Genomic DNA, 205,289 nt, shown 5'->3' on the forward strand with positions numbered 1-205,289 from the left:
AATTCTTCAGAAATGGCTTCTGCTTTTGCCAAATCTAAAACCGTGGAAAATTTACTAATAAATTCTAACTCTTTTTCTGGTAAATGAATTAACCCAGGAGTTTCTGCGATAAATAGCATACATTCTCTCATTAAATTAATTCCGTATCGCAAAAAATTCTTTTGGTTTTCTCTGCCCATTTTTGCAAGTTCACCCTCAGTATATTCAACTATTTTTAGCCCATTGTTTTGCCAACAAGACCTTAGCCATTGCAAAAAAACCTCATGATAATCGTTGTCTTGTGTGGTTAATAATTGTAATGCGGTTTGTAAATTTCCATTACTTAAATAGGCTAATTGTTTTGCTTGGTCTGGTTTTAATCCTTTTTGTGATGATAAATATTCTTCTATTTCTTCGTTTCTTAATTTTGGAATCTTAACCAATTGTGTACGAGAAATAATGGTATTCAAAATTTGATCTTGATTTTGCGCAACCAACAAAAACAAGGTTTTTTGAGACGGCTCTTCAACAACTTTTAAAAGTGCGTTGCCTTCCTTTTCTAAATATTCTGGCAACCATAAAATCAAAACTTTATATTCCGATTCAAATGGTTTTAAACTAAGTTTACTAATGATGCTATGCGCTTCGGCGATGTTGATGTTGGCTTGTTTATTATCGGCGTTTAGTTGGTCTCTCCATTCGTCTAATCCTAAATATGGATTGTTTAAAAATGCTTTTCGCCACTCCTCGATAAAGGTTAACGCGGTATCATCTTTATGTTTGGCAAAAAAGGGATAGGAAAAATGTAAATCAGGATGAACTAATTTATTGTATTTTCTACAAGAAGAACATTCGCCACAAGAATCCTCTTCGGTTTTATTTTCACAACAAATGTATTGAGCATAAGCAATTGCTAAAGCCAAACCTCCGCTTCCTTCTGGTCCGAGAAATAATTGAGCATGGCTAATCCTTTCATCTTTAACGGTTTGTATAAGATGTTTTTTAACCGCTACTTGGCCTACAATATCTTTAAATTGCATTTATTATTAATTGTTTACTCTTATGGTTTTTGCCCGCTTAAACGATAGATATCACAAGTATTTCTGCCTAATCCTTTATAATCCATTCCGTATCCAACAACAAAATCATTGGCAATTTCAAACCCTACAAATTCTATTTCTTTAAATTGATGTTGTAATGCATCTGGTTTTAATAAAAGGGTTGCTACTTTAATTGACGCCGGCTCTTTTTCTTTTATTTTATCGATTAAAAATTTTAATGTGCTTCCTGTATCGATTATATCTTCTACAATAATCACATCGCGACCTTTTATATCAATGTTTAAAGCTAATTCTTCAATGATATTTCCAGTGCTTTTTGTACCTCCGTGGTAGGAAGCAACCTTAACAAATGCTACTTCACAACCAATTTTCACTTCTTTAAGTAAATCGGCCATAAACATTAGTGCTCCATTTAAAACCCCAATAAATACTGGTACTTTATCTTCATATTCTAAATTTAACTGAATGCCAATTAATCGAATACGTTTTTCGATCATATTATGTTCGATAAATGGTTCAAAAGTTTTATCGTCAATTGTCATTTTATTATGCATGGCTCGCTAATCTAAGGGTTCAAAAATTAAGGTACTTAATTTATTCGGGTTAAAAATATCATTAGAAATTTCTAATAAATCATCCGCTGTTACTTTATTTATTTTTTCAAAGACTTCTTTTAAAGAATCTATTTTACCGTAATCCAATAAACTTTTAGCCATCGAAATTAAAACTCCCATTCTGTTTTCTTCGCCTAAAGCAATTTGACCAATAAATCTTTGCTTTGCTTGTGCCAATTGAATGCTGCCTAATTTATTTTCTCTAAGTTTCCTTAATTCTTTATGTACTAACTTGGTTGCTTTGGCTACTTTTTCTGTATCTGTTCCAAAATAAATAGAAAATAACCCTGTGTCACTTAAAGGTGAATAATTAGATTCTATGGTGTAAGCAATTCCGTGTTTTTCTCTTATTTCCAAATTTAATCTAGAGCTCATCCCCGTTCCTCCTAAAAGGTTATTAAGTAATAATAATCCTGTTTTATTTTGATGATGAAATCCGTACGATTCATTGCCTATCATACAATGGCTTTGATTAATCGGTTTCTTTTGTGTCTCGTTTAGTTGATCATTTCTTGTTGGCTTTTTCCGATGTTTAATGCTTTTGTTTTCTGGGATAATGCCAAAATATTTTTCTGCTAAACGGGCAACTTTACTTAAAGGATAAAATCCAGAAACAGCAAATATGATTTCATGTGTGTTATAGTTCTTGGCTATAAAGTCTGTTAATTCCTTTTTTACAAATGATTTTACCGTATCAGGGGTTCCTAAAATGTTTTCACCTAAAGTATGATTAGCAAATATTAATGCTTCAAAATCATCATTAATAGCTTCTTCGGGCTGGTCTTCATAACTTGCAATCTCATCCAAAATAACTTCTTTTTCTTTGATCATTTCCTCTTCTGGAAAGGTTGAAAAGAAGGCAATATCTTGAAGCAAGTCCATCGCTCTTTCTAAATGTGGCTCTAAAAACGAGGCTTGTAAACACGTATATTCTTTTGTGGTATAGGCGTTTAAATCTCCGCCTACAATTTCTAATCTATTTAAAATTTGATTGGTGTTTCGCTTTTGCGTTTGTTTAAATAACAGATGCTCAATAAAATGCGCCAAACCAGGTCTTCCTTTTTCTTCATCCCTGGAACCGGCATTAATAATTAAACAACAATGAGAAACTGCAGATTTTACAGGGTTTAATAAAATTCTGATGCCGTTTTTAAGAGTATATAACTGATGGTCCATTTTTAGTATTGGCAAAGATAAAGAAATTTACTCCTTGCTTAATATACAGATTGTCTGTAAAAAATAAAGGTTGCGCTTTTAAGAAAGCGCAACCTTTATCTCTGCTAAACAAAAACTTAGTTCATTGGTATTTCAATTACTAAAAGTTTGGTATCGGCCTTAGCCAAAAAATTTACTTTCTCTATTTCGTAAATTCCTAAAGCATCTCTTTCTTTCAAATTATGGTCTGCAACTTCTATTTCTCCCTCTAAAACAAATACATATACTCCATGATTTTTATTTTTTAAATGATAATCAATATTAGTATCAGCATCTAAATTTGCCATAGAAAAATAAGCGTCCTGATTTATCCAAACGCTAATAGCTTCTTCTTCTGGAGAAACAACAGTTAAAAATTTGTTTTTCTTTTCTGCTTCAGAAAAAGTTTTTTGCTCATATCTAGGCTCTATGTCCTTTTCTTTGGGCATAATCCATATTTGTAAGAATTTAACCGGCTCTGTTTTAGAGTTATTAACTTCGGAATGTTGTATACCACTTCCGGCTGACATGATTTGAACATCCCCTTGATTGATAACTTTCTCTCTTCCTGTACTATCATTGTGTTTTAATGCTCCAGAAAGCGGAATGCTCACTATTTCCATATTATCATGTCCGTGTGCTCCAAATCCCATTCCTTGCTCTACAAAATCATCATTTAAAACCCTTAGTAAACCAAAGTTCATTTTGTTTTCATCATAAAATTGACTAAAACTAAATGAATGATAACTTTTTAACCAACCTCTGCTTGCGAAGCCTCGCTCGCCCGCAGGATGAAATATTGTTTTCATAATTTCCTTATTTATATTACATGTTTAAACATACAAATTTTATTCCAATACTTTTATTTGTATTTTTGTTGTTTATTATATCTAATTATGGCATTAAAAGCGATTGTATTAGGGGCAAGCGGACTTATTGGCAGTAATTTGCTAAGCATAATTTTGTCTGACGATAATTATGAGGAGGTTATAGTTTTTGTGCGGAAAAAATTAACGCTTAAGAGTTCTAAATTGATACAAATCATAACTGATTTTAACAATCTTGATGAGTTAAAAAACGCCACTAAAGCTGATGTCGTTTTTTGTTGTTTGGGTTCAACAAAAAAGAAAACTCCCAATTTAGAAAAATACAAAAAAGTTGATCATGATATACCTCTCTTCATCGCTAACGAGGCATTGAAAAATGGGGCTAGTCAATATCATATCGTATCAGCTTTGGGCGCAAACCTTAATTCTTCAAACTTTTATAGCAGGATGAAAGGAGAGATTGAAAACGATTTAAAAGACTTAAACTATCCTAGCTTGTTTATTTATCAGCCTTCATTTTTAGAAGGGGATAGAAATGAATATCGCCCATTAGAAAAAATAATGTCTCCAATTATGAAAGGATTGAATTTTTTATTGATTGGTCCATTAAGAAAATATCAAAGTATTGCCGCGGAAGATGTCGCTAAAGCAATGGTAAAAGAATCTATTAAAAATAAAAGAGGCATCTTTGTAATTGAATCAGATCAAATTAAAGAATTAGCGTGAGTATTGTATCAGCAGAACAATTAGGCCATAATTTTAACGATTATTGGCTTTTTAAAAATTTAACATTTGGCATACATCAAGGGCAAAGAGTGGCGCTTGTGGGAATAAATGGCGCAGGAAAATCTACTCTTTTAAAATTATTAGCAGAAAAAATTAAGCCTTCAGAAGGTAAGGTTGTTAAAGCAAAAGATATACGTTTTGGCTATTTGGAGCAAGATCCACAATTTGAAAGCGGACAAAGTATTAGTGATTTTATTTTTAGTTTGGATAATCGTCAACAACAGATTATTAGAGAATATGAAGAGCTGTTAGAAAATGAAAATCCAGATGTTGATGAAATCAGCAGATTAACCGAGGAGTTAAGCAATTTAGAAGCTTGGGAATATGAACACAAAATCAAAACCATTTTAGGTCGTTTAGATATACATCATTTAGAACAAAAAATTGATACTTTATCTGGCGGACAAAAGAAAAGGTTGAGTTTAGCTAAGCTTTTAATTGATGAGCCTGATGTTTACGTAATTGATGAGCCAACCAACCATTTAGATATTGACACTATTGAATGGCTGGAAAGTTTCTTGACTACAGGAGGAAAAACCATTTTAATGGTTACCCACGATCGTTACTTTTTAGACAATGTCTGCAATGAAATTATTGAACTAGAAAATGGACAAGTTTTTTCTTATAAAGGAAAGTATGCTTACTATTTAGAGAAAAAAGCAGAGCAAGACGCTATTAATAGTACTGTTTTAGCCAAGAATAAAAACTTGTTAAAAAAAGAATTAGAGTGGATGAGAAGAATGCCTCAGGCTAGAGGAACTAAATCTAAGGCTAGAATTGATTCTTTTTATGATTTAGAAAAAAAGACTCAAGGTCAATTCAATAAAGAGTCTGTGAAATTAGATGTTAAGGTAAGTCGCCAAGGCAATCAAATACTAGAAATAGAAAATATCTCTAAAACATTTCAAGGAAGGAAAATTATTGATGGATTCTCGTATACATTTAAAAAAGGAGATAAGATTGGGTTAACGGGAAAAAACGGAACAGGAAAATCAACATTCTTAAATATAATTACTCAAAGTCTTAAGCCTGATGTAGGAACTGTAAAAGTTGGAGAAACAACAGTTTATGGTTATTATCATCAATCCGGATTAAGTTTTGATGGTAGTGAGAAAGTTATTGATGTAGTGAAAAACATAGCTGAATTTATAACTATGTCTGATGGAAAGACAATTTCAGCCTCACAACTATTAACTCACTTTCTTTTCCCTCCTAAAAAACAACATGGTTTTGTAAGCCTGTTAAGCGGTGGTGAGAAAAAACGTCTTCATTTAATGAAGGTTTTAATAAAAAATCCTAATTTTTTAATTTTAGATGAGCCTACAAATGATTTAGATATTGATACTTTAAATGTACTAGAAGAGTTTTTAGAAAATTATCCGGGTGTTTTAATTTTAGTTTCTCACGATAGATATTTAGTTGACAAACTAACCGAACAATTATTTGTTTTAGAAGGAGATGGTGATGTTAATATTTATAACGGCAATTATTCTTCTTACAGATATGAACAAGAAATATTAAAAACACAAGGCAAAGAAGAAAAATCAATTCCGGTAAAACCTGAGAAAAAAGAGGTTTCAACGAAAAAATTAACATATAAAGAGAAGATTGAATTAGATAGTTTGGAAGAAGAAATTTCTAGTATAGAAAATGAAATAAAAAATTTGGAAGAGAGTCTCAACAATAATAAATCTCCAGAAGACTTAATTGAATTATATTCTAAAATAGAAACCAAGAACAAACAGTTAGAAGAGAAATCTTTTAGATGGATGGAATTAAGCGAGTAATATGAGCATAGAAAATTGGATTGCTTCTTTTGGTGTTGGAATTTTACTAATTGGTTTCTTCTTAAATGTCTTTGGATACTTAGATAGCAAAAGCAAACCTTACTCTATATTAAATGCGTTAGGAGGAATTATAAGTTGTTATGCGTCTTGGTTGGCCGAATTTTATCCGTTTGTTGTTTTAAACTCAATTTGGTCAACAACAGCAATTATTTCATTATTAAAGTCAAATGTTTCACGTGAAACAACATTTGAAAAAGACTGAAACTCCAATATAAAAGACGAAATGTTTCACGTGAAACAAATAAAATATGTTTGAAAAATATGATGTAATAGTTGTTGGCGGTGGTCATGCTGGTTGTGAAGCGGCTGCCGCTGCTGCCAATATGGGCTCTAAAGTAATGCTTATTACAATGAATATGGGGGTAATAGCCCAGATGAGTTGTAATCCTGCAATGGGTGGAGTAGCAAAAGGTCAGATAGTAAGAGAAATTGATGCGATGGGCGGATATTCTGGAATTGTTGCAGATAAAACAACTCTTCAGTTTAGGATGCTTAACCGTTCTAAAGGTCCAGCAATGTGGTCACCAAGGACACAGAACGACAGAATGCGTTTTGCTGAAGAATGGCGAATAGCGCTAGAGAAAACACCAAACATCGATTTTTGGCAGGACATGGTTTCATCCCTTCTTATTAAAGACGGAAAAGTTTCTGGAGTAAAAACTTCTCTGGGAGTAGAAATTGAATCTAATGCTGTTGTACTAACTAACGGCACTTTCTTAAATGGAGTTATACACATAGGTGAAAAAAGAATGGGCGGTGGGAGAACAGCAGAAAAATCTTCAACTGGAATTACAGAACAATTAGTTGAATTGGGTTTTGAATCTGGACGAATGAAAACTGGTACGCCCCCTAGGGTTGATGGTCGATCCTTAGATTATTCAAAAATGGAAGAACAGTGGGGAGATGACGATGGTGGAAAATTTTCTTATACTGATACTGTAGTTCCTTCTGAAAAAAGATGTTGTTGGATTACATACACAAATCCTGCTGTACATGAAATGTTAAAGGAAGGATTTGAAAAATCCCCAATGTTTACTGGAAGAATCAAAGGATTAGGTCCAAGATATTGCCCTTCTATAGAGGATAAAATAAATCGTTTTGCAGAAAGAGATAGACATCAGATTTTTGTTGAGCCAGAAGGATTTGAAACTGTTGAGATTTATGTAAACGGTTTCTCTACTTCATTACCGGAAGACATCCAATTAAAGGCCTTAAGATTAATACCTGGTTTTGAAAATGTAAAAATGTTTAGGCCTGGGTATGCAATTGAATATGATTATTTCCCTCCTACCCAATTATATTTAAGCTTAGAAACTAAATTAATAGAAAACCTATTTTTTGCTGGGCAAATTAATGGAACTACCGGATATGAGGAAGCAGCTGCCCAAGGTTTTATTACAGGTATAAATGCTCATCAAAAAATCAATAAAAAAGAAGCTGTGATATTGAAAAGGAGTGAATCTTATATAGGGGTTTTGATTGACGACTTAGTGACTAAAGGAACGGAAGAGCCTTACAGAATGTTTACATCGAGGGCAGAGCACCGTCTATTATTAAGACAAGATAATGCTGATGAAAGGTTATCTCCTATTGCTTTTAAATTAGGGTTAATTAATGAGGAGAGAATTGAAAAGGTAAAATTAAAAATTAAAAATGCTTTGTCTATTGTAAAATACACCAAAGAACATTCAGTTAATAAAGATATTGCAAATCCAATTTTAGAAAAATTAGAGACCGCTACTTTAAATCAAAATGTAAAATTATTTGCTTTATTAGGAAGACCACAAGTTAAAACTTCTGATTTGCGAAATATGAATTTAGAGTTTGATGAGTTCCTTAAAAGTTTTGATAAAGAAACTGTAGAACAAGCTGAAATAAAAATTAAATACGACAGTTACTTTGAAAAGGAATTAGAGATTGTAGCAAAAATGAAAAAGATGGAGGACAAAGAAATTAATGTTGATTTTAACTATCATCAATTAAATTCTTTATCAAAAGAGGCTAGAGAAAAGTTAATGAAAATAAAACCAAAGACTTTGGGACAAGCTTCCAGGATTTCTGGCGTTACACCATCTGATGTCTCTGTTTTAATGGTTCATATATCTAGATAATTATTAATTTGCTGATTGTCAAACACTTAAAACAAATATAGCCATATAAAGATCTTTGTTTTATAGCAATTATCTTTTATTCTGAGACTTAATCTTCATAAAAAATAAAAAATTGATTAAATCATTTAAAAACCACCTTAAATTAAATTACCTAAAAAACGCTTTTCTAATTATCGCCGTTTTTATGATTTTATTTAATTATGGTTGTGCAAGTTTACAAACACCAGACGGCGGACCAAGAGATACTATTCCTCCAAAAGTTGAAGAAGAAATGCCAAAAAATCTTTCCAGAAATTTTAGAGGGAAACAAATCGAAATCACTTTTGATGAATTTTTTAAACTTAGCAATGAGTATCAAGAAATAACTCTTTCTCCGGAAACTGAAATTGCGCCAACCTATAAAGTAAAAAAGAAAACCTTAGAAATAACATTTAAAGATTCGTTAGAAGTAAATACAACCTACTCAATCAAATTTGGAAAAGCGATTCAAGATGTAAACGAATCCAATACTTTAAAAAACTATAGTTTTGTTTTTGCGACTGGTCCAAAATTGGATTCTCTGCAGATTTCAGGAAAAGTAATTAGTTCACAAGATAACCAGCCGGTTCTAGACGCAACTGTTTTTTTGTTTCCTATAAATAAGGACACATTATTTGGAAAGAAAAAACCTACAATCTATACTTCATCTGATAGCTCTGGAAATTTTACATTAAAAAACCTAAGAGAAGATACTTATCGCATTTATGCATTAAAAGAAGCGGGTGCCGATAGAATTTATAATTCCCCTAATGAGGATATTGCCTATTTGAAAGATTCAATTGTATTAAGTAAAGACATTTCTAATATATCATTAAAGCTTTTTAGACAGGTGGCTGATAAATTTAGAGTTTTAGACAGGAAATTAGAAAAAGATGGCAAAATTGATTTCTTTTTTAATACACCATTAAGCAATCCATCATTAAAATTTATCAGTGATAACAATATTAAAAATCCAATTATCGATTTTTCTTCTAAAGGAGATACCGCTCATTTATGGTTAAGAGAAATTGCTTTTGACTCTTTAAAAGTTTCTATCAACAATGACGATAAACCTTTAGATACAGTTACTTTAAGACGCTCTTTAAAAGACACTTACAACAGAGTAATTCTTTTTAATAATAATCTTTCTGGCGGGAAAATAGTTCCGGGAAGACCTTTGACTTTAACTTTTAATCTCCCAATTGAAAATATAGACGTTAGTAAAATTGTGTTAACGGAAGATTCTATTCAACGAAGTGGTTTGACTATTAAAAAATTAATTCCTTCAGAATTGAAATATCAAATTGATTATCCTTGGAAGATAAAAAAGCGCTATACCTTAAGCTTTAACGAAGGTGCAATTAAAGATATTTATGGTACCGAAAATAAAGCATTGAAGTTAGATTTTGAATTGGATGAAATAGAAAACTATGGAAACCTAAGCTTAAATGTAATGAAGGAAGATAGCTTAAAAAATTACATCGTTCAATTAATGGTTGGTAAAGAAAATACCATATATAAAGAATTTATTATCACGCAGAACTCTACGGTTAACATTAATAATATTCCTACAAATACTTATAAAGTAAGGGTTATTGAAGATTTAAATAGCAATGGAAAATTTGATACTGGTAGCATTAAGCAAAAAACTCAACCAGAAAAAGTCTGGTTTTGGGATAAAGATATAGTAACTAGAGCAAATTGGGATCGAGAAGAAAAGATAATTATACCCAAAATTTTTCCAGATTAGTTCTTTTTTTATAAATAAACTTACTTAAACCATCCTGCATACATCACATAGTTGTGTGGTAGTTTCTTCAACATTTCACGTTGATCATCGGTAATTGGCTTTATCTTTTTAGCAGGAATTCCAGCGTATAAATAACCAGATTCACAAATCGTTTTTTCTAAAACGATAGCTCCTGCGGCAATAATAACAAATTCTTCAACTACCGCATGATCCATTACTATTGCACCCATTCCAACTAAGACATTATCTTTTAAAGTACAACCATGAACTAAAGCATTATGTCCAATAGATACATAACTTCCAATAGTTGTTGCGGCTTTTAAATAAGTAGCATGTATAACCGTACCGTCTTGGATGTTTGTATAATCACCAATGGTAATGCTATTTACATCTCCACGGATAACAGTATTAAACCAAACCGAACAATTATTTCCCATGTTAACATCACCTACAATCGTACAGTTATCGGCAATGAAACAATCATTTCCCCATTTAGGGCTTTTATCTTTTACTGGAAGTATGAGCGGCATATTATAAAATAGTATCGTTTAATTGATCTAAATGATTTGGATAATCTGTTGTAAAGTGTAAACCTCTACTTTCTTTACGTTCCATAGCGGACTTAATTACAATGTAAGCCACTTGAATCAAGTTTCTTAACTCACATAATTTAACCGATAGCTTTGTCTTCTTATAAAAATCTTCTGTTTCTTCGTATAATAATCCTAACCTCCGCATTGCTCTTTCTAATCTGAAATCAGAACGTACAATACCAACATAATCACTCATCATTTTTTGCATTTCCCTGATATTATGCGTTACCAAAATATCTTCGTTAGAAAGTTGAGTGTTTTTATCATTCCAATCAGGAATTTCTTCAGGAATATTAAATTCTGATAATCTATCTTTTGAATGCAGATAAATACGATGTGCAAAAACCAATGCTTCTAATAAAGAATTAGAAGCTAACCTATTAGCGCCGTGTAAACCTGTTGAAGTTACCTCGCCACAGGCGTATAATCCTTTTAATGAAGATTGTCCATTTTCATTAACCATAACTCCTCCACACATATAATGACAAGCAGGAGTTACAGGAATCATATCTTTTGTCATATCCAAACCAATAGAAAGACACCTTGCATATATATTAGGAAAATGTTCTAGAATATCAGCTTTCTTACGATGTGTAATATCCAAATAAACAAAGTCATCACCAGATTTTTTCATTTCATTATCTATTGCCCTGGCTACAATATCCCTTGGTGCTAAAGAACCTCGCTCATCGTACTCATACATAAATTCCACTCCATCTTTCCTTTTCAATACGCCTCCGAAACCACGAACAGCTTCAGAAATTAAAAATGCTGGATATTCGCCTGGATTATATAAAGCAGTTGGATGGAATTGTATAAACTCCATATTTCTAATTTTGGCTTTAGCCCGATAAGCCATGGCCACTCCATCACCAGTAGCAATAGTAGGATTAGTTGTTGAGCTATAAATATGCCCTGCACCACCAGCTGCCAAAATTGTAATTTTAGATAAAAACTTTTCTATTAATCCAGATTTTGTGTCTAAAGCGTAGGCTCCATAACATTCAATATCTTCTGAATGGCGATTTACAAATTTTCCTAAATGGTGTTGGGTAATTAAATCGACAACAAAATAGTGAGTTAGTATTTCAATATTAGGATTTTCATGTATCTCTTGTAACAAAGCTCTTTCAATCTCGAAGCCTGTAATATCTTTATAATGTAACACCCTATGTTCTGAATGTCCACCTTCTTTTGCTAAATCATAAACACCTAATTTTGTTTTATCAAAGTTAGTTCCGTATTCAATAATCTCACTAATTCTATCTGGACCTTCTTTTACAACAATTTCCACAACCTTTTTATCACACAAACCATCACCTGCAATCAAGGTATCTTGTATGTGCTTTTCAAAGGAATCTTCTTGTTTATCCACAACTACTGCAACTCCACCTTGGGCATACTTAGTGTTAGATTCGTCTTCATTAGATTTTGTAACTATCAGAACTTTACCATGTTTGGCCGCCTTTAGTGCAAAACTTAATCCAGCAATACCCGAACCTATGACTAAGAAATCAACATTTTTCATATATTTTATTTATCTTAAAACCACGTAATTTAAAAGATGTTTAAAACATCCTAAAATGTGTTGGTTTGATGTATGTAATTTATTAAAAGTTTTTAGTTATGTTAATAACCTTCATAAAAATGAAAATGTAATTTATTTATGAGCTCATTACCATCATAAAAAATAGAGTTAACTAACTTTTTAAATTTGATAAGCACTAACAGTATAAAAAAGTAAAATTAATTTAGGTTTTTAGAAGTATATTGAAAATCAGATAGATAATATGAAGTTAATGTTAACAACATGTTAATTCTATTTTAATAATCAGTTATACAAAATAAATACCACAAACTTTTGCACCAAACTAACACCCTAATAAATAATAATATCTTTCTATATAAAATAATTGTTTGTTATTGGAATGGTGGAAAAGCTTAATTTTGAAATTCTACATTTGAAGAAGAAAATCATGAACGTAGCAGAAGAAATAAATTTAAAAGGTTTTATTGATGAAGCAATTGATCCAACTTTAGATCTGTTTGAAGAAATCAATAAATTAAAAAAAGAAAAGAATGCAGTTATCTTGGCTCATTATTATCAAGAATCTGATATACAAGATATTGCAGATTATATTGGTGATAGTTTAGGGCTTTCGCAAGAAGCTGCAAAAACAGATGCTGAAGTTATAGTTTTTGCCGGAGTTCATTTTATGGCCGAAACGGCAAAGATTTTATCTCCAAATAAAAAGGTTTTATTGCCCGATGCTAAAGCAGGATGTTCTTTGTCTGATAGTTGTCCTCCTCACCTATTTAAAAAGTTTAAAGAAAAATATCCAGATCACTTAGTAATCACTTATGTAAATTGTACTGCAGAACTTAAAGCGTTAAGCGATATTGTTTGTACTTCTAGCAATGCAGTTCAGATTGTAAATAGTTTGCCTAAAGACCAAAAGATAATTTTTGGACCAGATAAAAATTTAGGTGCCTATGTGATTAAAAAGACTGGGCGTGATATGGTTTTATGGAATGGAGCCTGCATGGTACATGAGATTTTTGCCCGTGAAAAAATTACCAAATTAAAAGAGCGTCATCCAGATGCTAAATTTATTGCGCATCCAGAATGCGAAGAGTTAGTTTTAGAAATGGCAGATTATGTGGGCTCTACTACAGGTTTGTTAAATTACACTGTTAATAATCCTGCAACACAATTTATTGTAGCTACCGAATCTGGAATTATCCATCAAATGGAAAAATCTAGTCCAGATAAAAGTTTTATACCAGCACCGCCAAATAATGCTTGTGCTTGTAATGATTGCCCACACATGAAACGTAATACGTTGGAAAAGCTATATTTATGTTTAAAAAATGAGTTACCAGAAATTGATGTTCCACGTGAAATAATTGAAAGAGCAAGAAAACCAATAGAAAGAATGTTGCAGATTTCTGCAGAGTTAGGTTTGTAAAAAATGAAAAACAAAATAATCCATCTTTTACTTGTTACAAGTTTAATATTATCCTGCAAATCCCAACAAAAATTCAATACAAAAATAACATCAAAACATGCTCCTCAAGAATTAAAGAAAGATTTAGAAATAGTTCAAAACTCTTTAGAAGATAATCATCCTGGTGTTTACTGGTATATCAATAAAAAAGAATTAGATTTTAAATTTGATAGTTTAAAAAGCACTTTAAAAGATTATTTAACTCCTTTACAATTTTACAGAGAATTAGCTCCTGTAGTTGCTGCAGTAAAATGTGGACATACAAGAATTGTATATCCCGGAATTTCGCTTAACAAATTTCAAAAAGATAGTATCAAAAAGGCGGGATCAAAGCCATTATCTCAATTATATTATTTTGTTGATAGCAATAGAATATTTGTAGAATCTGTAAATAAGATAGAATTAAAAATTCTGCTTAAGGGCGCTGAAATCATTGCTATTGATAGTAATCCAGCATCAGAAATCATAAAAAAAGCACAAAGCTTATATTCTTCAGATGGTTATAATAAAACTTTTTACAATCGGGTTTTAGATAAATCATTTGATGCTTATTATTATTTAAGCTATGGAAAAAGTGATTCTTCAAAACTTACCCTAAAAAGAGGAGATAGCACCTATTATTATGTTTTAAAAACCATTAAACCAGCTAAAGAAGATAAAAAGCTATTGACACCACAAGAAATTGGAAAGAAAAAGATTGATGATAAACAAGCTCAAAAATTAAAAAGAGCAAACCGTTATAAAGGGATTGATGATTTTGGAATGCCACTACTAGATTTAAAATATGATTCAGTTTTAAATAGTACAGCTATCATGACCGTTAAAAGCTTTTCATTTGATAATTCTAATTTTAAGAAGTTTTTTAGAGAGAGTTTTAATGAATTAAAAGATAATGATACACAGCACCTCATTTTAGATATAAGAAATAATGGAGGTGGAAATTTAATGGCTTGTAATAGGTTATTCAGGTATTTATATGATCAACCCCATAAATTTAACGGTAGAGCTTATATGAATAACTCCTATTTTCAATCTATAAAATATGAAGATAAAAAAACTGCTTTTAAAGTTGCTAAAATAATTACACTACCAATTAGCTTAATAACCGGCATATTTTTAAACCATAAAGATAGTATAGGGAAATATGGTTTTTTACCTACAACAGCTTTAAAAAAACCACTAGAGAATGTATTCAAAAAAGATTTAATTGTATTGATAAATGGTTATTCATTTTCAGCCACTTCTTTGCTTTCTGCAAACCTACAATCAGTGAATAGAGGAACTTTTGTAGGTGAAGAATCTGGCGGTGGCTATAATCAGTGTACTGCTGGAAGTATTCCTTTTTTAAATCTTCCAAATACAGGATTAAAATTACGTTTACCGTTAAAAGTGATACAGATTACCGACAAAAGAAATCTTTATGGAAGAGGGGTTTTTCCTAAATATGAAGTAAAGGAAAATTTTGATGATGTATTAGCTAAGAGAGATGTGATAATGGAGAAAGGAAAAGAGTTGATTATATATAATAGATAAATTTTTTTTTCAATGCCCTGAATAGAAAAACTTTTTGCTTCAAAATTTCGTAAAAATTAATAACGAAAAACAATTGTCATAATCACAAAATAATCAATTAGCTTATAAGGATAAAATATTTACTTACAAAAGCCACCCTGAAACCTATATCATATAAATATTATTGCGCAATAACTGTAATTATTTTACTTGTGGGTTTATGTGCTAAAACTTCTTCAGCTCAAAATTTCTCAATAACCAAACTTAAACTTTTTTCTCAGCGTGAAAATATTACGGTAAAAGGAATTACTAAAGATTCTAATGGGTTTATATGGTATTTATCAAATGGAATTATATACCGGTTTGATGGATATAAATCGTTAAATGTATCTAAATCTTTAGAACTCAATAATCAGATTTTTAAAGATATTCCCCTTTGTATTACAATTGGTTCTGATGATAAGTTATGGATAGGTGGTGTTTCTAGCATTGCTTATTTAGACCTTAAAACTTGGAAACTAAATACCTTACCAGAAAATTTATTACCAAAGTCTACTATAAAGGATGTAATATCAATTACAGAATTAAAACCCGGAAAAGTATTTATTTCATTACTAAGCGGACACATTTTAATATGGAACAAGGGAAAAATTATACTAATTAACGATTTTCACAATAAAGCGCTCAATTCACAAAACGCTTTAATATCCGCAAAACCTCAATTATGGAATAACAAAGTTTGGTTTGGAAATTCTATTGGTGAATTGTTAAGTATCGACATAAATGATTTTAAAACAAAAAGGTATAATAGTTTAAGTATTAAAGGCTCCATCAGATTTATAACAAGTAAAAAAGATGGTTTATTATTAGATGTATTTGAAAAAGGCATGTTTAATTTTGATGGTATTAAAGCAGAAAAAATAAACAACTCAGGAGCTAAAAATATATCAACCGGAGAAGGACATTCACTATTTGATGGACCATTTTTTAACGCTTATACCAGAAGGGGCGAAATCTCTATTTTAGATAAAAACAATTTAAATATCATCAACCATTTTAAATTTTCAGCTGAAAATATATTGGATATTTTCGATGTATATATCGAAAAAAAGGATATTTACTTAGCGACATCAAACGGGGTTTTTGTAGTTTATCAGAACGAATCTGGAATTTCATCTCTCATTCCACGAAACAAAAATTTTAATAAGAGCACTAGAGGTATTTATAAATTTAAAGAAGGAAGTATTTTTTACAGTTCATATGGCGGAGCAGGTTATATTGATAAAAAAGGTAAAACAGATTTTTTAGACACTTTACACAGCGTTCACACGGTTTATCCCATAAATGATAATGAATTATTAATTGGTACAGAAGGAGGTTTTTTAAAAATTTACGATAGAAAAAATCACACATTAAAGCAGTTCGAGTTTAATTTACCACAAGAACAGATATACATTTCTAATCTAAGTTTAACCAACTATGTATTAAGTATTTCGGAGGATGAAACTAATTATTTAATTGGCACAATGAACGGCTTGTGGTCGGTTAATAAAAAAACTTTTAAACTAAAACCGTTTGCCGAAACAAGCAATTTACAGGTCAGAAATATTAGTATACTAGGCAATAAAATCCTCTTAAGCACTCATCTAGGTTTAATGATATACAAGGATAAAAAGCTTCAAAAAATTTATCCTAAAAACAGAACGACAGGAGTTTATAAACAGATCATTAAAAAAGATAGTATTTGGCTGGCTACTGATGGCCAAGGTTTGGTTGCGATTGATTGGAATGGAAAAATTTTAAAGTCTTATACTAAATCTAATGGTTTAAGTGATGATTTGGTTTACAGTTTAGAGATTGCAGGTAAAGTAAAAATAGCGGGAACAAGCAACGGACTTAATTTAATTGAAGGAAATTCAATTAAAAAACTGGATGAAAAAGACGGTCTAACCCAAAATGAATTTAATTATGGAGCTTCATTCTATGATAAAGAAACTAACCAGGCATATTTTGGAGGTTTAAATGGATATACCGTTTTAAACATGAATAAAGATTGGTTTAAAACAACTAAATTATCAAAAAGTATCATATCTGAATTAAGTTTTGTTGATGAGAAGGATGATAAAATCATTTTCGACTACACTTATCCTTACAAAAAAACTAAAGAGCCAATAATTCTAAAACCTAATCAAAACTTTATCAATATTGGAATAGGTTTTCCAGAAAACTTTAGAAACTCAGAGCAATTTGTATATAAACTTAACAACGAGACGTGGCAATCCCTATCAATTGGTCAGCCGGTTTCTCTAGCCGGACTTAAACATGGAGATTATCAAATGTTAGTAAAAGCTGGTGCGGAAGATCAATTAGAGGCAATGCAAAGAATAGATATTCAAAAACTTCCTTATTATTATGAAACATGGTGGTTTAAAGTATTTCTGCTGATTATCGGTTGTTCAATAGCCTACTGGTTTTACCTCAATAAAATTAATAAGATTAAAAAAGAGCAAATCTTAAGAAGTAATATATCATCAGATTTGCATGATGAAGTTGGAGGGTTATTAACCACTATTTCTATGCAGGCCGAACTAATTGAAGACAGCGATGAAGTTGCAAAATACGCAAAGAAAATTAGTAGAAATAGTAAAGAAGCAGTACAAGCCATGCGAGATATTGTATGGTCAATAGATGCCCGTAACGATAATTGGAAAAGCTTATTAGCAAAAATTAAACATTACGGTAACGAATTGTTTGAAACATCTTCTTCTCGGTTTGAAATTGTAACAGAGGGAGAAAAACCTAAAAAGATTTCTCAGAAAAAAAGACAAGCTATTTATTTAATTATTAAAGAAACACTAAACAATAGCCGTAAACATGCTCAAGCTTCTCATGTTTTATTGCACATCAAGTTTTTTCAAAATCAGATAGAAATAGAAATTAAAGACAATGGAAAAGGAATTACTAGTGTAAATGAAAACACAGGACAAGGGTTAAGAAATATTAAAAACAGGGCATTAGCCATTAAAAGTGAAATTAAAATCGATTCTAATCTTAACGGAACAGCGGTTTTATTAATTTTAAAAAAGAGAAATACTATTTAGAAATATATTATTTACGAAAGATGTTGAAACTGGCAATTGTAGAAGATACGGAAGATATAAGAGAAGCCTTAGAGAGTTATTTTTCTAAACAAAAAGAGATTCAATTATTAATTGCTTCACCAAATGCAGAAGAATTTCTATGTAATATTGCTGTTGGCACTATTGATATTTTATTGTGCGATATAGGCTTACCGGGAATATCTGGAGTAGAGTTGGTATGGCGGTTAAAACAAATACATCCTAAAATTCACATAGTGATGTTTACCGTTTTTGATGAAGAAGATTACATTTTTCAATCTTTAAAAGCAGGGGCTTCAGGTTATTTACTAAAAAACACATCTTTAAAAGAAATTAAAGAAGGATTAATTGATGTTAATAATGGTGGGGCATCCATGAGCCCACAAATTGCTAAAAAGGTCATCAATTATTTTAATGAAAGAGGCGCTATAAAAAAGGATATTTCAAATATTTTTTCCGATAAAGAACTGCTAATTATAAAACAAGCTCAAAAAGGGTATAACAATAGGCAAATAGCTGAAGAAATGTTTGTTTCCATAGATACCATAAAATATCACATCAAAAACATATACCGCCAATTAGAAGTTAACAATAGACAAGAATTGAACAAATTTTATAGTCACTTAGGTTAATCTTAGAAGTCTATAACAGCCATAAATCAAAATTCTCTAAACTTTTAAAGCACCTTTAAAGCTGTTTAAACGCGATTTTCTAAAAAACTACCCGGGTGGGTAGTGGTATGGGAAATCTATTTGGTTTAGCTTTACCTAGCAAAATGATTCCCAATCTATCGAAATATGAAAAAATTAATACTTTTATTTTTACTTGCACTAACAATTACCCACGTAAACGCAACAGTTTATTATGTAAAAACCACAGGTAGCGATGCCGCAAATGGCATCACCTGGGCAACCGCCTATAAAACTGTACAAAAAGCTTTGGAGGTTGCTATAACAAACGATGAGATTTGGGTTGCATCTGGAAACTATGTCCCTACAAAAAATATTGCTGGCGCTACAGTAGCAAATGCTCGCGACAATACGTTCTACCTCACTAAAAACATAAAATTATATGGAGGTTTTGCGGGTACAGAAAATAATATAAACCAAAGAATTAAAGATAAAAACATTACCATTCTTAATGGAGATTTTACTGCAAATGGTATTGATAACGATAATGCCTATAATGTAATTTATATGGACGCTACCATTACGGGCAATCTTTCCAATAATTGTATTATAGATGGTTTTTCTATTATAAATGGTTTTCCATCAGGTAAGCCAACCACAGGCTTTAATCTTGAATCAGGCGGTGGAGCCATCTATCTAAAAATAAACGAAGCGATTTGTAGTGCAAAAATAGAAAATTGTACTTTCAGAAATAACGTATTTAATAATAGAGGAGCAGCAATAGCTGCAAATACAACAACAGGTAGTAATAATTTGAGTTTAAATAGTTGTTTATTTCCTGAAAATCAAGATAACTCAATACTATTCAATTTTGATACTTACTCTACAGATCAAAGGGATTTTATATCATCGAATAGCACCATTAATGTAATAAACTGTTTATTTCAAAAAAACGCTAATCCTATAAATATATTTAACGCTGGCGCACAATATGGCCCATTAAACGTAACCTTCAATTTAACCAATACAACATTTAGAGGAAATACAATTGATGGTACAGGAGGACCAATCATTATTCAAGGTTTTGGTTCAACCGCCATAATAAACACGAATTTTACCAATTGTCTTTTTGATTCAAATAGTTCTACAGATGGACCTGGAGTAGTGTTGTTTAACGCATCAGGAGGCGCCACTGTCAATTCTAAATTTATAAATAACACGTTTTATAAAAACAAGGGAGTAGCTGCGGCAGGAGTTATAAACAATAGAAATTTGGATAACAGCACAATGAGTACAGCGGTAAGTAATTCCATATTTTATCAAAATAATTTGGATAACAATGGGGTATCAATGGGCAGTGAAATAAATGCAACAGAAGGTACAGCAACTATAGGAGTAAGTTACAGCATGACCCAGCAGAACAGTGCATTTTCTACAGGCACAGGCATTATTAATAATCAAAACCCAAAATTTGTAGATGCTGCAAATGGCGATTTCAGATTGCTTGTAGGTTCGCCAGCAATTAACTCTGGAACAGCTACCGGAGCACCAAGTACAGATATTACAGGCAAACCAAGACCACAGGGAAGCGGTATAGATATGGGTGCTTATGAAGGTGCGGTAACAAGATATTATGTGAAATCCACGGGCAGTGATGTTGCAATTGGCACTACTTGGGCAACCGCCTATAAAACAGTACAAAAAGCTTTAGATGTGGCAATAGCTAGTGATGAGATTTGGGTTGCATCTGGAACTTATGTGCCTACTAAAAATATAGCAGGTACTGCAGTAACCAATGCTGCGGATAATACTTTTTATATTACCAAAAATATAAAGCTTTACGGAGGTTTTGCAGGTACAGAAACTAATATAAGCCAAAGAATTGCGGGAAGCAACATCACTACGCTAAGCGGGGATATGAACGCTGACGATGACTACAGTAACAATGCTTACCACGTGATGGTGATTAGTAGTACCACGAGCAACGGAGCTATACTCAATACTTGTGTGATAGACGGTTTAACTATTACCAAAGGCAACGCTTTTGGTGGGGCACTATTTAATTTAGGCGGCGGTTTACTTGTCATAGCTGACGGAAACAACGAAACAAGTCCTCAAATTTCAAACTGTATATTTCAATCAAATAGGGCGCAAATTGCAGGTGCCGTTGAAGTTAGAAATTATAGTTCCTTATGCAATTTGGCGTTTAATGCTTGTTCGTTTATAAATAACTCTTCAAATACTTCTGCAGGTGCAGTTGAGTTTTACTATAGTTCTGGAGCTACAGGAAGTCAAGTTATTAATGAATGTTTATTTAAATCTAACAGTTGCCTCACCTTTGGAGGAGCCATTAGACTGGAATGTTATAGTACGAGCAATAAATCATTAACAATCACAAATTCAATCTTTGATAAAAATACTTCTACAAACGGTTTTGGCGGAGCGCTGTCAATAGAAAATTATCAAGCGTCATTAGATTTGAAACTCAAAAACTGTACTTTAAATGAAAATTCTTGCAATGCTTTTGGAGGCGCAATATATCTTGATAATAGAGAAGACATCATGACGAGCGCAAAAGGTACATTTAATTCGTCTATAGTAAACTGTATTTTCTGGGGAAGTAAACAACGAGGAAATACAGATGAAACAGGATCTGATATAGATAATGGTTCTCGTGTTGATCCTAGTGCAAATCTTTCCGTTACCTATTCCATCACCCAACAAAACAGTACTTACGCTACAGGTACGGGAATCATCAATAACCAAGACCCAAAATTTGTAAATGCAGCTAATGGCGATTTGAGATTGCTTTCTGGTTCTCCTGCAATTGATGCTGGAACAGCTACCGGAGCACCAAGTACAGATATAAATGGCATAAGTCGACCACAAGGTAGTGGAATAGATATGGGCGCTTATGAGGGAATTACTACCCTGCCAGTAAAACTAATCAGCTTAGAAGCAGCCATCAAAAACCAAAACCAAGTCAGTTTAAATTGGCAAACTGCTTCAGAAACCAAGAACGATTATTTCACCATTTCTAAAAGCGAGGATGGTAAAACATTTCAGCAATTGAATACCGTAAAATCTAAAGGAGATAATGGAGCAAATTATGAAACCATAGATTTCAATCCTTTTTTAGGAACTAATTATTATAAACTAAGCCAAACAGATTTGGACGGTAAGACCGAAGAATTGGGGATTAGAACAGTTAAAATAGCCAACTTAAAAGAAGAGCTATTATCCGTGTATCCAAACCCTGTTAAAGATGGAATAATCAATATCAAAAACTCAAACCTGAAGGGGTTTCAAAATCTGAGCATTTATGATTTATCTGGAAGGAAAGTCATCAGCGAGAAACTAAACTTTAATGGTGAAACAGTTACCTATCGAATAAACGAGAAACTGGCCAATGGAACTTATTTACTGCAAATCGGCGAAAGCCAAAAAACGGTGAAGATTATTATTGAATAATAAAAAAAGAAATAAATGAGCCTTATATTTTAATCGGATATAAGGCTTTTTATTTATATTCCATTTCGCAAATAAATCATTAATTAGAGCACTATAAAACAAGTTATTTATGGATATTAATTTCAAACTCATTACAGATGTATTAAGCCCGGTATCTATAGTGGTATCGCTGTTATACTTGGCCCAACAAGTTAGATTTGGAGCTAATGGTGTAAAAACCGGTATGCAAGATTCTAGTTACAATAACTTGATGCAATGGAATTATAGGATTTTGGCGGGGTCTGATTTATCCTGGATATTTCAATCTGGTTGTAAAGAAATTGATTCTTTAGACGAGAAGGAAAAAGCAAAATACATACATATCATGTTTAGTTTTTTTAAACTGTTTGAAAACATGTACTTACATTATTGCGATCATTCGATAAAAAAACATGTTTGGGAAGATAACAACAAAATTTTGGAAAGTTTTATTAATACACCGGGAGCAAAGCAATATTTTGAAGTTAGAAAAAGCTTTTTTAATGCAAAGTTTATCAAATATGTAGAAGGCATACAAAATTCGAATACTTTGGTAGGGATAGATTTAATAGAAAAAAAATAAATGATAGAGAGTCTTTAGAATTGTTATAAACGAATCAATTTTAATGATATGTTTATAATATACCGAATCTTAAAATCTTTCTACCTATTGATTAACTCAACATTTCTAAATCTCAATGCACTCCAATCATCATCAACAGAAACCATTCTTACGGAATCTAACCCTGCAGCTCTTATTTTTTCAAAGCCAGTATCACGGTTAAAATCACACTGATATTTCTTAGAAGTTTTTTTGGGATAGCAAATCCAAAATATGGAATCGTTATTTAACAAAGGATTTAGCTTAATAAAACTTTCATCCAATTCTGATTGATTTTTTGCAAAGCAAAGTATAAAATCAATAGGTTTTAGACTATTTGTATTTCTCAAAACCGCAGTTATATTTTCCATTTCTAAAAGCTCAGAATCAAAGGAAGAAGGAGCATTTAAAATCAGTATTTCAGATGAATTTTTATAATTCAATTTTTTAAAAAGAGATGTCATAAAAATTATTTTTTGTTTATAAATCTGTATCTTTTAAATAAATATACACCAATAACAATTAAAATAAGGAAAGGCCAAACGCTAATAAGCAACAATAAAAAGCCAACTACAGCTTCCCAACCATTTGCAACCGATTTTTTAAAACGCTCCAAAAAGCTATCTTCTCCATTAGGTTTATAAACATATTCTTTTTCTTGAAATAAATTTACAGATAACGAGCTAAAAGAAACTTGGTCTTTTAAATATTTAAGTCGCCCTTGTGCGCTTTCAATTTCTTCTTGAATTACCCTTATTTTCTCTTCAATTTCTAAAATATCTTTTATGGTAGAGGCTTTTGACAATAAAGCTTTATAACGGATTAAATAAGCTTGCTTACTTTCTAAACGAGAGGTTAAATCAACAAATTCTTCAGTTACATCTCTGGCCTGGATATTTTTGTTTAGTACCTCATCATTTCCTTTTTCAATAGCAGAAATTAATTTCTCAAAGTTTACAGAAGGGATTCTTATTTTAAGATCATAACTAGCTTGGTTATTATCATTTTGTAGGTTTTCCGTTTCATAATATGCATTCATGGTTTTTAAAACCGCATCAATATTCTTTTTGCTTTCGCCGATGTTTTTAGATTTGATGGATAAGCTGCCGTCTTTAATGATTTTTTTATTTTTTGTTTCTACTTGATTTACTTTTATTGGAGGAGAATTATCTTCTTTGTCTTTCGAATTAAATTCATCAGAAGATTGAGGTTTGGCATCCATTACAACCTCTGCAAGAGGCTCCATAGAAGTGTCTTTCGATGATTTATTACAAGATAAAACGGACAAAGAAAGCAGCAATAGAAAGGACAAATTTTTCATGACATTAAATCTATTTAGGTAGAGAACTATAAAAAAACAATTTTCGTTATTGGTATAAAGTAATGCTCTCTAAATCATATAATTAAGAGCAGCAAAAAAAGCATAACTTATTTTACATTAATCAACAATAATGAAAAAGGTAACCTTCGCATTTTCTATAATAGCTATTGCGCTATTTGGCTGTTTAAGTTTTACAAAAGATAAAGAGGAAAAAACCACTTCAAATAAAGATGAAGGCGGTTTTGCAGTTGTAGAACTTTATACGTCTGAAGGATGTTCAAGCTGTCCGTCTGCTGATAAATTATTGGGGCAGATTAAGGAAAATTATAAGGATAAAAAAGTTTACGTTTTGGCTTACCATGTTGATTATTGGAATAGATTAGGTTGGAAAGACATGTTTAGCGACCATCGTTTTTCTGAAAGGCAATCAGCATATGCCAATAATTTTAAGAATAGTTCAGTTTACACGCCACAAGCAATTGTGAACGGAAAAGACCAAATGGTAGGTTCTGCTGCCGGAGAATTAAATGGGTCAATTAAAAAATATTTAGGAAAATCAGAAAGTTTAGAATTATCAGGATCCGTAAAATCAAGTTCTGATAAACTAGTTGAATTGAATTATATTATTGATGCTAAAGCAAAAAACAAGGATTTGGTTGTTAATCTGGTTCAAAAAAGTGTTTCTACTCATGTTAAATCCGGAGAGAACGGAGGAAGAACTTTGGCACATGTAAATGTAGTGAGGTATTATATGGTTGTTAATATAAATGATGTTAACCAAAATGTTAAGATTGATTTACCAAACGGAATGAAAAAGCAAGATTTTGACGTCATATCGTTTGTTCAAGAAAAAAATAAAGGAGCTATTTTAGGAGTTAATGAGGTTGAATTGTAAAAAATTTAACCACAGAGAGCGCAAAGCGGAATAGATAACTTTTATGTGTGATTTTTCCTATCGTCGAAATGACGAGTTTTTTTTGCGTTAGGGATTGAAACGGCATCCTTTTTTTGCCTCTAGCCATTAAGCAAATAGCAAAAAAAGATATAGTGAAAAGCCCGCCCGAACGCCCTCATAAATATAAGTTAACAAAAAACTTATTGGATGAGATGTCTCATTCTTCGACATGACGGAAAAAGCTTAAAGCATAAAAAAAGCGGTCAACGTGGGATGTTGAAGCCGCTTTTTATCGCATTGTAATTAGAAAATAGGCTAATTTTAGAATGGAAGATCGTCATCTTCTCCTGCTGTAGCACTGATATCTACAGGGCTGGCAATTGCAGGGCTTGATGGAGCTGAACCGGCAGATGTTGCGCCAAGTACATTCACTTTCCATAATTGTAAGGTGTTGAAATATTGTTTCTCGCCTTGTTTGTTTGTCCATTCTCTTCCTTTTAAATTGAAGAAAACTTCCACATCGTCACCAACTTTAACACCATCCATTAAAGCAGTACGATCTTGAATTGCCTCAAACTTCACAAACTCTGGGTATTGTGGGTTTTCCGCAAATTCTATTACTAACTCTCTTTTTCTGAACGCTTCTGTAACGTTAATTACGTCAGATATATAATGAGCTTTTCCTTTAATTTCCATAATAAAATCGTTTGAATCTGTTCCAAAAGTCTAAAAATTATTTGAGTAAATTGCGCACCTATATGGATCAAGTTTTCAACACTGCCGCAAAGGTGATCATCACCTGTAATAAAAGACTGTCAATTTACCTGGAGCAAGAGGTAATTGCTTTAGGCTTTACGCCGATTAGGGTTTTCCCAACCGGAGTAGAGTTAAACGTAAGTTTAAACGATTGTATCAGGCTGAACCTCAACCTAAGATGTGCCAGCCAAGTATTATATAAACTGCATGATTTTACTGCAGAAAACCACGATGAATTACATGAAAAACTGAGCAAATTAGAGTGGGAAAAATTGATAGATTTTGGTGGATATTTTTCTGTGACTTCTAATGTGGATAACCCAACAATCACCACTCCTTTGTTTGCAAATTTGCGGGTAAAAGATGCAATTGTTGATCGAATTAAACAAATTCATAAGATTCGCCCTGATTCTGGATCTGATTATTCTAAAGCAGTAATCCATTTGTATTGGAAAGAAAACGCAGCAGAAATTTTTATTGATACTTCTGGCGAGACATTGGCAAAACATAGCTATCGTAAAATTCCGGGTAAGGCGCCAATGTTGGAAGCCTTGGCTTCAGGAACTATTTATGCGACCGCTTGGGACAAGAAATCTAATTTTGTGAACCCAATGTGTGGCTCGGGAACTTTGGCAATTGAAGCGGCTATGATTGCGACGAACAGAGCGCCAGGATTATTTAGGATGAACTACGGTTTCATGCATATTTTAGGTTATGATGAGGAAGTGTTTCTAACAGAGCGGCAGAAGATTAAAGATCAGGTCATCAAAAACATAGATTTTAAAATCATTGCTTCTGATATTTCTGAAAGTGCAATAGATATTTCTATCCGTAACGCACAAACGGCAGGAGTAGACACTTTGATTGATTTTAGGGTTTGTGATTTTGCAGAAACGCCAATTCCAGAAGGTAAAGGTGTTGTAATGTTTAATCCAGAATACGGAGAACGTTTGGGCCAATTTACAGAACTGGAAATTACTTATAAGCGAATTGGCGATTTTATGAAGCAAGAATGTAAAGGATATAAAGGCTATATTTTTACAGGAAACCCAGAGTTGGCTAAGAAGATAGGTTTAAAAGCCGCCAAGAGAATTGAGTTTTACAGCGCAAAATTAGATTGCCGGTTATTGGAATATGAACTCTACGATGGAACAAGAAGAGTTGTTTCTACTGAAGAATAATTGAAATTTAGAAAAAGGGCTTGCAAGTGTTGTACTTACAAGCCCTTTTTTATGAAAAAAAAGAGGATTTTTTCTTATTCACCTTTTGATTCAATAATGGATTTTAGATTTTTTAATATTGGGTTTTCTTCTCCTTGTTCCTCTTCTTGTTTCGATCCAGAACGATTGTCTTCTTGTGTTATTATTAATTCTGTAATGTCCCCTTTTGGAATAATTTCATATTCCATCACAAAATAATTTTCCGGTTTGTCTTCTAGGCCTGGTCTTGGAGCAAATAAGCTATACTTTAGTTTTTCATTTGGTTCAAATTCCAACACGGTTCCCCATTGTTCAAAAACCTGTCCTTCCCATTCAGATTTAAAACGGATTTTTTGACCAACTTTCCAATCAGTTTCAAGTTCGCTACCATATTGCCAAAGTTTAATAATTTTTGGATTTGTTAGCGCTTCCCATACTTTATCTTTGGAGGCACTAATTGTTAATCTTGAGATATTTGTTGCCATAATTTATCAAATTCATGCCTTTCTGATAGCTATTTCCCTCCCGGAGGGCAATTCTCTTTCAAAAATTTGGTATAAGTAGAAGCTAAATGTTTGCTGGTACCTACACCTTCAGAAATTGAATGTGTTCTATTTGGATAACTCATCAACTGAAAAGTTTTATTGTATTTTATCAATTGATTGATCATTTGCTCGGCATTGTTGTAATGCACATTATCATCACCAGTACCGTGTACCAACAATAAATTTCCTTGCAAATATTTTGCATGTGCTAAAGGCGAATTGTCTACAAAATAATGCTTGTCTTCTGGCAATAATCCCATATAGCGTTCCTGATAAATGTTATCGTAATTCAACTGATTATCCACTGCGGCAACAGAAATCCCGGTTTTATAAATATCAGGATATTGCATCATTAAATTTAAAGTTGAAGAACCTCCACCGCTCCAGCCCCAAACGGCCACTCGGTCTTTATCGATATAATCCCATTTCAAAATCTCTTTTGCGGCCATAGCCTGATCTTTAATATTGATATCGCCAATGCGATGATAAATAGATTTCCGCCATTCCCTACCTTTTGGTGCTGGTGCGCCACGACCTTCTACCGACATGTATATGTAGCCGTCATTAGCCATATTGCCATTATACAATCTGTTTGAGCCAGTACCAAAACGATCAACTACAGTTTGTGATGCGGGTTCTCCATAAACATAAAACACAACAGGATATTTTTTAGAGGGATCAAAATTTGTTGGCTTTATCATCCATCCATCCATTTCTATTCCTTCAGAAGTTTTTACTTTAAAAAATTCTACTTTCGGTATTGGATAACCTTTGGCTCTAGGATTTTCTTCTCCGCCGCTCAAAACTTTATGGTTTGGCAAAGCAACAACATCGCTTTTTGGAAATGTGGTTGCGCTAGAATAATTATGGAACGCTAATTTTCCATTCGGAGAAATGTCATAACTGTGAGTTCCACTTTCGTTAACAGGCGTTAAACGGATTGCTTTTCCTCCTTTAATCGGCGCCCAGTATAAATATTTTTGTGTCGCATTTTCTGGCGAAGCCATAAAATAAACGTTTCCAGATTTTTCATCCACACTACTCAATTCAATAGCATCATAATCACCTGGGGTAATTAAAGTTTCTTTACCGTCCAAGCCAATTGCGTAAATATGTTTCCAACCGTCTTTTTGACTCAGCCAAATAAATTTCTTTCCACCATCAATCCACGTCCAACCGGTTGATTCTGCTTTTGCATCAATCCATGCCTTATCCGTTTCGCTATAAATTGTTTTAGCAGAATTAGGAACCACGTTTACCAACATGATTTTGCTTTCGTTTTGTCTTCTATTCAATTGTTGTAAAATCAATTGAGAAGAATTGTTTGCCCATTCCATTCTTGGGATATAATGTTGAATTGGATCGCCTGGAACATTCATCCATTTGGTTTGTGCAGTTGTAACATCCACAACACCAATTTTACAAGAACTAGGGTCTTCGCCAACCACGGGATATTCTACAGGAACGGTAAAAGGATACAGAGAATCTGTAGTGTTCAACATTAAATAATTTTTGATTTTGCGAGCATCAATTTGCCAATATGCAATGGATTTACTATCTGGTGACCATCTGAAACCATCCCTACAATCAAATTCTTCCTCATAAACCCAATCAAAAGTTCCGTTAATCAATCGCAAAGTTCCGTCGTTTGTTAAAGCTTTAGTTTCTCCAGTTGCTAAATCTTCCACATAAATATTATGTCCGCTTACATAAGCCACTTTTTTGGCATCAGGAGAAAATTTGGCAAACATTAAAGACGATTCTGGCTTGTCCTTCCCAATTTGTTTTAAGGTTTTGGTTTGGATATCGTAAACCCAAGAATCTCCTCGGGTATCATAACGCCAAACTTTTTTGGTATTTGTGCCAATTAACACCTTTTGGTTATCGTTAGAAAAAGCAAAACGCACAACATTTAATGCTGATTGCCCTTTAGGCGTCAGCATTGATTTGGTAATTATTGTAGTAGATTTAGATTCGTCCATGGCATTTTTAGAGACGATTTCGCCATTTTCTACTTCCATAATATTATTGCCATCTAAAGACCAATAGGTTCCCTCTCCATATTGTGCAAAAGCCGAAGAGCTTAAGCAGATGAACAATAAAACGAGTAATTTTTGTTTGAATTTGTTTTTCATGTTGTTTGTTATAGTCCGTTTACTTTTCTAAATATTCCTTCAGTTATTTGATCAACATTAAAGTTAACCAAAATTCCTAGTTTCATTTCTGTGAGCTTGAGATAGGTGAGAATTTGTTTATGATGCACTTTTGATAGTGTTTCTACTGATTTTACCTCGATGATTACTTTATTTTCTACTAAAATATCAAGACGATAACCAGCGTCAAGTATTTCATCTTCATAATATATTGGAAATTCAACTTCAGTTTTAACTAAAAGATTTTCTCTTAACAATTCATAGCGAAGAGCCAAAACATAAACAGATTCTAAGAGCCCAGGACCTAGATTATTATAGACTTTAAAAATGGCTCCTCTTATCTTGTAGGATATTTCGTCTTCTGTCATAATTATTGTTTTAAATATCTTGCCCGCAGATTTAAAGAGATTTACGCAAATTTTTAGAGGTATACCAAAAAGAAAAAATATTACTACCTATTATCCATTTCGTTTCTGCGCTAATCAGCGAAATCTGCGGGAGACTTTTATCGTACAGATTTTTTAATTAAATTAGTCTTGTCGTAATGTAAGCGCAAAGCCTCAAAATCCGCGAGAAATAAACTATTTAACCCCACTCACCCTACTTGGCGTGTCTTTTCCTTCCACAATAGAAGTAGAGCTAATTGCAATTGCTTTTATAATTTCTGTAATATTTTCAATGTTCATGCTTTCAAATTCATCATCTACAGAATGATATAACTTATCTGTATCAATTTGATCAGAAGAAATGGTATGTGCAGGAACTCCTAATCTCGCTAATGTTGCGTTATCAGATCTGTAAAAAAGATTTTGAGCAGGGTAAGGGTCTGGGTAAAATTTAAAGTCAGTTCCATCCAAATTTTTCTGTAAGATTTTACCAAAATCAGAGCGTTCATATCCCGTGATAAAAGCGTTATTTTTCCCAAATTTAGATTCCTTCCCAATCATTTCAATATTAAACATGGCAACTACTTCATCAGGATTTAATTGCTTGGAAAAATATTGTGAGCCAAAACCTCCAATTTCTTCGGCAGTAAAAGCCACAAAAATGATGGTACGTTCATTGTCTTTTTCCTTAGAGAAATATTTAGCCAATTCAATTACCGCAGTTGTTCCGCTGGCATCATCATCAGCTCCGTTTGCAATAGAATCTTGGTTAACCGTTTTTATAACCCCTAAGTGATCATAATGGGCGCTAAAAACTACATATTCGTTTGGTTTAGATTTTCCAGGTAAAACGCCAACAACGTTAAACATGGGCGTTTGGGAAACTTCGTTTTTAAAGGTTAAATCAACGCTTGTAATCTCATCACCAAAAACAACAAAAATAATATTCGGAGATTTTTCAGTCTTAACTGACATATTTCCTCTTTCTAAAAAGCCTTTGTATCTGGCAAACATGGCTTTAAAACTAGGATCAATTTGGATTAAGGCATTTTCTTGACCTCCCATAACCTCTCTAAATTTATTTGCAAAATTATCGCCAGCAGAAATTTTAATCACCTTTGGTAAAGAAGTAATATTTACGGTTTCTTCTGAAGAAGTAAGGGTAAAATCACCAGCATCAATATTTTGACCATTAATTTTTAAAGTTCCGCCTATTGGTTTAATGTTTCCAACAGCAAAACTTTGACGGTAAGAATCGGCTTTGCCAAAAAACTTCAGTCCGGCTTTTTTAAATTCAGAGGCAATAAAATCCGCAGACTTTCCTATTTCTTTTGGTTTCATAGCGCTTCTTCCCATCATTTCATCACCAGAAAGCGTTTTAATAATTCTGCTTACTTCTCCTTGTGAAATTTCTGGAGCGTTGGTTTTATTTTGGGCAGCACATGATTGGATGATTAAACAGGCAGCTAAAATTCCTAATGATTTTATTTGATTCATGTTTTTGATTTACAATTATTTGATCCTATTATTTTTTCGCATTTAGCAGATTGTAATTATAAAGTTGTTCCCAACTTTTAATCCTGATAAATAACCGATATGTTTTAAAGAGTTGAATTTAGGACAAAATGGCAAAAAAAAAGAATCTAATCTATTTTAAATATTTTTAGATATAGAAAGCGGAAAGCTTTTTAGGAAGGAAATGTTGACAAAAAAAAGAGCCTGTTACCAAGCCAGGAATAATGAAAAGCAATTAAATATCAAAAGCAAGGATATAAATTATCCTTGCTAAAGAAACAACAATTAAAGAATATAAAAGGCCAGACTTTTATTGGATATCGGCAGATTACTGTTTTGAATTTCGCTGTTCTCCATACACTCCTTAAGAAGTTCTTTCAAGTTTTTTTCGATGGTTTTACTTATTGCGGTAGTAGGGGTATCACTTGGTTTATTCTCAAACGGATCTTGAAGATGGATAGCCATTTTTTCTATCAAAAAGAAAGAGGAAGAAATAGCCACTACCAGAGGAATCTGGAAAACTCCAAAAAATTCAATTAATCCAAAAGGCAATATCAACACAAAAAGAATAACTAAAAAATGAATGTACACACTATATGTCATTGGGAAAACAGTGTTCTTAATTCTTTCACAGCCACCCATAGAATCAGAAAATTTAGATAATGTCTCGTCCATTTTAACTTGTTGATATTCATTAATCCATCCCAATCGCAAAAGTAAACGCAAATCATTTGCATGTTGATCCATTAAATTTAGTGGTACGTGGTCTACATTATTTAAACCATTTGCCTCTTCTATACTTACATAATCTTTATAAGCCTTATGTGCGTTAAGCCCCCTTAAGTGCTGACTTAAACTGTGGCACCAAGCAATCTGCCTATTAATCATTCTCTTTTTCATGTCACTCTTATCGCTTTCATCATAAGAATTATCTATAAAAGAGATTACCTGTCTGGCAAACGAGCGGGAATCATTAACTATCCTGCCCCATAATATCCTTGCTTCCCACCAACGATCATAAGCCTGGTTAGATCTAAAAGCGAGCAATAAAGAAATGATGGTACCTAAAATACTTGGTATTGCTATTGGAATGGACACGTCTTCAAAATTTAAAAAAGTGTGCATAAGATAAACAGAAGTTGAGTAGATGGTTAACCAAAAAATCTGGGTTTTTATCTGTCCAAACAGATAGCTTATGGGTATATTTTCTTTTAATAACATAATTACGATTTAAATAAAAGTTTGTTCTAAAGCCATGTTGTTTTCAGAAAAAGCATCGGCAGGCTCTACTTCTTTTTTTAATAATTCTTCTTTAGAGATGCCGATCAATTTCCTGCCACATTTTTTTAATAGTTGCGAAGGCTGATAAGAGTTTTTATCCTTTAATTCGTAGCAATAGTCTTCTAAATGAACTATTTCATCTACATTATGATGATCTAAAAAGTTTTCAAAAACAGCAACGGTTGTCCCATAAAAAAATTCAATTTTAATACTGTTGATCTGATTAGCATATGTTTGTTGTATTTCTTTATAGTGATTGATGAATTCTTTAGAGATTCTCTCATGTCCTACCGCTCTTCTGGATAATATTAATAAATCAGCAAAAGAATCTGATATTTTTGAAGCATGCGTTAGTAATATGTTTAATTTCTCTGGTGCATTTTTTTTAACCAATGTTGGTATACACGCTAATGATTTTATTTCAAAATCAGTTGGGATTAATATCGTTTTCATATCAAATAATATTGTTTGATACAAATAAAGGCAACAGGTATTAAGAAGAAATAAGAGAGTTATTAGAATTTGATTAGAATTAATTTAGTTGTTGGATAGGCAGCATTACATTTATCTGAGTTCCTTCATTTTCTTGGGATAGGATTCCGATAGAGCCTCTATGTAATCGAATAATATTTAGAGTTAAAGGCAATCCAACGCCATGGCCGCTAAAATCTTCTGTATTAGACGCTCTGTAAAAAGGCTCAAAAATTCTTTGAACCTCATTGTTTGGTATTCCTATTCCTTTATCAATTACAGAAATAGTAATATTTTGATCTGTAAAACCTAGTTTCACTACAACCAATTTATTTTGGGAATATTTACAGGCATTACTAATAATATTACTTATTGCCAAACGAAGAAGATTATGATTTCCCAAAACGATTAGTCGTTTTTCATCCTCTGGGAGCATTAAAAAATCTATATTGATATTTGCTTTATCGTTTACTTTTTTTACAGATTCTATCGCAACTAAAATAAGTTCGTCTATTCTAATCTCTAACCAATTTTGCTTTTTACCATTAAAACCAGATTGGGCCAGCAAGAGTAAACTATTAATAATTTGAATAAGCTTTTCCGTTTCCGAATGGATCAGGTTTAACGATTTAAGGTTGGTTTCATTTACATCGCTCTTTAAAAGCACATGTTCAATTTCGCTATTGATAATTGTTAGTGGAGTTCTTAACTCATGAGAGGCATTACTAACAAAATTATTTTGCGTCTCAAATGCCGCTTCTAATCTGTTTAGCATATTATTAAAAGTAAGGCTAAGCTCGGCAATCTCATCTTTGCCTTCAGGTTCTTCTAAACGCAGATGTAAATTGTTTGATGTAATTGAGTTTACTTTTTGAGTGATATCCCTGAAGGGGGCAAATGTGTATTGAGAAAACTTTTTACCGACAAAAAAACTTATTAAAATTGAACCAATAAATCCAAACAACAGAATTTTCTGAAGCTCATCGATTTCTTTTAATCCATATGGGTTTAAAGCAGAATATGCAATTAAAAACCTCTTGCCTTTTTCAGTAAAAATTTTGCCATAAAAAAACTCATTATCTTTTCTAAACCGGCTGTAGCCAATGCTCTCTATCTCTTCAATAAATTTTGGGCGCAGGTTAGGATTTATAAATTTACCCGCAGCATTTTCAGCAACGATAAACTCCCGCTCTTCTTCCAGCTTTTCAAGGTATTCTTTCCTTATTTCTGCATAAACCGTGTTTTTTGGATCATCATTCAATTTAATTTGAGCAGAAAGGTTTACCCGGGTTTCTAACCTATCATAAAAATCTCTAAAGTTAAATTGATACTCAAAGTATAAAATAAATATATTGAACAAGATTAAAATCCCAGCAGAAAGGCAAATAAAAAGTAAAGATATTTTTGTTTGTATTTTCATCTATTCTTCCTTCATCATATATCCCATCCCAAATACGGTATGAATCACTTTTTTGCCGCTACTTTTCTCTATCTTTTTTCTAAGATAATTAACGTAAACATCTACAACATTAGTCCCCAGGTTAAAATCTATGTCCCAAACCTGGTCTAAAATTTGAATTCGAGAAAGTACTTTTCTTTTATTCTTAACAAAATATTCCATCAATCTATATTCTGTTGGGGTTAAATTTATAGCGATGCCTTCACAGCTTACAACCTTTGCTTCCAGGTCTATTGATATATTTTCGATGGTGTAAATATTTTGATTCAATTCTGGTTTTATAAGCCCAGATCGTCTTATTAAAGTTCTTAATCTTGCTGCAAGTTCTGGCATTTTAAAAGGCTTTACTAAATAATCGTCTGCTCCGTTATCTAAAGCATTAACTATATTTTCAGTAGAATCTAAAGCCGTTAGCATTAATATCGGCGTAAGTTTATTAGCTTCTCTAATTTGTTTGCAAATTTGAATACCATCCAAACCCGGAAGCATAACGTCTAATATAATGAGTTCAAAAACCTGATTTAGGGCCATTTGAAGACCTGTTTGCCCGTTGGTTGCTGCGGTTACTTCATAGCCATATTCTGTAAGCCCTCTTTTAAGAGCGTTAACCAAACTAATTTCATCTTCAACAATTAAAATGGACATTTCAACAATTTTTCTTTATTGAACAAAGATGTAAATAAATGGTTCTGTAAAAGAGCAACTTATTAGCTTATCGCTGTTTTTTATTTAAATCGTATTAAGTTTGTACAAAACAGATTTTAATATTTTTGTATTATTTAAATGAAAAAATATATTTCAAAGCTTCATTTTTTAACCCAGGATTTACCCAATAGAACCCATTTAGAACAAGCGCAATTAGCTTGTGAAGCTGGGGCAAACTGGATTCAATATAGGTGTATGTCTAAATCTGATGAAGAAATGTTAGCAGAATTACACCCTATCGCAAGTGTTTGTGATGATTGGGGAGCAACCTTAATCATTACAAATCACGTTCACTTAGTTGCGCTAGCAGATATTCAAGGCGTCCATATTGAAGGTATGGATGAGGACTTGACTTTAATCCGAAATCAAATAGGTGAAGACAAAACCCTTGGGGCGTCTGCTAACGATTTTAACCAAATTAAAAGGCATATCGATAATGGTGCGGATTATGTAGGCTGCGGTCCATTTGGACATACTGATACCAAACCAAATGATTACGCACATTTAGGCCTTTCTGGATATGAAAAAATTGTTGGCGAGTTGGTAAAAAGCGGTTTAAACATTCCACTTATTGCGGTTGGAGGAATTGAATCAAAAAATGTTACTTCTTTGTTAGCAACAGGAATTTATGGGATAGCGGTTTCTGGAGCAATTAATAATAGCGAAGACCCAAAACAAATGTATAAGCAATTTCATCAGCTCATTTTCTAAACTGATAAAATGTCAAGCCATCATATTGTAAGAGAAAAACAAGAACCAGCCTTACTCATCATTAATTTAGGCGAGTTTGAGGAAGAACATTTGGGACAATTATTAGAATGGTCGCCTATGATTTTTGTAGTAGATGAAATGACGGAAAAAGTAGCTTCTTTAGGTATTAAAATAGATATTGTTTTATCGGCGAAAGCCAAAAATGATTTTACTTTTCAGGAACATATTAAAGTTTTAAATGTAGAAAAAAATACTTTGAAAACAGGAATGGATTATTTGATTTCAGAAGGATTTCCATCTGTAAATATCATCACCAACAAATTTATACCAGATCATTATTTAACTTTTATTAGCGATATTGATTTAGTTGTTTTTGAAAACGACAAAAAAATATATCCTGTAAAATCTGGCTTTAATAAATGGAAAGCAGCCGGAGAAAAAGTCACGATTTTAAAGGACAACAATATTGAGAATTTAGAAACATTTGGATTAGATAGAATAGAAAAAGATTGTTATAAAACCATAAACGATGGGTTTTTTGGTTTAAAATTTGAAGGCTTAAACCTTTTTATTACAGAAGAAATATAATGGAAATCATCGAAGCTAATTTATCCCATACAAAAATCATCAGTGATTTGGCTAATGAAATTTGGTGGCCAACCTATCAATCGGTTATTTCAGATCAACAAATTGAGTTTATGCTGAAGCAAATGTACAGTGAGAATGCTTTAGAAGATCAAATGAAAGAAGGTTGTAAATTTTTGTTGTTAAGATTTGAAGATGCGTATCAGGGTTTTGCAGCCTACGCTAAACAAGAAAACGGAAAGGATTATAAATTGGAAAAGCTATACCTAAAACCAACACTACAAGGCAAGGGTTTGGGAAAAATTTTTATAACCGAAGTTGAGAAGAGGGCTAAAATTTTAGGTGCGGATTATCTGTTTTTAAATGTAAACAGGGGGAACAAAGCACAGCAATTTTATAATAAAATGGGATATACAATCTTTGAAGAAATTGATATACCGTATTATGATTTTGTTTTAAACGATTATATTATGCGAAAAGAGCTTTAAACCAATAGTTTAAAGCTCTTTTTTTCTTCAAAAGAATCTATAATTAAATCCCTGAAAAAGTATCTCCCTGGCTTAAATCGCCGGTTTCATAACCTTTCATAAACCATTTCATTCTTTGTGCTGATGTACCGTGGGTAAAAGCATCTGGAACAATTTTTCCTTGTGTTTTTTGTTGAATAGCATCGTCGCCAACGGCATTAGCGGCGCTCATTGCTTCCTCAATATCACCAGCTTCTAAATATTGTTTGTTATAATGTGCAAAAACACCAGCGTAAAAATCGGCTTGTAACTCTAAAGCAACAGATAACTTATTAGCTTCTGCCTCACTTCTGCCTTGTTGTTCGCTTTGCATTTGTTCTGATGTTCCCATTAAATTCTGAATATGATGTCCAACTTCATGAGCTAAAACATAAACAGTAGCAAAGTCGCCACCTTTAGCACCGAAACGAGTTTTCAGTTCTTTCATAAAATTTAGGTCGATGTAAACATTTTCGTCTGCCGGGCAGTAGAAAGGGCCAACTGCAGATGAAGCACCACCACATTCGGTTTGTACACCATCGTAAAATAATACTAATGTTGGTTTTTTATAGGTTTCTCCTTGCTTATTAAAAATATCACTCCAAACATCTTCCGTATCTGCAAAAGCAGTTTCTATAAAAGCCCCTTCTTGTTTTTCCTCTTCAGTAAGTTCTCTTTCTGGGCCGCTTGATTGGGTTTGCCCTTGAATTTGATTTTGTAATTGACTTAAAATCTGTCCGCTATCGCCGCCAACAAACATTTGAATAATTACAAAGATTACCCCGATAATTCCACCACCGGTTACAACTTTTCCGCCTGTAGACATTCCTCTACGGTCATCAACATTATCACTTTGGCGTCTGCCCATCCATTTCATAAGCTTTTGTTTTTTATCGATCGTAACAAAATATATACCATCAATATTTATAAAATATTTTAATGGATGATTAAGGTTAAAAGGAGGTTTAAACGGGATTTAAAAAGTATAAGTTTTTTGTGGTGTTAAGCAATGCGTTAGTTTAACATCAAAAGGATTAATGTCTGAAATGCTTTCTAATGCAGGGAAAAGGGAAAGGCCAATTTTAATAACATCTGGTTTACACCGAGCTAAAAACAGATCATAAAACCCAGCCCCGTAGCCAACTCTGTTTCCGTTTATATCAAAAGAAAGTAAAGGACAAAAAACAGCATCAATTTCTTGTAGATCACATTCTTTGCCATAAAGAGGCTCAGGAATTTGATGTTTATTTTTCACCAAAACAGTGTTTTCATAATCAAAGAAAATAGGCGTTAAGGCTTTGCTTTTTAAATCAGAACGATTGACGGTTATTTTTAAATGTGGTTGTTCTTCTTTAAAGTAAGACAGAATTTGATAGGTATCAACCTCTTTTTTTTCTGTAATGGGTAAAAAAATATTGATACAACTGAAAGATTTCCAATTAAACATTTTAAGCTCCGCAAGTAAATCATCGTTTAATTCCCAATACGCTGCTCTATTTAAGGCGGCTCTTTGTTCAGTTGCTAAGCGTCTAATCTCTTTTTTCTTCAAAACGAAAATTTAATAGCAGATATTTATTGCAAAGATAAAAATCTTGTAAAAAACAAACGGCCTTAATTTCGATTAAGAAATTAAGACCGTTCTATCAACCTAAACCTAAACTTATGAAAAAACTTATTTACCTTAAAAAATAAACAACAAAAAAGGTGTTTGTTAAGGGGCTGCAAAGATGTGATTATTTTTCAATAAAACAAATAGCAAACCGAATTATTTTTTTGTTAAAATTAAAGATAGCGATTAAATGTTTTAAACCCTCTTGATTACCTATATTAAACGATTTGTAACCAAATTGTTATGCTTGTGCTGTTTAAAATAATAATGTTAAAATAGTTTATAATAACATGCTGGAATTAAATTCTGCTTAAAAAGATTTATTTATAAATAAAAAAAGAGAATTTTATTTCTCTTTTACTTCTTCATAATCTACAAAATCTCCGGCATTATCCAATTTCGGTTTCTTTTTTGGAGGTGGCGGCACAAAATCCACAGAAATTGTTCCTTCTGGTCTGCCAGATTGTTGGTTTGTGTTTTGACCATAATTATTCTGCTGGTCGTTCATTTTTTGGTTCATATTATTGACCACTTTTTTAAATAAGAACGGCAAGAATATTCGGGCTAAAGCCCTCACTAAATAAAGAACACAGATTGCTATAATTAAAAAACGTAATAATCCCATTTAAATACAAATATAAACTTTAACGTTATTAGATGCTAATTCTTGTTTAATGTTACTATTTAGGCTTTTAAATCCTAAAAGTTTTTTATTGCGTTAACGATAGAAGTGGATACCGGCTTTGTGGCTAATGCCTTGTGCAGTATGAGTGGATAGCGTGTTTAAACGCCCAAATCTAATCCTTTCTAAAAATTATTATCATTAAAAAACGCTACCCAAACTTCTCCAACATCATTTTCTCCAACGCAAACATTTCATCACGAAGCTTAGCTGCCAATAAGAAATTCATATCCTTTGCTGCCGCTAACATCTCTTTTTTAGAGTTTTCTAATGATTTTTGAAGTTGAGGTTTGCTCATATACTGAACAATTGGATCAGCGGCCAAAGTTGCTTCTGCGGTATCGTCTTGATAAATTTGTTGCACCCCACCTTTAAAATCCATTACAGAAGTTTGCTCAATAATTTCATCCCTGGTTTTGCCAACTGTTCGGGGAGTGATTCCGTGTTCCTCATTATATTTCATTTGCTTTTCCCTCCTTCTATCGGTTTCTTCCATCGTAACCCGCATAGATTCAGTGATTTTATCCGCATACATAATTACCCTGCCCCTATCATTTCTGGCCGCCCTGCCAATAGTTTGTATCAACGATCTTTCGGAACGTAAAAAGCCTTCTTTATCGGCATCTAAAATAGCCACTAAAGAAACCTCAGGCAAATCCAACCCTTCCCTCAATAAGTTAATTCCAATTAAAACATCAAAAACACCCAAACGCAAATCCCGTAAAATTTCCACACGCTCTAAGGTTTTCACTTCCGAGTGAATGTAGCGGGCTTTAATATTTAGACGATCCATGTATTTTGCCAATTCTTCTGCCATTCTTTTGGTTAGGGTAGTCACCAAAATACGGTCGCCCATTTTTATGGTTTTATCAATTTCGTCCAACAAATCATCCACTTGGTTTCCCACAGGGCGAATATCGATTACCGGATCTAACAAACCGGTTGGACGAATGACTTGCTCCACAAAAATCCCCTCGGTTTTTTCCATCTCATAGTCACCAGGAGTAGCGCTTACATAAATCGTTTGGGGAGCCAAACTTTCAAACTCGTTAAAATTTAACGGACGGTTATCTAAAGCGGCCGGCAAACGGAAACCATATTCTACCAAAGAAAGTTTTCTTGATCTATCGCCGCCATACATTGCCCTAATTTGTGGCACAGTTACATGACTTTCGTCGATAACCATTAAATAATCATCAGGGAAATAATCCAATAAACAGAAAGGTCTTGCGCCAGGTTTTCTGCCATCAAAATAACGGGAATAATTTTCTATACCAGAGCAATAGCCCAGTTCCCGCATCATTTCCATATCGAAATTGGTGCGCTCTTCTAATCTTTTTGCCTCTAAAAAACGACCTTCAGTTTCAAATTGCCCTTTTCTATCCACCATATCTTCGCCAATTTGGTGCATCACACTCGTAAAACGATCACGAGGAGTCACGAATAAATTTGCAGGGAACACAGCCACCTGATCCATTTTTTCGATGGTTTTTCCTGTGCCGGGATCAATAACTGACATTTCTTCAATATCATCTCCAAAGAAAGAAATGCGATAAGCCAGATCTAAGTAAGCCGGATAAATATCCACCGTATCGCCTTTAACCCTAAAAGTTCCACGTTTAAAATCGGCGGTTGTTCTTGAATATAAAATTTCTACCAAACGGTGTAAAAAAGCATTTCTGCTGATTCTGGTACCCACGCCAAAACGAAAGACCGAGTTAGAAAAATCCTCGGGATTACCCATACCATAAATACAGGAAATGGACGAAACCACAATTACATCCCGCCTTCCAGACATCAAATTAGAAGTTGTTCTTAACCTTAATTTTTCAATCTCTTCATTAATTTGAAGATCTTTTTCTATATAAGTATTGGTGGTTGGCAAAAAAGCCTCGGGTTGGTAATAATCGTAATAAGAAACAAAATAATTGACTGCATTTTCTGGGAAAAACTGTTTGAATTCGCCATAAAGTTGAGCAGCCAAAGTTTTATTATGACTTAAAATTAAAGTCGGTTTTTGGGTTTGTTCAATTACGTTTGCAATGGTATAAGTTTTACCAGAGCCAGTAACGCCCAATAAAGTTTGATAATTTTCTCCCGATTGTACGCCTTCCACCAATTGTTTAATGGCGGTTGGCTGATCGCCAGCAGGTTGATAATCGGAAGAGATTTTGAAATCCATAGTCAAATATAATAAAGATTTAAAAGGCGGGTTTGTTTGTTTTTATTTCGTCACCAAAGCACTAATTTTTTGCCAATTTATCTGAATCTTGATTTCTCGATTTCAGGATAAAAAGGATTTTGATTAACAAATTTTTAAAGCATCAAGGATTAAGACAAATTTATTGCCACTAATACACTAATTAATCTGAATCTTGATTTTCTGGATTTCAGGATAAAAAAGATTTAAATAGGCTTAATCGAGAAAATCCTCAAATCTTGAAAATCGAGATTCAGACAATTTTCCACAATAACAAAAACAAAAACAAAAAAAGGGAATCTGTCTCTTCAGACAAATTCCCCTCGTCAAACCTTATACATGAACATTTAATGCTCGAATATATAAACTAATAAATTTGCCATTTGGTTTACTACTTTCGGTTTATAATTGCATTTTTACTTTCGCATGGCTTTGTTAATTTATATATCGAGTTTAAATAACCGCATTGAATATGTTTTCCAACACATATTTGAGAATATTTTAGGAATTAGTATTGCCTTTACTAAAAACGAAACGCATTTTAATCAATTTACAGGGCCTAAAATTTCTTACACCTCACATGAAATTGGTGGTTTTTTAAAGTTTAAACAGCATCCTTTTATCTTAGAGCAAAACATAAAAAAACAAAATTTGGCTTTCGCCGAGGATAAATCGCTTAAAATACCTTTCAAGATTGATGGCTCTGTTTTTCCTTTTGATGTTTTTGCAGCCTCTTTTTACTTGTTAAGCAGGTACGAAGAATATACGATTGAGGAGCGAGATGAACACGGACGATTTGAAGGGAAATCTTCTTTAGCGTATCAAAACGGCTTTTTAAAACAGCCAATAATTGATGAGTGGGCTTACGCAATTGTAGAAAAGATAAAAAAGTATTACCCAGATTTTAGGGCTACAGAAAGGGATTTTCTTTTACAACCCACTTTAGATATTGACCGTCCGTATTATTATTTAACCGATTCTTTCTTTAAACAGAAACTCAAAAAGATAAAGGATAACCTTAAAACAGACCCTTTTGATATTTACGATCAGGTTGCAAATTGGGACCAAAAATATGGACTGAAAACCATTTACTTTTTTTTGATGGGCAACCAGCATGAAAATGATATTGCACCGCCCTTGGATAATCAGCTTTTTAAAGATTTAATAAAAGACATTGCCGAAAAACATTTAGTGGGCGTTCACCCCTCTTATTATTCGCATTTAAAAGCGGAAGAAGTGAAACGAGAGAGGAATTCACTAATCAAAATATCTCAAAGAAAAATAACCATTAGCAGGCAGCATTATTTATTATTGAGCTTGCCTAAAACTTATAGGGATTTAATTGCTGCTGGTATTAAAGAAGATTATACCATGGCTTTCGCCGATGTTGCCGGTTTTAGAGCAAGCACTTGTACCCCGTTTTTTTGGTACGATTTAGAAAAAGAGGAGGCTTTTGATTTACTGTTGCACCCAACTTGTGTAATGGACCAAACTTTGAGAAAATATATGAATCTTTCTCCTTCAGAAGCCTTAGCAGAAATTACGGAGCTTGTGGAAAATGTGAAAAATGTTGACGGAACATTTATCAGTTTATGGCATAATGAATCTATTGGAGATTTTGGGGTTTGGAAAGGCTGGAAAGAGGTTTATGAGGAAATGTTGGGGATGGGGCAGAATTAAAGCAATTAAAACCACATTAATATATAAGTTAGGGGAAAGTTTAACAAAACCGAATTAGCAAGAAAATAAAGTATATAAGTATCCGTGATTCAAATTTAGTAAAGCATTACTAATACTTTTTTGAACTATTAATATTTGCAATTATAAAACAATTTCCAAAACCATAAAAGTATGAAAAGTATTCTTTTAATAATAGCTTGTGTATTGACCTCATGCAATTTACGCGAAGAAAAATCAAATAATTTAAAAGAATCTGTTAATGAAAAAGTTCATGATTTTAAATTAGATAGCGATGCAACCAAGACATATATACTTCCTGATGGAAATAGAACGATCGAGATAAAAAGTCCTGAGAGATATTATAGATTTTTGCCTGAAAGTCAGATTGAAGTTACAATTGAAAAGACATATTTAAATTCATACGTTACTAAAGAAAATCCTTCGGGAGCATTTTCAGAATATTTAGATACGCAGTTTAGAGTATTTATTAAGCAGGAATCACAAACGGTTTTAGACACTATTTTAGTTAAACAAGACTTCTCTAAATATATTGACAAGGATAAGATTAATAATTTAGTTTTAAACGAATATTCTTATTCCTATGGGGAATTTCCTGATAAAATAGAATTTCAATTATCATTTGAACCAGATGATGGCCCATCTCAAAATAGATTTATACATGTATTTGATTTAAAAGATAGAACTATGAAATTGTATATGAAAAACGGTAGCATATTAGTTAATATTCCTGAAAACAGAATGAAATAAAATGGCACATAATTCAATCCGTAAATATATAAATACCATATTGGTTTCATTATCAATATTTTATTCTTGTAGTAATACTAGAGATAATAACGCTAAAGCTATTGAGTTTATTAACAGCCTTAAAAATAAAATAGAATTGGATAAAATAACTAGTCCGACATGTATAGAAGAGAACAAAAATTCCATAATTCTTTCTACAAAAACAAATGGTCCTGAAAAATGTATTACTGAGTTACTTGATAAAAATATTGAGATTATAATTCTCAAATCCTATTTAGATAATTATCTTGAGAATATGGACAATTTATCAAGAAATTTTAGATATAAAGACGTACAGATTAATTTAATAATAAAGCAAAATTCCAAAGTAATTTTAGATACTACATTCAGAAGAGAACAATTTGTTAAACAGATTTTAAAACAAAGAGATGGAAATTTTATTAGTAAATCTTTTTTGCAGGTTTACAGATTTTCTGAATATCATAATGACAGCAATACAATTATATTTTACGGAGATATTGGTTATGATGAATACATGTATAGTGAATCAAGTTTTCAATTTAAACACTTTTTTGATTTAAAAAACAGGAAATTAAGCTTTTCATTATACCAAAGCGAAGAAGATTAAGGTTGGGAAGAAGACGAAGATTCAAGTAGTAAAGTGGACTCAATAAGTAGAACAAATTCTTTAAATAAGAAAGACAGTATTTAATTCTATAATGCTTTTAATATTTATAGCTTAATTTTTGAATTATTTTTGAACTTCCCAGTTCGTTTAAGTGTTCCAACAGGATCACTTAAATGTTTTTTGAAAACCTAGGACTCTGTCCGGGATTATTTAAATGATATTTAAATTTGTATCATATAGCTGGAGAATGAGATTTAAAAACCGTCGATATATTTATTAATTATTCCGGACACAGTCCTGAAACCCAAGAAGATTTAAGTGACCGCTGAAAGAGCGAACACTTAAACCATAATTTTAAATTTTACCCGACCAAACAGATAGAAACAATTTATGAAAATTAAAAAACTATTACTATTTACATTAACAGTACTGACACTTTCCAACTGTAAAAAGAATTCTGATAATTCATTAGAAACTTTGACCACAAAAACTTGGAAAAGAGCTTTGAATGACAAAAACCCGTTAACTAATCCTCCAGGAGCAAACCAAAATTCTTATGGTGCTATCCAAGACTGTGACTTGGATGATACATTCAAGTTCCAATCAAATGGAAATTTAATCATAAATAGAGGGTCTAATAAATGTAGTCAGAGCGAAATTTATTCGGAAAATCAAACATATACAATCGACAGAACGAAAAAAGAAATTTATATTAATGGAGAAAAATATTTCTTAGCTGAAGAATCAAAAGTGCAAATAAAATATTATAGAGCAATACCAGCAACTACAGGATTTAATTATATAATTTTACTATTGCAGTGAAAAACGTTACCCACCTAAACGAAACAATCCTTTTAACCAACCACCGGCAGCCCCATTTTATCTAATTTCCTTTCCAACAAACTCAACTCTTCTAAAAACTCACTTTTTAAAGTAGCAGCTTTCTCAAAAACCATATCAGCTATGGTTTTATAATATTGAATTCCATTGTTTAATTGCTGATGAAAATTTTTGATTGACTTTTCTTTTTTAGCGGTTAATTCTAAAATATTGGAGTTGATGTCGTTTTTTAAATAATCGATATAAAGCTTCAATTCATTGATGAAAATATGAGGGCGTTCAGTTTTTATTAGATCTAATTTCCCATAAATATGTCCAACCATTTGTTCAAGAGTATAAATACCATTAAAAAAAGCCAGGTTAGGTCCTGGGCAAATGGCCACAGCTTTGCTCTCTTTTGATTTAAAAATATCGTATTTCAAATAGGCAGAACTTACCAAGCCTTCGCAAAGGCAAATTTTAGAAGTAACTTCATCATATTTCTGTTGATACAAGTTTTCTTCCAATTGTTGGTTTTGCAAATCCTTAATTTTTAAACCTTGATATTTTTTAGAAGCTGTACAAATAGGTTGTGCAGTAAACTCAGTGTTTGATACCAAATATTTTTTAGTACAAGGACTGCCGGGTTTGCCATCGGCAATTCTTTGTAAACGTTGCTTTTCTGAACCGCTTTTTCTAAAATTATTAAATGGTATGCCTAATGGCGATGAAGCGCTTACATAAAAATCTTTGGCGGTAGCAGTAGACAAATCTTTTAAAGTTTCTTCGTCAACGGCCGTAACTTCGGGAACCAACAAAAATGGACTTCCCCAACCCGTTGCGTCTAAATGATAAAAGGATCGTAAGAAATTATCTTCCTCAAAAGTTCCAATTCCTCCCTGTAAAGTTATTTTTTGCTTCGGCGCAAGCCTAATGAATATGTTTTTTTCTGACAAAGCTTTTTTATACATCGCAAAAAGCTCGATAATCATTTCTTGTCTCTTTTGCTTAAACTCTTCTAAAATTGGCCCTAATAAATATCCTTCTGTTGCAAAAGCATGTCCGCCGCAATTTAAACCAGACTCTATCCTAAACTCTGAAACCCAAATTCCTTTTTTCGCCAAAAATTTAGCCTGTATCAACGCGGATCTATAATCGCTAACTTTTAAAATCAGTTTTTTCTTAAAAACAAGGTTTTCATCAGGAAGGAAATCTTTAAATCTTTCTAAATAACTGTATAATCGAGGATTCATTCCGGCAGATAAAATCAAAGAAGAGGTTAAATTACTGTTCGCAAAACCACGTAGTGCCGCCAATGCATCGCTAAAAATTTCTTCTTTTAAATCGCCATTGGCATCCACATTCATCTTATCCACTTTAGACATGATGTTTACATCAATGTTTCCCTTAACCATTTGCTTTTTAAGCTCATCAATAAAAATAGATTTGATAGCTATATTTTTTTCGGCAAGCATCAACAAATATTTGCGTTTTAAAGGGCTGGTTTTGGGCAATAAATCAAAATACCTAGTGAGTTCGATTCCGTTTTCAAAAGATTGTTTTTTGAAAGACTCAAATTTTTCATCTACTAAATCTTTCAATAAATTTAGATAAGCCGTTATTCTTTTAGCCCTATAATCATCTTCTTTATTAGAAATTTCTTCATAAAAACGGTTGTTTTTCTCGCTATGATGCTTTCTAACTCGTTCTATAGCAATATCATCTACAACAGAAATTACAGAAGAAATGCCGTAGGGCGCAACATTTAAAGGGGTGTCTATAGAATATCCTAATCCTAAAACAGGAATGTGAAATGTGTGACTCATCTTTTAATATATAATTACAAAAATCGGAGAATTACTATTTAAAAAACATGATCAATATCAGTTTAGAAATTGGTTTACATCAAATCAGTTATATTTTCATAGTTTTATAGAAATGGAAAGACACGCCTTGTTAAAAGCAATTGTAGATAATGCCATAGACGGAATTATTACCATAGACGATAAGGGAATAATAGAATCTATAAACCCATCCGCATGTAAGCTATTTGGCTATCAACTGGAAGAAGTGATCGGAAAAAACATTTCCTCTTTGATGCCCGAAGATTATAAATCTCAACATGACGGATACTTGCATCGTTATAAAAAAACAAAAAAGGCACATATTATTGGGATAGGAAGGGAAGTAACGGGACAAAAAAAAGGAGGTGATGTTTTTCCTTTTAGATTAGCCGTAAGTGAGGTGCAATATGAAGGAAGATTAATATATGCCGGTTTTATCCATGATCTTACGCAGCAAAAAACAGCAGAAGAACAATTGGTGGTTTATACCAATAAACTTGAGGTTTTAGTTGAGGACCGTACTTTAGAGTTGCAATCTTTAATAAAGCAGATGCAACAAGCAAAGGAAGAGGTTAGCCAATCTTTAGAGAAAGAAAGAGAGCTTAATCAATTAAAAAGCAGATTTGTTTCTATGGCTTCGCATGAATTTAGAACGCCATTGAGTTCTATACAGCTTTCGGCATCTTTAATTGATAAGTATTCTCAGGATTATAACAATCCAAATATTAACAAACATGTAAATAGAATAAAAACAGGAATTGGTAATTTAACAACCATTTTAAATGATTTCTTATCTTTAGAAAGGCTAGAGACCGGGGTTGTTGCGGCTAATTTTGAAGAGATAGATTTGGTTAAATTTGCTGAGGAAATTGCCGAAGAAATGCAATTGGTAGCCAAGCAAAACCAAAACATTATTTATCAGCATACAGGGACAAAAAGTTTGGTTTATGCCGATGCTAATTTGTTAAAAAACTGCATTATCAATTTGATTGCAAATGCTATAAAATACTCTGGAGAGGATACTTTTATTGAATTTAATACAGAAATTACAGAAGATAAATTTGAGTTAATTGTAAAAGATAACGGGATAGGCATTCCATTAACGGAGCAAAAACATTTATTTGAGGCATTTTTTAGAGCGCATAATACAGGAAGCATACCTGGTACCGGCTTAGGGTTAAATATTGTTGATAGATATATAAAACTGATGAAAGGAAGTATCGCTTTTAAGAGTCAAGAAAATAAAGGAACTACTTTTACACTAATATTTGATAAACAGTCATGAAACAAACCATCTTAATTATTGAAGATAATAAAGATATTAGAGAAAGCACATCTGAAATTCTTGAACTTGCAAATTACCAAACATTTGTTGCAGAAAACGGCAAAATAGGCGTAGAATTAGCCCAAAAACACCTTCCAGATTTAATTGTTTGTGATATAATGATGCCCGAATTGGATGGTTATGGGGTTTTATATCTACTAAGCAAGAATACTGAAACCGCTATTATCCCTTTTATTTTTTTAACTGCTAAAACAGAAAGATTAGATATAAGAAAAGGAATGGAAATGGGTGCTGATGATTATCTGACGAAACCTTTTGATGATATTGAATTATTAAACGCCATTGAGAGCAGGTTAAAAAAACAAAATAAACAACAAACATTTTATGGAAAAGGCATAAAAGCGATTGAAAAACTAAATGAAAGCGTTAATGATTTTGAGAGTTTAAATAAGCTGTTATTGCATAAAAAAGTCAGGCATTTAAAAAAGGGACAACTTTTATATTATGATGGAGACGCGTCACAAGGGTTATATCTAGTAATTACTGGTAAAATTAAAATCAGTAAAATGACTGAGGATGGGCGTGAGTTTGTTACCGCAATTAAACATACAGACGATTATTTTGGAATTTTTGACGCCTTAGTCAATAAAATACACACAGAAAATGCAGAGGCTTTAGAAGACGCTGATGTTTGCCTTTTACATAAAGATCAATTAGATCTATTACTAATGGAAAGCTCCATTTTGGCCATGAAATTTATTCACCTGCTTTCTACTAATCTGTATCAGAAGGAAGAACAATTGGTGCAAATGGCGTATTTTTCAGTCCGTAAAAGATTAGCAGAAACGTTAATTAGGGTTGGAGAAATACATAACTCCAATTGCTTTAAAATATCTCGGAATGATTTGGCCGCAATGGCGGGCATGGCAACAGAAACAGTTAGCCGTACATTAAGTGATTTTAAAGATGAAAAGCTTTTAGAGAAAAAGGGTAGCGAAATCCAAATTCTTGCCATAGAAAAGCTACATAATATGAAAAACTGATTTCTATCATTTTTAATATTGATCCCTCTCAATAGCCTTAAAGGCTTTTTGCTTTAGTTTTGTTAGCTATAACGGAATGGCATTTCCCCTCCGCTAAAACAACAAGATTAATATGAAGGCAGTTGTTTACAGCACTCAACCTTTTGAAAAAGAATTTTTAGCAAAAGCTAATCAAAAAATGCATGAAATTACGCTTATATCCAACGCTTTAGGCATGGATACCGTAAATTTTGCAGAAGGAAAAGACGCTGTGATCGTATTTACTAAAGATGATTTATCTGCCCCGGTTATTCAAAAGCTAAAAGAGTTTGGTATAAAATATATTACTACCAGATCTGCCGACACCACTAATATCGATAAAAAAGCCGCCTCTGCCGCTGGAATGAAAGTGGCCAATGTGCCGGAAGATTTCTCTAATTTAACCAAAGCAGGAGCCTACCAAAAAATAGCAGAACAAAGCATTAAAAATCTTAATAATTGGCAAGCTAATAAATGCGTTGGTAAAGCTTGCGCTTGTGGTATTTCCTGTCAGAAAGATTTTAATTCTAGTAAGGATTCCTTATCCGATGACACCCAAATACTTTAACAAGAGTTATGGAAAATCCCGATTTAATTCAAAAATATGCCATAGCTACCCCAAGATATACCAGCTATCCAACCGTTCCTTACTGGGATCAAGAAACTTTTTCTAAAGATAAATGGATTAAATCAGTTAAGAACGCATTTAATGAAAGCAATTGGAGAAGTGGAATCAGTTTGTATATTCATTTACCTTATTGCGAAAGTTTGTGTACTTATTGTGGTTGTAATACACGCATTACCATAAATCACGAAGTAGAAGTGCCATATATAAAAGCCGTTGCCAAAGAGTGGCGATTGTATAAAAACTTTTTGGTAGATAAGCCCATTATCAAAGAACTCCATCTCGGTGGCGGCACACCAACTTTTTTTAGTCCTCAACATTTAAAAAATTTAATAAATGATATTTTAACAGATTGTTTAATACATCCTAATGCCGAGTTTTCATTTGAGGCACATCCAGCAAATACAACACCTGAGCATTTAAAAGTTTTATATGATTTGGGTTTTAAGCGTTTAAGTTTAGGCATACAAGATTTTGATGAAAAAGTTCAACAGGTTATAAACAGGCACCAAACAGTAGAACAAGTAAAAGAGATAACAGATTTAGCCAGGAAAATTGGCTATAAATCCATCAATTATGATTTAATTTATGGGCTTCCGCTACAATCCGAAATCGGCTTAAAATCTACAATTATGCAAGTCATCGGCTTAAAGCCGGATAGAATTGCTTATTATGGTTACGCACATGTGCCTTGGGTTAAGCCCGGACAAAGAATGTTTACGGAGAAAGATTTGCCAAACACTCAAGAAAGGCAAGTTTTATATGAATTGGGAAGACAGATGTTAATTGCTGCAGGTTATATTGAAATTGGAATGGATCATTTTTCCTTAAATAGCGATAGTCTTTTTACAGCACAACTTACCGGCAATTTGCACCGTAATTTTATGGGTTATACACATCAATATACTCAATTGATGATAGGTTTAGGCGTTTCGTCTATTAGCGACACCTGGAACGGTTTTGCACAAAACGTTAAGAAGGTAGAGGATTATTTAAAATTAGTTAACACTTATGAAATTCCTGTTTTTAAAGGCCATATTTTAAACGAAGAAGACTTATTAATGCGCAAACACATTTTAAATTTAATGTGTAAAAATGAAACCAATTGGGATGAAACCGATTTATTAAATCAGAATTTTAAACTTAGTTTATCTTTTTTAAAAGATTTTGAAAATGAGGGCCTGATTGAAAAAACAGCGAATAGCATAAAAGTCACAAAATTGGGAGAGCGTTTTTTAAGGAATATTTGTGCAGTATTTGACCTCAAATTACAAAAAAAGCAAGCTGAGAAAAATGTTTTCAGCACTGCTGATTAACACCAATTATTCAAAATCTTAAACAACCTAATTATCAAAACTTTAAACTTTCATTTTATTTGGATAAATAATTGCAGAAACAATATAGCTGTAAAAAGGCTTGTTTAATTATATATCAAATAAAAATCATGCAAAATTTAAAAGATAAAGTCGCTTTAATTACAGGCGCAAGTAAAGGAATTGGATATGGGATTGCCGAGGCATTATTAAAATTGGGAGTCAAAGTTGCCATTACCAGTCGTTCACAAGAAAGCGCAGATGAAGCAGCGAAAAAATTAGGAAGTGATGTTTTGGCCTTAGCCTCTGATGTTAAAAGCGCTAAATCTCAGCAAGAAGCTGTTGATAAAACCATAGAAAAATTTGGCTCATTAGATTTTTTGATTGCAAATGCAGGCGTTGGTCATTTTGCACCAATTGATGAAATGGAAGGAGAAGATTGGCATAATGTGATAGATACTAATTTAACGGGCGTTTTCTTAAGTGTTAAATCGGCTTTGCCAGCTTTAAAAAAATCTAAGGGATACATCATTACTATTTCTAGTTTGGCCGGAACCAATTTTTTTGCCGGCGGAAGCGCATATAATGCGAGCAAGTTTGGCTTAACTGGTTTTTCACAATCAATCATGTTAGATTTAAGAGAACATGGCATTAAAGTAACTACCATTATGCCGGGTTCTGTTGCCACTCATTTTAATGATCATGAACCGGATAAAAATAAAGATGCCTGGAAAATACAACCTGAGGATATTGGGCAAATGGTTTGTGATTTATTAAACATGAATCCACGGACTTTGCCAAGTAAAATTGAGGTTAGGCCAACTAAAACTTCTAATTAAGATTATTTTACTTCCCGTCATGTTAATCCGCTAACTAGCGGATCAGCATGACGATTTTGGTAGCTGGTTTATTCAACGATCTTTTAAAACCTCATCAGCAACCAAATTAGAAAACATCCTTGCTCCTTCTACATTTAAATGTGGATTATCGTGATACAAATTGGGATTGATCAGCGGGATATAATTGGAATAATCTAAAAAAGAAATGTTCTCTTTTTTTGCTATTTGCTTGCCAATCTCTATGGAAGAATCCTTAAATCGATTTTTACTTAAATAAGGAGAGCAAACAATTAGTAATTTGATTTTCTGTTTCTTACAGGCATTAATAAATGTTTTGTATGCATTTATTTTTTTGCTGTCAAGTGCATAATTTTGTGGAAAGCTGTAATTTTTTATAGGGAATTTCCAGTTATCGCGTAAAGCAATAAATCCTTTAACATCATCATGTCGCCTTTTATTAATTTCTGTATTTCCTATGGCGATAGTGAGCAACTCAGAGTTAAAAGGGTAAATATTTGACAGCAATTTTAATCTTTCATACTTTCCTCTCATTAAAATGATGGAACGCATTTCTGGATGGGTTTTATAATAAGGAAGTAGCGACGAAAGCACATCGTAACTATCATCTATTTTTTCAAATTCTTGTAAGTTTAAATCCAAGATGATAATTTTTGGGGTGTATCGTTTTAAAACCCCTTTTAAAACAGCTAAATGATATAAAACTGGACTTCCATATCGCCCAACATTATAAGATGATAATCCTAATTTCTCTTCAAAAATAGTCGGCATATAATGATTACAAGCTCTTGAAGAACCAAAAATCAATAAATCTTCCTTCGTTTTTTCTATAGCGTAAGTCGCTTGATATTGCAGACCACTTTCTTGCTTAAAATAAAAATAGCGAAGGGTGTTACCAATTGAAAAATCCAATATAAAAACCAGAAGAAAAAACAAGCAGAGTTTGGTTATAAAAAACCAAAAATTACTTTTCCGAAGTGTAAAAATCAGTTTATCTAAAATCATGTTTTAAAATTGAAAATAGATAAATTGCCCACCATCAAAAACTCCGAAAAGTAAAATAATAATTACCAAAGAAGCGTAGGAAATGTTTCTAATTATCCAATTTTTGCTATTAAAAAATGAAACGTTTCCTTTATAATATTCTCTTTTATATTCAATAATAAACAATAGCCCAATACTCACTAAACAATAAATCATTTTAGAAGGGTTTTCAATAAATAGAGGTCCATTTAATGTTGATATTTTTTTGATAATGATAAAAGCATCATCAACATTATTTGCTCTAAAAAATATCCAGGCAAAGCAAATCAACATAAATGTGACGATGATTTGTACGCATCGTGATAAAACAGGAATATTGTTTAATCCAATAAAAGCATTAAACTTCTCTCTCGCCGGGGATGAAATATTGGCAAAAATGAGATAAAAACCATTTAATGCACCCCAAATAATATAAGTCCAATTTGCACCATGCCACAAGCCGCTAATAAAAAAAACAAGAAACAAATTAAAATACCATTTTGGGATAGAAACTTTATTTCCGCCTAAAGAAATATACAAGTAATCCTTAAACCAAGTTGATAAAGAAATATGCCAGCGTTTCCAAAATTCGGCAACGTTTCTGGCAAAATAAGGGCGATTAAAATTGGTCATTAAATGAAAGCCCATCACTTTTGCTACGCCAATTGCTATATCAGAATAGGCAGAAAAATCACAATAGATTTGAAAAGCAAAGAAAACAGTAGCGACAAAAAAGCTAAAACCAGAATGATGCTCGGCATTGTTATAAACAGCATTTACGTACAAAGCCAATCTATCGGCAACCACCAATTTTTTAAAAAACCCCCACAGAATTAATTTTAACCCTTCAACAATTCTAAAATATTCAAAGTTGTGTTTTTCTCTAAATTGATGTAATAAATTTTGCGGCCTTTCTATTGGGCCCGCCACTAATTGTGGGTAAAACATTACGTATAAAGAATAAACCCCGAAGTGTTTTTCTGCTTTTTGGTTTCCTCTATATACTTCAATTGTATAACTCATGGCTTGGAAAGTATGAAAGGAAAGCCCAATTGGAAGTAAGATACTTAAGTATGGAATAGGATTACTTAACCCGAAACCATGCATCAAAAAAGAAAAATTATCGTTTAAAAAATTGAAGTATTTGAAAATACAAAGGACAGAAATATTAGCAATTAAGCTAACGATCAAAAACACTTTTCTTTGTTTGCCTTTCGCATTTTCGATACATATCCCAGCGAAATAATCTATCACAATGGTAATTCCCAGTATCAAAATATAGATGGGAACAAAAGCCATATAGAAATAGCAACTGCTTGCTAAAAGCAAAATCCAACGCCATTTATGCGAAATAGTAAAATATAGAGAGGTAACTATTAAGAAAAAAAATAAAAAATGGAAGGAGTTGAAGAGCATTTGCCATTAATATTTTTTAAATATATGAATTTGACAAAGATGCAGAAGAGATAAAATAAAAAACGCTCCACGTTCCGGAGCGTTTATCTACATTAACACATTAATTTAACTAAATCTCAATTGTAGACTATTGAAAAGTACTTTAATATTTTTTAAATAAATATATATCCTAATAGACGCCTTATCTTATAAAACGTTACATAAAAAGAAATTTTTTTTTTTGCTTATGCCGATTTAAACTTTAAACGCTAATCTTTTCTTTCAAAATGATAACTTTGCAATCCATTAAATAGTAAAATGGAGGGTTTGTGTTTTAAGGCAGTAGAGCGTTAACGATTGAAGCGGCATCCTTTTTTTCTTTTTTAAGAAAAAAAGATATAGCGGAAAGCGTGTTAAAACGCCCAAAACATTTCTTAAAATAAAAGACACCTCCATATTTAGGGGTAAACCAAAATGATTTATCTAGAAAAGAAATAATAGCATGTTTGATAATTTGCAGGAAAAGCTCGAGGGAGCATTTAAGGTTTTAAAAGGACAAGGAAGTATATCGGAAATTAACGTGGCAGAAACCATGAAAGAGATTAGAAAAGCTCTTTTAGATGCCGATGTTAATTATAAAACCGCAAAGAGTTTTACAGAAGATGTAAAGCAGAAAGCTTTGGGAGAAAACGTTTTAACGGCCATTTCTCCAGGGCAATTGCTTACTAAAATAATGAACGATGAGCTGACCAAATTAATGGGCGGCAGTGTTGAAGAGTTAAATATCAAACAAAATCCTACCGTGATTTTAATTGCGGGTTTAAATGGAGCGGGTAAAACTACTTTTACCGGTAAATTAGCTTTATACCTAAAATCTCAAAAAGGAAAAAAACCTTTATTGGTTGCCGGTGACGTTTATCGCCCTGCGGCAATTGACCAATTAGAAGTTTTAGCCGGACAAGTTGGTGCAGAAGTTTATACCAATCGTGAATCTACCGATCCAGTTGCTATTGCTTTAGAGGGAATCGCTCATGGTAAAAAGAACAGAAATAACGTAATCATCATAGACACAGCAGGTCGTTTAACGTTAGATGATGCCTTGATGGATGAGATTGCCGAAGTTAAAAGAGCAACCCAACCTCAGGAGATTTTATTTGTGGTAGATTCCATGACGGGTCAGGATGCCGTAAATACCGCAAAAGTATTTAACGACCGTTTAGATTTTACAGGCGTTGTTTTAACAAAATTGGATGGTGATACACGTGGTGGAGCAGCTTTATCGATAAAATCGGTTGTAAATAAACCGATTAAATTTATTGGTACCGGAGAAAAAATGGACGCCCTGGATGTTTTCTATCCAGATAGAATGGCATCCAGGATTTTGGGAATGGGTGATGTGATTTCCTTAGTAGAAAGGGCACAACAGCAATTTGACGAGAAAGAAGCGGCCGCTTTACAAAAGAAGATACGTAAGAATAAATTTGATTTCAATGATTTCTTGAGCCAGATACAGCAGATCAAAAAAATGGGTAACATTAAGGATTTGATGGGAATGATTCCTGGTGTGGGCAAAATGATGAAAAATGTAGATATTGATGATAATGCTTTCAAAGGAATAGAATCAATTATTAAATCTATGACTCCGCATGAACGTGAAAACCCCGACAGCATTAACCAAAGTAGAAGAACCCGAATTGCAAAAGGTAGCGGTAACGAAATGGCTGAAGTAAACAAATTGATCAAACAATTTGAAGATATGCGAAAAATGATGAAGCAGTTCTCAGATCCATCTGCAATGGCAAAAATGCAAAAGATGATGAAGGGAATGCCAAACGGGGGAATGAAATAGTTTTTCCCTTAAATAATTTAAACCTCCGCTTTGATAAAAGAGGAGGTTTTTTGTTTTAAAGATTTATTGTTTGAATTTTGATTTACATGATTAGAGGATTTTCTCGATTAAATAAATCAAAATCAGATTAGTGAAATAATTTATTTAATGAATTTAAATTGGTGAAAATCCGTGTATTTGTGGCAAAATTATCTGAATCTCGATTTTAGGATTTTAGGATTTTCTTGATTAAACCATCAAATCCATATTATCGAAATCATTTGTTGTATACATTCTGATTAGTGAAAATTAGTGTATTAGTGGCAAAAAAATCTCCCGCAGACTTCGCTGATTTTCGCAGAGCGATGTGCAAATTAAATCACGCAAATAATTCTTTTTGTCCTTAAATCCTGTAATCAAGATTCAGACAAAAGATTTAGACAAATTTTGGTTTGATATTTGAAAACATAATTCCACATCAAATGTCTATAAGTCAATGTCCAAAAAACCCCTTTTAGAGTTTAACCAAAATGGAATTTACTGTGCTGCGGGAGATTTTTATATAGATCCTTGGCGACCTGTAAACGATGCGGTTATTTCTCATGGACATAGCGATCATGCAAAATGGGGACATAAAAAATATTTAGCACACACACTTTCTCGTGAGATTCTTTACTACCGTTTAGGGGAAATCAATTTAGAAACGATGGACTACGGCGAGAGTAGGGTTAAAAATGGTGTGAAAATCACTTTTTATCCAGCGGGTCACATTCCTGGTTCAGCCCAAATTAGAGTTGAATATAAAGGAGAAATTTGGGTTTTTTCTGGTGATTACAAAACTGAAGACGATGGACTTTGTGCGCCTTTTGAGCCAGTAAAATGCCATTCTTTTATTTCTGAATGTACTTTTGGAATGCCTGTTTATAAATGGGCACCACAAAAAGAAATTTTTGATGGCATAAATAGTTGGTGGAGCCAAAACCAAGAAGAAGGAAAAACTTCTGTTTTAGCCGGTTATTCTTTAGGAAAAGCGCAACGTATTCTGCAAAATTTAGACATGAATTTAGGTAAAGTTTATACACATGGCGTAATCCAAAACTCTAATGAAGCATTGATTAGAAATGGGATTAATTTGTATGAAACCACCAGAATCACTCCCGAAACCACAAAAGAAGAGTTAAAAGGGAATATGGTCATTTGCCCACCTTCTGCGGTTGGCACACCGTGGATGCGTAAAATGTTGCCTTATTCTTTTGGATATTGCTCGGGTTGGATGGCTATTCGTGGAGCAAAAAAACGTAGAGCCGCAGACCGAGGTTTTGTGCTATCAGATCATGCCGATTGGGATGGATTAATTTCTTCCATAAAAGCTACCGAATGTGATACCGTTTATTTAACCCATGGCTCAACAGCAAGTTTTAGCAGGTATTTACAAGGAATTGGTTATGATGCAAGGGAATCAAAAACCCTTTATGGTAATGAGGAAGAAGCGGATTTAGAAAAAGAAGGTTCTAATTTATGAGACAATTATTAATCATAAAATCATTAGAAAGGGAAGTCCTCTCTCTTAGAGAGGATTTAGGTGAGGCATCATGAAAAAATTTGCTCAACTCTTCCTTTCATTAGATGAAACAAACAAAACCAACGAAAAAATAAAGGTTATCAAAGAATATCTTTTATCAGTTTCTGATGCTGATAAAATAAACATGTTGGCGCTTTTTACAGGCAGAAAACCAAAACGCCCAATTAATGCTACGCAATTAAAACAATGGGCTTTAGAACTGAGCGAAATACCCGAATGGTTATTTAAAGAAAGTTATGATGTAGTGGGCGATTTGGCAGAAACACTTTCGCTTTTATTGCCTGAACCGCAACATCAACAAGATAGGAGTTTAAGTTCTTGGGTAGAGGAAATTAAATCTTTGAGAAAACTTTCTGATGAAGGGAAAAAAGAATGGCTTTTAGATTCTTTGGATCAAATGGAACGTCAGGAAAAATTCGTTTTCCTGAAATTATTGACCAGCAGTTTTAGGGTTGGGGTTTCTCAAAGTTTAGTGGTAAAAGCCATCTCTCAAATTTCTGGATTGGAAACACCCACTTTAACCCATCGTATTATGGGAAACTGGGAGCCAGAAACTTTTTCTTATCAGGATTTAACAGCAGAAGAAGATGGAACTACAGATATTTCTCGTCCTTATCCTTTCTTTTTAGCCTATCCAATTCAAGAAACTTCTGAGATCAAAAAATCTGCAGAAGAATTACAAATAGCCTTAGGCAACGCAACCGAATGGCAGGCAGAATTTAAATGGGATGGCATTAGAGCGCAATTGATTAAAAGAGCAGATGAAATTTTTATTTGGAGTAGAGGAGAAGAATTGGCAACAGATAAATTCCCAGAACTACATCCTTTTATGCTCAATTTACCAAACGGAACGGTTTTAGACGGCGAGATTTTAGCCTTTAAAGAAAACCAGCCTTTGCCTTTCAATATTTTGCAAACAAGAATTGGCCGTAAAACCATATCCAAAAAAATGTTGGTGGATAATCCTGTTGCTTTTATTGCTTACGATGTGATGGAATTTGAGAATTTAGATTTAAGAAGCAAGAGTCAAGAAGATAGGCGCAAAGTTTTAGAACAAATTCAATCATCATCAACACACCAAGAAATTTTTAGAATTTCAGAAATTATTACTGCAAACGATTGGGAAAAATTGGCAATCGCTAGAGAGCAGGCGAGAGAAATGATGGCGGAAGGATTGATGCTGAAAAGAAAAACGGCTACTTATCAAGTTGGGCGTAAACGAGGCGATTGGTGGAAATGGAAAATTGATCCACTTTCTGTGGATGCAGTAATGATTTATGCTCAAAAAGGACACGGACGTAGAGCGGATTTATATACAGATTATACTTTTGCCGTTTGGGATGGCGATAAATTAGTTCCGTTTGCAAAAGCTTATTCTGGTTTAACCGATAAAGAAATTGCAAAAGTGGATAATTTTATAAAACGGAATACATTAGAGCGTTTTGGGCCAGTTAGAACAGTAAAACCAGAATTGGTTTTTGAGATTGGTTTTGAAGGGATTAATCGTTCTTCTCGTCATAAATCTGGTATTGCATTACGGTTCCCTCGTATTTTACGCTGGCGTATTGATAAGAAAAAAGAAGAAGCCGATACTTTAGAAAGTTTAATCCTCTTACTTCAAGAATAACATTTATTCGCCACAATCAAAAAGCATTATTGTGAAACTTTTAATTATTAATAAAATAACGGTTAAATTTTTAGCATAAATTTAACTGAAAGCGCACATTTTGATAAGTCTAATTTTTAACTTTGTTTAATAAATTAATTGCATGGTTTTTGTGATAAATGCTTTTTACATTCTGTTTAAATGAAAGATCAAGTAAGAGTACGTTTTGCCCCTAGCCCAACCGGCGGTTTACACATTGGTGGTGTAAGAACTATATTATTCAATTACCTTTTTGCGAAGCAAAATAACGGGAAATTTATTTTAAGGATTGAAGATACCGACCAAAGCCGTTTTGTAGAAGGAGCAGAAGATTATATTTTTTCTTGTTTGGAATGGTGTGGAATAAAAGCAGATGAAAGTCCAAGAGATGGAGGTGAATACGGACCTTATCGCCAAAGTGAAAGAAAATCTATCTATCGTGAATATGCAGAAAAACTGGTGGAAGCTGGTTATGCTTATTATGCTTTTGATACTTCAGAAGATTTAGAGAGTAAAAGACAGGTAACAGAAAATTTTAGGTACGATTATAACTCACGCCAAACGTTAAGAAATTCTTTAACCATTCCTCATGAGGCGGCAGAAAGTTTGGTTAAAGGCGGCGCACCACATGTTATCCGTATTAAAATGCCAAAAGACGAAAACATTTCTTTTACAGATATGATTCGTGGTGATATTACTTTTCATAGTAGTGAAGTGGATGATAAAGTGTTGCTTAAAGCGGATGGAATGCCAACTTATCATTTAGCGGTTGTAGTGGATGATTATTTGATGAAAATAACTCATGCATTTAGAGGCGAAGAATGGCTTCCATCTGCACCTGTACATTTATTACTTTGGAAATATTTTGGTTGGGAAAAAGAAATGCCACAGTGGGCTCACATGCCCTTAATTTTAAGGCCTGATGGTCATGGCAAATTGAGCAAAAGAGATGGCGAAAAATTTGGTTTCCCGGTTTATCCAATAAATTGGTACGATAAAAACAGCAATTTTAAGTCTGATGGATTTAAAGAAACAGGTTTCATCCCAGAAGGGTTTATAAATATGTTAGCCATGCTTGGCTGGAATGATGGGACCGATCAAGAGCTTTTTAGCATGGAGCAGTTAATTGAGCATTTCTCTTTAGACCGAATACACAAAGGCGGTGCTAAGTTTGATTATGAGAAAGCAAAATGGTATAACGGAGAATGGATTAAACAGTTAGACTTATCCGCACTTTTGCAGCCAGTTAAGGCGATAATGAATTACCACGGCATTCATAATTTTGAAGATGAATATTTAGCCAAGGTTATTGACATGGTTAAAGAACGCTGCCAGTTATTAAGCGAATTTCACCATCAAGGGGCTTTCTTTTTTAACGCACCAGAAAAATACGACACCAATTCTGTTGTACCGAAATGGTCAGAAGAAAAAAAAGCGTTTTTTATGGCTTTCGCCGATAAATTACAAAGCGCAAATCTTACAGAAAGTGCTGCTATTGAGGCTAAATTTAAAGAGCTTGTAACAGAACATAAACTAAAGATTGGCGATGTGATGTTGCCTTTTAGGATTATGCTGGTTGGCGATAAATTTGGTCCAGCTGTATTTGATATTGCAGCAACAATTGGCACAGAAGAAACAAAAAACAGAATTTATAAAGCATTAGAGGTTTTTCACCTCCATCATACAAATAGCTAGAAATTATTTTACAAGCCTCAAATTTAAATTTGGGGCTTTCTTTTTTCTTCTTCCTCTCCTAATAATTCATCATCAAATAAAATCCTTACAGATGGGGTGTATAAATCTTTGTTTTGCCCTGTATTATGCGCCCAAAAGAAAGCGCCTAAAAAAATTAAAGCTAATATTACGCTACAAGCTATTAAAAAGAAGATAATGGTCATAATTTCAATTTGTGTTTTTTAGCGCTAAAATGCGTGGCAAAACTGGTAAAAGCAATGATAGTTACGGTGCTTACAGGCATTAATATTGCAGCAATTAAAGGAGATAATTTTCCTTGTAATGCAAAGCTAATTCCTACTATATTATAACAAACGGCAATGCAAAAAGATAAGTGAATAATCTTAACGGTTGATTTTGCAAAGCTTAAAAAATTAGGTAATAGCGTTAAAGATTGTCCATCTAAAATGGCATCACTGCCAGGGGTAAAATTATTGATATTATCTGTTACGGCAATGCCAACATTACTTTTCTTTAAAGCCCCGGCATCATTTAAACCATCTCCTAACATTAATACTTTTTTATCCTGTTGTTGTTGATAATCAATAAAATCAAGTTTATTTTGAGGACTTTGGTTAAAATATAAATCACTGTTATTTTTAAAACAATTATTTAAATCAGTAGAGTTTTGGGGTTTATCTCCCGATATTAAAAAGGTACGGTAGGTATTATTTAATTGGTTTAATGTGTTTTTCAAACCAGGTCTTAACTGTTGCCTTATTTCAAAATATCCTATATAATTATCATCAATAGAAACATGAACTTGCGGAGCATTTGTAATTAATAAACCACCATCCATAACCAGATTAGCATTACCAATTAAAATCTTTTTATCATCGCAAAAAGCACTTATACCAGTTCCTAAATGCTCTTGATAACCTTGAACTTTTAGTGTTTTTATAGGACTCAAAAAATCACAAATTTTACGACTTAACGGGTGAATAGAATTTTTGCAGACGCTATAAATAATTTCTTTTTCTTTTAGATTTAATAGGCCTTTAAATGCGATATTATTACCTTCAGAATGAGTTACCGTCCCGGTTTTATCAAAAACTATGGTATCAACGGCTGCCATTTCTTCTACAACATCTGTGTTTTTGAGGTAAAATTTATTTTTATCGAAAATGCTTAAAGCGGCACCCATGGTAAAAGGCGTACTTAATGCTAAAGCACATGGGCAAGCGATGATCAATATCGCCGTAAAGGCATTTAAACCTGTTTGCCAATTTTGCGGTAGCCAAAATAACAAGGTTGAAGTAGCTAATACCAATAATACTAAGCTGAAATAGTGACTCACCTGAGTTACAAAAGTTTTAGTTTTATTGGTATTTATTTTTTGGAAGGCTTCATTATTCCATAATCCCGTAAGATAACTTTGTGAAACGAGCCTAACCACTTCTAATTCTAAAGAGCCTGCGGTTTGTCTGCCTCCTGCATAAATAATTTCTCCTAAAACTTTTTCAATTGCCTGTGATTCTCCAGTTACAAAACTAAAATCTATTAAAGCATCTCCCTTTAACAGGATCGCATCAGCAGGGATAATTTCCAGGCTTTTCACCAAAATTCTATCTCCTTCTTTTAGTTTTTCTAAAGCAACAGGTTTTGTGCTTCCATCTTCCTCAAAAACATCTACCGCTACAGGAAAAAAAGAACGGTAATCCCTTTCAAAAGATAAATGATGATAAGTTTTTTGTTGTACAAATTTTCCTATCAAAAGAAAAAACACCAATCCTGTTAAGCTATCTGCAAAGCCATCGCCGGTATTAAAAGTAAAATCTGATAGGGTTCTAATTAATAAAACGGCAATTCCTAGGGCTAATGGAAAATCAATATTCAGATTTTTTTGCTTAAGGGATTGATAAGCTCTTTTGAAATAATCCCAACCAGAATAAAAAACAGAGGGCAAACAAAAAAGCAGACTTAATAAGCTAAAAACTTTCCCAAATTGCGCATCTGATGCAGAAAGCCCGAAATAAGCCGGAAAACTTAACAGCATGGCATTGCCGAAACAAAAGCCAGCAACGGCAATTTTTGGTATCAGGTTATCTTTTTTAGCAACATCTTTATTTACAACATCTTGTAAGCTAATTAATGGTTCGTAACCAATATTAGTTAATAATTCGGCAATGTTTTTAAGCGAGGTTTGTTGTGGATTAAACTGAATGTAGACTTGTTTTTTAAGAAAATCAACACGATTTTCTTGAATTGCAGAATCTATGGTATTTAAATGTTCTAACAACCAAATACAAGAACTGCAATGTATGGATGGAATATAAAAAGTAACGGTTATTTTTTGGGCATCGGCGTAATGAATTAGCTTAGCCGCAATTTCTTGATTATCTAAATATCCAAATTTGCCAATCACTTTGTCTTGACTATCGCCCGGATGCAGGTTTAGTTTGTAATAATTGTTTAAACCTCCATTAGATAAAATACTATAAACATTAAGACAGCCGCTACAACAAAAATTTTTTTCATCTTGTTTAAGATTTTCTGTTAAGCATAAATCGCCGCAATGGTAGCACAGCGTTTGGGTTTGGATATCCATCAAAACAAATATCCTTTAATAGGGCGCTATTTTGAATGATGTTGGGAGAGTGAAAAGGTGATAGTAATCATGTTTTGGTTTTTAAGATTACGTAGATTAAAAGGATTTTTATAGCGATTAATTCACTAATAATTTATAGCCTCTTCCATGTACATTTATGATTTCTACTTTTGGGTCTTCCTTTAGATATTTCCTTAGTTTGCTTAAAAAAACATCCATGCTGCGTCCGTTAAAGTAATTATCATCATGCCAAATTTGGATTAATGCTTCTTCTCTTGTTAAAACATCGTTCATTTTTAAGCAAAGCAATCTTAACAATTCAGCTTCTTTAGTGCTTACTTTTTGAGTTTGCTCATTTAGCGAAATAATTTGAGTTTGGTAATTAAAATGATAGTTTCCAATTTCAAATTTTGTTGGTTTCGTCTCTGATGTTTGATCCTGATTTGAAACTCTTTTTAATAAAGCGTTTATTCTTAAAAGCAATTCTTCAATACGAAAAGGTTTGGTAATATAATCGTCTCCGCCTAAATTATAGGCCTCTGCTTTATCCTCCATCATTCCTTTTGCGGTAGCAAAGATAATCGGCGTATTTTGGTTTAATTTTCTGATATCTTTTGCTAAAGTAAATCCGTCTTTTTTAGGCATCATCACATCTAAAATGCAAATATCATATTCGTTTGCAGTAAAAGCTTTTAAACCTTCGTCACCATCCACACAAAGCGTTACCTCAAACTTTCCTTTTAAACTCAAATAATCTTCTAAAAGCATACCCAAATTTGGGTCATCTTCTACTAACAATATTTTTTTATTCATTGCTTTTAGTGTTTATGTGATTTTCTTTAACGGGTAATAAAAATTAAATCTTTTATATAAAAAATTTATTGACTTATAATATGCGCTATTACTTTTTGGTGAATTTCTTCTATAGGCGTATTAAAAGTATCAACTAACATTTTGTCTAATGTTTTATCTGTTGAATAATAAATTTCTAATATTCCTTTTTTTCCTTTTAATTTAAAAATCATTTCACACAAAACAGCACCCGTAACATAAAATATATTACTGTCAAATTTATTTCTGATTTTAAAACTTGTAATATCTTCAAAAGTAACATTTGGATATGTTTTTAAAGTTTTTGAAACCTGAAGTAGAGCGTCGTTATATGTTATACCTCTTGTAGGTCCACCTAGCCAAGTTGCTAACCCTTCGCTAATTATTTGGTGTCTTTTCTGCTGATTTTCTAAGAGGAAACATCATGTGTACTAATTCATGCGGAAAATTTTCATTTCCATAAGAGGTAAAAATTTCTCTTAGCGGTAAATTAGTTTGTGCACCAAAATAATAAGTCCAGTAATCAAAGTTTAATAATTTCCCAAACTCATCTGTATTTGGAAGAATATAATATTTGAAAGGCAATATTTTTAAATCAAATTTTCTTGATAAATCATTACAAAAATCAACAGCTTTTTGCGCTTCAATTTTATCAAATTTACATTGAGGATTTACTATATAAGTAATGAAATTTTCTTGATAAGTTTTCCAATCTTTAGTTCTTTCTGTAATTGTATTTTCTAATTTAAAAACGCCATCCTTATTTTTACGGGCATATAAATTTGTGATATATGCCACATCTTCTTCTACACTATCTTTGATGTTTGCATTAGATTTAAACAAAGTTTTTATTTGATATAAATTATTATCAATACTATCAATTTGTAAAATAGTTGGCTTATAATATTTGATAAACCGCTTAAAATTTTGATTAAAAATTGCATTTGCAGATCGGTCAATCGGAAGAAAATTCTGTTTCAAATAATATGGATACTCAGCCTCATTCCAATAAGGATTGGAATAACAACTATCTGGTTTAGAATTAAGATAATTAACGTACAAATGGTAAAGTTTATTCACAGCATTGTTTGTAGTATCAACCCTTGCAGAAATATTTGGCTTAATTGTTTGAGCTTTGATATAGAAACTTAAGAATGAAATGATGATGATAAGAAACGTAAGCTTTTGTTTCATATTTAGCTCCTTTTGTTTTAATGATTTTAAGCCAATGTAAATTTAATCTCAAACTCAGAGCCTTTATCTTTTTCGCTTTTTACACTGATAGAACCATTCATCCTTTTTACCATATTGCTTACATAGCTAAGGCCTAAACCAAAACCTTTTACATCGTGTAAATTGCCGGTAGGGATTCTATAAAACTGTTCAAAAATTTTCTTTTGCTGGTCTCGGGTCATACCTATGCCTTTATCTGCAATTCTTATTATAATCTTATCACCAATATTTTCTGTAGAAAGGTTTATTTCTGGTTCATTTAAGCTGTATTTATTGGCATTATCTATTAAATTAAATATCACGTTAGAAAGATGCAGTTCATCTGCAATAACGGTCGAATTTGATGCATTTAGTTCTAAAGAAACTCTTGCGTTTTTCTTTTCTAATTGTAAACTCATGCTATCTACTACGTTTGCAATAATATCGTTTACATCTTGTTGTTGTTGTTCTAGTTTTAAATCGTCTTTTTCTATTTTGGCGATGTTTAAAACGCGTTCTATATGGTTTCCCAAGCGGATGTTTTCATCATAAATAATACTAGCCAATTTGTTTACCCTCGCCTTATTATCATTTATTTCTGGATCTTTAAGGGCTTCACTTGCAATCATGATGGTTGCAACAGGAGTTTTAAACTCGTGGGTCATGTTATTGATGAAATCAGTTTTCATCTCCGATACTTTTTTCTGACGCAGGATAGAGCTAATTGTATAAATAAAGCTTGCTGCTAAAATCAATAATAAACCACCTGATGAAAGCAATACAGTACCCATATTATTTAAAATCAGGGTGTTTTTTTTAGGAAAAGTAACGGATAAATAACCCGCATCCCTTACTAAATCTTTAGAAAATAAAAGTGTTTTATAAGTATTTACAGGGATAAAGTTTACCTGTTTAACAGAAGCTTTAGTAAAAATCACAGAATCGTCTTGTACTGAGCTTATTTTATAACTATAATTTAAATTTATGCCATTATTTGCAAGTTCTAAAGCCAATAAAGAATCTATTGTTTGCGGCTGAATCCGTTTTTCTAACGGAACATTTACTTGTTGCATTTCCGAAGCAATATCTTCAAAAACAGCACTTTTATTTCCGTTTAGCTCTACAGAATCTAAATAATTATTTACTCTTTTTGCCTGGTTTTTTTCATGATTTTGTGATGCTAAACGAAGCTCTCTTTCAGAAATGCCAGTTAAGAAATTTGGTTTAGGAATAGTTTTTAAAACGGTACCCAAAACAGGGTCCTGCACCATATATTTTCTAACTGAATCTACAACGGCAACACCTCTTTTCACTATTCTTTTTCCATTTAAAACGGGAGGAGTTTCTAAAATCGATTGCCTTTGAATGGTATGTACAAAGCCATAATCATCAACAATTTGGTCAACATCAACTTTTAGGTTTACACTAAACGGAACATTATCTGCTATTACAGGCCCGTTATAAACCATTTTATAAGGATATTTTGTTCTTACTAAACTATCCCTCATTCTAAAAATACTGTCAGATTTTGCCTGATTTGCTTTCATCCTTTTAACAAAAGCAATGGTTTGATTTTCGTGTTTTAACCTATTATCTTTAGAGTAATCGGGATTTTGATTTTTTTCAGATTTACGTTTAAAGGAGGGCTTTTTTTCATTATTCTTAAGTTCACGGTCAACTTTTTGAGCTAAAAAAACCATGGCTTCTTTCTTTTCTAGCTTTGTTGATACATTTTTAAGCGCATCATTTACTGCCTGATCAAACAATTGTGATTTTAAACTATAAGATTCTTTTATAAAATAATATTGCATTGCCATAACGCCTATTAAAGCGAAGCTCATTAAAGCCATAATTAGAACAATACTTTTCTTTTTCATCTACGAATATCAAATATAACGGGTATAAATGCCCAAACTGTTTGTTTAACAATTTTTAACATTACAATTTTACGTTAAAATAGATTTTTGAGTTAGGGATAGGAAATATTTTGAGAAAGCAAAAGCCCGCAGGGCCGTAGCGATAGTCGAGTATTGGATAGCCCGTTTATAAAAAAAGGGAAGTTATTAAACTTCCCTTTTTATTAAAACCTTATAATTGATTTTATTAAATCAATTGGTAATTGTAAAAGGGCTTTGCAAATTTGCTATACTTACCTTAAAATCTCCAGACTCTACCACGGATTTATTGTCGGCATTTATAAAAGCAAAAGCTTTTTTATCTAATTTAAAGGTTACGGTTTTGCTTTCTCCTGGCTTTAAATCAATTTTTTGGAAACCCTTTAGTCTTTTTACATCAGGTGTTATGCTAGCCACTAAATCTGATAAATATAAATCGACCACTTCTTTTCCTTCTCTATTACCTGTATTTTTAACTTCAACAGATATGGTTAGCATATCATTTGTGTTGATGTTTTTAGCGCTAAGTTTTAAATTACTGTATTCAAATTTGGTATAGCTTAATCCAAAACCAAATTCATATTGTGGGTTATAATCAGCATCGTAATTATAAACGCCTTCTACTACACTTCTACTTTCTGATGGTTTATGGTTATAATTAACCAAAGAGTTTGGGAATTTTGGATAATTAAAAGGCAATTTTCCCGAAGGATTTTCATCACCAAACAAAATACTAGCTAAAGCATCTCCACCAAAATTTCCGGGTAAATAGGTCATAATAACACCTTGCATCAGAGGTTCAAATTTACTGATAATGCGAGGACGACCTTCATTCAAGACTAAAATAATGGGTTTGCCTGTTGCAGATAGTTTTTTAGCATATTCTGTTTGTAAATCTGATAAATATAAATCGCTAAGGTTGCCAGGTGTTTCTGTATAAGTATTTTCTCCTAAGCAAAGGATAATTGCATCTACATTTTTGGCAGCTTCAATGGCTTCATCCATTTGATCAGCATATTCCTCAAAATATTTTCCGTCCATTTTGTAGCTCACACCGGGAATAAAACTCACATTTTTAGTTTCAATTTTATTTTGAACAGCCTTAACCATGGTATTATATTTTGAAGCAAAATCTTCTACTTTTTCACCCTGCCACGAGTAAGTCCACCCACCGTTTAAAGTGCGCATAGAATTAGCATTTGGACCAGTAATTAATACTTTCGTGGTCTTTTTTAATGGTAAAATGTTATTGTTGTTTTTTAACAAAGTGATTGATTCTACTGCGGTCTGATAGGCAGCATCCTCAAATTCTTTGCTTCCAAATTTAGGGTAGTCTTTGTAGTTTGTAACCGGAGTTTCAAATAAACCTAATTGGAATTTTAAAGTTAAAATACGAGTAACCGCTTCGTTAATTCTACTGGTTTTTACTTTTCCTTCTTTTACTAAAGCTACTAAATCATTACAAAAAGGCTCATATTGGTAAGCAATCATAGACATATCAATACCGGCATTAATAGCCATCATAACCGCTTCTTTATTTGATGCTGCAACATGATCACGGTTATTTAAGTTTTCTATATCGCCCCAATCGGTTACAACCAAACCTTTAAAGCCCAATTCGTTACGTAATAATTGAGTAAGTATTTTAAAACTTGAGTGCACCGGAACGCCATTAATAAGACCAGAATTTATCATAATGGTGTGTGCGCCAGCTTCTATAGCAGCTTTAAATGATGGAAGATGATATTCTCTTAATGCTTGATCTGAAATAAAAGCGGGTGTTCTATCTTTTCCAGAAGCGGCCACTTGGTAACCTAAAAAATGTTTTAAGCAAGAAGCAACATGAAAGGGAGAAGAAATATCATTGTTATCACCTTCGTATCCTTTAACCATTACTTTTCCAATTTCAGAAGTTAAGTAAGGGTCTTCTCCATAAGTTTCCCAAATTCTAGGAAATCTTGGATCCGGACCTAAATCTAAAACAGGAGAAAAGTTCCAAGGAATTCCGCTTGCCCTGGTTTCGTAAGCTGTAATTTGGGCTCCCTTTTTAATTAACTCTAAATTTCTACTTGCAGCCTGACCAATTTGTTGGGGAAAAAATGTTGCACCAGCGGTGTAAGTTGTTCCGTGGATAGCATCAATCCCATAAATAACAGGAATATTTAATCGCCCTTTTCCAACTCTTTGTATTTCAGAAATGATTTTATACCATTGCTCGGTAGTTCTTGCCCTATTATTCGCTGTGTTTAATATAGATCCAATTTTGTATTTATTAAATACATCATCCATTATTTTTGGATCAAGTTCTACGGGTTCAAAACTGCTAAAACGGTCTTTACCTTTTGTAATTACGTCTACAGTTACTTGCGCCATTTGCCCAACTTTTTCTTCTAATGTCATTTTAGAAACAAGTTGCGCTACTTTCACATCAATTGGAGATTGAACGGGTTTTGTTTGCGCCCATCCATTAAAAGAGGTTATTGGCAATAAAAAAAGCAATATTTTGGAAACGCTTAAACTTAGATTTCTTTTCATGGGATAATTAAATTATAAAGCTTCTTAATATTAGAATTGATTAATAAAATTCTAATTAATTAAGAAGCTTTGATGATGATTATTTATAAACCCTGATGTAATCTACCTCAAAGGTTGCATTATTTACAGATGGATATACAGGGCCGCTGAAATTGCCGCCCATTGCCAAATTAATGATGAAAAAGAAATCTTTATTGAACGGAAGATTACTTGAGTTAGACACCGTATGAACGATATCTCCATCAACAGATATTTTGACTAATGAAGAGGTCCATTCTAAAGTGTAAGTATGAAAAGCAGTGGCAGCACTACTTATTCTTTTTGTACCGCCATCTGCAGATCCTCCAAACCGACCAGGATAATGCAGAGTTCCGTAAATATTATTAAGGTCTCTACCAAGATGCTCCATGATATCAATTTCGCCACAAGCAGGCCAAGGATTAGTATCAATGTTACTTCCTAACATCCATAGAGCGGGCCAAGTGCCCACTCCAGTAGGAACTTTTGCTTTTATTTCTACTTTTCCAAAAGTAAAGGCAAATTTCCCTTTAGATAACAATCGAGTAGACGTAAATGCATTGCCCATGTAATTTTCTCTAAGCGCATTAATTTTTAATGTACCATCTTTTACAATTACATTCTCTGGTCGCTTGGTATAATATTGAAGTTCCTGATTACCATAACCACCGCCGCCTATATCATATCCCCACTTGCTATCGTCAGGTGCGCCATCGGTATTAAACTCATCCGACCAAACTAAAGTGGTAAAATCCTCATCTAATGGCGCTGGTTTTATAGGAATAAAGGAGTCCTTTTTTTCTGTACAAGAAACAGAAAGGAGGCCCATTATAATAATTACTAGCTTTTTCATAGTTGTCAATTTTTAAATTTTAATTAGCTTTTACAAAGTAAAGGTCAAAAACCACCCCACTAGTTCCGTTACCAGCTCTTAGAACCATTTTTGTATCACTGATCTCTAAAATTCTATAAACGTTTTCGCTTGGTCTATCCGTTACAGCGATAAAATATTGATTATTAATTGGAAGATTAATTTGTCCTATACCAGCGCCAGAAGGTACATTAGTAAAGGTGTAATTTGTAGTATAATTTCTTGGTGCGGAGCAGCCTACACCGCCAGCCACTAATGTTTCTGCACCAGCGTTATAAATTATGCTATTATCTTGTCCAAATGTATAAATATCATCTGCTTGGCATGCTGGGATGGTACCTCCAGGGAAATAGCTTGTTGGATCGCCATCATTTGGGCCAACTGTAATAGGGCCGGGTACCTTACTTAAATCTAATTTCCAAGACCTTGTAGCACCACCTGTCAATAATAACTTTACATTGTCTAAATCTGAAGGGAGTTTAAATTTAAACTCTATCAAGCTACCATCACTTAAGGTCCCTCTTAAAGTCATGGTTTCATCAGTAATAGCCATTATTTGGTATTTATTACCTACTACTACATCTGTAGTGCCAATAAATGGTTTTGCTGTTCCCGCTAAATTAGGAAGTATAATCGTGGGAATTTGACCTGTTTTTGCAAAAAGTTTAAAAGTTTTAGCGTTTGCTATAGCAGGTTGACATGAATATCCTGCCTGAACGCTAAATGTTTCGCCGTTTGCATCATAATTAAAAGTGCCATCAGCAGAAAAAACAAACTTATCATCAACCTGGCATGCGGCAGCTGGTCCTGCAAAATACACTTGTGTAGCATCAGGAGAAAGAACTTTTATTGCATCACCAGCACTGCTCCAAGTCCATTTTTGAGTACCACAACTGGTTAGTTTACTAAAAGTTGTATTGTCACAAGAATTACTAACGGATATAGATTTACTGATTTGATTGCTTCCTGCAGAACCTACGGAAGTTAAATTAACAGAATAAGTTCCTCCTTTTGCATAAATGTGTACTGGATTTTTATCAGCAACCTGATCAGTTCCATCTCCAAAATTCCATTTATAAATAAATGCATCTGCAGAGGAATTGGTAAATGTTACCTTTTGCAAAAAAGGTAAAGTATCTGGAATAGATGTAACAGCAGCTGTAAAACCAGCAGTTGAAGCAGACCCTGAAATTGCAGGATCTGTTTTTTTGCAACCAAACCATGCGGCTGTAAACAGCGACAAAGTGGTTAATATGATTATATTTCTTTTCATCTTATCTATATTTAATAGTTAATAACCTGGGTTTTGAGTCAAATTTGGATTTATATCTCTCTCTCCTTGTGGAATTGGCATATATCTATGTTTCTCTCCTACATTAGATTTCCCTGCCGCCTTCATAACGTTAATAAAATAATTAGGATCCGGATTTCTTAATAAATCAAACCAACGATGCATTTCAAAAGCGAATTCCAATCTTCTTTCTTTATAAATTGCAGTTAAATAATCTGCGGCGTTTAAACCAGAAGCTAATGCAGGTAATCCAGCTCTTGCTCTAACTCTATCGATATAGGGTTTTCCTAAAGAGGGACCGGCAGCTTCTGCATAAATTAATAGAATTTCACTATAACGCATTACTTGAATGTTAAGGGCAGATGTCCAACCTCCATTATCACCAGTTATATTGGTTATAGGTACAAACCATTTTTTGGTATTAAAGCCATTTGGAGAACCAATTAATGAAGAAGCCTGTGTATAATTAAGAGGTAATGAAATAAATTTATCTCCCGGAATCCACATACTTGGTCTTCTTCTTTTATCGATAATTGTACTGCTATCTGCAGGATTTGTGCGTTCATACTTATTAAACAAATCTAATGTTGGAATGCTAAAGCCATATCCAGAAGATTGAACGACATTTTGAGCTCTTGGGCCCATGAAAGTGTTTAATACATTTCCTGCGCCGTAAAACGAAAACTGCGCACCTCCACTTCTATATTGAACTTCAAAAACAGATTCTTTACCGTTTTCGTTTTCCAGTTTAAAATTATCACCGTAGTTTGTCCATAAGTCGTAACCGTATTGTGTTGCGTTACTAATGACTTCTAAAGATTTTGATGCTGCATCAACTTTGTTTCCTAATGTTAAATAAACTCCCGCCAAAACACCTTTTGCTGCACCGGCAGTTGCTCTTCCCTTATCCGATCCTGTATAAGTGTTTGGTAGTAGAGTTTCTGCTTGTTTTAAATCTTTAATAACTTGTGCATAAACATCTGCCTTAGGGCTTCTAGCGATGGTTCTTGCATCATCTAGTGTAATAGAATTTGTATATAAAGGCACATCTCCAAATAATCTTACTAAACTGTAGTAATAAAAGCCTCTTAAAAAATAAGCTTCGCCTAAACTTCTATTTCTAACGGCATCGCTAATTGTTGGGATAGTTGGTATTTTTTCTATTGCGATATTGGCCCTTTGGATACCTTGGTAACATTGACCCCAATAGTTGCCTATATTTGCATTAAACGAATTAACTGTGAAATTATCCAGTTCTAGTTCTGAGGCTCCATCACCACCACCACCACCACCTGTATCAGTGTCATCGCTCATGATATCTCCAACTTGCCACATATAGTTATACAATGACGTAAGTGGAGCATAAATTGCGTTTACCGCGGCAATAGCATCTGCCTCGGTTTGATAAAAATTATCAGTTGTAATTCTATCATTTGGTTGCTGAGTTAAGAAATCTTTTTTACAGCTGACCAGCGCAACAACTGCGGCACCGATCACTATATATTTGTTAATATTTAAAATTTTCATCTTTTTATCTATTTAATGATCAAAAGTTTGCATTAATACCAAGAGTGTACGTTCTCGCCTGAGGATAGTAGCCAATATCAACACCTCCTCCAACTTCAGGATCAAAGCCAGTATAATTAGTTATGGTAGCTAAGTTTTGTCCGCTTGCATAAATTTGGATTTTCTGAATTTTAGCAGATTTCATCCATTTTGCCGGCAATGAATAAGATAACCTTACATTTTTTAATCGGATGTAAGAAGCATCTTCTACAAACCTATCAGAAACTCGGTTATTTTGGTTTGGATCGTTTTGAATAGCCCTTGGGATAGAATTTGAAGTTCCTTCTCCTGTCCATCTTCCAATAAAATATTTAGAGTAATTTCCATTAGAAACCCCGCTTTCTGTATACCAACGATTAAAGTTTAAAACTTTATTACCTTCTGATCCTTGTAAGAAAACACTTAAATCAAAGTTTTTAAAAGTAAAATTATTGGTTAAGCCATAAGTAAATGTTGGTATAGAATTACCTAAATTGGTTCTATCTTCATCATTAATAATCCCATCTCCATTAATATCAACAAATTTGATATCGCCGGGAGCTGTACTTGTTGCCGTATTGGTTCCTGCCGTTTGAACAGCATGAGCAGCAATTTCCGCTTGATTTTGGAATATACCTTCGGTTTTAAAGCCATAGAAATAATTTACAGGATAGCCTTGTTCAATTCTTCTGGCTCCACCTGTAATTCTAGCAAAACCATTATTAATTGGAGAAGCTAGACCTAAGGATGTTAACTCATTTTTATAAGCCGAAAGAATTAGATTAGAATTCCATTTAAAGTTTGTTTTTTCAATATTAATGGTGTTTAAACTAAAATCAATTCCTTTATTTACCATATCTCCAGTATTAAAAGGAATTGGTTCATAAGTTCCAGAAGTTGCAGGAACTGGTACTCTAAATAATAAATCAAGAGATTTTCTGGTATATAAATCTATTGCAGTAGTAATTCTGTTTTTTAGAAAACCTAAATCTAGACCAACATTGAGTTGCTGATTTTTTTCCCAACCTAAATTTGGATTTGAAAGAGCAGTTGGAGCTGCACCAGTTACTAAACCACCATTCCCAGAATTGTCTCCAAATGCATATCCAATTCCGCTGTTAATTCCTGCTAAATAAGAAAATGCTGGAATATCTTGATTTCCTACAGAACCATAACTTAGTCTAAGTTTCAAATCACTTAACCAAGTATAAGATTTCATGAAATCTTCGTCAATTGCTCTCCAAGCAAATGAGAAGGCAGAAAAATCGGCGTATTTGTTTGAAGGTCCAAAGTTTGAAGATCCATCTCGTCTTACGCTAGCCTGAAATATATATTTGTTTTTATAATCATAACTTGCCCTGGCTACATAAGAAAGTAGTGTTGAGGTGCCATATCCATTAAAATTATAAGTTTCAGAGATGTTTTTAGCTGCATAAATATTATCATTAAGTACAGGGAAACCTAAAACAGTATAACCGCTTCTTCCAGCGCCCAAAGTATTAAAATTGTTTTCTTGAGCAGTAAATCCCGCTAATAGGCTAAAGTTATGATCGTTTATTTTTTTACTGTAATTAGCAGTGAATTCTCCTAAATAATTAGGACTAAAATTAGTTTGATCTGTCACCCCAGTTCTGATATTAGGCCTTGCGCCAGAAGAAGGGATTGCAGGATTATATCCTCTTAAACTTTGGGTTATAAAATCTAAACCTAAATTGGCTTTAAGGTTTAATCCTGTAAACAATTCATATTCGCCAAAAACGGTACCTGTCAATCTGAATTTTGTATTCAAAAACTGAGGGACTTCAAGATTATAAACCGGATTTGGCTCGTCAAAGCCATCAACACTTCCGTTACCGCCGGCATAAGTGCCATCAGGATTTCTTGCCTGAACAGTTGGCGGAGCGGTTAGGGCAAGAATAATTACACTATTAAAAGGATCATAAGTATTTTGAGGAACCTCTTTAGTACGAGACATTGTTAAACTGTTTCCTATTTTAAGTTTTTTGCTGGCTTGTAGGTCACCATTAAAACGAAGGTTAAATCTTTCGAAATTTGTGTTTTCTATAATTCCATCTTGATTAAAATATCCTGTAGACAAAGCATATTTAGCTTTTTCGCTACCACCACTAATATTAACAGCAGCGTTTGTCATGGCAGCACCTCTAAAAACTTGGTCTAACCAATCAGTTCCAGCGCCATAAGTTTGTTCAACTGCATTTGGATCTGCCAATTTTGGAATAGGATTTAATAAACTAGCTATTCTTGCTTCGTTATTGATGATCGCATAATCCTTAGCATTAAGTACTGAAGGTAATTTCCATGCTTGTTGATAACCTCTATAAATATCTGCATTAACAACAGCATCGCCAGCCTTGCCTCTTTTGGTAGTTATCAAAACAACACCATTAGAACCTCTTACTCCATATATAGAAGCAGCAGCAGCATCTTTAAGGATATCAATAGATTCTATTTCATTAGGGCTAAAAGAATTAAGTATATTATCAGAACCTTGATCTGGTAAAGGAAATCCGTCTAAGACTATTAATGGATTATTGGTTCCTGTAACAGAAGAAATTCCACGGATTCTTATTGCAGTACCGCCAGTACCACCCGGAGCTCCTGAGTTTTGAACAATTGTAACACCGGCGACTTTTCCTTGCAAAGCCTGAGCGGCATCTGCCACAGGGCGAGAAGAAATGTCTTTCGCTGAAATTGAGGAAATTGAACTAGAAACGGTTGTTTTTTGCTGAGTTCCGTAGCCTATTACCACAACTTCTTGTAAGCTTTTATTATCTAAAATTAAAGAGACATTAATAACTGACTTACCATTTGCATTGATTTCTTGAGTTACGTAGCCTAAGTAAGAAAAAACAAGGGTTGATTGTGGATTTGGTGCATTAATAGCATAATTACCATTAACATCGGTTTGCGTTCCGCCAACAACGCCTTTAATTCCAATGCTAACACCCGGCAGAGTAATTCCGTCGGCATCGGTAACTTTTCCTGTAATTTTTTTTTCTTGCGCTTGTAATCTTACAGCACAAAAAATTGAAAACAGGAGAAAAACTAGAGTAATTTTCCTTTTCATATTAATTTATTGGTTAATAATTGGTTAAGCCGATATGCCAATCTGTAGGAAGATTATTCTATCGACAATCAAAAGTAAAAACTCTAAATCAAAAGCAAGCTACGGGAAACTACTATAATAGCTGTACAAGACGCAAAGCCAGTCTAAAACTCCAATTTCATTACTACATTACTACTACATGTTGTGATTTTAGCTTATTACCCTATTAATGATTCTTAAAACAAATTATTATTTTAATTCTTTTAATAGCTTAAGTATAGATTTAATAACGCAAAAAATTTATATTACTATTGTACATTAAACCAAATTATAGCATCTAATTTTTATTAATGAAGCAAACGATTAGTATTTTCTTTATTATATTTTTTATTGGTTATGCCCATGCTCAGATTGGAATACCAGAGATAAAAAACTTTAGCTCTGAAGATTACAAAGGGGGCACTCAAAATTGGGAAATAGGGCAGGATAAAAGTCAGATAATGTATTTTGCCAATAATGAAGGATTAATAACCTATAATGGAAAATACTGGCATAATTACCCACTTCCAAATAAAACGGTTGTTAGGTCTTTTAAAATTGATGAAGACGGCAAAATATATGTTGGTGGTCAGGATGAGATTGGGTACTTCTTTCCTGATGCTAATGGCGTTTTAAAATATCATTCTCTAAAAAGTTTAATTCCAAAAAATGAAAGACAACTAGAGGATATATGGGACATAGTAATATTAAAAAAAGAAATTTATTTTAGGACAAATTCTAAAATTTTGCTGTTAAAAAACGGCGTTTTCAGCATCTATAAAAGCGACGCATCTTGGGAATATTTGGGATTGGTCAATAATCAAATATATGCCCAGGATATTGCCAGAGGGTTGTTAGCTTTTAAAAATAATACTTGGGAAACCATTGCGGTTCCTAATAATTTTGAAGAAGCATCCATTACCTCAATTTTACCTTTTAGCGGAGACAGCTTATTAATGACATCCAATAAGAACGGTATTTTTATCATTAGTAGAAACGGTATTTCTAAAATTAAAAGCCAAGACCAATATGTTTTTAGCAATAGTAGAATTTACGATGCTGTAAAAGTTAATAGTAATCTATATGCTTTTGCTACTGTTTCTTCGGGATGTTTGATTGTAAATAAAAGAGGACAAATAGTTCAAAAATTTACTTCCTCTGAAGGGCTGCAGAAAAATAACCTGCGATGTATTTTTCAAGATAAGAATCAAAACCTATGGTTAGGTTTAGATGATGGAATTGACTTTGTGGCATTTAACAATGCAATCAAATATATTTATCCCGATAAAACTAAGCAAACCAGTTCTTACGCTACAAAAATAATAGATAATAAATTATATGTAGGTACATCAAACGGCTTATTTAATGCTAATTTAAATATCCAAAATAAAGATATTTCCTATTCTAACGAACCTTTTTCCGAAACGGCAAGCATTCAAGGACAGATTTGGAATCTAAATATTCTTAACAAAAAGTTGTTGATTTCTAGCGAGGAAGGAGCTTATGAAATTTCTGACTCAAAGATAAAATCATTATATCGCTTACCTGGAACATGGATGTTTGAGCCGCTCTCTGCTTACTCGCCAAGTAAAGAAATTGTAGCAGGAACATATAATGGATTGGTTTTTTTAAACTATTTAGAAAATGGGCAGTTTTCGAATAAACGAGAGATAACTGGAATCAATGAATCACTACGTTTTCTTGTATATGACTCAAGTACAGATGCAATTTGGGCTTCGCATCCTTACAGAGGGATTTATAAGTTTAAATTAAATGGTTCTAAAACAGACATTTTAGAAAAACAACTTTTTACCGTTAAAGACGGCTTGCCTTCTTCATTAGGCAATTATGTGGCGAAAATAAAAAACAGAATTGTAGTTGCAACCATTAAAGGTATTTATGAATTTGAGGAACAAGAAAAAAAATTCACGCCTTCAAAAACATTTAAGCCTGTTTTTGGCAATATGAATGTACAATATTTTAAAGAAGACCAATATGGTAACATTTGGTTTGTTAGTAACAAACATGTTGGTGTTGTAGATTTTAACAGGAAAGAAAACGGCAAGGGCTTTAGTATCATCTATTTTCCAGAATTGACCTCAAAAGTACTAGCGGGATTTGAGAACATATATCCTTATAATCAACAAAATGTATTTATAGGTGCAAATAAAGGGTTAATTCATATCAACTATCTAAATTATGTTAAAAACATAAAACAATTAAATGTAAACCTAACACTAGTAAAAATATCAGGAGAAAAGGATAGTATTTTATTTGGGGGATATTTTTTATCAAAAAATCATGTTAGTGAAAAACAAGACGATAATCAAAATATATCGCTTAAACACCAATATAATTCTCTTCATTTTGAATATTCATCTACACTTTATGAACAACAAAACAATATTGAATTTAGCTACAAACTCTCTGGTTTTGATAATAAATGGTCAGAATGGAATGCAAAGAGTGAAAAAGATTATACAAACCTGCCGCCTGGAGGATATGAATTTTGCGTTAAGGCAAGAAATAATTTAGGTAGTGAGTCTGCTGCGGTTACTTACAAATTTACTATTGCACCAGCGTGGTATCAAACTTGGATATTTTATCTTGTTTGTTTTTTAATGGTTTGTCTTATTATTTATTTACTAATACAAAGGCAAAAGCGCAAACATTTAAAAGAACAAGAATATTTAAGAAAAACTCATTTGCTAGAAATAGAGCATAATGAAAAGGAGATTGTTAAACTGCGTAATGATAAGCTTGAAGCAGATGTTAATTTTAAAAATAAAGAACTTGCTACCGCAACCATGCATTTAATGCAACGGGGAAAATTAATTTTAAAAATAAAAGAGGAGTTATTACCTATTGTTAAAACGGAAAATATCGAAGAAAGCCCTGAAGAGTTTAAAAAAATACTTAGTCTAATTAAAGATGCGGAGAGAGCAGATAGTGATTGGGAACATTTCTCTGTCCATTTTGATCATGTTCACGCAAATTTTTTATCGAAACTGAAAGAACAAATCCCTTCATTGAGCGCAAACGATTTAAAACTTTGCGCATATTTAAAAATGAATCTTACCTCTAAAGAGATTGCTCAATTGATGAGCGTTACTGTAAGGGCTGTTGAGGTAAGCAGATATCGTTTGAGAAAAAAATTAGATGTAAGTACTGATACTAATTTGTTCAATTATTTAATGGAGATTACTGGAAATTAAATGGCAACTTATTAATGTTAAGATTAGGGATTTTCACTGTGTGAAGTGTGTTCTTTAGCAACAGCAGTAAAGTCTATATCTATAATTAAGATTAAAAAGGATGATTATAAAAAAGGAGGTTAAAAAACCTCCCTTTATTATAAAACATTAATCAAAAAGCTTTATTCAGAAAACTACGTAACGTTAAAAATTCCACAGAAATTACTTCTTCAAAACCTCTTCTATAGGTAAACCAATATTACCGCTAGGTTCTTGAATATGCAAAAGAGCGGCTAAAGTTGGGGCAATATCAGCCATACTTGTTGGCCTATTTAACGAGCCTTGCTTTATTCCCCAACCCATAAATACTAATGGAATGTGCGTATCATAAGGATTCCAAGTGCCATGAGTTGTACCTGTTTCTGCAATACCTTGAAAATAACCTGGTTTTAGTAAAATTTGGATTTCACCACTTCTCTCTCTATTATAACCATTGATAATCCTGGTTTTTAAAGCATCAGGGATAGGAGAAACAGCTGCATTCTCCATGTCTATGGCATAAGCTACCCCATCTTGATCTTGCAAATAATCAACACAGGCTTTTTTTATAGCATCAATATCTAAGTTCTTTTCTTTGATTAATTTATTGTTAAAGTTTACTTGATAATTATTAAAACTCAATATTAATTTTGGTTGATTAAACTGCTTTTGTAATAAAGCGTTAAGGTCTTTTAATATAGTTCCCCCGCCCCATAAACCAGCAGGAATATTATGATCCATCAAAAATTGTCGGTTATGTGCAGCGCCATGATCTGCAGAAAGAAAAACGGTGTATTCGCCTTTGCCAACTGTTAAATCCAAATAACTTAAGAAATCTGCTAAGTCTTTATCTAAACGCAAATAAGTGTCTTCAGTTTCAACAGCGTTAACACCATATTGGTGCCCTACATAATCTGTAGAAGATAAACTTAATGCTAAAAAATCCGTTTGATCGTGTTTGCCCATTTGCTCGTTAGCGATGGTTTCTTTTGCAAAATCTAAACTGATAGAGTTGCCATAAGGCGTGTTTCTTATAGCGCCATATGAGCCATTCAAAAATTTAGAAGTAAAATGAGGAAAAACAGGAGCCGTTTCTCCTTTCATCTTTCCTTCATAAGGCGTGTTATCTGCTGTGCTTTGTAAATAAGTATCTAAGGGATAAAGCGTATTCCAATCTTGTTTCAAATACTTTTCCGCAAATTTTTGGCTATTAAATGTGTTTACCCAAATTGGTAATTCCTTCATGTAAAATGTACTGGTTATCCAATTTCCTGTCTTATCATCAAACCAGTATGCTGCATCTGCGGCATGGCCGGCAGGTAAAATTCCACCACGATCTTTTAATGCAATTCCTATTACTTTAGATTTAAAGTTTGTAGCTAATTTTAATTCATCAGTTATTGTGCTTGCTAATAAATTCCTTGGAGACATTTCGCCAGCGGTAGATGTGCTTCCTACGGTTTGTACAGTAGAATCTTCTGTACAATACATAGATTTCCCTGTTTTTTGAATGATAAAATCGTTACCCGCAATACCATGAATTGCCGGCACTGAACCAGTATAAATTCCGCTATGACCTGCCGCTGTTACAGTTGGCACATAAGGGATTTGAGTGTTCTCACAAGTGAAACCTTCTCTTAACAGCCTATTAAATCCGCCAGTTCCGTATCTATTAGCATATCTATATAAATAATCCCATCTCATTTGATCTACCACAATTCCAACTACTAATTTTGGACGGGCAGGAGTTGAGATATTCTGTGAAGTTGCAGGTTTCTTTTTTTGTGCCGAACTTATAATAGGAATAAAAAGAATTGCAATGAATAGGATTTTAAATTGCTTCATGTCTTGATTTTTAAGATTGTCAAATCTAAGGTTTCTTTATTTTAATATAAGAGGTTAACTGAAATGTTATGTTTAAGAAACATTAATTTAATTTGGTATTGTTCTTTTGCCACTAATGCACTAATTTTCACTAATCTAATGGAGAAGTATTTTTTATGATTTCACTAATTTAAATGCAATAATAAATCTTAATAATTCTAAAATCAGTCAAATAATAAACTGAATCCACTATTAAAAATAGGCCCTAAATTGTAGGCCGCCGGTATGGATGGTCCTAACGTCATTAGATTTACGCCCTTCATAAGTAAAGTTGAGTTGGATACCGTTTGCTATGGTTGTTTGAAACCCCGCAGACCAAGTAAGATTTTTTCCTGGTTGTAAACCATCCAATAATTCGTAAGCTACAGAGGTGTTGTTTTTGCCTTCAAAACTATTATTAATAAAATTAAACTGACTGGTTATTGTTCCTTTTTTAAGAATGTTATATCTTAATTCGGATCCAATTTTTGCGTTTAAGGTTTTTTCTCCGCCAAAAACCACATCATTTTTTTGATTTTTTAAATTGATTAAAAAAGTGGTTTTAAAATCGGTGCTAAATTGGTAACCAAACTCGGGTTGTAATTCATAATAGTTAATATGATAGTTTCTTTCGGTAAATAATTGAGATGAAAAATCCTTAACGCCATTATTAAAAGAGATATTGAAATTACTTTTTCTAATAAAATTCCATCTTATGCGTAAACTTTTCTCCTGATTATTTCTACTGTCAAATCCGTTAGTTAGCAACAATTTACTTCCTAATTTTTGCAAGCTCACATCAAAACCAAAAACAGGATTAGAGCGATTAAAAAACAAAGTGTTCCTAATAAAAGAATTTAGCGCAATCAAATTACTTTCGTTAATGCTGGTTTGGTAAGGGTTAAATAAAACACTTTCGCCAGCTAAAACTTTTTTATCAATACGTAATGATGTAATGTTAGAAAATTTAGAGATAAAAACAGGAACCTTCTCTTTTCTATTTTTTAATATGATAGCTGGGTTTAGGGTTAAAGTTTGGTTAATATTTGTAAAATTAGACCTTACAAATTGGTTATTTGGTCTAAAAATTTTGATGTATCGGGCTTGGTCAGGAAATCTGGAAATCTCAAATTCATTTAATTCTTTTATGCCATTACTATTGTAATCATTCCAGGAATAAATTCCCTGTGCGGCTGCAACTTCTAAATAAACAAATTCTCTTTTTGGCTCCTGTCCGGTTCCTAATTCGTAAAAAGATTGAAGATTAATAAAGCCTTTCAAACTTGTAAAATTATAATCAACCCTACCTAAAAGAGTTTCTTCGTTTTGCTTTAAAGTATCATTATTTAAATATTTTAAAGTGCGATAAGAAGCATTTATGGATAAATTAGAATTGGATGTTTTACTAATTAATAATTTACCAGAAACCGTAATTGCTTTAGAAAAAGCAATTAATGTTTGTCCTAAAGGCAAATCATCAAAACGTTGGTTATAAAGCAATAAAAAGGAAGTTTTTGCGGTATCGGCAGATTTAAAATAAGCTTCGTATTCTCTAAAAGCAAAAGATTGTAAACTCAATTGATTGGTGCTTAAATTATTGGGTTGATTGTTCTCGGCTCGGTAAGCCAGACCAGCCTCATTAACTTTAAAAACCTTTGAAACCGCTAAATTATTTTTGTAAAAAGCACCATCTTCTACAGTTGTTTTAGAATTTAATAAACTGCCCGCATAAAATAATCGGTATTTTTTGTAATGATAAACAGAAGCTAAAGCTTGCTGAATTCCGTTATAGCTGCTACCTCTGTTAAAGTTAGAAAACGTATAATTTATTTGCTTTAAATCGTTTTTGAACAGCTTAAAGTTTAGGGTTGTCCAATGCTCATCCGCTGGAACCAAAACAGTTCCTCTAAAGTTAAAATCACGATCAAATTCTACCGGCCGATAACGCTCTAAAGGTTTAAATTGCTGGTTTAAATATTCATAACTCAAATTACTTTTCAGTTTTAAACCAGTAGTGTCATTTCCTTTAAAATTTCTTTGATCTTGAAAAATGAGTTTGTAAGCAACACCTTTATTTTGAGCGTTTCCTATGTTAGAGTAAAGGTTTACATCATTATCGCTGTAGCCAACCTCGGTGAAAATATTTGTTTTTTTACCGATTTTATAATCAGCATTAAGCGTTATTAATTGTTGTTTTTTAGGCGTTACCAGTAAAGTTACGGGCTCATAATCTCCTTGTAAAACTCCATTAATGGACGCATTAAAAACATAAACCCTTCCGTTTGCTTCTGATGAGGTGTTGATGCGATAATTTCCAAGATTTGCTCCAACAAAAGTAAAGCCTACCCTAAACTTTGCCAGCAAAGGATTGGTGTTGTAAACATAAACGCCTTGAGCGCCTAACGTGTCAATTTTTTTGTACAAAATCTCATTTTGGCTAAAAGCAACACTATCAGCATTGGGGAAAACAGCTTGATTAATATTATTTCCAATACCTGATAAAAATTGTTTCTGTGGATCGCTTAAGCTTTGTATTAAAGGTCTGTTTGCGTTATCTTGTTCGCTGTAGTAATTAAAGCCAATTTTTAACTTTTCAGATTTAAAGCCTTGATTTAAATTGTACAAACTTCGGGCAAAAACCTTATCAGAATATTCAAACTCCACAACTATTCTAGAATTTCTGGTGATTAATCTTTTAGATGTGAAAGTCAACTCTGAAGTATTATAATCCATCACATAATCATTATCCTGCCCACGTAAAAGCAAAACACCATCAATATAAACCCTTTCCGTACCAGAAAGAACAATAATAAATTGCTCTCCATTATTGCCTTGTAAACGATACGGACCTTGATTTCCTTCTATACCATCAAATTGGTTTCTTGCAGAACGACCTTTGGCTACCGCCGCCGCAAAAGTTGTAGAAAATTCATGTCCGTTTTTATCTTTAAAATTATTGCTAAATAAAGCGCCTTGGGTGCGTTTGTAATAATTGGTAAAATAGCTGTCGGGTTTTCTAAGCTCATAATCTCCAGCTATAAGTGTAGTGCCCTTTCTTTTTAACTGGATAAAAACTTTATCAAAATCATTTATTTGCTGTGTATTTCCTTCAGGCTGTATAGGGATATTGTCATCAGAAATAGCTGCTAAAATTTCGATTTCATTGTTGAGTTTTCCTGATAATTGTAATACCAAATTAGAATTTACAGCCAAATCTTGATTGTTTCCAAAACCTATACCTCTGGAAATACTACCACTTTTATTAAAACCCTCAAAGTTGAAAATGGAATTATCCTCTTTATTTGCTGTATAAATAAAAGGGTTTTTTCCAATTACCACCTCCTCAATAATTTTGGGATCTTTATTAAATTGTTTTTTAGAAAAAAGTAAGGGAAAGGTTTGATATTGCACCATTACAGAATCTGTATTTGGTTTACTTTTCCAAATTAGCAAAGTGCTGGAAAAATTGATTTGATAACTATCCTGACTAATAGGAATTACGCCGTTAATAAGTTTAAAGGTGTTTGGTATAATGCTGAGTGTATCTAGTAGAGTAGAATCTTTAACAGCAATTTTTTTGATAATTGCCAACTGATTGTTTTGTGCATAAACGGAAGCGCTGCAAATTAAGAGTACAATCCCGATGATGCTTTTTTTTATCATTTAACTTACCAGTGGAAGCGTAATGTAGAAAGTTGTTCCTACATTAATTTCTGTAGTAAAATAAATATTTCCCTTCACATTCTCCACAGCTTGCTTTACAAAGGCTAAACCAAGCCCGGTACCAGAGCTTTTTGTGGTAAAATTAGGAACAAAAATACTTGCTCTAGAGTTTAGGGGAATTCCATTACCGTTATCAGAAACGGCAATTTTAATATTATGTTGTTCTTTTATTCCGTTGATGGTTATTAAGCCCGCTTTCCCCTCTGGCATAGCCTCTATGGCGTTTTTTAATAGATTGTTAAAGCATCTTAAAAGTTGATCTCTATCTACTAAAACCATACAATCTTTCAATGAAGACTCATCACAAGTTATTTTGATATGTGCCATTTGGGAATAAACTTCAACGGCTTTATTAAGCACACTTAAAACCGCTAATTTTTCCAGTTTTAGCTCTGGCATTTTCGCAAAGTTTGAAAACTCTGATGCTATACGACTTAAACTATCAATTTGCTCTAAAAAAGACTTACTGAACTTGTTGAATTTATCATCAAACTTTACGTCTTTATCTTTCCAAGAACGATCTAACATTTGAATTCCTAAACGCAGCGGAGTTAATGGGTTCTTAATTTCATGGGCAACCTGTTTGGCCATTTCTCGCCATGCGGTTTCCCTTTCAGATTGTGCAAGTTTGTTGGCATTTTCCTCTAATGTGGCTATCATGGCGTTATATTCCGTAATCAAACTTCCAATCTCATCATTACGTTTCCATTTTATTGGGTTGTTTTTTCTCCCGATAACGGTTTTAGAAATGCTCTCTTGTATTAAACTTAAAGGACTGGTAATTTGATTGGCTACCACAAAAGCAAAAAATGCCACAGCTACAAACACTAATACATAAATATTAATTAACAAGTTTAAAAAGGTGCCTATTTTTTGGTTATAATCATCTTGATTTGCAAAATATGGAAGTTGCAAATAGGCAATAATATTATTATCCGCATTTTTTATAGGCATGTATGCCGAGGTATATTTTAGCGATCTGATATTTTCTTGTTGAATGAATTCAGATTTCTTTTTGATATGAAGATTAATGTAAGCATTAGGGTCCATGCGTTCGGCAATTAAACCTACCGAATAGAGTTTGTTTTGTGTAGAATAAATAAGCTTACCGTTAAGATCAAATAGGTTAAGATCGGCACTATACATCTTAGAAAAATCATCAAATGAAATGGAATTTTTTTTATTTGATGCATTAACCTCTTGTAGTGAATTATCTTGAAAGGCACTAGTAATTATCCTTATTTTACTTTCCAAAAAGTCTTGCTGCTGTTCTGTATATTGTATAGAAATGTATGAAAAAGTAATGATTCCGATTATTAATAAAGAGCTTACAACAGCTAAAACTAAAGCAATTTGAATTCGGGTTTTATATAGAATCCGATTATTACTGGCTAATATCTTTATCCTTAAATTTTTAAAACTTATATGATAGGCAAAAAGAGATTGTAGTATCCATTTATATGAAATTAAAAAGATACTAAAGACAACAAATATGATAAAGAAGAAGGATAAGGATGCTAATTCTCTCCAAAAGGTTGTACTATTATGAGTAATAACAATTGTTTTATTTGATGCAGGTTTATAAATTAAATGATCTACAATTCCTTTTTTAAGAACTACAAATTGTTTAATAGGGGCAGTAAACTCTGTGTTAAAATCATCATAAATGTAAGAACCATACTGAGTTAACAGTTTTTTGTTCTCGAAAAAAGCATATGAATAATCTAAAAATTCTGACTGGGGGTTAATGATCCCATTTTGTAAAATATGTGGAAATGCGCCAAAACGTTCTAATGTTTTAGATTTTAAATCTAAAACCAAGGTTCCTATAACGTTGCTATCCGTTTTTAATGGGATAATTGCAAAATAATTTTGATTGCCAAAGGTGTTATTTTTACGGTAGAAATAATCTGTCACTTTATTAGATTTATTTTCTACCAAATCCTTAAAATCCTTAATGCTTTGATTGTTACTTTGATTGATTAAGGAATCATTTTGATTAAAAAGGAAAACTTTAAAGTTGAATTTGTTTAAATATCCAGATAGGTATTTATTGCCAATTAAGGTAATCAACTCTTTTGTATTTGCCTTTCCAGATTTTAAATTAGCTATTATCGCACTTTCTTCCTGTATACCATCCTCAATCTCATCAAACGCAATTAATGCATAAGAATCTGTCGGATTTTCTAATTTCTGTAATAGCGTTTTTCTTACTTCTAATTCCTTAAAGCTTTCAAAGGTGTTAAGTTTTACAGAAACTATCGTAGCAAAGATGAACGATATCATTACAACTGCGGGGAAAACAACTTTCCCATTATTGGTGTAAATACCTCTCCCTATTATAAATACCAGCGCAAAGATTAATGTAAAAAAGACAGAATAGTTTTTTGTGATAAGCTCGAAGATCCCGTAAGCTAAAAAACACATAATAAACAGGGCAATTTTGTTTCGCAGAGAGATGTTTATAAAACTTGAATAATAAATCATAAGATCTATTATTAAGTAATAAATTAATAACCCTCCAATAATAATTAAAATACCAAAAAAGCTTAGAATATTAAGATTTACCAGGTTAGAAACATTTAAATTAATGGTAGAATTAAATACCAAACCAAAAAAAACATCAGAGAATTTATGAGATAAAAACAAAACGAAAATAAACCCATAAATTAAAATGGGATATCCTAACCAAACATTTTTTATAGGTTTAAAAATTTTTATTGCGGTAGCTATAAAAGAAGATGATTATCCATAATAGACAAACTACATTTATTAAAAGATCTGCAAAGGAAGGGAAGTAAAAACTAGAGGCATAAATTTTAGGATCAAAATAATCTAAACTATAGATGGCTTTAGGAAAATGATATTTTAAACCCAGATATCTGATTAAGAAAAAAGATAAACATAAGATTACTGTAGCAACTGCTGCATTTTGTTCATCAGCATAAAGCTTGCAAATGCTGTTTAGCAAAAATAGTAAGGTTAATAAGCCGCAACACCACATAATAACTTCAATCTTATTATAAGGAATCTCAGAAATAGTATCGCTTTTTGTAATGGAGAAAAGATAATTACCTTCAATATTTTTAATATCAACAACATCCTTCTCTTCTAAAGATGCAATTTCTATATTTAGATTTCTGATCAAAAACTGATCATCATCATTATTAAGGTACTGATTATTATAAGGTAGATGAGATTTTATGGGAATGAAGAAAACCACAAAAAAATCATTTTTAGTTCTTTTTATAGCTTCATACCAACCATTTTTATAAGCCACAAAGCTGCTTCCTTCTTTGTAATTATTTACATTGCTAGCGCTAATATCAACGTCAGACCAAAAAACAAGTTTACCCTTTTGATAGGTTTGAAAAAAGATGTTTTTATTTGTAAATTGATCTAAGATATTAGTTGCTAAAGTTGGGCTAAAAGGAAGATTTTCTAAATCTTTTAAGTTCTGTTGCTCAGACAAGAATTCGTTTACTGTTGATTCTTTTTCATGTAAATCGCTACTGATATTATCAGCAAGACCATTAAGATTTACCAGTTTAGTTGATGCCCACCTGGCAGTTAACGATGTAGCAAACAAACCAATCGTAACTAAAAGTAATAACCAACGAATTTTAGTAGCAGTTCTCAATTATTAAAAGGTATCTAAAAAGTAATTTAAACAACCGCATCCCAAAACCAAGCCAAACAAACAGGCTTATGCTATCGCCATATATTTTAATTAAATGTTGCGCTAGATGTTTCTATTTTTCTGTCAATTTTTTTAACTAAACCTTGTAAAACACTTCCTGGTCCAACCTCTATAAATTCAGTTGCGCCATCATGTAATATTTTTTGCATGGTTTGTGTCCATTTTACCGGTCCTGTTAATTGGGCTATCAAATTATGCTTAATGCTTTGAGAATCGATATAAGGTTTAGCATCAATATTTTGATAGATTGGGCAAATAGGCTCTTTAATTTCTGTAGCAACAATAGCTGCTTCTAACTCAACCTTTGCGGCTTCCATTAAAGGAGAGTGAAATGCGCCACCCACATTTAACTTTATGGCTCTTTTTGCTCCAGCAGCCAACAATAATTCGCAAGCTTTATCTATTCCAGCAATACTTCCAGAAATTACCAACTGGCCTGGGCAATTATAATTGGCTGGCACCACAACATCACTTACTCTTTGGCAAATATCTTCAACTGTAAAATCATCTAAACCTAATACTGCTGCCATTGTACTTGGTTGTAATTCGCAAGCTTTTTGCATTGCATTTGCTCTTTTAGCTACTAACCTTAATCCGTCTTCAAAAGTTAAGGCACCCGCAGCTGTTAGTGCAGAAAACTCTCCTAAAGAATGCCCAGCAACCATATTAGGTTTAAAATCCGTTCCCAAAACTTTGGCTAATATTACCGAATGTAAAAAAATTGCAGGTTGGGTAACTTTTGTTTTCTTTAATTCCTCATCAGTACCACTAAACATAATATCGGTAATCCGAAACCCTAAAATTTCATTGGCTCTTTCAAACATTTCTTTAGCCTCGGCAGAACTTTCGTAAAGGTCTTTACCCATACCAATAAATTGTGCGCCTTGTCCTGGAAATACGTATGCTTTCATTTTTGTTAAATTATAATTTTCTAATTGTGTTCAGCAGATACCTTGACTAGTTATTATCAAGACAAATTAGCCGTTATTAATCTCAAAAATTCCGACCTGGTTTTATCATGATCAAATTCGCCTGTAAATGCTGATGTTGTAGTCACAGAATTTTGTTTTTGAATTCCCCTCATGCTCATACACATGTGTTTACATTCTATCACTACAGCAACGCCTGCGGGTTTTAAAGTATCTTGAATGCAATCCCTAATCTCATTTGTTAATCTTTCCTGAACCTGTAATCTTCTGGCAAAAACATCTACCACACGGGGCAATTTGCTTAAACCAACAATATGCCCGTTTGGGATATAAGCAATGTGCGCCTTACCAAAAAATGGCAACATGTGGTGCTCACACATAGAGTAAACCTCAATGTCTTTAACAATAACCATTTGGCTATAGTCTTCTTTAAACATTGCCGATTTTAAAATCTCAGAAGCGTCTAAATCATAACCATGCGTTAAAAACTGTAGCGCTTTAGCAACTCGCTCTGGTGTTTTTAGTAAGCCCTCCCGATTTGGATCTTCACCAATTGATGCTAAAATATTTTTATAGTTACCGGCTATTTCGCCGATTACTTTTTCATCATATCGATCTATTTTTTGATAACCGTTATTGCTTTTATCGCTCATTTATTTAATCTCCAAAATACTCTACAAAGTTACTTGCGGTTTCATACAATTTAATACAATGCAATTTTGCGCCTTTTTCTTCTATATGTGGTGCTAATTGTTTCCAAATCTCAATCGCCAAAATCTCTGTAGATGCCATTTTACCTTTCATAAAATCGACATCCAGATTTAAGTTTTTATGGTCCAATTTATCTGTAATGTATTTGATTATTAAAGATTTTAAATCTTTTAAATCGATAACAAAGCCAGTTTCATGATTAATTTCTCCTTTTACGGTTACAAAAAGATCATAATTGTGTCCATGCCAGTTTGCGTTTGCACATCTGCCAAAAACCTCATCGTTTTTCTCCTGGCTCCATTCTTCCCTATATAATTTGTGAGCAGCATTAAAATGCTCTTTTCTTGTAACGTAAATCATTCTTTTTATGATAAAGGGCAAATATAAACAAAGCTTTTACAACCGATAAGAACTATTAAAGCAATGTTCTTAAATTTGATGTAATTTTGAAATAATAAAGACATTAAACAAAATAATTTGGGCGTTTTAACACGCTATACACTGTAGTTTTTTACCGCAAAAAAGCGGTTAAAAAAGCTGTCGTTCCTATCGTTAACGCAAAAATCAAATTAAGAAATGATGACATGAAGATATTATTAGTAGCTGCAACCTATCAAGAAATTGAGCCCTTTATTAAAAAATATGCTCCAAAATTTAATGCAGATGAGTTGTTAAAAGTTGGGAAACATGATATTAAGATAATGATTACAGGTGTTGGAATGGTAGCAACAGCTTATGCATTAGGCAAAACATTAGCTCAAGAAAACTTCGATTTGGCCTTAAATGTAGGTATTGCGGGTAGTTTTTATCGCAATATAAAATTAGGGCAATTGGTAGAGGTAAGAGAAGATATTTTATCAGAACTTGGTGCAGAAGATGATGAAGAATTTATTTCTTTAGAACAATTAGAGATGGGCGAAGTTGAATTTAGGGCTTCAGAAAAAATCTTTTTAAAAGATAACTTAAGAAAAGTAACCGCAATAACTGTAAATACTGTTCACGGCAACGAAGACAGCATAGAAGAAATACGAGATAGGATAAACCCAACTATAGAAACAATGGAAGGTGCTGCGTTTTTTTATGCTTGTGAAGAAGCGCAAGTAGAGGCTTTGCAAATACGTTGTATCTCTAATTATGTAGAAAAGAGAAATCGTGAAAACTGGAATCTGGTTTTAGCTGTTAACAATTTAAATGAATGGCTAATTAATAATCTTAAAAACATTTAGGCTTAAAGCATTATGCACAAAGCTTAAAGCAGCCTACATAATTTATATACTAAATTCATATTAAGCTAATCATATTAGTTTTGCTTTGAGCTTTAAGCATTTTGCTTTCAGCGTTTTAAAAATTTTATTCATGAAGCTTACCCTTGGTTTTTCGCCTTGCCCTAATGACACTTTTATTTTTGATGCTTTAATCCATCATAAAATTGATACACAAGGCTTAGATTTTGAGGTGGTTTTTGATGATGTAGAAACGCTTAATCAAAAAGCTTTTAATTCGATTTTAGATATTACAAAACTCAGTTATCATGCCTACGCATACGCAACAGAAGATTACGTATTGTTAGATGCTGGCAGTGCATTAGGTTTTGGCGTTGGGCCGATGTTGATTTGTAAAAAAGAACAAGATTTGAACAATCCAAATCTTAAAGTCGGGATTCCCGGCAAATTTACTACAGCAAATTTTTTACTGGGCTTGGCATATCCTCATCTTCAAAATAAAGAAGAAATGGTATTTTCTGAAATTGAACAAAAACTGATAGACGGAGAAATAGATTTAGGCCTAATAATCCATGAAAATAGATTTACCTATCAAAATAAAGGCTTAAAAAAAGTTAAGGATTTAGGCGAATATTGGGAAGAAAAAAATAATTGCGCTATCCCTTTGGGTGGCATCGTGATTAAAAGAGAATTACCTTTAGCGGTAAAGCAAACCGTAAATCAATTGATCAGGCAGTCTGTAGAATATGCTTTTGCTAATCCAAAATCGGCTTTACCTTTTATAAAATCTCATGCCCAAGAAATGGAAGAAAGCGTAATGTATAAGCACATAGATTTATATGTAAACAAATATTCTATTGATTTAGGCGTAGAAGGGAAAAAAGCAATTGAAATGTTATTTAAACAAGCCTACGAAAACAAAATAATCCCTAAAATGAATAAAAATTTATTCCTTAATTAATTACATGGCATTATTTGTGATGAAAATTAAACGTTAAAAACATTCTATAAATAATATTAAAATCACTATATAAATTTTACTAAAACATTAAAAATCATGAAATTAAAATTTTCTTATCCATTATTTTTTTCTGGATTAATTGCATTATCAACGTTAGGCGCTTGTAATCAAAATGCAAAAACTGCAGATAACGATGCTGATAGTACCAAGATGGACAAAAAGATGAGCATTGAGCCATTAACAGAAACGGACGATTTTGCAAATGCAAAATTGATGATTAAAGACGTGAAGACAGAAATGGTCGGAACAGATTCAGTTAAAATGATGGTAAACTATGACGTTACCAATTACGAACTGACTAAACAAACTATGGATATGAATTCTGGCGAATGTGCAAATTCTGATAAAGGGCAACACATCCATTTTATTATGGATAACAAACCGTACCAGGCTTTATACAAACCAGAGAACACGGTTAATTTACCTTTAAATTCAGAACATTATTTGTTGTCTTTCCTTTCTCGTTCTTACCACTTATCTGTTAAAGCGCCAGACGCCGCAGTTGTAGTTCATTTTAAAATTGATGAAAAAGGGAATTATGTAAAATTAGAAGATGCTAAAACCCCGATGCTATTTTACAGCAGACCTAAAGGAGAATATGCGGGCAAAGACACTCAAAATTTATTGTTAGATTTTTATGTGAAGAATGCTACGTTAGCTGCTGATGGTTATAAAGTAAAAGTTGCGATTAACGATACTACTTTTACAGTAGATAAATGGCAGCCTTATTTTATCAAAAATGCGCCAATGGGCGATTTAAAAGTGAAAATACAATTGCAAGACGCTAGTGGAAAAGACGTTTCTGGCGATAATACAATGGTTGAAAGAACGGTTACCCTTAAACAATAAAATTTAGGATTTAATATAAAAGCCTCTCGTAAATTAAATTATGAGAGCTTTTATATTTATAAGCTTTGTGTTTATAAAATCACCATTCCTTTCGCATCAAAAGAGATTATCCTTTTAGGCGATTTAATACTATCAATGGCATTTTTAGATAAACCAATTTGTTGTGCAATTTCCTTCTGTTGTGCAATATTTAAAACATCGGCTTTTGCCATACCTTTTAACACTACGGTTTTACCTTTAATATCTTTAGGAACAGAAAAATTATTGTCTTCAAAATTTACCTTCATTAAATCATTATTGGGCAATTTAATGGTCAGCCAATTCGCTCCATCTTTAGCAACATTATCAACCCTTCCTTTAATGGTTACCTTTTCTCTATCACCACCTTGCACTAAATCTAGCATAGCGCTTAAGTCTCTTACATTATTATTCACTACAGAATCGCCTAAAACCACTCCTTTAAAGTTATTAAAACCATGCAAACGGATTTTTTTTCTATCAGTGCAAGAAAGAATTGTTAAGGAAAGGAAAAAAATGTAAAGCAAATTTCTTTTCATATTTATAAATAATAGCTCAAATATCTGTTTATTTATTAAAAATATTCTTCTATCCTTGCTATATAGATAATAAATTTACCTATGTCTTACATTCTAAAACTATGAAATAGAAAATCGTAAGGGCTTATTGCCTAATATTTATTTGATTTTGCGTAATAAAACATCAAACTTTTCTCTCCACTCTAAAGTCAACTCTTCTAAATCCACCAACTTTTGTAGTTCAATTTTATTTTTAGAATCATGGTAACGGATTTGATTAATATGTGCAACAGACATTTTATCTGGATGAGATGAAAGATGAACCAATCCATCAGTTTTATTGACCAATCCTTCTTTTATGGTACGCAAATAAAAACCTGTAAAACCAGTATTCTGACAAAGTTTGGCAAATGGCTTATAATTATATCTAATTCCGATAATGAAACAAGGTCCTCGCGGTTCAGAAACCTCAACTATTGCATCACCTAGCTGATACCTATCGCCAACAAAAACATTTTCTTCTAAACTATTTTCACCTTCTAAGGTGAGGTTTTCTCCAAATGCGGCAAAGCCTAAATCTAAATTTAATTCTTTTTTCCAATGAGGAAATCTATCTGAACTATAACAGCAAATGGCTTTATCATTTCCTCCATGGTCTTTTGTATGTGCAACTACGTCTCCCTCAAAACCGGTCATCGTTAAAAATAAAGTTTCATCACCGATACTTTTTTTATTGAAAGCTGTTTTAACGGATTGATGGTCAGCAACTAATTGTTCTATATTACCTCTGATATTGATAGATTGTATGTTGATGTTTTTATGCATGATGTTTATTAATTAAGCAAAATTAAACAATAACAGCAAAACGTATTGTAAAACTAAAGTCCCGTCTAAATAAAAGAAATAATAGTATTCGTTCTTTTTCCACTTAGATTTAAAAATGAGCCAAGCGGTTAAGAATACAGTAAATGTTAAGCTGTAAAAATCTAAATTATAGCCGTTTGTTGGAAATAAAACAGACAATAATAAATAGGTAATCAGTAAAATCTGACAGAATAAATAAGACTTTTTTTCTCCATAAACTGTAGCTATGGTTTTTAATTTATACTTGCTATCCTGTAACATATCCCTAATATCAAAAGGAATAGTAATCGCAGTTACAAAAAGTAATCTTTTAAAGATTAAATGAATCAATTCCCAAACATTGATATTTATTTGATGGGTATCACTAAGTTCAACGTAAGGAAGCCAAACAGAACTTAATGCCCAAACCAATGCAATTAAAAACAACTTTAAGCCAGGGATATTTCTTAATCCATGTTTAACTTTACCAATAGAAAATATTGGAGTGGAGTAACCGATAGAAATAATCCCTAAAATTATGAGTAAAATTTGTGCGTTAAAATGAAGATTGAGAAAGCAAGGAATTAGTGCTAAAGCAGCTAATACCGTAATAACAATATTCATTTTATAATGATAGAAAATCCAACGAACCCGACGATATTCTGATAATTGTGGGTTTTTTGGTTTTTGAATTAGAATGCTAAAATTATAAGAAACGATGGTGGAAAAGAACAAACAACCAATTATAAACCAATTAATTGGATAGCCTATTAAGTGATAGGTTAATAACCCTTGGGAGGCTGCACCCAAAGAAATAAATATATTGCTAAACAGCAGAAAATCTAAAGTTTGGCGTAAGTATTTAATCATATTTTAGCAAAAAGCTGATGGCTTAAAGCTAATAAACAGATTTTGAAATCTATTATCGCAAACCTATTAGCCTTTTTTTAATTCAAAAATCGTGATTTCCGGCAAAATACCAACTCTACCTGGGTAACCTATAAAACCAAAACCAACATTAACATATAATTGCTGATTGCCATTTTTATATAAACCATCCCATTCATCGTAAACATATTGAACGGGGCTCCATTTTACATATTCGCTTTCAATGCCAAATTGTGCACCATGAGTATGACCAGCGAAACTCATATCAATTGTTGGATATTTTTGCAAAACTTCTGCTCGCCAGTGCGAAGGGTCATGAGATAATAGCAGTTTTACGGGTAAATCATCCGTGTTTTTAATCGCTTCTTCCATCTTGCCATGTTTAGGAAAACGGCCGGTTCCCCAATTTTCTATCCCTAAAATTCCAATTTCTGCGCCATTTACCTTAAGCCTTCTATTTTCGTTCATCAATAAATCCCATCCCATTAATTGATGTGTTTTTTTAATAGCCTCAATGTTTTTTACACGGGCGGCTTCAGTAGGCCATTTTTCATACATGCCGTAGTCATGATTTCCCAAAGTAGAAAAAACACCTAACGGAGCTTTTACTTTGGAAAATAAATCCTGGTAATCCCTCATTTCTGATGCAACACCATTTACTAAATCGCCGGTAAAAAAAATTAAATCCGGCTTTTGTCCCATTAGCATTTCAATACCGCCTAAAACAGCTTTCTTATTATAAAAACTTCCAGAATGGATGTCAGAGATTTGACCGAGTTTTATTCCATCAAATTCTGAGGGTAAATTTTTGAAATAAATTTTTTGCTTCCTAATTCTATAATCATAAGAACAGGTGATCCCATAACTTAAAGATGCTAAAGGAATCGCCGCAACAACCAATCCTGCTTTAACCAAAAACTCTGATCTTGGAATACTATTCTCAGCGTTTACAATTTCTTTATTTCCTGAAATTTTATTCTTTATGATGATAAACAACCTTCTGATATCATCAATAAATAAAAAAGGCATAAAGAATAATTTACTCACGAAAGTGATAAAAAACGCCACCAGAAAAATGGTTCTTATCCCTAAATCTAAATTAAAAATCATAGTGGTGTAAACCCCTATTAAAAGAACTGCGGTGTAACCCCACCAAATAGCCCGAAAAGATTTCTTAACTGCGTTTGACCAGTTTTGATAAGTATGTAAAATTGCTTTATAACTGTAAAAGTCTATAAGTAAAAGCAATACGCTAATGATTAATAGTGGAATTATTCTTCCCATTTAAAAATTTATTATGGCGTTTTATCCGCCAGCTGGCGGATTACGCTGTATCTTTTTATTGCCATTTTGCACTTCATAAAGAAGGGCAATAAAAAGGATGTCGCTTCAATCCCTAACGCAAACCTAAAAATATGTTTAGGTTAATGTTTTAAAAAGAAGCCCTCGGTAAACCGAAGGCCTCATAAATATTTATTTTATTAGGTTAATACCTATCATTAAAATCATCCTCTCCTTCATCATCGGCAAACTCTGAACTGAATAAGCTATTGAACATATCCTTAAATTCATAGCCTTTTTCTAAATAGCCTTTGCTTACCAAAGAGAATTCTGCTAGACCATGCAACACAAACTCCATATAAAGCAATTGTTGGTTTTCGCTAATATCTTTATGGAAAAATTTAACAACTGATTTTAATCCAGGAACCTCATTTAATGCTTTTTTATATTCTTCATCTGTAATGTCGTCTAATAAATTTAGGCTATTTCCACTGCCAAACCAGTTAATGATATCTGCATAAGGATTGTCCTTTTTTGCTTTTTTCATTTTTTCTGGATCAGGGAAGTAGGTTTGAAGCATCGTTTTAATTGCTTTTCCAATTAAAATGTTTGCCACCTTTGCCGGACCTTCTAATTCACCTTCATAAACCAATTCAATCTTTCCGGTAATTGCTGGGATAACCCCTAAGAAATCACTAATCCTTACAACCGTACTTTTCTCACCATTAATCAGCATCCTACGTTCTGCATGTGAAATCAAATTCTCATAAGCGGAGATTGTTAAACGAGCAGAAACTCCAGATTTTTTATCGATATATTCAGAATTTCTGGCCTCAAAAGCAATTTGCTCTACCAAATCTTTTACTAAACCATCAGCTTCAATCAGCTTTTGAGCAGGCGTTATTAATGCTTCTTGTTGGGTAATTTTTCTTGATATCGCAACAGATTTTGGATAATGAGTCAAAATTTGACTTTCAATTCTATCTTTTAAAGGCGTTACAATAGACCCACGATTGGTATAATCTTCTGGGTTGGCAGTAAATACAAACTGTATATCTAAAGGTAAACGTAATTTAAAACCTCTAATTTGTATATCATGCTCTTGCAAAATATTAAATAATGCAACCTGAATTCTAGCTTGTAAATCTGGTAATTCGTTAATTACAAATATGCTACGATGTGCTCTCGGAATCAACCCGAAGTGAATTACTCTTTCATCAGAGTAATTAAGTTTCTGAGTTGCCGCTTTTATAGGATCAACATCACCAATTAAATCTGCAACGGTAACGTCTGGAGTTGCTAATTTCTCGGTATATCTTTCATTACGATGCAACCAAGCAATAGGAGTTTCATCACCATGAATTTCAATCATGTTTTTACCAGCCCAACTTATTGGGTTCAATGGATCGTCATACAATTCCGAACCTTCAATGTATGGAATATATTCATCTAATAAATTAACCATTAACCTTGCTATTCGGGTTTTTGCTTGTCCACGTAAACCCAATAACAAAATATTATGACGACTTAAAATTGCGGTTTGCAAATCGGGCATTACGGTATCTTCAAAACCGATAATCCCTTCAAAACCCAAATTTTTATCTTTTAACCTAGCAATTAGGTTTTCCCTTAATTCTTCTTTAATCGAACGACTTTTATATCCCGATTTTTTTAATTCTCCTAGTGTCTTTATCATTAGCCTCATCCTAAATCCTTCTCCAAAGGAGAAGACTTGCCTATATTATGTTAATTTTATTTGATAAAATGCTGTCTTTATTAGATTTGTTGTCTTAATTCTTGTGTCTAATATTTTGATTCTTAACGAACCGTTTTCCTTCTATTCTTAATGTAATCTTCAAAAATGTACTCTCCTAATCCTTTTAAAGAGCTGTAAAATGCCCTCCCTCCATTTACTTCTGTAAATTTTCTTACAAATTGTTGTAAATAGGGGTCTTTAGCAATCATAAAAGTCGTGATAGGAATATTTAATCTTTTACATTGTGCCGCCATTGTCAATGTTTTACTAATTACCTTTTTATCTAAGCCTACACTATTTTTATAATACTTTAAACCTTCCTTTAAACAAGTTGGTTTACCGTCGGTAATCATAAAAATCTGTTTGTTATGGGTTTTTCTTCTTCGCAAAATATCTGTTGCTAATTCTAAACCAGCATAAGTATTCGTATGGTAAGGCCCAACTTGTAAATAAGGTAAATCTTTAACTGTTATTGGCCAGGCGTCATTACCAAAAACCACAATATCTAAAGTGTCTTTTGGATATTTTGTGCTGATTAATTCGGCTAAAGCCATCGCCACTTTCTTAGCCGGCGTAATCCTATCCTCACCATAAAGAATCATAGAGTGAGAAATATCAATCATTAAAACGGTAGAAGTAAGCGTTTTAAAATCACGTTCTTCTACTTCTAAATCACGTTCGGTCATCATAAAATCGCCAATGCCATTATTGATTTGGGCATTTTGGATGGAAGCCGTCATGTCTATTTGATCAGAACTATCGCCAAATTGATATTCTCTTCTATCAGCGTTTTTTTCCTCTCCTGTGCCGCTTTTTGGTGTAGAATGATTTCCTTTTCCTGATTTTTTCAGTTTACCAAAAATTTCTTCTAAAGCAGATTTTCGTATCGTTTGCTCTGTTTTTGCAGTTATATTAAATCCTCCCTTTGGGTCATCATCACTTAAATAACCTTTGTCTTTTAAATCTTGAATAAAATCGCCCATACCATAATCATCTTTTGTGATGTTATGTTGTTTATCCAACTCGTTCATCCATGATAAAGCTTCATTGGCATCTCCGGCGGTATAATTTAAGAGCTCTAAAAACAATTTTAGTAGCTCATCAAACCCGCCATTAGGTAGTTGTTTGGGAATAAATTTTGAAAAACCGTAACCTCGCATCTGCTATATTTCTCCTTTACTAACGTTTATATAAAGTTAAAAGTTTGCATGTTTAAAGGGATATTTTTAGGTTATATGCTTGTCATTTTTAAAAGATAAATTATTTAAACAATAAAAACTCAAAAGTGTAAAATAAAAAAGCCCTGCTTTTAGAGCAAGGCTTCATTTATAAATAAGGTTAAAAGACTATTCTTTAATAAAAACCGGACAACCTGCGCCATCAACTTTTTTACTAGCAGGAGTGTTTGGACATTTGTCTAAATGATCCGCAACTCCATCACCATCACTATCTTTTTTCATGTCTTGGATATCGCCTTCTACCTTTGTGGTTCTAACTTTCAGTTTTTGAACGTCCTCTCTTAAAGTACTATCTTTCAATTCATCATACAATGTAGAGATTGGATTTGCCCAAGTTAAATCTGGTTTAGATTTTGGCCCTAAAGCAAACTCTAATCCAACGGATGAATAAGAAAACACATCTTTAGAATTTGGTTTAGCATATTTAGCATCAAAATTATCACTATCAATATAATTCATTAAATAGTTGAAATTTATATTCATACAATCAGAAAGCTTAAATTTTGCACCAACACCAACTGGGATGTAAGCTTCTCTAATATAATCGTTGCCACCGTTAGCTTTTCCTTTCCAATCAATAATTGCATTTGAAGCATTTACATAACTTGGAGCATAAGCAATTAAACCGAAACCCGCAGTAGCGGTAAAGTTGATTACATTTTCTCTTTTAAGAAAATTGATTGAAGCTAAATTGAAAATACCAGATAAGTTGGTAGCATAAGCGATTTTTGTTTTAAAAGATTTATAACCGTTTAAAACCTGACCTGGAGCATCATTATTGTTTCCTTCTACATCGCCCATCAATAAATTTCCTTGTAATCCAAAAACATGACCCAGTTGTTTTCTTAAAGAAATACCGTAGCCAATGTTTGCATCCCAGTTGGTATAATCATTAGATCCACCTGTCAAAACAACTGGAGTTAATGCCCCAGCGTTAATGCCAACAGAAAAAGTTTTGTATTGGTCGCGGCCGCCAAAAGTTTTAGCTTTATTTGGCATCTCTTGTGAGAAGGCAACTGTTGAGGTTAATATACCAACAGTTATTAATTGTAATATTTTATTCATGATAACAGATTTTAATACAAAGTTATTTTTATTTCTCAAAAAAAAATATTACATCAAATTTTGTTATTCCCAAGATATAGAAGGATTACTTATTGGTAAGATTATTTTAAATGTAGAACCATTGTTATTTGTAGAATCTAACAATAATTTCCCCCTATGATTTAGAATGTTTTTTTGAGCATTTGTCAGTCCCAAGCCTACATTTTTTTGCTTTGTTGTGAAAAAAGGTTCAAATATTTTTTCTTGATTTTGAGGATCAATACCTTCTCCATTATCCTTAATTAAAATAATAGCGTTGCCATTGTCTAAAACAACATCGATAATTATTTCAGAAGATTTTGCGGCAATTGCGTTTTCTATGATGTGATAGAAGGTATTTACCATTTTATCATAATCAACATCAACAAATAAATCTGTAGGATAATTATTTTTATTTAAGGCGATGTTATTGTAGCTTAATTCTTTTTCTAGTTGCTCTAAACTTTCATCCAAAAGGATAGTTAAAGACCTTGGTTGAATATTTAATTCTATTGATTGAGTAGAATTTATAAAATCTGATATCAAGAGATTAATACGTTCAAAATTGTTTTGTATAATATCTACATAAACTTTTGCGCCATCCTCATCTGGTTTAATCTCAAGCTTTAATTGCTCAATAGATAAATTTATATTAGATAATGGATTGGTAATCTCATTCGCTAAGCTTTTTGCAACACGTTCTATGAGTGCCGCTTTTTCTGCATTTATATATTCCTTTTCTATTTTCTTTAAATCGGTAATATCATGTATGATACAGTAATATAATTCTTCCGTGGCGTGTTGGTCTATTTGCAAAAACGCAGAAATAGAAACTTTCCTGAATGAGTTATTATCGCTTTTTAATTCGGTCTCAAAATCATTAACAGCACCTTTGCCGTCCATAATTTCAGCAAATTTAATTCCGTCTTGGGTGTTTCTAAATAGATTGTTAGAATTAATGGTTAACATTTCTTCTTTTGTATAGCCAAAAAATGTTAAGCCCGCACTGTTAATGTCTCTTATTGTTCCTAAAGAATCGATAATCAAAAAAGGCTCTTTAGATCTTTCAAAAATTATCCTGAATTTTTTTTCGCTATCTCTTAATGCTTTTAAGGATGATTTATGTTTTACTGCATACCTAATTGATCGCTCAATTGTAAACGGATCAATTTTATCTTTAATTAGATAATCTGCAGCACCAATTTCTAAAGCGTCTTCATCTACTTTAGAATCTCCTTTACCGGTTAAAATAATTATAGGTTCATCTACATTAGATTTTATGGCTTCGTTTAATAAATCTATACCAGTATATTTTCCTAATCTATAGTCTACTAAATATATATCATAGTGGCTTTTTAACATGGCGTTAATTGCCTCCTCGTAATTATTTATCCAGCTCAGTTTATAATTTTCCCTTTGAGGGATTGCATTAAAAATATCTTTTGTTAAGATATAATCATCCTCATCATCATCAACTAATAATACTTTATAAGTTTTCATATTAGCCATATTTTTCTATTAATTCTTTTGTAATCTGTATCATATGATTAAAGCTGAATGGTTTTGTAATAAAATCATCTGCACCCAGGTTTAATACTTTCTCTCTATCTACATTGCTTTTTGAAGTTGATAAAATCACAATTGGGATATGTTTGGTTTTATCATCTTTTTTAATTCGTCCTAATAATTCTATTCCGTTAACTTTTGGCATATTTAAGTCTAAAATCAATAAAGAAGGATAATGTCGGCTGTCTAACCTTTCGTTAAATTTTTCCAAAACCCTTTCTCCATCCTCAAAAAATGTTAATGATTGATCAAAATCATTCTCCTCAAAAGCTTCTTTAATAATCATTCTATCATCTGCGTCATCATCTGCAATCCAAAAAAATTTCTCCATTTATTTTAATGTTTAATGGGTAATATGATGGCAAACAAGGTTCCTTCATTTTGTTTACTGCTCACTATAATTTCTCCGTTATGTTTATCAACTATCTTTTTACAAACCGCTAAACCAATACCGGTTCCTTGATATTCATTTCGAGTGTGTAATCTTTGAAAAAGCTCAAAAATTTTATCAGCGTATTGTTGATCAAACCCAATCCCATTATCTTTAACCGTGATACGACAATAGTCTTTATTTTGTTCTAATCTTTCATTATCTAAAGCCTCGCCTTTTAATATCTCTGATTTAATTTCTACCAAAGGAGGCACACCTTCCTTAGTGAACTTGATGGCATTGCTTAAAAGATTTTGAAAAAGTTGCCTAATTTGACTTGGTATCGCATCTATATGATGATTAACCATTAAATCTATTGTGGCATTTTTCTTTTCTATGGTATATTCTAAATCTTCGATTATTTTTTGAAACTCATCATGTAAATCAACATCAACATAAACTTCATCAGTTCTGGTAACTCTAGAAAAAGTAAGTAAATCATCGATTAGCGTTTGCATTCGCTCTGATGCATTTTGCATTCTTTTAATATAATCTAATCCTTCTGGCGTAATGTTATCGGTAAATTTGTTTTGTAACCGCTCGCCAAACGCTCTAATTTTTCTTAATGGCTCTTGTAAATCATGAGAGGCTACATAAGCAAACTGTTCTAAATCCTGATTGGAGCTGTTTAGTTCCTCCACTTTAGATTCTAAATTTTTCTGAACATTCTTAATTTCGGTAATATCATGCATTACTACCATTACATTAAATACTCCTCCAGAAACATTTTTTACTGGTTTAAAATCTATCATGAAAGTTTTATCATCAGGAAAATCTTTTTCTAGCTGAATTTCTTCCCCTGCAAATGCCCTATCTAAAATATTTTTATTGTCTATATACTCTCCTTCATCAAATATTTCTTTCAGATGTATGCCTTGAGATAATTTAGTTTTAAATTTAACCTCTGTAATTATCGGACCATCAAAAAGGATTAATTTATGATCGGTATCAAACATTAATACTACAGAATCCGGAACATTGCTGGCAATGGTTTTATAAATACTTTCGGTTTTTTCTAATAAGATTGCGGCGTTTTTTAATTCGGTAATGTCTTGAAGGTTACCTATAATTTTAATTATCTCATTTTCATGATTAACGATAACTTTTGCAGTTAAGTAAACATACCTAATGGATTTATCGGGCCTGTAAATTCTGTATTCTGTTGCAAAATCTTTCTTTTCATCCAGTATGGATAAAATAGTCTGCTTACATTTTTCTACATCATCTTTATGAATTAATTTTTCATAAAAATTGAGTGTAATTTCTACAGAGTTAGGTTGATAGCCATGTATCCTAAACATTTCTTCAGACCAAAAGAAATGATCAATCCCGTTAAACCATTCAAAACTTCCATTATGTGCTATGGATTCGGCTTCTTTTAATAAAGCTTCATTTTGAGATAATTTTTGAGAAGTTTCTTTTAACTCGGTAATATCTAGACAAGTCCCAATAATTTTTTTATCTGCCTGGATATACCTGCCTTGGGCTAAAATATAGCGCCTTTGCCCGTTAACCCACAGTACCTGATATTCTGTATTAAAATTTGTTTGCTTGGATATGGCTGTCTCTAACATGGTTTTATAGCCTGCCCTATATTCAGGAATAATCATGTTATACATTAAGTCTAAATCTGGGGAGATAGAATTAGGCATATAACCAAATATTTTATAAAGTGCGTCAGAAAAGTTTATTTCTTTGGTTTTAACATCTAATTCCCAACTTCCCATGTTAGCCAATTTTTCTGCTGTTTGTAAAAGATTCTGTCTTCTTTCAAGATCTTGCTGAATCTTCTCTTTAGATTTTACCTCTTGATCTAAAATGAGGTTCATTTGATGCTGAGTGGTGATGTTTCTTGAATAATTTAAGCTGATACCGATTAATGGGACGAGATTGGCAAAAAGGCGTAAAAACTGTGCGAAATTATATTCTACATCAAAATTTTTATAAAACACTGCCATATGCACATCTGCAAATATTGCAGGAATCATACTTAATATCAACATTTTAAAAAAGATGCCATCGAAGCTTTTTAAAACTTTAGGCATCAAATAGCCACCCCAAAATAAATATCCTACAATACTAATTATTTCTAAAGGATGGGTAAAAAAATTGTCCCTATGTATAAAAACAGAGGGAATTGATTTAAGATTGATAATGAATATAATTGATATTATTGAAATCATGAAAAATGAAATACCTAAGAATTTTACCAGGGTTTTCTTTTCTCTATCTGTGTTTACATGTTTTTCTTTAAGATTTATTATGATATATGTGCCTAAAATTAATAGGAGGATATTCAAAATTCTACTTACAAACCAGGTAATATAAATTGCAGAATCTAAGTCTAGATTTGTATGTACAACGCCCAAAATCACCAATAAATGAAACATATCAAAAACGGAGATGCAAAGCATTACCAAGCCTACAATAGGAGCGGCAATATCTTTTTTAACGCTAAAATCTATTAATGTTAAGATGCAGGTAAAAACGCCTACTGCTATACTAAATATTACCCAAACGGTAGAAAATGTCCGACCAAGAATAAGCCCAGTTGAAACATTTTCTGTTATTTTAGAGAAGGAAAGAACGCGATAATCATTATAGCTGATTTCTATCCCCAACATAGACATCACTGTTGGTGAAATACAGATTAAGAATATAGCCCAAAAATATCCCATGGGGATATTTAAACTGTTTTCTTCTTTATTTATTGAGATACTATTTATCGCCACTTATTTATCTATTTATTCTAAGTTTATAGCTTTCATTTTATTATAAAGTGTTTTTCTATCGATATTGAGAATTTGAGCCGCTTTGGTTTTGTTAAACTTCACATCTTTTAAAACTTTTAAAATAGTTTCATATTCGGCTTCTAAAGCTGCATTTTTTAAATCAACTCGCTTTTCCTTACCCGCTGATGAGCTCACAGTTTCTATCGCATTTTCAAATGCAGAAACTTTAGAATAAGTAGAAATTTCTAGCGGTAAGGCTTTTGTTTGTACAATATCTCCTTCGGTTAATAAAACCGCTCGTCTTAAAACATTTTTTAATTCTCTTACGTTTCCAGGCCAAGGATAAGTTAGAAAGCTTTCTTCTACATCTGGTGAGAAGGTTTTAACGTCTTTATTTAATTCTTTATTTGCAGACAGCAAGAAATATTCGGCAAAAATCATAATGTCTTTACCTCGCTCACGTAATGGTGGCATATAAATACCAAATTCATTAAACCTGTGGTAAAGATCTTCCCTAAACTTTCCTTTAGAAATGGCATCAATTAAGTTTTCATTTGTTGCCACAATTATCCTAACATCTAAATCAATTTCTTTTGTAGATCCGATACGTTTAACCTTTCTTTCTTGTACTGTTCTTAATAATGCAGCCTGTATTTCATAAGAAAGATTCCCAACCTCATCTAAAAATAAGGTGCCTCCATTTGCCATTTCAAAATGACCAATTTTAGTATATAGCGCACCCGTAAAAGATCCTTTCTCATGTCCAAAAAATTCTGATCCCGCGAGCTCCTTTGTTAAAGAACCACAGTCCATTGCAATGAATGGCTTGTCCTTTCTTGGGCTTTTCATATGGATACTTTTCGCAACTGATTCTTTTCCTGTACCACTTTCTCCAATCAAAATTACGCTGTAACCTGTAGGGGCAACTAAATCTATCTGTCTAATTAATTCTTTGGCTGCAGAACTTTGTCCAATTACGTAGTCTTCATTTTTAAATGCCTCGCTAACTAATTCTTTGTTTTTTAAAGCTTCTGCTGGCGATTTTGGCTTGTCTAATTCTTCGTTTAAAGCTTGTTGGGTATCAATAGCTTTTTTTATCGTATTTAAAATTTCATCAGGATATAAAGGCTTGGTGATATAATCATAAGCCCCCATTTTGATTAATTCTACGGCAAGTTTAATATCGGAGTAACCCGTAATAATTATTACGCCTGTGCGGGGATAAGATATTTTTATTTTTTTTAAAACTTCTCTACCGTCGGTATCCTCTAGTCTAAAATCACAAAGTACAAGATTAAAAGATTCTGCAGCTAGTATCTCAAATGCGGAGGAGCCAGATGTTGCAGTTTTTACTTCGAACCCATTTCTGGATAAGAATTTAGAAAGCAACAAGCCAATGTTTACTTCATCATCTATGATAAGTATTTTTTTCATTTATGCGATTTAGTATCCAAATAAAATCAGGAGATTATAACTAAAGCGAATATAAATTAAAATATTTTAATTGGGCAAATATTTCTACACAATTAACTTTTAAGCTATTTATTTAACTTTTAATAATTAAAATTAGCTTTTCTTTTTTCCAGGAATGCATTTACGCCTTCCTTAAAGTCTTCAGTACCAAAGCAATTAGAAAATTCTTCAATTTCCTGATTAAAACCATCTGAAGTATTAGAAGCATTTATTGCAGTAATAGCTGCCTTTATTGCATTTGGAGATTTTTGAACAATACTTTGCATTAATTCATTAGCAGACTCAATAAGTTTTGATTTATCTTCTAAAACTTTATTAATTAAACCATTAGCTAAAGCTTCTTCTGCACTAATCATCTTTGCACTTAAAATCATTTCCATAGACCTTCCCTTCCCTATTAATTTAGGAAGCCTTTGAGTACCGCCATAACCCGGAATCAATCCTAAAGTAACTTCGGGTAAACCCATTTTTGCATTCGCTGAAGCCATCCTAATGTGACAAGCCATCGCTAATTCTAATCCTCCGCCTAAAGCGAAACCATTTATAGCGGCAATTATTGGCTTTTGACAATTTTCTATTAAGTTAAACACATTTTCATGACCTTCTTTTGCTAATTCTTTTCCTTCTGCTGAATTAAAAGATGAAAACTCGGAAATATCGGCACCGGCCACAAATGCTTTTTCTCCTGCACCAGTAATGATGATTCCTCTTATATTTTTATCATTAATTACATCTTTAATAGCTAAGTTTAATTCTCTTAAAGTTTCTCTGTTTAAAGCGTTAAGTTTTGCCTCACGGCTGATGGTAATTATTTGTATAAAATCTGAATTTTCTACAATTAGATTATTAAAAGTCATGATGGTTATTTTAAAAGTTTCTGTTTTCGAAAGCCCAATTATTAATATAAGCTACTATTTCTGAAGTGGTTGTACCAGGATTAAAGAGTTTGCCAACGCCTAGTTTTGTTAATTCTTGTTGATCGGTTTCTGGAATAATACCACCGCCAGTTACTAAAACATCTGTTAAATCTTTTTCCTTTAAAAGCGCCATAATTTTTGGGAAAACCGTCATGTGTGCCCCAGATAAAATAGAAACACCAATAGCATCAACATCTTCTTGCAAAGCGGCATTTACAACCATTTCTGGAGTTTGCCTAAGGCCGGTATAAATTACTTCCATTCCTGCATCCCTTAAAGAGGTTGCAATTACTTTTGCGCCTCTATCATGCCCATCTAAACCCACTTTTGCAACTAAAACCCTGACAGGTCTATTTAGCTTATTATCCATTATTGATCAATTTGTTGATAGGTATTATGCTATAAATGTAATAAGAAAAATGATTAGGTTGGTTTAAGAACATTTAATATGGATTGTATTTGCTCTTGTTTACCTACATTGTAGTAATAATTTATTTATGAAAAAATCAGCACTTTATTTTTTTTGCATTAGTACGCTTTTATTTTCTATTAAAACGATAGCAAAAAATAAAATTATATATGATGAAGAACCTTCAAAATCTATAAATAAAAACCATTTTTTGTTGGCAGATGATTCTGATTTTATAATTAGGCATAAACTTAAAACGCATTTTAACCCATTAGATTTAAATATTTATTTAAGCGGATTACCTACTCAAAAGTTTTTTAAGCTATCATTTTTTGATAATATTTCAATGGCTAATTATTTAGAAGCTTTAGCAATTTATAATACTAGGGCAAATAATTTTGATGATGCTATTCTTAATTTCAAACAAGCGTATGACTTAAGCTTAAGCTTAAAAAATGAGTTTCAATCGTTTGCATTAGCCTATAATTTAGCCAGTTTATATTTTATAAAAAATGATTTAGCTAACGCCGATTTATACAGCAATTATGCAAATAAATATATTAAAGGATTAAGCAAGCCAAAATTAACATTCGATCAGCTTTTGTTTGAATCTAAGATTGCAGCTTCTCAAAATCAGATTAAAAAAGCCGAAAATTTAATTTTAAAAAATGCATTGCCAATGAGTGGAAGATTAGGAAAAAAAGCGGCTTATGCTTGTTATTTACAATTAGGAAAAATCTATTTAAAGGCCAAAAGGTTTACCGAAAGCAAATGGTTTTTTATCCAGGCATTAACTACTTCTTCAAATATCAATTTTAAGCAAGGTGAGATTGAATCATTAATTTTATTATCTAAAGCCAAGGCAGAGATTAAGGATTATGACTTGGCTTTGCAAGATTTACAAAAAGCAAAAGTGTTAATTGAAGAGGGTTATCCAATCTATCAAGAAGATTTAGATTTGAATTTAGCATTGGTAAATAAAAAACTAAACCCATAATAATTTCAAGTGTATATAGTTGTCAATCAATTTAATAACTTATATTTTTAATAATTCTGATTTTATTATATGGAATTGGTACAAATATTTCATCCTAATATCAAATAAAGAAAAAAGTTATGAAAAGAATATTTTTAAGTGCTTTAATTGCACTAACAACAATTACCGGTTTTGCACAAGGATTTGATAACCGCAAAAAAATCTCGGTTACAGGAACTGCCGAAATGGAAGTTACTCCCGATATTATTTATGTAGGAATTTCTTTAAAAGAGTATTTAAAGGATAATAAAAAGAAAGTGAGTATTCAAGAATTAGAAGCACAACTACAAAAAGCTGTAATTGCTGCGGGTATTCCTACTCAAGATTTTATGATCAATAACATAAGCGCTTACACGGATTATTGGCAAAAGAAAAAAGACCCATTGTTTTTGGCATCTAAACAATACAGTATTAAGGTTAACGATTTAAACAAGCTAAATCAAATTATTGCCGCTATTGATCCAAAAGGAGTTGCATACACCAATGTAGATAGATATGAATATTCTAAAGCTGATGATTTAAAAAGAGAGCTAAAAATTAAAGCGTTAAAACAAGCACAAGACAAAGCAAAATATTTAGCAGAAGCCGTTGGTGAAAAAATTGGAGGGGCTTTAGAAATCCAAGAATCTGGATCAGAGAATTATCCTCAACCAGTTTATAGAACACAAATGATGATGAGTAAATCTGCTGATGCGGTTGAATCTATGCCAGACATTGATTTTAAGAAGATAAAGTTAACAGCACAAGTTAACGCGGTGTTTGAGATAAAATAATTTATTAATTAGTAAAAATTAAGGCTTTAAGACCAATGGTATTAAAGCCTTTTTCTTTTAAAAGAAGTAACCTGGATGTTACCAATAAATTTTTTCTTTAATCGTAACATTGCATCGTTTTTTGCATCTCATTAAAAAAAACATAAAAATGATGAAACGATTATCCTTCATAATATTATTAACTATTGCCACAAAATTTACATTTGCCCAGTTTCCTGGTGGCGGTGGTGCTGCTGTTATCACAGGAAAAATTACTGGAACGGTAATAGATTCTTTAACTAAAAAGCCAGTAGATTATGCCACAGTTTCTTTATCAAGAAGCACACAAACAAAATCTACCAGCGGAGCTTTAGCAGATGAAAAGGGAAGTTTTAGGATTGATAATATCAAACCTGGAAAATATAGAATTACGATTTCTTTTATCGGCTACAGCCCAAAAATTATTGATCCTGTAGAAACCACTCCATCAAAACTAGATTTTAATTTAGGCAACATTATTCTATCGCCAAACAGTAAAGCTTTGGCAGAAGTTACAGTAATTGGAGAAACGCCTGTGATTGAAAATAAAATTGATAGGATTGTTTATAATGCAGAGAAAGACGTAACATCTGCCGGCGGAAATGCGACTGACATTTTAAGAAAAGTGCCTTTGCTTTCTGTGGATTATGAAGGAAATGTTTCTTTACGTGGGAGTTCTAATGTTAGGGTTTTAATAAATGGAAAACCATCAGGAGTGATGGCAGGAAATATGGCCGATGCGCTAAAAGCAATCCCTGCAGACCAAATAAAAAACGTAGAAGTAATTACTTCACCATCTGCAAAATATGATGCCGAAGGTACATCTGGGATTATTAATATCATCACTAAAAAAAATAATTTAGAAGGCATTAGTGGATCGGTTAACTCTTCTATTGGCACAAGACAAAATAACGCGAACCTTAATTTAAATATTAAAAAAGGACGTTTTGGTTTTAGTTCTAATTTTGGCGGTAACTATTCTTGGCCAGCAGCATCAATTTTAGATTTTAATTCTAGTGGTTCAGGTTTTGTAAATGCCCAAAGCGGCAAAAACACTACCGAACGTTTAGCTGGTAATGGTTCTTTTGGACTTGATTATGATTTTAATACTTACAATTCAATTAGTTCTACATTAAAATTTAGTCGTTTTTCATTTGGTACAGACGGTACAAATAATGCTACGTCACAAATAGGGTCTAACCTTAGTAGTTATATAAGAACAACGGATAATGAATTTGGCGCAAATAACTATGACTGGAATAACGATTTTACGCATAAATTTAAAAAAGAAGGTCAGCAATATTCGTTAGCTGCCCAATATACCCGTGGAAGTACAAATAATGATTATACAACTAATTTCTCTACCGATCCATTAAATGAAGTTGCAAATAATGATGGAGTAAATGAAGAAATTACTTTCCAGGCCGATTATACGCATCCATTTAAAAAAGTAATATGGGAGGTTGGCGCAAAATCAATTTTAAGAGATATAAATAGTGATTCTAGGGCTGTTAAAGTAAATCCATCAAATAACAATACGACTCCAATTGTTGGACGAAATAATATTTATAATTATAGCCAGGATGTTGCTGCAGCATATTCAACATTCGCCTTTACATTAGCAAAAAAATATGGGTTTAAAATTGGTGGAAGGTATGAATATACAGATATTAAAGGAAGCTCTACGCCAGCATTAGCTCAAGCCCCAAACTTTGCAAATAATTATGGAGTATTTGTACCAAGTGCAGTAGTTTCTAAAAGTTTTAAAAATTTCCAAACTGTAAAATTAAGCTACAATAAAAGGATACAAAGACCAAGTTTATTTTATTTAAATCCGTTTAGAAATGTTGCCGACTCTTTACAACAATCACAAGGAAACCCAACTTTAAAACCTGAGATTTCTCATAATTTTGAATTAGGCTATTCTACATTTGTTAAAACAACAATAATTAATGCTTCTGTTTTTTACAGAAGAACAAATGGAATTATTGAAAGCATTGTAACTCCAGTAACCGAAAATAATAGAACGATTTCACTTCAATCATATAATAATATTGGAGCAAATAATTCTTTTGGCTTTAACTTTTTTGGTTCTGTAAATCCGGTTAAAATACTAACGCTAAGAACTAATTTAAATATTAACTCTTATAAAATTAATGTTGATAATAACACTATAAATGCAAACCCTACACAGACAGATAAAATTTATTTGCTTTACAATGCATTCGTAAGTGCATCGGTTAATTTACCTAAAGGCTTTGTAATAGAGAGTTTTGTAATATTAAACTCACCTCGCAGAACTTTTCAAGGAGAAAACGCTGGATTTAATATGTGGATTACAGGTTTCAAAAAAGAGATTTTTGATAAAAAAGGAAGTTTAGGCTTAACATTGATTGATCCATTTAATGAACGTAAAAACTTTAGCTCTTCTTTAACCGGAGCAAACTTTACACAGACCACCAATTTTTCTATTCCTTTCCGTTCTGTAGGAGTTAATTTTAGTTGGAGATTTGGAAAATTAAAAGCAGGTGCGCCAAGTAAAAAACGCGGTGTAACCAACGATGATTTAAAACAAGGTGACCAAGGAGGAGGAACTACTACAGGAGGAGGAATCGGAGGAAACTAGTTCAAAAAACCTATAAAATATTAGCCCATGATTTCTCAAATTTCATGGGCTATTTTTTTTGATGTTAATTTGTAATACCACATCAATTATTTAATTATAAATATTACCTTTCTTTAGATATGGAAAACAAGATTAAAGTTGGATTATTAGCCTACGGAATGTCAGGGAAAATATTTCATGCGCCTTTTATAGAAGCCCATGAAGGATTTGAGTTAACGGCTATTAATGAGAGAAGTAAAGATGATGCAAAAAAAGATTATCCAAATGTAATTATCTATAAAGAAATAGAAGCGATTTTAAACGACGATAGGTTAGAACTGATTATTATTAATACGCCAAACTTCACTCATTATGAATATGCAAAAGCAACACTAATTGCAGGTAAAAATGTATTGATTGAAAAGCCGTTTTCTGTAACCAAAGCAGAAGCAGAAGAGCTTTATTCTTTAGCCTTTAGAAAAGGATTAAAGGTTTTAGCTTTTCAAAACAGAAGATTTGATAGCGATTTTTTAGCCGTACAAAAAGTAATTAAGTCGGGGAAATTGGGTAAAATTAGTGAAGCACATATCCGCTTTGATAGGTATAGAAATGAAATAAGTCCAAAACAATTTAAAGAAAAGCCATATCCTGGAGCGGGAGTATTTTACGATTTAGGCGCACATATTATTGATCAGGCAATTGCATTATTTGGCATCCCGTCAGAGTTTAAAAAAACCTACGGAAAGTTGCGTAAAGAAACAGAAGTTGATGATTATGCATTTGCACATCTTACCTATCCTAATGGATTAAATGTTTTTGCTACTTGCAATATGTTGGTTGTTCACCCTCAACCGGCGTATGTTTTTAATGGAGAAAACGGAACGCTTATAAAAAACAGAACTGATATTCAAGAAAACCAGCTTAACGAGGGCATAAAACCTACAGATTCACAATACGGTATAGAAGAAAAAAATCAAGAAGGAGTTCTTTATACAATTGATGAAAAAGGAAAAGTAGTTAAAGAGATTGTAGCAGCAGAAAAAGGAAATTACATGCTTCTATTTGATGATGTTTACAAAGCTTTAAAAAGTGACAAGGATTATTTTATAAATCAGAACGATATACTTGCTCAGTTATCTATTTTAGAGAAGTAGCTTTTTTGTTTTGAAATTGTCTTCTAACTAAATTTTAAAATATGGGAATAGGAACTTTTTCGCAAATTTATGTACAAATTATTTTTGCGGTTAAAGGGAGAAATAGTTTGATAAAAGCTGAATGGGAAAATGAACTCTATAAATACATCACAGGAATTATTCGAAATAAAGATCAAAAACTTTTGGCAATAAACGGAATGCCTGATCATATCCATATTTTAATAGGCATGCGACCTAATTGTTGTTTATCTGATTTGGTGAGAGAAATTAAAAAATCTTCTAATGAATTTATAAAGGAGAAAAAATTTATAAAAGATGTTTTTGCCTGGCAAACAGGTTATGGGGCTTTTTCCTACAGTCATTCCTCATTAAACAACGTGATTAATTACATCAATAATCAAAAGGATCATCATAAGAAGAAATTGTTTAAGGAAGAATATAGGGAGTTTTTAAATAAGTTTGCAATAGAATATAAAGATGAATATTTATTTGAATGGATAGAATATGTATGAATCCGAAGGATTTAAATGTCTATAGAACAATATAAATTATTTGGATTTGACCCCGTAGGGGTCACACCTGCGTCACTACAACAATGCTATAGACATTTAATCCTTTCAGGATTCATATTAAGCATCTCAATTTTAATCCTTACAGGATTTATTTTAAAATATGAAACAGTATCTAATCAATTAATTAGGCTTTAAATATGATGTCATTTAAATAACCAAAAACACTTATTTATACAAACCCTTACTCTCAATAAAATTGATCACCTCATCAGGCAAAAAGAATTTAACATCTTTATTTTCTGCTATTGATTTTCTTATAAATGTAGAAGAAAGCTCCATTAAAGGTGTTTCTGTAATTGTTATTGATGGATGATTTTCTAAATCAGAGTTAGCAAAACCAGGCCTCGGATAAACATAAATATGATAATCCCTTAAAATTAGTTCGTAGTTTTTCCATTTTTTAAACGATTTTAAATTATCAGAACCCATAATCAAAACAAACTGATGTTCTGGATAAATCTCTTTTAAAAGAGTCAAAGTATCAATTGTATAAGAAGGCTGGGCTAATTTTAACTCTACATCGCTTACGCTGATATTTTGAGTATCATCAATGGCTAATTTTGCCATTTCTAATCGATCATAAACCTGTATTAAATCTTTTTTTTCTTTTAATGGATTATGAGGTGAAACCACTAACCAAACTTTATCTAAATTGGTGTGGTTTGCCATGTAATTGGCAATAATTAAATGCCCTGTATGTATTGGATTATAAGAACCAAAAAATAAACCGATTTTCATTTTAATATTATTGAAAAATTAATCTTCTTTTTTAGGTCTGATTTGGTCTGCATCTTTAATGTAAACATTCACATCCCTTTGTGGGAAAGGAATAGTAACCTCGTTTTTATAAAATTCTTCAAAAATACAGCTCATTAAAACACTTTTTATTCTTAGCCAATTATCAATATCGGCAACCCAACATAACACTCTAAAATTAATAGAGCTATCTCCAAAACTATCCAGTAAAATTAGAGGAGCCGGTGTTTTCATTACATCTTCGTTTTTTTCTACTATCGTTTTAAAAATGCTTTTGATTTTATCAATATCAGAACCATAACTTACGCCAACGTCTAAACAAATTCTTTTATGGGTGTTGCTTAATGTCCAGTTAATCAAATTTTGAGAGAGCATATCGCCGTTAGGAATAATAACTTCAGAGCCTTCTAATGTTAAAATCTTACTTGCCCTAATTCCTATGGAACGCACTGTTCCGGTTTTATCGCCTACCTCAATTAAATCTCCTACTTGGATTGGTTTTTCAAAAACCATAACCAGACCAGAAACCACATTATTTACAAGATTTTGTAACCCAAAACCGATACCAACTCCTAATGCTCCAATAATGATTGTTATCCTATCAATTGGGACTCCAGAGGCTGCGATAGCAATCAAAAAGCCAATTATCCAAATAGAGAGCCTTACTAAAAGTATAGAAGAACTATATTTTGCTCTACGTGATGTCTTTATTGCATGTTCATCAGCAAACTCAAAAAAGTAACTGATAATTTTTGCAATAACGGTTGATAGATAGATGATTAAAATAAACAGGATAAAACCAGCAAAAGTGAAGGTTGTATTTCCAATTTTTCTGCTTAGGGTTAAAAACGTTTTTGTATCATCATAAATAACATCAAAAACATTAAGGTTTTGTGTGAAGAAAACAATTAATAAAACGATGGCTAAAAACTTTAAAAATTTGCCAATACGGTCTTTTAAGTTTTTAAAATCAAGGTATGAGGAAACGGTATTGATATGTATTTTACCAACTTCCATTTGTAAATAAATGCCTTCTGTAATGATCTTGACAAATAAAATCAGACTTATACCTTCTACTAAAGTAAATAAAGCAGTAGTGGCAGCAATCTTAGAAATACTATATCTCCCAAATAAATTACCAATTATGGAAACAATAATGAGGGCGAAAAAAATATAAATTACGTTATGCAAAGAGTTCTGATATTTCTCAGGAATATTTGTCTTTCGTTTCTTGAAAAAATGAATTGTCCAACTAAAAATCAAGATGGTAAGGATAAAAAACATGATTCTTTCAGAAACAAACACCTGAAAATATAAGTTTCCGAAACTGTAAAATACCACAAATACTAAAGCGATAAACCAGTTCTTAACCAGCCATTTTTCATATATACCCCACATTAAAATCCCCACACTAAACATGAGTATTACTAGATAAATTTGATTGATAATGATTGGTGGTCGATAATAAAAAAATGGGCCAATGGTACAAGTGACGGCTAAAGCTGCAAAAAACGGCTTCTTGGTAGTGAGCAATGTGTTTTCAAAAATATTTGCAGCCGATTCACTGTCTTTTTTAATAGTATCCCTATTTCTTTTCAACCAAAAATAAAGCAAAAGAAAAAGAGCAATATTTATTAAATGTACCTTGTAACTATAATTGAAGTAGTATTTAAATATTCGATAATTTATTTTGTAGGTATTATAAATCCCATCTTTAAAATCTAACCAAAAACCATTTGTTTTGATATCCCACAAATAATCGTACTCTTTTGTAAAAGCATCTTCTTTTAATTTTCTTAAATCAATATTGATTTGATCATTAAAGTCTGTAATTCTTACCTGTACTGCCGAAACTCTATTTTGTAAAATTCCTATATTTAAAATGGCTTTGTTACTAATAGAATCTAACCGGTGCCATTTAGCCCCAAGTTCATTTAAGCGATTGAAAAAACGATTACGAAGGGCAGAATCTGCAGGGATTTTCTGAAAAACAGAGTCTGTAGTTAAATGACACAAAATTTCTTGCATCCCCACTAAAGAATTATTGTAAAGTGTTAGCTTATTGCTCCACTTATCCAGTTGTTTTTGTGAGGTGGCAAAATAATCTTGAAGAGTAGATAAAGATCTAAATGTGGCTAGTTTGTAAGCACTGGCATCTTCAATTTTTTTTTCTATCGAGGGTAAGGTTTCGCTGATGTCTATGGTATCAAATCCAGCGCTTAATCCAGTTCCAATTATATTAAACTGTTCTGCATAGTAATCAACACGTTTAATTAACCCATTGAAAGTAGTATCTGCTGCAATAATTTGGCTCGAGTCTTTGTCGCCAGGCTTATCAGAAATTTTTTTGTTTACTAGGTTTTCTAGCTTAGAAGAAACGTTTTGGGCGTTAATAGGTTGGATTAGCCCAAAAGCTAAAAAAGAAAATAACCAAATTATTTTTTTACCCATCTTGTTAAATATAAAGGGTAAAATAATGAAATTTTGGTCGTATTAGCTAGCGCATAAAGTTTAATAACAAATCTTCTGCCTCTTTGCATGCTAAATCAAGTTCATTATTTTTCAAAATCACATCAAATTTTGAAGCATAGGTTAGCTCTTTTTCTGCTTTATTAATTCTCTCTGTAACTTTCTGTTCAGTTTCTGTACCTCTATTTTTTAATCTATCAACTAAAACGGCCAAAGAAGGTGGCTGTACAAAAATAGCCAAAGCATTTTTCCCATATTTCTTTTTTAACCTTAATCCACCTTCAACATCCAAATCAAAAATCACGGTTTTTCCTTGATCCCAAATTCTTTGGATTTCACTATTTAAAGTTCCGTAAAATGTACCCGAGTAAACCTCTTCAAATTCTACAAATTCATGTTTAGCTACTTTGTGCAAAAACTCTTCTTTTGTAATAAAGTAATAATCTATTTTATGGCGCTCATCACCTCTAGAAGGGCGAGTAGTGGCAGAAATTGAAAACGCAATTTTATCAGGAAACGTTTTAAGAAGATGATGGACTATGGTGGTTTTTCCAGCACCGGAGGGAGCAGAAAATATTATAAGTTTACCTTTCATATTTTTAAGCTTAAAGCTTTAAGCTCAAAGCAGAAAGCGTTTAGCCTTATGCCTTTTGCCTTAAGCGTATTTTTAAAGTACGTTTAATAGTTGTTCTTTAATTTTCTCCAATTCCTCTTTCATCCCAACTACATAACGCTGAATATTGGCATCATTTGCTTTAGAGCCCATCGTATTAATTTCTCTACCAATTTCTTGGGATATAAAACCTAATTTTTTGCCGTTAGCATCTTTGTTTTTTAAGGTTTCGATAAAATAATCGCAATGGCTTTTTAAACGTACTTTTTCTTCGGTGATATCTAACTTATCTATGTAATAAATCAGCTCTTGCTCTAATCTATTTTGGTCAACCTTATCTTTTCCAACAACATCACTTAGCATAGTTGTCAACTTTTCTTTAATGGCCGGAATTCTGTTGGTTTCATTTTTTGCCACTAACTCCATTAAATCGAGAATGGTTTGCACCCTTTCTGTTAGGTCCTTTTCTAAAACAGCACCTTCATCTGCCCTAAATTTTTGAAAATTATCAACTGAAGCATAAAAAGCTTCTAATACCAATTTCCATTCCTCTTCAGAAACGGAAGATTCATCATATTTAATTACCTCTGGTAAATTAATAGCTGCGACAAACAATTTATCATCGCTTTGTCCTAAGTCTTGAGCGGCAGACTGTAATTCTTTGAAATAATATTTTAGTAGATCTTTATTGATGGTTGCCGCTTTAGAAGTATTATCAATGGTTTCTGCATTAATGCTTAGCATCACTTTCCCTCTTTCTAACAATTTGCTACACTCGTTTCTTAAAAAGAATTCTTTATCAGAAAAAGCTTTTGGCAGCTTTATATTTAGTTCTAGAAACTTGCTGTTTAGGGATTTTATTTCGACGGTATATTTGCCGTTAGGTAAGTTTTTGATACCGGTACCGTAACCAGTCATTGATTTAATCATTTGCAAAGATAAAATTAATAGGGGAATTAAATTATCCATTAATTGAAAATGGGCAATTGGAATTTTATGAAGGATTTAGTGAAAAATGAAAATGCTAAAAGCGTTAACTCAAAAACAGATAAACAAGAGAATGTTAAAAAACATTAAAAGTCCGGTCATTAAATAAAAATTGGGGATATTAGAATCGTTTATGATAAGGCTAACTTTTTTGATTTCAATTTTTCTGATTTTAGGTGTTACAACCTTTGCTCAAGACAAGATATTGTTAAAGGGTTTGGTTTTTGAAATCGGTAATAAAAGAATCAACAACGCTTCCATCTTTAATAAAAAATCTAAAGAAACTTCCTTTAGTGATGATTTTGGCAATTTTAGCATCAATGTTTCTATAGGAGATACTTTAGTGTTTACTAAAGACAATTATCAGGAACAAGAGAAAGTTATCCTACAAAAGCAAAACTTAATAATCTACTTAAAAAAAGCAATCACATTAAATGAAGTAGTTATAAAACAACAAACCAGAAAAGCCGAACAGAAAGAGATTTTAAATGGCTATAGAAGCAAAGGCGTTTATTATGGAGGTAAACCCCCGATTTTTGCATACATTTTTACACCGCTTACGGCATTACATGAATTATTAGGAAAAGATGCCGCTGATGCGAGAAGATTTGGAAGTTATATTTACAGAGAAAATGCGCAATCAGGAGTCGATACTCATTTTAATGTTTCTATTATAAAGGAAAGTATCCAAATTAAAGACGAAGAAATGGTGGAGTTTATGTATCTGTATAGGCCAAAACCAGAAGATGTGACCTATCGCAATCGTTATGATGATATGAATTATATTAAAAAATCTTATCAAGTTTATTTAAAGACCAAAAAAGATAGACTTTAATTATTTAAAGCCATCTTACCTCACAATTCTCTAAGAATCTTTTAATTTAGATTCCTTTAAGTTACGTTCAATAATCAATTTTCAAAAAAATAAAATAAATTTGTTTTGTAAGGCAAGTGGCTAAGCAATTGCTTGTAAAGTGCTATGAAAGAAATATTTGAACCCGCCCGTTTGTTTATGAACAACTTGCCTCCTAGCTTTATTTGGGAAGTATTATTTAGGTGCGTAGTTGTTTATTTATCATTAATAATTGTTCTTAAACTATCTGGAAGAAGAGGAATTAAGCAACTCTCAATTTTCGAAGTGGTTATCATTTTAACATTGGGTTCTGCAGCCGGCGATCCTTTATTTTATGAAGATGTTGGTTTATTACCTGCAATTTGCGTTTTCATATTCATTCTGGTACTATATCGTATTACTACCTACTCAATTTCAAAATCAAAAAGAATTGAGAAATTGTTGGAAGGAGAACCGGTTTATTTAATTGAAAACGGAGAATTTGCCATTGATAAGTTTAAAAAAGAATCCATGGCTTTTGATGAATTTTTTGCAGAATTAAGATTAAGGAATATTAGCCATTTGGGTCAGGTTGATTTAGCTATATTAGAAACCACAGGAGAAATAAGTGTTTTCTATCTGGATAATGATAAAATAAAATACGGACTTCCTATTTTGCCTCATCATTTTAACAATAAAGTTAATAAGCTAAATAAAAATGATATTTATGCCTGCAGATTTTGCGGTAACATTCAAAAACCCAAAGAAACTGTCGAAAATTGTACTTGTGATAAATGTGGTAGAGAAGATTGGGTAAAAGCGATCAATGACAAAAGAGTGAGCTAAATAGTTAAAATTATGTTTCTTCTAAATAAAACAAAAAGTATTGCGAATAATTTTTTGGCAGAATTGAGAGATATCGAAATTCAAAAAGACAGCATGCGTTTCAGAAGAAATATGGAACGTTTGGGAGAGATTTTCGCTTATGAAATCAGTAAAACTTTAAACTTTGAAAATGTGGAAACCCAAACTCCTTTGGGTTTTTCAAATGGTGATTATATAATAAACATGCCTATTTTAGCAACTATTTTAAGGGCAGGTTTACCATTACACCAAGGCTTGTTAAATGTTTTTGATAAGGCAGATTCTTGTTTTATAGCGGCTTATCGTAAAAGTAAAAAAGATGATGATTTTGATATACAAATGGATTATGTTTCTACACCAAATTTAGACGGAAAAATAGTTATTGTTTCTGATCCTATGTTGGCAACTGGCCAAAGTTTGGTGATGTGTTGTAAAGACTTACTATTCAAATATGATATTGAGACTTTGCACATTGTCTCTGTAATTGCTAGCCAAGAAGGTGTTGCCTTTATAAAAAGCAATTTGCCTAAAGCAAAATTATGGATTGGAGCTATCGATGAAGAAATGACTTCAAAATCTTATATAGTTCCAGGTTTAGGAGATGCCGGCGATTTAGCTTTTGGAAAGAAGGTTTAGTTAATGAATAAACCTAAAAACACCAGCAAAAGCACTTCTGGGTTATTAATTGGATTGATGTTTGGCTTTTTAGTTGGATTAGCCATGTTTAAGCAAACACCAAAATCTGAAAGAAGCGCTGCTTTTCCATATTTAATTGGTATAGGAATAATTTTATGTTCAATTGTAGGCTATAAAATTGGAGCATTAAATGATGATGAAACTTATCGTGATGAATGGCTGGGAATAAAAGACATTAAAACCATTCAATTTAATGATGCTAATGATTGGGTAATTCAAAGTATTTGGATGCAATATAATGGTTTAGAAAACAAATTAATAACTACAAATAAGGATGGGGAAATGATTAGTGTTTTTAATGAAATAATCGTCCGTAATCATGGCAACGCTACAAATATCCGAAGCGGAGCTAAAGCTCATCAAGAAACTAAAAATGATTTGATTGATGGTTTAAAAGCAAATTTCAAAAAACTTGTTTAATTAATTTTATTAAAAGGAGTTAAATAAATAAGCCGTGAAAGTCCAGGTTGCCCAAATAAAAGCAGCAATCATTAATAAAAAAATAATCAAACTAAAAATGATGATTCCTTTTGCGCTGCCGTTATGTTTCCCCTCTGCGTAATGCTCTTTTAAAAGTCTAACATTTTTATCATTTGCCTTAAAATAGAAATCGAAAACCCAACCAAGAAAAGGAATTGCTCCCAATATAAAATCTATGGCAACATTGCCCAACATTTTAACTATCAATTTATTGCTTGCGCCATGTTTGCGCATAGTATAAACCAAAAGAATAGAAACTAATGCGGTAGATGTATCGCCGGCAAACGGGATAAGATTTAAAATAGGATCTAAGCCAAACCTAAAATTTCCAATCTTGAATTGACTATCTAATAGTCTTGAAACTGTTTCAATTGTTCTTAATTTATTATCGGGCTTTATATTTGGCATAAATCCGATAATACAAAGATTGTTCCTTATTTAGAAACTAGAAAAAAGAGGAAAATAAAATTTAAGGTTTTTCTGTCAGTTTACTCACCGCAGCCTCATCAACAAACCATTGTAATTCCCCATTTTCGGGGTCAATTAATTGAGCTGGATATAAATCTACATTTTTCTCTCCTTCAAAAACTGCTTTAATAGCATCTGCCTTGCTTGCACCAAAAGTTAAGAAAACTACATTTTTAGAAGCATTGATTAAAGGAGCGGTAAAACTAATTCGATAAACCTGCTTATCTTCTAAATAAACTTCTTTTACATTTTCTTCATCTATCCAAACCAAAGAAGTATGGGGGAAAATTGAAGCGGTATGCGCATCATCGCCCAATCCTAAAAGCACAAAATCGAAACTGGGTTTATCATCAAAATATTGACAAATACAACGCCCATAATCTTGAGCTGCAGTTGCAGGATCTAAAGAGGTATCTACTTTATATATTTGTGAATCTTCAATATCTAAATGGTCAAACAAAGAAGTTTTTGCCATTAAATAATTGCTTTCGGGATCATCTTGAGGTACATAACGTTCATCGCCAAAAAAGAAGTCAACTTTTTTCCAATCTATTTTGCTTTTAAAATCGGCAGAAGCCAATAACTCATAGAATTTTTTTGGAGAGTTGCCGCCGGATAAGGCAACAGAAAATTTACCTTGTTTATTTATAAATTCGTTAGCGCAATTCACAAAATAATTGGCTAAAGAAGGAATAATTTCTTCTGGAGTTTTAAAAACGTTTGTTTTCATAAAATAGATTAAATAGAAATGATTATAAAACTAATTTATTTCTTATCCGCTTTTTTAATGGGCATTGTAAACCAATGAAAGCCATCTTTCGCAATTAAAGCTTCCGCAGTTTCTGGTCCCCAACTATCAGCAGAATAATTAGGGAAACTGATGCTTTTTTTAGATTCCCAACTTTCTAATACTGGCATAATTAAATCCCAAGCGGTTTCTACTTGATCGCCACGCATAAATAAAGTTTGATCTCCTTTCATAGCGTCTAATAGCAAAGTTTCGTAAGCTTCAGGTGTTTCATTCTCATAAGTTCCGTCATAATTGAAAACCATATCAACAGGATTTAAAGTCATATCCAATCCTGGTCTCTTTGCCTGAACTTGTAATCTGATACTCATTTCTGGCTGAATGCTGATGATAAGCCTATTTTGTTGCCAACTTTCGGAAGATTGATTAGGGAAAATTAAATGTGGAACATCTTTAAATTGGATGCTAATGATAGAAGCTTTTTGGTGCATTCTTTTACCTGTACGTACATAGAAAGGCACATTTTGCCATCTCCAGTTATCGATAAAGAATTTTAGGGCGGCAAAAGTTTCTGTATTAGATTCAGGATCAACTCCTTCTTCATCACGGTAACCTTCTACTTTTTCTCCTTTAACCCATCCTTCGCTGTATTGTCCACGTACCGTATTAAACCTGATTTCATCCGGACCAAATTGGCGCATAGCCCTTAAAACATCAACTTTTCTGTTTCTTATTTCTTCTGCATCAAAATTAACCGGAGGCTCCATCGCTACCAGGCATAAAACTTGTAAAATATGGTTTTGAACCATATCGCGTAAAGCACCAGAACCGTCATAATAGCCACCACGATCTTCAACGCCAATATCTTCAGTAACAGAAATTTGAACGTGTTCAATATAATTACGGTTCCAAATTGGTTCAAAAAGTGCATTGGCAAACCTAAAAGCCAACATATTTTGAACCGTTTCTTTTCCTAGATAATGATCTATACGATAAATTTGATTTTCTGCAAAAATACCTTTTAATAAAACATTCAATTCTTTTGCCGATTGTAAATCATGACCGAAAGGTTTTTCTATAACAATTCTGGTTCTGTCACAATCATCAGCTAATTTAACTTTAGCCAAATTGCTCGCAATAATTGGGAAAAAGTTGGGCGCCACTGCCAGATAATGAATAATGATTGGAGTCTCACTCCATTCTTTCTCGAAACCATCAATAAGGGAGCTCATTTTTTTGTAATCAGCCTCATTGTTTACATCACTTTTTAAATAAGTAATGTGTTTAGAAAAGTCTTCCCATTTATCTTTCTCGGCTTTGCCACTTCTAGAGAATTTATTTATGCCACCAAGCAATAATTTTTTAAAAGAATCATCATTATAATCCGTTCTTCCTAATCCAATAATCGCAAATTCTTTAGGCATATAACTATCTAAAAACAGATGGTATAATGCTGGTATTAGTTTTCTTTCTGCAAGATCACCAGTACCACCAAAAATCATGAAAATGGTGGGTTTTGATTTAATGTTAGCTTTCATTTAAATATTATTGAGTTTTTATGGTTGGGCGTTTATTTGCCATTGTGTATGGAAAACTCCTTCTTTATCAATACGCTCATAAGTATGTGCGCCAAAATAATCTCTTTGTGCTTGAATTAAATTAGAAGGCATTCTGCCAGTTTTTAAATTATCAAAATAGCTTAAAGCTGATGAAAACACCGTTGTCCCAATACCAGCTTTTACGCTTGCAATAATAATACTTCTTGCAGCATTTACTGTACTTTTAATTTGTTTTGACACTTTTTTGTCTAAAAGCAAATTATCTAAATCAGGTTTATTTTGGTAAGCCTCATAAATATCTTCTAAAAAAGCGGCCCTAATTATGCATCCGCCTCTCCAAATTTTAGCACAATCCGCCAAGTTTAAATCATAGTTCATTTCTTGTGATGCTTTTTGCATCAAATCCATTCCCTGCGCATATATTACTTTCATGGTAAAAGCAGCAGCATCTTCTAAATCTTTTAAAACTTCATTTTTATCAATATCAATATTGGTTGCATCGCTATAGATTTTATCAACAGCTAATCTCAACTCTTTTTCTTTAGATAAATCTCGCATGGCAACAGAGGCGTCAATACAAGTAGTAACTGCCTGTAAATCCATAGAAGCTTGAGAAGTCCATTTTCCAGTTCCTTTCGCTTTAGCCTCATCTTTTATATAATTCAGCAAAATATCCTTGTCGCCATCTTCCTTTAAAAAAAATATTTCTTGGGTAATCTCTAAAAGATAAGATTGTAATTTCCCGTTATTCCATTTTTTAAACTGATTTCCAATTTCTTCATCAGGCATATTTAAGCCAACTTTCATCAACTCATAAGCTTCAGCAATCATTTGCATTAAAGCATATTCTATCCCATTGTGGACCATTTTCACAAAATGACCAGAAGCGCCAGGGCCAATATAAGTGACGCAAGGTTCTTCGTTAACTTTTGCCGAAACCGCTTCAAGAATGGGTTTCATCACTTCATAAGCTTTTTTATCGCCACCAGGCATCATACTCGGACCAAATCTAGCGCCTTTTTCTCCTCCAGAAATACCCATTCCAAAAAAATGGATATTCTTTTTTTGAAGTTCTATAAATCTTTTATCGGTATCGTTATAATGTGAGTTTCCCCCATCAATAATCAAATCGCCTTCATTTAATAAAGGCAACAATTCTTCAATAACAGCATCAACAATTTTACCTGCTGGCACCAACATCATAATTGCCCTTGGCACTTTTAAGCTTTGCACAAATTCTTTAATATCGACAGTTCCTGTGGTATTTGTTCTAATTCCTTCTTTTTTTAAAAGCTCTATTTGTTGCGGGTTTTTATCATAACCTGTAACATTAAAGCCATTATCTGCCATATTTAACAATAAATTTCTTCCCATGGTGCCCAAACCAATCATCCCAAAGGCATAATTTTTCTTCATTTTTTTTGATTTTTATATCGGATTTACCGTTCTCACACAATAGCCATCTTCCTCCTTCCAAAGAAAAATTCCTCCTTTAATCCCGTCTCTATTTCCTACTAATTTTATATTATCATTTAAAGTGAAATTTATTTTTTTTGCGTTTCCGCCTCCCAAAAACAAACTATCGTAATTAATTACGGTGCTAAAAGTTTCTAAAACGGATTTAACTTTCTCATTCCAAACGTCAATTCCATCTTGATCTAATGCTTTATCCCCAATAAAATCATCATAATCACCTTTTTTTATGGGCAAATGTGCTAACTCAAGATGAGGCAATAATTTTCCATCCATAAATAAAGCGGTACCAAAACCAGTTCCTAAAGTGATTACCATTTCTAAGCCTACCCTGCTAATTACACCTAAGCCCTGCATATCAGCATCATTTACCAAGCGGACAGGTTTTTTAAATTTTGAAGCAATAGCTTGACTTAAATTGAAGTTTTTAAATGCTTCGTTATTAAGGTTTGGAGCCGTCTTAACTACTCCGTTTTTTATAAAACCGGGAAAGCCAACAGAAATTTTATCATAATGAGGAAATTCTTTAATTAAAGTCTCAATGGAATTAACCACATCTTCAGGAGTTGCATTTTTAGGTGTCGCAATTTTTTGATAATCAATCTCCATTTTACCTTCAATATTTAAAATGGTTGATTTGATGTGCGAACCGCCTATATCAATTGCTAAATACTTCTCTTCAATTTGTTTCATTTGGTTTTTTTAATTGGTTTAATTAAATGTTGATTATAAATCATATTGTATTTTTGTCGCTAGATGTTTAATGAGCGAAATATTTACCCCACTAAACTACAAAATATAGATAAACTTACCGCTTTATGGGCTTTGAGCGAATCTGGTTTGGGTGGTATTTTACACGCCTATAAATTACCATTTTCAGGATTTTTCTTAGCTGCTTTTGCAATCATCATTATCAGTTATATTGCTTATTTATCTGATAAACCTTTAAAAAGCATTATTAATGCCACAATTTTAGTTTTAATCGTAAAAGCTATTGCTAGCCCTCAAAGCCCGATAAACGCTTATATTGCAGTGGCATTTCAAGGATTTTTTGGCTCAGTTATTTTTAGCTTAATAAAAAATCGAAAAATTGCCGGATACTTAACGGCAATTATCTGCTTAATGGAAACCGCCATTCAAAAACTTTTAGTAGTATATATTTTATTTGGATCATCCCTATTTAATGGATTTAATAAATTTACAGAAAGCGTTTTAAAGGATTTTCATTTGGCATTTGTTTCTTCTACTAACGTTTTAATTATCATCTATTTATCCATATATTTTTTATGGGCTATCTATATTGGATACATTTCTAATCAAATCCCTAAAAATGTTTATGAAAGATATTTGCTGATTAGGAATGCAAACTTAGAAGGATTAGATTCTTCGCATTCAGTAAAAGAGAAAAATATATTTAAGATGAAGTATTTAGGCTTATTAATGTTTTTGGTTTTGATACTTTTTTTGGCGATTATGTTGAAATCAGATATGTTGTTAGCCTCTTTTTACAGAACATTATTGATTTTGGCTGCCTGGATTTTACTGAGTCCGATATTAAAATGGATACTTTTTAAATGGTTAGGCAAAACAAAAAATAGATATCAAATAGATATTTCCAATATCTTAGAACTTATTCCAAACCTTAAAAGTAATATTAAGCCGGCGCTTAGTTTGGCAAAAAACAATGTAAAAGGAATTGCTGTTTACAAAGAATTCATCTATAATTTAATCGCGATGAGCATTTATGAAAAATAAAGTCTTTTTATTTTCGGGGAGTGTTCAGTCTGGAAAAACATCAACATTATTAAACTGGATAAAAGGGGAAAATAATGTTTTTGGGATTTTAACTCCAGATGTAGATGAAATAAGAATGCTTTATAATATAGAACCAAATAAATATTATCCTTTTGAAACCAATATTAGAGAGAATAAAGAAATTGAAGTAATCGGTCGTTTTATTTTTTTAAAAAGTTCTTTTGAGAAAGCCATCGAGATTTTAAAGGCAGCAATCCCAAAAAAACCCGAATGGCTTATTATTGATGAGATTGGTAAACTCGAATTGAAAAATAAAGGCTTGGAGCCGTATTTGATTTCAATATTAAATGATTACCGTATTTATTCTCCAGACACAAAAATCATCATCGTTATAAGGGATTATTTATTAAAAGAAGCAATAGAAAAATATAGCTTTAGTGATGCAGAAATTGTGACGGCGAGTTATTTTAGATAAGTAACTTATTTATTAATTTTTTCAAAAAAAATCAGCATCATTAATATTGATGCTGATTATAAAATAGTATAAATCTTAATTAAAGCCCAAAAGCGTCTTTAACTTTATCTACAAAATCTAATTTTTCCCAAGTAAATAATTCTACTTCAACGGTTTTTTCTTCTCCGTTAGCCGCATAAAATTTCTTACTAACTACTTCATTTTTACGCCCCATGTGGCCATAAGCAGCAGTCTCAGAATAAATTGGGTTTCTTAATTTTAAACGTTGCTCTATAAAGTACGGGCGCATATCAAATACACTTTCTACTTTTTTAGCAATCTCGCCATCGGTTAAATTAACCTTTGCTGTTCCTTTAGTATCAACAAAAATACCGCAAGGTTCAGCAACACCAATAGCATAGGAAACCTGTACCAAAACTTCATCAGCAACACCTGCTGCTACTAAATTCTTAGCAATATGACGAGTTGCATAAGCTGCAGAACGGTCAACTTTAGAAGGATCTTTTCCAGAAAAAGCTCCACCACCGTGTGCGCCTTTGCCTCCATAAGTATCAACGATAATTTTTCTGCCAGTTAAGCCAGTATCACCATGCGGACCACCAATTACAAATTTACCAGTTGGATTAATGTGATAAGTAATTTGATCATTAAATAGTTTTTGAAGTTCTGGTTTTACTGAAGCTTTTACCCTTGGAATCAAAATACTAATGATGTCTTTTTTGATTTTAGCCAACATCGTAGCTTCTTCGTCAAAATCATCATGTTGGGTAGAAATCACAATGCTATCAATCCTTACAGGTTGATGATTATCATTATACTCAATAGTTACCTGAGATTTTGCGTCAGGTCTTAAATAGGTAATTTCTTTGTTTTCTCTCCTTAAAGCGGCAAGCTCAATTAATAATTTATGGGCCAAATCTAATGCTAATGGCATATAATTATCAGTTTCGTTAGATGCGTAACCAAACATCATTCCTTGGTCACCAGCGCCTTGCTCTTCTGGGTTGCTACGGTCTACACCTTGATTAATATCTTGAGATTGATCATGAATCGCAGATAAAATGCCACAAGAATTTGCTTCAAACATGTATTCAGCTTTGGTATAACCAATTTTTCTGATTACATCCCTAGCAATTTTTTGCACATCTAAATAGGTTTTAGATTTAACCTCACCGGCTAAAAACACTTGACCCGTAGTAACCAAAGTTTCACAGGCAACTTTAGCATCTTTATCAAAAGCTAAAAAATTATCAATTAAAGCATCAGAAATTTGATCTGCAACTTTGTCTGGGTGTCCTTCAGAAACCGATTCAGACGTAAATAAATAAGACATATTTAATTTTTTTAAATTGTTATTGATTTAGGAAAGTATAAAGATTGCAAACAAGGGGGCTTAACGCATAATGGTTTAGCATTTTTTTTACGTGGTTGCAATCATTTCAAATCATTCCACTTAATAATGATGTAAAGGTATAACAATTTTTATTTTATGAGAAAAATAGGATTACTTTGTGACTAATAAATTATTTACTTTTTGAAACAGAAAATCCTCTTCATCGTAAATCCTATTTCAGGGGGATTAAATAAAACCTTTTTCCCAAATTTAATTGATCATTATTTAAACTTAAAGATATTTGATGCTAAAATTGTCTATACAAATTATATTAATCATGCTAAAGAGTTAGCGAAAAGAGCAATTGATAATCAGTATGATATAGTAGTAGCTGTTGGTGGCGATGGAACTATAAATGAAGTTGCTGGAATTTTAGAATCTTCTGGCAAAACGATGGGAATTATTCCATGTGGATCGGGCAACGGGCTTGCAAGAACTTTAAAAATTCCTTTAAATCATGAGAAAGCAATCAAAAAAATCAACTTATTAAACACCATCGATATTGATGTTGGTTTAATTGATAATGAAAAATTTATCAATATGGCAGGTATGGGGTTTGATGCCCATATTAGTGCTCATTTCGCTAACAGCACAAATAGAGGATTTAAAAATTACATAAAATCTACCCTTTCAGAGATAAGCAGTTATAAGCCTCAAACTTATAATATTACAATTGAAGATAAGACAATTCAAAGACAGGCTTTTATGTTAAGTATAGCAAATTCATCTCAATATGGAAATAATGCACACATAGCACCAGCGGCTTCCTTGAATGATAATTTGTTAGATTTATGTATCATTAAACCATTCCCATTATTTATTTTTCCTGCATTGGCTTTTAGGATGTTTTTTAAAACCACGCATCAATCAAAATATATAGAGATTATAAAAGTTAATAATGCAGTTATCTCAAGGGAAACCGATGGCCCAATTCATTTAGATGGCGAACCATTGTTAAAAGGCAGGGATTTAAAAGTTAGTATAAAGCACCTTGCATTAAAGCTAATTGTTTAAAGTATAATAAATATGCACAGTAAAAAGAACGAAAAAAAGCTAAACAGTTTTGATGGGTTAGTTTATTCAACAAATCCAGACGCACAATTAAATTTGGATGAAGAAAATATGCAGGAAACATTAGTTCCAAAACTTCAAGATTTAAGGGTCCAATTGGATAAAAAACAAAGAGGTGGAAAAGCTGTAACCTTAATTACAGGATTTATAGGTGCCGATGATGATTTAAAGGATTTAGGAAAAATGCTTAAGACTAAATGTGGAGTTGGCGGAACTGTTAAAGATGGAGAAATATTAATACAAGGAGATTTCAGGCAAAAAATTATGGATCTTTTAATTATTGAAGGATTTAAAGTAAAAAGAATTGGAGGTTAATTAAAATAATATTGGTTTAACCAAATTTAAAAACACCTCTTAAAACAAAAAATCTTTTAAAAATTGATAAAGAAAGAGACAAAAAATTAAGAAGTATTTACTCAAACCATATTATTGTGACAAAAATAATTTTTTTTTAATTTGCTTTTTAAGTCGAAAATGGTTTTCATTGTAAAAGATTGCTTGTGCGAAGCAATCTTTTTTTATTTTAACGTTATTGTTAACTATAATTTAATATCTACTTATAATATTTGTCATTTATAAGAATTTTATAAATTTTGATATTAGAGGATAAATCATAAATTTGTTATTCGCATAAAAAAACTAATTAAACACATTAATCAAATTAAGAACTAAAAACTAAAAAACAATGGCAAACGCACCAAAACCTACCACGGCTAAGAAAGAGAACTCTAAAGGTTCTGGGATTTTCGCAGGATTAGCTATCATAATCTGCATTATTGTTGGGTGGGCTCTATTTTTACTTGTAATGGGTAATGGCTCTAATTTTGAAGGAGGCGACAACACAGGTCACCCACTTCCAGGAAATTATTTCGGAATGATATACAAAGGAGGCTATATCGTACCATTTTTAATGTCAATGCTTTTAATGGTAATTGTATTTTCTATTGAACGTTTCTTTGTTATTAGTAAAGCAGCCGGATCAGGTAATGTAGATTCATTTGTGAGAAAAGTACAAGGATTATTAACTTCTAGAAATGTTGACGGCGCTATTAGTGAGTGCGACAAACAAAAAGGTTCAGTTGCAGCAGTTATCAAATCTGGCTTGTTAAAATACAAGGAAGTAGAAACTGATAGTGTAATGGATACAGAACAAAAATGCTTAGCTATTCAAAAAGATATTGAAGAAGCAACAGCGCTAGAAATGCCAATGTTAGAACAAAATTTAACAATCATAGCTACTTTAGTGTCAGTTGGTACTTTAGGCGGATTATTAGGTACAGTAACAGGTATGATTAAAGCCTTCGCTGGTTTAGCTACTGCAGGTGCTCCAGATCAAGCACAATTAGCAAATGGTATTTCTGAAGCATTAATTAATACAGCTACGGGTATTTCTACCTCTTTATTGGCTGTAATTTCTTACAACTTTTTTACTTCTAAAATTGATAGTTTAACTTATTCAATTGATGAAGCTGGTTTCTCTATCGTTCAAACTTACGCTGCAACTCATTAATTTTATAGAGTTTAGCAAATAACCTTATATGTAATATATAAGGTTTTTAAAGTTCAATCGTTAAATAATAAAAAGATGCCAAAAGTAAAAATAAAAAGAAAAAGTACCTCAACGGATATGACGGCTATGTGTGACGTAGCTTTCTTACTGCTTACTTTCTTTATCTTAACGGCAACTGCTCGTCAGCCTGAGGCTTTAGCTGTAGAAATTCCTTCATCTACAGTAACCTTTAAGCTGCCAGATACAGATATATCTACACTTACAGTAGGTGAGGATAAAGTGTTTTTTGGAGTAGTGGGTCAAGACGTAAGAATAAATACTTTAGATCGTATAGGTAAACAATATAATATCACTTTTACAGATCAGGAAAAAAAACGCTTTGCTTTAATAGATAATTTCGGAGTTCCAATTGCCAGTTTAAAGCAGTTTATTGCAATGGATAATTCAGAAAGGATGAAATTAACTCAACCTGGTATTCCTTGTGATTCTGGAGAAAATAATCAATTAAAGCAATGGATTTTGCAAGCTAGGTATGCTAATAAAGAATTGCATAACGTTGAGTTAAGATTTTCTATTAAAGGTGATTCTAAAGAAGAATATCCAACTATTAGAAGGGTAATAGATATCCTTCAAGATCAAGAAATTAATAAATTTAGTTTGATAACTTCTTTAGAAGGAGTAAATTAATTTGAATAAAAATGGCAGAATTAGACACCTCCGGCGGGGACAAGAAAGGCGGGAAAGTAAGAAGTAAAAAGCAATCCACAAAGGTAGATTTAACTGCCATGGTAGATTTAGCCTTTTTATTGATTACCTTCTTTATGCTAACTACAACCTTAGCCAAACCTCAGGCAATGGACATGTTCATGCCTGATAAGAATGATAAGAACGAAGAGTTAGATGTTAAGGCTTCAAGAACAATGACCGTTCTTTTAGGATCAGACAATAAAATTGTTTGGTACATGGGCGTAATTGGTGATAATCCTCCAACAGTTGATAATTTCGGGAAGAACGGTATTCGTAAATCACTTGTTGAAAACAATAAACAGGTAATTGCAAATACAGGGAATCCAGAAAAAGGATTAATGGTTATCATTAAACCTACTGATAAATCTGTTTATAAAAACTTTGTTGATATTTTGGACGAAATTAAGATTGCAAATGTTCCATCATACGGTATAAACAATAAAGTAGAAAATGCAGAAATAGGTTTGATGAAAGATCAAGGAGCTTTTAAAGAATAATAACTCAATTAATATTACACCCTAATATAAAATATTATGTCAAAACTAGATATCCTAGACAAAAAGTGGATAGATATAATTTTTGCGGGTAGAAACCAAGAATACGGAGCTTATCAACTTCGTAAGGAAAATAATAAGAACACAAATAAAGCCATTATAATTGGTTGTGTATTATTTTCATTAGCAATTGCCTCACCATTAATTGCTAGATTTTTAAGTGGTTTTGTACCTGAAGATCCTTCTAAGAAGGAGAAATTAACAGAAGTGGTTTTGGCCTCTCCTCCTCCTATTGATGAGAAAGCACCACCACCACCTCCGCCAGTAGAGCCACCACCACCAAAAGTGGATCAGGTTAAATTTCCTCCACCGGTAGTTAAGCCAGATGAAGAGGTAATTGAAGAAGAACCTCCTACGATCAAGGAATTGGAAAAGGCAGATCCTGGTGCTAAAACTATTAAAGGTGATCCAAATGCAGAAATTGTAATTAATACACCCGTTGGTGAAGGGCCAATAAATCAGGAAAAAACGGAAGATACCAATGAAATCTTTCAAAATGTGGAAGTACTTCCATCTTTTCCTGGAGGCTTAGAGGCTTTTGGTAAGTATTTAGGGAAGAATTTAAGATATCCTCCTGTAGCAAGAGATGCTGGAATTCAGGGTCGGGTTTATTGTCAATTTGTGGTTGAGAAAAATGGTTCTTTAACCGATATTAAAGTAGTAAGGGGAATAGGAGGGGGAGCTGATGAAGAAGCGATAAGAGTTTTAAAAACTTCTCCAAAATGGACTCCAGGTATTCAAAATGGAAGGCCAGTACGTGTTTCTTACACTGTTCCAATTTTCTTCCAACTGCAAAATTAATTTGCTTTAATGGCATATCAAAAATTCAGAGATAGACAGAAATCGCCCACAAAGCGATTTCTGCTCATTTTAGGACTTATCATGTTTGCTGTTTACTTCTCAATTGGAATTTGTATTATCTTCTGGGATAAGTTTCCTTTACTGTATGGAGTGGACAAAATATGGAAGATATCCTTTGGCTTATTACTAATTGTATATTCATTTTTCAGATTTGTACGTTTAATAAAAAATCAACAACATGATTAAAAAAGGCTATTTAGCTTTTATAATGATATCTTTTCTTTTCAGTATCTTATCATGTAGGCAACAAACTATATCTGATAGTACTAATGAAATTACATATGGTAAAGCGATAATGGTAGCAGACGAATCTCTTTACCCTATCATTGATGATGAATATCAAATCTTTGCTGAGAACTATCAAAGAGCTAAAATCGACATAGTATATAAACCTTTAAACGATGCTTTAGAACTTTTTATTAACGATAGTATTAATGTGGCTATACTTCCTAGAAAACTTAGTGAAAAAGAGGCTAAGTATTATGAAGATAAAAAAATTATAATTAGATATACCAAATTTGCAATTGATGGCATCGCTTTGATTACTGGTAAATCAAACCAAGATTCTTTGATTACAATTGAGGAATTAAAAAGAGCTCTTTTAGGTACCTATAAACAAAATACATCAATTGTATTTGATAATCCAAAATCAAGTACTGTTGAATACTTAATGAAGCTTACTAACGTTAAAAGTTTTCCAAAGAATGTTTATGCTTTAAAATCTAATAAGGAAGTAATTAAGTATATAGTTAATAACCCTAATGCGATAGGAATTGTAAGTGTTGCTTGGATGAAAAGACCTACACCCGATGTTGCAGAGGAGGTAGAAAAATTAAAGTTTATTGCAGTTAAAGGCGATGGTAAAAATTACGAAAAGCCTACCCAAAGTAATTTAAAAGTTAATAATTACCCATTGATAAGAGATTTATACATTGTAAATTGTCAGGGCAAAGCAGGTTTAGGCACAGGTTTTGCATCTTTCGTTGCTAGTGAGTTAGGTCAAAGAATCATATTAAAGTCAGGATTGGCACCAGATTCTTTACCAAGTAGACAAATTAAAATTAGAAATTAAATTTTTTTTATATAATTGAACTATGAATATTATTAAGAAGATAACTATAGGAACCTTAAGCATGATGTTTATTGGTTCTATCACGATAGCACAAAGTTTAGAAGATGCTAGAAAAGCGGTTACTGCAGAGCAATATCAAAAAGCGAAATCATTATTTGCAAACCTTATTAAAAATCAGGGAACACCAGAAAACTATTTTTACTATGGTGATTTGTATTTAAGATTAAATATGCCAGATTCTGCAAAAGCAGTTTTTCAAAAAGGAATTGCAGCTGATGATAAAAGTAAGTTTACGCTCAATTATGTTGGATTAGGTACTGTTGATTTATTCAATAAAAATGCGGCAGCAGCTCAAGCTAATTTTTCTAAAGCAACCGAAGAAATGAGGAAGAAGGATTACTTAGAATATGTTTATATAGGTGAAGCATATACTTATGAGCCATCTAGAGATTTACCAAAAGCTTTTGAATGGTTTGAAAAAGCCAAAGAAAATGGTGAAAAGGATCCAGAATTACACATTGCAATGGGAAATGCCTACAAGGCAGAAAAGAAAAATAGTGAAGCGGTTGCTGAATATCAAAGAGCAATGACTTTAAAAGATAATTTACCTAGTGTAGAAGTAAATATTGGTGAAATATGGACTCAAGCTTTTAATTTTGAATTGTCTGAAAGTACATTGAAAGGTGTAATTAGTAAAGACGCTAATTTTGGTCCTGCCTACAGAGCTTTGGCAGAAAATTATTACCGTTGGGCTTCTGCATTTCCTGCTAAAAAAGCGGAATTATTGCCTAAAGCAAAAGATGCCTACTCAAAATATTTAGATTTAACAGATAGATCAGCAGATTCACAATATAGATATTTGATTTTCTTATTCAATGCAGGAGATTTTGCTGGACTTGAAAAAAGTGCAAATGATTTTATCAGCTCTCCAGCATATAACAAAGATTATATTTTAGCTAAGAGGTTTAAAGGGTATGCTGCTGTAGAAAACAATAACAGTCAAGTAGGATTAGATGCTTTAAATTCTTTTGTTAAAGAAATTGAACCAAGTAGAGTAATTGCTGATGATTATTTAAAAATTGGTAAAGCTTATGGTACTTTAAAACAAGATTCTTTAGCGATTCTAAATTATATCCAAGCTTCTAAATTAGATACTGCTAATACAGAAGTTTTAGGAACTATAGCATCTACTTATTTTTCAAGTAAAAAATATATTAAAGCTGCAGAATACTATAATAGGCTAACTAAATTACCAAAAGCAACTTTAAAGGACTGGTTTTATTTAGGATATTCTAATTACTTCTCTTACGCTGCGATGGTTAGAGAAAACTCTAAAGATGAGGTAGGAATGAAGCAAACTTTATTAGATGCAGATAGTGCATTTAATTATGTTGCTGTTACTGCTAATAATATTGATGCTTATTTATATTTAGCAAGGGTTGAGTATTATTTAAATCCTGTAAATGAAAACGATAAAGTTAAAGCAGCTTATGATAAGTTAGTTGAACTTACATTAGCTAAAACAGAACAGACAGCAGCTGATAAAAGAAATTTAGTGGAATCTTATTCCTCTATAGGCGCTTATTATATTAAATCTGATAAGCAAAAGTCTATGGAAAACTTTAATAAAGCTTTAGCATTAGATCCAAACAACCAACAAGTTAAGGATGCAATAGCGGCTTTAAAAGCAGGTTAATTATTATATTAATCAGCAACAAAAAAGGAGTTGAATTTCAACTCCTTTTTTTATTATTTTAGTTTTGGATTATTTTTATGTCTATCGATGTCTCGAATGGACTTTTTTTCGAGATTTTTATTTAATGCATCAGTTAAATCTATTCCGGTTTGATTAGCCAAACAAATCAAAACAAACAGAACATCAGCCATTTCATCCGGTAAATTTATAGCCTCATCTGTCTTTTTGAAAGATTGTTCTCCATATTTCCTGGCCATAATTCTGGCAACCTCGCCAACTTCTTCCATCAAAATGGCTGTATTGGTCAATTCATTAAAGTAACGAACACCTGTTGTATTAATCCATTGATCCACCAGTCCTTGAGCTTCTTTTAAAGTCATTTTATTCTTTGTTTTTTGTATCTATAATTATGGTTACTGGTCCATCGTTTATTAAACTTATTTGCATATCAGCACCAAAAACACCTTTAGATATTTTTTTTCCAAGTAAATTATTCATCTCCAAAATCATCTTTTTATAAATCGGAATGGCAATATCAGACTTAGCCGCATTAATAAAAGATGGACGGTTTCCTTTTTTAGTTTGTGCAAAAAGGGTAAACTGAGAAATTAAAAGAATGTTTCCATCAACATCAGATAAAGATTTATTCATTAAACCTTCATCATCAGAAAATACTCTCAAATTCACAATTTTTTGAGCGAGCCATTTTATGTCTTCTTCATTATCATCATTACAAATCCCCAGAAGAACTACAAATCCGATTTTTATTTCTCCAGTAATAACGTTATTTACTTTGCAATTTGCATTGATTGCTCTTTGTATAACAGCCCTCATAATTAGTTTAAGATATAAAAAACATTAAACAAAAAAGCATCAACCTTAATGATTGATGCTTCTAAAATTATATTGGCCAAAACCTGGAACTAAAGTTTAATTTCCTCGTCTTTAGCGCTTAAAAAGTGAAATTCTGTTAAATGATAGGATGGAACTTCCTTAACTTTTATCCACTGATTATATTTAAAAAACCATTTCATTTGTTGTGAAACAAATCCTTTTTTAATATAAGCAGCAATATATGGATGGACACATAATGTAATACCCTTTTCGGCTTGCTCGTTTAAAATATAATCTAAATTAGAGGCTATTTCATCATATAAAACAACACTTGCTTTAATCTCTCCAGTACCATCACAAGACGGGCACTTTTCATTGGTAACGATATTCATCTCAGGCCTTACTCTTTGACGAGTAATTTGTACTAATCCAAATTTAGATGGAGGTAAAATAGTATGTTTAGCCCTATCATAATTCATTTCAGACCTTAAATAGTCAAAAAGATCTTTTCTATTTGGCGCTTTATGCATATCTATAAAATCAACAACAACAATTCCGCCCATATCTCTTAGCCTTAATTGACGAGCAATTTCTTTTGCAGCCTCCTTATTAACCATGAAAGCATTCTCTTCTTGATTTTCTGGACTTGCAGTGCGGTTTCCGCTATTTACATCAATTACATGTAGAGCCTCTGTGTGTTCTACAACAAGGTAAGCGCCACCAGCAAGATTTACAGTTCTACCAAACGAGCCTTTAATCTGTTTTTCAATCCCGAAGTGCTCAAATATTGGTTCCTTACCTTTATAATGTTTAACGATTTTTTCAAGTTCAGGAGAGATTTCATGTACATAAGATTTTATCTCTTCGTAAATAGAATTATCATCAACATATATATTTGTAAACTCATCATTAAGAATATCCCTTAAAATGGTAGAAGCTCTACCCATTTCGCCTAATATTTTTTTGGATGGATCTGTAGTAGGAAGTTTTTTCATAAAACTTTCCCATTTAGAAATAAGGTCTAGTAAATCTTTTTGGATTTCTGCAACCCCTTTTTGTTCAGATACAGTTCTTATGATAACGCCAAAATTTGCAGGCTTTATACCCTCAACAATTTTTTTTAGACGAGTTCTTTCCGTATTACTTCTAATCTTTTTTGAGATAGATATTACATCTGAAAACGGCACTAAAACAACAAATCTACCAGCAATGGAAAGATCAGCACTTAATCTTGGGCCTTTTGTAGAAATTGGTTCTTTAGAAATTTGAACAGGTAAAAACTGACCTTTAGTTAAAATGGATGATATTTTACCAGATTTATCAATATCAGTTTCCTTTTCAAAATTATCTAATAAATGATTTTTATAGGCATTTCCACGGACTTGTTTAGTCAGTTTTTGCAAGGATTGTACTTGCGGGCCTAAATCTAAATAATGTAAGAAAGCATCTTTCTCATACCCAACATCAACAAAAGCAGCATTAAGTCCAGCCATGATTTTTTTAATCCTACCTAGATATATATCACCAACAGCATAACTGTTGTTAATTTGCTCTTTGTTAATTTCTACGAGTTGCTTGTCTTGCAGTAATGCAATCGTAACCCCACTTGGGGCCGAATTAATGATTAATTCTTTTACCACCAGCTAATTTTTAGAAAAAAGGCATATAAATTACCTTTTTATACAACAGAGGAAATATTAAAAAATAAGACATAACAGAAAAAGTATTTACTTTATTTAAAATAAATACTTCCTGTTATAAGCTATAAAGATGATAGCCTATTTTTTCTTATGTCTATTTTTTCTTAAACGCTTTTTACGTTTATGGGTGGCCATTTTATGTCTTTTTCTTTTTTTACCGCTTGGCATAATCTTAAAATTTTAATGTTTTATTTAATTATTTAATTCTTTTATTTTTCTGTCAACAAACTCCGTTAAGCTTGGGTCTGCAGCCAGTTCTTTACTTTTTTGATAAGCTAATATCGCTTCAGGTTTCATTCCTAAATTTTCATAGCTAGTACCAAGGTAAAACCATGCTTCTGGCGTAGCTTTAACATCTAATACTGTTTTAAAACGATCAACTGCTTTTTGGAATTGACCAGATTTCATTGAAAACATACCCAAATTCATGTTTGCTTTCAAATTTTTTGGCTCTTCTTTTACTACACCAAGTAGCAATTGAATTCCTTGCATAGGATTTTGTGTACCAGTTACATAAGCAACTCCTAAACCTGTTTGTGCATCCAAGCTTTTTGGATTAATCTCTAGCGCTTTATTGTAGGCCTCAATTGCTTTATTTAATAAACCTGCAGTAGCGGTTGTATCTTTAAAGTTTTGATAGCCGTCAGTAAATCTATCACCAGTAATTAACCAGTTATTATAATTAGACTCACTTTTTGCGATAGATTCGTAAGCAAAAGCTGCAGCAGCAGGCTGATTAACATCATCCCATTTTTGGGCTATTTGTTTCTGCAAATTTATCAATTCACTGCCTGATTCATTCAATGCACTAGTTTCTAACTTTTCTATATCCGAAACTAAACTAGCGCTAATCATTTCTTTAGAAATAGCAGAAACACTTTTATAGCTAATATCAGAAACATTTTCTGGTGTAGAAGTTGCGGTAGTTTGCATACCGCGATCTTCTTTTGGTTTAATTAATCCTTTAATATCTAAATTATATAAAATAACCATCAATAAACCTACTGATGCTATTAAAATATATTGTTTAGATTTTAACATAATTAAGCTTTGATAGAGGCTTTGTTTCCTGTTTTTACTTTATCTACAAAAACTTTTGCAGGTTTAAAACTTGGCACAAAGTGCTCTGGGATAATAATTGCTGTATTTTTTGAAATATTTCTAGCCGTTTTTTTAGCTCTCTTTTTAACTACAAAACTACCAAATCCTCTTACATAAACGTTTTCACCGCCTACCATTGCATTTTTTACAACTTTAAAAAACGCCTCTACAGTTTCCTGTACATCAACCTTCTCAATTCCGGTTTTTCCTGCAATTTCTGCAATAATTTCTGCCTTTGTCATTATATATTTTCCTTTAAAATTTACTTTGCGTAATGCACCTATTTGGGGTTGCAAAAGTATTGCTTTTAGTTGAATTTGGGAAATAAATAGCAAATTTATTTATTTCAACCCCTTACTATACAACCATTAAGCATTTTGAGGCTATCTTTGCTATTAAAATTTTACATTAATGAGCTTTTCTAATGTGCTAATTAGCTGGTATAGAAACAATAAAAGGGATTTACCATGGCGTAATACACAAGATTCATATTTAATTTGGCTTTCTGAAATTATACTTCAACAGACTAGAGTAGAACAGGGTTTGCCCTATTATTTAAGATTTTCTGAGAAATATCCTAATGTTGAGAGTTTCGCAAATGCTTCTGAAGATCAGATTTTAAGAATGTGGCAAGGGTTAGGCTACTATTCTAGAGGAAGAAATATGCTAAAAACAGCTAAGGTTATCCAAAGGGATTTTAATGGTATTTTTCCTCAGGCTTACGCCGATTTAATAACCTTAATAGGAATTGGAGAATATACAGCAGCAGCAATTTCTTCCTTTTCATCAAACGAAGCAAAAGCCGTAGTAGATGGTAATGTTTACAGGGTAATTTCCAGATATTTTGGAATCTCAACACCTATTAACTCAACGTTGGGTAAAAAGGAGTTTCAAGCTATAGCCGATGAATTGTTGGATACTAAAAATGCTGGTGAACATAACCAGGCGATGATTGAGTTTGGTGCTTTACAATGTAAACCTAAAAGCCCTAATTGTTCTATTTGTCCATTTCAAAGTTCTTGCTTTGCTTATCAACATCACAGAATTAACGATTTACCAATAAAACTAAAAAAGCTAAAAATTAGAGAACGTTACTTTAATTTTTTCCTGATTGATGACGGAGATGAAATCTTAATCAAAAGACGTGATAATACTGATATTTGGGCTGGCTTACATGACTTACCTGCAATAGAATTTCCTGAACGAACAGAATTAGAAGTTTTATTAAATCATCCTGATTTTACAAATTGGTTTAATGATAAAACTGTTATCCAAAAAAGCTCGAAAGAGATTAAGCATATATTAACACATCAAAGAATTTATGCCAGATTTGTACATTTAAATAATTATAATCCATCAATTATCGAAAAGAATGGTTGGTTAAAGATTAAAAAAACGCAAATTTCTGATTATGGAATGCCTAAATTAATTTCTGAGTATCTGAAAAATTTCCTAAATTGATTAAAATTAAGTCAATAATTATGTCGGGAATTAACAAAGTTATTTTAGTAGGACATTTGGGCAAAGACCCAGAAGTACGTCATTTAGATGGAAATGTTTCTGTAGCAAGTTTTCCATTGGCCACCTCAGAATCTTACAATAAGGATGGTAAAAGAATTGAACAAACTGAATGGCATAATATAGTAATGTGGCGTGGTTTGGCAGACATTGCTTCTAAATACTTGGCTAAAGGTAAATTGGTTTATATTGAAGGTAAATTAAGAACTCGTTCTTATGAGGATAAAGAAGGACATAAAAAATACAGTACCGAGATAGTTGCAGAAAATTTTACGCTTTTAGGGAGAAAAACGGATTTTGAGAATAACGAAGCTTCTGGTCATCAAAATAAAGATTTAGAAGAAATGCCGAAGCCAGAGATTGGCGGCAAATATGCGGTTGATGATACTGAAAATGATTTGCCTTTTTAGGTTTTATTAACCACAGAGTTAATAGAGAAAGCACAGAGAAAACAGAGTAAAACAAATTTTAATGGAAGAGGAGAAAAACTTTTCAAAGCTGGATGAATAATTTTCAAGTTTAAATTTCAAAAGTTCCTTCGAACACAAATTGAGCTGGCCCTTCTAAAAAAATATCAGTAAAAGTCTCACCATCATAATTGTATTTGATATTTAAATTTCCGCCTAAAACTTTGATTGCCGTTTCATTTTTTCCTTTCAAATTTTTAGCAATCGCATTTGCTAAAGCGACAGCAGTAACTCCAGTTCCACAAGCATAGGTTTCATCTTCCACTCCACGTTCATAAGTGCGGACAAAAAGATGGTCGTTTTTATCCTCTACAAAATTTACATTTATTCCTTCAGATTTATAGGTGTCGTTATTCCTTATTGCCTTTCCTTCTGCAAAAACATTTTTATTGGCAACATTCACATCAAATTTTATATAATGAGGCGAACCCGTATTAATCACATAATCTTCTCCATCTTTATTGATGGTTTTAACATCTATCATTTGTAAGCTTACCCAATCTTTCTCCGCTGAATTTCAGCGTAATGTGGTCCATCTACGGCTAAGAAAGTGGTTTTATTTTTAATGATGTTCAATTTCTTCGCAAAGGCTACAATACATCTTCCTCCGTTTCCGCACATGCTGCTTGGTTGCCCGTCAGAATTGTAATAGACCATTTTAAAATCATAATCATCGGTTAATTCTAAAAACATAATTCCGTCGCCGCCAATTCCAAATCTCCTATCGCATAGTTTTGCTATTAAATTTGGATGATGATGGTCGATTTTTTGATCACGATTGTCAACCATGATAAAATCGTTGCCCGCACCTTGATATTTAAAGAAATGAATTTCCATGTTTCTGATTTCATGTAAAAATCGGTAAAAAAAATTAAAATCTGAGATTGGAAAAAAATAGTGAGATTGATTTATCTAAAATTCTACAATTATTTTAACCTTCATGCAACGTTTTAAAAATAAGTTTGTCTTTGATAATAGAAGCTTAAAAATTTGGAGTCCATTTACATAGATAAACACGCTCACTTAGTTGTTGAGTGTAAAAAAGGAGAAAGAAAAGCGCATCACGAACTATACAAGCTGTATTCTAAAGCGATGTATAATGTTGCTGTGCGCATTCTAAACCATACGGATGAGGCCGAAGATGCTTTGCAAGAAGCTTTTATGGAAGCTTTTACAAAGATTAAAGATTTTAGACAAGAAACATCTTTTGGCTCCTGGTTAAAACAGATTGTTGTTCATAAATCGATAAATATCCTTAGAAAAAGGAAAATGGTTTTTGAGGAAATAGATGATTTTGATGTTGAAAGTATTGTAGATCATAATTGGGAAGATGAGGAGGAACTAAATTTCAAGATTGATGAAGTAAAAAAAGCAATTGCGCTTTTGCCCGAAGGTTACAGATTGGTTTTAAGCCTTTATTTACTAGAAGGTTATGACCATGAGGAGATTTCGCAAATATTAAAAATAAGCGAAGGCACATCAAGAACGCAGTTTTTAAGGGCAAAAAGAAAATTAGTAGAGATTTTAAAAATTAAAGGAATAGAGAGATGAGCGAGAAATTAGAAAATTTTATAAAGAGTAATAAGTCGGTATTTGAAAATTACGATGCGCCGGCTGGTTTGTGGGACAAACTCGACAAGCAATTAGACGAAAATTGCAAGGCACAAGAAAAAATAGTTTTTAGAATCAAGTTTTACAACTTTAGTAGAATTGCGGCAGTTTTTATTGTGGTTTTGGCTTTTGGTTTTTTGTGGGGTAAATATCAAAAAGAAGAGTCGACAAAACTAGAAAATATCAATCCGGTTTATGCTGCAAAAGAAGTTCAATTTTCTTCTTTGATTGCTAATAAAAGAACGGAATTAAAAGACCTCAAAAAAATTGATCCCCAACTTTACCAAACTTTTAAAAACGAGCAAATAAAGTTAGAAGAGGAATATAAATCATTGCAAGAAGAATTAATAACAACTCCAAATCAAGATAGAATAGTGAAAGCAATGATCCGGAACTTGCAATCGCAAATTGATTTGTTAAACCAACAATTAAATATCACAAAAGAAGTGAAACAATTTAAAGCAACAGAAAATGAAACAGCTATATAAAATATTTTACGTTTTGCCTATAATGGCAATCTCAATTGTCAATTGCGTTTTAGCCCAGGAAAAAACTGAAACGCCCGCACCAACTCAGCCAGAAGCTTTGCCTATGCCTCCAATGCCTCCAATTATTATTAATCTAGATGAAAATAAATGGAAGGAGTGGGGAGAAGATTTTGCTAAAAAGTTTGATAGTAAAAAATGGGAAGCTTGGGGTGAAAAAGTTGGAAAATCTTTTGAGGGTTTTGGCGACCAGTTTAAAAACATGGATTTGGCTGCTGCCGATATGAATAAAAAAATGTCGGTTTTAAACGAAAGATTAAAATCTATGAAGATTCCGGCTATTCCAGAAATGCCTGTAATGCCAGAAATGCTACCTATACCAAACGTTATCATTTTACCAAATAATAATTGGAAAGAAGGTGCGCCATCTCAAACTTCAATTGAAAAAGTTAAGAATATTACTAAAAGTTATTCTACCAAAGGTGATGACGTTTTAGCTATCAGTAATAGCTATGGAAGGATTACAGTAAATACCTGGAACAAAAACGAAATAAAAGTAGAAGTAATTGTTAAAGCTTATTCTGGTTCTGAAGATGATGCCCAAAAATTGTTAGATGGAGTGACCATTAGCAATAGTAAAATAGGAAATCAAATAGTTTTTAAAACAACAATTGAACAAAACAACAAAAGTAATAGTTGGTTGACCATGAGTTTTTGGAACAGCAACAATGATGATAAACAAAAGGTTGAGGTTTTCTATAATGTTTACATGCCGGATAAAAACAGCATAAATTTTAAAACAAATTATACCAATGTAATCTTACCCAATTTATATGGAGATGTAAGTTTAAGTATGAATTATGGAGATTTAAAGGCTTCAGATTTGACTGGAAAAGTAAATATAAAATCTAATTACAGTAAAATAAATGCTCAAAAAATAGGCGGAGCGATAATATCTTCTAATTACGGAGATATAAAAATTGAGGAAGCCCAGGATTTGAACGCAAGTCTAAATTATTGCGATGTAAGCCTTGGGAATTTATTGGGCAGTGCAGTTTTAAAAATGAATTATGCAGGAGGATTTAAAATAGGGGCTTTAGATAAGAACTTTAAATCTTTAAATATCAGCTCAAATTATTCTAACCTTAATTTGGGTTTTACAAATAATACTGCCTTTAACTTTGATATCTCCACTTCCTATTCAAGTTTTAAATATGATAAAGAAAACGTTACCATCACCAGTAAATCGCCATCTGATGAAGAAAAAGGATATTTTCCAACTAAAAATTACAAAGGATATTATGGAAAATCTCCATCTGGAAATCTAGTGATTAGAAGCACTTATGGAGGAGTGAAGTTTAATTAAATTTTTGTCCAATATTTTTTAAAGGCGAGTAATTAACTCGCCTTTTTTTGTTTAAAATGCTGTCTATTTTATTATTTTTGAGGTTAAAATTTTACCTATGGAGTGGATCAGCAATCCAGAAATTTGGATTTCCTTATTAACATTAACCGTTTTAGAGATTGTTTTGGGGATAGATAATATCGTGTTTATCTCTATTTTATCTGGAAAATTACCTCAAGAGCAACAAGCCAAAGGCAGAACTGTTGGTTTGGGATTAGCCATGATAACCAGAGTACTTTTATTACTTTCTTTAAATTGGGTAATGAGTTTGACCGCTCCATTATTTAATATGGGAGATTGGATTGGTGTAACTTCAGTAGAATTACTAGAAAAAATGGCGATAAGTGGAAGAGATTTAATATTAATTATTGGCGGTTTATTTTTAATTTATAAAAGTACCCATGAAATTCACGAGAAATTAGAAGGAGAGGAAGAAGATGCAACCGTGAAAAAAGTCCATTCTTTTACTGGAGTTATTATACAAATTTTGATTTTAGATATTGTGTTTTCATTAGATTCTGTAATCACCGCGGTTGGTATGGCCAACGAGATTTGGGTAATGATTGCAGCGGTAATTATAGCGGTGATAGTAATGATGTTTTCTTCAAATGCTATTTCTACTTTTGTAAACAATCATCCAACAGTTAAAATGTTGGCTTTATCTTTCCTGTTGTTGATTGGTGTTTCGCTTTTGGCTGAAGGTTTTGAGCAACATATCCCAAAAGGATATATTTATTTTGCCATGGCTTTTTCTGTTTTGGTAGAGGTTTTAAACTTAAAGATGAAAGGCAAACGGAAGCCAATTTCTTTGAGGAATACGCCGCATGAAAAAGATTGATTTGCCTTCCCGTCACCTCGAGGAACGAGAGATCTCACAAAAAGGGATTATGCAATTAATGTAGAAAATGGCAAATTTATTTATGAGATGTTTCCTGTCGTCAACATGACGAGAGCAATAATTTTAAGATTGGATTACCCAAACAACAAACTAAAAACCTCTTCGACTTTAGCAACCGTTTTAATTTCTATTTGATATTTAGAAATATCCAGTCCTTTTGTGTTGTACTTGGAAATAAATATTTGCTCGAAGCCTAATTTTTGCGCTTCTGCAATGCGTTGTTCTATTCTATTTACAGCTCTAATTTCTCCACTTAAACCAACTTCTGCGGCAAAACAAATTTTGTAGGAAACCGGCATATCTTCGTTTGATGAAATAATTGCTGCAATTAAACCTAAATCTATACTTGGGTCTTCTACTCTAATGCCGCCTGCAATATTTAAGAAAACATCTTTTGCGCCTAATTTAAATCCGCATCTTTTTTCTAAAACAGCCAAAAGCATGTTCATACGTTTGGTATCAAAACCTGTTGCGGATCTTTGTGGTGTACCATACGGCGATGCACTTACCAAAGCTTGGGTTTCTATTAACATTGGTCGCATTCCTTCCATAGTGGCAGAAATTGTTACTCCACTTAAAGGTTCATCACGCTGTGATAATAATATTTCTGATGGATTTGAAACTTCACGCAACCCACTTCCTTGCATTTCATAAATGCCGAGTTCTGATGCTGCACCAAATCTGTTTTTAATTGCTCTTAAAATACGGTAAACGTGATGCCTATCGCCCTCAAACTGTAGAACGGTGTCAACCATGTGTTCTAAAATTTTTGGACCGGCAATCATTCCGTCTTTTGTGATATGCCCGATTAAAAAAACTGGAGTATTGGTTTCTTTGGCAAATCTCAAAAGTTCTGCGGTACATTCTCGCACCTGAGAAACACTGCCAGGAGTAGATTCTATATGTGCAGAATGAAGCGTTTGAATAGAATCAATAATGACAATGCTAGGTTCTAATTGCTCTATTTGTTTAAATATATTTTGTGTAGATGTTTCTGTTAAAATGTAGCAATCTGATGTCGGGTTTTCTAAAATACGTTCTGCTCTTAACTTAATTTGTTTCTCACTTTCTTCGCCAGAAACATACAGCACCTTTAAATTTTTTAATGTTAACGCCAATTGCAACATTAGTGTTGATTTCCCAATTCCTGGTTCGCCGCCAATTAAAACTAAGGAACCGCCAACAATGCCGCCTCCTAGAACTCGGTTTAATTCTTTATCTGGCGTAATTAATCTGTGGTCTTCTGTGTATTCTATTTCCTGGACTTTTGATGGTTTGTTAACCCTGGAAATTGTATTTGATGTTCCGCTTTTCCAATCGGGAGTTTTGCTGTTTCCTTTTTCTACAATTTCTTCTACAAATGTATTCCATTGTTGGCAAGATGGGCATTTACCAAGCCATTTAGCGGATTCAAAGCCGCAGCTTTGACAGAAGTATGAGGTCTTTATTTTTGCCAATTTGTTTATCGATTTTGTAAGGCGTTAGCGATAGTAGTTTTAATTTAATTCTAAGGAGGGTAAGATATGAATTTGTTTTTTTGCGTTAAGGATTGAAGCGGCATCCTTTTTTTCTTTTTCGAAAAAAAGATATAGCGGAAAGCCTGTTAAAACGCCCAAATAATTAATTTTATTTTTATTAAGATTTTCTATTCTTTCCGTCATGTCGAGGTTACGAGATATCTCATTTGCAAGGTTGCCATTGCAACTGGTAACCTATTTGTGGGATGTTTCACTTCGTTCAACATGACGGAGTTTTTTAAATTGTTAAAACACACAAACTAAATTACTGTATCGTAAACCTCAAATTTATACCAAAGTTTGTAAATGCAGTAACAAAGGTTTGCGAAGTGTATGGTTTTGTGATATTGGTATCGTAAAATACTCTCAAATTAAATCTTTGGTTTAGCACATAATCTATACTTGGGCGATAAGTGATATTTTTTGAACCTGCAGAAATCTCTGGATCATTTACATCTGCCCGATAGATAACGGTTTTATTGTTTCTAACAGCCACATCTAACTTAAAATTAAGATCATTTTTAAGATTCACACTTTTGAATAATCCAAAAGGAAATCTAAAATCGGCGGTTCTGTAGCCAAAACCAAATACAAACGCCTGGTCTTTTTGAGAGGCCAATTGACTGTTGGTTAAACTTAAACTTAAGGACCTTGATTTACGATATTCTACATTGGCGGTCATGTTGTTTTTCATCCTCATATCGATACCTAACAGCGGCACAAATTGCTCAAACAAGGTAATTTGTGAGAACTGTAAAGAAGGCAAAAAGTTGTTTTCGGCATCCCTAACGTTTACTGCTCCGTTGGCTGTAGAGTATCTAATAAGCGAGTTATAATTATTTACGTTATAGGTAGAATTATAGGAGTGAGTTAAATCGAACGCAGAAAATAAGTTACTGACAGCCTCAATTTTTGTTAAGCCGTTATAGGTTATCCTCCAATTTGGAACTGGAATTTTTGGGAACATACTCAAATTAGCAGAACCCGCATCTTTATTTTTATAGGCTGCTAAAAATGCTGGAACAACTACATCTTGTGATGTTCTTCCGTAACCATCGGCAAACTCGGCCACCTGCCCAGCGCTGTTTGGGTTTTGCCTTCCCAATCGTTGAGAAACAACACCACGGTTTGCTAAAAATTGTTGAAAAACCGGAGACGTTTTTCCAAATCCATCTTTAAAAGCACTTCCTAAAGAAATAATAGAAACGCTATAATCACCAGAAGTAATAGGACTTAAACTTTCAAACTGATTTGAGTTATTGGCAAACCTGAAATTGGTGGTAAATACTTCGCTGCTATTTTTAAAAGCATTTAACTCTATCCTAAAATCTTTAAAAGGTTCTAATGTCCCTCTTAAATTTAGTTTTGTATTTAATGCCGTTTTATATAACTGATTTTGGATGGTATCTCTTGTTAGCCATCCATTTGCAAGTGCTTTACTTCTAATATCTTGTTGTGAGCCTAAAAGAAAACCAACTCCTGGCGCATTGGCATCTAAACTGTAGCCAAAAACATCTGTTTTAGGTAAATAGCCTGGTAAAAAAGTTCCATCGTTTCTGATATAAGAACCGCTTACATTTTTTAAGCTTGTTAATAAATTGACTAAAAATTTCCCGCCCCCGCTGCTATTTGGATCATTAAGTCTGCGATAAAAACCAAATTTATTGTATAATAAATTCATGTTTAAAGTTGGGTTTAATTGTACAGTTCGTGAGTTTTGAATGTTATTACCAAAGTTGATATTAGGATCCTCTAAAGTTAAGAGTGGTTCTGTCATCCAATTAAACTGAGTTTGGTAGCGGGTTAATACACTTATAAAATCTAAACCAGGAATTTTATTTAAAGGAACCGTATAGCTTAAACTAATGGTATGGTTATAATTTGTATTACGCCCTAGTCTTTTTAAGTTTTGTAAAATAGTATCCCTTACTAAACCTGTAATTCTGCCGTTTGGCTCATCTACTACAGAAAGATTAGTTGCATTAAAATCTAGTTTTAGAGATTTTGTTAAATCCCAACTTACTCCATATAATCTGTTAATCAGGAAGTTTTTATTAAAGGTAGTCCTAATAGGGATAAAATTATTAGGATCGTTATCACGTAAAGTATTTTCAGAATAAAGACGGTTTACTTCTACCCTAAAGTTTAAAACTGAAGGCAATAAGCTAAAATTAAAATCTTTTAAAAGGTTTAAATATTTAGATTTTACTGCTTTATTAAAAGGGCTGTAAAATTTAGCAGGATTGTTATAATCATAAGCCAATGCGCCTCTGTAAGTTCTTTGTTCTGAGTTTCTGTTAATAAAATCGCGATGCCCATAACCAGTAAAAGCATAAGTTAAACTCAAATTTTCTATATCCCAAAGATGGTTTTTTGCGTTAGGGTCGGTTTTAATTTTACGCACATTTGTAAAGTTGATACTCCTACGTTGTGTATAGTCTTCAGCATAATTCTTAATAGAATCTCTGGTTTGTGATGAAACCTGATCTAAAATATTTTTAAGTTCTATATCTGGATTTCTAGGATCATACTGAGGAGTGCTCAATTGACTAGAATAGTTTATAAACAATGGGATTTTTATTCCTGATTTTACAGGGAAAAACTTTCCTAATTCTAAGCTAGAAGAAACATCAAAAAACTGATTATCTGCTCTGCTGATTTCTGAAACTCGGTTTTCTAGAGAGCCAAAACCAATGGTGCTTTTATTAGCCGATAGCGTTACATCTCCAAAATCTGCTAGTTTTGCATTTAATCTTGCAGTAGCTGCCCAACCTCCACGCTCATCAAAATCAGTTAAGCGTAACTCGTTAAACCAAAGTTCAACGGTTTTTTCTAATCCATCATCCGAAGGGCGAGTATTAGTTTTTAAAGGATTTCTTGCACCCAGCATCAAAACACGAACTTTGCTTAAATCCGGCTGACCTTTAACCGTAATTGTGTTTATGCCATCATTAAAAATATATGGTACGTTTACCGGCCAAGGTTGTCCGTTTAAAAAAGCATTGTTTCTTGCTGTTTTGGCTAATTGAAAAAGTCTAAACTCAATATCAAATTTATTGGCATCTGGCCAAATTAAATTAGCATCTCTTGTTCCGGGTAAAGTAACCTTAGTTGGGATAGCATATTCATAATAGTTATCCTGATAATCAGTACCTAATCTTACAAAAGCATTGATATCACCATCCTTTAATAAATCTCCTTCGGCATGCACATACATTTGCAAACGACGATAAGATCTGACATCATTAACAGTAGTTTTAAAAGCCGCCCTTGCATATCCATCTCTTAGGTTTTTTACCACAACAGAAAGCGACTGCTCATTTTGGCGGGTGTCTCCCCTAAAGTTAGAAATATCTTTTTCTATTGGGATACCCGGAGGAATTACATAAGGTATGGGTGTCCTGCTGCCGTTTTCATCTAAATTAACGGTACTTACATCTAAGGTAGAATTATCTAAACCCGGGTTATTTAAAGCAGGATCTGCCAATACTTTTGCAGGCGTATTTTCTGAATTAAACCTACGCCATTCGCCACGCACCAATTGCAATCTTGCAAATCTCAAAACAGTAGTATCAGCAAAATCTGTCATAAATAAACGCATAAAGCGAATAGATTTGAAATCCTGGATGTTGCCTACTTTGCTGGTATATTGTGCAATAGGCACTTTAAATTGATACCAGTTTACAGTTTTCTTTTCTCCATTAGCTAAGTTTACTTCGGATGTTACCTTATCTGTAATGTAACCTTTACCAACCATTAAATCTTGAGGTCTTATGCTCACTTTATATTGATAATATTCGTCAGATTTTGAAGAATTATTATCTCTATTGATATCCTCACCATCAGGCAAAGCCGTTGATGCAGAATTTTCTATACCTGTAGCGTCTAAAGATTGTTGTGAAGTTTTAGAATTACCATCTGTTCCGTTATAATTTTCATAACGTTTTAGGATATTTGCATTTACAGCATCTAACTGGTTTCCCCTAAAATAAACGTAATCATCCGTAGATGGATCGTTATTAAATTGAGTTGCGGCTTGAGGATTTAATATTGCTGTTGCTTGGTTTACGATAGCTTGATATTTTTGCTGTTCGTTAACATTGTTTAAACCATCTAAACCAACATCTTGGGTTTGTCTGGCATTTGGGTCGTTATCAAAAGCCTGAATAACTGGTTGTAATTTTGGCACTCTTCCCCATACAGTTTCATCAGTTTTAGTAGGGTCATTGTCTGCGGGTAAACCATTTTCTAAACTCTTTCTGCCATCTTTTAAAAGATCTTCAGATAAACTTCCGATGTTAAAATATATATCGCCACCAGCAGAATTTGGTTTGTAGATATAAGGATCTAAAACCCAAAATTCTATAAATTCGATGTTTAGAGCTTCAAAATCATTGGTTTCAATTCTTCTGAACATCCCGCCCCACCTGTTTCTTGGGTTTTGTAAAGTCCCATCCGGATTTAAACCTGTAGTTGTAAAATTATAAGGACCTCGTAATGTTGGATAATAAGCCATATTTAAGGTGGCGATATTAAAAAGCGAACCGGTTGCCGTTTGTTTAAACGGAAAAACCTCTGTTTCTAAAACTTCCCTTACGTAATGGTTAGAAAGTTCTGTTTTATTATTTTGGATATTTGGCGGAGTTAAGCTACTTGTACGGCTGTAAAATACGGGGTCGATATTAAAGAATGCTAGTTTTGCTCTGTTAAAACCGTAAGAAAGGTCATTGCTTAATTGTGATTCTGGAAATAGTTGTGGAGTGCCAGAAATTTGCCAAGCTGTTGATCCTTTTAAATCTATAATGGAACGGCTCCCTTCAAAATCATCTATATAACTTGCACCATTTTCTCCGCCGGCAAAATTTAATGCTTTAGGATGGCCAGGATTAAATTTAGCAAATTCGCCATTAAAGGTAATTGAAGAGGTTTCTTTTGTAGAAATGAAAGGAATTTTATCTACTAGTTTTGTTAATAAACGGCTATTTGTACTATAGTTCATATCAAAACCATAAATGGTATTTGAAATAGATTCTTCGCCGAAATTTACTTTTTGGGTAAGCGGGGTTTCTTTTAAATTTAATAATGTGGCACCCACGTTAAAATTTTGGTTAACCCGATAATCTAATCTTGTACCAAAAAGTGATTTTTGTTGTATACCAAAAAGCTCGTTACTTTCTAACTTAATTTTAATAGGTTGCCCAGAATTTAATAAAGCTTCATTTAAAATCTTAACCCTTCCTATATTATAATCAACAGTATAATCTGCGCCTTCAGTTAATTTAAGCGTTCCGGCAGTAACCGCAACTGAACCTTCGGGTACGTTAATAGCATTTAATTGAAACTCTGAACTAACAGAAGATTGATATGTTCCTTTAATAACATAACGGTTTAATCCAGGAAAAAACTGTTGTGCAATAACCTTTGTAGAGTCATATAAAGGTTGATAAACATATTTATTTATCAGGTTTTGCTCGGTTGCAGGATTAAATTGAGCCGCTAAATCTTTACCAAAAGGCTCTACAGTTGGAAAAATAACACGGCCGTTTTGAGAATCAATAGTCAATCCTTCTAAAAAATCAAAAAAGCCATCAGGTTCTCTGGCATTTTGTTGGTTTAATCGATCAAGATTAACAACCTGAAGCCAAAGCTTACCTGCTGTATTTGCACCATCTTCTATCAATGGTTTTTCTATACCAGAGTTATCATCTAACCTAAAAATATTCAACCTAAAATCATTAGGACTTATTTGATATGCACCTAAAGAATAGATGTTTTTCATCATTAAATCCCAAAGCGGTAAATTAGTTTTGATGGTCTCGTTCTTCAATAATTTGGTAAACAAAACCTGAGGATTATTAGGATCCACAGGTACATCTTGTCCAAATTCTCCTACCTGATATTCCACGCCATTAACGGTATATCTGTAAGCAACCGATAAAATTTCATCGGCGTTAAGCGCATTATTTAATGATATATAACCTAGTAATGGGTTTATCGTGTATTCCCTTTCTGTTAATTTTCTAGCATAAGTTACCTTGTTGTAATTATCTAAACGGCCACTATTTTGAAAATAATTATCAATATCGTTTGAGTTCGTAAATCTTGATGTAGTAGGAATATTCTGTAATAAATTATTTGATTGTTGCGTAAAACCAGGGCCGTTAAAACCAGCAGGCAATGATGAAAATCCAGCACCACCTTGAAAAAGAGTTGTATTATAAGGCTGATTCTCTCCTAAATCCATAAATGCCAAAACATCTCTGGAATCTGTTGTACTATTGCTTCTGTTGGTAATCCAAACCTCAATTTTAGTGATATTGATATTTGAAGTAACAATAGGCAAATTTGCATTTGCCCTGTTAAAGTTGTTTCGAAAATATTGAGCCAAGAAATAATGCTTGTTCGCCTCGTAATTATCGGTACTTAACCTAAACTCGTTTTGTTGTGCACCGTTTGTAATATTAATTTCTTTGGATTGCGATTTTTGTTGAGAGTACATGGTTGTAACTCCCAACCGACCAAATTGTAATTGCGTTTTTACCCCAAACAAAGCCTGGCTACCACTAATTAAAGTTGTATTTAGCGGAAAATTTACAATACCAGCCTCAATCTTTTTAATAATTTCATCTTTTGTACCTGTGTATTCTAGCTTTACTTGATTCTCAAAATCAAATTGTGCTTCGGTATTATAATTAAAATTAATTTTTAGCTTTTCGCCGATATTTCCGATAACGTTAGCCTGGATTCTTTGGTTAAAATCGAAATTTCCTGTGGTTCGTTGGCGTTCATTAAAAAGAGGATTTTCATTTCTATTGATATTGCCAGAAAAGGTTAAATCTGCAGATCCACGTGGTTGTATATTAATCGTATTTCCCCCAAAAATCCTTTCAAATGTTTTGCTTTTAACCTTCACCTCAGGTATAAATCCATCTTTTTCTATTTGCTTACTGGTAGTAACTAAATTCTTCCAATAAGCATCGATAATTTTTTTTTCTTCTAGCTGCTGATATTCTTTAAAGGTTAGATATAAAGGAGGTTTAATAAGTTTATCTCCAATCATTTCTTTAATTATATACTTTTTAGTTTTTGGATCGTATTCAACAGTTTTTTTTATGTTTTGCGGATTGGGGAAAAACAAACTGTTATTGCCAGAAAAAGGAGTGATATAATTATCCTTAACGGGATATTTTATCTTTAAAGAATCTTGTGGAATAACCTGCGAGAAAACACCTAAGCTTGTAATAAGCAATAGCGAAATGATACTTAATCTATGAATAAGATAGGTAAAATTAATTTTCAAGCGTTACTTGTTAGGATGTGTAATTATAAGGTTTTCAGCGCAATTTTTATGATTGTTTCTACACTTAACGGTTCAGTTGATGATTTTACAGCTGCATCAACTGCTTTTTCTGCAGTATTTTTTACAAAGCCTAACATCACCAAAGCACTTAACGCTTCATCTTTAGAAGTATTATTTACAGGCATAGAAATTAAAGTTCCAACGCCATCTTTTTTTAATTTATCCTGTAATTCAATAATTAATCGCTGGGCAGATTTTGGTCCAATTCCTTTTATGCGTTTAATTTCATTTACATCTCCACTAATAATTGCTTGTTCAATTTCTATTGGCGAAATAGAAGAAAGCATCATTCTTCCCGTATTTGGTCCAATACCATTTACAGAAATCAGATGAAGAAAAAGCCTTTTTTCGCCCTCATCAGCAAAGCCATATAAAGTATGAGAATCTTCTTTTACAGCCAGCCAAGTATATAACTTACAGCGCTCTTGGTCTTTAATTGCGCTGTAAGTATTTAAAGAGATATGAATATGGTATCCTACTCCGCCGGCATCAATAACCACGTAAGCTGGGCATTTAAAAGCTAGTTTACCATCAATATATGCGTACATAATTATTTTTTAATTTTAGATACACTTTTTTTATGTGGCCTTAAATGTTCTTTAGTTTGCACATCTAAAACAGCAATGGTTACCATATTTACAATTTCTCTAACAGAACTTCCCAACTGCAAAACATGGACTGGTTTATTTAATCCTAAAAGGATTGGTCCAACAGCTTCGGCCCCGCCAATTTCTTGTAAAAGTTTATATGCGATATTTCCAGCATCTAAACTAGGAAAAACCAACGTATTAGCAGGGTTGTTTTTTAATTTAGAGAAGGGAAAATTATCATTTAATAAATCTTTATTTAAAGCAAAATTAGCTTGCATTTCGCCGTCCACTTTAATCTCAGGATGTTTTTCATGAAGTATTCTTACTGCTTCCCTGGTTTTATGAGGTACTTCTCCCTCATTAGAACCATAATTTGAATAAGATAAAATAGCAATTCGAGGTTTTATATTGAATTGTTTAACGGACTTATTAACCAAAACAGTAATATCTACCAATTCATCAACACTAGGATTTACATTTATAGTGGTATCGGCAAAGAAAATTGGTCCTTTTTTAGTTAACATTAAATACATACCCGCCACACGATTTACACCTTCTTCTGTACCAATTACTTGTAAAGCAGGTTTTACAGTTGATGCATAATTTTTAGTCAATCCAGATATTAAGGCATCCGCATCTCCAAACTCTACCATAGAAGCGCCAAAATAATTCCTATCCCTCATACTTTTACGAGCCTCATATAAGGTAATTCCCCTTCTTTGGCGCTTTTCGTAAAGATTTTGAGCAAATTTTTCAAACATTTCAACTTCTTCTAAAGGATCTATGATTTCAACACCTTCTAGTTCAAGTTCGTTTTCTTCAATAATTTGATTGATAATTTTTTTATTTCCTAAAAGTATAGGAATCGCAATGCCATCATCTTTAACAATTTGGGCAGCCTTTAAAATTTTATAATTATCAGCTTCAGCAAAAACCACTTTTTTAGGGTCAGATTTAGCTTTGTTTGTAATGGTACGCATTAAAGCATCATCCATTCCTAAGCGTTTTTGCAGCTCTATTTGATATTGTTTCCAGTCTTTAATATGATGTCTTGCTACGCCAGAATCCATTGCTGCTTTTGCAACAGCAGGTGCAACAGTGGTAATTAGTCTGAAATCTATTGGTTTTGGGATGATATAATCTTTACCATATTTAATGTTTTTAACATTATAAGCCATATTAACCGCCTCCGGAACATTTTCCTTTGCTAAATCCGCAATTGCTATAACGGCAGCAATTTTCATCTCCTCGTTTATAGCTGTAGAACGTACGTCTAAAGCGCCTCTAAAAATATAAGGAAAACCTAAAACATTGTTCACTTGATTTGGATAATCCGACCTTCCGGTCGCCATTATTATATCCTTACGAGTTTTAACTGCTAATTCATAAGCTATTTCTGGGTTTGGATTAGCCATGGCGAAAACGATGGGATTTTTAGCCATTGTTTTTAATGCTTCTGCCGATAAAATATCCGCAGACGAAAGTCCGATGAAAACATCTGCATCTTTCATGGCATCATCTAAAGAATGAATATCTCTGGATGTAGCAAACTCTAGTTTAGTGCCTTCCAGGTTTTCCCTGTCCGCTCTAATCACTCCGGTTCTATCCAACATCACAATATTAGCTTTATTTGCGCCTAAAGAAACGTATAATCTTGTGCAAGAAATAGCGGCCGCACCGGCTCCATTTATTACAATTTTAACTTTATCGAGTTTCTTTTTTTGAATTTCACATGCATTAATTAATGCTGCGGCAGAAATAATAGCGGTTCCATGCTGATCATCATGCATTACCGGAATTTTCATTTCGGCTTTAAGTCTTCTTTCAATCTCGAAACATTCGGGCGCTTTAATATCCTCCAAGTTAATACCTCCAAAAGTTGGCTCAAGAGCTTTAACTATTTTTACAAAATCATCAACGTTTTTACAGTCGAGTTCTAAATCAAAAACATCTATATCGGCAAAGATTTTAAATAATAAACCTTTACCCTCCATTACTGGTTTACCAGCTTCTGGGCCAATATCACCAAGACCCAAAACTGCCGTTCCGTTGCTAATTACAGCTACTAAATTTCCTTTTGCGGTATATTTATATACATCTTCTACGTTTTCTGCTATTTTTAAACAAGGTTCTGCCACTCCGGGCGAGTATGCTAATGTTAAATCTCCTTGTGAATTGGTGGGTTTAGTTGGTATAACTTCAATTTTACCTGGTCTGCCATGGGAATGATAATCCAAAGCATCTTGCTTTCTGCTCGTTTTGCTCATAATCGCTTATACTTAATCCACAAAAGTACAATTCTTTAATAAAGAAAAGCGAGTGAAATTTTATAAAAGAATACTTTATATGCCGCTGATTACTATTTAGAATAAAGGAACTGTTTCTAATTTAGAATTTTTATGTCGTTTAAGTTAACGCTTAAAACAATATGTTATATTTTGTAACTATTGATTTTTAGGAGCGTAGAACCTCCCAAAAAAGCATTCAATATGCGGATATTTATACTAGTTATTTTTCTATCAACTCAAGTTTGTGCACAAACTGTAAAACGACAAACATTTGCTTCACAAGGAATTTCTAAAACATTAAATAGTGGTGTATTTGTTAGTCAATCTGTAGGCCAATCAAGTATAATAGGTTTAATGTTAAAACCTAATATTACAGTACAACAAGGTTACCAACAAAGTAGATTTTCTATACCAACAAACGTAATTACTTACCATGCAGTGCAGGTAACTACTTTTCCAAATCCTTTTATTAATGTGATCAATTTGAAATTTTCTAAGGCTGTAACTGAATCCGTAACTATAATGGTTGCAGATCTCTATGGTAAACTTTTATTTCAGAAAACATTCTTAAATCCTGAACTAGGATTGAATTTTCAGCTAGATAACTTAGCGCCACAATCTTATATATTAAGTTTAAATGGAGCAACTTTTAACTATTCGACCAAAATAGTTAAGGCATATTAGCATTCAATCGTCAAAATTTAAATAATTATAAAAACTTAATATGAAAAGACTAATATTCTTGATTTTTCTTTTGGCCTCTCTTAAAATTGTTGCTCAAACTAATGGCATCACTTATCAAGCAGTAATATTTAATCCAAGTACGGGAAATGGTGTGGAGAAAGCATTAGCTAATCAAAAAATTTGTATGTCATTTAAAATTTTAAATAATGATACTGATATCGATTATGAAGAAAATATGCAAACAACAACTGATCAATTTGGAGCAGTAAATTTACTTATTGGATCTGGAAATAAAATTGGTGGATTAGCCAGTTCAATTGATAAGATAAATTGGGGTCTAGGTAAAAAAAGTTTAGTTGTTAGTATAAATACAACAGGAAACTGTTCTGATTATATCGAAATAAGTAATCAACCATTTACAGCAGTACCTTTTGCATTATTTGCTGCCAATGCGGGAATTAGCGCTACCTCAACAGGTAAAGGTGTTATTCAATTAGCGGGTGATTTAGGAGGATTAGGTTCAATTGCAGAAAAACCTATAATCTCAAATGATGCTATAGTAACAGCTAAAATTAAAGATAATGCGGTAACTGATAATAAAATAGCTAATGGAATAAGTGCATCGAAAGTAGGTTTAGGAAATGTTGATAATACAAGTGATATAAATAAACCAGTTTCTTTAGCAGCAAAAGAGTCTCTAGATAAAAAGTTAAATATTTTAGATACTGCAGCAATGTTAAAACCTTATTTGAAGGTTTTAGATATCAGTTTTTTAATTTCATCAAAAGTAAATGTTGCAGATACTGCTGCAATGCTGAATCCATATGCTAAAAAGATTGCTACACAAAACCTAATTAATCAAAAAGTAAACATTGCAGATACTGCTACAATGTTGAATACTTATGCTAAAACGATAGCAACTCAAAACTTAATCAATCAAAAAATAAATATTGCTGATACAGCTGCGATGTTGAATCCTTATGCAAAAGCAGCGTTAACTTTAGCAGGATTAAATACCAAAGTAAACAATACTGATACAGCGTCAATGCTAAGTCCATATGCTAAAACGATTGCAACTCAAAACTTGGTTAATCAAAAAGTAAACATCGCTGATATTGCTGCAATGCTAAATCCGTATGCTAAAACGATTGCAACTCAAAACTTAGTTAATCAAAAAGTAAACATAGCTGATACAGCTGCGATGTTAAATCCTTATGCAAAAACAGCTGCGACTTTAGCAGGCTTAAATCAAAAAGTAAACGTTGCTGATACTGCTGCAATGCTAAATCCGTATGCTAAAACGATTGCAACTCAAAACTTAGTTAATCAAAAAGTAAACATCGCTGATACAGCTGCGATGCTAAATCCTTATTCAAAATCTGCAACCACTTTGGCAAGATTAAATACCAAAATAAACATTGCAGATACAGCTTCTATGTTAAATCCTTATGCAAAAACAGCTGCGACTTTAGCAGGCTTAAATCAAAAAGTAAACGTTGCTGATACTGCTGCAATGTTAATTTCTTACGCAAAATCAGCTGCGACTTTAGCAAGCTTAAATCAAAAAGTAAATATTGCTGATACAGCTGCGATGCTAAATCCTTATTCAAAATCTGCAACCACTTTGGCAGGATTAAATACCAAAGTAAATATTGCGGATACAGCTTCTATGTTAAATCCTTATGCAAAAACAGCTGCGACTTTAGTGAGCTTAAATCAAAAAGTAAACGTTGCTGATACTGCTGCTATGTTGATTCCTTATTCAAAATCTGCTTCGACTTTAGCAGAATTAAATAATAAGGTAAACATTGCTGATACAGCTTCTATGTTAAATCCTTATGCAAAAACAGCTGCGACTTTAGTGAGCTTAAATCAAAAAGTCAACATCGCAGATACCGCTGCAATGTTGAATCCCTACGCAAAACAAGCTTCAACTTTAGCTGGATTAAATAGCAAAGTGAATGTTGCTGATACAACTGCAATGTTGAATCCTTATGCAAAAACAATAGCTACTCAAAACTTAATCAATCAAAAAGTAAATATTGCGGATACAGCGGCAATGTTAAATCCTTACGCAAAACAAGTCTCAACCTTAGTGGGCTTAAATTCTAAAATAAATATTGCTGACACCGCTGCAATGTTGAATCCCTACGCTAAACAAGCTTCAACTTTAGCAGGTTTAAATACCAAAGTAAGTATTGCTGACACAGCTTCAATGTTAAATCCTTACGCTAGAACGATTGCTACTCAAAACCTAATTAATCAAAAAGTAAACGTTGCCGATACAGCCGCAATGTTGAATCCGTATGCAAAATCGGTTTCAACTTTAGCAGGTTTAAATATTAAAGTAAATTTTGCTGATACAGCTTCAATGTTAAGTCATTATGCAAAATCTGCTACAACTTTAGCAGGATTAAATACAAAGGTAAACATAACTGATACTGCTTCAATGTTGAATCCTTATGCAAAATCAGCTGCAACAACAACATCAATTAATTCAAAACTGAGTATTGCAGATACCACAGCAATGCTTGTTCCTTATGCAAAAGCTGCTGCGACAACAACATCAATTAATACAAAGCTGAATATTGCAGATACAATAGCAATGTTGGTTCCTTATGCAAAAACTGCTGCGACAACAACTTTAATTAATGCAAAACTGAATACTGCAGATACCACAGCAATGCTTGTTCCTTATGCAAAAGCTGCTGCAACAACAACATCAATTAATGCAAAACTGAGTATTGCAGATACAACAGCAATGTTAAGCCCTTATGCGAAAGCGGCCGCAACAACAACTTTAATTAATGCAAAACTGAATATTTCAGATACAACAGCAATGCTTGTTCCTTATGCAAAAGCTGCTGCGACTACAACTTTAATTAATACAAAACTGAATATTGCAGATACAACAGCAATGTTGTTTCCTTATGCAAAAGTGGTCGCAACAACAGCGTTAATCAATGCAAAACTGAATATTTCAGATACCACAGCAATGTTGACACCATATGCTAAAGCTGCTGCGACAACAACGTTAATTAATGCAAAACTGAGTATTGCAGACACAACAGCAATGCTTGTTCCTTATGCAAAAGCTGCTGTGACAACAACCTCAATTAATACAAAACTGAGTATTGCAGATACAACGGCAATGCTTGTTCCTTATGCAAAAGCTGCTGCGACTCAAACTTTAATTAATGCCAAATTAAATATTTCAGATACCACAGCAATGTTGACACCTTATGCAAAAGCTGCTGATTTTATGGATTTAACAACGACTCAAACAGTAGCGGGCGTGAAAACATTTACTTCAAATATGAATGTTGATGGTAATTTAAAATCAAATGGTTCTATAACTGCCCTTGCAGAAATTAGTTCTGAAATTACCTCAGATTTAACGGTAACTCCAGAAAACGCAAATCAATATAACAGTAAAGTATTAATCTGTAATCCATCAAGCGGCCCAATTACAATAACTTTTGATGCCTCTTTACCAACAGGATTTAATTGTATGGTTTTACAAAAAAGTGTTGATGCAAATAAAATTAATCTAGCCGGTGGCGCTGGTGTAGTTTTAAAAAATAGAAATAATTATACCGCAACAGCAGGCAATTACGCCATTGCTACCATTGTTAATATTGGGAGTAACGTAATTGTTTCTTCTGGTGATATGCAATAAAAAATTGAGAAATAAGAACTTAAAAAACTTAGAAATGAAAAAAATAACCCTAATTATTATCTGCGCCTTAACGGTGATTTCATCATCAAAAGCAAACAATCTAATTATAGGAACACCTACAATCAATGGCGCCAATATATCCTTTACTATACAATGGGAAAATAGTTGGAATGTAACTTCTGGTCCATCAAATTGGGATGCGGTTTGGATCTTTGTTAAAAGACAAACTTGTGATCAGTCAAATCAAAACCCCTGGGCACATGCCGATTTAAGTAGCGGTTCTGTTTCTGGATCAATACTTCAAGCGGATTTATCATCAGATAATAAAGGTGTTTTTGTTCGGAGAAGTGCTCCTGGAATGGGAAATATTACGCAGGAAACCGTTACGTTAACCTTGGGATCGGCTATTGGTGCGGATAATATTGGAGTTTACGGAATGGAGATGGTGAATGTTCCAGAAGGACAATTTTATGTTGGTGATGGCAGAACTGATTTGAACGGATTCACAGACGGTACATCTGATAATCCCCTACTTATTAATTCTACAAAACAATCAAGTGGACTTGGAGCAAGCTCAGTTTATCAAAAACAAAATTTAGGTAGTTCAGTAGCTTTGCCAAGCACATTTCCGTTAGGATACAATAGGTTTTATTGCATGAAATATGAAATTACAGCAGCGCAATATGTTGCTTTTTTAAATACTTTAACATACAATCAACAGTTAAAATTACAAGAAGATATTAACGCTACTCCGCCAACTTCACCAGTTGGCACCAGTATGAATTCTTACGCTGGGTATAGAATAGAAGTAAAAACCCCCGGAACATCAACTACCTCAATAACTCCTGCCGTTTATGGATGTGATGCTACAGATGATAATGTTTTTGACCAGTCAAATGATGGCTTAGGATTACCAGTATCTATAAGAGTTAAAGATTTTTTAACTTATTTAGATTGGGCAGCGATAAGACCAATGACAGAGTTTGAGTATGAAAAAGCCTGTAGAGGAACTTTAACGCCAGTTTTAAACGAGTTCTCTTGGGGTACTTCAGATCAAACCGGCGTTCAGCCATATTATAATTTAAACCGCTTAAGCCCGAATGAATCTTTACCATCAGCACCCTTTGGACCTCAAAATGTTGGGCAAAACTATGTTTGGCGAGTTGGCGCAACAGCAACCGCTGCTTCAGATAGGGTACATGCAGCCGCTACTTACTATGGTATTTTAGATATGACAGGTAATGTTTTTGAACGTTGCATTGGAGGATGGAATTGGGATTATTCAGGCTTTACAATTAATAACGGAGATGGAAATATTGATGCGAATGCTTTTGCAAATGTTATTGGTTGGCCTTCTTTTATTAATGTAGATATAAATACTATTGAATCTTATTTTCCCCGAAGAGGAGCATCTGCAAATAGATCTGAAGGAATGTCTGTTAGCAATAGACAATGGGCAAGTTTCGGTAACGGAGAAAAATCATTCTTAACTGGCGGCCGTGGTGTACGCTCATTTTAAGTATTTATAAAAATGATAAACGTGAAAAAAATACTGTTGGTATTGGTTTTATTGTTTGCCAGTATTACTTTCTATGGCCAAATAAGCTTACCAGCAATGCGAGGAGTTTTTTCTTCATCTGGAATTCCTAAAACAATGTTTACCGGAGGCCGAGGTAGTGGTTTTGATTCAAAAGAAACTATTCAATCTGTTTGCCCGGAATTAGTTGTTGTATCTATTTTTTATGGAGGAACCGGCTACGGAGATCAGCAGCAGATTTTAAGTCAAAGCACTTGCCCTGTTCTTGCAGTCGAATCTATTTTTTATGGAGGATCAGGATATGGAGATCAGCAGCAGGTTTTAAGTCAAAACATCTGCTCTGTTCTTGCAGTCGAATCTATTTTCTACGGTGGATCAGGCTATGGAGATCAACAACAAATCATAAAACAAACTAATTGTCCGGCACTTGCTGTAGAATCTATATTTTCTGGAGGATCAGGATATGGTGATCAGCAAAAAACAGTTATTCAAAATGTTTGTACGTATTAATTTTAATGAATGAATTTTCTAGAAATAGAGGAGCACTAATTCAAGTTTTTGATACAAATCAACTGTTCATTACAGATCCTGCGTTGATATCTATGGTTTGTCCGATGATTGATTGTTGTTTCAATAAGTAGGAAACCAGATCAGCAATTTCTTGAGGTTGGCTCATTTTTTTTAGAGGGACACTTTGCATTGCAATATCAAAAAACTCGGCTTTGCTAATCCCGATGCCATCGGCAATGCCCTGTAAACCTTCTTGTGCCATATCAGTATCTACCCAACCTGGCGCAATAGCATTTACCAAGATATTTTTAGATGCAAATTCCATTGCCCAAGAACGCATTAATCCCAGCAAACCAGCTTTAGAAGCGCAATAGGCAGTATAATTTACTACTCCTAATCTTGCTAAAACAGAAGAAGTGATTAAAATATGTTTAACTTCATTTTTGGACAAAACCAGGTTTGGTAAAAAAGCATTTACAAAATTATAAGTCCCGGTAAGATTGGTGCTTACTATTTCATCCCACCTGTCTTTTTCTCCCCAATTATTTTCTCCACCAATTCCCGCGTTTGCTACAATTCCGTCAATAGGAATACTTTGTGCCATTTTTGCTGCTGCCAAAACCGAATCTTTGTTTGTTATATCTGCAGCTAAAATCAAATGATTATCTCCTTTTAACCCAGATTTAACCTCTTCTAAATTAGCCCTATTTCTGCCTAATAGTATAATTTGATTCCCCTCACTGGCTAATTGATTTGCCATTGCTTTACCTATTCCACTCCCGGCACCACTAATTATATATGTTTTCATTTTTTATATTTATTGATTTACTAAAATGAGAATTCATTGAAATAATTTTTTATCACCTCAAATAAAATTAACTCCTAAGCCGGCTTGTTTGTTTAAAATATACTTTCCTTGTTTAAATTCTGGCGTTTTAAAAGGATTGTTTAATGTTAAAAAGGGGCCATCTAAATCTGCATAATCACATAACGGAGCCAACGCAACACCAGCCAAAGTTGCGATACTGGTTTCGCTCATGCAGCCAATTAAAATTTTCAGGTTATTTTCTCTTGCGGCTTTAATCATTTTAAAGGCTTCATGCATTCCGGCAGATTTCATTAATTTGATGTTGATGCCGTGGTAAATACCTTTTGCTTTTTGTACATCATCTAATCTTTGTATGGCTTCATCACCAATTATTGGGATTGGCGAATTTTCTGTAATCCAGGCGTTTCCATCAATATCTTCTTTCGGCATAGGTTGTTCTATTAATAAAACACCTTGTTCTTGTAGCCAAAAAGCCATCTCTAATCCTTGTTTTTTATCTGCCCAGCCTTGGTTTGCATCTACATATAAAGGCATATCCGTTACAGAGCGGATGGTTTCAATCAACAATTTATCAGATTCCCTTCCCAATTTTATTTTTAACAATTTAAAACCATCAGCAAGCGCATCATTTACTTTTTTTATGATAATTTCTGGTTCATCAATGCCCACGGTAAATGTAGTTAACGGCATTAAATCGGGCGAAGACCCAAATAATTCATAGCAAGGTTTTTCTAATAATTTGCCTGTTAGATCATGAAGTGCAATATCAACAGCGGCTTTAATTGCAGGTAAACCCGGTTCAATATCATCTAAATAAGCAATAACTTCATCTAAATCTAAAGGAAAAGAAAACCAATTTAAATCAATTTTTTTTAAAAATTTAATTGCCGTTTCTATGCTTTCTCCCATATATGGCACCATAGAAGCTTCTCCCAAACCAACTTTCCCTTCATGTTCAATTTCTAAAAGCATTAAAGGTGTGGAAGTTCTGGAGAATTTGGCAATTGTAAATGGGTATTTTAATTCTAATTGATAAGGTTTGTAGCTCAGTCGCATTTTTTTATTTGAAAATCAAATTTGCTAATAAATCGCAAGAAATGGGTTTTAAGTGTAATTATATTGGCATAATTTAGCCGTTATAAAATGGAATTAAATCAAAAAAGTTTAGATTATTATCGAATTGCAAAAGCAATTGAATTTATTAATCAAAATTTTAAAGCTCAGCCCAATTTAGATCAAATTGCAGATGCTGTAAATTTAAGTCCGTTTCATTTCCAAAAGCTGTTTACTAATTGGGCAGGCGTTAGTCCTAAGAAGTTTTTGCAGTTTATTAGTGTTAAATATGCAAAGGAAGTTTTGAGAGATAAATCAGCAAATCTTTTTGATGCGGCTTATCAAACGGGGCTTTCTGGTACTGGCCGGCTGCATGATTTATTTGTGAATATAGAAGGAATGACACCAGGAGAATTTCAAAATGGCGGCATCAATTTGAAAATAGCTTATCAATTTTATGAAACATTTTTTGGTAAAATCATCATCGCAAATACAATAAAGGGAATATGTTTTATGGCTTTCGCCGATGAATTGCATTTAGCTTTTGAAAATTTAAGAACGCATTTTGCAAATGCTGATTTAGTAAACGAACAAAATGAAACACAGATGCTAGCATTAGCAATTTTTTCTAAAGATTGGAGCGACATTAAACAAATTAAGCTTCATTTAAAAGGGACACCATTTCAGCTTAAAGTTTGGGAAACTTTGCTAAAAATCCCTACGGGTAATTTAACAAGTTACAGAGAGATCGCCAAAAAAATAGAAACCCCAAATGCTTCAAGAGCAGTAGGGAAAGCCATTGGCGCAAATCCAATTGCTTTTTTAATTCCTTGCCATAGGGTAATACAAACAACTGGAAATTTTGGAGGTTATAGATGGGGATTTACCAGAAAAGCGGCAATTATAGGATGGGAAGCTGCAACTAAAAATTTGATTTAAGATTTTTTAAAGTTAGATTTATAATAGAGTTTCATTTATAGAAAATCGTACAACATGAAATTACAGATAATTGAAGATATAAAAGGAGATAAAGAAGGTGTTTTTATTCCTATTGAAGACTGGGCTCGGATAAAAGCTAATTATCCTGATATCGAAAATTTAGATATTGAATTATCTAAATGGGAACAGGAATTAATTGACAATAGATTGAAGGCAATTGATGAAAATTCTGAAAGATTAATGGACGGGAAAGTTTTATTTGAAGAATTGAAAAGAAAAATTTGATGACTTATCATTGCTTTTTTTTGATGAAGTCCAAATTGATATTATTGGAGCAAAAAATTGGTATAAAAAGCAAAAAGAAGGCTTAGAGATTGAGTTTTCTGAAGAAATAGAAAAAGCAATTCTTTATCTATTAAAAACACCGAAATCTTATTCTATTCGTTATAAGAATATAAGAATTTCTCATCCAAAAAGATTTCCTTTTAATATTCATTTTTATATAGATGAAAAAGATTAAAACCGTTGTGATTATATCGATAGTACATAATAAAAAAAACCCTTTAATCACCTCAAAAAGAATTTCTTAAAGTAAAATGGATTTATTTAATCCTTTTGTAAATCATAATCTTTTGCCTAAAGATGGCGAAGTAATTTATTACGGACCAATTATTTCTATTCAACAAGCAAATAATTTTTTGCAGCAACTTTTAGATAATATCCAATGGAAAAATGATGAAGCTGTTATTTTTGGAAAGCATATCATTACCAAAAGAAAAGTAGCTTGGTATGCAGACGCTAATTTTTCTTATACCTATTCTAAAACCACAAAACAAGCTTTGCTTTGGACAAAATCGCTCTTAGAATTAAAGTCTTTAGTAGAAGAAAAAACTAAAACCACCTATAATTCATGCTTATTAAACCTATACCACAATGGTGATGAAGGAATGGGTTGGCATAGCGACGATGAAAAGGAACTAACAAAAAACGGAAGTATTGCATCTTTAAGTTTAGGTGCAGAGCGTAAATTCTTGTTAAAAAATAAAACGGATAAACAACTGATTTCTGTTTTTTTAGAGAACGGAAGTTTATTAGAAATGAAAGGAACCACCCAAACAAATTGGTTACATCGGTTACCGCCTACTAAAAAAGTGAACACACCAAGAATTAACTTAACATTTAGAAAGATAGGCGGTTGATCTTAATAATTAATTTTTAAGAATTCTATCGTTTTTAAATCTGAATTTCAGCTGTTTCTTTTATCTCAAATAAATTTCTTTGTTTGCAACCAATACAATTATAAATTCGTCTATTATATATCAAACAAAATCAATCATGAACGGCAACGGTTTTAAGGTGCTCTTAATATTATTAATCACCTCTATTTTGGTTTCTTGCAGTAGTGGTAAAAAAGCTTTGCAAAATGGCGATTACGACAAAGCAGTTTACACAGCTATCAATCGCTTAAAAAGTAATCCAAATAAATCAAAGGCAATATCAACATTATCTAATGGCTACAAATATGCTTTGGAAAGGCATTTGAGTCGAATAAACGATATTAAATTAACGGATGATATTTTTAAATGGGAACAAGTTATAAACGAATATCAAAACATTAATTATTTGGCAAACGCCATTGCAGATTGTCCTAGCTGTATGGAAGCGGTTCCAAATCCAGAAAAGTACATTGCAGAAACCAGCGACGCAAAATATTTTGCTGCTGAAGCAAGGTACAATAATGGTAAAAAGTTATTAGCAAAAAACAATCGCAGTGCGTCAAAAGATGCTTATTTTGATTTTGAGAAAGCAGAACAATTATATCCTGATTTCAAAGATGCCCAAAACATGATGGATAGCGCTTATTTTGCGGCTTTAATAAGAGTTGTAGTAGAACCCGTGTTGGTTAATTCTAGATTATATAAACTGAGTAACGAATATTTTCAAGATAAGATTTATGAGTTTATGAAAAATTATGAAACCAAAAGCTTTGTGAAATTTTTCACTCCAGATGAAGCTAGAGTTTCCAAATTTAAGTTCGATCAAGTTTTAAGCTTAAACTTTGATGATTTTATTGTTGGTCAAACCTATGTGAAAGAACGAATTGAGGATATTAAAAAAGACAGCATTAAAACTGGAGTAACCAGAGATTCTACTAAAAAACCTATTTATACAACGGCTACAGGAAAGTTGACAACTTTTGAAAAAACCATCACATCTAGCGGGCTTTTAGATTTTCAGATTAGAGATATGAATGGAAATGTCATTACTCATGAAAAAATGCCAGGAACTTTTGTTTGGAGAGATAGTTGGGGAACTTACCGTGGGGATGAAAGAGCTTTAACAGATAATGATAAACGTTTGTTAAATAGAAGAGAGACGTATCCTCCAGCTCCACAGGATTTATTTATAGAATTCACAAAACCGATTTTTGATCAATTAACCTATAAGGTGCGAAATTTTTATAGTAGGTATTAAACAATAGATTTTAGTTAACAATCTTCAACCTCGTCTGTGTCCTCATAGACCGAAACTAAAAATGTCTGTCAAGACACAGACCACGGAAAAATTGTTAATATAATCACGCAGAAAATAATGTCATACCTACGGCATTCAAAAAAATTATAATTTTTTCTACCGTAATGTCGTCCCACTGGGACTTTTCAACCTCGGTATGTGTCCTCACACCGAAACTAAAAAGGTCTGTGAAGACACAGACCACGGAAAAATTGTTAATATAATCACGCAGAAAATAATGTCATACCTACGGCATTCAAAAAAATTATAATTTTTCTACCATAATGTCGTCCCGCTGGGACTTTTGGTAGCTCCATCGGAGCGACATTATGGTAACCTCAGAGATGCGAAATTATGATAGCCCCATCGGGGCGGCATTATTACAAACTTTAAAAAGTGACATTTTACAAAACCATTCAGTAATTTTTTTATTCGTAAACCATCAACCAAAGAATACTTTACTAAATTGCTAGGATTAAATCACAGCAAATGAAATCCAGAATAATCTTATTTTTCTTTTTAATAAATACCACTTTCCTTTTCGCTCAAAATTCTCCTCAACTTAACTCGAGCGATATTTTACAAAACATAAAAAAATTAAATGTAACCGGAAGCGTATTATATATTGCCGCCCATCCTGATGATGAGAACACCAGATTGTTAGCTTATTTGGCTAAAGAAAAGAATTATAAAACTGGTTATTTAGCTTTAACGCGAGGTGATGGCGGTCAAAATTTGATAGGCAATGAACAATCTGAAGATTTAGGTCTAATCAGAACTCAAGAATTACTTGCCGCCCGCAGAAACGATGGCGCAGTCCAGTTTTTTACCAGAGCTAATGATTTTGGTTTTTCTAAAACGCCACAAGAAACCTTTAAAATTTGGAACAAAGATTCTATCCTTTCTGACGTGGTTTACATTATCCGTAAATTTAAACCCGATGTAATTATTACCCGTTTCCCTCCAGATTCAAGAGCAGGACACGGACATCATGCGGCTTCTTCAATTTTAGCACAAGAAGCTTTTGATGCAGCTGCAAATCCAAAAATGTTTCCAAACCAGTTAAAAGAAGTACAAGTTTGGCAGGCAAAAAGAATTCTTTGGAACAACTACAATTTTGGTGGAAACGATAATACTGCAGAAGACCAATTGAAAATTGATGTTGGTGTTTATAACCCCTTATTAGGAAAAAGTTATGGAGAAATCGCTGCAGAAAGTCGTTCTAATCATAAAAGCCAGGGATTTGGAAGTGCCAGACAGCGTGGTAGTTCCTTAGAATATTTTAGTGCCTGGAAAGGTGGCTTACCAAAAACCGATTTAATGGAAGGCGTAAAAACCGATTGGAGCAGAATTGATGGTGCGGGTAATATTGCCAAGCAAATTGAAAATATCCAAAACAGTTATGATGCTTCAAACCCCAAAAAAAGCGTTGCGGATTTACTTCAATTATATCAATCTATTACTAGCTTAAAAAACAATTCTTCTTTAGTAGAGGATAAGTTAAATGAAGTTAAAAATCTGATTTTAACTTGTAGCGGAACTTGGTTTGAAGCTTATGCAGAAAATCCACAAATTGCCGTTAACAATCCTTTTAAAGTAAAAATTGATGCAATCAGTCAGCTAGATAATATAGTAATTAACTCAAGTATAAATCAAGAAAAACTGACGCTAAGTTCAAATAAATTTCAAAGTATTAATGGAACTCAAACCGCCAAAGAAATTAGCCAACCTTATTGGTTAAAAAATGAGCATGAAGTAGGAATGTATGAAATCGGCAATCAAAATAATTTGATGTTTCCAGAAGGAAAACCTGCTACAACAATAGATTTTATAGTAACTATTAATGGAGTTGAGCTTAGCTTTACCCGCCCACTTGTTTATAAATATACCGACCAAGTACGTGGAGAAGTCTACCAGCCTTTAGCAATTACGCCTCCGGTTACTGCAAATTTAGATGCCAAAGCTTTTATTTTTAATAGCGACGGAAGTAAGGATATTCATGTCAAATTAAAAGCTTTTAAAAATGATGCAAAAGGAACATTAAGTTTAGAGTTACCAAAAGGGTGGATTGCTTATCCTGCAAAAGTTGATTTCAATTTAAAGAAATATGGTGAAGAACAAGATTTAGTTTTTAAAATATCGGCACAAGCCAAAGCCCAAAATGGCGATTTAATAGCTACAGTTTTAATTGATGGAGAAAAATTTACTAAAGGAATTAAAACCATCAGTTATGAGCACATCCCAACCATTACTTATTTTCAATCGGCGAAAGCCAAATTGGTAAAATTAGATTTAAAAACAACGGCTAAAAACATAGGATACATTGCTGGCGCTGGAGATTTAATGCCTGAAACTTTGAAAGAAATTGGACTAAACGTAACCATGCTTTCAGAAAATGAAATCATGAACGGCGACCTTTCTAAATACGATGCTATAATTGCTGGAATTAGAGCCTATAACGTGAATGATAGGCTAAAATTTGAGCAAGCAAAGCTGATGAAATATGTAGAAAACGGCGGAACCTATTTGGTACAATATAATGTAAACCGTCCGCTGGTTTTAGACCAAATTGGACCTTATCCATTTACTATTTCTAGAGATAGAGTGACCGAAGAAGATGCAAAAGTGAACTTTGTAAAACCAGAAAGTAAGGCTTTAAATTATCCTAATAAGATTACCGAAAATGATTTCAAAGATTGGATACAAGAAAGAGGAATTTATTTTACCACTGATGAAGATAACCATTATGAAAAGCCTTTGAGTATGAAAGATACTGGAGAAAAGGAATCTGATGGGTCTTTATTAATAGCAAATTATGGTAAAGGAAAATTTGTTTATACAGGTTTAGTTTTCTTTAGAGAATTGCCGGCTGGTGTTCCTGGGGCATATAAATTATTTATGAATTTAATTTCTAAATAAGATGGATAAAAAGAGAGTTTTAGCTTATGTATTAATTTTATTGGCTATCGCCGATTTTAGATGAAAAAAAGAAATATTTTTCTGATAGCTTTCTTTCTTCTTTTTAGTGGATTGATATTTTCATTGCTTTTTGCAAGATATCAATCAGATAAGGAAAGCGAGAATAAAGTCAGGCTAAAAGAGGTATTTGAAAAGGAAATAACAGCAGCACTTGATTTAAAATATGTTAGTTATAATCCGCTTTATGCTCATAGTAGTTACGTAAGAATCATAAAGGATACAATAATGGGCTTTAATAATGGTTTTAATGATTATAATGCTGGATTTTTCTTCCAAAGTTTAAAACCACTTAAAACTGCAACTCTCGTTCAAGTTACTTTTCAAGAACATGACCCCTATCCTTCTGATAATTACATAGGCTATTACAATAATGGATGCATGTATTTTGGTGCATATGGAGGGAGTCGTATGGAAAGGGTTTGTATAGATGGGACTACTAGAGATTATTTCTCAAAATATGAAAATACAATGTTTTATGCAAATAAAGTTCTCTTATATAAAGATAAAGCCGCTATTACGAGCATGAATGGTATCTATATTTTTGATATTAAAAAAGAAAAGCTTTTATGGAGTGAAAGGTATGGTAATGAATTATTTGATGGATTTAGTGTCCTTATTGACAATAAATTTTATTATGTCAGTATTAGAGGGACATTCGTTTGTATGAATTTAGACACATTAAAAAAAGAATGGGAAACCCCACTTAAAATAAAAATGGATTATCCCTATAGCGAGATTTATCAAGAATTGCAAAGCATATATCATTCAGATAATATTATTGCAATCTATGGGCTTGATAAATTGTTACTGATAAACTCAAAAACAGGAAAAATTATATGGAATTTTCCATGGAATATTAAACCGTCTGTTGATCAGCCAACTGTTAAAATAATTGATAAATTGATTTATTTCTCTAATAAAGGCGAATTGTACTGTATAGACTATACATCGAATAATTTAATATGGAAATTTAAAGATGCGATATTTAAAGGTATCTATAAAAATTTTGTTATCGCAATGAGTAAAAACTCGGATTTTTATTTAATAATAAATAAAGATACTGGTAAGTTGAAAACAAAAATAATAACTCCAAAAAATGGTTATCCGATAGTTTTGGTAGACAGCTATGTTATTATTGATAACAGAACAATTTATAAATAAATTGTTCTGTAAAATGTTACGTTTAAATATCAAAACATATTTAGTTTCTAATTTTACTATTTAGTTCTATTCTTTTCAAATTATATATTATTAAATGATTTTCTCATCCTTCTCTTTCATAAAAATAAAATTCTTTAAATAGTTATCGATAATATCTATTTCAATTCCATCATGCAGTAATCCAATAAATTTATCAGGACGAACAACGAATGTCTTTTTTTCTCCTTTTCTAATTTTTAGTGCATCAAAAACAGCTTCATTGTTTTCGCTAAAAGGCAAATAAAAAAGTTGAACCGGATAATGCAGTTTTACCCATTTTGCAATTGTAAAAAGGTTGGTTGGGATTAATGAACCAAATATAATAACCGAAAAATATTTGTAGCTACACCATGCATACAAATTAGATTGCTCTTTTTTTTTCTCATCAAAAAAGTTAAGATTTGGCAATAATTCGCCGGCTTGTAAATTTCTGTACTGACTTAAATGCAAAGAAATTTTGCTGTCTTGCAAATTAAAATCTTGAGTTTTAATGGTCATTTTATCCAACCATTTTAAGATAAAATTTCTTTTTTTATTAGAGTTGAGAGAAATATTTTGAACTTTAAATAACTCTGATTCTTGAGGATAACTATTTAAAATATCTACTTTTAAAGTTTGGTTAGCATAAATTCCAATTAATCTCCAGGCCAATATTAAAGCATTACGAAAAGATTCAATTTCTGTTTGGTTTTCAAAATTTGAGCTATCAAAAAAATATTGAGTTTCATGGGGATTTTTCTTTTCCTTTTGGATAAAGAAAAAAGATTGATCAGATTGCTTTTCAATCTTAGCCTCCCAGATTACGCTACATAAATTTTCTGCTAATAATTTTAAAGATTGATTGATGAAATTTTCAGTTTCAATGGTTTTATTTGCTGTTTCTTCTGCTGAAAATGAAAATCCAAAATTCTTTAAAAAAGATAAACAATAATCGTCTAAAACAAATTGAATCGATTCTATTCCTAAGTCAATTCTTTCATCAACAATTAAAACTTTTGCACCGTTAGTTGATAGTGCAACTGCCAAAGCTAATGTGCTTGGGCTAATACCTTGAATTAAAATCTCTGATGAAGAGGGAATGATCATTTTGTTTTTTGTAGCAGAAATATGGTTGGTTTTTTATGTAAATCTAATTTTTCTGCTTTCCATTCTGCAATGGTTTTTGTTTGTACAAATTCGTCTTCGGCAGTAAGATTACAGGCCACACAAAGTCTGGTTTGGTTACTACAACTTGCTACAATATCATTAAATAAAGGATTATTCCTGAAAGGAGTTTCTATAAAAATTTGGGTTTGCTTAAAACGCTCAGAAAAACTTTCTAATTCTTTAATCCTTTTAATCCTGTCGGTTTTATCAATAGGAATATAACCATGAAAAGCAAAAGCTTGTCCGTTAAAACCGGAAGCCATTAAAGCTAAAAGAATAGAACTTGGCCCAACCAATGGAACAACTTTTATTCCTCTTCTGTGAGCTTCGGTAACAATATCGGCTCCGGGGTCTGCAACTCCTGGGCAACCCGCTTCGCTCATTAAACCCACGTTCTCACCTTTCTCTAAGCCTTCAAAATAAGGTTTTAGGCTAAAGCCACGTTCATGTTTTCCATAATCATGTATAATTAATTCGCTTTGTGGAGTTTGTAAACCAGCGTTTTTTAAACAACGTCGAGCTGTTTTCTCATTCTCAACAATATATTCTTTGATTTGGTTAATTGTTTCACTCAAAAATGGAGTTAAAGATTTTGCTTCTGCGCCGTCTGCCATCACAACGGGAATAAGATATAAAGTGCCTTTTGCCATCTTACAAATTAAACCATTTCATTTTTAAAAACTCTATTAGTTGATTGGTAAATGTAATAGACTTGATAAGTAGTCAATTTGTTATAATGTTTGAGGGTTTAAGAGGGATTTGATTTAATAGAAAGTTTTAAGCATTAAAGATAATTTTCTCTAGATAAATTTTGCGTTAAGGATTGAAACGGCATCCTTTTTTTGCAACTAACCACTATGATTATAGCAAAAAAAGATACAGTGAAAAGCCTGTAAAAACGCCCAAAAAAAATAATACTTTAATAACTGACACCTTTTGAAAATACTAATCGTCTTTATATTATAACATCTTTTAAAATGGTGTTACGTTCTTATATCAGTATTTAAAATTATAACATTTAACAGAATCCAAATATGATTCTGCTAAATGATTGTCATAAAAGAGATGATAGATATAGTTTTAAAAATTGAAGCGTTTATAATTCACAGTTAAAATTTAAATATTAAACATCATGAACTGGAGCTTAAAAAAATTAACAACCGCCTTTGGAATAATGGTTTTATTTCTAGGCCTAGGTTTTAACAAAGTTGAGGCTAAACCAAATCGTGGAATTTCTCTTCAGGTTTTTTACGATGAAATGGCTCCCTACGGAGATTGGGTAAATAATCCTGACTACGGTTATGTTTGGAGACCAAATGTAGGTAGGGATTTTAAGCCTTATTATACAAACGGACATTGGGTAATGACCGAATATGGTAATACCTGGGTTTCTAATTATAATTGGGGTTGGGCTCCTTTTCATTACGGACGTTGGTTTTACGATGATTATGATGGTTGGGTTTGGGCACCAGATACAGAATGGGGACCAGCTTGGGTAAATTGGAGAAGCGGTGGTGGATATTATGGTTGGGCACCTTTAGCGCCTAGAATAAGCATCAATATCAATATTGGGAACAGAAACAGGTATTATGTACCTGATAATTATTGGGTGTTTATACCTCAAAGATGTATTTATTATCCATCTTATAGCAGATATTGGGAGCCAAGGCGCAATGTTTATATCGTTCAAAACACTACAATTATTAATAATATTTATACAAACAGAAATGTAAGATATTATACTGGCCCTAGGCCCGATGAAATTAGAAGAGCCACAAGACAAGATGTGCCTATCTATAGAACTGCTGATAATGTACGCCCAGGTGTTACAAGTGTAGATAAAGGAACTGTAAATATTTATCGCCCAGATGTATCCAGGGATGCTAATAATGATGCACCAAGAACGATAGCTAACAATTCTTCTAGACCTAGTAGAACAGACAGTTCTACTCCAAATTATAGAAGTGGGGATAGCAATAATTCTACAAGGCCAGGTGTAAGCGATAGAGATAATGGTACAATTTCTCGTCCGGATGCTACAACCAGCAGACCAACAAGAAGCAGTGATAACAATGTTGTTCGTCCTGATGCTACTCCAAATAATGATCGATCTAATGTTCCATCAAATAATCAACCAGTGGACAATAGTAGGAGTAACAGACCAGAACCAACCAAGAGTAGTGCGCCAAGACAGGAAGCTCCAGCAAAAGTGGAGAGACCTGAGCCAACTAGAAGTCAGCAACCTGTTTCCAGGCCAGAGCCTACTAGCAGACCAAGTAGAGTAGAAAGAAGTGAACCACAAAGCCAACCAAAAAGTGTTGAGCGTTCTGCACCATCACGTTCTACCGAGGGAAGTATTAATTCTTCCAGACCAAGCAACAGGCCAAGCAGAAATGATTAAATTGTGATTGATTTATATAGCAACTCCCCTTCGTAAATTCGGAGGGGAGTTTTTTTATGAATTTTTTTACCTATAAAACATCAAAACTTAAAATTGGCTTAACATGGGATGGTTATTTTCGTAAATCGCATGAGAACAATTATTATTTCGGATCAAGATTTATTGATAGATATCCAAAAAGGGGATTCGGCGGCATTTGATTTGCTTTTTGACCGCTACTGGGATAAACTATATAGAATTGCTTTTGCCAGGCTCAACAATAGTGATGACGCTAAAGATCTTGTACAAGAATTACTCATCAGTTTGTGGAATAAAAGAGAAACACTAATTATAAATACCACTTTAGAAAATTATCTATTTGGTGCGCTAAAGTTTAGTGTGGTGAGTTATTTCCGCTCCTTAAAGATCAATGAACAACGACTGGTAGAGGCCACTGAAAGAATTAATATTTTAGAAAATTCTGTGATTGATGTAAAAGATTATATCGAACTAGAGCATATATTAGAGGAGGCGGTAAACTTGATGCCAGAAACGCTTAAGAAAATTTATGAGTTACGTTGTGATAATGTACCCTTAAAAGAAATTGCCAGTCGGCTTGGTTTGGCAGATCAAACTGTAAAAAACTACTTATCAGAACTAATACGCAGATTAAAACTGGTAATTTTAGAAAAGCATCCCGAAAAAAACTTAACCTACCTTGCTATTTTAATCTCCATCCTTAACAAATAGATAACACAAGTTTAACTTAAATTATAAGTACTAAAACGCGTTTGCTACGACATATATGCAGAACACGTTTTATGCAAGAGCTTAAATTTAAAGGATTATTAACCCGCTATTTTAATAAAAAAGCAAACGAGACCGAATCTGCCTTGGTGGATGCCTGGTACAAATCATACCAATCATTAGAAGAAGATGTGCAAGTTGAGACTCTAGTAAAAGAGGAATCCAAAAAAGCATTAAAAAGTTATATCCAACAATCAGAATCCACTAAAACCTTAAAGCCATTATATTTTAAAATTGCTGCTTCTGTAGTTTTAATATCTGCTACTGCTATTTTTTTTAACAAAAAGTTAAAATCATCCTCAAAAAAAATCACCTATTCTTTTGTGTCTGCAAGGGTTGGTCAGGTCAAAAAAGTAACCCTGCCAGATAGCTCTGTGGTTTGGTTAAATGCGGCTAGTAATTTAAGAGTAAGCTCTAACTTTAATGAGGAAACCAGAACTGTTTTTTTAGATGAGGGGGAAGCATATTTTGAAGTCACTAAAAATCCAAAGAAACCATTTATTGTAAACAGCCCTAAACTTAAGGTGCAGGTATTAGGAACTTCATTTGATATTGATGCTTATCGAGATAAAGGAGCAACAAAAGTTTCGGTATCTACCGGAAGGGTAAAAGTAAAAAATGCCAATAAAAATTTGGCAATCCTTACCCCAAAGCAAGAATTAACTTTTAATAACAAAGCTGGGGATTATCACCAAACAGAGATAGATATCAACCAATTTAGAGCGTGGAAAGACGGTAAATTCTATTTTAACCAAGCCAGCTTTATCAATCTTGCGGTAACCCTTAAAAATAATTTCAAAATCGATTTGATTGCAGGGAAACCTGAAGTTAAAAAATATCTTTTTACCCTACACCTAACCTCTGATATGACCAATCAACAAGTTTTAAATCTAGTAAGTGCTATACATGATTCTAATTACAGGAAGGAGGGTAATAGCATGATTCTTTATTAAATAAAAAACCGACCCAAGCTGCAAACAAGGATCGGTAAATCATTAACAATGAAGTGATAGACTGCAATCTTAATTACTTCATCTTTTTAACCATTATCATTTAATCAAAAATATGAAATTTTTTTTACCGCTAACTAACAAGTATTCTAAGCTTATGAGAATCACTTTCTTAGCCTTATGTGTGTTATTAACCACAGGTATTTTAACAGCCTTTGCCAGTAAAACAGATGCGCAAATTTTAAACACAAAAATCAGTGTAAAATTTGAATCAGAAAACCTGTATTCTGCAATAAAAAAAATAGAAGCGAAAACAAACAACGTTTTTGCTTATGATGAATCTTATTTAGGCTTAAAAAGCATCAGCGTAAAAACCGCAAACTTTACCAATGAAAGTTTAGAAAATGTTTTAAAGTTTTTATTAAAAGGAAGTGGAATCAGCTACAAAGAGCTATCCGGAAAAGTATTATTGAATAAAAGCGGGACAACTCAAGATGATGTAACCATAAAAGGAAAGGTAACAGAAGCTGCCACAGGATTGGCACTCCCAAGTGTTTCCATCATTAATGTAGATAGAAAGATTTTAGGTTTTACCCAGCCAAACGGAACTTTCACTATTACTGTCCCAATTGGTAGCGAGATTTCTTTCGAATCATTAGGTTTTAAACCTGTTAAAAGAACCGCCACAACTACCAATAATAATTGGGAAATTAAAATGGAGGAATCTGTTAATCAATTAAATGAAGTGGTAGTTACCGCTTTAGGAATTGAACGTGAAGAAAGGGCTCTAGGATATGCTACTACAACTGTAGAAGGTAAAGATTTAACCAGTGCTTTATCAAACAATTGGACAGATGCGCTTTCTGGAAAAGTTGCAGGTTTAAATTTAATAAGATCAAATGGTGGCCCAGCAGGTTCAAATAAAATTATCTTAAGGGGAGAGAATAGCATTAACGGAAGTTCTGAAGCTTTAATAGTTGTTGATGGAGTAGTGATTAGTACGAGTAGCGGTAGAACTACGGGTTATGGAGAAAAAGGATATTTAGCAACAGAAACTCCTGTTGATTACGGTAGTGGTTTAAATGATATCAATCCAGAAGACATAGAAACTGTAACCGTTTTAAAAGGTCCGGGTGCGGCAGCATTATATGGACAGCGTGGTGCAAATGGAGCAATTATCATTACTACAAAAGCAGGAAAATCTAATCAAAAAGGGATTGGCGTTACTGTAAATTCCAATACTTCTTTTGAAACCATTTATGGCGGCCCAGATTTACAATATGAATATGGACAAGGTACTGACGGAGACAACTATTATTCTTACAATGCTTCGGAAGATGGGCCAAGTACCAGAAGTACAAGTTCTGCTTGGGGACCAAGATTTAACGGTCAGGAATATTATCAATACGACCCAATTACCCATACAAAAGCTTTAGAAAAAACACCTTGGGTGCCTTATGTAGATGATGCATTCAATTTTTTTAAAACGGGCAAAACTTTTACCAACAGCGTAACGCTTGATGGAGGAACAGATAAAACATTTTCTCGTTTTTCCTTTACCAATGTAAATAACTCTTGGTTTTTACCCAATACTGGTTATGATAGAAATACGGTAGCATTATCAGTAAATCAGAAGGTTAATGACAAATTAAAGATTTCTGCTAAAGTTAATTACAACAATAAATCGAGTGACAACCTGCCTTCAACGGGTTATAATAATCAATCAACTATGTATTGGTTTTTATTTTGGGAACCTAGTGCAAGTATAGATTGGTTAAAAGACTATTGGTTGCCAGGTTCTGAAGGTTTATTACAAAGTTACCCTTTCAGTAGCTTCCCGGATAATCCATATCTGATAGCCAACCAAATGCTGAATAAATATAACAGAAACGGCATTACTGGCAACATTCAAGCTAGCTATAATTTTACCAAGGAATTAAGTTTAACGCTACGTACATCAATGGATTACGCAAATGATCAGCGTTCTCAACAACGTCCGTTTGATACCGAGAAATTTAAAAAAGGATTGTATCGTACTCAAAACATATTTACCCAAGAGGTAACTAGCGATTTCTTGCTTCGATATAATAAAAAATTAAAAAACTTTCAACTCTCTGGTACATTTGGCGGAAGTACTTTAAAAAACAATTACAACAAAGATGAAGTAAGGGCCGACTCACTTTCTTATCCTGGAGTTTACACATTGGCCAACAGTTCGGGTGTATTATTAACGCTTCCTTTTAAGAGTAAATTTGCCTTAAATAGTTTTTATGGTCTGTTTACCGCTAGCTACAAAAATTTTCTTTACTTAGATGTTACTGGCAGAAATGATTGGAATAGTGTTTTAGCATCCCCATTAGGTACTGATAATGTTTCATTCTTTTATCCATCTATAAACGGAAGTTTAATCATATCAGAATTATTTAAACTTCCTAAATCTATATCATTTGCAAAAATAAGGGCTTCTTATGCGGGGGTTGGCAGCGCAGAAACTACTCCTTACCGTACTTCTGTTGTCTATAATACCGCAGCTCCGTTTCAAGGAGGATTACAAAATCCATCCTCATTATACAATCCAAATTTAAAGTCATTATATACAGAAAGCTATGAAGTTGGTACTGATATAAGACTATTTAACGGCCGGTTAAATTTCGATATCGCGGCTTATTTAGGAAACACAAAAGATCAAATCCTAACCTCTACTGTTGATCGCTCTTCTGGAGCAAGTAATGCAGTTATTAATGCTGGACTGGTAAGAAATAAAGGATTAGAGATTGCGATCAACGGAAGCCCATTTAAAAAGAAAAATGGCTTTGGTTGGGAAGTGTTTACCACTTTTGCAGCAAACAAAAACGAGGTAGTTACTTTAACCGAAGGATTAGATGCAATAATTCTTCAAAACGGACCGGGCAGCCGTGGCGCAATAGCGGCTATTCCTGGAGGAAGCTTAGGAGATATTTATGGAAGAGGTTATGAAAGATCTCCAGATGGACAAATTGTTTATGCTAATGGTTATCCTTTGCTTAGCGCAGATTCTAAATACATTGGAAATGCAACCCCAAAATGGAAAGCAAGTATTGGTAATACTTTCAGATACAAAACCTTATCCTTTAACTTTTTATTTGATGGACAATATGGAGCCAAAGCTTATTCTTTATCAGCAGCTGTATTAGCAGAACAAGGCAAAACAGAAAACACACTGCCGGGAAGATATAATGGAATCATTGGAAACGGTGTAATTAAAAATTCAGATGGCACTTACCGCCCAAATGATGTTGTAGCAGAAAACGCAACAACTTATTATACTGCACATTATGGACGTGACAATGTAGAAGGAACCACCTATTCCACAGACTTCATAAAACTAAGACAAGCCAGAATAGATTATACATTAAGCCCGAAACTCACTAGCAAGTTAGGTTTGCAACGAACTACAATTGGCTTTTACGGTCGTGATTTGCTAACTATTTCTACTTGGCCAGCATTTGATCCAGAATTTGGTACACTAAATAATGGAGATATCAATAAGGGATTTGAATATGCTCAATTCCCCGCCTCAAGAACTTTTGGTATCAATTTAACCATTGGCATTTAATTATTATGATGATGAGAAATACAACGAAAAAATATACAGCAATAATAACAGCACTTGCCATAAGCATTAGCTTTTTTGCTTGTAAAAAAGATTTTCAAGAAATTAACACCAACCCAAATACTAGTGAGTTTGCTTTACCTCAAGCTTTATTAGCCCCAGCTATAACAAGTATTGTTGCTGCTAACATGAGCAGGGCGCAAAGGGTAACAAATGAATTAATGCAAGTCACCATAAACATGGGCGATACGGAAGGTAAAATTTTTAGATATGAAGTACGCAGTGGAGAGGCAGATTACTTATGGAATGCCTGGTACTCTGAGCTTTCTAATCTTAAAGATGTTTATAAAGGTGGTGAAGATAACTTGAGCGATTCTTATAAAGGAGTTTCTTTAATATCTCAAGCTTGGGTTTATTCTTTAATTACTGATACTTATGGCGATGCTCCGTTTACCGAGTCTAATCAAGCTAAGCAAGGAAATTTCACCCCAAAATTTGATAAACAAGAGGATATTTATAAAGGCATTTTCGCCATGTTAGATTCTGCCAATACTTTACTGAAAAACGGAAAAGCTATTGCATCTACAAGTGATCCAATTTTTAAAGGTGATCAAACCAAGTGGAGAAAGTTTGGCAATTCTTTATACCTAAGATTATTATTAAGGGTTTCTGGGAAAGAATCAACATTGGCAGCCACAAAAATTAAAGAGATTGTAGAAACAAATGCTGTCAATTATCCATTAATGGCAACCAATGATGATTCGGCCATATTGAGATGGTCTGGAACCGCTCCTTATGTTTCTCCTTTTGCAACTTGGAGACCCGGCGATTGGTATGGTCCAAAATTAGGAAGCTTTTTTGTTGATAATTTAAATGAGAGAAGCGACCCAAGAATACAAAAATGGGGAACACTTTTTCAAGGAGATTACGCAGGTGTACCAAGTGGATATGCTCCAGGAAATGCACCAGAACCTAAATCTTCTTTTCCAACTTCTTTACAGATTGAACCTTTATTGGGTAACCTCATGAATTATGGCGAATTGCAATTGATATTGTCAGAATGTGCTTTAAAAGGTTATATCGGCGCAAAGCCAGCTAAAACTTATTATGAAATAGGTTCTACTAATGCAATTACACTTTGGGGGTATGCTGTACCAAACAACTATTTAACTTTTGATAAGGTGAAATGGGATGACGCTTACAGCTTTGACCAAAAAATGGAACTAATCCACATCCAAAAATATTACGCCATGTTCTTCACCGATTTGGAGCAATGGTTTGAGTACAGAAGAACTGGGCATCCATTTTTACCAAAGGGAGCTGGATTGGCAAATGGTGGCGTAATGCCAGCTAGGCTAAACTATCCTGTTTATGTGCAAAATACAAACGGAGCCAATTACAAGGCTGCCGTTGCTAATCAAGGACCAGATTTGATTACCACTAATGTTTGGTGGCAAAAACCTTAAAATCATTTATCATTAAAATAAATATTATGAAACTGAAATATTTAATCATCTTATTATTTGCTTCTTCCTTTGTGTTGTCGGCTTGTGAAAAACATGATTTTGCAGCCGGTGTGGTTAGTTCTATCACTTCTGTGGAAGACGTGAGGGATTTATATAAAGGAACAGAAGTTACCATCACTTCTGAAAGTTTGCTTGGTGCAGAAAAAATCAGAGGAGTGGTAATTTCCAATCCCGATTCTGCAAATATTGCCTCAGGATTGGTGGTGATTCAAAATACCACCAGAAATAAAACAAGGGGAATCATATTAGCAGTAGAGAATGCTAATACGTATAAAATGGGAGATTCTTTATTGGTAAACATAAGCGGAGGGAAGCTAAATAAGGTTAACGGCTCCATGCAAATTACAGGTTTAAAGGAAGCTAATATTACAAAGACATCTTCTGGAAGCATAATTCAACCACAATCCACTTCAACTTTTAATATCAATGCAAAACCAGGAGATTATGAAAGTACTTTAGTGCAAATAAAAGGCGGAACAGTGAATCCGCCACCAACACCAACATCCGTTTTTAATGGAGAAAAAAGTATAATAAACGGTGCGGATAGCATCATTTTACATACAGAAACAGCAGCAAGTTTTGCTAATGCACAATTACCTGCTACCGCAGATTTTGCAGGAATATTATTTGTAAAGCAAGACGCAAACTCAAATACAATATTGCAAATTTGGCCAAGAACCGAGGCAGACATTACAAATCGCATTGCACCAACCGACCCAAACGGACCAAAACTCGGTAAATTTCCAGTAATCATTACGGGTTTTGTTAATGATGCTAAGGGTGCAGATGGAAATTATGAGTATTTCCAATTTAGGGCAACAAGAGATATCGACTTTGAAAAAACTCCGATGGCAGTTGTGACTTGTACCAATGCAGGTTCTGCAGCTCCTTATGCTGGCACAGCCCCAGAGGGCGGCTGGGCTACTGGAGGCGGTAGAAGTTATAAATTTAATTTGACCAGCGGAAAAGTATTAAAAGGGGAATATTTTTATGTTGGTGGAGGTAGCAAGCGTATCAACGGCCCTAACTCTACTTTAATTTCTGATGCAAAATGGATAACAGCCATCAATTACGTTACAATAGATGGGGATGGTTTTGGCTCAAAAAGCAGTGGATTATTACCCAATAGCGGAAATGCCGGAGGTATATCAATTTTTGAAGGAACAAACGTAACCGAAACTTCTATCCCTGTTGATGTGGTATTCTTTGGTGGTACAGGCAAAACCACTATGTTTAATGAAACTGGGCCATTTGGTTACAGAGTTACAGATAGCGACCATTACACTATTACAGACCCTGCAACAAAAGTTGACCAACCTTTCTTTTATCAAGGCACAAACCAATATGTTATTCCACACAAAACACCTGCAGATTTAGGGATATTTGTGAAACTAGGAGGCGTTTTTGATGCCAAAACTAAAACCTGGACTACAGCAAGAGGGTACGAATTTTATGAAATGACCCAAACCTCAGCAATTTCTGAGATTGAAACTACAGGAGCTACTACCATTAATAATTAAATACTTAGGCTTTTGATGATTTCCATCAAAAGCCTTCTTTTATATACAAATGAAAAGAAGATCATTTATACAAAGCCTTGGGCTGATTACTGGAGGAGCATTCATCAGTTTAAAATCTAATGCCTTTACCAAACTAAAAAGAGCAGAAACCATCAGCGGCAGCGTGAAGAATGGAAAAAAAGGAATTAAAGATGTGGTGATTTCTGATGGTTTCTCAGTTGTAAAAACCGATATAAATGGAAATTATAGTCTTACTCCTAACGAAAAAGCTTTATCCATTTTTATGAGTACGCCTGCTGGATATGAATTTAAAACCAGTTATAATGTGGCTCAGCAGTATGAAAAATTAGGGAGTAGAAATCAATATGATTTCATGCTCACCGCATTAAAAAGGGATGATAAAAACCATCATTTTATTGTTTGGGCAGATCCACAAGTGAGAAATAAAAAAGATGTAGATCAAATGATGGCAACCTCTGTTCCTGACACTATTGAGCATATTAAATCTTTAGGAGAAGATACGCTGGTTCATGGAATTTGTGTTGGGGATATTGCTTGGGATTATCTGGAGTATTTTCAAGATTATAACAAAGCTGTAGAAATGATGGGCATTCCATTTTTTCAGGCATTGGGCAACCATGATATGAATTATCGGGAAGGTGGAGATGAAACATCAGACCGTACTTTTAAAGAAGTTTATGGACCAACATATTATTCCTTTAATAGAGGAAAAGCACATTATGTAGTTTTAGATGATGTTAGATATTTAGGTACAGAAAGAGAATACGATGGTTTTATTACTCAGGACCAGTTAGACTGGTTAGCAAAAGATTTGTCTTTTATTGATAAAGACGCTTTACTGATTATCTCTTTACATATTCCGGTTCATAACTCAGTTAAAAATAATACAGATTTCTATGAGATTTTAAAAGACTTTAAAAATATACATGTGCTATCTGGGCATACCCATTTTAATGTAAATAATATAACAGGTAATGTTTATGAGCATAATCACGGAACTGTTTGTGGCGCTTGGTGGACTGGTCCAATCTGTACAGATGGAACGCCAAGGGGTTATGGAGTTTATGAAGTAAAAGGCAATGATTTAGAGTGGTATTATAAACCCACCGGTTTAGAAAAACAACATCAACATGTGATTTACATTGATGAGCTGACCAACCAAAAAAGATTATTGGTTAACGTTTGGAACTGGGACCCAGAGTGGAAAGTAGAATATGAACTTGATGGTAAAAATATGGGCTTTATGGAACAACAACAAGGTTATGATCCATTATCTGTTAAACTTTACAAGGGAGATAAATTGCCGGCAGGACGTACATTTCCAGAACCATCTGAAATAGACCATTTATTTATAGCTCATTTTAATTCTGAAGTTAAGAAAGTAAAAGTCACCGTTATGGATAGATTTGGAAACAGTTATATTAAAGAAGCAGATGCTTAAAGATGCTTGTTAAGGGTCAGTATCAAATTGCCTTTCTTAGGCAGAGATGCTGGTCCCTTTTTTTAAGGACATCAGGTCTTGTGCTGTTTCCTCATCAAAATAAAAATGTATAAAGCAATTATTCTAATATTTATCAATGAAAATACGTTATAGTATTACATTTTTCTTCCTCATTATTATTACTGCTTGTAAAAGCACCAAGCCTTCTAAACAAAGTAAAATGGAATTCCCAAAATTTGATATAGAAGCACACCGTGGTGGTAGAGGGCTGATGCCAGAAAATAGCATTCCCGCAATGTTAAATGCACTGGCCATGGGGGTAAATACTTTAGAAATGGATACACACATTACTAAAGATGGACAAGTAGTTGTTACCCATGATGATTATTTAAGTCCAGCATTTATTTTGCAACCCAACAAAGAGGAGATACCAAAATCTGAAGCACAAAAAAACATCATTTATCAAATGCCTTACGCCGATTTAAAGCGCTTTGATATTGGTTCTAAATATTATCCAGCTTTTCCTCAACAAAAGAAAATCAATACATCTATTCCTTTATTATCAGATATAATTGATGCCGTTCAAAGCGATATAGACAAAAACAATAGAAAACAAATATTCTATAATATAGAAACAAAATGTAGTGAAAAAGGGGATGGAATTTTACATCCAAATCCAGATAAATTCGTTGAGTTACTGATTAATATCATTAAGGAAAAGAAAATTACATCTTTTGTAATTATTCAATCTTTTGATAAAAGAACCATTCAAATTATTAATAAAAAAAATCCTGAAATCAAGACTGCTTATCTCATTAGCAATAAAAAAACTTTTGAAGAAAACATCAAAGAATTAGGTTATAAGCCATTTATTTACAATCCAGAGTACCATCTGGTTAATAAAGATTTAATATTAAAATGCCATCAACAAAACATTAAGATTATACCTTGGACAGTAAATACTTTAGAAGAAATTAATCTGCTAAAAAATTTAGGCGTTGATGGTGTTATTACAGATTACCCGAATTTATTATTGCCTTAATAAATAAAATCTATAATTCAAATTTTAATCAAAAAACATGAAAACAAAATTACCAAATTTATTTGGCTGTTTAGCGGCCGTTATTTTAATGTGTTTTAGTTTTAATACACAAGCACAATTAGGTCAACTTTTAGGTTGGCAATTTAGTAATCCAGCATCCTTAGGGACCGAAGTTACTGCAACTTCTTATTTTACAAATGAAGGAATGGAAATATCTACTTTAAGTAGAGGAGCAGGTTTTAAACCCTCCGGTTTAGCAAGAGCTTTTAGCTCAGCATTAACAAATTATCCTTTTCCTCCTCCCCCTGTCACTACACCACCCACACCAGCCCAATCAACATCAAAACAACAAGCCTTAGATGATAATGTTTATTATGAAATCACTGTCAAGCCAAAGACTAATTTTACCGCTTCACTTTCTTCAATTGAAGCAAAAATTAGAAGAAGTGCTGCTGGAGTTCAGTCATATAGATGGTCATATAGTGTAAATGGAGCAGCTTTTATAGAAATTGGCACCGCAGATGTCACAGGATTTACTGACACCAATGATTTTGGAGTTGCACAGGCTCCTATAGATTTAAGTACAATTCCAGACCTTCAAAATATTTCCTCTAGCACAACAATAAGGTTAAGAATATACGCATGGGGAATAAGTTCTACCGGAGGCAGTACTGCATTTGCAAGATATGTAGCAACAGACTTAACTCCTGTTTTAGCTATAAGGGGAGAAGTTAACATTCCAACACCTATTTTAGCTTGGCAATTTGGTACCCCTGCAACAGTTGGTAATGAAGCTAGTGTAGCATCTACAACAACTGATACTCAGTTAAGTCCTTCAAATCTAGTTAGGGGTGCTGGTTTTTTACCAGCTAGTTTGGCAAGATCATTTAATGCTTCTTCCACAGTGTTTACCTCATCTACAAAACAAACAGCTTTAACGAATAACGAATATTTTGAGTTTGATGTTACTCCAAATGCAACAGGTAAATATCTGAATTTACAATCATTACAGTATATTTTAAGAAGAACTACAAATGGAGCGGCGAATTTTAGATGGCAATATAGCAGAAATGGAGGTGCATTTGTAGAAATTGGGGCAGCCGATATCTCACTATTAAGCTCAGATGACGGTGTTTTACAATCAGAATTAAATTTATCGGGGATTGCAGATTTACAGAATATTCCTACTTCTCAATCTTTAAAATTTAGAATTTACGCTTGGGGCGCTACAACCTCAGGAGGTGCTTTTGCAATAGGTAAAACTGTAGCATCTACTTCTAGAAATAGTTTAGAGTTGAGAGGGACAATTAGCAATACACTTCCAGTTTCTTTAACATCATTTACCGGAAATTATCAAAACAATGCAGTAAACTTAATATGGCAAACCGCTAGTGAAACAAACAATTCCCATTTCGAAATCTTCCGTTCTGGTGACAATAAAAAACAAATTAGTTTAGGAAAAGTTCCTGGAAATGGTAATTCAAACGCATTAAATACTTATCGATTTAAAGATACCCAACCATTAGCTGGGCAAAATTACTATTTCCTTAAACAGATAGATTTAGATGGTAAAATAAATGAAGTTGGTATCTATACAGTGAATGTTGGTCTAGAGAAATTACAATTAAGTGCCTACCATTCGGTTGAAGAGAATGCTGTACTCTTATCTTTATATTCTGTAACTGGCGGAAAAGGCAAACTCCAAATATTTGACCTCGGCGGTAAAAAAATATCTGATATAAATGTTCAGTTAGAAAAAGGTTATCAATCTTTAAGAATCCCTGCAACACTTACACAAGGAATTTACCTAGTAAATTATAGTAGCGCATCAGAACAAATTAGCAGCAAGTTTTTAGGTAATTAAAACATGTATAAAAATTTAAAATATTCAATCTTCATGTTGCTTTTCTTACTTTCTTGTAAGAAAAGCAACACTGATAATGGAGGCGCTAATTCTGTTACAATTAATTTTCCATCTAGTTATTTTACGGATGTTAACCTAGTTTCTAAGGGAAACGCTTCACCAGTAATTTTAGATAGATTAACAAGCCTTATAGACGCAACTCCTGCAAAGTCTAAAATCCATTTAGCAATTTATGGGTTTGATCATCAAGGAGTAATTTCATCTTTAAAAAAAGCAGCAGAAAGAAATGTAGAAATTCACATTGCCATAGATTTCAGCTTAGATGAAACCCAGCAACAAAATCGACCAACCATTATAACAATAAGAAGTTTTTTAAAAGAAGGTTCAGATATCACTACCATAAATAATGATGCAGGTTCATCGGCTATACAGCACAATAAGTTTGTCCTTTTTTCTGATATAAATACATCAACGGGCATCGTAAACAATGTGGTATTTCAAACTTCACACAATTTCACAATTGATGACTCTAAGAAATTACAAGATGCGGTTGTTCTAAATCAGAAAGGCTTGTATGATGCTTATTTAAATTATTTTAATCAGATAAAATCAAGAGGCGCATCTGGAATGAAAGATTTCAGTTTCTTGGAGTTTAATGATGAACCAAATGGGATATATGCTCAATATTTCCCAAAAAGGAAAAATGGAGTAGCTTATGGTGGAGATAGTATTATCGAATTTCTAGATGCCATAACAGACCCTGCTAGTACAACAATAAGTGTTGGCATGTCAGATTGGACGGCAAGCAGGTTAAATGTTGTTAATAAATTACAAGAATTATTGCTTAAGGGCGCAAAAGTAGAAGTAGTGGCTAAAAGTAAAGCTGATCCTGAGATATTAACTGGTTTAGAAAATCTGAGAAAAAAAGGAGCGTTTGTTAAAATCCTTAACCTTACTTTGTCTAGTCAACCTAAAATAAATATCCATTCCAAGTTTTTTATTATTGATGGCGCTTGGAAAGGGGAGAAATGTAAAATTGTAGCAACAGGAAGCCATAACTTAACAGGAAATGCCTTAAGGAATAACAATGAGACGCTCTTAATTTTGAAAAATTTTAATGGTTTATTTTCAGATTATACCAACAATTTTCTTGAACTAAAAAAGCTTCCTGGTATTTAAGATTGATTATTATTATTGGTTATTTAGTTGAATGTTGATAGCTTTTTATTTCAAAAATTTTTAACTGTAAAAATTTAAGTGTGGAACTTTAAAAACACCTGATATCAAAATTTAATAAGTAATTTAGTGAGCTTATTTTTTGATTACATGCCTAAATCCACATCCTTTGAAAGCGAGCAAAAGAGATTAGCCGCTTTAAAGTCTTATAATATTTTAGATACAGCAAACGAAAAGGATTTCGATGAACTAACCGTTTTGGCATCTACTATTTGTCAGGTGCCTATTGCATTAATAAGTCTGGTGGATGAAAAAAGACAATATTTTAAATCCCATACTGGTTTATCAGCTTCTGAAACGCCAATAGAACAATCATTTTGTGCACATGCAATTTCATCTACTAAAGATATGATGATTGTGGATGATGCGACAGAAGATAATCGTTTTAAAAACAATCCCTTAGTTATTGGGCATCCCAATATCACATTTTATGCAGGTGTACCTTTAATTAATGAAGATGGATTTGCGTTAGGTACTTTATGCGTAATAGACACAAAAAAGAAACAATTAACTAATCAGCAACAGGAAGCGTTAAAAATTATTGCCAAACAGGTAATGGGTAAGTTAGAGCTTCGTAGAAAAATATCAGAATTAGAAGAGTTTAAACAGGAACAACAAATCTTGTTCAATAAATTATTAACAAGCGAGGAAAGAACCAACTTTCTTTTTGCTGATGCGCCAGTTGCTATTGGAGTATTAAGCGGAAAGCAACTTATCATAGAAAAAGCTAATGATAATTTATTAAATGTTTGGGGAAGGGATAAATCTTGTATCGGTAAATCTTTAGATGATACACTACCAGAATTAAAAAATCAACCATTATATAAGATTATTCAAGATGTTTTTATAAGCGGTAAACCTTACTATGGAGAAAATTTAGAGGTTGTCCATATTAAGAATAATAAAGAGGTTAAAGGATTTTTCAATTTTGTATATCATCCTATAAAAAATAAAGAAAACATTGCAATTGGCATTATGATGATTGCCAATGATGTAACAGAGCAAACATTAAATAAAAAAGAAACTGCAAAATTAAATCTTAAGCTCCAAATTGCTAACAAAGAATTAGAATCAAGTAACGAAGAGCAATCCACCATTAACGAAGAATTGTTAAGCACAAATGATTCTCTGATTGAGGCGCAAGGTCAATTAGAAGAAACTATTAACGATGTTGAATTAAGTAGAGCAAGGTTTAGGGATATGATTCTCTCTTCTCCTGTGGCGATGTTAGTATTTACCGGGGATAATTTTATTTTTGATGAGGTTAATGATGCCATGTTGTTAATTATCGATAAGGATTTTTCTATTAAAGGAAAACCCTTAATTGAGGTTATGCCAGAATTAATTGGTCAGCCTATTTTAGATATTCTCTATAACACTTATCATACAGGTCAAGAGGTTAGGCTTTTAGATGCTCCTGTTAGCTTAAATCGTAATGGCGAATTAACTTTGCTCTATTTTAATGTTACCTATAGTGCTATATTAGAAAACGGAAAAATTACGGGCGTAATGCAATCTGCAGTAGACGTTACAGTACAAGTTTTAGCTAGAAATGAGTTAAAAAAAGCCGAAGAATTGATGCGTATGACTATAAATGCAGCCAATTTGGGTACATGGGTAACCAACATGACTACCAAAGAAGTTATTGCTAATGATAGGCTTAAAGAGTTATATGGATTTAATAAGGATGAAGAATTTAGCTATGAAGATTCTATAAATTATATTACTGAGGATTTTAGACCTACAGTTATAGAACATATTGAGAATGCGGTAAATAGAAAGGATTCTTATAATATAGAATTCAAGATCAAAGGCAAAAACGATCAGCAAATAAGATGGATAAAATCTTATGGAAAACTAAATTTAGGTTCAGATGATAATACTAACCTATTTTCTGGAGTTGCTATGGATATCACTGAACAAAAAGGAAACGAGCAGAGAAAAAATGCTTTTATAGGAATGGTGAGTCATGAACTTAAAAACCCATTAACTTCTATAAATGCTTATTTGCAACTTTTAGAAGTAAAAGCTAATAAAGCAAAAGATGATTTTACCTCTGGTGTTTTAGGTAAAACTTTGGTGCAGGTTAGCAAAATGAGAAACATTATTGGCGGCTTTTTAGACGTTTCAAGGTATGAATCTGGTAGAATTAGTATTGATATACAGTCATTTGATTTATCTGAATTAATAAAGGAAGTAGAAGAAGAATCCATAACTACAATCACTAGCCATAAAGTAATTTTTGCTCCAGTAGAATATACTTTAGTAAATGCCGATAGGGATAAAATTGGACAAGTAATTAATAACTTCATTAATAATGCAGTTAAATATTCTCCAATTAATTCTACTATTAACATAAGTTGTGTAAGTAAAAATAATCTCGCAGAAGTTTGCGTAAAGGATGAAGGAATGGGCATTTCATCTGAGAACCAAAAAAACCTGTTCGAAAGATATTTTAGAGTTCAAGGAGAACATATGAAATTAATTGCCGGTTTTGGAATTGGACTTTATATCTGTAAAGAAATCATCGAAAGACATAACGGTAAAATTGGCGTAGAAAGTGAAATGGGAAAAGGTTCTGTCTTTTATTTTCAATTGCCTTTATAATTTATTAAGACAAGATTAATGGCAAATTACCTGTTCGTTGCCTAAAATTTTAGGACTTAAGTAAGGAATATCTAAATTTAATCCCCTTATAATAAACCAAATACCTAAGCATAAGGTTATATAAGGTAAAAAAACATTTATTTTTTGCCTAAAAACAGGTTTACTAAAGTTCACACCCAACATTGCTAAAAGCATTAAAGGCATTGTCCCTAATCCAAAAACAAACATAAATAAAGCAGATTGATAGGCACTATCTGTATTAATGGCTGTTGCTAAACCCAAATAAACAAATCCGCAAGGTAAAAAACCGTTTAGTAAACCTAAATATAAATGACCAGCTTTATTTTTTATGGCTTTTCCTATTAGTTTATTAACTATTAATGTAAAACGATTTGGCTTATAGGTATTGCTTTTTCTTAATCTGATAATCTGCGGAAGCACTGCTAAAATAATTAATACACCACTAAGAATACTGATACTTTGTTGAAGACCGGCCATCCACAATTGCTTTCCTAATAAACCAATCAATAATCCTAAAAAAGCATATGAAACTGCCCTCCCAAGGTTATAAGAAAATTTTTTTATTAAGGTTATCCATTTATTTTCTTGCTGATAAGGAATAGCAAAAGCCAATGGGCCACACATACCAACACAATGTAAACTCCCAAATAACCCAATGACAAATGCTAATTGTAAATGGTTCATGGAATGTAAATGTTTTTTTCATAAAGGTAATTTCGTTTACCATTATTCCACGATATTACCAAATGCCATTGGCCTTTTTCAAGCAAACCCTTATCAATACTAAATGATGAATTCTTTAACTTGATTGACCTATCTTTTGTTTTATCGGCGGTTCTCTTAAAAAGAATATTTCCATTTTCAAGAGCCTTAAATTCAACATTTAGTGTATTACCATTAACGGTAATTAAAGGGGTTGCATGATCATCAATTACATTTTGCTTTAAAGCATATTCCTCATCAAATGCCAATCCCTTTTCATAGTAATCCTTATCAAAAGCATCATCTATAGAATAGGTCATCTTAATAGCCAGTATGGTTATAAAACCCATAAAAATGATTAAAACTAATATGATACTTCTTCCCCAATTCATGCTATTTAATTTACAGGTCCTAAAAAACTTGTTTTCATTTTGTTAATGATCTTGCCATTCTGTTTGATCAAAAGCACCACATCTGTTTTTCTTTGGTGTATGGATTTATTTAGCAATAACACAAAAAAGGTGACTTTAACTGTGCTTTCTTTTTCGATTTTTGGTGCGGATTGTATCCAGGTAATTTTTTGATTTTTATCCTCCGGAATAATTTCGATATTCATAGGATAAACCGTTTTGTTGGTCAGCTCGGCATTATACAAATTACTGATGTAACCATTAGGTTGCTCTTGATACAACATTCCACCTGCTCGCAGTAGCGTAACATCTATATCTTTTCGGCTCATTAAAAAGTAAGTCAATATCGCAATCATAGCAACAAGTACAAAGCTGTAGGCTTTCATTCTGAGGTTAAACCGAGGCTGGTGATTGTTGGCGATCATTTCTTCAGAATAAAAACCGATCAGTTTACGTGGTTTATGAATTTTATCCATAACATCGTCACAAGCATCAATACATGCGGTGCAATTCACACATTCTAATTGTGTCCCTTTACGGATATCAATCCCGGTAGGGCAAACCGCAACGCATAAATTGCAATCTACACAATCGCCCAATTTTGATGCTGCATCTCCTTTTTTGAGTTTTCCCCTGGGTTCGCCACGTAAGTAATTATAGGCAACCACTAAAGAGTTTTTATCAAGCATTACACCTTGCAGCCTTCCGTAAGGACAAGCCACAATACAAACCAATTCTCGTAACTGACTAAAAACTAAATAGAATGCAAGTGTGAAAACACAAATGGCAATAAAACCAACCCAATGTAATTGTATAGGTTCCGTAATAATGCTGAACAAGCTATCACTACCAATAATGTAGGCTAAAAAGGTATTTGATATGAGAAAAGAAATCAATAAAAATAGAAAGTGTTTAGCTGTTTTTTTGATGATTTTATCTTGATTCCAATCACTTTCGTCCAGTTTTTTTCTGGCTAAAGGTTCGCCTTCTATCCAAACTTCAATTTTACGGAAAACCATTTCCAAAAAAATAGTTTGAGGGCAAATCCATCCACAAAAAACACGACCAAATGCTATCGTAAATAAAACAATGCTAATCAGCACCAGCAACATCGCCAAAACGAAAATAAAGAAATCCTGTGGCCAAAATACTTGCCCAAATAAGATGAACTTTCTTTCGAGAATATTAAACATCATAAACTGATGTCCTTTAAATTTGATAAAAGGAGCCGCAAATAGAAAAACCAATAGTACATAACTTACTATACTTCGGTATTTATAAAATGCACCTTTTCTTAAAAGTGGATATAACCATCTTCGCTTCCCACTTGCCTCAACTGTACTGTGATAGGTTATTTCTTCCATTTTTTTTAAATGAGTGTTAAATAGTTTGTATAGAGTATTGAGACCAGAGTATTAAAATGTGACTTTAAACTCTTTTTACTAATGACTAGATACTTTCTACTAAAGACTAATCAACTTTCTTTATCGCCCTGTGGTTCTTTAGGATTTGCAGGATGAGAATCTTTTAATGATTTAATATAATTCGATACTTCGGACATTTGCTTTGGACTCAATTGTTTTTCCCAGGAAATCATTCCTTTATCGGGCCATCCATATTTAATGGTTTTAAAAACATCTTTAATTTTTCCTCCGTGTATCCAATATTCATCCGTTAAATTTGGACCTACAACACCTTGCGCATGCTCTCCGTGACAAGCCACACAATTTTGTATAAAAGTGGCTTTACCAGCTTTCAATACTTCTACATCGGCAGTTAATTTTACAGAATTTTCATCTACACGGTTAGCAGATTTTGCCAAGAACGCTTTTTGATCAGTATCTGCTTGTTTCATTTCTATTGTATATTCTTCATCCTGTAATTTTCCCAATTTAAAAACATGATAGTTTAAGAGGTAAACAAATGCAAATACGATAGTTCCATAAAAAAGCCACATAAACCATGCAGGTGTAGGATTATCCAACTCTGCAATTCCGTCATATTTGTGATCCATTAAAAGGTCTTTTTCTTCGGCAATTGGTCTTAAAGAAAGTAGTTTTTCCCAAAGTGACGGTTTTGGTTCAGAAGGCTCTATCGCTAAATCCGATACCGCTGTAGCCATCATTAACTTTTCCTCTTTAGGTAATAACATATCCGCCATTACTTTAAAAGTTTTCATTAATACCAAACAAACTATGCAGATAAGGGCTAGTGTAAATATAATTGCACCCAAGGCAATTCCGTTCATTAATTCTGATGTGGTGTAAGCAAAAGAAATATTATGGATACCAAAAAGAAGTACAGAGGTTAAAAATATTTTGCGAATGTTCATGTTTTTAGAATTAATTCGATGCTTCAATTTCTTCATTTAACGGAATGTCGCTCATATATTCTAAATGCGATTTTTTCATCCTGAACATGGCGATTGTTGCGCCAATAAAGAATGCAAAAAATATAGAAAGTGAGAGCAACATATAAATTTCGTCGCCTTGTAGGCTATGTACAAACTGTTTAAACATGGCTTATTTATTTTGAGGGTTTGTTTTTAATATCGGTTCCTAGTCTTTGTAAGTAAGCAATGATGGCTATGATTTCCCTATCGCTACTCACTTTAATCTTATCAATGGCAAGATTTGCTGAAATTGCTTTTGCTTGCAGATCTAAATCTTTATTGGCAATGGCAGCATATCCATTAGGATAAGGGACACCAAATGTTTGCATTGCCCTGATTTTTACCGCTGTGGTTGTAGTATCCAACTTTTGATCAATCAACCAATCATAATTTGGCATGATACTTCCTGGCGACATGGTTCTTGGATCCATTAAGTGATTATAATGCCATGCGTTACTGTATTTTCCGCCTTCACGTTGTAAATCTGGTCCGGTTCTTTTAGATCCCCAAAGAAAAGGATGGTCGTAAACAAATTCTCCAGCTTTGCTGTATTCTCCATAACGTTCTGTCTCAGATCTAAAAGGACGGATAGTTTGAGTGTGACAGCCCACACATCCTTCTTTAATGTATAAATCTCGCCCTTGTAGCTCTAAAGGTGTATATGGTTTTACGCTGGCAATAGTAGGTACGTTAGAGCTGATAAATAAAGTGGGTAACATTTCTACCATCCCGCCAATTAGTATAACTACTAAGCTTAACACCAATAAAACCATTGGTTTACGCTCAATTTTACGGTGCCAAAATTCGCGAGGTTCGTTTTCTTTTACTAATGGTAAAGCTTCGGCAGCTTCATTACTTACCAACTTTCCGGTTGTCATGGTTCTTACCAGATTATAAGCCATTACGATAACTCCAATTAGATAGAAACCCCCACCTATAGAACGCATGATGTACATTGGGATAATTCGAGTTACAGTTTCCAGGAAGTTGGCATATTTTAATAAACCTTCTGGTGTAAACTCTTTCCACATTAAACCTTGTGTAAAACCAGCCCAGTATAAAGGAATGGCGTAAAAAAGGATTCCTAAAGTGCCAATCCAAAAGTGGAAAGAAGCTAATTTTTTAGAGTAAAGCGTAGTTTTATAGATTCTTGGGATTAACCAATACAAAACACCAAATGTTAAAAATCCATTCCATCCTAGAGCGCCAACGTGAACGTGGGCAACGATCCAATCTGTAAAATGGGCAATGGCATTTACGCTTTTTAAGGAGAGCATTGGGCCTTCAAATGTGGCCATTCCGTAAGCGGTTAATGCAACCACCATAAATTTTAAAGTCACGTCATCACGTACTTTATCCCAGGCACCACGTAAAGTCAATAATCCATTGATCATCCCACCCCAACTTGGTGCAATTAGCATTATAGAAAATGCAACCCCTAAAGATTGCGCCCATCCTGGTAAAGAAGAATATAATAAATGATGCGGACCAGCCCAGATATAGATAAATATCAAAGCCCAAAAATGTAGGATACTTAAACGATAAGAGTAAATAGGACGATTAGCCATTTTAGGTAAGAAATAATACATCATCCCTAAATAAGGTGTAGTTAAGAAGAATGCTACCGCATTATGCCCATACCACCATTGTACCAAAGCATCTTGAACGCCAGCGAAAAGATAATAGCTTTTAAAAATTGAAACTGGTAATTCAAAAGAATTAACAATATGTAAAACAGCAACTGTTACAAACGTGGCGATGTAAAACCAAATGGCAACATATAAGTGCTTTTCCCTTCTCTTTAATATGGTTCCAAACATATTGATTCCAAAAACTACCCAAATAATAGTAATGGCAATATCAATTGGCCATTCTAGTTCGGCATATTCATGTGAAGTGCTAAAACCCAATGGAAGCGTAATTACCGCAGAAATTATAATTAACTGCCAGCCCCAAAAATGGATTTTGCTTAACACATCGCTAAACATTCTGGCTTTTAACAATCGTTGTAAAGAATAATAAACGCCCATAAAAATGGCATTCCCCACAAAAGCAAAAATGACAGCATTGGTATGTAAGGGTCTAATTCTTCCATAGGTGGTATATTGATTTCCCAAATTCATAGATGGACTATAAAGTTGGGTGGCTATCAATAAACCTACAGTCATTCCAATAATGCCCCAAACTATGGTAGCAATGGCAAAATTTCTAACTGTTTTGTTGTCGTAATAAAATTTATCTGGTTGCATTAACATATTTAGAATAGCTTTTATATACTGCAAAAATATCTTGCTTGTGGTGTCCAGAGTGTGACTAAAAATGTGCTAATTAATGACCCTTATCACTTTTAATAAAATTTAAAAATGTTCCCATATATTCGCCTAATTCAACAATTGGAATAGGCGAAAAAGCAATAAATTTTTTGGAGAAAAGCCGGGTTTGTTAATGATCTTAGTAATAATAATAAATTAAAAGCCGCTATTAATCCCTCATTTGCCTGTTTTTATAAACATTTATATTTTAAAAAATTAAAATATCATGAACAACAATAGATATATTACAGCAGAAGAAGCAGTAAAGTTGGTTAAATCAGGAGATCGTGTTTTTCTTCATGGCAGCGCAGCTACTCCAACCCTTATTATAGAGGCATTACAAAATCGTTATCATGAGTTAAAAAACGTCGAACTCGTTAGCATTACCACTCTTGGTGATAGCAACTTTAGCAACGAAAAATATAAAGAGAGTTTCTTTTTTAATTCATTATTTGTTTCTCCCAATTCAAGATCAGTAGTAAATAGTTTACACGGAGACTATGTCCCGGTATTTTTAAGTGAGATTCCATTACTTTTTAAGGAAGAATTTTTACCTATAGACGTAGCTATCATTCAAGTTTCAGAACCAGATAAACATGGTTATTGCACATTAGGAACTTCAGTAGATATTTCAAAAGCAGCTGTTGATTGCGCTAAGAGTGTAATAGCACAAGTAAACCCTAACATGCCTCGTACGCATGGCGATGGTTTCATTCATACTAGTAAAATAGATGCGATGGTATGGCACAAAACAGAATTGCCAGAAGTTGATTATTCCTCAAAAGCAACAGATGCAATTATAGAAATAGGTAAACACATTACAACATTAATAGAAGATGGATCTACGCTTCAATTGGGTATTGGAAGTATACCAGATCAAGTCTTAAAAAATTTAGTAAATCATAAAAACCTTGGTTTACATACAGAAATGCTTTCAGACGGTGTAATACCATTAATAGAAAGTGGCGTAATAAATAATTGTAATAAAAAGCTTAACATAGGTAAATCAGTCACCTCTTTTATGGTTGGCACAAAAAAACTATATGATTTTGTGAATGATAATCCATCTATACGTGTAATGAATATTAATTATGTTAATGATACAAGTATTATCAGGCAAAATCCTAAAGTAATTGCAATAAATAGTGCAATCGAAATAGATTTAACAGGTCAAGTATGTGCCGATTCTATTGGTACTTATCAATATTCTGGTATTGGTGGTCAAATGGATTTTATTCGTGGTGCATCGCTCTCTCTAGGTGGAAAGCCAATTATAGCGCTACCTTCAATAACAAATAAAGGTATTTCTCGCATCACCCCGTTTCTAAAAGAAGGAGCAGGGGTAGTTACAACCCGCGGACATGTTCATTGGGTGGTTACAGAATACGGAAAAGTAAACCTTTTCGGCAAAAATCTTAAACAACGTGGCAAAGCGTTAATTGAAATCTCTCATCCTAATCACAGGGAAAATTTGGAAAGGGCATTTTATGATAGATATAATAAGACTTAACTATTTGTATTAATTACACTATATCTATGAATATAAATCAATCTTTCTTCATTTATATAATTATTATATACCAAATATCCTTATACTAAACCAAGGAGAATTACTCTTTTTTATTTGTTAAAATTATTATTTTATGTTTAGTCTGCTACACTTATAATCGGTTAAATGCCTAAATAATAAAAAGATTAATTTCTTTCACTCACATAATCAATCAATTAAATAAATTTTATAAAATAATTCAGAAAGAGTATTGCGTATTAAAATTAAAAACTACACCTTTGCACTCCGCAAACGCAAGGAATGCGGATAGCCTGATAAAGGCTTTAAAAAATAAAAAAAAAGATTTGGAAGTTAAATAAAATAACCACATCTTTGCACCCCGAACAAAAGGGAAACACAATCGGAGCGATTCCGA

At 32.8% G+C, this 205,289-nt stretch carries 167 protein-coding genes (1 of these 167 cut by a window edge); 81 read left to right on the plus strand and 86 right to left on the minus strand.

What is annotated here, in order from left to right:
• The 4 genes from A5893_RS11415 to A5893_RS11430 all read right to left on the minus strand — a co-directional run.
• Window positions 1-1,019, minus strand: the 5' portion of a protein-coding gene (locus A5893_RS11415; protein ID WP_068822698.1) for a DNA polymerase III subunit. 133 nt of this gene lie to the left of the window's left edge; the window shows 1,019 of its 1,152 coding nt (coding positions 1-1,019); its start codon is at window positions 1,017-1,019; the stop codon falls past the left edge of the window.
• Between the two features lie 20 nt (window positions 1,020-1,039).
• Window positions 1,040-1,594, minus strand: a complete 555-nt coding sequence (gene hpt, locus A5893_RS11420) for a hypoxanthine phosphoribosyltransferase (protein ID WP_068822699.1) — start codon at window positions 1,592-1,594, stop codon at window positions 1,040-1,042.
• Between the two features lie 6 nt (window positions 1,595-1,600).
• Window positions 1,601-2,830, minus strand: coding sequence for a M16 family metallopeptidase (locus tag A5893_RS11425; RefSeq protein WP_068822700.1), 1,230 nt, complete (start codon window positions 2,828-2,830; stop codon window positions 1,601-1,603).
• Between the two features lie 116 nt (window positions 2,831-2,946).
• On the minus strand, window positions 2,947-3,657 hold the full coding sequence (locus A5893_RS11430) for a pirin family protein (RefSeq protein WP_068822701.1): 711 nt from the start codon (window positions 3,655-3,657) through the stop codon (window positions 2,947-2,949).
• An 87-nt stretch (window positions 3,658-3,744) separates the two neighbouring features.
• On the opposite strand from A5893_RS11430, the gene A5893_RS11435 reads away from it, so the two are divergent.
• The 5 genes from A5893_RS11435 to A5893_RS11455 all read left to right on the plus strand — a co-directional run bounded on the left by A5893_RS11435 (window position 3,745) and on the right by A5893_RS11455 (window position 10,187).
• Window positions 3,745-4,401 (plus strand): NAD(P)H-binding protein, encoded by a 657-nt coding sequence (locus tag A5893_RS11435; RefSeq protein ID WP_068822702.1) that lies wholly within the window; start codon window positions 3,745-3,747, stop codon window positions 4,399-4,401.
• On the plus strand, window positions 4,398-6,248 hold the full coding sequence (locus A5893_RS11440) for an ABC-F family ATP-binding cassette domain-containing protein (protein WP_068822703.1): 1,851 nt from the start codon (window positions 4,398-4,400) through the stop codon (window positions 6,246-6,248). Before A5893_RS11435 ends, A5893_RS11440 begins: the two co-directional genes overlap by 4 nt.
• Window position 6,249: 1 nt before the next feature.
• Window positions 6,250-6,510, plus strand: a complete 261-nt coding sequence (locus A5893_RS11445) for a CBU_0592 family membrane protein (RefSeq protein WP_082911421.1) — start codon at window positions 6,250-6,252, stop codon at window positions 6,508-6,510.
• A gap of 46 nt (window positions 6,511-6,556) precedes the next feature.
• On the plus strand, window positions 6,557-8,419 hold the full coding sequence (mnmG, locus tag A5893_RS11450) for a tRNA uridine-5-carboxymethylaminomethyl(34) synthesis enzyme MnmG (RefSeq protein ID WP_068822704.1): 1,863 nt from the start codon (window positions 6,557-6,559) through the stop codon (window positions 8,417-8,419).
• A gap of 184 nt (window positions 8,420-8,603) precedes the next feature.
• On the plus strand, window positions 8,604-10,187 hold the full coding sequence (locus A5893_RS11455) for an Ig-like domain-containing protein (RefSeq protein ID WP_082911422.1): 1,584 nt from the start codon (window positions 8,604-8,606) through the stop codon (window positions 10,185-10,187).
• 20 nt (window positions 10,188-10,207) lie between these two features.
• On the opposite strand, the gene A5893_RS11460 is transcribed toward A5893_RS11455, so the two are convergent.
• Both A5893_RS11460 and nadB read right to left on the minus strand, forming a co-directional pair.
• On the minus strand, window positions 10,208-10,717 hold the full coding sequence (locus A5893_RS11460) for a gamma carbonic anhydrase family protein (RefSeq protein WP_068822706.1): 510 nt from the start codon (window positions 10,715-10,717) through the stop codon (window positions 10,208-10,210).
• 1 nt (window position 10,718) lies between these two features.
• A complete protein-coding gene (gene nadB / locus A5893_RS11465) occupies window positions 10,719-12,308 on the minus strand; it encodes an L-aspartate oxidase (RefSeq protein WP_068822707.1) in 1,590 nt (529 codons plus the stop codon).
• 448 nt (window positions 12,309-12,756) lie between these two features.
• Here nadB and nadA point away from each other — a divergent pair, with 448 nt between their 5' ends.
• From nadA to A5893_RS11495, 6 genes are all read left to right on the plus strand, one after another.
• The gene (gene nadA, locus A5893_RS11470) at window positions 12,757-13,749 is read left to right on the plus strand and encodes a quinolinate synthase NadA (protein WP_068822708.1); all 993 of its coding nucleotides are present in this window, start codon (window positions 12,757-12,759) and stop codon (window positions 13,747-13,749) included.
• 3 nt (window positions 13,750-13,752) lie between these two features.
• Window positions 13,753-15,321, plus strand: a complete 1,569-nt coding sequence (locus A5893_RS11475; RefSeq protein ID WP_068822709.1) for a S41 family peptidase — start codon at window positions 13,753-13,755, stop codon at window positions 15,319-15,321.
• A 191-nt stretch (window positions 15,322-15,512) separates the two neighbouring features.
• Entirely contained in the window at window positions 15,513-18,401 is a 2,889-nt protein-coding gene (locus tag A5893_RS11480; RefSeq protein ID WP_068822710.1) for a sensor histidine kinase, read from the plus strand.
• 20 nt (window positions 18,402-18,421) lie between these two features.
• Entirely contained in the window at window positions 18,422-19,051 is a 630-nt protein-coding gene (locus tag A5893_RS11485; protein WP_068822711.1) for a response regulator transcription factor, read from the plus strand.
• A 165-nt stretch (window positions 19,052-19,216) separates the two neighbouring features.
• Window positions 19,217-22,519: a choice-of-anchor Q domain-containing protein gene (locus A5893_RS11490; RefSeq protein WP_068822712.1), complete on the plus strand. Its 3,303-nt coding sequence runs from the start codon at window positions 19,217-19,219 to the stop codon at window positions 22,517-22,519.
• 109 nt (window positions 22,520-22,628) lie between these two features.
• A complete protein-coding gene (locus tag A5893_RS11495; RefSeq protein WP_068822713.1) occupies window positions 22,629-23,120 on the plus strand; it encodes a hypothetical protein in 492 nt (163 codons plus the stop codon).
• Between the two features lie 80 nt (window positions 23,121-23,200).
• Here A5893_RS11495 and A5893_RS11500 read toward each other — a convergent pair whose 3' ends face one another.
• Both A5893_RS11500 and A5893_RS11505 read right to left on the minus strand, forming a co-directional pair.
• The gene (locus A5893_RS11500; protein WP_068822714.1) at window positions 23,201-23,602 is read right to left on the minus strand and encodes a DUF3052 family protein; all 402 of its coding nucleotides are present in this window, start codon (window positions 23,600-23,602) and stop codon (window positions 23,201-23,203) included.
• A gap of 5 nt (window positions 23,603-23,607) precedes the next feature.
• Window positions 23,608-24,459 (minus strand): DUF4349 domain-containing protein, encoded by an 852-nt coding sequence (locus tag A5893_RS11505; protein WP_068822715.1) that lies wholly within the window; start codon window positions 24,457-24,459, stop codon window positions 23,608-23,610.
• Between the two features lie 130 nt (window positions 24,460-24,589).
• Here A5893_RS11505 and A5893_RS11510 point away from each other — a divergent pair, with 130 nt between their 5' ends.
• A complete protein-coding gene (locus A5893_RS11510) occupies window positions 24,590-25,354 on the plus strand; it encodes a DUF1223 domain-containing protein (protein WP_068822716.1) in 765 nt (254 codons plus the stop codon).
• Window positions 25,355-25,675: 321 nt separating this feature from the next.
• Here A5893_RS11510 and A5893_RS11515 read toward each other — a convergent pair whose 3' ends face one another.
• A complete protein-coding gene (locus A5893_RS11515; protein WP_068822717.1) occupies window positions 25,676-26,050 on the minus strand; it encodes a DUF3127 domain-containing protein in 375 nt (124 codons plus the stop codon).
• 62 nt (window positions 26,051-26,112) lie between these two features.
• On the opposite strand from A5893_RS11515, the gene A5893_RS11520 reads away from it, so the two are divergent.
• The gene (locus A5893_RS11520; protein WP_068822718.1) at window positions 26,113-27,291 is read left to right on the plus strand and encodes a THUMP domain-containing class I SAM-dependent RNA methyltransferase; all 1,179 of its coding nucleotides are present in this window, start codon (window positions 26,113-26,115) and stop codon (window positions 27,289-27,291) included.
• Window positions 27,292-27,365: 74 nt separating this feature from the next.
• On the opposite strand, the gene A5893_RS11525 is transcribed toward A5893_RS11520, so the two are convergent.
• From A5893_RS11525 to A5893_RS11560, 8 genes are all read right to left on the minus strand, one after another.
• Window positions 27,366-27,794 (minus strand): SRPBCC domain-containing protein, encoded by a 429-nt coding sequence (locus A5893_RS11525; protein WP_068822719.1) that lies wholly within the window; start codon window positions 27,792-27,794, stop codon window positions 27,366-27,368.
• Between the two features lie 29 nt (window positions 27,795-27,823).
• Entirely contained in the window at window positions 27,824-29,989 is a 2,166-nt protein-coding gene (locus tag A5893_RS11530) for a S9 family peptidase (RefSeq protein ID WP_068822720.1), read from the minus strand.
• Between the two features lie 8 nt (window positions 29,990-29,997).
• On the minus strand, window positions 29,998-30,375 hold the full coding sequence (locus A5893_RS11535; protein WP_068822721.1) for a GxxExxY protein: 378 nt from the start codon (window positions 30,373-30,375) through the stop codon (window positions 29,998-30,000).
• A gap of 213 nt (window positions 30,376-30,588) precedes the next feature.
• Complete coding sequence (locus A5893_RS11540; RefSeq protein WP_068822722.1) at window positions 30,589-31,890, minus strand: M28 family metallopeptidase; 1,302 nt, start codon at window positions 31,888-31,890, stop codon at window positions 30,589-30,591.
• A gap of 303 nt (window positions 31,891-32,193) precedes the next feature.
• The gene (locus tag A5893_RS11545) at window positions 32,194-33,129 is read right to left on the minus strand and encodes a bestrophin family protein (RefSeq protein WP_068822723.1); all 936 of its coding nucleotides are present in this window, start codon (window positions 33,127-33,129) and stop codon (window positions 32,194-32,196) included.
• A 9-nt stretch (window positions 33,130-33,138) separates the two neighbouring features.
• A complete protein-coding gene (locus A5893_RS11550) occupies window positions 33,139-33,642 on the minus strand; it encodes a hypothetical protein (protein WP_068822724.1) in 504 nt (167 codons plus the stop codon).
• A gap of 79 nt (window positions 33,643-33,721) precedes the next feature.
• Window positions 33,722-35,080, minus strand: a complete 1,359-nt coding sequence (locus A5893_RS11555) for a sensor histidine kinase (RefSeq protein WP_068822725.1) — start codon at window positions 35,078-35,080, stop codon at window positions 33,722-33,724.
• Window positions 35,081-35,764, minus strand: coding sequence for a response regulator transcription factor (locus tag A5893_RS11560; RefSeq protein ID WP_068822726.1), 684 nt, complete (start codon window positions 35,762-35,764; stop codon window positions 35,081-35,083).
• Between the two features lie 138 nt (window positions 35,765-35,902).
• Here A5893_RS11560 and A5893_RS11565 point away from each other — a divergent pair, with 138 nt between their 5' ends.
• The 3 genes from A5893_RS11565 to A5893_RS11575 are packed head-to-tail and all read left to right on the plus strand — an operon-like array spanning window position 35,903 to window position 37,608.
• A complete protein-coding gene (locus A5893_RS11565) occupies window positions 35,903-36,535 on the plus strand; it encodes a thiamine phosphate synthase (RefSeq protein ID WP_068822727.1) in 633 nt (210 codons plus the stop codon).
• A 9-nt stretch (window positions 36,536-36,544) separates the two neighbouring features.
• Window positions 36,545-37,123 (plus strand): hypothetical protein, encoded by a 579-nt coding sequence (locus A5893_RS11570; protein WP_068822728.1) that lies wholly within the window; start codon window positions 36,545-36,547, stop codon window positions 37,121-37,123.
• Entirely contained in the window at window positions 37,123-37,608 is a 486-nt protein-coding gene (locus tag A5893_RS11575; protein WP_068822729.1) for a GNAT family N-acetyltransferase, read from the plus strand. The genes A5893_RS11570 and A5893_RS11575 overlap by 1 nt, the downstream gene beginning before the upstream one ends.
• A 43-nt stretch (window positions 37,609-37,651) precedes the next feature.
• Here the strand turns inward: A5893_RS11575 and ypfJ are convergent, their stop codons facing one another.
• The 4 genes from ypfJ to uvrB all read right to left on the minus strand — a co-directional run bounded on the left by ypfJ (window position 37,652) and on the right by uvrB (window position 42,099).
• Window positions 37,652-38,503, minus strand: coding sequence for a KPN_02809 family neutral zinc metallopeptidase (gene ypfJ / locus A5893_RS11580; RefSeq protein WP_068822730.1), 852 nt, complete (start codon window positions 38,501-38,503; stop codon window positions 37,652-37,654).
• A 99-nt stretch (window positions 38,504-38,602) separates the two neighbouring features.
• The gene (locus tag A5893_RS11585) at window positions 38,603-39,175 is read right to left on the minus strand and encodes a 5-formyltetrahydrofolate cyclo-ligase (protein ID WP_068822731.1); all 573 of its coding nucleotides are present in this window, start codon (window positions 39,173-39,175) and stop codon (window positions 38,603-38,605) included.
• Window positions 39,176-39,581: 406 nt separating this feature from the next.
• Window positions 39,582-39,860, minus strand: a complete 279-nt coding sequence (locus A5893_RS11590; RefSeq protein ID WP_068822732.1) for a DUF4834 family protein — start codon at window positions 39,858-39,860, stop codon at window positions 39,582-39,584.
• 208 nt (window positions 39,861-40,068) lie between these two features.
• Window positions 40,069-42,099, minus strand: a complete 2,031-nt coding sequence (gene uvrB / locus A5893_RS11595; protein ID WP_068822733.1) for an excinuclease ABC subunit UvrB — start codon at window positions 42,097-42,099, stop codon at window positions 40,069-40,071.
• Window positions 42,100-42,543: 444 nt separating this feature from the next.
• Here uvrB and A5893_RS11600 point away from each other — a divergent pair, with 444 nt between their 5' ends.
• From A5893_RS11600 to A5893_RS11615, 4 genes are all read left to right on the plus strand, one after another.
• Window positions 42,544-43,797 carry a polysaccharide deacetylase family protein gene (locus A5893_RS11600; RefSeq protein ID WP_068822734.1) on the plus strand — a complete coding sequence of 418 codons (1,254 nt, stop codon included), beginning with the start codon at window positions 42,544-42,546 and terminating at the stop codon, window positions 43,795-43,797.
• 204 nt (window positions 43,798-44,001) lie between these two features.
• Complete coding sequence (locus A5893_RS11605; protein WP_157687548.1) at window positions 44,002-44,565, plus strand: hypothetical protein; 564 nt, start codon at window positions 44,002-44,004, stop codon at window positions 44,563-44,565.
• A 1-nt stretch (window position 44,566) separates the two neighbouring features.
• A complete protein-coding gene (locus A5893_RS11610; protein ID WP_068822736.1) occupies window positions 44,567-45,193 on the plus strand; it encodes a hypothetical protein in 627 nt (208 codons plus the stop codon).
• Between the two features lie 390 nt (window positions 45,194-45,583).
• Window positions 45,584-46,015, plus strand: a complete 432-nt coding sequence (locus tag A5893_RS11615) for a hypothetical protein (protein ID WP_068822737.1) — start codon at window positions 45,584-45,586, stop codon at window positions 46,013-46,015.
• A 32-nt stretch (window positions 46,016-46,047) separates the two neighbouring features.
• Here the strand turns inward: A5893_RS11615 and A5893_RS11620 are convergent, their stop codons facing one another.
• A complete protein-coding gene (locus A5893_RS11620) occupies window positions 46,048-47,838 on the minus strand; it encodes a hypothetical protein (protein ID WP_068822738.1) in 1,791 nt (596 codons plus the stop codon).
• A gap of 112 nt (window positions 47,839-47,950) precedes the next feature.
• Here A5893_RS11620 and A5893_RS11625 point away from each other — a divergent pair, with 112 nt between their 5' ends.
• The 5 genes from A5893_RS11625 (at window position 47,951) to A5893_RS11645 (ending at window position 52,979) form a co-directional block, all read left to right on the plus strand.
• The gene (locus tag A5893_RS11625; RefSeq protein WP_068822739.1) at window positions 47,951-49,141 is read left to right on the plus strand and encodes a PAS domain-containing sensor histidine kinase; all 1,191 of its coding nucleotides are present in this window, start codon (window positions 47,951-47,953) and stop codon (window positions 49,139-49,141) included.
• Window positions 49,138-50,184 carry a response regulator gene (locus A5893_RS11630; protein ID WP_068822740.1) on the plus strand — a complete coding sequence of 349 codons (1,047 nt, stop codon included), beginning with the start codon at window positions 49,138-49,140 and terminating at the stop codon, window positions 50,182-50,184. Before A5893_RS11625 ends, A5893_RS11630 begins: the two co-directional genes overlap by 4 nt.
• A gap of 112 nt (window positions 50,185-50,296) precedes the next feature.
• Complete coding sequence (locus tag A5893_RS11635; protein ID WP_068822741.1) at window positions 50,297-50,770, plus strand: Rossmann-fold NAD(P)-binding domain-containing protein; 474 nt, start codon at window positions 50,297-50,299, stop codon at window positions 50,768-50,770.
• An 8-nt stretch (window positions 50,771-50,778) separates the two neighbouring features.
• Complete coding sequence (hemN, locus tag A5893_RS11640) at window positions 50,779-52,143, plus strand: oxygen-independent coproporphyrinogen III oxidase (protein WP_068822742.1); 1,365 nt, start codon at window positions 50,779-50,781, stop codon at window positions 52,141-52,143.
• Between the two features lie 128 nt (window positions 52,144-52,271).
• On the plus strand, window positions 52,272-52,979 hold the full coding sequence (locus A5893_RS11645) for an SDR family oxidoreductase (RefSeq protein WP_068822743.1): 708 nt from the start codon (window positions 52,272-52,274) through the stop codon (window positions 52,977-52,979).
• Between the two features lie 72 nt (window positions 52,980-53,051).
• Here the strand turns inward: A5893_RS11645 and A5893_RS11650 are convergent, their stop codons facing one another.
• Together A5893_RS11650 and A5893_RS11655 are read right to left on the minus strand one after the other, a co-directional pair.
• Window positions 53,052-53,909: an SGNH/GDSL hydrolase family protein gene (locus A5893_RS11650; protein ID WP_157687549.1), complete on the minus strand. Its 858-nt coding sequence runs from the start codon at window positions 53,907-53,909 to the stop codon at window positions 53,052-53,054.
• 96 nt (window positions 53,910-54,005) lie between these two features.
• Window positions 54,006-55,319 (minus strand): MBOAT family O-acyltransferase, encoded by a 1,314-nt coding sequence (locus tag A5893_RS11655; RefSeq protein WP_232456851.1) that lies wholly within the window; start codon window positions 55,317-55,319, stop codon window positions 54,006-54,008.
• A 598-nt stretch (window positions 55,320-55,917) separates the two neighbouring features.
• Here A5893_RS11655 and ffh point away from each other — a divergent pair.
• From ffh to gltX, 4 genes are all read left to right on the plus strand, one after another.
• Entirely contained in the window at window positions 55,918-57,264 is a 1,347-nt protein-coding gene (ffh, locus tag A5893_RS11660; RefSeq protein WP_068822746.1) for a signal recognition particle protein, read from the plus strand.
• Window positions 57,265-57,739: 475 nt separating this feature from the next.
• Window positions 57,740-58,765, plus strand: a complete 1,026-nt coding sequence (locus A5893_RS11665) for a ligase-associated DNA damage response exonuclease (RefSeq protein WP_068822747.1) — start codon at window positions 57,740-57,742, stop codon at window positions 58,763-58,765.
• Between the two features lie 70 nt (window positions 58,766-58,835).
• The gene (locus A5893_RS11670; RefSeq protein WP_068822748.1) at window positions 58,836-60,452 is read left to right on the plus strand and encodes an ATP-dependent DNA ligase; all 1,617 of its coding nucleotides are present in this window, start codon (window positions 58,836-58,838) and stop codon (window positions 60,450-60,452) included.
• A gap of 180 nt (window positions 60,453-60,632) precedes the next feature.
• Entirely contained in the window at window positions 60,633-62,165 is a 1,533-nt protein-coding gene (gltX, locus tag A5893_RS11675) for a glutamate--tRNA ligase (protein WP_068822749.1), read from the plus strand.
• A gap of 23 nt (window positions 62,166-62,188) precedes the next feature.
• Here gltX and ccoS read toward each other — a convergent pair whose 3' ends face one another.
• From ccoS to A5893_RS11725, 10 genes are all read right to left on the minus strand, one after another.
• Window positions 62,189-62,368, minus strand: a complete 180-nt coding sequence (gene ccoS, locus A5893_RS11680; protein ID WP_068822750.1) for a cbb3-type cytochrome oxidase assembly protein CcoS — start codon at window positions 62,366-62,368, stop codon at window positions 62,189-62,191.
• Window positions 62,365-64,752, minus strand: a complete 2,388-nt coding sequence (locus tag A5893_RS11685; protein WP_068822751.1) for a heavy metal translocating P-type ATPase — start codon at window positions 64,750-64,752, stop codon at window positions 62,365-62,367. Before A5893_RS11685 ends, ccoS begins: the two co-directional genes overlap by 4 nt.
• Window positions 64,753-64,869: 117 nt before the next feature.
• Window positions 64,870-65,565, minus strand: a complete 696-nt coding sequence (locus A5893_RS11690) for a response regulator transcription factor (protein WP_068822752.1) — start codon at window positions 65,563-65,565, stop codon at window positions 64,870-64,872.
• Window positions 65,566-65,961: 396 nt separating this feature from the next.
• Complete coding sequence (locus tag A5893_RS11695) at window positions 65,962-66,777, minus strand: hypothetical protein (protein ID WP_068822753.1); 816 nt, start codon at window positions 66,775-66,777, stop codon at window positions 65,962-65,964.
• A 26-nt stretch (window positions 66,778-66,803) separates the two neighbouring features.
• Entirely contained in the window at window positions 66,804-68,672 is a 1,869-nt protein-coding gene (locus tag A5893_RS11700; protein WP_068822754.1) for a sensor histidine kinase, read from the minus strand.
• 231 nt (window positions 68,673-68,903) lie between these two features.
• A complete protein-coding gene (locus tag A5893_RS11705; protein WP_068822755.1) occupies window positions 68,904-71,225 on the minus strand; it encodes a glycoside hydrolase family 3 N-terminal domain-containing protein in 2,322 nt (773 codons plus the stop codon).
• Between the two features lie 79 nt (window positions 71,226-71,304).
• Window positions 71,305-72,096 carry a glycoside hydrolase family 16 protein gene (locus tag A5893_RS11710; protein ID WP_068822756.1) on the minus strand — a complete coding sequence of 264 codons (792 nt, stop codon included), beginning with the start codon at window positions 72,094-72,096 and terminating at the stop codon, window positions 71,305-71,307.
• Between the two features lie 19 nt (window positions 72,097-72,115).
• Complete coding sequence (locus A5893_RS11715) at window positions 72,116-73,387, minus strand: PKD domain-containing protein (RefSeq protein WP_068822757.1); 1,272 nt, start codon at window positions 73,385-73,387, stop codon at window positions 72,116-72,118.
• A gap of 18 nt (window positions 73,388-73,405) precedes the next feature.
• Window positions 73,406-74,932 (minus strand): RagB/SusD family nutrient uptake outer membrane protein, encoded by a 1,527-nt coding sequence (locus A5893_RS11720; protein WP_068822758.1) that lies wholly within the window; start codon window positions 74,930-74,932, stop codon window positions 73,406-73,408.
• 19 nt (window positions 74,933-74,951) lie between these two features.
• Complete coding sequence (locus tag A5893_RS11725) at window positions 74,952-78,038, minus strand: SusC/RagA family TonB-linked outer membrane protein (RefSeq protein WP_068822759.1); 3,087 nt, start codon at window positions 78,036-78,038, stop codon at window positions 74,952-74,954.
• Between the two features lie 329 nt (window positions 78,039-78,367).
• On the opposite strand from A5893_RS11725, the gene A5893_RS11730 reads away from it, so the two are divergent.
• On the plus strand, window positions 78,368-81,271 hold the full coding sequence (locus tag A5893_RS11730) for a triple tyrosine motif-containing protein (RefSeq protein WP_068822760.1): 2,904 nt from the start codon (window positions 78,368-78,370) through the stop codon (window positions 81,269-81,271).
• A 201-nt stretch (window positions 81,272-81,472) separates the two neighbouring features.
• Here the strand turns inward: A5893_RS11730 and pafA are convergent, their stop codons facing one another.
• From pafA to A5893_RS11760, 7 genes are all read right to left on the minus strand, one after another.
• Entirely contained in the window at window positions 81,473-83,134 is a 1,662-nt protein-coding gene (gene pafA / locus A5893_RS11735) for an alkaline phosphatase PafA (RefSeq protein ID WP_068822761.1), read from the minus strand.
• A gap of 231 nt (window positions 83,135-83,365) precedes the next feature.
• Window positions 83,366-86,815 carry a hypothetical protein gene (locus A5893_RS11740; RefSeq protein ID WP_068822762.1) on the minus strand — a complete coding sequence of 1,150 codons (3,450 nt, stop codon included), beginning with the start codon at window positions 86,813-86,815 and terminating at the stop codon, window positions 83,366-83,368.
• The gene (locus tag A5893_RS18090) at window positions 86,816-89,161 is read right to left on the minus strand and encodes an ATP-binding protein (RefSeq protein WP_232456852.1); all 2,346 of its coding nucleotides are present in this window, start codon (window positions 89,159-89,161) and stop codon (window positions 86,816-86,818) included.
• 421 nt (window positions 89,162-89,582) lie between these two features.
• The gene (locus tag A5893_RS18095; protein ID WP_232456853.1) at window positions 89,583-90,515 is read right to left on the minus strand and encodes a hypothetical protein; all 933 of its coding nucleotides are present in this window, start codon (window positions 90,513-90,515) and stop codon (window positions 89,583-89,585) included.
• 86 nt (window positions 90,516-90,601) lie between these two features.
• Window positions 90,602-91,486, minus strand: coding sequence for an ACP S-malonyltransferase (gene fabD / locus A5893_RS11750; RefSeq protein WP_068822763.1), 885 nt, complete (start codon window positions 91,484-91,486; stop codon window positions 90,602-90,604).
• A 56-nt stretch (window positions 91,487-91,542) separates the two neighbouring features.
• Window positions 91,543-92,157: a GTP cyclohydrolase I FolE gene (folE, locus tag A5893_RS11755; protein WP_068822764.1), complete on the minus strand. Its 615-nt coding sequence runs from the start codon at window positions 92,155-92,157 to the stop codon at window positions 91,543-91,545.
• Window positions 92,158-92,161: 4 nt separating this feature from the next.
• Window positions 92,162-92,575 carry a 6-pyruvoyl trahydropterin synthase family protein gene (locus A5893_RS11760; protein ID WP_068822765.1) on the minus strand — a complete coding sequence of 138 codons (414 nt, stop codon included), beginning with the start codon at window positions 92,573-92,575 and terminating at the stop codon, window positions 92,162-92,164.
• A 224-nt stretch (window positions 92,576-92,799) separates the two neighbouring features.
• On the opposite strand from A5893_RS11760, the gene mqnB reads away from it, so the two are divergent.
• The 3 genes from mqnB (at window position 92,800) to A5893_RS11775 (ending at window position 95,308) form a co-directional block, all read left to right on the plus strand.
• Entirely contained in the window at window positions 92,800-93,441 is a 642-nt protein-coding gene (gene mqnB, locus A5893_RS11765; RefSeq protein WP_068822766.1) for a futalosine hydrolase, read from the plus strand.
• A gap of 130 nt (window positions 93,442-93,571) precedes the next feature.
• Window positions 93,572-94,399, plus strand: a complete 828-nt coding sequence (locus tag A5893_RS11770) for a menaquinone biosynthesis family protein (protein WP_068822767.1) — start codon at window positions 93,572-93,574, stop codon at window positions 94,397-94,399.
• A 96-nt stretch (window positions 94,400-94,495) separates the two neighbouring features.
• On the plus strand, window positions 94,496-95,308 hold the full coding sequence (locus A5893_RS11775; RefSeq protein ID WP_068822768.1) for a hypothetical protein: 813 nt from the start codon (window positions 94,496-94,498) through the stop codon (window positions 95,306-95,308).
• Between the two features lie 71 nt (window positions 95,309-95,379).
• Here A5893_RS11775 and A5893_RS11780 read toward each other — a convergent pair whose 3' ends face one another.
• The 13 genes from A5893_RS11780 to A5893_RS11840 all read right to left on the minus strand — a co-directional run bounded on the left by A5893_RS11780 (window position 95,380) and on the right by A5893_RS11840 (window position 110,421).
• Complete coding sequence (locus A5893_RS11780; RefSeq protein ID WP_068822769.1) at window positions 95,380-95,865, minus strand: DUF4920 domain-containing protein; 486 nt, start codon at window positions 95,863-95,865, stop codon at window positions 95,380-95,382.
• A 138-nt stretch (window positions 95,866-96,003) separates the two neighbouring features.
• Entirely contained in the window at window positions 96,004-96,669 is a 666-nt protein-coding gene (locus A5893_RS11785) for an MOSC domain-containing protein (RefSeq protein ID WP_068822770.1), read from the minus strand.
• Between the two features lie 12 nt (window positions 96,670-96,681).
• Window positions 96,682-97,557, minus strand: coding sequence for a UbiA prenyltransferase family protein (locus tag A5893_RS11790; RefSeq protein ID WP_068822771.1), 876 nt, complete (start codon window positions 97,555-97,557; stop codon window positions 96,682-96,684).
• A gap of 66 nt (window positions 97,558-97,623) precedes the next feature.
• A complete protein-coding gene (locus A5893_RS11795) occupies window positions 97,624-98,859 on the minus strand; it encodes a metallophosphoesterase (protein WP_068822772.1) in 1,236 nt (411 codons plus the stop codon).
• 202 nt (window positions 98,860-99,061) lie between these two features.
• Window positions 99,062-100,552 (minus strand): MoxR family ATPase, encoded by a 1,491-nt coding sequence (locus tag A5893_RS11800; protein ID WP_068822773.1) that lies wholly within the window; start codon window positions 100,550-100,552, stop codon window positions 99,062-99,064.
• A gap of 122 nt (window positions 100,553-100,674) precedes the next feature.
• Entirely contained in the window at window positions 100,675-101,772 is a 1,098-nt protein-coding gene (locus A5893_RS11805) for a vWA domain-containing protein (RefSeq protein WP_068822774.1), read from the minus strand.
• 186 nt (window positions 101,773-101,958) lie between these two features.
• A complete protein-coding gene (locus tag A5893_RS11810; protein ID WP_068822775.1) occupies window positions 101,959-102,915 on the minus strand; it encodes a porin family protein in 957 nt (318 codons plus the stop codon).
• A gap of 63 nt (window positions 102,916-102,978) precedes the next feature.
• Window positions 102,979-104,433, minus strand: coding sequence for a hybrid sensor histidine kinase/response regulator (locus A5893_RS11815; RefSeq protein WP_198342315.1), 1,455 nt, complete (start codon window positions 104,431-104,433; stop codon window positions 102,979-102,981).
• A gap of 1 nt (window position 104,434) precedes the next feature.
• A complete protein-coding gene (locus A5893_RS11820; protein ID WP_068822777.1) occupies window positions 104,435-104,830 on the minus strand; it encodes a response regulator in 396 nt (131 codons plus the stop codon).
• A 5-nt stretch (window positions 104,831-104,835) separates the two neighbouring features.
• Window positions 104,836-107,661: a sensor histidine kinase gene (locus A5893_RS11825; protein WP_198342316.1), complete on the minus strand. Its 2,826-nt coding sequence runs from the start codon at window positions 107,659-107,661 to the stop codon at window positions 104,836-104,838.
• A 12-nt stretch (window positions 107,662-107,673) separates the two neighbouring features.
• Window positions 107,674-109,095, minus strand: coding sequence for a sigma-54-dependent transcriptional regulator (locus tag A5893_RS11830; protein ID WP_068822779.1), 1,422 nt, complete (start codon window positions 109,093-109,095; stop codon window positions 107,674-107,676).
• Between the two features lie 119 nt (window positions 109,096-109,214).
• Entirely contained in the window at window positions 109,215-109,991 is a 777-nt protein-coding gene (locus A5893_RS11835; protein ID WP_068822780.1) for an enoyl-CoA hydratase/isomerase family protein, read from the minus strand.
• Between the two features lie 10 nt (window positions 109,992-110,001).
• Window positions 110,002-110,421 carry a cobalamin B12-binding domain-containing protein gene (locus A5893_RS11840; RefSeq protein WP_068822781.1) on the minus strand — a complete coding sequence of 140 codons (420 nt, stop codon included), beginning with the start codon at window positions 110,419-110,421 and terminating at the stop codon, window positions 110,002-110,004.
• 127 nt (window positions 110,422-110,548) lie between these two features.
• Here A5893_RS11840 and A5893_RS11845 point away from each other — a divergent pair, with 127 nt between their 5' ends.
• The 5 genes from A5893_RS11845 to tnpA all read left to right on the plus strand — a co-directional run bounded on the left by A5893_RS11845 (window position 110,549) and on the right by tnpA (window position 116,558).
• The gene (locus tag A5893_RS11845) at window positions 110,549-111,457 is read left to right on the plus strand and encodes a tetratricopeptide repeat protein (RefSeq protein ID WP_068822782.1); all 909 of its coding nucleotides are present in this window, start codon (window positions 110,549-110,551) and stop codon (window positions 111,455-111,457) included.
• Window positions 111,458-111,576: 119 nt separating this feature from the next.
• Complete coding sequence (locus A5893_RS11850; protein ID WP_068822783.1) at window positions 111,577-112,269, plus strand: SIMPL domain-containing protein; 693 nt, start codon at window positions 111,577-111,579, stop codon at window positions 112,267-112,269.
• A gap of 148 nt (window positions 112,270-112,417) precedes the next feature.
• Complete coding sequence (locus A5893_RS11855) at window positions 112,418-114,913, plus strand: TonB-dependent receptor domain-containing protein (RefSeq protein WP_232456854.1); 2,496 nt, start codon at window positions 112,418-112,420, stop codon at window positions 114,911-114,913.
• Between the two features lie 119 nt (window positions 114,914-115,032).
• Window positions 115,033-116,046, plus strand: a complete 1,014-nt coding sequence (locus tag A5893_RS11860; protein WP_068822785.1) for a Gfo/Idh/MocA family protein — start codon at window positions 115,033-115,035, stop codon at window positions 116,044-116,046.
• 41 nt (window positions 116,047-116,087) lie between these two features.
• Complete coding sequence (tnpA, locus tag A5893_RS11865) at window positions 116,088-116,558, plus strand: IS200/IS605 family transposase (RefSeq protein WP_068822786.1); 471 nt, start codon at window positions 116,088-116,090, stop codon at window positions 116,556-116,558.
• Between the two features lie 225 nt (window positions 116,559-116,783).
• On the opposite strand, the gene nadD is transcribed toward tnpA, so the two are convergent.
• The 4 genes from nadD to A5893_RS11885 all read right to left on the minus strand — a co-directional run bounded on the left by nadD (window position 116,784) and on the right by A5893_RS11885 (window position 121,386).
• Window positions 116,784-117,356 (minus strand): nicotinate (nicotinamide) nucleotide adenylyltransferase, encoded by a 573-nt coding sequence (nadD, locus tag A5893_RS11870; RefSeq protein WP_068822787.1) that lies wholly within the window; start codon window positions 117,354-117,356, stop codon window positions 116,784-116,786.
• Window positions 117,357-117,374: 18 nt separating this feature from the next.
• Window positions 117,375-119,825 carry a mechanosensitive ion channel domain-containing protein gene (locus A5893_RS11875; protein WP_068822788.1) on the minus strand — a complete coding sequence of 817 codons (2,451 nt, stop codon included), beginning with the start codon at window positions 119,823-119,825 and terminating at the stop codon, window positions 117,375-117,377.
• A gap of 46 nt (window positions 119,826-119,871) precedes the next feature.
• Window positions 119,872-120,438, minus strand: coding sequence for a guanylate kinase (gmk, locus tag A5893_RS11880; RefSeq protein WP_068822789.1), 567 nt, complete (start codon window positions 120,436-120,438; stop codon window positions 119,872-119,874).
• 72 nt (window positions 120,439-120,510) lie between these two features.
• A complete protein-coding gene (locus tag A5893_RS11885) occupies window positions 120,511-121,386 on the minus strand; it encodes a YicC/YloC family endoribonuclease (RefSeq protein WP_232456855.1) in 876 nt (291 codons plus the stop codon).
• Window positions 121,387-121,576: 190 nt separating this feature from the next.
• On the opposite strand from A5893_RS11885, the gene A5893_RS11890 reads away from it, so the two are divergent.
• From A5893_RS11890 to A5893_RS11905, 4 genes are all read left to right on the plus strand, one after another.
• Window positions 121,577-122,278: a hypothetical protein gene (locus A5893_RS11890; RefSeq protein WP_068822790.1), complete on the plus strand. Its 702-nt coding sequence runs from the start codon at window positions 121,577-121,579 to the stop codon at window positions 122,276-122,278.
• 144 nt (window positions 122,279-122,422) lie between these two features.
• Window positions 122,423-123,121, plus strand: a complete 699-nt coding sequence (locus A5893_RS11895; RefSeq protein ID WP_068822791.1) for a DUF421 domain-containing protein — start codon at window positions 122,423-122,425, stop codon at window positions 123,119-123,121.
• 9 nt (window positions 123,122-123,130) lie between these two features.
• Complete coding sequence (gene upp, locus A5893_RS11900) at window positions 123,131-123,775, plus strand: uracil phosphoribosyltransferase (protein WP_068822792.1); 645 nt, start codon at window positions 123,131-123,133, stop codon at window positions 123,773-123,775.
• Between the two features lie 3 nt (window positions 123,776-123,778).
• Window positions 123,779-124,255 (plus strand): hypothetical protein, encoded by a 477-nt coding sequence (locus tag A5893_RS11905; RefSeq protein WP_068822793.1) that lies wholly within the window; start codon window positions 123,779-123,781, stop codon window positions 124,253-124,255.
• Between the two features lie 9 nt (window positions 124,256-124,264).
• On the opposite strand, the gene A5893_RS11910 is transcribed toward A5893_RS11905, so the two are convergent.
• From A5893_RS11910 to A5893_RS11930, 5 genes are all read right to left on the minus strand, one after another.
• A complete protein-coding gene (locus A5893_RS11910) occupies window positions 124,265-124,723 on the minus strand; it encodes a DUF4112 domain-containing protein (RefSeq protein WP_068822794.1) in 459 nt (152 codons plus the stop codon).
• A 61-nt stretch (window positions 124,724-124,784) separates the two neighbouring features.
• The gene (gene pgl, locus A5893_RS11915) at window positions 124,785-125,513 is read right to left on the minus strand and encodes a 6-phosphogluconolactonase (protein ID WP_068822795.1); all 729 of its coding nucleotides are present in this window, start codon (window positions 125,511-125,513) and stop codon (window positions 124,785-124,787) included.
• A gap of 35 nt (window positions 125,514-125,548) precedes the next feature.
• Window positions 125,549-127,069 (minus strand): glucose-6-phosphate dehydrogenase, encoded by a 1,521-nt coding sequence (zwf, locus tag A5893_RS11920; RefSeq protein WP_068822796.1) that lies wholly within the window; start codon window positions 127,067-127,069, stop codon window positions 125,549-125,551.
• A gap of 18 nt (window positions 127,070-127,087) precedes the next feature.
• Entirely contained in the window at window positions 127,088-128,506 is a 1,419-nt protein-coding gene (gene gndA, locus A5893_RS11925; RefSeq protein ID WP_068822797.1) for an NADP-dependent phosphogluconate dehydrogenase, read from the minus strand.
• A gap of 12 nt (window positions 128,507-128,518) precedes the next feature.
• A complete protein-coding gene (locus A5893_RS11930; protein ID WP_068822798.1) occupies window positions 128,519-129,256 on the minus strand; it encodes an ROK family protein in 738 nt (245 codons plus the stop codon).
• A gap of 63 nt (window positions 129,257-129,319) precedes the next feature.
• Between A5893_RS11930 and A5893_RS11935 the strand changes: the two genes are divergently transcribed.
• Together A5893_RS11935 and A5893_RS11940 are read left to right on the plus strand one after the other, a co-directional pair.
• Complete coding sequence (locus A5893_RS11935; protein ID WP_068822799.1) at window positions 129,320-130,318, plus strand: hypothetical protein; 999 nt, start codon at window positions 129,320-129,322, stop codon at window positions 130,316-130,318.
• Window positions 130,308-130,793 carry a nucleoside-triphosphatase gene (locus A5893_RS11940; RefSeq protein ID WP_068822800.1) on the plus strand — a complete coding sequence of 162 codons (486 nt, stop codon included), beginning with the start codon at window positions 130,308-130,310 and terminating at the stop codon, window positions 130,791-130,793. Before A5893_RS11935 ends, A5893_RS11940 begins: the two co-directional genes overlap by 11 nt.
• A gap of 79 nt (window positions 130,794-130,872) precedes the next feature.
• Here the strand turns inward: A5893_RS11940 and metK are convergent, their stop codons facing one another.
• On the minus strand, window positions 130,873-132,126 hold the full coding sequence (metK, locus tag A5893_RS11945) for a methionine adenosyltransferase (RefSeq protein WP_068822801.1): 1,254 nt from the start codon (window positions 132,124-132,126) through the stop codon (window positions 130,873-130,875).
• A gap of 201 nt (window positions 132,127-132,327) precedes the next feature.
• On the opposite strand from metK, the gene A5893_RS11950 reads away from it, so the two are divergent.
• The 8 genes from A5893_RS11950 (at window position 132,328) to A5893_RS11990 (ending at window position 139,697) form a co-directional block, all read left to right on the plus strand.
• A complete protein-coding gene (locus A5893_RS11950; RefSeq protein WP_068822802.1) occupies window positions 132,328-133,200 on the plus strand; it encodes a diacylglycerol/lipid kinase family protein in 873 nt (290 codons plus the stop codon).
• Window positions 133,201-133,212: 12 nt separating this feature from the next.
• Window positions 133,213-133,572, plus strand: a complete 360-nt coding sequence (locus tag A5893_RS11955) for a translation initiation factor (protein WP_068822803.1) — start codon at window positions 133,213-133,215, stop codon at window positions 133,570-133,572.
• Window positions 133,573-133,942: 370 nt separating this feature from the next.
• Window positions 133,943-134,767, plus strand: a complete 825-nt coding sequence (locus tag A5893_RS11960; RefSeq protein ID WP_068822804.1) for a MotA/TolQ/ExbB proton channel family protein — start codon at window positions 133,943-133,945, stop codon at window positions 134,765-134,767.
• A gap of 75 nt (window positions 134,768-134,842) precedes the next feature.
• Window positions 134,843-135,454 carry an ExbD/TolR family protein gene (locus A5893_RS11965; RefSeq protein ID WP_068822805.1) on the plus strand — a complete coding sequence of 204 codons (612 nt, stop codon included), beginning with the start codon at window positions 134,843-134,845 and terminating at the stop codon, window positions 135,452-135,454.
• A gap of 11 nt (window positions 135,455-135,465) precedes the next feature.
• Window positions 135,466-136,011 carry an ExbD/TolR family protein gene (locus tag A5893_RS11970; RefSeq protein WP_068822806.1) on the plus strand — a complete coding sequence of 182 codons (546 nt, stop codon included), beginning with the start codon at window positions 135,466-135,468 and terminating at the stop codon, window positions 136,009-136,011.
• 36 nt (window positions 136,012-136,047) lie between these two features.
• Window positions 136,048-136,869, plus strand: coding sequence for an energy transducer TonB (locus A5893_RS11975; protein WP_068822807.1), 822 nt, complete (start codon window positions 136,048-136,050; stop codon window positions 136,867-136,869).
• Window positions 136,870-137,107: 238 nt separating this feature from the next.
• Window positions 137,108-138,001: a PstS family phosphate ABC transporter substrate-binding protein gene (locus A5893_RS11985; RefSeq protein ID WP_068822809.1), complete on the plus strand. Its 894-nt coding sequence runs from the start codon at window positions 137,108-137,110 to the stop codon at window positions 137,999-138,001.
• 22 nt (window positions 138,002-138,023) lie between these two features.
• Window positions 138,024-139,697, plus strand: coding sequence for a tetratricopeptide repeat protein (locus A5893_RS11990; RefSeq protein WP_068822810.1), 1,674 nt, complete (start codon window positions 138,024-138,026; stop codon window positions 139,695-139,697).
• A gap of 53 nt (window positions 139,698-139,750) precedes the next feature.
• Here the strand turns inward: A5893_RS11990 and A5893_RS11995 are convergent, their stop codons facing one another.
• The 5 genes from A5893_RS11995 to A5893_RS12015 all read right to left on the minus strand — a co-directional run bounded on the left by A5893_RS11995 (window position 139,751) and on the right by A5893_RS12015 (window position 143,574).
• Entirely contained in the window at window positions 139,751-140,077 is a 327-nt protein-coding gene (locus tag A5893_RS11995; RefSeq protein WP_068822811.1) for a nucleotide pyrophosphohydrolase, read from the minus strand.
• A 1-nt stretch (window position 140,078) separates the two neighbouring features.
• A complete protein-coding gene (dtd, locus tag A5893_RS12000; protein ID WP_068822812.1) occupies window positions 140,079-140,531 on the minus strand; it encodes a D-aminoacyl-tRNA deacylase in 453 nt (150 codons plus the stop codon).
• Between the two features lie 89 nt (window positions 140,532-140,620).
• Window positions 140,621-142,171, minus strand: coding sequence for an Rne/Rng family ribonuclease (locus A5893_RS12005; RefSeq protein WP_068822813.1), 1,551 nt, complete (start codon window positions 142,169-142,171; stop codon window positions 140,621-140,623).
• Between the two features lie 252 nt (window positions 142,172-142,423).
• A complete protein-coding gene (locus tag A5893_RS12010) occupies window positions 142,424-143,272 on the minus strand; it encodes a tetratricopeptide repeat protein (protein WP_068822814.1) in 849 nt (282 codons plus the stop codon).
• Between the two features lie 2 nt (window positions 143,273-143,274).
• On the minus strand, window positions 143,275-143,574 hold the full coding sequence (locus A5893_RS12015; RefSeq protein ID WP_068822866.1) for an HU family DNA-binding protein: 300 nt from the start codon (window positions 143,572-143,574) through the stop codon (window positions 143,275-143,277).
• 169 nt (window positions 143,575-143,743) lie between these two features.
• On the opposite strand from A5893_RS12015, the gene mutY reads away from it, so the two are divergent.
• Window positions 143,744-144,793 carry an A/G-specific adenine glycosylase gene (gene mutY, locus A5893_RS12020; RefSeq protein ID WP_068822815.1) on the plus strand — a complete coding sequence of 350 codons (1,050 nt, stop codon included), beginning with the start codon at window positions 143,744-143,746 and terminating at the stop codon, window positions 144,791-144,793.
• Window positions 144,794-144,813: 20 nt separating this feature from the next.
• On the plus strand, window positions 144,814-145,260 hold the full coding sequence (locus tag A5893_RS12025) for a single-stranded DNA-binding protein (protein WP_068822816.1): 447 nt from the start codon (window positions 144,814-144,816) through the stop codon (window positions 145,258-145,260).
• Between the two features lie 109 nt (window positions 145,261-145,369).
• Here A5893_RS12025 and A5893_RS18320 read toward each other — a convergent pair whose 3' ends face one another.
• Together A5893_RS18320 and A5893_RS18325 are read right to left on the minus strand one after the other, a co-directional pair.
• A complete protein-coding gene (locus A5893_RS18320) occupies window positions 145,370-145,801 on the minus strand; it encodes a diaminopimelate epimerase (RefSeq protein WP_394330786.1) in 432 nt (143 codons plus the stop codon).
• A gap of 8 nt (window positions 145,802-145,809) precedes the next feature.
• Entirely contained in the window at window positions 145,810-146,154 is a 345-nt protein-coding gene (locus A5893_RS18325) for a diaminopimelate epimerase (RefSeq protein WP_394330787.1), read from the minus strand.
• A gap of 153 nt (window positions 146,155-146,307) precedes the next feature.
• Between A5893_RS18325 and A5893_RS12035 the strand changes: the two genes are divergently transcribed.
• The 4 genes from A5893_RS12035 to A5893_RS12050 all read left to right on the plus strand — a co-directional run bounded on the left by A5893_RS12035 (window position 146,308) and on the right by A5893_RS12050 (window position 149,656).
• Window positions 146,308-146,868 (plus strand): RNA polymerase sigma factor, encoded by a 561-nt coding sequence (locus tag A5893_RS12035; RefSeq protein WP_068822817.1) that lies wholly within the window; start codon window positions 146,308-146,310, stop codon window positions 146,866-146,868.
• Window positions 146,865-147,416, plus strand: coding sequence for a hypothetical protein (locus A5893_RS12040; RefSeq protein ID WP_082911425.1), 552 nt, complete (start codon window positions 146,865-146,867; stop codon window positions 147,414-147,416). Before A5893_RS12035 ends, A5893_RS12040 begins: the two co-directional genes overlap by 4 nt.
• Window positions 147,400-148,779 (plus strand): DUF4097 family beta strand repeat-containing protein, encoded by a 1,380-nt coding sequence (locus tag A5893_RS12045; protein ID WP_068822818.1) that lies wholly within the window; start codon window positions 147,400-147,402, stop codon window positions 148,777-148,779. The genes A5893_RS12040 and A5893_RS12045 overlap by 17 nt, the downstream gene beginning before the upstream one ends.
• Window positions 148,780-148,876: 97 nt before the next feature.
• Window positions 148,877-149,656 carry a TerC family protein gene (locus tag A5893_RS12050; protein ID WP_068822819.1) on the plus strand — a complete coding sequence of 260 codons (780 nt, stop codon included), beginning with the start codon at window positions 148,877-148,879 and terminating at the stop codon, window positions 149,654-149,656.
• Window positions 149,657-149,790: 134 nt separating this feature from the next.
• Here the strand turns inward: A5893_RS12050 and radA are convergent, their stop codons facing one another.
• The 5 genes from radA to A5893_RS12070 form a co-directional block, all read right to left on the minus strand.
• Window positions 149,791-151,173 carry a DNA repair protein RadA gene (gene radA / locus A5893_RS12055; protein ID WP_068822820.1) on the minus strand — a complete coding sequence of 461 codons (1,383 nt, stop codon included), beginning with the start codon at window positions 151,171-151,173 and terminating at the stop codon, window positions 149,791-149,793.
• Between the two features lie 39 nt (window positions 151,174-151,212).
• Window positions 151,213-151,377, minus strand: coding sequence for a hypothetical protein (locus tag A5893_RS17885; RefSeq protein ID WP_198342317.1), 165 nt, complete (start codon window positions 151,375-151,377; stop codon window positions 151,213-151,215).
• A gap of 121 nt (window positions 151,378-151,498) precedes the next feature.
• Window positions 151,499-158,509, minus strand: coding sequence for a T9SS outer membrane translocon Sov/SprA (sov, locus tag A5893_RS12060; protein WP_449421120.1), 7,011 nt, complete (start codon window positions 158,507-158,509; stop codon window positions 151,499-151,501).
• Between the two features lie 47 nt (window positions 158,510-158,556).
• Window positions 158,557-159,141, minus strand: coding sequence for a Holliday junction branch migration protein RuvA (ruvA, locus tag A5893_RS12065; RefSeq protein ID WP_068822821.1), 585 nt, complete (start codon window positions 159,139-159,141; stop codon window positions 158,557-158,559).
• Window positions 159,142-159,143: 2 nt separating this feature from the next.
• Window positions 159,144-161,450 (minus strand): NADP-dependent malic enzyme, encoded by a 2,307-nt coding sequence (locus tag A5893_RS12070; RefSeq protein WP_068822822.1) that lies wholly within the window; start codon window positions 161,448-161,450, stop codon window positions 159,144-159,146.
• Between the two features lie 222 nt (window positions 161,451-161,672).
• Here A5893_RS12070 and A5893_RS12075 point away from each other — a divergent pair, with 222 nt between their 5' ends.
• Genes A5893_RS12075 through A5893_RS12090 form a run of 4 tightly spaced genes read left to right on the plus strand, consistent with a single transcriptional unit; the run spans window position 161,673 to window position 167,881 of the window.
• Window positions 161,673-162,155 carry a T9SS type A sorting domain-containing protein gene (locus A5893_RS12075; RefSeq protein WP_157687550.1) on the plus strand — a complete coding sequence of 161 codons (483 nt, stop codon included), beginning with the start codon at window positions 161,673-161,675 and terminating at the stop codon, window positions 162,153-162,155.
• Between the two features lie 40 nt (window positions 162,156-162,195).
• Window positions 162,196-165,834, plus strand: a complete 3,639-nt coding sequence (locus A5893_RS12080; protein ID WP_068822824.1) for a hypothetical protein — start codon at window positions 162,196-162,198, stop codon at window positions 165,832-165,834.
• A gap of 34 nt (window positions 165,835-165,868) precedes the next feature.
• Window positions 165,869-167,353 (plus strand): SUMF1/EgtB/PvdO family nonheme iron enzyme, encoded by a 1,485-nt coding sequence (locus A5893_RS12085; RefSeq protein WP_068822825.1) that lies wholly within the window; start codon window positions 165,869-165,871, stop codon window positions 167,351-167,353.
• Between the two features lie 21 nt (window positions 167,354-167,374).
• Window positions 167,375-167,881: a hypothetical protein gene (locus tag A5893_RS12090; protein ID WP_157687551.1), complete on the plus strand. Its 507-nt coding sequence runs from the start codon at window positions 167,375-167,377 to the stop codon at window positions 167,879-167,881.
• 58 nt (window positions 167,882-167,939) lie between these two features.
• On the opposite strand, the gene A5893_RS12095 is transcribed toward A5893_RS12090, so the two are convergent.
• Window positions 167,940-168,689, minus strand: a complete 750-nt coding sequence (locus tag A5893_RS12095; protein WP_068822827.1) for an SDR family NAD(P)-dependent oxidoreductase — start codon at window positions 168,687-168,689, stop codon at window positions 167,940-167,942.
• 57 nt (window positions 168,690-168,746) lie between these two features.
• A complete protein-coding gene (locus A5893_RS12100) occupies window positions 168,747-169,766 on the minus strand; it encodes a dipeptide epimerase (protein ID WP_068822828.1) in 1,020 nt (339 codons plus the stop codon).
• An 87-nt stretch (window positions 169,767-169,853) separates the two neighbouring features.
• On the opposite strand from A5893_RS12100, the gene A5893_RS12105 reads away from it, so the two are divergent.
• From A5893_RS12105 to A5893_RS12135, 7 genes are all read left to right on the plus strand, one after another.
• Entirely contained in the window at window positions 169,854-170,702 is an 849-nt protein-coding gene (locus tag A5893_RS12105; protein ID WP_068822829.1) for a bifunctional helix-turn-helix domain-containing protein/methylated-DNA--[protein]-cysteine S-methyltransferase, read from the plus strand.
• Between the two features lie 54 nt (window positions 170,703-170,756).
• On the plus strand, window positions 170,757-170,987 hold the full coding sequence (locus tag A5893_RS12110; protein WP_068822830.1) for an addiction module component CHP02574 family protein: 231 nt from the start codon (window positions 170,757-170,759) through the stop codon (window positions 170,985-170,987).
• Window positions 170,988-170,997: 10 nt separating this feature from the next.
• A complete protein-coding gene (locus tag A5893_RS12115) occupies window positions 170,998-171,222 on the plus strand; it encodes a hypothetical protein (RefSeq protein WP_068822831.1) in 225 nt (74 codons plus the stop codon).
• Between the two features lie 76 nt (window positions 171,223-171,298).
• Window positions 171,299-171,901 (plus strand): alpha-ketoglutarate-dependent dioxygenase AlkB family protein, encoded by a 603-nt coding sequence (locus A5893_RS12120; RefSeq protein ID WP_068822832.1) that lies wholly within the window; start codon window positions 171,299-171,301, stop codon window positions 171,899-171,901.
• A 136-nt stretch (window positions 171,902-172,037) separates the two neighbouring features.
• Complete coding sequence (locus tag A5893_RS12125) at window positions 172,038-173,177, plus strand: hypothetical protein (RefSeq protein WP_068822833.1); 1,140 nt, start codon at window positions 172,038-172,040, stop codon at window positions 173,175-173,177.
• A 528-nt stretch (window positions 173,178-173,705) separates the two neighbouring features.
• Window positions 173,706-176,135 carry a PIG-L family deacetylase gene (locus A5893_RS12130; RefSeq protein ID WP_068822834.1) on the plus strand — a complete coding sequence of 810 codons (2,430 nt, stop codon included), beginning with the start codon at window positions 173,706-173,708 and terminating at the stop codon, window positions 176,133-176,135.
• Between the two features lie 60 nt (window positions 176,136-176,195).
• Entirely contained in the window at window positions 176,196-177,356 is a 1,161-nt protein-coding gene (locus tag A5893_RS12135; RefSeq protein ID WP_068822835.1) for an outer membrane protein assembly factor BamB family protein, read from the plus strand.
• 90 nt (window positions 177,357-177,446) lie between these two features.
• Here the strand turns inward: A5893_RS12135 and A5893_RS12140 are convergent, their stop codons facing one another.
• Together A5893_RS12140 and A5893_RS12145 are read right to left on the minus strand one after the other, a co-directional pair.
• Window positions 177,447-178,481 (minus strand): hypothetical protein, encoded by a 1,035-nt coding sequence (locus tag A5893_RS12140; protein ID WP_068822836.1) that lies wholly within the window; start codon window positions 178,479-178,481, stop codon window positions 177,447-177,449.
• Window positions 178,478-179,191 (minus strand): SAM-dependent methyltransferase, encoded by a 714-nt coding sequence (locus tag A5893_RS12145; RefSeq protein ID WP_068822837.1) that lies wholly within the window; start codon window positions 179,189-179,191, stop codon window positions 178,478-178,480. The genes A5893_RS12140 and A5893_RS12145 overlap by 4 nt, the downstream gene beginning before the upstream one ends.
• Window positions 179,192-179,673: 482 nt before the next feature.
• Here A5893_RS12145 and A5893_RS12150 point away from each other — a divergent pair, with 482 nt between their 5' ends.
• From A5893_RS12150 to A5893_RS12200, 11 genes are all read left to right on the plus strand, one after another.
• A complete protein-coding gene (locus A5893_RS12150) occupies window positions 179,674-180,942 on the plus strand; it encodes a DUF6600 domain-containing protein (RefSeq protein ID WP_068822838.1) in 1,269 nt (422 codons plus the stop codon).
• A gap of 129 nt (window positions 180,943-181,071) precedes the next feature.
• A complete protein-coding gene (locus A5893_RS12155) occupies window positions 181,072-181,671 on the plus strand; it encodes an RNA polymerase sigma factor (protein ID WP_068822839.1) in 600 nt (199 codons plus the stop codon).
• A gap of 71 nt (window positions 181,672-181,742) precedes the next feature.
• Window positions 181,743-182,681 carry a FecR family protein gene (locus A5893_RS12160; protein WP_068822840.1) on the plus strand — a complete coding sequence of 313 codons (939 nt, stop codon included), beginning with the start codon at window positions 181,743-181,745 and terminating at the stop codon, window positions 182,679-182,681.
• Window positions 182,682-182,835: 154 nt separating this feature from the next.
• Entirely contained in the window at window positions 182,836-186,273 is a 3,438-nt protein-coding gene (locus A5893_RS12165; protein WP_068822869.1) for a SusC/RagA family TonB-linked outer membrane protein, read from the plus strand.
• An 11-nt stretch (window positions 186,274-186,284) separates the two neighbouring features.
• Window positions 186,285-187,736 (plus strand): SusD/RagB family nutrient-binding outer membrane lipoprotein, encoded by a 1,452-nt coding sequence (locus A5893_RS12170; protein ID WP_068822870.1) that lies wholly within the window; start codon window positions 186,285-186,287, stop codon window positions 187,734-187,736.
• 26 nt (window positions 187,737-187,762) lie between these two features.
• Window positions 187,763-189,316 carry a DUF5689 domain-containing protein gene (locus A5893_RS12175; RefSeq protein WP_157687552.1) on the plus strand — a complete coding sequence of 518 codons (1,554 nt, stop codon included), beginning with the start codon at window positions 187,763-187,765 and terminating at the stop codon, window positions 189,314-189,316.
• Window positions 189,317-189,365: 49 nt separating this feature from the next.
• Window positions 189,366-190,778: a calcineurin-like phosphoesterase C-terminal domain-containing protein gene (locus tag A5893_RS12180; protein ID WP_068822842.1), complete on the plus strand. Its 1,413-nt coding sequence runs from the start codon at window positions 189,366-189,368 to the stop codon at window positions 190,776-190,778.
• Window positions 190,779-190,914: 136 nt separating this feature from the next.
• Complete coding sequence (locus A5893_RS12185; protein ID WP_068822843.1) at window positions 190,915-191,820, plus strand: glycerophosphodiester phosphodiesterase family protein; 906 nt, start codon at window positions 190,915-190,917, stop codon at window positions 191,818-191,820.
• Window positions 191,821-191,857: 37 nt separating this feature from the next.
• The gene (locus A5893_RS12190; RefSeq protein WP_068822844.1) at window positions 191,858-193,684 is read left to right on the plus strand and encodes a T9SS type A sorting domain-containing protein; all 1,827 of its coding nucleotides are present in this window, start codon (window positions 191,858-191,860) and stop codon (window positions 193,682-193,684) included.
• Window positions 193,685-193,687: 3 nt separating this feature from the next.
• Window positions 193,688-194,863, plus strand: a complete 1,176-nt coding sequence (locus tag A5893_RS12195) for a phospholipase D-like domain-containing protein (protein WP_082911428.1) — start codon at window positions 193,688-193,690, stop codon at window positions 194,861-194,863.
• 147 nt (window positions 194,864-195,010) lie between these two features.
• Window positions 195,011-197,527, plus strand: a complete 2,517-nt coding sequence (locus tag A5893_RS12200) for an ATP-binding protein (protein ID WP_068822846.1) — start codon at window positions 195,011-195,013, stop codon at window positions 197,525-197,527.
• A gap of 15 nt (window positions 197,528-197,542) precedes the next feature.
• On the opposite strand, the gene A5893_RS12205 is transcribed toward A5893_RS12200, so the two are convergent.
• The 6 genes from A5893_RS12205 to ccoN form a co-directional block, all read right to left on the minus strand.
• Window positions 197,543-198,232, minus strand: a complete 690-nt coding sequence (locus tag A5893_RS12205) for a sulfite exporter TauE/SafE family protein (protein ID WP_068822847.1) — start codon at window positions 198,230-198,232, stop codon at window positions 197,543-197,545.
• A complete protein-coding gene (locus tag A5893_RS12210; RefSeq protein WP_068822848.1) occupies window positions 198,229-198,642 on the minus strand; it encodes a FixH family protein in 414 nt (137 codons plus the stop codon). The genes A5893_RS12205 and A5893_RS12210 overlap by 4 nt, the downstream gene beginning before the upstream one ends.
• Before the next feature lie 5 nt (window positions 198,643-198,647).
• A complete protein-coding gene (gene ccoG / locus A5893_RS12215) occupies window positions 198,648-200,024 on the minus strand; it encodes a cytochrome c oxidase accessory protein CcoG (RefSeq protein WP_068822849.1) in 1,377 nt (458 codons plus the stop codon).
• 110 nt (window positions 200,025-200,134) lie between these two features.
• Window positions 200,135-200,992 (minus strand): cbb3-type cytochrome c oxidase N-terminal domain-containing protein, encoded by an 858-nt coding sequence (locus A5893_RS12220; protein ID WP_068822850.1) that lies wholly within the window; start codon window positions 200,990-200,992, stop codon window positions 200,135-200,137.
• Window positions 200,993-201,002: 10 nt separating this feature from the next.
• Entirely contained in the window at window positions 201,003-201,179 is a 177-nt protein-coding gene (locus A5893_RS17890; protein WP_198342318.1) for a hypothetical protein, read from the minus strand.
• A gap of 7 nt (window positions 201,180-201,186) precedes the next feature.
• Window positions 201,187-203,301 carry a cytochrome-c oxidase, cbb3-type subunit I gene (gene ccoN / locus A5893_RS12225; protein WP_068822871.1) on the minus strand — a complete coding sequence of 705 codons (2,115 nt, stop codon included), beginning with the start codon at window positions 203,299-203,301 and terminating at the stop codon, window positions 201,187-201,189.
• 289 nt (window positions 203,302-203,590) lie between these two features.
• Between ccoN and A5893_RS12230 the strand changes: the two genes are divergently transcribed.
• On the plus strand, window positions 203,591-204,874 hold the full coding sequence (locus A5893_RS12230; protein ID WP_068822851.1) for an acetyl-CoA hydrolase/transferase family protein: 1,284 nt from the start codon (window positions 203,591-203,593) through the stop codon (window positions 204,872-204,874).
• Window positions 204,875-205,289 lie beyond the last annotated feature (415 nt).

This window comes from Pedobacter psychrophilus, assembly GCF_001652725.1.
Taxonomy (GTDB): domain Bacteria; phylum Bacteroidota; class Bacteroidia; order Sphingobacteriales; family Sphingobacteriaceae; genus Pseudopedobacter; species Pseudopedobacter psychrophilus.

Excerpts from the sequence above, each read along its gene's own strand:
- A5893_RS11840 (WP_068822781.1), bottom strand. The coding sequence starts at position 110,421 with ATGGATAATAAGCTAAATAGACCTGTCAGGGTTTTAGTTGCAAAAGTG.
- A5893_RS11510 (WP_068822716.1), top strand. The coding sequence starts at position 24,590 with ATGAAAAAGGTAACCTTCGCATTTTCTATAATAGCTATTGCGCTATTT.
- A5893_RS11635 (WP_068822741.1), top strand. The coding sequence starts at position 50,297 with ATGAAGGCAGTTGTTTACAGCACTCAACCTTTTGAAAAAGAATTTTTA.
- A5893_RS11985 (WP_068822809.1), top strand. The coding sequence starts at position 137,108 with ATGATTAAAAAAGGCTATTTAGCTTTTATAATGATATCTTTTCTTTTC.
- mnmG (WP_068822704.1), top strand. The coding sequence starts at position 6,557 with ATGTTTGAAAAATATGATGTAATAGTTGTTGGCGGTGGTCATGCTGGT.
- A5893_RS11460 (WP_068822706.1), bottom strand. The coding sequence starts at position 10,717 with ATGCCGCTCATACTTCCAGTAAAAGATAAAAGCCCTAAATGGGGAAAT.
- A5893_RS11800 (WP_068822773.1), bottom strand. The coding sequence starts at position 100,552 with ATGATAAAGACACTAGGAGAATTAAAAAAATCGGGATATAAAAGTCGT.
- folE (WP_068822764.1), bottom strand. The coding sequence starts at position 92,157 with ATGAGCGATAAAAGCAATAACGGTTATCAAAAAATAGATCGATATGAT.
- A5893_RS11525 (WP_068822719.1), bottom strand. The coding sequence starts at position 27,794 with ATGGCAACAAATATCTCAAGATTAACAATTAGTGCCTCCAAAGATAAA.
- fabD (WP_068822763.1), bottom strand. The coding sequence starts at position 91,486 with ATGAAAGCATACGTATTTCCAGGACAAGGCGCACAATTTATTGGTATG.
- A5893_RS12220 (WP_068822850.1), bottom strand. The coding sequence starts at position 200,992 with ATGAACATTCGCAAAATATTTTTAACCTCTGTACTTCTTTTTGGTATC.
- A5893_RS11810 (WP_068822775.1), bottom strand. The coding sequence starts at position 102,915 with ATGAATAAAATATTACAATTAATAACTGTTGGTATATTAACCTCAACA.
- A5893_RS12080 (WP_068822824.1), top strand. The coding sequence starts at position 162,196 with ATGAAAAGACTAATATTCTTGATTTTTCTTTTGGCCTCTCTTAAAATT.
- A5893_RS11795 (WP_068822772.1), bottom strand. The coding sequence starts at position 98,859 with ATGGGAAGAATAATTCCACTATTAATCATTAGCGTATTGCTTTTACTT.
- ffh (WP_068822746.1), top strand. The coding sequence starts at position 55,918 with ATGTTTGATAATTTGCAGGAAAAGCTCGAGGGAGCATTTAAGGTTTTA.
- A5893_RS11855 (WP_232456854.1), top strand. The coding sequence starts at position 112,418 with ATGATGAAACGATTATCCTTCATAATATTATTAACTATTGCCACAAAA.
- A5893_RS17885 (WP_198342317.1), bottom strand. The coding sequence starts at position 151,377 with ATGACGGAAAGAATAGAAAATCTTAATAAAAATAAAATTAATTATTTG.
- nadD (WP_068822787.1), bottom strand. The coding sequence starts at position 117,356 with ATGAAAATCGGTTTATTTTTTGGTTCTTATAATCCAATACATACAGGG.
- A5893_RS11785 (WP_068822770.1), bottom strand. The coding sequence starts at position 96,669 with ATGCATAAAAACATCAACATACAATCTATCAATATCAGAGGTAATATA.
- A5893_RS11630 (WP_068822740.1), top strand. The coding sequence starts at position 49,138 with ATGAAACAAACCATCTTAATTATTGAAGATAATAAAGATATTAGAGAA.
- A5893_RS11570 (WP_068822728.1), top strand. The coding sequence starts at position 36,545 with ATGTCAAGCCATCATATTGTAAGAGAAAAACAAGAACCAGCCTTACTC.
- ypfJ (WP_068822730.1), bottom strand. The coding sequence starts at position 38,503 with ATGAAATGGATGGGCAGACGCCAAAGTGATAATGTTGATGACCGTAGA.
- A5893_RS11790 (WP_068822771.1), bottom strand. The coding sequence starts at position 97,557 with ATGATTAAATACTTACGCCAAACTTTAGATTTTCTGCTGTTTAGCAAT.
- A5893_RS11820 (WP_068822777.1), bottom strand. The coding sequence starts at position 104,830 with ATGGAGAAATTTTTTTGGATTGCAGATGATGACGCAGATGATAGAATG.
- tnpA (WP_068822786.1), top strand. The coding sequence starts at position 116,088 with ATGGGAATAGGAACTTTTTCGCAAATTTATGTACAAATTATTTTTGCG.
- A5893_RS11975 (WP_068822807.1), top strand. The coding sequence starts at position 136,048 with ATGTCAAAACTAGATATCCTAGACAAAAAGTGGATAGATATAATTTTT.
- A5893_RS11445 (WP_082911421.1), top strand. The coding sequence starts at position 6,250 with ATGAGCATAGAAAATTGGATTGCTTCTTTTGGTGTTGGAATTTTACTA.
- A5893_RS12070 (WP_068822822.1), bottom strand. The coding sequence starts at position 161,450 with ATGAGCAAAACGAGCAGAAAGCAAGATGCTTTGGATTATCATTCCCAT.
- A5893_RS11555 (WP_068822725.1), bottom strand. The coding sequence starts at position 35,080 with ATGAAAATACAAACAAAAATATCTTTACTTTTTATTTGCCTTTCTGCT.
- A5893_RS11625 (WP_068822739.1), top strand. The coding sequence starts at position 47,951 with ATGGAAAGACACGCCTTGTTAAAAGCAATTGTAGATAATGCCATAGAC.
- A5893_RS11935 (WP_068822799.1), top strand. The coding sequence starts at position 129,320 with ATGTTTAATGAGCGAAATATTTACCCCACTAAACTACAAAATATAGAT.
- A5893_RS12015 (WP_068822866.1), bottom strand. The coding sequence starts at position 143,574 with ATGACAAAGGCAGAAATTATTGCAGAAATTGCAGGAAAAACCGGAATT.
- A5893_RS11955 (WP_068822803.1), top strand. The coding sequence starts at position 133,213 with ATGCACAGTAAAAAGAACGAAAAAAAGCTAAACAGTTTTGATGGGTTA.
- A5893_RS12025 (WP_068822816.1), top strand. The coding sequence starts at position 144,814 with ATGTCGGGAATTAACAAAGTTATTTTAGTAGGACATTTGGGCAAAGAC.
- A5893_RS12180 (WP_068822842.1), top strand. The coding sequence starts at position 189,366 with ATGAAAAGAAGATCATTTATACAAAGCCTTGGGCTGATTACTGGAGGA.
- A5893_RS12200 (WP_068822846.1), top strand. The coding sequence starts at position 195,011 with ATGCCTAAATCCACATCCTTTGAAAGCGAGCAAAAGAGATTAGCCGCT.
- A5893_RS12155 (WP_068822839.1), top strand. The coding sequence starts at position 181,072 with ATGAGAACAATTATTATTTCGGATCAAGATTTATTGATAGATATCCAA.
- A5893_RS11455 (WP_082911422.1), top strand. The coding sequence starts at position 8,604 with ATGATTTTATTTAATTATGGTTGTGCAAGTTTACAAACACCAGACGGC.
- A5893_RS11620 (WP_068822738.1), bottom strand. The coding sequence starts at position 47,838 with ATGAGTCACACATTTCACATTCCTGTTTTAGGATTAGGATATTCTATA.
- A5893_RS11720 (WP_068822758.1), bottom strand. The coding sequence starts at position 74,932 with ATGAAAATTTTAAATATTAACAAATATATAGTGATCGGTGCCGCAGTT.
- A5893_RS11815 (WP_198342315.1), bottom strand. The coding sequence starts at position 104,433 with ATGAAAACTTATAAAGTATTATTAGTTGATGATGATGAGGATGATTAT.
- A5893_RS11495 (WP_068822713.1), top strand. The coding sequence starts at position 22,629 with ATGGATATTAATTTCAAACTCATTACAGATGTATTAAGCCCGGTATCT.
- pafA (WP_068822761.1), bottom strand. The coding sequence starts at position 83,134 with ATGAAGCAATTTAAAATCCTATTCATTGCAATTCTTTTTATTCCTATT.
- A5893_RS11890 (WP_068822790.1), top strand. The coding sequence starts at position 121,577 with ATGATAAGGCTAACTTTTTTGATTTCAATTTTTCTGATTTTAGGTGTT.
- A5893_RS11705 (WP_068822755.1), bottom strand. The coding sequence starts at position 71,225 with ATGAAAAGAAATCTAAGTTTAAGCGTTTCCAAAATATTGCTTTTTTTA.
- hpt (WP_068822699.1), bottom strand. The coding sequence starts at position 1,594 with ATGCATAATAAAATGACAATTGACGATAAAACTTTTGAACCATTTATC.
- A5893_RS12140 (WP_068822836.1), bottom strand. The coding sequence starts at position 178,481 with ATGATCATTCCCTCTTCATCAGAGATTTTAATTCAAGGTATTAGCCCA.
- A5893_RS18320 (WP_394330786.1), bottom strand. The coding sequence starts at position 145,801 with ATGATAGATGTTAAAACCATCAATAAAGATGGAGAAGATTATGTGATT.
- A5893_RS11560 (WP_068822726.1), bottom strand. The coding sequence starts at position 35,764 with ATGTCCATTTTAATTGTTGAAGATGAAATTAGTTTGGTTAACGCTCTT.
- A5893_RS12050 (WP_068822819.1), top strand. The coding sequence starts at position 148,877 with ATGGAGTGGATCAGCAATCCAGAAATTTGGATTTCCTTATTAACATTA.
- A5893_RS11850 (WP_068822783.1), top strand. The coding sequence starts at position 111,577 with ATGAAAAGAATATTTTTAAGTGCTTTAATTGCACTAACAACAATTACC.
- A5893_RS12150 (WP_068822838.1), top strand. The coding sequence starts at position 179,674 with ATGAACTGGAGCTTAAAAAAATTAACAACCGCCTTTGGAATAATGGTT.
- A5893_RS11545 (WP_068822723.1), bottom strand. The coding sequence starts at position 33,129 with ATGTTATTAAAAGAAAATATACCCATAAGCTATCTGTTTGGACAGATA.
- A5893_RS11995 (WP_068822811.1), bottom strand. The coding sequence starts at position 140,077 with ATGACTTTAAAAGAAGCTCAAGGACTGGTGGATCAATGGATTAATACA.
- A5893_RS11710 (WP_068822756.1), bottom strand. The coding sequence starts at position 72,096 with ATGAAAAAGCTAGTAATTATTATAATGGGCCTCCTTTCTGTTTCTTGT.
- A5893_RS12190 (WP_068822844.1), top strand. The coding sequence starts at position 191,858 with ATGAAAACAAAATTACCAAATTTATTTGGCTGTTTAGCGGCCGTTATT.
- A5893_RS11860 (WP_068822785.1), top strand. The coding sequence starts at position 115,033 with ATGGAAAACAAGATTAAAGTTGGATTATTAGCCTACGGAATGTCAGGG.
- A5893_RS11515 (WP_068822717.1), bottom strand. The coding sequence starts at position 26,050 with ATGGAAATTAAAGGAAAAGCTCATTATATATCTGACGTAATTAACGTT.
- A5893_RS12040 (WP_082911425.1), top strand. The coding sequence starts at position 146,865 with ATGAGCGAGAAATTAGAAAATTTTATAAAGAGTAATAAGTCGGTATTT.
- A5893_RS12125 (WP_068822833.1), top strand. The coding sequence starts at position 172,038 with ATGAACGGCAACGGTTTTAAGGTGCTCTTAATATTATTAATCACCTCT.
- A5893_RS11475 (WP_068822709.1), top strand. The coding sequence starts at position 13,753 with ATGAAAAACAAAATAATCCATCTTTTACTTGTTACAAGTTTAATATTA.
- A5893_RS11965 (WP_068822805.1), top strand. The coding sequence starts at position 134,843 with ATGCCAAAAGTAAAAATAAAAAGAAAAAGTACCTCAACGGATATGACG.
- A5893_RS12045 (WP_068822818.1), top strand. The coding sequence starts at position 147,400 with ATGAAACAGCTATATAAAATATTTTACGTTTTGCCTATAATGGCAATC.
- A5893_RS17890 (WP_198342318.1), bottom strand. The coding sequence starts at position 201,179 with ATGTTTAAACAGTTTGTACATAGCCTACAAGGCGACGAAATTTATATG.
- A5893_RS12095 (WP_068822827.1), bottom strand. The coding sequence starts at position 168,689 with ATGAAAACATATATAATTAGTGGTGCCGGGAGTGGAATAGGTAAAGCA.
- A5893_RS11655 (WP_232456851.1), bottom strand. The coding sequence starts at position 55,319 with ATGGCTTTTGTTCCCATCTATATTTTGATACTGGGAATTACCATTGTG.
- A5893_RS11725 (WP_068822759.1), bottom strand. The coding sequence starts at position 78,038 with ATGAAAAGGAAAATTACTCTAGTTTTTCTCCTGTTTTCAATTTTTTGT.
- pgl (WP_068822795.1), bottom strand. The coding sequence starts at position 125,513 with ATGAAAACAAACGTTTTTAAAACTCCAGAAGAAATTATTCCTTCTTTA.
- A5893_RS11885 (WP_232456855.1), bottom strand. The coding sequence starts at position 121,386 with ATGATTAAATCAATGACTGGTTACGGTACCGGTATCAAAAACTTACCT.
- A5893_RS11990 (WP_068822810.1), top strand. The coding sequence starts at position 138,024 with ATGAATATTATTAAGAAGATAACTATAGGAACCTTAAGCATGATGTTT.
- A5893_RS11770 (WP_068822767.1), top strand. The coding sequence starts at position 93,572 with ATGAAGCTTACCCTTGGTTTTTCGCCTTGCCCTAATGACACTTTTATT.
- A5893_RS12010 (WP_068822814.1), bottom strand. The coding sequence starts at position 143,272 with ATGTTAAAATCTAAACAATATATTTTAATAGCATCAGTAGGTTTATTG.
- A5893_RS12165 (WP_068822869.1), top strand. The coding sequence starts at position 182,836 with ATGAGAATCACTTTCTTAGCCTTATGTGTGTTATTAACCACAGGTATT.
- A5893_RS11715 (WP_068822757.1), bottom strand. The coding sequence starts at position 73,387 with ATGAAAAGAAATATAATCATATTAACCACTTTGTCGCTGTTTACAGCC.
- A5893_RS11645 (WP_068822743.1), top strand. The coding sequence starts at position 52,272 with ATGCAAAATTTAAAAGATAAAGTCGCTTTAATTACAGGCGCAAGTAAA.
- A5893_RS11930 (WP_068822798.1), bottom strand. The coding sequence starts at position 129,256 with ATGAAACAAATTGAAGAGAAGTATTTAGCAATTGATATAGGCGGTTCG.
- A5893_RS11665 (WP_068822747.1), top strand. The coding sequence starts at position 57,740 with ATGTCCAAAAAACCCCTTTTAGAGTTTAACCAAAATGGAATTTACTGT.
- A5893_RS11875 (WP_068822788.1), bottom strand. The coding sequence starts at position 119,825 with ATGGGTAAAAAAATAATTTGGTTATTTTCTTTTTTAGCTTTTGGGCTA.
- A5893_RS11575 (WP_068822729.1), top strand. The coding sequence starts at position 37,123 with ATGGAAATCATCGAAGCTAATTTATCCCATACAAAAATCATCAGTGAT.
- A5893_RS11670 (WP_068822748.1), top strand. The coding sequence starts at position 58,836 with ATGAAAAAATTTGCTCAACTCTTCCTTTCATTAGATGAAACAAACAAA.
- mqnB (WP_068822766.1), top strand. The coding sequence starts at position 92,800 with ATGAAGATATTATTAGTAGCTGCAACCTATCAAGAAATTGAGCCCTTT.
- A5893_RS11540 (WP_068822722.1), bottom strand. The coding sequence starts at position 31,890 with ATGAATCAAATAAAATCATTAGGAATTTTAGCTGCCTGTTTAATCATC.
- A5893_RS11490 (WP_068822712.1), top strand. The coding sequence starts at position 19,217 with ATGAAAAAATTAATACTTTTATTTTTACTTGCACTAACAATTACCCAC.
- A5893_RS12175 (WP_157687552.1), top strand. The coding sequence starts at position 187,763 with ATGAAACTGAAATATTTAATCATCTTATTATTTGCTTCTTCCTTTGTG.
- nadB (WP_068822707.1), bottom strand. The coding sequence starts at position 12,308 with ATGAAAAATGTTGATTTCTTAGTCATAGGTTCGGGTATTGCTGGATTA.
- A5893_RS18325 (WP_394330787.1), bottom strand. The coding sequence starts at position 146,154 with ATGGAAATTCATTTCTTTAAATATCAAGGTGCGGGCAACGATTTTATC.
- A5893_RS11615 (WP_068822737.1), top strand. The coding sequence starts at position 45,584 with ATGAAAATTAAAAAACTATTACTATTTACATTAACAGTACTGACACTT.
- A5893_RS11780 (WP_068822769.1), bottom strand. The coding sequence starts at position 95,865 with ATGAAAAGAAATTTGCTTTACATTTTTTTCCTTTCCTTAACAATTCTT.
- A5893_RS12210 (WP_068822848.1), bottom strand. The coding sequence starts at position 198,642 with ATGAATTGGGGAAGAAGTATCATATTAGTTTTAATCATTTTTATGGGT.
- A5893_RS12160 (WP_068822840.1), top strand. The coding sequence starts at position 181,743 with ATGCAAGAGCTTAAATTTAAAGGATTATTAACCCGCTATTTTAATAAA.
- A5893_RS11535 (WP_068822721.1), bottom strand. The coding sequence starts at position 30,375 with ATGACAGAAGACGAAATATCCTACAAGATAAGAGGAGCCATTTTTAAA.
- A5893_RS12205 (WP_068822847.1), bottom strand. The coding sequence starts at position 198,232 with ATGAACCATTTACAATTAGCATTTGTCATTGGGTTATTTGGGAGTTTA.
- A5893_RS11730 (WP_068822760.1), top strand. The coding sequence starts at position 78,368 with ATGAAGCAAACGATTAGTATTTTCTTTATTATATTTTTTATTGGTTAT.
- A5893_RS11805 (WP_068822774.1), bottom strand. The coding sequence starts at position 101,772 with ATGCGAGGTTACGGTTTTTCAAAATTTATTCCCAAACAACTACCTAAT.
- ccoG (WP_068822849.1), bottom strand. The coding sequence starts at position 200,024 with ATGGAAGAAATAACCTATCACAGTACAGTTGAGGCAAGTGGGAAGCGA.
- A5893_RS11830 (WP_068822779.1), bottom strand. The coding sequence starts at position 109,095 with ATGAAAAAAATACTTATCATAGATGATGAAGTAAACATTGGCTTGTTG.
- A5893_RS11910 (WP_068822794.1), bottom strand. The coding sequence starts at position 124,723 with ATGCCAAATATAAAGCCCGATAATAAATTAAGAACAATTGAAACAGTT.
- A5893_RS12185 (WP_068822843.1), top strand. The coding sequence starts at position 190,915 with ATGAAAATACGTTATAGTATTACATTTTTCTTCCTCATTATTATTACT.
- gltX (WP_068822749.1), top strand. The coding sequence starts at position 60,633 with ATGAAAGATCAAGTAAGAGTACGTTTTGCCCCTAGCCCAACCGGCGGT.
- A5893_RS11430 (WP_068822701.1), bottom strand. The coding sequence starts at position 3,657 with ATGAAAACAATATTTCATCCTGCGGGCGAGCGAGGCTTCGCAAGCAGA.
- A5893_RS11895 (WP_068822791.1), top strand. The coding sequence starts at position 122,423 with ATGAAAGAAATATTTGAACCCGCCCGTTTGTTTATGAACAACTTGCCT.
- A5893_RS11960 (WP_068822804.1), top strand. The coding sequence starts at position 133,943 with ATGGCAAACGCACCAAAACCTACCACGGCTAAGAAAGAGAACTCTAAA.
- ruvA (WP_068822821.1), bottom strand. The coding sequence starts at position 159,141 with ATGTACGCATATATTGATGGTAAACTAGCTTTTAAATGCCCAGCTTAC.
- A5893_RS18090 (WP_232456852.1), bottom strand. The coding sequence starts at position 89,161 with ATGATATCGTTCATCTTTGCTACGATAGTTTCTGTAAAACTTAACACC.
- A5893_RS11550 (WP_068822724.1), bottom strand. The coding sequence starts at position 33,642 with ATGAAAACGATATTAATCCCAACTGATTTTGAAATAAAATCATTAGCG.
- A5893_RS12085 (WP_068822825.1), top strand. The coding sequence starts at position 165,869 with ATGAAAAAAATAACCCTAATTATTATCTGCGCCTTAACGGTGATTTCA.
- ccoN (WP_068822871.1), bottom strand. The coding sequence starts at position 203,301 with ATGCAACCAGATAAATTTTATTACGACAACAAAACAGTTAGAAATTTT.
- A5893_RS12145 (WP_068822837.1), bottom strand. The coding sequence starts at position 179,191 with ATGGCAAAAGGCACTTTATATCTTATTCCCGTTGTGATGGCAGACGGC.
- metK (WP_068822801.1), bottom strand. The coding sequence starts at position 132,126 with ATGTCTTATTTATTTACGTCTGAATCGGTTTCTGAAGGACACCCAGAC.
- A5893_RS12075 (WP_157687550.1), top strand. The coding sequence starts at position 161,673 with ATGCGGATATTTATACTAGTTATTTTTCTATCAACTCAAGTTTGTGCA.
- A5893_RS11835 (WP_068822780.1), bottom strand. The coding sequence starts at position 109,991 with ATGACTTTTAATAATCTAATTGTAGAAAATTCAGATTTTATACAAATA.
- A5893_RS11760 (WP_068822765.1), bottom strand. The coding sequence starts at position 92,575 with ATGATTTACGTTACAAGAAAAGAGCATTTTAATGCTGCTCACAAATTA.
- A5893_RS11600 (WP_068822734.1), top strand. The coding sequence starts at position 42,544 with ATGGCTTTGTTAATTTATATATCGAGTTTAAATAACCGCATTGAATAT.
- A5893_RS11845 (WP_068822782.1), top strand. The coding sequence starts at position 110,549 with ATGAAAAAATCAGCACTTTATTTTTTTTGCATTAGTACGCTTTTATTT.
- A5893_RS11690 (WP_068822752.1), bottom strand. The coding sequence starts at position 65,565 with ATGAATAAAAAAATATTGTTAGTAGAAGATGACCCAAATTTGGGTATG.
- zwf (WP_068822796.1), bottom strand. The coding sequence starts at position 127,069 with ATGAAAGCTAACATTAAATCAAAACCCACCATTTTCATGATTTTTGGT.
- A5893_RS11740 (WP_068822762.1), bottom strand. The coding sequence starts at position 86,815 with ATGATAAAAAAAAGCATCATCGGGATTGTACTCTTAATTTGCAGCGCT.
- A5893_RS11520 (WP_068822718.1), top strand. The coding sequence starts at position 26,113 with ATGGATCAAGTTTTCAACACTGCCGCAAAGGTGATCATCACCTGTAAT.
- A5893_RS11485 (WP_068822711.1), top strand. The coding sequence starts at position 18,422 with ATGTTGAAACTGGCAATTGTAGAAGATACGGAAGATATAAGAGAAGCC.
- A5893_RS12120 (WP_068822832.1), top strand. The coding sequence starts at position 171,299 with ATGGATTTATTTAATCCTTTTGTAAATCATAATCTTTTGCCTAAAGAT.
- A5893_RS11590 (WP_068822732.1), bottom strand. The coding sequence starts at position 39,860 with ATGGGATTATTACGTTTTTTAATTATAGCAATCTGTGTTCTTTATTTA.
- A5893_RS12105 (WP_068822829.1), top strand. The coding sequence starts at position 169,854 with ATGGAATTAAATCAAAAAAGTTTAGATTATTATCGAATTGCAAAAGCA.
- A5893_RS12135 (WP_068822835.1), top strand. The coding sequence starts at position 176,196 with ATGAAAAAAAGAAATATTTTTCTGATAGCTTTCTTTCTTCTTTTTAGT.
- A5893_RS12170 (WP_068822870.1), top strand. The coding sequence starts at position 186,285 with ATGAGAAATACAACGAAAAAATATACAGCAATAATAACAGCACTTGCC.
- A5893_RS11700 (WP_068822754.1), bottom strand. The coding sequence starts at position 68,672 with ATGAAAAAGAAAAGTATTGTTCTAATTATGGCTTTAATGAGCTTCGCT.
- A5893_RS11565 (WP_068822727.1), top strand. The coding sequence starts at position 35,903 with ATGAAAAAATATATTTCAAAGCTTCATTTTTTAACCCAGGATTTACCC.
- nadA (WP_068822708.1), top strand. The coding sequence starts at position 12,757 with ATGAACGTAGCAGAAGAAATAAATTTAAAAGGTTTTATTGATGAAGCA.
- mutY (WP_068822815.1), top strand. The coding sequence starts at position 143,744 with ATGAGCTTTTCTAATGTGCTAATTAGCTGGTATAGAAACAATAAAAGG.
- A5893_RS11435 (WP_068822702.1), top strand. The coding sequence starts at position 3,745 with ATGGCATTAAAAGCGATTGTATTAGGGGCAAGCGGACTTATTGGCAGT.
- A5893_RS12100 (WP_068822828.1), bottom strand. The coding sequence starts at position 169,766 with ATGCGACTGAGCTACAAACCTTATCAATTAGAATTAAAATACCCATTT.
- A5893_RS11695 (WP_068822753.1), bottom strand. The coding sequence starts at position 66,777 with ATGAAACAAAAGCTTACGTTTCTTATCATCATCATTTCATTCTTAAGT.
- A5893_RS12110 (WP_068822830.1), top strand. The coding sequence starts at position 170,757 with ATGAAATTACAGATAATTGAAGATATAAAAGGAGATAAAGAAGGTGTT.
- uvrB (WP_068822733.1), bottom strand. The coding sequence starts at position 42,099 with ATGGATTTCAAAATCTCTTCCGATTATCAACCTGCTGGCGATCAGCCA.
- hemN (WP_068822742.1), top strand. The coding sequence starts at position 50,779 with ATGGAAAATCCCGATTTAATTCAAAAATATGCCATAGCTACCCCAAGA.
- A5893_RS12130 (WP_068822834.1), top strand. The coding sequence starts at position 173,706 with ATGAAATCCAGAATAATCTTATTTTTCTTTTTAATAAATACCACTTTC.
- A5893_RS11775 (WP_068822768.1), top strand. The coding sequence starts at position 94,496 with ATGAAATTAAAATTTTCTTATCCATTATTTTTTTCTGGATTAATTGCA.
- dtd (WP_068822812.1), bottom strand. The coding sequence starts at position 140,531 with ATGAGGGCTGTTATACAAAGAGCAATCAATGCAAATTGCAAAGTAAAT.
- A5893_RS11685 (WP_068822751.1), bottom strand. The coding sequence starts at position 64,752 with ATGGATATCCAAACCCAAACGCTGTGCTACCATTGCGGCGATTTATGC.
- A5893_RS11610 (WP_068822736.1), top strand. The coding sequence starts at position 44,567 with ATGGCACATAATTCAATCCGTAAATATATAAATACCATATTGGTTTCA.
- A5893_RS11905 (WP_068822793.1), top strand. The coding sequence starts at position 123,779 with ATGAATAAACCTAAAAACACCAGCAAAAGCACTTCTGGGTTATTAATT.
- A5893_RS11530 (WP_068822720.1), bottom strand. The coding sequence starts at position 29,989 with ATGAAAAACAAATTCAAACAAAAATTACTCGTTTTATTGTTCATCTGC.
- ccoS (WP_068822750.1), bottom strand. The coding sequence starts at position 62,368 with ATGACCATTATCTTCTTTTTAATAGCTTGTAGCGTAATATTAGCTTTA.
- A5893_RS11970 (WP_068822806.1), top strand. The coding sequence starts at position 135,466 with ATGGCAGAATTAGACACCTCCGGCGGGGACAAGAAAGGCGGGAAAGTA.
- gndA (WP_068822797.1), bottom strand. The coding sequence starts at position 128,506 with ATGAAGAAAAATTATGCCTTTGGGATGATTGGTTTGGGCACCATGGGA.
- A5893_RS11940 (WP_068822800.1), top strand. The coding sequence starts at position 130,308 with ATGAAAAATAAAGTCTTTTTATTTTCGGGGAGTGTTCAGTCTGGAAAA.
- A5893_RS12230 (WP_068822851.1), top strand. The coding sequence starts at position 203,591 with ATGAACAACAATAGATATATTACAGCAGAAGAAGCAGTAAAGTTGGTT.
- A5893_RS12195 (WP_082911428.1), top strand. The coding sequence starts at position 193,688 with ATGTATAAAAATTTAAAATATTCAATCTTCATGTTGCTTTTCTTACTT.
- A5893_RS11425 (WP_068822700.1), bottom strand. The coding sequence starts at position 2,830 with ATGGACCATCAGTTATATACTCTTAAAAACGGCATCAGAATTTTATTA.
- gmk (WP_068822789.1), bottom strand. The coding sequence starts at position 120,438 with ATGAAAGGTAAACTTATAATATTTTCTGCTCCCTCCGGTGCTGGAAAA.
- A5893_RS11500 (WP_068822714.1), bottom strand. The coding sequence starts at position 23,602 with ATGACATCTCTTTTTAAAAAATTGAATTATAAAAATTCATCTGAAATA.
- A5893_RS11505 (WP_068822715.1), bottom strand. The coding sequence starts at position 24,459 with ATGAAAAATTTGTCCTTTCTATTGCTGCTTTCTTTGTCCGTTTTATCT.